Source organism: Nonlabens dokdonensis DSW-6 (assembly GCF_000332115.1).
Taxonomy (GTDB): domain Bacteria; phylum Bacteroidota; class Bacteroidia; order Flavobacteriales; family Flavobacteriaceae; genus Nonlabens; species Nonlabens dokdonensis.
In genome coordinates, this window is record NC_020156.1 from 3200930 (window position 1) to 3431615 (window position 230686).

General features: G+C 35.1%; 200 protein-coding genes, 1 tRNA gene and 2 pseudogenes (2 of these 203 cut by a window edge). 100 read left to right on the forward strand and 103 right to left on the reverse strand.

The window, feature by feature from the left end:
• On the forward strand, positions 1–718 hold the 3' portion of the coding sequence (locus tag DDD_RS14080) for an NAD-dependent succinate-semialdehyde dehydrogenase (RefSeq protein ID WP_015363598.1). It extends 635 nt beyond the left edge of the window; the window shows 718 of its 1353 coding nt (coding positions 636–1353); its start codon lies beyond the left edge, outside the window; it ends in the stop codon at positions 716–718.
• A 13-nt stretch (positions 719–731) separates the two neighbouring features.
• Here the strand turns inward: DDD_RS14080 and DDD_RS14085 are convergent, their stop codons facing one another.
• From DDD_RS14085 to DDD_RS17375, 3 genes are all read right to left on the reverse strand, one after another.
• Positions 732–1169, reverse strand: a complete 438-nt coding sequence (locus tag DDD_RS14085; RefSeq protein WP_015363599.1) for a hypothetical protein — start codon at positions 1167–1169, stop codon at positions 732–734.
• A 207-nt stretch (positions 1170–1376) separates the two neighbouring features.
• Complete coding sequence (locus tag DDD_RS14090; protein WP_015363600.1) at positions 1377–2363, reverse strand: T9SS type A sorting domain-containing protein; 987 nt, start codon at positions 2361–2363, stop codon at positions 1377–1379.
• Between the two features lie 161 nt (positions 2364–2524).
• Positions 2525–4921: a M43 family zinc metalloprotease gene (locus DDD_RS17375; RefSeq protein ID WP_015363601.1), complete on the reverse strand. Its 2397-nt coding sequence runs from the start codon at positions 4919–4921 to the stop codon at positions 2525–2527.
• A 513-nt stretch (positions 4922–5434) separates the two neighbouring features.
• On the opposite strand from DDD_RS17375, the gene DDD_RS14100 reads away from it, so the two are divergent.
• The 3 genes from DDD_RS14100 to mscL all read left to right on the forward strand — a co-directional run bounded on the left by DDD_RS14100 (position 5435) and on the right by mscL (position 10644).
• On the forward strand, positions 5435–7288 hold the full coding sequence (locus tag DDD_RS14100) for a DNA topoisomerase IV subunit B (RefSeq protein WP_015363602.1): 1854 nt from the start codon (positions 5435–5437) through the stop codon (positions 7286–7288).
• A gap of 130 nt (positions 7289–7418) precedes the next feature.
• Positions 7419–10091, forward strand: coding sequence for a DNA gyrase/topoisomerase IV subunit A (locus DDD_RS14105; protein ID WP_015363604.1), 2673 nt, complete (start codon positions 7419–7421; stop codon positions 10089–10091).
• A gap of 115 nt (positions 10092–10206) precedes the next feature.
• On the forward strand, positions 10207–10644 hold the full coding sequence (gene mscL, locus DDD_RS14110) for a large conductance mechanosensitive channel protein MscL (RefSeq protein WP_015363605.1): 438 nt from the start codon (positions 10207–10209) through the stop codon (positions 10642–10644).
• Positions 10645–10726: 82 nt separating this feature from the next.
• On the opposite strand, the gene DDD_RS14115 is transcribed toward mscL, so the two are convergent.
• A complete protein-coding gene (locus tag DDD_RS14115; RefSeq protein ID WP_015363606.1) occupies positions 10727–11098 on the reverse strand; it encodes a hypothetical protein in 372 nt (123 codons plus the stop codon).
• Positions 11099–11135: 37 nt separating this feature from the next.
• Positions 11136–11591, reverse strand: coding sequence for a helix-turn-helix domain-containing protein (locus tag DDD_RS14120; protein WP_015363607.1), 456 nt, complete (start codon positions 11589–11591; stop codon positions 11136–11138).
• A gap of 338 nt (positions 11592–11929) precedes the next feature.
• Between DDD_RS14120 and DDD_RS14125 the strand changes: the two genes are divergently transcribed.
• The 4 genes from DDD_RS14125 to DDD_RS14140 all read left to right on the forward strand — a co-directional run bounded on the left by DDD_RS14125 (position 11930) and on the right by DDD_RS14140 (position 14806).
• Positions 11930–13066, forward strand: coding sequence for a M14 family zinc carboxypeptidase (locus tag DDD_RS14125; protein ID WP_015363608.1), 1137 nt, complete (start codon positions 11930–11932; stop codon positions 13064–13066).
• An 80-nt stretch (positions 13067–13146) separates the two neighbouring features.
• On the forward strand, positions 13147–13620 hold the full coding sequence (locus DDD_RS14130) for an Lrp/AsnC family transcriptional regulator (protein ID WP_015363609.1): 474 nt from the start codon (positions 13147–13149) through the stop codon (positions 13618–13620).
• The gene (locus tag DDD_RS14135) at positions 13620–14141 is read left to right on the forward strand and encodes a DinB family protein (protein WP_015363610.1); all 522 of its coding nucleotides are present in this window, start codon (positions 13620–13622) and stop codon (positions 14139–14141) included. Before DDD_RS14130 ends, DDD_RS14135 begins: the two co-directional genes overlap by 1 nt.
• A gap of 116 nt (positions 14142–14257) precedes the next feature.
• The gene (locus tag DDD_RS14140; RefSeq protein WP_015363611.1) at positions 14258–14806 is read left to right on the forward strand and encodes a type 1 glutamine amidotransferase domain-containing protein; all 549 of its coding nucleotides are present in this window, start codon (positions 14258–14260) and stop codon (positions 14804–14806) included.
• A 72-nt stretch (positions 14807–14878) separates the two neighbouring features.
• On the opposite strand, the gene dnaN is transcribed toward DDD_RS14140, so the two are convergent.
• Positions 14879–15994 carry a DNA polymerase III subunit beta gene (gene dnaN / locus DDD_RS14145; RefSeq protein WP_015363612.1) on the reverse strand — a complete coding sequence of 372 codons (1116 nt, stop codon included), beginning with the start codon at positions 15992–15994 and terminating at the stop codon, positions 14879–14881.
• Between the two features lie 181 nt (positions 15995–16175).
• On the opposite strand from dnaN, the gene DDD_RS14150 reads away from it, so the two are divergent.
• Both DDD_RS14150 and DDD_RS14155 read left to right on the forward strand, forming a co-directional pair.
• Complete coding sequence (locus tag DDD_RS14150) at positions 16176–18110, forward strand: S8 family serine peptidase (protein WP_015363613.1); 1935 nt, start codon at positions 16176–16178, stop codon at positions 18108–18110.
• 53 nt (positions 18111–18163) lie between these two features.
• Positions 18164–18829 carry a DUF2461 domain-containing protein gene (locus DDD_RS14155; RefSeq protein ID WP_015363614.1) on the forward strand — a complete coding sequence of 222 codons (666 nt, stop codon included), beginning with the start codon at positions 18164–18166 and terminating at the stop codon, positions 18827–18829.
• Here DDD_RS14155 and DDD_RS14160 read toward each other — a convergent pair.
• A complete protein-coding gene (locus DDD_RS14160; protein WP_015363615.1) occupies positions 18824–19234 on the reverse strand; it encodes a hypothetical protein in 411 nt (136 codons plus the stop codon). The genes DDD_RS14155 and DDD_RS14160 overlap by 6 nt on opposite strands.
• A gap of 220 nt (positions 19235–19454) precedes the next feature.
• Between DDD_RS14160 and DDD_RS14165 the strand changes: the two genes are divergently transcribed.
• Together DDD_RS14165 and priA are read left to right on the forward strand one after the other, a co-directional pair.
• On the forward strand, positions 19455–20228 hold the full coding sequence (locus DDD_RS14165; protein ID WP_015363616.1) for a thioredoxin family protein: 774 nt from the start codon (positions 19455–19457) through the stop codon (positions 20226–20228).
• Between the two features lie 106 nt (positions 20229–20334).
• Entirely contained in the window at positions 20335–22788 is a 2454-nt protein-coding gene (priA, locus tag DDD_RS14170) for a replication restart helicase PriA (RefSeq protein ID WP_015363617.1), read from the forward strand.
• 134 nt (positions 22789–22922) lie between these two features.
• On the opposite strand, the gene DDD_RS14175 is transcribed toward priA, so the two are convergent.
• The gene (locus DDD_RS14175; RefSeq protein ID WP_041567188.1) at positions 22923–23627 is read right to left on the reverse strand and encodes a LytR/AlgR family response regulator transcription factor; all 705 of its coding nucleotides are present in this window, start codon (positions 23625–23627) and stop codon (positions 22923–22925) included.
• Between the two features lie 461 nt (positions 23628–24088).
• Between DDD_RS14175 and rpsF the strand changes: the two genes are divergently transcribed.
• The 4 genes from rpsF to DDD_RS14195 all read left to right on the forward strand — a co-directional run bounded on the left by rpsF (position 24089) and on the right by DDD_RS14195 (position 25779).
• Positions 24089–24433 (forward strand): 30S ribosomal protein S6, encoded by a 345-nt coding sequence (gene rpsF, locus DDD_RS14180; protein ID WP_015363619.1) that lies wholly within the window; start codon positions 24089–24091, stop codon positions 24431–24433.
• 3 nt (positions 24434–24436) lie between these two features.
• Entirely contained in the window at positions 24437–24733 is a 297-nt protein-coding gene (rpsR, locus tag DDD_RS14185) for a 30S ribosomal protein S18 (protein WP_015363620.1), read from the forward strand.
• 18 nt (positions 24734–24751) lie between these two features.
• Positions 24752–25201, forward strand: coding sequence for a 50S ribosomal protein L9 (gene rplI / locus DDD_RS14190; protein ID WP_015363621.1), 450 nt, complete (start codon positions 24752–24754; stop codon positions 25199–25201).
• Positions 25202–25284: 83 nt separating this feature from the next.
• Positions 25285–25779 (forward strand): DUF6495 family protein, encoded by a 495-nt coding sequence (locus DDD_RS14195; protein ID WP_015363622.1) that lies wholly within the window; start codon positions 25285–25287, stop codon positions 25777–25779.
• An 88-nt stretch (positions 25780–25867) separates the two neighbouring features.
• Here DDD_RS14195 and DDD_RS14200 read toward each other — a convergent pair whose 3' ends face one another.
• From DDD_RS14200 to prfB, 3 genes are all read right to left on the reverse strand, one after another.
• On the reverse strand, positions 25868–26365 hold the full coding sequence (locus DDD_RS14200; protein WP_015363623.1) for an outer membrane protein: 498 nt from the start codon (positions 26363–26365) through the stop codon (positions 25868–25870).
• Positions 26366–26446: 81 nt separating this feature from the next.
• The gene (locus DDD_RS14205) at positions 26447–28933 is read right to left on the reverse strand and encodes a TonB-dependent receptor domain-containing protein (protein ID WP_015363624.1); all 2487 of its coding nucleotides are present in this window, start codon (positions 28931–28933) and stop codon (positions 26447–26449) included.
• Between the two features lie 70 nt (positions 28934–29003).
• On the reverse strand, positions 29004–30110 hold the full coding sequence (gene prfB / locus DDD_RS14210; RefSeq protein ID WP_015363625.1) for a peptide chain release factor 2: 1107 nt from the start codon (positions 30108–30110) through the stop codon (positions 29004–29006).
• 186 nt (positions 30111–30296) lie between these two features.
• Between prfB and DDD_RS14215 the strand changes: the two genes are divergently transcribed.
• Positions 30297–31313 carry a threonine aldolase family protein gene (locus DDD_RS14215; RefSeq protein WP_015363627.1) on the forward strand — a complete coding sequence of 339 codons (1017 nt, stop codon included), beginning with the start codon at positions 30297–30299 and terminating at the stop codon, positions 31311–31313.
• 142 nt (positions 31314–31455) lie between these two features.
• Complete coding sequence (locus DDD_RS14220; RefSeq protein ID WP_015363628.1) at positions 31456–32568, forward strand: OmpA family protein; 1113 nt, start codon at positions 31456–31458, stop codon at positions 32566–32568.
• A gap of 75 nt (positions 32569–32643) precedes the next feature.
• On the opposite strand, the gene DDD_RS14225 is transcribed toward DDD_RS14220, so the two are convergent.
• Positions 32644–33234: an acyl carrier protein phosphodiesterase gene (locus DDD_RS14225; RefSeq protein ID WP_015363629.1), complete on the reverse strand. Its 591-nt coding sequence runs from the start codon at positions 33232–33234 to the stop codon at positions 32644–32646.
• Positions 33235–33295: 61 nt separating this feature from the next.
• Between DDD_RS14225 and glmM the strand changes: the two genes are divergently transcribed.
• Complete coding sequence (gene glmM / locus DDD_RS14230) at positions 33296–34690, forward strand: phosphoglucosamine mutase (RefSeq protein WP_015363630.1); 1395 nt, start codon at positions 33296–33298, stop codon at positions 34688–34690.
• On the opposite strand, the gene DDD_RS14235 is transcribed toward glmM, so the two are convergent.
• Positions 34650–35561 (reverse strand): lysophospholipid acyltransferase family protein, encoded by a 912-nt coding sequence (locus DDD_RS14235; RefSeq protein WP_041567189.1) that lies wholly within the window; start codon positions 35559–35561, stop codon positions 34650–34652. The two genes, glmM and DDD_RS14235, sit on opposite strands and share 41 nt — an antisense overlap.
• A 49-nt stretch (positions 35562–35610) precedes the next feature.
• On the opposite strand from DDD_RS14235, the gene DDD_RS14240 reads away from it, so the two are divergent.
• Entirely contained in the window at positions 35611–36246 is a 636-nt protein-coding gene (locus DDD_RS14240; RefSeq protein WP_015363632.1) for a rhomboid family intramembrane serine protease, read from the forward strand.
• 3 nt (positions 36247–36249) lie between these two features.
• Here DDD_RS14240 and DDD_RS14245 read toward each other — a convergent pair whose 3' ends face one another.
• Positions 36250–37371, reverse strand: a complete 1122-nt coding sequence (locus DDD_RS14245) for a TlpA disulfide reductase family protein (protein ID WP_015363633.1) — start codon at positions 37369–37371, stop codon at positions 36250–36252.
• Positions 37372–37481: 110 nt separating this feature from the next.
• On the opposite strand from DDD_RS14245, the gene DDD_RS14250 reads away from it, so the two are divergent.
• A complete protein-coding gene (locus DDD_RS14250) occupies positions 37482–39851 on the forward strand; it encodes a GAF domain-containing protein (RefSeq protein ID WP_015363634.1) in 2370 nt (789 codons plus the stop codon).
• Here DDD_RS14250 and DDD_RS14255 read toward each other — a convergent pair.
• The gene (locus DDD_RS14255; RefSeq protein ID WP_015363635.1) at positions 39832–41031 is read right to left on the reverse strand and encodes a Pycsar system effector family protein; all 1200 of its coding nucleotides are present in this window, start codon (positions 41029–41031) and stop codon (positions 39832–39834) included. The two genes, DDD_RS14250 and DDD_RS14255, sit on opposite strands and share 20 nt — an antisense overlap.
• A 25-nt stretch (positions 41032–41056) precedes the next feature.
• Between DDD_RS14255 and DDD_RS14260 the strand changes: the two genes are divergently transcribed.
• Together DDD_RS14260 and DDD_RS18055 are read left to right on the forward strand one after the other, a co-directional pair.
• Positions 41057–44791: a metallophosphoesterase gene (locus DDD_RS14260; RefSeq protein ID WP_015363636.1), complete on the forward strand. Its 3735-nt coding sequence runs from the start codon at positions 41057–41059 to the stop codon at positions 44789–44791.
• Between the two features lie 73 nt (positions 44792–44864).
• The gene (locus DDD_RS18055; RefSeq protein WP_015363637.1) at positions 44865–45038 is read left to right on the forward strand and encodes a hypothetical protein; all 174 of its coding nucleotides are present in this window, start codon (positions 44865–44867) and stop codon (positions 45036–45038) included.
• A gap of 3 nt (positions 45039–45041) precedes the next feature.
• On the opposite strand, the gene DDD_RS14265 is transcribed toward DDD_RS18055, so the two are convergent.
• The 3 genes from DDD_RS14265 to DDD_RS14275 are packed head-to-tail and all read right to left on the reverse strand — an operon-like array spanning position 45042 to position 48382.
• Positions 45042–45989, reverse strand: a complete 948-nt coding sequence (locus DDD_RS14265; protein WP_083892403.1) for an alpha/beta hydrolase — start codon at positions 45987–45989, stop codon at positions 45042–45044.
• 3 nt (positions 45990–45992) lie between these two features.
• Positions 45993–46622 carry a response regulator transcription factor gene (locus DDD_RS14270; RefSeq protein WP_015363639.1) on the reverse strand — a complete coding sequence of 210 codons (630 nt, stop codon included), beginning with the start codon at positions 46620–46622 and terminating at the stop codon, positions 45993–45995.
• The gene (locus tag DDD_RS14275; RefSeq protein ID WP_015363640.1) at positions 46619–48382 is read right to left on the reverse strand and encodes an ATP-binding protein; all 1764 of its coding nucleotides are present in this window, start codon (positions 48380–48382) and stop codon (positions 46619–46621) included. Before DDD_RS14275 ends, DDD_RS14270 begins: the two co-directional genes overlap by 4 nt.
• 152 nt (positions 48383–48534) lie before the next feature.
• On the opposite strand from DDD_RS14275, the gene DDD_RS14280 reads away from it, so the two are divergent.
• The gene (locus DDD_RS14280; RefSeq protein WP_015363641.1) at positions 48535–50553 is read left to right on the forward strand and encodes a dipeptidyl-peptidase 3 family protein; all 2019 of its coding nucleotides are present in this window, start codon (positions 48535–48537) and stop codon (positions 50551–50553) included.
• Between the two features lie 113 nt (positions 50554–50666).
• Here the strand turns inward: DDD_RS14280 and DDD_RS14285 are convergent, their stop codons facing one another.
• Complete coding sequence (locus DDD_RS14285) at positions 50667–50888, reverse strand: hypothetical protein (protein WP_322785935.1); 222 nt, start codon at positions 50886–50888, stop codon at positions 50667–50669.
• A gap of 53 nt (positions 50889–50941) precedes the next feature.
• On the opposite strand from DDD_RS14285, the gene DDD_RS14290 reads away from it, so the two are divergent.
• Complete coding sequence (locus DDD_RS14290; protein ID WP_015363643.1) at positions 50942–51337, forward strand: pyrophosphohydrolase domain-containing protein; 396 nt, start codon at positions 50942–50944, stop codon at positions 51335–51337.
• 406 nt (positions 51338–51743) lie between these two features.
• Positions 51744–53285, forward strand: a complete 1542-nt coding sequence (locus DDD_RS14295) for an IS1182 family transposase (protein WP_015363644.1) — start codon at positions 51744–51746, stop codon at positions 53283–53285.
• A gap of 133 nt (positions 53286–53418) precedes the next feature.
• On the opposite strand, the gene DDD_RS14300 is transcribed toward DDD_RS14295, so the two are convergent.
• The 4 genes from DDD_RS14300 to DDD_RS14315 form a co-directional block, all read right to left on the reverse strand.
• Complete coding sequence (locus DDD_RS14300) at positions 53419–58167, reverse strand: T9SS type B sorting domain-containing protein (RefSeq protein WP_015363645.1); 4749 nt, start codon at positions 58165–58167, stop codon at positions 53419–53421.
• Between the two features lie 122 nt (positions 58168–58289).
• Positions 58290–59000: an SAM-dependent methyltransferase gene (locus DDD_RS14305; RefSeq protein WP_015363646.1), complete on the reverse strand. Its 711-nt coding sequence runs from the start codon at positions 58998–59000 to the stop codon at positions 58290–58292.
• 39 nt (positions 59001–59039) lie between these two features.
• Positions 59040–60317 carry an exonuclease domain-containing protein gene (locus tag DDD_RS14310; RefSeq protein ID WP_015363647.1) on the reverse strand — a complete coding sequence of 426 codons (1278 nt, stop codon included), beginning with the start codon at positions 60315–60317 and terminating at the stop codon, positions 59040–59042.
• A 103-nt stretch (positions 60318–60420) separates the two neighbouring features.
• Positions 60421–62199: an AMP-dependent synthetase/ligase gene (locus DDD_RS14315; protein ID WP_015363648.1), complete on the reverse strand. Its 1779-nt coding sequence runs from the start codon at positions 62197–62199 to the stop codon at positions 60421–60423.
• A 336-nt stretch (positions 62200–62535) separates the two neighbouring features.
• On the opposite strand from DDD_RS14315, the gene DDD_RS14320 reads away from it, so the two are divergent.
• The gene (locus DDD_RS14320; protein ID WP_015363650.1) at positions 62536–67557 is read left to right on the forward strand and encodes a T9SS type A sorting domain-containing protein; all 5022 of its coding nucleotides are present in this window, start codon (positions 62536–62538) and stop codon (positions 67555–67557) included.
• 159 nt (positions 67558–67716) lie between these two features.
• Here the strand turns inward: DDD_RS14320 and clpB are convergent, their stop codons facing one another.
• Entirely contained in the window at positions 67717–70326 is a 2610-nt protein-coding gene (gene clpB / locus DDD_RS14325; protein ID WP_015363651.1) for an ATP-dependent chaperone ClpB, read from the reverse strand.
• Positions 70327–70541: 215 nt separating this feature from the next.
• On the opposite strand from clpB, the gene ytxJ reads away from it, so the two are divergent.
• From ytxJ to katG, 4 genes are all read left to right on the forward strand, one after another.
• Positions 70542–70949 carry a bacillithiol system redox-active protein YtxJ gene (ytxJ, locus tag DDD_RS14330; RefSeq protein ID WP_015363652.1) on the forward strand — a complete coding sequence of 136 codons (408 nt, stop codon included), beginning with the start codon at positions 70542–70544 and terminating at the stop codon, positions 70947–70949.
• A 3-nt stretch (positions 70950–70952) separates the two neighbouring features.
• Positions 70953–71780, forward strand: a complete 828-nt coding sequence (locus DDD_RS14335; protein WP_015363653.1) for a M48 family metallopeptidase — start codon at positions 70953–70955, stop codon at positions 71778–71780.
• A 49-nt stretch (positions 71781–71829) separates the two neighbouring features.
• The gene (locus DDD_RS14340; protein ID WP_015363654.1) at positions 71830–73146 is read left to right on the forward strand and encodes an MFS transporter; all 1317 of its coding nucleotides are present in this window, start codon (positions 71830–71832) and stop codon (positions 73144–73146) included.
• A gap of 168 nt (positions 73147–73314) precedes the next feature.
• Positions 73315–75549, forward strand: a complete 2235-nt coding sequence (katG, locus tag DDD_RS14345) for a catalase/peroxidase HPI (protein ID WP_015363655.1) — start codon at positions 73315–73317, stop codon at positions 75547–75549.
• Between the two features lie 75 nt (positions 75550–75624).
• On the opposite strand, the gene DDD_RS14350 is transcribed toward katG, so the two are convergent.
• Genes DDD_RS14350 through DDD_RS14365 form a run of 4 tightly spaced genes read right to left on the reverse strand, consistent with a single transcriptional unit; the run spans position 75625 to position 78613 of the window.
• A complete protein-coding gene (locus DDD_RS14350; protein ID WP_015363656.1) occupies positions 75625–76353 on the reverse strand; it encodes a head GIN domain-containing protein in 729 nt (242 codons plus the stop codon).
• A gap of 37 nt (positions 76354–76390) precedes the next feature.
• On the reverse strand, positions 76391–77485 hold the full coding sequence (locus DDD_RS14355; protein ID WP_015363657.1) for a hypothetical protein: 1095 nt from the start codon (positions 77483–77485) through the stop codon (positions 76391–76393).
• Positions 77469–78068, reverse strand: a complete 600-nt coding sequence (locus DDD_RS14360) for a hypothetical protein (protein ID WP_015363658.1) — start codon at positions 78066–78068, stop codon at positions 77469–77471. The genes DDD_RS14355 and DDD_RS14360 overlap by 17 nt, the downstream gene beginning before the upstream one ends.
• Positions 78065–78613, reverse strand: a complete 549-nt coding sequence (locus DDD_RS14365) for an RNA polymerase sigma factor (RefSeq protein ID WP_236613381.1) — start codon at positions 78611–78613, stop codon at positions 78065–78067. Before DDD_RS14365 ends, DDD_RS14360 begins: the two co-directional genes overlap by 4 nt.
• 273 nt (positions 78614–78886) lie before the next feature.
• On the opposite strand from DDD_RS14365, the gene lon reads away from it, so the two are divergent.
• A complete protein-coding gene (gene lon, locus DDD_RS14370; protein WP_041567486.1) occupies positions 78887–81343 on the forward strand; it encodes an endopeptidase La in 2457 nt (818 codons plus the stop codon).
• A 55-nt stretch (positions 81344–81398) separates the two neighbouring features.
• On the opposite strand, the gene DDD_RS14375 is transcribed toward lon, so the two are convergent.
• Positions 81399–82067, reverse strand: coding sequence for an endonuclease III domain-containing protein (locus DDD_RS14375; protein WP_015363661.1), 669 nt, complete (start codon positions 82065–82067; stop codon positions 81399–81401).
• Between the two features lie 33 nt (positions 82068–82100).
• On the opposite strand from DDD_RS14375, the gene bcp reads away from it, so the two are divergent.
• Positions 82101–82550, forward strand: a complete 450-nt coding sequence (gene bcp / locus DDD_RS14380; protein ID WP_015363662.1) for a thioredoxin-dependent thiol peroxidase — start codon at positions 82101–82103, stop codon at positions 82548–82550.
• On the opposite strand, the gene DDD_RS14385 is transcribed toward bcp, so the two are convergent.
• On the reverse strand, positions 82545–84029 hold the full coding sequence (locus tag DDD_RS14385; RefSeq protein WP_015363663.1) for a hypothetical protein: 1485 nt from the start codon (positions 84027–84029) through the stop codon (positions 82545–82547). The two genes, bcp and DDD_RS14385, sit on opposite strands and share 6 nt — an antisense overlap.
• Positions 84030–84077: 48 nt before the next feature.
• On the opposite strand from DDD_RS14385, the gene DDD_RS14390 reads away from it, so the two are divergent.
• From DDD_RS14390 to DDD_RS14400, 3 genes are read left to right on the forward strand one after another with little or no spacing between them, the layout of a single operon-like run.
• The gene (locus DDD_RS14390) at positions 84078–84881 is read left to right on the forward strand and encodes an MBL fold metallo-hydrolase (protein ID WP_236613382.1); all 804 of its coding nucleotides are present in this window, start codon (positions 84078–84080) and stop codon (positions 84879–84881) included.
• Positions 84878–85390 carry a hypothetical protein gene (locus DDD_RS14395; protein ID WP_015363665.1) on the forward strand — a complete coding sequence of 171 codons (513 nt, stop codon included), beginning with the start codon at positions 84878–84880 and terminating at the stop codon, positions 85388–85390. Before DDD_RS14390 ends, DDD_RS14395 begins: the two co-directional genes overlap by 4 nt.
• A gap of 25 nt (positions 85391–85415) precedes the next feature.
• Positions 85416–85793: a hypothetical protein gene (locus DDD_RS14400; RefSeq protein ID WP_015363666.1), complete on the forward strand. Its 378-nt coding sequence runs from the start codon at positions 85416–85418 to the stop codon at positions 85791–85793.
• 137 nt (positions 85794–85930) lie between these two features.
• On the opposite strand, the pseudogene DDD_RS18415 reads toward DDD_RS14400, so the two are convergent.
• The 12 genes and pseudogenes from DDD_RS18415 to DDD_RS14455 form a co-directional block, all read right to left on the reverse strand.
• Positions 85931–86119, reverse strand: a pseudogene (locus tag DDD_RS18415) (DbpA RNA binding domain-containing protein); the annotation flags it as partial.
• On the reverse strand, positions 86109–86444 hold the full coding sequence (locus DDD_RS14405; RefSeq protein WP_015363667.1) for a HepT-like ribonuclease domain-containing protein: 336 nt from the start codon (positions 86442–86444) through the stop codon (positions 86109–86111). The gene DDD_RS14405 and the pseudogene DDD_RS18415, both read right to left, overlap by 11 nt.
• Positions 86434–86736, reverse strand: a complete 303-nt coding sequence (locus DDD_RS14410; protein ID WP_041567191.1) for a nucleotidyltransferase family protein — start codon at positions 86734–86736, stop codon at positions 86434–86436. Before DDD_RS14410 ends, DDD_RS14405 begins: the two co-directional genes overlap by 11 nt.
• Positions 86737–86856: 120 nt before the next feature.
• Complete coding sequence (locus DDD_RS14415; RefSeq protein WP_015363669.1) at positions 86857–88173, reverse strand: DEAD/DEAH box helicase; 1317 nt, start codon at positions 88171–88173, stop codon at positions 86857–86859.
• Positions 88174–88335: 162 nt separating this feature from the next.
• Complete coding sequence (locus tag DDD_RS14420) at positions 88336–89007, reverse strand: alpha/beta hydrolase (protein ID WP_015363670.1); 672 nt, start codon at positions 89005–89007, stop codon at positions 88336–88338.
• Between the two features lie 5 nt (positions 89008–89012).
• The gene (locus tag DDD_RS14425) at positions 89013–89369 is read right to left on the reverse strand and encodes a hypothetical protein (RefSeq protein ID WP_015363671.1); all 357 of its coding nucleotides are present in this window, start codon (positions 89367–89369) and stop codon (positions 89013–89015) included.
• A complete protein-coding gene (locus DDD_RS14430; RefSeq protein WP_015363672.1) occupies positions 89362–90612 on the reverse strand; it encodes a dihydroorotase in 1251 nt (416 codons plus the stop codon). Before DDD_RS14430 ends, DDD_RS14425 begins: the two co-directional genes overlap by 8 nt.
• Entirely contained in the window at positions 90609–92507 is a 1899-nt protein-coding gene (locus tag DDD_RS14435; protein ID WP_015363673.1) for a BatA domain-containing protein, read from the reverse strand. Before DDD_RS14435 ends, DDD_RS14430 begins: the two co-directional genes overlap by 4 nt.
• 49 nt (positions 92508–92556) lie before the next feature.
• Positions 92557–93753 carry a sensor histidine kinase gene (locus DDD_RS14440; RefSeq protein WP_015363674.1) on the reverse strand — a complete coding sequence of 399 codons (1197 nt, stop codon included), beginning with the start codon at positions 93751–93753 and terminating at the stop codon, positions 92557–92559.
• Positions 93754–93820: 67 nt separating this feature from the next.
• Entirely contained in the window at positions 93821–94588 is a 768-nt protein-coding gene (locus DDD_RS14445) for a TIGR02757 family protein (RefSeq protein WP_015363675.1), read from the reverse strand.
• Positions 94589–95248, reverse strand: coding sequence for an ABC transporter ATP-binding protein (locus tag DDD_RS14450; RefSeq protein WP_015363676.1), 660 nt, complete (start codon positions 95246–95248; stop codon positions 94589–94591).
• Positions 95249–95268: 20 nt separating this feature from the next.
• Positions 95269–97713 carry a DUF5916 domain-containing protein gene (locus DDD_RS14455; RefSeq protein ID WP_052329275.1) on the reverse strand — a complete coding sequence of 815 codons (2445 nt, stop codon included), beginning with the start codon at positions 97711–97713 and terminating at the stop codon, positions 95269–95271.
• A gap of 118 nt (positions 97714–97831) precedes the next feature.
• On the opposite strand from DDD_RS14455, the gene msrA reads away from it, so the two are divergent.
• A complete protein-coding gene (gene msrA, locus DDD_RS14460) occupies positions 97832–98359 on the forward strand; it encodes a peptide-methionine (S)-S-oxide reductase MsrA (RefSeq protein ID WP_015363678.1) in 528 nt (175 codons plus the stop codon).
• A 29-nt stretch (positions 98360–98388) separates the two neighbouring features.
• Here msrA and DDD_RS14465 read toward each other — a convergent pair whose 3' ends face one another.
• From DDD_RS14465 to DDD_RS14475, 3 genes are all read right to left on the reverse strand, one after another.
• The gene (locus tag DDD_RS14465) at positions 98389–98700 is read right to left on the reverse strand and encodes a hypothetical protein (RefSeq protein WP_015363679.1); all 312 of its coding nucleotides are present in this window, start codon (positions 98698–98700) and stop codon (positions 98389–98391) included.
• 51 nt (positions 98701–98751) lie between these two features.
• A complete protein-coding gene (gene folE / locus DDD_RS14470; protein WP_015363680.1) occupies positions 98752–99351 on the reverse strand; it encodes a GTP cyclohydrolase I FolE in 600 nt (199 codons plus the stop codon).
• Positions 99352–99418: 67 nt separating this feature from the next.
• On the reverse strand, positions 99419–100306 hold the full coding sequence (locus DDD_RS14475) for a phosphatase PAP2 family protein (RefSeq protein ID WP_111474774.1): 888 nt from the start codon (positions 100304–100306) through the stop codon (positions 99419–99421).
• Between the two features lie 130 nt (positions 100307–100436).
• Here DDD_RS14475 and DDD_RS14480 point away from each other — a divergent pair.
• Together DDD_RS14480 and DDD_RS14485 are read left to right on the forward strand one after the other, a co-directional pair.
• Positions 100437–100510: transfer RNA gene (locus DDD_RS14480), tRNA-Arg, on the forward strand.
• 230 nt (positions 100511–100740) lie between these two features.
• Complete coding sequence (locus DDD_RS14485; protein WP_015363682.1) at positions 100741–101235, forward strand: hypothetical protein; 495 nt, start codon at positions 100741–100743, stop codon at positions 101233–101235.
• 130 nt (positions 101236–101365) lie between these two features.
• Here DDD_RS14485 and DDD_RS14490 read toward each other — a convergent pair whose 3' ends face one another.
• Together DDD_RS14490 and DDD_RS14495 are read right to left on the reverse strand one after the other, a co-directional pair.
• Positions 101366–102154: an immunoglobulin domain-containing family protein gene (locus DDD_RS14490; RefSeq protein WP_015363683.1), complete on the reverse strand. Its 789-nt coding sequence runs from the start codon at positions 102152–102154 to the stop codon at positions 101366–101368.
• 95 nt (positions 102155–102249) lie between these two features.
• Entirely contained in the window at positions 102250–103044 is a 795-nt protein-coding gene (locus DDD_RS14495; protein WP_015363684.1) for a tetratricopeptide repeat protein, read from the reverse strand.
• Positions 103045–103114: 70 nt separating this feature from the next.
• On the opposite strand from DDD_RS14495, the gene aroC reads away from it, so the two are divergent.
• From aroC to DDD_RS14535, 8 genes are all read left to right on the forward strand, one after another.
• Positions 103115–104179, forward strand: coding sequence for a chorismate synthase (gene aroC, locus DDD_RS14500; RefSeq protein WP_041567192.1), 1065 nt, complete (start codon positions 103115–103117; stop codon positions 104177–104179).
• Position 104180: 1 nt separating this feature from the next.
• Positions 104181–104678, forward strand: a complete 498-nt coding sequence (locus tag DDD_RS14505) for a hypothetical protein (RefSeq protein ID WP_015363686.1) — start codon at positions 104181–104183, stop codon at positions 104676–104678.
• Positions 104679–104765: 87 nt separating this feature from the next.
• Positions 104766–106094, forward strand: coding sequence for a dicarboxylate/amino acid:cation symporter (locus tag DDD_RS14510; protein ID WP_015363687.1), 1329 nt, complete (start codon positions 104766–104768; stop codon positions 106092–106094).
• A gap of 100 nt (positions 106095–106194) precedes the next feature.
• Complete coding sequence (locus tag DDD_RS17380; RefSeq protein ID WP_015363688.1) at positions 106195–108021, forward strand: lamin tail domain-containing protein; 1827 nt, start codon at positions 106195–106197, stop codon at positions 108019–108021.
• 1 nt (position 108022) lies between these two features.
• Entirely contained in the window at positions 108023–108811 is a 789-nt protein-coding gene (locus DDD_RS14520) for a hypothetical protein (RefSeq protein ID WP_041567193.1), read from the forward strand.
• A gap of 129 nt (positions 108812–108940) precedes the next feature.
• Positions 108941–109972, forward strand: a complete 1032-nt coding sequence (gshB, locus tag DDD_RS14525) for a glutathione synthase (RefSeq protein ID WP_015363690.1) — start codon at positions 108941–108943, stop codon at positions 109970–109972.
• Positions 109965–110795: an N-formylglutamate amidohydrolase gene (locus DDD_RS14530; protein ID WP_015363691.1), complete on the forward strand. Its 831-nt coding sequence runs from the start codon at positions 109965–109967 to the stop codon at positions 110793–110795. Before gshB ends, DDD_RS14530 begins: the two co-directional genes overlap by 8 nt.
• The gene (locus DDD_RS14535) at positions 110785–111963 is read left to right on the forward strand and encodes a flavohemoglobin expression-modulating QEGLA motif protein (RefSeq protein ID WP_236613415.1); all 1179 of its coding nucleotides are present in this window, start codon (positions 110785–110787) and stop codon (positions 111961–111963) included. The genes DDD_RS14530 and DDD_RS14535 overlap by 11 nt, the downstream gene beginning before the upstream one ends.
• 113 nt (positions 111964–112076) lie before the next feature.
• On the opposite strand, the gene DDD_RS14540 is transcribed toward DDD_RS14535, so the two are convergent.
• Positions 112077–112301, reverse strand: coding sequence for a hypothetical protein (locus DDD_RS14540; protein WP_041567195.1), 225 nt, complete (start codon positions 112299–112301; stop codon positions 112077–112079).
• A 138-nt stretch (positions 112302–112439) separates the two neighbouring features.
• On the reverse strand, positions 112440–114272 hold the full coding sequence (locus DDD_RS14545) for a T9SS type A sorting domain-containing protein (RefSeq protein WP_015363694.1): 1833 nt from the start codon (positions 114270–114272) through the stop codon (positions 112440–112442).
• Positions 114273–114873: 601 nt separating this feature from the next.
• Here DDD_RS14545 and DDD_RS14550 point away from each other — a divergent pair.
• The 4 genes from DDD_RS14550 (at position 114874) to DDD_RS14565 (ending at position 117663) form a co-directional block, all read left to right on the forward strand.
• The gene (locus DDD_RS14550; RefSeq protein ID WP_015363695.1) at positions 114874–115053 is read left to right on the forward strand and encodes a hypothetical protein; all 180 of its coding nucleotides are present in this window, start codon (positions 114874–114876) and stop codon (positions 115051–115053) included.
• A 65-nt stretch (positions 115054–115118) separates the two neighbouring features.
• Entirely contained in the window at positions 115119–116069 is a 951-nt protein-coding gene (locus DDD_RS14555; RefSeq protein ID WP_015363696.1) for a DUF6895 family protein, read from the forward strand.
• A gap of 91 nt (positions 116070–116160) precedes the next feature.
• Positions 116161–116919, forward strand: coding sequence for a hypothetical protein (locus tag DDD_RS14560; protein WP_015363697.1), 759 nt, complete (start codon positions 116161–116163; stop codon positions 116917–116919).
• Positions 116920–116922: 3 nt separating this feature from the next.
• The gene (locus tag DDD_RS14565; RefSeq protein WP_015363698.1) at positions 116923–117663 is read left to right on the forward strand and encodes a phytanoyl-CoA dioxygenase family protein; all 741 of its coding nucleotides are present in this window, start codon (positions 116923–116925) and stop codon (positions 117661–117663) included.
• 62 nt (positions 117664–117725) lie between these two features.
• Here the strand turns inward: DDD_RS14565 and DDD_RS14570 are convergent, their stop codons facing one another.
• Complete coding sequence (locus tag DDD_RS14570) at positions 117726–120410, reverse strand: putative LPS assembly protein LptD (RefSeq protein WP_015363699.1); 2685 nt, start codon at positions 120408–120410, stop codon at positions 117726–117728.
• Between the two features lie 169 nt (positions 120411–120579).
• Here DDD_RS14570 and DDD_RS14575 point away from each other — a divergent pair, with 169 nt between their 5' ends.
• The 14 genes from DDD_RS14575 (at position 120580) to DDD_RS14640 (ending at position 132691) form a co-directional block, all read left to right on the forward strand.
• The gene (locus DDD_RS14575; RefSeq protein ID WP_015363700.1) at positions 120580–121662 is read left to right on the forward strand and encodes an N-acetylmuramoyl-L-alanine amidase; all 1083 of its coding nucleotides are present in this window, start codon (positions 120580–120582) and stop codon (positions 121660–121662) included.
• Positions 121663–121735: 73 nt separating this feature from the next.
• Positions 121736–122689 carry an MlaD family protein gene (locus tag DDD_RS14580; RefSeq protein ID WP_015363701.1) on the forward strand — a complete coding sequence of 318 codons (954 nt, stop codon included), beginning with the start codon at positions 121736–121738 and terminating at the stop codon, positions 122687–122689.
• Between the two features lie 6 nt (positions 122690–122695).
• Complete coding sequence (locus tag DDD_RS14585) at positions 122696–124036, forward strand: (Fe-S)-binding protein (protein ID WP_015363702.1); 1341 nt, start codon at positions 122696–122698, stop codon at positions 124034–124036.
• Positions 124037–124039: 3 nt separating this feature from the next.
• A complete protein-coding gene (locus DDD_RS14590) occupies positions 124040–124471 on the forward strand; it encodes an LNS2 domain-containing protein (RefSeq protein ID WP_015363703.1) in 432 nt (143 codons plus the stop codon).
• A 98-nt stretch (positions 124472–124569) separates the two neighbouring features.
• On the forward strand, positions 124570–125361 hold the full coding sequence (locus DDD_RS14595) for a (Fe-S)-binding protein (RefSeq protein WP_015363704.1): 792 nt from the start codon (positions 124570–124572) through the stop codon (positions 125359–125361).
• A complete protein-coding gene (locus DDD_RS14600; RefSeq protein WP_015363705.1) occupies positions 125361–125987 on the forward strand; it encodes a hypothetical protein in 627 nt (208 codons plus the stop codon). The genes DDD_RS14595 and DDD_RS14600 overlap by 1 nt, the downstream gene beginning before the upstream one ends.
• Positions 125988–126200: a hypothetical protein gene (locus DDD_RS14605; RefSeq protein WP_015363706.1), complete on the forward strand. Its 213-nt coding sequence runs from the start codon at positions 125988–125990 to the stop codon at positions 126198–126200.
• Between the two features lie 188 nt (positions 126201–126388).
• Complete coding sequence (locus DDD_RS14610) at positions 126389–126604, forward strand: hypothetical protein (RefSeq protein ID WP_015363708.1); 216 nt, start codon at positions 126389–126391, stop codon at positions 126602–126604.
• A gap of 58 nt (positions 126605–126662) precedes the next feature.
• Complete coding sequence (locus DDD_RS14615) at positions 126663–127145, forward strand: hypothetical protein (protein ID WP_015363709.1); 483 nt, start codon at positions 126663–126665, stop codon at positions 127143–127145.
• Between the two features lie 213 nt (positions 127146–127358).
• Positions 127359–130292: a glycoside hydrolase family 3 N-terminal domain-containing protein gene (locus tag DDD_RS14620; protein ID WP_015363710.1), complete on the forward strand. Its 2934-nt coding sequence runs from the start codon at positions 127359–127361 to the stop codon at positions 130290–130292.
• An 11-nt stretch (positions 130293–130303) separates the two neighbouring features.
• Positions 130304–131440: an N-acetyl-alpha-D-glucosaminyl L-malate synthase BshA gene (bshA, locus tag DDD_RS14625; RefSeq protein ID WP_015363711.1), complete on the forward strand. Its 1137-nt coding sequence runs from the start codon at positions 130304–130306 to the stop codon at positions 131438–131440.
• Positions 131441–131468: 28 nt separating this feature from the next.
• The gene (locus DDD_RS14630) at positions 131469–131867 is read left to right on the forward strand and encodes a protease complex subunit PrcB family protein (RefSeq protein WP_041567198.1); all 399 of its coding nucleotides are present in this window, start codon (positions 131469–131471) and stop codon (positions 131865–131867) included.
• A gap of 228 nt (positions 131868–132095) precedes the next feature.
• Positions 132096–132329, forward strand: a complete 234-nt coding sequence (locus tag DDD_RS14635) for a hypothetical protein (RefSeq protein ID WP_015363713.1) — start codon at positions 132096–132098, stop codon at positions 132327–132329.
• Complete coding sequence (locus tag DDD_RS14640) at positions 132329–132691, forward strand: hypothetical protein (RefSeq protein ID WP_015363714.1); 363 nt, start codon at positions 132329–132331, stop codon at positions 132689–132691. The genes DDD_RS14635 and DDD_RS14640 overlap by 1 nt, the downstream gene beginning before the upstream one ends.
• A 44-nt stretch (positions 132692–132735) precedes the next feature.
• Here DDD_RS14640 and DDD_RS14645 read toward each other — a convergent pair whose 3' ends face one another.
• The 9 genes from DDD_RS14645 to DDD_RS14685 all read right to left on the reverse strand — a co-directional run bounded on the left by DDD_RS14645 (position 132736) and on the right by DDD_RS14685 (position 142479).
• Entirely contained in the window at positions 132736–133620 is an 885-nt protein-coding gene (locus DDD_RS14645; protein ID WP_146250819.1) for a hypothetical protein, read from the reverse strand.
• Positions 133621–133624: 4 nt separating this feature from the next.
• Complete coding sequence (locus tag DDD_RS14650) at positions 133625–134191, reverse strand: NUDIX domain-containing protein (protein ID WP_015363716.1); 567 nt, start codon at positions 134189–134191, stop codon at positions 133625–133627.
• Positions 134188–134670 (reverse strand): nucleotidyl transferase AbiEii/AbiGii toxin family protein, encoded by a 483-nt coding sequence (locus tag DDD_RS14655; RefSeq protein ID WP_015363717.1) that lies wholly within the window; start codon positions 134668–134670, stop codon positions 134188–134190. Before DDD_RS14655 ends, DDD_RS14650 begins: the two co-directional genes overlap by 4 nt.
• Positions 134670–134855, reverse strand: a complete 186-nt coding sequence (locus tag DDD_RS14660; RefSeq protein ID WP_015363718.1) for a hypothetical protein — start codon at positions 134853–134855, stop codon at positions 134670–134672. The genes DDD_RS14655 and DDD_RS14660 overlap by 1 nt, the downstream gene beginning before the upstream one ends.
• Positions 134856–134861: 6 nt before the next feature.
• Positions 134862–135995: a T9SS type A sorting domain-containing protein gene (locus tag DDD_RS14665; RefSeq protein ID WP_015363719.1), complete on the reverse strand. Its 1134-nt coding sequence runs from the start codon at positions 135993–135995 to the stop codon at positions 134862–134864.
• A 167-nt stretch (positions 135996–136162) separates the two neighbouring features.
• Positions 136163–137476: an amidohydrolase family protein gene (locus tag DDD_RS14670; protein ID WP_041567490.1), complete on the reverse strand. Its 1314-nt coding sequence runs from the start codon at positions 137474–137476 to the stop codon at positions 136163–136165.
• A 1-nt stretch (position 137477) separates the two neighbouring features.
• Positions 137478–140429: an amidohydrolase family protein gene (locus DDD_RS14675; RefSeq protein WP_041567491.1), complete on the reverse strand. Its 2952-nt coding sequence runs from the start codon at positions 140427–140429 to the stop codon at positions 137478–137480.
• A 192-nt stretch (positions 140430–140621) separates the two neighbouring features.
• The gene (locus DDD_RS14680) at positions 140622–141359 is read right to left on the reverse strand and encodes a hypothetical protein (protein WP_015363722.1); all 738 of its coding nucleotides are present in this window, start codon (positions 141357–141359) and stop codon (positions 140622–140624) included.
• A 61-nt stretch (positions 141360–141420) separates the two neighbouring features.
• Positions 141421–142479 (reverse strand): DUF3810 domain-containing protein, encoded by a 1059-nt coding sequence (locus tag DDD_RS14685; RefSeq protein ID WP_015363723.1) that lies wholly within the window; start codon positions 142477–142479, stop codon positions 141421–141423.
• 85 nt (positions 142480–142564) lie between these two features.
• Here DDD_RS14685 and DDD_RS14690 point away from each other — a divergent pair, with 85 nt between their 5' ends.
• The gene (locus DDD_RS14690) at positions 142565–143737 is read left to right on the forward strand and encodes a GlmU family protein (protein ID WP_015363724.1); all 1173 of its coding nucleotides are present in this window, start codon (positions 142565–142567) and stop codon (positions 143735–143737) included.
• On the opposite strand, the gene DDD_RS14695 is transcribed toward DDD_RS14690, so the two are convergent.
• The gene (locus DDD_RS14695) at positions 143734–144117 is read right to left on the reverse strand and encodes a hypothetical protein (RefSeq protein WP_015363725.1); all 384 of its coding nucleotides are present in this window, start codon (positions 144115–144117) and stop codon (positions 143734–143736) included. The two genes, DDD_RS14690 and DDD_RS14695, sit on opposite strands and share 4 nt — an antisense overlap.
• A gap of 104 nt (positions 144118–144221) precedes the next feature.
• Between DDD_RS14695 and DDD_RS14700 the strand changes: the two genes are divergently transcribed.
• Positions 144222–146639 (forward strand): zinc-dependent metalloprotease, encoded by a 2418-nt coding sequence (locus DDD_RS14700; RefSeq protein WP_015363726.1) that lies wholly within the window; start codon positions 144222–144224, stop codon positions 146637–146639.
• Positions 146640–146752: 113 nt separating this feature from the next.
• On the opposite strand, the gene DDD_RS14705 is transcribed toward DDD_RS14700, so the two are convergent.
• Positions 146753–148597, reverse strand: a complete 1845-nt coding sequence (locus DDD_RS14705; RefSeq protein WP_015363727.1) for a PLP-dependent aminotransferase family protein — start codon at positions 148595–148597, stop codon at positions 146753–146755.
• 206 nt (positions 148598–148803) lie between these two features.
• Between DDD_RS14705 and DDD_RS14710 the strand changes: the two genes are divergently transcribed.
• Complete coding sequence (locus tag DDD_RS14710) at positions 148804–149580, forward strand: carboxypeptidase-like regulatory domain-containing protein (RefSeq protein ID WP_015363728.1); 777 nt, start codon at positions 148804–148806, stop codon at positions 149578–149580.
• Positions 149581–149583: 3 nt separating this feature from the next.
• Here DDD_RS14710 and DDD_RS14715 read toward each other — a convergent pair whose 3' ends face one another.
• Positions 149584–150204, reverse strand: coding sequence for a DUF6624 domain-containing protein (locus DDD_RS14715; RefSeq protein WP_236613383.1), 621 nt, complete (start codon positions 150202–150204; stop codon positions 149584–149586).
• A complete protein-coding gene (locus tag DDD_RS14720; protein ID WP_015363730.1) occupies positions 150205–150792 on the reverse strand; it encodes a 2OG-Fe(II) oxygenase in 588 nt (195 codons plus the stop codon).
• A gap of 198 nt (positions 150793–150990) precedes the next feature.
• Here DDD_RS14720 and DDD_RS18260 point away from each other — a divergent pair, with 198 nt between their 5' ends.
• Both DDD_RS18260 and DDD_RS18265 read left to right on the forward strand, forming a co-directional pair.
• Complete coding sequence (locus DDD_RS18260; protein WP_015363731.1) at positions 150991–151338, forward strand: class I SAM-dependent methyltransferase; 348 nt, start codon at positions 150991–150993, stop codon at positions 151336–151338.
• Positions 151339–151343: 5 nt separating this feature from the next.
• Positions 151344–151694, forward strand: a complete 351-nt coding sequence (locus tag DDD_RS18265) for a methyltransferase domain-containing protein (protein WP_015363732.1) — start codon at positions 151344–151346, stop codon at positions 151692–151694.
• 170 nt (positions 151695–151864) lie between these two features.
• On the opposite strand, the gene DDD_RS14730 is transcribed toward DDD_RS18265, so the two are convergent.
• From DDD_RS14730 to DDD_RS14770, 9 genes are all read right to left on the reverse strand, one after another.
• The gene (locus DDD_RS14730) at positions 151865–152374 is read right to left on the reverse strand and encodes a hypothetical protein (RefSeq protein ID WP_015363734.1); all 510 of its coding nucleotides are present in this window, start codon (positions 152372–152374) and stop codon (positions 151865–151867) included.
• Between the two features lie 114 nt (positions 152375–152488).
• Positions 152489–152992 carry a cupin domain-containing protein gene (locus DDD_RS14735; RefSeq protein WP_015363735.1) on the reverse strand — a complete coding sequence of 168 codons (504 nt, stop codon included), beginning with the start codon at positions 152990–152992 and terminating at the stop codon, positions 152489–152491.
• 12 nt (positions 152993–153004) lie between these two features.
• Complete coding sequence (locus tag DDD_RS14740) at positions 153005–154042, reverse strand: SAM-dependent methyltransferase (RefSeq protein ID WP_146250818.1); 1038 nt, start codon at positions 154040–154042, stop codon at positions 153005–153007.
• Between the two features lie 131 nt (positions 154043–154173).
• Positions 154174–155268 carry an NAD(P)/FAD-dependent oxidoreductase gene (locus DDD_RS14745; protein WP_015363738.1) on the reverse strand — a complete coding sequence of 365 codons (1095 nt, stop codon included), beginning with the start codon at positions 155266–155268 and terminating at the stop codon, positions 154174–154176.
• A 10-nt stretch (positions 155269–155278) separates the two neighbouring features.
• A complete protein-coding gene (locus DDD_RS14750) occupies positions 155279–157204 on the reverse strand; it encodes a LodA/GoxA family CTQ-dependent oxidase (protein ID WP_015363739.1) in 1926 nt (641 codons plus the stop codon).
• 375 nt (positions 157205–157579) lie between these two features.
• Complete coding sequence (locus DDD_RS14755; RefSeq protein WP_015363740.1) at positions 157580–158251, reverse strand: haloacid dehalogenase type II; 672 nt, start codon at positions 158249–158251, stop codon at positions 157580–157582.
• Positions 158252–158317: 66 nt separating this feature from the next.
• Positions 158318–158788, reverse strand: a complete 471-nt coding sequence (locus DDD_RS14760; protein ID WP_015363741.1) for a hypothetical protein — start codon at positions 158786–158788, stop codon at positions 158318–158320.
• A 173-nt stretch (positions 158789–158961) separates the two neighbouring features.
• Entirely contained in the window at positions 158962–159651 is a 690-nt protein-coding gene (locus DDD_RS17385; protein WP_015363742.1) for a hypothetical protein, read from the reverse strand.
• Positions 159652–159923: 272 nt separating this feature from the next.
• The gene (locus DDD_RS14770; protein WP_015363743.1) at positions 159924–160814 is read right to left on the reverse strand and encodes a toll/interleukin-1 receptor domain-containing protein; all 891 of its coding nucleotides are present in this window, start codon (positions 160812–160814) and stop codon (positions 159924–159926) included.
• A gap of 122 nt (positions 160815–160936) precedes the next feature.
• Here DDD_RS14770 and DDD_RS18420 point away from each other — a divergent pair.
• A pseudogene (locus tag DDD_RS18420) lies at positions 160937–161044 on the forward strand (IS110 family transposase); the annotation flags it as partial.
• A 54-nt stretch (positions 161045–161098) separates the two neighbouring features.
• On the opposite strand, the gene DDD_RS14775 reads toward DDD_RS18420, so the two are convergent.
• The 8 genes from DDD_RS14775 to DDD_RS14810 form a co-directional block, all read right to left on the reverse strand.
• Positions 161099–161932: a hypothetical protein gene (locus DDD_RS14775; protein WP_015363744.1), complete on the reverse strand. Its 834-nt coding sequence runs from the start codon at positions 161930–161932 to the stop codon at positions 161099–161101.
• 233 nt (positions 161933–162165) lie between these two features.
• Positions 162166–162330 carry a hypothetical protein gene (locus tag DDD_RS18060; RefSeq protein ID WP_158441690.1) on the reverse strand — a complete coding sequence of 55 codons (165 nt, stop codon included), beginning with the start codon at positions 162328–162330 and terminating at the stop codon, positions 162166–162168.
• A 46-nt stretch (positions 162331–162376) separates the two neighbouring features.
• A complete protein-coding gene (locus DDD_RS14785) occupies positions 162377–162808 on the reverse strand; it encodes a hypothetical protein (RefSeq protein ID WP_015363746.1) in 432 nt (143 codons plus the stop codon).
• A 375-nt stretch (positions 162809–163183) separates the two neighbouring features.
• A complete protein-coding gene (locus DDD_RS14790) occupies positions 163184–163714 on the reverse strand; it encodes a hypothetical protein (RefSeq protein ID WP_015363747.1) in 531 nt (176 codons plus the stop codon).
• Positions 163715–163755: 41 nt separating this feature from the next.
• On the reverse strand, positions 163756–164187 hold the full coding sequence (locus DDD_RS14795; RefSeq protein WP_015363748.1) for a hypothetical protein: 432 nt from the start codon (positions 164185–164187) through the stop codon (positions 163756–163758).
• 498 nt (positions 164188–164685) lie between these two features.
• Positions 164686–166689, reverse strand: a complete 2004-nt coding sequence (locus DDD_RS14800) for a GMC family oxidoreductase (protein ID WP_015363750.1) — start codon at positions 166687–166689, stop codon at positions 164686–164688.
• A 4-nt stretch (positions 166690–166693) separates the two neighbouring features.
• Positions 166694–167170, reverse strand: a complete 477-nt coding sequence (locus DDD_RS14805) for a hypothetical protein (RefSeq protein WP_015363751.1) — start codon at positions 167168–167170, stop codon at positions 166694–166696.
• 21 nt (positions 167171–167191) lie between these two features.
• Positions 167192–168568 (reverse strand): hypothetical protein, encoded by a 1377-nt coding sequence (locus DDD_RS14810; protein ID WP_015363752.1) that lies wholly within the window; start codon positions 168566–168568, stop codon positions 167192–167194.
• Between the two features lie 362 nt (positions 168569–168930).
• Between DDD_RS14810 and DDD_RS14815 the strand changes: the two genes are divergently transcribed.
• Together DDD_RS14815 and DDD_RS14820 are read left to right on the forward strand one after the other, a co-directional pair.
• A complete protein-coding gene (locus tag DDD_RS14815) occupies positions 168931–170415 on the forward strand; it encodes a proton-conducting transporter transmembrane domain-containing protein (RefSeq protein WP_015363754.1) in 1485 nt (494 codons plus the stop codon).
• The gene (locus DDD_RS14820; protein WP_015363755.1) at positions 170415–172778 is read left to right on the forward strand and encodes a DUF2309 domain-containing protein; all 2364 of its coding nucleotides are present in this window, start codon (positions 170415–170417) and stop codon (positions 172776–172778) included. The genes DDD_RS14815 and DDD_RS14820 overlap by 1 nt, the downstream gene beginning before the upstream one ends.
• A gap of 111 nt (positions 172779–172889) precedes the next feature.
• Here DDD_RS14820 and DDD_RS14825 read toward each other — a convergent pair whose 3' ends face one another.
• From DDD_RS14825 to DDD_RS14845, 5 genes are all read right to left on the reverse strand, one after another.
• Entirely contained in the window at positions 172890–174065 is a 1176-nt protein-coding gene (locus DDD_RS14825) for a tetratricopeptide repeat protein (RefSeq protein ID WP_015363756.1), read from the reverse strand.
• 250 nt (positions 174066–174315) lie between these two features.
• Positions 174316–175050, reverse strand: coding sequence for a DUF6090 family protein (locus DDD_RS17390; RefSeq protein ID WP_015363757.1), 735 nt, complete (start codon positions 175048–175050; stop codon positions 174316–174318).
• Positions 175051–175077: 27 nt separating this feature from the next.
• A complete protein-coding gene (locus DDD_RS14835; RefSeq protein ID WP_015363758.1) occupies positions 175078–175632 on the reverse strand; it encodes a DUF4251 domain-containing protein in 555 nt (184 codons plus the stop codon).
• A gap of 91 nt (positions 175633–175723) precedes the next feature.
• Positions 175724–177049 (reverse strand): hypothetical protein, encoded by a 1326-nt coding sequence (locus DDD_RS14840; protein ID WP_015363759.1) that lies wholly within the window; start codon positions 177047–177049, stop codon positions 175724–175726.
• A gap of 8 nt (positions 177050–177057) precedes the next feature.
• Positions 177058–178920: a T9SS type B sorting domain-containing protein gene (locus DDD_RS14845; RefSeq protein ID WP_015363760.1), complete on the reverse strand. Its 1863-nt coding sequence runs from the start codon at positions 178918–178920 to the stop codon at positions 177058–177060.
• 272 nt (positions 178921–179192) lie between these two features.
• On the opposite strand from DDD_RS14845, the gene DDD_RS14850 reads away from it, so the two are divergent.
• The 6 genes from DDD_RS14850 (at position 179193) to DDD_RS14875 (ending at position 189801) form a co-directional block, all read left to right on the forward strand.
• Positions 179193–184877 carry a gliding motility-associated C-terminal domain-containing protein gene (locus tag DDD_RS14850; protein WP_015363761.1) on the forward strand — a complete coding sequence of 1895 codons (5685 nt, stop codon included), beginning with the start codon at positions 179193–179195 and terminating at the stop codon, positions 184875–184877.
• A gap of 29 nt (positions 184878–184906) precedes the next feature.
• On the forward strand, positions 184907–185857 hold the full coding sequence (locus DDD_RS14855) for a PorP/SprF family type IX secretion system membrane protein (protein WP_015363762.1): 951 nt from the start codon (positions 184907–184909) through the stop codon (positions 185855–185857).
• 21 nt (positions 185858–185878) lie between these two features.
• Positions 185879–187765 carry an OmpA family protein gene (locus DDD_RS14860; protein WP_015363763.1) on the forward strand — a complete coding sequence of 629 codons (1887 nt, stop codon included), beginning with the start codon at positions 185879–185881 and terminating at the stop codon, positions 187763–187765.
• A gap of 276 nt (positions 187766–188041) precedes the next feature.
• Entirely contained in the window at positions 188042–188347 is a 306-nt protein-coding gene (locus tag DDD_RS14865) for an HPF/RaiA family ribosome-associated protein (protein ID WP_015363764.1), read from the forward strand.
• Position 188348: 1 nt separating this feature from the next.
• Complete coding sequence (locus DDD_RS14870; protein WP_015363765.1) at positions 188349–188750, forward strand: hypothetical protein; 402 nt, start codon at positions 188349–188351, stop codon at positions 188748–188750.
• A 67-nt stretch (positions 188751–188817) separates the two neighbouring features.
• On the forward strand, positions 188818–189801 hold the full coding sequence (locus DDD_RS14875) for a TerC family protein (protein WP_015363766.1): 984 nt from the start codon (positions 188818–188820) through the stop codon (positions 189799–189801).
• Positions 189802–189985: 184 nt separating this feature from the next.
• On the opposite strand, the gene DDD_RS14880 is transcribed toward DDD_RS14875, so the two are convergent.
• Together DDD_RS14880 and DDD_RS14885 are read right to left on the reverse strand one after the other, a co-directional pair.
• Entirely contained in the window at positions 189986–190264 is a 279-nt protein-coding gene (locus tag DDD_RS14880; RefSeq protein ID WP_236613384.1) for a PIN domain-containing protein, read from the reverse strand.
• A complete protein-coding gene (locus tag DDD_RS14885) occupies positions 190261–190506 on the reverse strand; it encodes a hypothetical protein (protein WP_041567204.1) in 246 nt (81 codons plus the stop codon). The genes DDD_RS14880 and DDD_RS14885 overlap by 4 nt, the downstream gene beginning before the upstream one ends.
• 128 nt (positions 190507–190634) lie before the next feature.
• Here DDD_RS14885 and DDD_RS14890 point away from each other — a divergent pair, with 128 nt between their 5' ends.
• Positions 190635–190928, forward strand: a complete 294-nt coding sequence (locus DDD_RS14890; RefSeq protein WP_015363769.1) for an HPF/RaiA family ribosome-associated protein — start codon at positions 190635–190637, stop codon at positions 190926–190928.
• Between the two features lie 72 nt (positions 190929–191000).
• On the opposite strand, the gene DDD_RS14895 is transcribed toward DDD_RS14890, so the two are convergent.
• The 4 genes from DDD_RS14895 to DDD_RS14910 form a co-directional block, all read right to left on the reverse strand.
• Entirely contained in the window at positions 191001–191621 is a 621-nt protein-coding gene (locus DDD_RS14895; protein ID WP_015363770.1) for a nitroreductase family protein, read from the reverse strand.
• A gap of 104 nt (positions 191622–191725) precedes the next feature.
• Positions 191726–194290 carry a phosphoenolpyruvate carboxylase gene (locus DDD_RS14900; protein ID WP_015363771.1) on the reverse strand — a complete coding sequence of 855 codons (2565 nt, stop codon included), beginning with the start codon at positions 194288–194290 and terminating at the stop codon, positions 191726–191728.
• 31 nt (positions 194291–194321) lie between these two features.
• On the reverse strand, positions 194322–194570 hold the full coding sequence (locus tag DDD_RS14905; RefSeq protein ID WP_015363772.1) for an acyl carrier protein: 249 nt from the start codon (positions 194568–194570) through the stop codon (positions 194322–194324).
• Between the two features lie 135 nt (positions 194571–194705).
• Positions 194706–195992, reverse strand: coding sequence for a beta-ketoacyl-[acyl-carrier-protein] synthase family protein (locus tag DDD_RS14910; RefSeq protein WP_083892405.1), 1287 nt, complete (start codon positions 195990–195992; stop codon positions 194706–194708).
• Positions 195993–196161: 169 nt separating this feature from the next.
• Between DDD_RS14910 and DDD_RS14915 the strand changes: the two genes are divergently transcribed.
• Complete coding sequence (locus tag DDD_RS14915; RefSeq protein WP_015363774.1) at positions 196162–197427, forward strand: POTRA domain-containing protein; 1266 nt, start codon at positions 196162–196164, stop codon at positions 197425–197427.
• A gap of 42 nt (positions 197428–197469) precedes the next feature.
• Positions 197470–198294 carry a DUF547 domain-containing protein gene (locus DDD_RS14920; RefSeq protein WP_015363775.1) on the forward strand — a complete coding sequence of 275 codons (825 nt, stop codon included), beginning with the start codon at positions 197470–197472 and terminating at the stop codon, positions 198292–198294.
• 1 nt (position 198295) lies between these two features.
• Here the strand turns inward: DDD_RS14920 and DDD_RS14925 are convergent, their stop codons facing one another.
• The 7 genes from DDD_RS14925 to DDD_RS14955 form a co-directional block, all read right to left on the reverse strand.
• Positions 198296–198736 (reverse strand): 3-hydroxyacyl-ACP dehydratase FabZ family protein, encoded by a 441-nt coding sequence (locus tag DDD_RS14925; RefSeq protein WP_015363776.1) that lies wholly within the window; start codon positions 198734–198736, stop codon positions 198296–198298.
• 292 nt (positions 198737–199028) lie between these two features.
• On the reverse strand, positions 199029–199811 hold the full coding sequence (locus DDD_RS14930) for an SDR family oxidoreductase (RefSeq protein ID WP_015363777.1): 783 nt from the start codon (positions 199809–199811) through the stop codon (positions 199029–199031).
• Positions 199805–200857, reverse strand: coding sequence for a type III polyketide synthase (locus DDD_RS14935; RefSeq protein ID WP_015363778.1), 1053 nt, complete (start codon positions 200855–200857; stop codon positions 199805–199807). The genes DDD_RS14930 and DDD_RS14935 overlap by 7 nt, the downstream gene beginning before the upstream one ends.
• The gene (locus DDD_RS14940) at positions 200841–201575 is read right to left on the reverse strand and encodes a methyltransferase domain-containing protein (RefSeq protein ID WP_015363779.1); all 735 of its coding nucleotides are present in this window, start codon (positions 201573–201575) and stop codon (positions 200841–200843) included. The genes DDD_RS14935 and DDD_RS14940 overlap by 17 nt, the downstream gene beginning before the upstream one ends.
• Complete coding sequence (locus tag DDD_RS14945) at positions 201559–202668, reverse strand: NAD(P)/FAD-dependent oxidoreductase (protein WP_015363780.1); 1110 nt, start codon at positions 202666–202668, stop codon at positions 201559–201561. The genes DDD_RS14940 and DDD_RS14945 overlap by 17 nt, the downstream gene beginning before the upstream one ends.
• Positions 202669–202708: 40 nt before the next feature.
• Positions 202709–202918: a hypothetical protein gene (locus tag DDD_RS14950; protein ID WP_041567205.1), complete on the reverse strand. Its 210-nt coding sequence runs from the start codon at positions 202916–202918 to the stop codon at positions 202709–202711.
• A gap of 61 nt (positions 202919–202979) precedes the next feature.
• A complete protein-coding gene (locus DDD_RS14955; protein ID WP_015363782.1) occupies positions 202980–204980 on the reverse strand; it encodes an alpha-ketoacid dehydrogenase subunit alpha/beta in 2001 nt (666 codons plus the stop codon).
• Positions 204981–205084: 104 nt separating this feature from the next.
• On the opposite strand from DDD_RS14955, the gene DDD_RS14960 reads away from it, so the two are divergent.
• From DDD_RS14960 to DDD_RS15010, 11 genes are all read left to right on the forward strand, one after another.
• Entirely contained in the window at positions 205085–205837 is a 753-nt protein-coding gene (locus tag DDD_RS14960; RefSeq protein WP_015363783.1) for a phosphatase PAP2 family protein, read from the forward strand.
• Between the two features lie 24 nt (positions 205838–205861).
• Entirely contained in the window at positions 205862–206812 is a 951-nt protein-coding gene (locus DDD_RS14965) for an isopenicillin N synthase family dioxygenase (RefSeq protein WP_015363784.1), read from the forward strand.
• A 474-nt stretch (positions 206813–207286) separates the two neighbouring features.
• Positions 207287–208477 (forward strand): hypothetical protein, encoded by a 1191-nt coding sequence (locus tag DDD_RS14970; RefSeq protein WP_146250816.1) that lies wholly within the window; start codon positions 207287–207289, stop codon positions 208475–208477.
• A gap of 5 nt (positions 208478–208482) precedes the next feature.
• Positions 208483–209931 carry a hypothetical protein gene (locus DDD_RS14975; protein WP_015363786.1) on the forward strand — a complete coding sequence of 483 codons (1449 nt, stop codon included), beginning with the start codon at positions 208483–208485 and terminating at the stop codon, positions 209929–209931.
• Positions 209932–210729: 798 nt separating this feature from the next.
• The gene (locus tag DDD_RS14980) at positions 210730–212112 is read left to right on the forward strand and encodes a DUF6602 domain-containing protein (RefSeq protein WP_015363787.1); all 1383 of its coding nucleotides are present in this window, start codon (positions 210730–210732) and stop codon (positions 212110–212112) included.
• Between the two features lie 150 nt (positions 212113–212262).
• Positions 212263–212625 (forward strand): hypothetical protein, encoded by a 363-nt coding sequence (locus DDD_RS14985; RefSeq protein WP_041567206.1) that lies wholly within the window; start codon positions 212263–212265, stop codon positions 212623–212625.
• Between the two features lie 317 nt (positions 212626–212942).
• A complete protein-coding gene (locus DDD_RS14990; protein WP_041567207.1) occupies positions 212943–213803 on the forward strand; it encodes a hypothetical protein in 861 nt (286 codons plus the stop codon).
• Positions 213804–213949: 146 nt separating this feature from the next.
• On the forward strand, positions 213950–214495 hold the full coding sequence (locus DDD_RS14995; protein WP_015363790.1) for a hypothetical protein: 546 nt from the start codon (positions 213950–213952) through the stop codon (positions 214493–214495).
• Positions 214496–214517: 22 nt separating this feature from the next.
• The gene (locus DDD_RS15000; RefSeq protein ID WP_015363791.1) at positions 214518–214931 is read left to right on the forward strand and encodes a hypothetical protein; all 414 of its coding nucleotides are present in this window, start codon (positions 214518–214520) and stop codon (positions 214929–214931) included.
• 297 nt (positions 214932–215228) lie between these two features.
• The gene (locus DDD_RS15005) at positions 215229–215843 is read left to right on the forward strand and encodes a toxin-antitoxin system YwqK family antitoxin (RefSeq protein ID WP_111474768.1); all 615 of its coding nucleotides are present in this window, start codon (positions 215229–215231) and stop codon (positions 215841–215843) included.
• Positions 215844–216066: 223 nt separating this feature from the next.
• Complete coding sequence (locus tag DDD_RS15010) at positions 216067–216654, forward strand: alpha-ketoglutarate-dependent dioxygenase AlkB (protein WP_015363793.1); 588 nt, start codon at positions 216067–216069, stop codon at positions 216652–216654.
• Positions 216655–216775: 121 nt separating this feature from the next.
• Here DDD_RS15010 and DDD_RS15015 read toward each other — a convergent pair whose 3' ends face one another.
• A complete protein-coding gene (locus DDD_RS15015) occupies positions 216776–217696 on the reverse strand; it encodes an AraC family transcriptional regulator (RefSeq protein WP_015363794.1) in 921 nt (306 codons plus the stop codon).
• Between the two features lie 173 nt (positions 217697–217869).
• Between DDD_RS15015 and DDD_RS15020 the strand changes: the two genes are divergently transcribed.
• The 5 genes from DDD_RS15020 to DDD_RS15040 all read left to right on the forward strand — a co-directional run bounded on the left by DDD_RS15020 (position 217870) and on the right by DDD_RS15040 (position 223585).
• A complete protein-coding gene (locus tag DDD_RS15020) occupies positions 217870–219369 on the forward strand; it encodes an aldehyde dehydrogenase family protein (RefSeq protein ID WP_015363795.1) in 1500 nt (499 codons plus the stop codon).
• A gap of 66 nt (positions 219370–219435) precedes the next feature.
• A complete protein-coding gene (locus tag DDD_RS15025) occupies positions 219436–219789 on the forward strand; it encodes a DUF779 domain-containing protein (protein WP_015363796.1) in 354 nt (117 codons plus the stop codon).
• A 26-nt stretch (positions 219790–219815) separates the two neighbouring features.
• Positions 219816–220430, forward strand: coding sequence for a hypothetical protein (locus DDD_RS15030; protein WP_015363797.1), 615 nt, complete (start codon positions 219816–219818; stop codon positions 220428–220430).
• A 233-nt stretch (positions 220431–220663) separates the two neighbouring features.
• Entirely contained in the window at positions 220664–222121 is a 1458-nt protein-coding gene (locus tag DDD_RS15035; protein ID WP_015363798.1) for an FAD-dependent oxidoreductase, read from the forward strand.
• 120 nt (positions 222122–222241) lie between these two features.
• Positions 222242–223585 carry a secreted protein gene (locus DDD_RS15040; RefSeq protein WP_015363799.1) on the forward strand — a complete coding sequence of 448 codons (1344 nt, stop codon included), beginning with the start codon at positions 222242–222244 and terminating at the stop codon, positions 223583–223585.
• Positions 223586–223630: 45 nt separating this feature from the next.
• Here the strand turns inward: DDD_RS15040 and DDD_RS15045 are convergent, their stop codons facing one another.
• From DDD_RS15045 to DDD_RS15060, 4 genes are read right to left on the reverse strand one after another with little or no spacing between them, the layout of a single operon-like run.
• Positions 223631–225082, reverse strand: a complete 1452-nt coding sequence (locus DDD_RS15045) for an oligosaccharide flippase family protein (protein WP_015363800.1) — start codon at positions 225080–225082, stop codon at positions 223631–223633.
• The gene (locus DDD_RS15050; protein WP_015363801.1) at positions 225073–226368 is read right to left on the reverse strand and encodes a glycosyltransferase family 4 protein; all 1296 of its coding nucleotides are present in this window, start codon (positions 226366–226368) and stop codon (positions 225073–225075) included. Before DDD_RS15050 ends, DDD_RS15045 begins: the two co-directional genes overlap by 10 nt.
• Entirely contained in the window at positions 226365–228845 is a 2481-nt protein-coding gene (locus DDD_RS15055) for a YfhO family protein (RefSeq protein WP_015363802.1), read from the reverse strand. The genes DDD_RS15050 and DDD_RS15055 overlap by 4 nt, the downstream gene beginning before the upstream one ends.
• A 29-nt stretch (positions 228846–228874) precedes the next feature.
• A complete protein-coding gene (locus tag DDD_RS15060; RefSeq protein WP_015363803.1) occupies positions 228875–229153 on the reverse strand; it encodes a DUF4834 family protein in 279 nt (92 codons plus the stop codon).
• Positions 229154–229236: 83 nt separating this feature from the next.
• Between DDD_RS15060 and DDD_RS15065 the strand changes: the two genes are divergently transcribed.
• Together DDD_RS15065 and DDD_RS15070 are read left to right on the forward strand one after the other, a co-directional pair.
• The gene (locus DDD_RS15065; RefSeq protein ID WP_041567208.1) at positions 229237–230211 is read left to right on the forward strand and encodes a transporter; all 975 of its coding nucleotides are present in this window, start codon (positions 229237–229239) and stop codon (positions 230209–230211) included.
• A gap of 3 nt (positions 230212–230214) precedes the next feature.
• Positions 230215–230686, forward strand: the 5' portion of a protein-coding gene (locus DDD_RS15070) for a GNAT family N-acetyltransferase (RefSeq protein WP_015363805.1). The gene runs 647 nt beyond the window's last position; only the first 472 of its 1119 coding nucleotides appear in the window; its start codon is at positions 230215–230217; its stop codon lies beyond the right edge, outside the window.

Sequence of the window (230686 nt, forward strand, 5' to 3'; positions counted from 1 at the left end):
AGTGGCAGGAACAGCTGGAGAACAAATAAAGAAAACAGTTTTAGAATTAGGAGGTAACAACGCATTAGTCGTTTTTAATGATGCAGATGTGGATGATGCCGTACAGAAATGTGTAGATGCAAGATTTCAAAATACAGGACAGAGCTGTATCGCTGGAAAGAGATTGCTGCTACACGAAGATATTGCAGAAGACTTTCTAGAAAAGTTCACTAAAAAAGTAAAAGAACTGGTTTCCGGCGATCCAGCCGATGAGAACACTTATATAGGAGTGATGGCAAGAGAAGATCTCGCTGAAGAATTGGAAGAGCTCATGAATATTTCTATAGAAAAAGGAGCAGAATTACATTATGGTGGCGCTAGAGATAAGGCTTATTTCGCTCCTACTATTCTAACTAACGTAACACCAGATATGCCTGTTTTTAAGGAAGAAACTTTTGGTCCATTGATGGCAGTGACCGTATTCAAAACAGAAGAAGAAGCTATCAAATTAGTGAATCAATCAAAATTTGGGCTAGGAGCAAGCTTATTTTCAACTGATTTAAAGAAAATGGAGCAATTAGCACCTCAAATAAAAGATGGAGCGGTATTTATCAATCATAAAGTCGCAAGTCATCCAGCATTACCTTTTGGAGGTACTGGTATCTCTGGTTTTGGACGTGAATTATCTCATTTTGGGATTAGAGAATTTGTAAATATCAAGACTGTCGTGATTGCTTGATTAGTCACTGATATCACTTGTTTTTATGATTTTCAGCTAGATAAGTGTCGACATAGTTTTCATATATAGCTTTAAGCTTATCGCTTTCACCAGAAAAATATTCAACCGCATTTTCTGATGACTCAATATGCGTTTTAAGTTTACGATTGTAAACGACAAATTTGTAGCTGAGGTAAATGGATAATAGAATTGTTATTGAAAAGCTGATTACTAATTCCGCCGTGACTTCAATTCTGCCGAAGTTCATATTGGCCTTGAAAATACTGTAGAATAAAAAACTAATAGATGCCGCATTAATGAAAATGACGATTAGATTGACTATTTCATTTTTTCTAATTGTAGTTAGATCGGATTTAAGTTCAGAAAATTCTGCTTCTCTAGTGTTTAACCTCTGTATTTGATAAAGTTTGTAATTTCTTAATTCTTCATTAATTTTATCAATGTCGGTCATTTTGGGTTGGTTTTAAAGCTAATAACTTAGCTAATATAAAATCATTTTTTTAAAATTAGGATGATTGAATGAAAGTATTCTATTTGTATTTTAATGAAAACTTTTTAGATAATCTCGCTTTCGCGAAAGCGGATACTTTATAAGTTAAGTTAATAAAAAAGCCTGTTACAATTTGTAACAGGCTTAGTTGTTTACTGATTAGAATCTTTATTTCTTGATGAACTTCTTAGTTACCGTTTGAGATCCATCATTGATTTGAATGAGGTAAACGTTGGATTTTAACTCAGTAACGTTAATTGAATTTCCTTGTAAACTACCTTTTGCAACTGTTTGACCAGTTAGGTTGTAAATAACGTAATTTACATTTTCGCCTTGAGCGGTAGTGAATAATTGAGATCCACTTACTGGATTAGGATACATATTAAATTTTGTTTTGATCTCTTCAAGAGATAAAGCACTATTGATTTGCCATGAGAATTTATAAGATACGCAATTTGATTGCAGTTTCATCCCTATTTCTTGACCACTGAAATTAAAATTTTCAAAAGTTATAGTTGTGACGTTTCCATTTGAAGTTTGAAAAGAGGGAAGAACAATTACACTAGATTGCTGATAGACAACTATACTTACATTAGAACCAAGATAGTTGTTACCGTTTTCTAAGGTAACAACTAAAGTACCGTCTCGAGGTGAAGTAAATTTATACCAATCTTCAGAATCTGCTGTTAGAGGAAAATCTCCATTATTGAACCATCCTTCATATTCTGTATTCTCAATAGTATTTATTGCTTGTGAAAAGTTGTCGTTTGGTTCTGGGTCAACGGCAAATGTACTTGATATAAATTGGTAATTGATGGTATATGAAATGTTACTTCCTACTGTTTCTATACGTATATTAATTATTTGTCCTGTCTCAACACAATTGGTTTCAAAAGTTAATTGATCATTAGTATAGTCAAAGTCGCCACCTATATTCCCCACATTGTAAGTTCCTATATAAGCTACGGCCCAAGTATTTGATCCTCCACCTGAATTTGTTGAACCAGTAAATAGATATTGTCCGTTGCCTGAAGAAGTAAAACTGAAAGTATTTACGGTATTACCAGAAGATAAAGAACCTGAAAACGACCCTGAATTTTGAGCAATAGCGTTAGAAAAATAAAGGATAAGAATAGTTTTTATTAGAAATCTCATAAGTTTATTAATTTGCTGATTTGCAAATTAATAAGATTGATACTTCTTAAAAATACTCAATAAAGGGTATTTTTTGATAGTGTTTCTGTTTGTGTGTCGTTTAAAATAAAAAAGCCTGTTACAATTTGTAACAGGCTTAGTTGTTTAATGGTTGGGAATCTTTATTTCTTGATGAACTTCTTAGTTACCGTTTGAGATCCATCATTGATTTGAATCAGGTAAACGTTAGCTTTCAATTCTGCCACGTTGATTGCATTTCCCTCTATGCTGCCCTTTGCAACTGTTTGACCAGTTAGGTTGTAAATAACGTAGTTTACATTTTCGCCAGTGGCAGTTGTAAATAATTGTGATCCACTTACTGGGTTAGGATATACAGAAATTTCAAGAGGAATAGAAACATCACTAGCGATTGCTTCTCTTGCGGTGCCACAAGTACCTAAATTTAACCATTGACTAGGAGCACGCTCAAATAACGTATTTTGATACACTACTTGATCTCCTACAGAATAAGTATTAGCACTATTGTAAGCAGGTACACCAGCACATTTATCGGCAGAAGCTCCAGAAATTTCTAAATCATCTACTGCGATGTCACCTTGCCATGAAGACGTCGTATCAACTACTAATCTTAATTGAAGGTCGTTACCTGCATAAGCAGCTAAACTTACATTGGCAGTTTGCCATGCAGCTCCTTGATCGCCAGATTGCGTAAAGATCGTGCTGTAAGCTCCACCTGTACTCGCTTGAACTCTTAAAGTTCCTACTGCGTTACCAGTCATTTGGTATTGGAAAGATAGAGTTGCATTACTTTGGTTACTCAAATCAAAACAAGGAGAATCAAGTATAGCAGTTTTGTTGAAGTTAGGATCAGAAGCTTCTACATATACATAGAAAGTACCTTGAGCTGCACCAGAAGGACCAGTGCTACCAGAAGGTGTTCCACCAGAGCGTAACGTCCAGTTGTGACTATCGCCACTATTTTGAGACCATTGTCCTAATGTGTTTTCAAAACCTTCATTATAAGGGAAAGAAGAAACACCGTTTGCACAACCAGAACCGCCACCAGAAGTAGCTACTGTAATGTCAAAAGCATCTACTGCAATATCACCTTGCCATGAGTCAGTCGTGTCTACCACAAGTCTTACTTGTTCTGTATTTGAACTTAAAGCAGCCGTGCCGGTTACCCAGGCAGTACCTTGATCACCAGATTTAGTGAATACAGTAGACCAAGAAGAAGAACCAGCTGTTCTTGCTTGTAACCTCAAAGTTCCTACTGCATTACCAGTCATTTGATATCTAAATGAAGCTGTCGGAGTAGAACCGCTTGTAAAGTCTAAACATGGAGAGTTAAGTATGGCAGTTTTGTTGAAGTTAGGATCAGAAGCTTCTACATATACATAGAAAGTACCTTGAGCTGCGCCAGAAGGACCTGTACTACTTGATGGAGTACCACCAGATTGAATAGTCCAGTCCAAAGTATCGCCACTATCTTGAGTCCAACCTGCTAGACTATTTTCAAATCCGTTAGAATAAGGGAAATTATTAATTGTACTGTTACATCCAGTACCGCCGCCACCTGATGGAGGAGTGCACTTAGTCGATTGCGCTAGTGAAGAGTGGAAACCACCGCTTAATAAGTTAGCTCTCATTCTTGCTTTTTGACCTAAAGTAAATAAGTTCATACAAGAGTCATTAGAATAATCCATATAATTCTGTACCATATCAGTGGATCCACAAGAAACAGTTCCTATTTGACAACCACCGTTAGATGCATCAGATAAAGGAGTGTCAGAAACAAAATCGTCTGCTCCACAAGGGCCATCACCCCAAATATGACGAAGACCAAAAAGGTGACCTACTTCATGAGTAGTAGTTCTACCACCATCAAATGGAGCAGAAACAGCTCCTGTACGACCAAAATAATTATAACCCATCACAACACCGTCGGTAGCTCGATTACCTCCAGGAAATTGTGCATAACCTAGAATACCTGGTTGTCCATTACTATTTAAAGCCGATACGGTCCACATATTAAGGTATTGGGTAGTGTCCCATGCATCAGTACCGCCAGTAGCCGAACTTTTCATTCTGTTTTGCGTTGTATTCCATGACGTAACAGAAGAAGCTTTTCTAGTAATCCCATTAGTTGCATTTCCATTAGGATCTACTTGAGCAAGACAAAATTCTATCTGCATGTCTGCTGCTTGCGACCATACATTATCTGCATCGCTATTAGTCCTTCTAAAATCTTCATTAAGAACATCTATTTGAGACTGTATTTGTGCAACACTTATGTTTTGAGTTGCATTTCCATACAATACATGTACAACCACAGGTATGGTGATGACGTCACCATTAATTGCATTGGTTGAAATTAATTCTCTAGATCTTTGTTTTAGAAAACGTTCCACGTCTTGAACATTTCTTTCTAAAACAGGATCTTGAGCCATCGCAAGTTGTAAATCTGTATGAGTAGAACATTGTCTTTCTTGAGCAAAAGCAAATGTTGAGAATAAGACTACTAAAGAAAGTAGCACTTGGGTAAAGGTTTTTTTCATGTTATTTGATTTTAATTAACATTTGAGAATTTAAAAATAGAAGCTTTTATCAATAATGCAAGGATCAGAACTCATTCCTTATGAATACTTTTGTCAATTGAAGGTATGATTAACAATTTGATCAGAATTACTCTTAAATTATTACCATACTAAATTAGTAGGTTAATAGATTTGTTATCAAAACGTTAAACAATTTACTACAACGTTTTCGTAGCTCATTTATCGTTGTTTTTAAACCTATTACCGATGTTGATATGTTTTTTTAAAAGTGATGTTGTTTATCGATTTTATTTCAAAATAGAGTGTTTTTTTCTTCTTTTACTTGAATACCAGGTTTCAATTACACTTCCTTTTAGTCCTCTTATAGCTTATTTTTGTGCCAAGAAAATAGGTTTTAGAGCGGTAATATTTATTCACATCTCACAGGATAAATATGTTAATTAATTCCGCTTTCGCGAAAGCGATATCAACTTAAGTATTGTTATATTTCCACATATCACAGATTTTATTTTAATGGACGGAACTACTAAATATACCGAGGATAATATCCGGTCGCTGGACTGGAAAGAGCACATAAGAATGCGTCCTGGAATGTACATCGGTAAGCTGGGCGATGGCTCCAGTGCAGATGATGGTATTTACATTTTATTAAAAGAAGTTATCGATAATTCTATCGATGAATATGTCATGGGCGCTGGTAAAACTATAGAGGTTTCTATTCAAGGAGAGCGTGTTATAGTTAGAGATTATGGTCGCGGTATTCCATTAGGTAAAGTTGTAGACGTAGTATCTAAAATGAATACTGGTGGTAAGTATGACTCTAAGGCCTTTAAAAAATCTGTAGGTCTTAATGGAGTAGGTACTAAAGCGGTTAATGCGTTGTCTTCCTATTTTAGAGTAGAATCTTCGCGAGAAGGAAAAAGCGCCAGTGCCGAATTTGAGCGTGGAGAGCTCATCGGGAAAGAGTTTCTAGAAGAAACGACAAGACGCAAAGGAACTAAGATGACTTTTGTACCTGATGGCGAAATCTTCAAAAACTTTAAATACCGTCCTGAGTATGTAGTCCGCATGTTGAAGTATTATGTCTATCTCAATCCAGGATTGACTATTATTTTTAATGGCGAAAAGTTTTTCTCAGAGCACGGACTTAAAGATCTTTTAGGCGAAACTATTGCAGAGAGTGATCGATTATATCCTATCATTCATTTAAGGTCTGATGATATTGAGGTTGCAATGACACATAGTAGAACTCAATACAGTGAGGAGTACCATTCATTTGCAAACGGGCAAAACACTACGCAAGGTGGAACGCATCAAGCAGCCTTCAGAGAAAGTGTGGTAAAAACAATTAGAGAATTTTACGGCAAAAATTACGAAGCAAGCGATGTACGCAAGTCTATAGTAAGCGCGATTGCTATTAAGGTAATGGAGCCAGTATTTGAATCGCAGACTAAAACCAAACTAGGTTCTACCGAAATGGGAGGCGATTTACCTACGGTACGTACCTTTATAAATGATTTTGTAAAAACGCAACTTGATAATTACCTGCACAAGAATCCGCCAGTGGCAGAGGCTTTACAGAAAAAAATTATCCAGGCAGAACGAGAACGTAAAGAACTTTCTGGAATTAGAAAACTAGCTCGCGATCGCGCAAAAAAAGCCAGCCTACACAACAAAAAACTACGAGACTGTCGTGTTCATTTAGGGGACACCAAAAAAGATAACAATCTAGACAGTACTCTTTTTATTACCGAGGGAGATTCAGCTAGTGGATCGATTACAAAATCACGTAATGTGAATACACAAGCAGTTTTCTCTTTGAGAGGAAAGCCTTTGAATTCTTATAACATGAGCAAGAAAATTGTTTATGAAAACGAAGAATTCAATCTGTTGCAGGCAGCATTAAATATAGAGGACAGTATGGAAGACCTGCGATACAACAAAATCGTGATCGCAACGGATGCCGATGTGGATGGAATGCACATACGATTGTTACTCATCACTTTCTTCTTGCAATTCTTTCCAGAATTGATCAAAAAAGGACATTTGTACATTTTGCAAACGCCTTTATTTAGAGTTCGCAACAAGAAAGAAACCAGGTATTGCTACACACCAGAGGAGCGTGCAGCTGCAATGGCAGAGTTAGGAAAAAATCCAGAGATCACACGATTTAAAGGACTTGGGGAAATCAGCCCAGATGAGTTCGTGCATTTTATAGGAGAAGATATACGCCTAGATCCTATCATGCTGGACGATGGTATGAGTATCGAGGATTTACTAAAATTCTATATGGGAAAAAATACTCCAGATAGACAGGAATTTATAATCGATAATTTGAAAGTAGAGCTGGATGTTGTTGAGGATTAACTTTCTTTCAACTTAAAGTTTTTTGTTTTAAATAGATAAATATGAATTCCGCTTTCGCGAAAGCGGAATAACAAAAATAAACAGTTAATCAATAACTGAAAATCGTTAACCGACAACTGTTGACTAACAAATGAGTGAAGAAAACGAAGAATTAGAAAATTTAAGTGAAGGCATAGAAGAGCAATCTACTGAGACCATAACTCGAGTTACAGGAATGTACAAAGAATGGTTTCTTGATTATGCCAGCTATGTGATTCTGGAACGTGCGGTACCTGCTATTGAAGATGGTTTTAAACCAGTGCAACGTCGTATCATGCAGTCTATGAAAGACTTGGACGATGGACGTTATAACAAAGTAGCAAACATTGTAGGTCATGCGATGCAGTACCATCCACATGGAGATGCGAGTATAGGTGATGCTATGGTACAAATAGGTCAAAAAGACCTATTGATAGACATGCAAGGAAACTGGGGAAATATTCTTACTGGTGATCCTGCAGCTGCTTCTCGTTATATTGAGGCACGTATATCTAAATTTGGTCTAGAAGTTCTCTTTAATCCTAAAATAACGGAATGGCAAGCCAGTTATGACGGTAGGCGCAAAGAGCCTATCAATTTACCAGTTAAATTCCCACTACTTCTTGCTCAAGGAGCTGAAGGAATTGCAGTAGGTTTATCTACTAAAGTATTGCCGCACAATTTTATAGAATTGATAGACGCTTCTATAAAACACTTACAAGGCAAACGATTCAAACTATATCCAGATTTCCCTACTGGCGGCGCTGCAGATATTTCAAATTATAATGATGGTTTGAGAGGTGGGAAAGTACGTGTGCGTGCAAAAATGCATTCTCCAGATAAAAGTTCGATAGTAATTACCGAGATACCTTTTTCCACAACTACTAGTTCTTTAATTGATTCTATTCTTAAGGCAAACGATAAAGGTAAAATCAAGATCAAGAAAATAGAAGACAATACCGCTGCAAACGTGGAGATCATGATTCATTTGCCATCAGGACTGTCTCCTGATAAGACAATGGATGCATTATATGCTTTTACTAATTGTGAGGTAAGTATTTCTCCATTAGGTTGTGTTATTGAAGACAATAAACCGTTATTTGTTGGAGTCTCTGAGATGTTGCGCCGCAGTGCAGATCATACCGTCGAGCTTTTAAAAGCAGAGCTAGAAATACTCTTGCATGAAGTAGAGGAGCAGTGGCATTTTGCATCTTTGGAGCGCATTTTTATAGAAAACCGTATCTATCGTGATATTGAGGAAGAAGAAACTTGGGAAGGTGTTTTAAGCGCCATTGATAAAGGATTGCAACCTCACATCAAACACCTCAAAAGAAAGATTACTGAAGATGATATTGTACGATTGACAGAAATACGTATCAAACGCATCTCTAAATTTGATATTGATAAGGCGCAGCAAAAAATTGATGCCCTTGAAGATCGCATTGCAGAGTTAAAGCACCATCTAGAACACTTGATTGAGTTTGCAATTGATTACTTTACAAAACTTAAAAAGGACTACGGTAGTGGACGTGAGCGTAAAACAGAGCTTAAAAACTTTGAAGACATTGTTGCGTCCAAAGTGGTGATACGCAACACAAAGCTTTATGTAAATCGTGAAGAAGGTTTTATAGGAACATCCTTAAAAAGAGATGAATATGTAGGTGACGTGTCCGACATAGACGATATTATATGTTTTACTAAAGAAGGAACCATGATGGTGACTAAAGTAGATACCAAAACATTTATAGGCAAAAACATAGTTCATGTAGCTGTATTCAAGAAAAAAGACAAGCGTACCATTTATAACGTCATCTATCGTGATGGTAAGTCAGGACCTAGTTATATCAAAAGATTTGCCGTGACTAGCATGACGAGAGATCGTGAATACCCTATGGGTAAGGCAGACAAAGGCTCTGTGATGCATTATTTTAGTGCAAATCCAAATGGAGAAGCTGAGGTAGTTACTGTCAATTTAAGGCAGCAAGGCAGCATCAAAAAACTCAAGTGGGATATTGATTTTGCTGACATACTTATTAAAGGCAGATCTTCAAGAGGTAATCAAGTAACTAAATACAACATCAAAAAAGTAGAACTTAAGGAAGAAGGAGTTTCTACTTTAAAACCACGAAAAATATGGTTTGATGATGTTGTAAAACGTCTTAATGTGGATGGAAGAGGTGAGTTGCTAGGAGAATTTAGAGGTGAAGACCGACTTTTGATCATAACGCAGAAAGGAATTGCCAAAACTATTATTCCAGAAGTGACGGCACGTTTTGATGAAGATATGGTTGTGCTGGAAAAATGGATTCCTAATAAACCACTTTCGGCAATATATTATAATGGAGAACGTGAGTTGTTCTATGTAAAACGTTTCTTAATAGAAAATGAAGAACGTGAAGAGTCTATAATTTCAGATCATGAAGGCTCTTATTTAGAAATTATTTCGACTGATTATAAACCTGTTGCAGAGCTGGTTCATGTGAAGCCTAGAGGTAAGGAACAACCTGATAATGAGAAGATTCATATAGAAGAATTTATAGCTGTTAAAGGTATTGCCGCGCAAGGTAATATGCTCACAAAGAGCAAAATCAAACAAATCAATTTATTAGACCCTTTACCGTATGAGCCTGAAGAACAAACGCCTGCTCAAGAAATAGAGGTTAAAGAAGAAGAGGAGATAGACAGTAATCCAGCTGCTAAAGATGAGATTAAATCATCAACTCAAAATAAAGATGATTTACCAGATCCTGAAATAGATGATACTGGACAGTCCAGTTTATTTTAAGATTTTTGTTAGTATTATACAAGCGGTAAAAATTTAACTTTACCGCTTTTATTTTGTTTCCGCTTTCGCGAAAGCGAGATCTTAAAAAGTCCAATCAATAAAATATAAATTAGTTATGAAGCTCATCAGTGAATTTAAGGAGTTTGCCGTAAAAGGTAATATGATAGACATGGCAGTAGGTATTATTATAGGTACTGCATTTAATAATGTCATCCAAACATTAGTAAAGAAAGTATTTTTACCGCCATTGTCGTATTTAACAGATGGAGTGAACTTTGAAGATAAGAAATATGTGTTGCGAGAAGCAGTAGAAGGAGCGACCGGTGATCGAGCTAAAGAAATAGCCATAAGCTACGGTGAGCTGATCAATGTAAGCATCGATTTTATTGTGATAGGTTTTGTGGTATTTGTCGTTGTAAAGCTCATGAACAAGTTGCGTAACGATGCACAAGACCCTAAAAACAAAGAAGTGGTAACTCCCAAGGATATTGAGCTTTTAAATGATCTTAAAGAGTTAATGCAAGAACAAAATCAATTGCTTAAAACAAAATAGATGTAAAAATTATTTATTTAAGCTAGCAAAACAAAAAAGGCGCTTCACGTTTAGAGAAGCGCCTTTTTCGTTTAATGGACTATTATTTCTTAGTTGCAGTTCCTTTGTAGATCTGGTCACGTCCAGACTGTGTAAATTCAAATGAATAAGAATTCTCATCTGTAGAAAGGATTTTGAACAAATAGGCGCGGCTCTCGGCGTTTGTTTCTGGATCTATAGGTATGACTCTCCACTCACAGTCGTTGATCCATTCAATTCTTGAAGTATCTACTTTATTCTCAAATCGCTCGATTTGTAAATCTTTGGTGCGCGTAAATTCTGTTTTCAATAATTTACCGCCACTTTCTTGTTCCCAAATAAAAGTTCCTTCTTGAAAATCCTGACAGTCTCTTTTATTTTCATAACAGCTACTGCACAACAAAATTACGAATAACAATAGGGAAGCATTTTTCATATAACTTTTTTTACAAAGTTAATTCTTGGATGAATAGCTAAGGTATAAAATATTCAAAACTTCCATCGTCATAAAGCAATATCACTTTTTGTATATTTTTCCCTTTTATACTTTCGGTTTTTGATATTGTATTTTCTGTCTGTACTGGACTAAATAGATCATTTGAGTCTTCAGCTTTGTTTTTTACCAGCTCTTTAGACGGTGGTGTGTTTTCGACATTTTCACTTGTAGAACCAGAAGAAGGAGCAGAGGCTTTCTTTTCTTCAGATTTTGGATAGGTTCCTTTTCCGTTGAGCAACCAGTAAAGATCTACCTCAGGAAATTCTTTTACAGTATTGATTACAAAATCGAGACTAGGCTTGTTGCGGCCAGATATAATATGTGAGATAGAACTACGTCCCACATGAATACGTTCAGCAAATGACGAGGCATTTAAATCATGCTGATCCATAATTTTTTGCAATCTTTTTGAAAATTCTGCTGAGTTTACCATAGTTACAAAAGTAAACAAATTTATGTTTACAAATGTGTTTATTAATGTAAACAATCGTGAGTAATCGAACCAACTCACCTAAAAACAGCACATTTTTAATTAAACAATTACTTTAATTAAACAAACTTAAATATCTGAAATAGTTTTATGTATCATATTATAGGTCTGTATTAAAGAATTCTGTTTAAAACTGTAGTCAAGTTTATATAAATAGGTCTTTATACCTATTGCTTACATATTACAATTGTAAACAAGTGCTCTATTTTAATTGTTTACAATTGTAAATAGAAAGATGTTTACGTTTGTAAACTTTATAGAAGTTACATTTGTACAACATTATGTTACCGATTACTATCGGTAGAAACCCATCTATACATCTTTGCACTTATATGTTATCTCGATATTATACCTATTCTCAATTTGAATCTTATTTCTCTACTCTCATCAGGCGATTTAAAATAGAATCACTAGAAGAGATTGAAATAGGTAAATCGGTTTTAGGGAAATCTATTTATGGGCTGAAATTAGGAACTGGTAGCACAAAGATTCTTGCATGGTCTCAAATGCATGGAAACGAATCAACAACCACTAGAGCTTTATGCCAGCTTCTAGAATCTGTAGATATAGAAAACAATTTAAATAGTTTTAAATTGTACATTATTCCTATTTTAAATCCTGATGGTGCGGAATCTTGGACTAGAGTAAATGCAAATAATGTTGATTTAAATCGAGACGCTATGGATTTATCTCAACCAGAAAGTACTATTCTTAGAAAGGTGATTAATGATTATCAGCCTGATTATTGTTTGAACTTACATGGACAAAGAACTATTTATGGTTCCTTAGATGGTAAATCACCAGTTCAAATGTCGTTTTTAGCACCTGCTGGAGATAAGGATAGGAAAATAACTGAGGTGCGTTTAAAATCAATGAACGTGATTAATCATATCTATTCACAATTAAAAAATAAGGTTAACGGAATTATCGGTAGATATGATGATGCTTTTAATATCAACTGTGTAGGAGATTATCTCACGAGTGTTCATATTCCTACCATACTTTTTGAAGCAGGACATTCTGGAAGCGATTATTCAAGAGATGAGGTAACCTATCTGGTGCATGACTCCTTGGTAGTAGCTCTTAACACAATAAACGATGGGATCTCACAAAAAAATACTACTTTGAGGTCTTATGAAGATATTCCTGCGATTGCTAGTAATTTCACTGATGTACTGATAAAAAACTATCCTTCTAAAAATGGTTTTACATCTCTATACATTCAGTATCATGAACAAATTAACGCAAACAAGCTTTACTTCGTTCCTATACTAATTGGCCTGAACAGAAAGGATATCTTAAATGCTCATGAAGTAATCGACCTTTCTGATGTTTCAACTTTTGAAAATGATCTTGTCATAGATGAAAATCTAGAAGTTTATAGTGAATCTTTGAATATTAAAATATTTACTAATTAATTGCAAAAGCCTCTCATTTCTTAGTTTATTATCAATGATTATCTTTATTTTGCGATTAATTGTTAGAAAAAGATAATAAAATGGCAAAAATCGACGATATTGATAAGCAAATTCTGGATGTTCTTATAGAAAATACAAGAACACCTTTTACAGATATTGCAAAGAGACTTAACATAAGTGCTGGTACAGTACACGTTAGGGTTAAAAAAATGGAGGAGTCGGGAATCATTCATGGCTCTTCACTCACAGTAGATTATCATCAGTTAGGTTACACTTTTATTGCTTACATAGGAGTGTTCCTTGAAAAAACGAGTACTACACAATTTGTAATTAGTAGAATTAAAGAAATTCCATTTGTTACTGTTGCTCATATAACCACTGGCAAATTCAATATTTTCTGTAAAATACGTGCTAAGGATACTACACACGCAAAGAAGATCATTTTCATGTTAGATGATATTGACGGAGTAAGCCGTACAGAAACTATGATTAGTCTGGAAGAAAGTATCAATGATAAAAAGAGATTGTTACACAAAGTATTTCAGGATCTATAATGTTTCAATTAAAGGACATTAACAGCGATGAATATTCTGATTATTACAGCAGTTATTTATCTTTAGTTGATCAAGAAGCTGCACTAGATCATGTATTACAGGACTCTTTAGAAAGCACTTTGAGTCTGCTGGACGATATCGATAAACCATTTTCTTATAAATATGCTGCAAACAAATGGTCCATTGGACAAGTTTTGATGCATGATATAGATACAGAGCGAGTGTTTGCCTACCGTGCGTTGCGTTTCATGAGAAAAGACGCAAGCGTTCTTCCAGGTTTTGACCAGGATGTGTTTGTAGATGCTTTAGGAGATCTCGCTTTCGCGAAAGCGGAATTACAACAATCTATAATCGCAACAAGAAATGCTACCATACAATTATTTAAGAATGTAACTGAAGAATCCTTGAAATTTAAAGGTAATGCTAGTGGACAAGTCATGACGGCAAGAGTAATACCTTTCTTAATTGCTGGACATAACTCGCATCATGAAAAAGTCATAAGAGAGCGGTATTTAACTTAAATTAATATAAAGTACTATTTATTAAGAGCTTGCTAAGAATATCTTGGCAAGCTCTTGTTACATAAAGCTATTTCATAACTTCATATTTGCAGTATTAATCAAACAAATATATAGATATGAAAAAGATAGTAGCGATTTTAGCCACAGACGGATTTGAAGAAATAGAGCTTACAAGCCCTAAAAAAGCATTAGAAGAGGCTGGAGCTGAAGTACATATTATAAGTCCTAAAAGAGATTCAATTAAAGCTTGGGATAATGACCACTGGTCAGAAACTTACAAAGTAGATCATCATGTAAGTGAAGTAGATGCAAAAGATTATCATTCTTTGATGTTGCCAGGTGGAGTAATGAATCCTGACCAATTAAGACAAGATAAAACTTCAATAGAATTTATCACTTCATTTTTTGAACAAAAGAAACCTGTAAGTGCTATATGCCATGGTATTCAACCATTAATTGATGCCGATGTATTGAAAGGTAGAAAACTAACTTCTTACCCATCTCTAAGAAAAGATGTAGAGAACGCTGGAGGTAATTGGGTAGATGAAGAGGTTGTAGTAGATCAAGGTTTTACCACAAGTAGAACACCAGAAGATCTGGACGCCTTTAATAATAAATTAGTGGAAGAAGTGCGTGAGGGAAAACATGAAATGCAACACGCATAATTCTCTTGAGAAATAATCATAAAAAAAAGGCTCGCATCTGCGAGCCTTTTTAGTATCTAAATTAATGATAATCTATTGGTTGAGCATTACAGGCATAACGAGCATAGTAACGTTTTCTCCTTCTTCTAATCCATCTACAGGAGTAAGTATTCCTGCACGATTAGGAAGTGACATTTCAAGTGAAACATCATCACAAGTTAAATTGTTAAGCATTTCAATTAAAAACCTGCTGTTAAAACCTATTTGCATGTCGTCACCTTGATAGTCACATGTAAGGCGTTCGTCAGCTTTATTGCTGTAATCTAAATCTTCGGCACTTATATTAAGTTCTGCACCGGCCATTTTAAGCCTGATTTGATGAGTAGTTTTATTAGAAAAAATGCTTACACGTCTTACAGAATTAAGTAGTTGTGTTCTTGAAATAGTAAGTTTATTAGGGTTCTCCTTAGGTATTACCGCTTCATAATTAGGGTATTTACCGTCGATTAAACGACAAATAATAGTGGTAGAGTCAAAGCTGAATTGAGCATTACTATCATTATATTCTACTAAAACCTCAGATTCACTTCCTTGAAGCATCGCTTTAAGAAGGTTTAAAGGCTTTTTGGGCATAATAAATTCGGCTGTCTGACTTGCAGAAAGATCTTCTCTTTTATAACGTACTAGCTTGTGAGCATCAGTCGCTACAAAAGTCAATGAATCGCTAGCAAATTGAAAAAACACACCGCTCATCACAGGCCTCAGGTCATCATTACCAGCTGCAAATATTGTTTTATTGATTGCGGTTGCAAGAGTGTCTCCCATAATAGAAGTACTACTTGGGTCAGATATAGATACTGCCTTAGGAAACTCTTCTGCTGCGGCGCAGGCTATTTCAGATTTACCTTTATCGTGACTTACAGTCATCATATTATCAACGCTATGAAAAGTAAGTGGTTGCTCAGGAAAGGTTTTCAATGTATCTAACAATAATTTTGCAGGTAAAGCGATGCTACCATCGTCTTCACTTTCTACATCAAGTTTGCTTACAATGGTGGTTTCCATATCGCTTGCAGATACTTTAAGCTCATTTCCAGTCAATTCCAATAAAAAATTATCTAAAATTGGTAAGGTATTGTTGTTATTTATGACTCCTCCTAATAGTTGAAGGTGTTTTTGTAAGTAAGAACTAGATACTATGAATTTCATCTCTCTGTTATTGTTTTGTGATTTAATTTTTCTTAATTTAAAGAATTAAGGAAAAATTGATAAAAAATAAGCAATTTGAATTAAATTGCTCCTTTATATTTTACACAACAAAGATATTTGATTAATGATAAGTACAGCAACATATTTATTAACATTTATATCTTTTTATAAATAATTTATTATGAAGAAAATTAAACTTATACTTTCGGCATTCTTTGTATTTGCTTTTGCAATGCAAGTAATTGCTCAAACTAAAGCCGAACGCGCAAAAATTATTAATAGTTATGATCAAGAAGAGATTCTAGCTTTAGAGAAATTTTTGGAAAAACGTAAAGAAATTAATCAAAAACGTTTTCAAAGATTACAAGCCATAAACAATTGGCCACTAACAATTACAACTAAAGATGGAACCACTGCTTATTTAGTAGGTGCTACGATTTCAGGAGAGCCTACTTATGTAAGCACAATGAATGATGAAGCGGCTCAAATGCAAGGTGCTAGAGAGTTGCAAACTGGAGGTTCTTTCGGTGTTAATATGGATGGTCAAGGAATGACCGTAGGAGTTTGGGATGGTGGTAAAATTAGAGATACTCATCTTTCTTACGTGGGTAGAACAGTTCAAGGTGAATTCCTACCAACAACAAGCGGCCACGCAACTCATGTAGCAGGAACTATTGCCTCAAATGGTGCTGGTGATTTGTCAGCTAGAGGTATTGCTCCAGCGTCGACTGTTGAATATTATAAATTTCAACAAACTTCTGCAGAAGAAGAAGACGAAGTTGAGATGACTAGGGCTGCGACAAATGGATTACTTGTGTCAAATCATAGTTATGGTATTCCGGCAGATGTAGTTTCAATAGAAAGATTAGGTAAATATGACGACAATGCCCAAGCTTGGGATCAGCTTGCAAATACTTTTCCTTATTACTTAATAGTAAGCAGTGCTGGTAATTCACAAAATGATGGTGTAAATACTACTGATAATGGATACGATCTACTTACCTCGAGATCAAATGCAAAAAATAATTTAGTGGTCGGAGCAACGGTTGGAGTTGCTAATTATACTGGACCATCTAGCGTTGCTATGTCTAGGTTTAGTAGTTGGGGCCCTACAGATGATGGTCGTGTTAAACCAGATATAAGCACAAAGGGAGTTTCAATGTTTAGTACGAGTGAAGTTAATGACACTCAGTATGTTAATAGAAATGGAACTTCTATGTCTTCTCCTGCTGTCGCCGGTGGAGCTATAATTTTACAGCAATTTTATAATTCAATTAATAATAATTATATGAAGGCCGCTACGTTAAAAGGTCTTATTTTACATTCGGCACAAGAGGCTGGTGCTGCTCCTGGGCCTGATTATAGATTTGGTTGGGGACTTATGAATACTGAGGGAGCTGCACATGTTATTGAACAAGATGGAACAGCTTCATTAATTTCAGAATTGTCTTTACTGCAAGGTACTACTTACACAAAATCAATTATTGCAAACGGTTCTCCTTTATTCTCAGATAAGCTCACAGTCTCTATTTCTTGGACTGATCCAGCCGTTACAAACGGTAACTTACCTTCTCCTACTACTAATGATGAAAGAACACCTATGCTAGTTAATGATCTTGATATAGTTGTTACGGATCAAAATGGAGTTTCTTTTTTACCTTGGAAATTGGATCCAGCTTTTCCAACTAATCCTGCTACTACTGGAGATAATGTAGTCGATAACTTTGAGAAAGTTGAAATTGATCAGCCACTAGGTAATTATTCTATTGCGATAAGTCATAAAGGACAATTGAGAGGTTTTCAGGACTACACCTTAATAATTTCAGGAGCAGATAATGTTACACTATCAAATAATACTGAAAATTTACAGTCATTTGAACTCTATCCTAATCCAGCAAATGAATTAGTTAACATAGCTTTCAATGAGGAGATGCTTAGCAAAAAAATCAATGTTTCTATTTATGATGTGTTAGGAAAACAAGTCTTGAATAGAACTTTTCCTGCCAATGGAGCTGTAACAAAGCAAATTAACACCTCTAAATTCAAAAGTGGTATTTATCTTGTAAGAATAGGCGATGGTAATTCTAAAACGACTAAAAAACTCATCATACGATAATTAGTTTTCATTTATAAACAATAACTTGCCCTTGAGAAATCAAGGGCTTTTTTATGATATCACCACAGTTAATAGAATTTTTAAAACAATTAGAACATAATAATAATCGGGATTGGTTTGAAGAGCATAAGTCTCAATTTAAAACTCTAGATGCTCAATTTAAAGAGTTTACTCATAATATAATGCTTGATCTCAATGACCATGATGTAATTGAGAAAACTAAAACATTTAGAATTTACAGAGACATAAGGTTTTCAAAAGACAAAACACCTTTTAAAGTTCATAGAAGTGCTAATTGGATACGCTCTGGAGCAAATAGGAGAGGTAGTTATTACCTGCGTGTCAAACCAGGTCAGACGGTTATAGGTGTAGGCTTTTTTGCACCAGAAAAAGTAGACTTGTTGAGAATACGAAAAGAATTTGATTTAGATGCCCAAGAGTTTAGGACCATAATCACCAGAGATGATTTTAAAAAATGTTGGGGAAACCTTCAAGGAGAAACTCTTAAAACTGCTCCAAGAAATTTTGACAAGAATCATCAAGACATAGACCTTATCAGGTTCAAATCTTTTTATTTTTTAAGATCGTTTAGTGATAAAGAAATGCTGGATAAGAATTTCAAAACTATAATCGATCAATCTTTTAGAAAAGCCAGGCCATTTCTAGATTTAATGACTGATATTCTAACTACCGATTTGAATGGTGAGTCGTTATTATGATCTAACAGCAGGTTTCTCAAATAATAAGATATTACTTATCAAGCGTTCTCTTACAAGATTCATCATACGTTTATTCAACGCACTGGAATTAGTAATATAATGTTCATATTCTTCAATGGTAAACAGTCCCATGATTACACCTTTCAATGAATTTCTAAATTTTTGATCTCTGTTGACCGCATTTTCAATATAGTCTACACGTTTATGAGCAGTAAGACCATAAAAAACGTTCTTATGCTTGTGGATGTAGTTTCTGAACATAGAAACTAATAAGTCATTCTGAAGTTTTGCAATGGGTCTCAAAGTTTCGTTTTGAAAACGTTCTTCATCGCTCATTCCTTCTGTAATTTTTGCATTAGGTAATGACGGTCTTAGTGCGACTAGATATTCATCTCGAGTATTCATGTTTTGAGCTTTTTCTAAAGATAGGTACAATCTAACGTGTCCAATTACTATGCTAGCCTAGTTTCTCAACAAGTTTGTTAACAGTAAGTGTGAAAGTATTTAAATGATTGTTTTTTAAGAGTTCCGCTTTCGCGAAAGCGAGAGTCACAAAATAAATACCCTTTAAAGGGTAGGGATATTTGAATCAATTATATTAAATTGCTGTTAAAACCTTTTAATTATGTTTTCAAGATATTTGATAGTATTTCTATTTTTCAGTGCTTTATCCTTATCACATGCACAAATTGAGATTAATGATGATAATGCAGAAGAAAAGTTACTTACCAATAATGACCGTTTAATTCTTGTGGATTTTTACGCCACTTGGTGTGGTCCATGTAAAAAAATGGATCCTATTTTGAAAGAGCTATCAGAGAAATATGCTGGCCGCGTTGATTTTTATAAAATCGACGTGGATAAGAATCAAGTAGACGATGCGCTAGGAGTTACGGCAATGCCTACCTATTTCTTTATCAAAAATTCTACTAATCTAGAATCGATTGAAGGAATGAGATCTAAAGCTGTTATGGAAGAACTCATAGAAAAATACATGTATTATGATACTGATGTAGTAGAAGTAGAAGAAGTTGTAGAGTCTACAGAAACTTCCTATTATAACGCCAGTTCAAATCATGGTTATGATAATGAGTTTTCTATATCAAATGTTGCTGATATATGGGATTCCTCTAGAAAATTAAATTCGCTCGCATGGCATATATATTTAGAACATGATGAAGATGAAGTCTTGTACAAAGGAATTGAAATTGTAGAAAGATCCATAGAATTAGATCAAAATTATCACAATACCGATACGTTAGCAGCGCTATATTTCAAAACAGGTAAATACAAGCTTGCTTTAAAAAAGGCCAAAGAAGCCATTAAAATTGCAAAGAGAGACTCTGTAGATTATTCATCAACTACTAACCTTATGAATGAAATTATAGACCAGCTATAAAAAAAGGTCTTGACAGTAATTTTAAAAGCACAAAATCAGATAGATTTTGTGCTTTTTTTAGTTCTATAACTCTATTAACGTTTAGTCCTTCTTATTTTTACATCTTATGCAGTATTTCATAGATGTCATATTACCGTTGCCCTTAGAAAGATATTTTACATATTCCATTAATGAGGCTGAGTATAAATTTCTACAACCTGGAATGCGAGTTGCGGTTCCTTTTCGAAAGTCTAAAATTTATACAGGTATCGTGCAGAAGGTGCATCAAAACAATACGGCAACTTATGAAATTAAAGATATAGAGTTTATCATAGATGACAATCCTATTGTTACTAAAGATCAACTAATATTTTGGGAATGGATTAGTTCTTATTATTTATGTGCGGTAGGTCAAGTAATGCGCGCGGCTTTACCTAAATCTTTCTTGCTAGAAAGCGAGACTATTATTCTTAAGAATGAAACTTATCTATTAAATGAAGAAGAATTAAATGATCGGGAATATCTAGTTCTTGAAGCACTAGAAAGTCGCAATGCTCTTAAAGTCCAGGACGTGATGAACATCTTAGATCGTAAAAGCGTTTTACCTATCCTACAAAAGATGCTGGACAAAGGTTATATAATCCTGCAAGAAGAATTATACAATACCTATAAACCTAAAACGGAAAAGTTCATATACCTGCATGAGGAGTTAAAAGATGAAGAGCGGTTAAAAATGATCTTGGAAGAATTAACTCGAGCCCCTAAGCAGCGCGATGCAGTCATGACTTTATTTATGATGCAAGCTGGAAATAGTCGTCCGGTAAGTAAAAAACAATTGATAGAGCGTGCAAATGTGACTAGTGGTGTCATTAAATCTTTAGTTACTAAAGAAATAGTTATAGAGCTAGAAGAAGAAATTGATCGTGTACTCGATAAAAAAGAAGAAGGAAGCGGTTTATATACTCTTAATGAAGAGCAATCAGTTGCTTTTAAAGAAATCAAAAATTATTTTGAAGAGCGTAAAACAGTGTTGCTTCATGGTGTTACTTCTAGTGGTAAAACTCAACTATATGTTCAACTAATAAAAGAACAGTTAGAAAAAGGAAATCAAGCACTCTATTTGCTGCCAGAAATAGCTTTAACGACTCAGTTGATCTCTAGACTTAAGAATTTTTTCACGCACCAAGTCTTGGTGTATCATTCTAGATACAACCTCAATGAACGGTTAGAAGTTTGGAATCACGTTCTTCACGCACAAGAACCTTATATAATTATAGGCGCACGTAGTTCTATGTTGTTACCCTTTAAAAATTTAGGTTTGGTTATCGTAGATGAAGAGCACGAGACCAGTTTCAAACAATACGATCCTGCTCCTAGATATCACGCACGAGACGCCGCCATTGTTTTAGGTCATTTAAAAAAAGCATCGGTGCTTTTAGGAAGTGCAACGCCAGCACTAGAAAGTTATTACAATGCCAGCACGGGAAAATACCGACTGGTAGAGCTTAAAAAAAGATTTGGAAATGTTCTTATGCCAGAAATTAATATGGTAGATATTAAAGAAAAGCACAAGCGCAAAAAAATGAACGGCCGCTTTTCTAATACGCTTATTGATAGCATGCAGGAAGCCTTTAAAAATAAGAAGCAAGTCATTTTATTTCAAAATAGGAGAGGTTATGCACCCATTATGGAATGTGATACTTGTGGTAATGCGCCTCAATGTCCTAATTGTGATGTTAGTCTCACTTATCATCAATATAAAGGACAGTTGAGATGCCACTATTGCGGTTATCATACTTTTGTTCCTAAAGAGTGCCCATCTTGCACAAGTCCATCTCTAGATACTAAAGGGTTTGGTACGGAGCAAATTGAGCAAGAATTCCGCATGTTATTTCCTAATCACAAGGTAGCGCGTATGGATTTAGACACCACTAGAGGAAAAAACTCGTACCAAAAGTTGATCCATGACATGGATACAGGAGCCATTGATTGTTTAGTAGGAACACAAATGCTTACTAAAGGTTTAGATTTTAGAAATGTAAGTCTGGTAGGAGTCATGAATGCCGACTCTATGCTCAATTTTCCTGATTTCAGAGCACATGAACGGTGTTTTCAATTATTGACACAAGTAGCTGGTAGGGCTGGACGTACAGATGATAGAGGTAAAGTGCTTATTCAATCCTATAATCCAGATCATAGAATCTTACAGCAGGTAAGCGCTTATGATTATAAAAATATGTATGAAGAGCAAATAGAGGAGAGGTATCAATTTAAATATCCTCCTTTTCAGCGATTAATAAGAATAACCTTTAAGCATCGCGATTATCAGACTACGCTAGATTCTAGTACATGGTTTGTTAATGCACTGAACCAAATACCACATGGCGTTGTTGTTTTAGGTCCTGAGTTTCCGCCAGTTTCTCGTATTAGAAATTTATATAACATACATGTAGTTATTAAACTGGCAAAAAGTCAGTCTCCTGAGCAAATTAAAGGCTTTATAATGAAAGTCAAGAAGAGTTTTGAGGCGATCAGCCAGTACAGATCTGTACGATGCAATATAGATGTAGATGCTTATTAGTAATATGAGTTGTCATTTAGTTTCCGCTTTCGCGAAAGCGGAACAGTTTAATCTTATAAGAGACAATACCAAACTATTGTATAAATAAAAAGCCACTTATTAGAGCGGCTTTAGGTATCAATAAATGCTGTTGTTTAAAATTGGGACAGAGCTTCTACAAGATCTGATTTTCTATTACGGCTTAATGGCAACACTTCTTTACCTAGTTCTACTGCTTTAGAATTGAATTTCTCCACTTTTCTTAAATTGACGATGTAGGATTTATGAATGCGTAAGAAATCTTCACTTGGGAGCGAGTTTTCAAAGGACTTCATGGTTGACAATACGATTAAACTATCATCTTCAGTAATAAGTTTAACATAATCACCTAAAGCTTGAATGTAACGTAATTCTTTAAGGTAAACCTTACGTTTCTTAAGATTACTCTTTACAAAGATAAATTCACCTCGATCTTCTATCATCTCAGTTTTCATCTTGTGCGCAAGTAAAGCTCTCTCTACAGCGTATAAAAAGCGATCTTTCTTGATAGGTTTTTGCAGGTAATCAATAGCGGCATAATCAAATGCCTTAAAAGCATATTTAGTTTGTCCAGTGACAAAAATGACACCTGGTTTATCAGTTAAATCATCTAATAAATCAAAACCGGTTAAAATAGGCATCTCAATATCTAAAAATATAAGATCAATAGACTGTTCCTTTAGTGCAGTTTTTGTTTCTACTGCGTTGCTAAATTCTCCTTTAAGAACTAGATTAGGGTGATTTTCAATCATTTTGACAATCGCTAGTCGTTGAATACTAGAGTCGTCCACAACAAAACAGTTAAGAATAGTGTTACTCATCGCCTTTATTAATGGTTTAAAGACAATAGTAGTTACTTTTCTGATGAAATACAAATATATTCGTCATTTAAACGGACTTTTTAACGATATAGCGAAATTATATTCATTTTAACTTTGAGTAAAAAATTAACTAATAAGCGATTTATTGCTAATGTCAACGTAAAAATATCTCAACTTGAAAATTATGATTGTTAGAAAATAAAATCATTAGTATATGTAAATACTTGAATATCAACTGATTTTATTAACTTGTGTTATAATCTTTTCTTATCACTTATCGTTTTTCTTTTCATAATTGCAAGAAGTAAAACATTTAAAATTTAAAATACTTTATAAAGCACAAATTATTATTTTTAATAGGAGCTATCGACGTCTGTAACTATTACAGTAATATATTTAACAATACTTGTTGTTTGTTGTTAAAAAGAGTACTTTTGCAGCCGTTTTAAACAATAATTATTATGAATCAATACGAAACTGTTTTCATTTTGAATCCCGTTTTATCTGATGATCAGGTAAAGGAAACAGTAAAGAAGTTTGAGAATTTCCTTACTCAGCGTGGAGCTAAAATGGTAGCTAAAGAAGATTGGGGCCTAAAAAAACTGGCTTATGCAATCGAAAACAAAAAAAGTGGCTTTTACCACCTTTTCCAATTTGAAGTGTCTGGTGACGTGATCAACGAGTACGAAGTAGAATTTCGTCGTGATGAGCGTGTTATGAGATACCTTACTGTAAAACTTGATAAGTATGCTATCGAGTGGGCAGAGAAAAGAAGAGCTAAATTATCTAAAAAATCTAAAGCTTAATCCATGGCAACATTACAACAACAAGCTAAAGGAAAAAAAGATGGTGACATCCGTTATTTATCTCCTTTAAAAATTGAAACTCAAGAAAGAAAAAAATACTGCCGTTTTAAGCGTAGTGGTATTAAATATATCGATTACAAAGATGCAGACTGGTTGTTTGGTTTTGTAAATGAGCAAGGTAAATTGTTACCACGCCGTCTTACAGGAACATCTTTAAAATATCAACGTAAAGTGGCTGTAGCGGTTAAACGTGCTCGTCACATAGCTATCATGCCTTACGTAGGTGATTTACTTAAATAATAAAATCAGATTAACAATATGGAACTTATATTAAAGAAAGATGTAGAACATTTAGGTTTTACAGACGATGTAGTGACTGTTAAGCCTGGTTATGGCCGTAACTTTTTAATTCCTAATGGTCTTGCTGTAATGGCAACTACTAGCGCTAAAAAAGTACTTGCTGAAACGCTTAAGCAAAGAGCTCATAAAGAAGCTTCTAATATTAAGGCTGCTCAAGAGCAAGCAGATAAACTTGCTGCTTTAGACCTTAAAATTACTGCTAAAACTGGCGATGGGGATAAATTATTTGGATCTATCACAACGGCTGATGTTTCTGATGCGCTTGCAAAGAATGATGTAGAGATCGAAAAGAAATTTATATCTGTAGCTGGTGGAACAATTAAAAGACTAGGTCAGTATGAAGCTGATATACGTTTTCACAGAGAAGTAAGTTCTAAACTTATTTTTAACGTAGTAGCTGAAAAATAAGATTTATCTTAATTATCATAAAGCCGTTTCATTAATTTGAAGCGGCTTTTTCAATTTTAATAAGCAACAACAAATGAATTTATATGAAGTATAGAAGATTAACAAAAGAACAACTGGAAGAAATGCATCCAGAGTTTATAAACTTTCTAGCCTCACAATCAATTACTGCTTCTGAATGGGAAGAAATTAAATCTAGTAAGCCACAAGTCGCAGAGGAAGAGATTGACGTTTTTTCTGATCTTGTTTGGGACGGTGTTCTTAACAAAGCAGAATATTTAGAGCATATTTCTCCTAGAACCATGAACTTATTCTCTCTTGGAGAAAATGAAATGGAGCTTATTTCTATAATAGTAGGAGATGAGCTTATAGATATCACTACTGATGAAGGATATAAGTGGTTGCAAAAAAACTTGTTAGACGATGAAGTAAAGATTTTTACTGCAAAGAAATCTTACAGTGAAAATCCTAATGAAGACAAGTTTAAATTAATTGAATCTGGAGCGGTAATTACAAAAGGAGATTTATTTAATTATTTTGATGATTTGATGGAGTTAGGAAAAGAAACGAATGGTTTTTAATCTATTGATCTCAAAAGTTATTTATTGAAGAATAAAAAAAGGTTGCTAGAGTTTATCTAGCAACCTTTATATTTCCACTTAATATTTCTTAGAAACGATACCTAATGCCTAAGGCGATATCATTATCTACTCCATCTCTAAAATCTCCGAAATAAAGCTCCGGTCTGATATCCAATGAAAGTGTCAATGGAAATGGGAAGTTATATTCAATACCTACCTGACCTGCTGCAAGAAGGAAAAACTCAGAATCATCTTCAAAATCACCTCTTCTCCTGAAATCATCATCGATACTAATAGAACCTAAACCTGCTCCCGCACCAGCATACCAATTGAAGCCTCCATCAATGTTCCATACCCATTGATAAATACCTGTTGCTTTGAACCCATCAAACCCATCACCATCTTCATAGCCTAAATCTATTTCGAGGCGATTGTTAGACCCTAGAGCTCTTTGATAAGAAATTTCAGTTCCAAATCCATCTCCATCTCCAAGTCGAATTCCTATAGCATTGTTAGAAATATCTTGTGCATTTGACTGTATTAAAAAACCTAATCCTAATAAAACTGTTAATACTATCTTTTTCATAATTTATTTAATTTGATAACAAATATTCTAATAAATTATACTGCAAAAAGTTTTTATTACGTTAAATAATGTAGTATTTATTTAGCCTTCAAAACCATCGTCTCCATCATTGTCACCACTACGTTCACCACGTTCTCGTTTCTTCTTCTCGTTAAAGCGGTAAACAAAAGTTACGATGAACTGTCTTTCTCTCCATTGAAAGGCGCTATCAGAAATAAAACTAGGCTGGATCTGGCCGTCAACAATAATGTCTGGACCGATAGTCGTACTTTCTCGACGACGGCTGTTAAACACGTCGCTTACACTGGCAGTAATAGTTGCATTTTCTCCAAAAACATCTTTGCTCGCCGCAAGATTTAAAGTAGCAATTCCATCATTTGTTCCTTGTGCATTTTCACTAGCACCACGATAATTTAGTCGTGTTTGAAAATCAATTTCTGCAGGTAAAGTTATTTTTTGATTTAGTCTAGCAAAGTAGGTGGTGTTATTGAATGTAAAATCTTGATCTTCAAAAGCACCATCAGTATCTACATTAAAAACGTTAAAATCACTATTGATAGTCCACCATTTAAATGGTCTATAAGTAAGTGTTAATTCATATCCTATCCTGCGTTCCTTAGATAGATTTACAGGAAAACGACGTATAATTGGGTCTCCATTATCTGTCAGAATAGGATTGTTATTCTCATCTACAACTACTTGTTGTATTCGTTCCCAATTATCATCACTTATGTTCATATAAGCTGCGGTGCTTAAAGTAAACTTAGTCCATCTTTTAATATAACCCAATTCTACACTATTTGTAAATGTGGGATCTAGATCCACATTTCCTTGAAAAATGTTAGACTCACTACTACGACTAGGAAATGGATTAAGAGATCTACCGCGTGGTCTTCTTATCCTGCGATTGTAGCCTAAGGTAAGATTCTCACCTTGTTTTATCTCATAGCTCATATTTACCGTAGGAAATAAACTATGATAATTTTTATTTGCCGTCTCATTCGTGGTAGCTTGAAAAATGTTTACATCTGTATATTCATATCTAAGTCCAGTTAAAAACGAGAAGTTATTTATTTTACGCCCATATTGTACATAAGTAGCGTGGATTAATTCTTCATAATTAAAGGTATTATTAAGTCCAGCATCTGGAATTAGATCTGTGTTGGAAGTTTCAAAATCACGTTCTGCCAGAAAGAAAGAAGTTGTTATGTCTCTATAGTTCCCACGATATCCAGCTTCCCAATTAATATTTTCACCTATGGGCAATTCATAATCTATCTGAACAAGTGCATTACGCTCATCAGTATTTTGATCGCTAAATTCTAGATCATTAAGAGTATTAGTAGTAGTTTCGGTTTCTGTAATGTTTGCTAATTCTTGTTCAATTTCAAATCCATATTGAATACTAGCGGTAAGTTTTTGCCCATTATCATCTAAGTCATTTTTATAATCTAAAGTGAATTGTACATCATCTTCGTTTTCACCTTCGTTTTCTATTCTTCTTGTAGCTTCATTTAAATTTAGATTTTCATCAAATCTGTCAATGGTATTAGTGGTAATATCATCATCATTACCATAACGATATACGGCGTTTGCAATTATGTTACTCTTTTGATTAATATCATATTGAGCACCTAGACTTGTAAATAAGCTACGACCTAATCGATCAAAAACTCTACGTTCATTTACAAACTTATTTTGTGCGTCAGGAGAGTTGAACTCTGTGTCAGAGCGGGCGTTACCAGGAGTGGTGCGATATCTCCATCCTGTATTTGTAAATAAATTCCATTTGTTTTTTCTGTAATTTCCATTAAATGATAATCCTAGACGTTCTGGAATACCGGACTCCAATTGTAAATTTCCATTAAAACCTCTTTGAGATTCTTTACGGAGTATAATATTTAAGATTCCTGCTGTACCTTCTGCATCATATCTTGCGCTAGGAGAAGTAATCACTTCTATTTTTTCTATGGTTTCAGCAGGTATTTGTCTAAGGGCATCGGCTCCATCTAATCCTACTAAAGCACTTGGGCGACCATCTATAAAAATGGTTACATTATCATTACCACGCAATGCCACGTTACCTTCGACGTCTACAGAAACTGATGGTACATTATCTAATACATCGCTCGCTGAACCACCACGCACCGTAAGATCTTTACCAATATTGTAGATTTTCTTATCTAACCTTATGTCTACAGTAGTTTTTTCGGCTATGACGATGGCAGCATCCAGCTCTGCTACATCGACTTCTAAAGAGATCGTTCCATAGTCTTTATCTTCAGTTATCGTTTGATTTTCTCTAACAACACTCTTAAACGTTATGTATTCCCATTTTACAGTGTAAGTACCTGGAGTAATGCTTATAGAGTAATTACCTTCTAAGTCGGTGACGCCACCTTGAGGAGCTTTTTGAGGATTCTTACTTATAAATGAGACAGTTGCAAACTCTAGTGGGGTTCCAGTATTTTTATCTATCAACTTACCTTTTACAGTAATTGGAGTATCATTTTGCGAGTAAGAAAAACAGGCAGTTAACAGAAATACAAATAATAAAATTTTTTTCATAACGATCTTAAGGTTTAACCTTTGATCGTAAATCTATCCTATGGTTTCATAGAGCTTTACTAAACTTAAGTTAAAGCTCGTCGCTTGGCAACTCTTTACTGTCTTCCATTAAGAAAGCCTTAAGAAAAGCATCCAGATCACCGTTTAAAACGGCATCTACATTTCCAGTTTCATGTCCAGTTCTTACATCTTTTATTAATTTATAAGGATGTAACACATAATTGCGTATTTGAGAACCCCATTCTATTTTCATTTTTCCAGACTCTATTTCTTGCCTTGCTGCATTTCTCTTTTGTAATTCTATTTCAAACAATTGAGATTTGAGCATTTGCATTGCTTTTTCCCTGTTCTCCAGCTGCGATCTGGTTTCTGAATTATGAATGACAATCCCAGAAGGATGGTGCGTTAAAATAGCTTTAGTTTCCACTTTATTCACATTTTGTCCACCTGCGCCACTGGATCGAGCAAAATCCCATGAAATATCGGCTGGATTAATGTCTATCTCTATAGAATCATCTGCAAGAGGATAAACATAAACCGAGGCAAATGAAGTGTGACGTTTTGCGTTAGAATCAAAGGGAGAAATACGTACTAATCGATGGACTCCATTCTCGCTTTTTAACCAGCCAAAACTATAGTCTCCTTCAATTTCTAATGTAACTGTTTTAATGCCGGCAACATCGCCTGCTTGAAAGTTGAGTTCTTTTACTTTATAGCCGTTTTTTTCTGACCACATGAGGTACATTCTCATCAACATTTCTGCCCAGTCGCAGGATTCTGTCCCACCAGCACCAGCAGTAATTTGTAAGACAGCACTCATATCATCGCCTTCATTAGAGAGCATGTTTTTAAACTCTAGCTTCTCAATCAAATCATTTGCCGCGTTGTATTTGAGCATCACGTCTTGCTCAGTCGCTTCGTCTTCTTTGAAGAACTCATACAAGACTTCAAGGTCTTCTATTAAAGTTACAGCAGTGGCATAATCTGTAGTCCATTGCTTTTTATTTCTCAAGACTTTCATGATGCTTTCTGCTTCTTTAGGATCGTTCCAGAAATCTGGTGAGAACGTTTTTTCCTCAAGATTGGTTATTTCTATTTGTTTGGCATCGATTTGTAGATAATTCTTGAGTTTAATAACTCTTTCTTGCAATTCCTTAACCTGTTCAGCAGTGATCATAAAGTGGTTTTCAACAGTTGCAAAAATAGAATTAAATTCTTTGCTATGGAGAAGCTATATGTAAGGTATAGGGATTATTTTTATACCGCTTTCGCGAAAGCGGAATTACAACAATAATATTTCTTTAAAACATAGTTTTAGGCACTATCATGATGCAAATTAGAAAGCTATTATTAATATTTATATATGATTGATTTAAGAAGTGATACGGTGACGAAACCTTCCAAAGGAATGATGGAGGCTATATTCAACGCACAAGTAGGTGATGACGTTTATAAGGAAGACCCAACTGTAAATGAGCTGGAAAGGCGAGTGGCAGAAATGTTCGGGATGGATGAGGCGCTTTTTTTTCCTACTGGTAGTATGGCAAATCAGGCAGCTATTAAAATGCACACGCAACCTGGTGAGCAATTGATTTGTGATAAATATGCTCATGTTTATAACTATGAAGGTGGAGGCGTTTCATTTAATAGTGGTGTTTCTTGTAAGCTCCTTGATGGAAGCAGAGGTATGATTACGGCAGCTCAAGTGGAGGAAGCAATTAATCCGCCTGATTTTTATCATAGCCCGCTTACTACTTTAGTGTGTTTAGAGAATACAACAAATAAAGGTGGTGGCGCATGTTATGATATGCAAACATTTAAAGAAATTAAAGCGGTTTGTGAAAAGCATCAACTAGGCTTGCATCTCGACGGTGCTCGCCTATGGAACGCTATTATAGCTACCGGTCAGGATCCTAAAGATTACGGGAAAATTTTTGATACTATATCAGTCTGTTTTTCTAAAGGGATGGGAACTCCATTAGGAACTGTACTTTGTGGTAAGAAGGAAATAATGAAAAAAGCGATGCGAGTTCGTAAAGTACTAGGCGGCGGCATGAGGCAAATAGGTTTTATGGCTGCGGCAGCAATTTATGCGCTTGATCATAATTTTGAACGTCTTCAACAAGATCATCTTAGAGCACAAGAATTGGGAACATTTCTTTCAAAATTACCTTATGTTTCTAAGGTAGAGCCTATAGAAACTAATATTATCATTTTTGAGGTAGCTGATGAAAATAAGATTATAAATTACCTCACCGAGCATGATGTAATCATTAGTAATATGGGAAGTGGTAAGCTTAGACTAGTGACACATTTAGATTATACAGATGAAGATCAATCAAATATGAAACAAATTCTAAGCGATTACTTAAAAATATAATTCTTAAAGTGAAGTTAAAAAGCCATACGTCGATGTTTAAACTCTTTTTAACTAACTTAACTAGCATAAGTATCTCCATTTGATTATTTAGACTTAAATTATATCACCTTTGTAAAATAATTATAATTTAAATTCAACCTAAATGAAAAAATTAGTACTATCCCTAGTAGCGATCGCTTCTGCAAGTTTTGCATTTGCACAAGATCTACCTACTAATCCAGAACCAGGAAAATGTTATGTACGTTGTACTACTCCTGATGTGTATGAAAACGAAACTGTAAGCCTTGAGGCAACTCCAGCTTATAAAAAACTTAAAGTTGTTCCCGCAACTTATGAAACGGTAACCGAGAGAGTTTTAGTAAAGGAAGCTTCCAAAAAATTGAGAGTTATTCCAGCTACTTATAAAACTGAAACTAGAACTTACGTTAAGAAACAGGCCGGTTCTACTATCTCTGTGACTCCAGCAACATTTGGAAAAACTACTGAAACTATAGAGGTGAAGCCAGCTTATGCACAGTGGGAAATGAGTTCTGTACCACCAGCAGAATGTACGTCTTCTAATCCAGACGACTGTCGTTACTGGTGTTACAAAGGTTATCCAGCAGAATTTACTACTGTTTCTTTAACTACACTCGCAAGTGATGCCTCTTTTGATCGTACTCCGGTACCAGAACAAATGGGAACTTACACTGTAAAAGTAGTAGATCAACCAGCTAGAGTTGAAGAAATTGAAATCCCAGCAGAATACGCAAATATTACAAAGACTGTTTTGAAGTCTGATGCTACGACAACAGAAGATGTTGTCCCATCTACATCAAAAACTGTTTCTCGTGAGAGATTAGTTTCTAAAGGAGGTTTAACTGTTTGGTCTGAAGTAGATTGTAAACTAGTAGAGTATAATGGTCTAGCAATTAACTGGAGACTTGGAAGCGCTACATTAACTGCTGCCGATAAGTCTGAGATTGATGCAAAATTATTAAGCGTTATGAATAGTACTGCTGGTTCTAAAGTAGAGGTTGCTTCTCATACCGATTCAAGAGGTTCTAAAACTTCTAATCAATCTTTATCTGAAAGACGTGCACAAGCTGTAGCAAATTACCTAATGTCTAAAGGTATTAATGCATCTCGTATCGTTGCAAATGGATACGGAGAAACTCGTTTAAAAAACCGTTGTGCTGATGGTGTTTCTTGTACAGAGCGTGAGCACAGAGCAAACCGTCGTACGGAATTCCGTTTGATTAACGCAGGAAACTAATCATAGAGAATAGTTTAATTCAATATCAAGATTTAAAAGACCGCTTTAAAAGGCGGTCTTTTTTATTTTAAAGAATTATATAATTAAATCTTTAGTTTTAATCTTTACAAATGATTCTAGGTCTTTCATGAACAAATGAAAGTCACTTTCAAGGTCTTTATAATTTGCAATAAGGTCACTAGGAGCGAGGTCCATATTGCTTTTGCCTTTTGTTCTAAGATTCATTTGTCTAAAAATGGTGGATATACCTTCTATGGTTTCATAACTTCTAAGCCAGTTTTGCTCGATCATAATAGGTAAAAATCTCTGTACTCTTTCTGGAAGTATGGTGTAGTGTTCCAGCAAATCATTGTAAAAGGTTTGCACATATTCTCTCAAAGGCTCTTGGTGATATCTACTCCAGTTTGCAGCAAGAAAATGATCATAATAAATATCTACAATGACACCGCTCCAGTGTCCATATTTTTTTCTAATTCTATCTTTACTTTGTCGCACAATTAGATGCTGATCTGTAAAAGTGTCGATATGTCTGTGTAGAATTATACCTTTTGCGACACGATCTGGAAACATACTAAAGTCTTTACCTCTAACAGAGTCTGCAATGAAATTACCTATTCTTATTTCTTTATCATTTTTTGAAAGGTAAATGTGAGCGAGATAATTCATGTGCTTAATTGGTAATTACTTTTTATAAAGATTACTTTTGTGTAAATGTAAACCAATAATAATGACTCTTATAAAATCTATTTCAGGAATTCGTGGTACCATAGGTGGAGCTCCAGGCGATAATCTTACACCATTAGATGCTGTAAAATTTGCTAGTGCTTATGCCATTTGGATCAAAGAAAACTCCAAAAAGAAGGCGCCAAAGGTAGTTATAGGAAGAGATGCGCGACTTAGTGGCTCTATGATTCAGTCTTTGGTACAAAATACACTGATAGGAATGGGATGTCATGTGGTAGATTTAGGTTTAAGTACCACACCTACTGTAGAACTTGCAGTTCCTAATGAAAAAGCAGATGGAGGAATTATACTTACAGCAAGTCATAACCCTAAAGAATGGAATGCATTAAAGCTTCTTAACAATGAAGGTGAATTTCTAAACGGTGCTGAAGGGCAGAAAATATTAGATAGTGCAGAAAAGGAAGATTTTGTATATTCTGAAGTAGATGATCTAGGTACGGTAGAAGTAATAGAAGATTATATTGACCGACACATCAAGATGGTTTTAGATATGCCTGTCACCCAAATTGAAGCTATAAAATCTGCTGGATTTAAGGTCGTTGTTGATGGCGTTAATAGTACTGGTGGAATAGCCATACCTGATCTATGTAAGGCATTAGGAGTAGAAGTTGTTGAATTGTATTGTGACCCTACCGGACATTTTCCACACAATCCAGAGCCATTAAAAGAGCATTTAGCAGATTTATGTAAAGCAGTCGTTTCTCATAATGCAGACTTTGGTATTACAGTAGATCCAGATGTGGACCGATTAGCTTTTGTAGATGAAAAAGGAGAAATGTTTGGTGAAGAATATACGCTAGTTGCTTGTGCAGATTATATTTTGGGTCATAATAAAGGAAATACTGTTTCAAATCTATCTTCATCGAGAGCATTAAGAGATGTTACTGAAAAACATGGTGGCGAATACTTTGCTGCTGCAGTAGGAGAAGTGAACGTTGTGCAAAAGATGAAAGATAAAAATGCAGTGATAGGCGGCGAAGGTAATGGCGGTATCATTTATCCAGAATCTCACTATGGTAGAGATGCATTGGTAGGTGTAGCGATGTTTTTATCATTGCTTACTGAAAAGAAAATGAAGGTAAGTGAATTGCGGGCAAGTTACCCTTCTTACTTTATGAGTAAAAAGAAAGTACAATTAGTTAAGGGAATGCCAGTTGATGCGATTCTTGCTGATATACATCAGAAATATAAAAATGATGAAGTTACCAGCATTGATGGTATTAAAATAGACTTTGCTGATCAATGGGTTCACATGAGAAAATCAAATACAGAACCTATCATACGCATTTATACAGAAGCTCCTTCTCAACAAAAGGCAGACGAACTAGCAAGCCGTTTTATTGCTGAACTCGAGGAGATAGCTCAACAGCACGCTTAGTATTCTCTAAGGTGGACTTCCATCTTTTATGGGACCATAAATAATATTCTGGCTGCTTGATGATTTGCTCTTCAAGCAGTTGGAAAAATGTGTCTGTAATTTCCCAATCTTCAGTCTCGGCTCCATTATTAGAGATTAAAACAAACTCAGTCTCATAATAGCCTCTTTTTACTTTTGCAATTCTCAGAAAAGCTACAGCAGTTGCATATTCTTTTGCAATGCGCTCTGCACCTTTAAAAACAGCGCTAGGAGTATTAAAAAAGTTAGTGAAATATTGTGCTCTTGCAGCTTTTGGCGACTGATCTGCAACTAGTGCAAAAAGAGCTGCTTCATTTTCAGCAGATTTTTTCATTACCGCCGTGGCTTCTTTCATAGCAATCAATTCACTATTAAATTTTTTTCTGATATCGACAATCAAGTCATTGAATTTTTTATTTTTTATAGGTTTATAAATGGCATAAACCTTATAATCTAAAATCTCATCTAGAACCATAGTCCATTCATAACTCGCTTGATGACCGAACATCACAATTATGGGTTGATTCGCTTTCGCGAAAGCGTTAACCATTTCAGGATTCTTACAAATAAATCTTTTGTTCATCGCTTTTTTACTCATTCCCATGGATTTAATCATCTCAATGAAAATGTCGCAGAAATGTTGAGTACTTTTTTTAGCCAATTGCACAATCTCCTTTTCGGATTTATGAGGAAAGGCTATTTTTAAATTTTTCTTTATGACGTCCTTGCGGTATCCTATTAGGTAATAAACGATTAGATATAAAAAGTCACTTAATAAATAAACCACGGGAAATGGAAGGCGAGAAATCACCCATAGAAAATGATATGCGAGATAAAAAGCAAGGGCTTGCATGAACTAATTTTAAACAAATATACTATCTTGTATCTTATTAAATTTATTCATGTTCAACTTAGATATTGTCACAGTAATTATCATTATTTCTAACGTAATTGTAAGCTTCAAGGGGTTCAAAGATTACATTTTTAGGTCTAATTATCTTTTTAATATTGCAGGAATTCAAAGAGGTGAACAATATCGTTTCTTTACAAGTGGTTTTCTTCATTCTAACCAGAACCATTTATTTTTTAATATGTTGACATTGTTCTTTTTTGCAGGAACTGTGGTTTACAAATTAGGAGATGTAAAATTCCTAATTATATATTTTGCTAGCTTGTTAGGCGGTAATTTTTTAAGTTACCTTATTCACAGAGAAGAATATCATTATAGTGCATTGGGAGCAAGTGGTGCGGTCTCAGGAATTATTTATAGTGCTATTTTATTAGATCCTACTATGAGAATTTATTTTGGCATACCAGGATGGCTTTTTGGAATAGGTTATTTAATTTATTCCTTTTATGGGATGAAAAAACTAAATGATAACATAGGACATGATGCACATTTTGGTGGAGCAGTAGCAGGTGTATTATTGACTCTGGTATATGATTATAGCCTCATATTTACAAATACCATTACAGTCATTGCCATGTTCTTAACTATTGTTGTGCTTTTTATCTTAATGAAAGTTATGAAAAACTAATCACTAAGAAGATCCTAATAATTCTTCTAACTTGTTATGCAATTGCTGGCCTCTCAAATTAGTGGCAATAATTACTCCATTTTCATCCAGTAAAAATGTAGCAGGAATAGCGTTTACATTATACAGTTTTGCGAGTGGACCAAAGTACATCAATCGAGAAATATGATTCCAGTCCATTTTATCTTTGATAATAGCATCTTTCCAAGCTTTCTCTCCATTAGGACGATCAAGTGATACACTTAGAATATTAAATCCTTTAGAATGATATTTATTGTAGGCATTCACCACATTAGGGTTTTCTCTACGACAAGGACCACACCATGACGCCCAAAAATCAATGAGTGTTACTTTTCCTAAAACGTCACTTAGCTTGATAATTTTTCCATCGGGACTTGTTCCTTCAAAGTCAGGAGCTTTAGCACCTACGGCTACAGATTCGGCTTTTTTTAGGAAAGTATCAATTCTTTGCGCCATGATCGAATTTTTGATGTGCTCATCAAAAGCATTGTAGTAGTTTCTAGAGGCTTTAGCATCTAAAAATTTACTTTGAAGCATTTCTCCTAAAATCATAGGAGCTATAATACTAGAATTATTATCGGTCATTGTTTTAACAGCATAATCCTTAAATTCATTTTCTGCTTGAGTCCACTTGCTAACAACAGCTGCAGCTTTAGCGTTATCTCCACCTTTAAGTGCCGCTACTCGCTCACCTTGATATTTCCTAGACGTGGAGACATAAACAGATTGTCGTTCTTTAAAAGTCTTTAATTCATCATTTGCTTTACTTCCTACAACAGTACTTTTAATAAGAGTATCTTTTCTAAGTTCTACTTTTAATGGGTCATTTTTAACTAAAAGAACAAAATTACCTTCACTACCATCAAGAGTAATAAAACGTATTTCCTCACCTGCTAATTTTTCTTTTTGGTCAAAGTAAAAGTTCTCCTCCATGACAATACTGGTATCAATTACTTGAGTGCGCCCATTTTCATCGAGCTCATTTAGATATACACGCATACCGTTTGCTACACCAGAGGCATTTCCTTCTATAAAGTGAGTTTCTTTTTGAACTTCATTACATTGATTAACAGCGATTAGGGAAAGAAATATAAATAAGTACTTCATTAATATAATTTTGGGTTAAAAATAAGAGAGATATCGCTCTACTAGGTTAAAATAAACAAAAATATTATAAGGAATTGCCTCTCTCAGAGGAGAAAAACTATCTTTGAATTATGGAAAAAATATCAAATAGTGATCACATGATTGTCAACCTTACTTTTAAAAAGGTTGTAGATCAATATTTGAACAGACTTGAAGATGTAGAAAGTAATTTTAGAAAACTGTATATCTCTTCAATTCTACGATATGTCGATGATCATGAAGAGTTGGTTTCAGGAATCAAGGAAGATGAAATAGCTTTTCATAAAGAATCGATAAGTATCATGCTTTCTGATTTATTTCCAGCAGCTTTAACTCTCAATGAAATTAAGGCAGCAACGGTTCCATTTTCTGATATACTTTTCAACAAAACCCAACGACTTAAAAACATCCTGAATGATGCTGGTGAAGATTTTCACTTACAAATAATGACAGGAGATTCATTTGATACTTTTAGAATGTCTTGTGGTGTTATTCTTAATAACTACTATAATAAAGCAATAGATCTGAGCAGGCCTATTTTTGTACATATTCCAGATGCTAAAGGTTCTGATCGCACCTATCGAATAACTTATAATGCTGATTTTGTAGACATTAATATCAATGATAAAGAGCACGAGCTGTCGTCACAAGATATTAAAGAGTTGCTACGTTCTCCCGATGATCAAGAACTATGGAGAAAGTCATTTCCTAAAGACAGTTACACATTCAATGGCTTTGGTATTGTTTCTTTTACAGATGTGACCATGGATGCAGCTATATCTGATTTGAAGACTATTTTACTAGATAGTAGTTCTTCTAAAAAAGATCAAACAGATAAGATAAAGACAATTTTCAAAAAGATTTTTAATCTTGAAAACCTTCAGGTAGGATTTACATCTTTTGATCATTTTGAGAATACATTTGAATCCATGATTTATGATGATGCAAAAAGTTTTTTATTAGCAGATAGTAGCGAGAAGCATTGTAATAACGCACTTTGTGCAGACAGTTACAGCCACCTAATTAAGAATTTTGAACCGCTTGTCATAACAGACGTAGACGATTATGCAACTAAAATTGACAACACGTACTTAACAGATAATCTCAAAAAAAATAATATTCAGAGTGCTATCTTTTATCCAATAACTAAAGGAAGTGAATTAATAGGTGTATTAGAAATAGTAAGTCTTAAGAAGTTTGCTTTAAATAGTTTTAATGTTTCTAAAATAGAAAGTGTTGCCGGTTACATAAAAGCAGCGCTAATAAGAACCGAAGAAGAACATGAAAATAGCGTCAAAGCATTGATCCAGACAGAATGTACTTCTATACATCCCAGCGTGCAATGGAAATTTGAAAAGGAGGCGCGTCGTATTTTAAAATATCGAGCAAGAGAAAAGAAAAACGAGCCCTTTAGAGACATTAGTTTTAGAGATATCTATCCTATCTATGGTCAAATAGACATTGTAGGAAGTAGTGATGCTCGTAATCAAGCGATTAAAAAAGACTTGATGAATCAAATGGATAAAGTAGGTGAGATATTCGCATTCGCGAAAGCGTACGAAAAACTACCTATCTACGATCAAATATCTTATCGAGTTAAAGAATATTGCAATGAATTAGAGAATACCAATATCGACGCCAACTCAGAACGTGACATTATTAAGTTGTTGAATAACGAGATCAATCCTGTTATGAAGCACCTTAAAACTTTATCTCCTAAAATATGTGAGCTAGTTGACGTTTATCAATCAGAAATTGATGTGACTTCTGGCGTAATTTATAAGAATAGAAATGATTATGATAATACCGTTCAAGCTATAAACGACTCATTAACAAGTCTTATAGATAGTAAGCAAAAGGAAGCACAAGATATTTTCCCGCATTATTTTGAACGATTTAAAACTGATGGAGTAGAACATAATATTTACGTAGGGAAAAGTATTACCAGCAGTGAAGAATTTAATATTGTTTATCTATACAATTTGAGGTTATGGCAATTGCAAACCATGATCGATATGGAAAATCAGTTTTATGCTGTGCAAGAGCAATTACCTACGGTTGTTGAAGCAGCAAGTATGATACTAGTTTTTGATAATACACTAAGCATTAGATATCGCATAGACGAAAAAAGATTTGATGTAGATGGTGCTTACAATGCTAGGTATGAAGTAATTAAAAAGCGTATTGATAAAGCCAATATAAAAGGCACAAATGAGCGAGTTACTCAAAAAGGTAAAATAGCTATTGTCTATACAAATGAGGAGACAGAGCGAGAATACATGAGATACATTAATTTCTTACAACACAATCACCTCATAGGATCAAACGTGGAACATCTAGAATTAGAAGATGTTCAAGGTGTGATAGGTCTTAAGGCTATAAGAGTCGAAGTTTTGTACAATACTGATGCTAGCGAGGACACTTTAACTTATGACGACCTCGTTAAGGAGCTAAATCTTTAATTTGCTCAAAATCTGTTGTCATAAAAGCTAGTATAAAAGCAATTACCGAGATAATAATTCCTAACATAAAGATGGTATAAGTCCATCTTAATAAGGTGTATTTTCTATTTAAAACTACACCTAGAAGCCATAAATCTTTTAGTAACGATTCATAAACTTCTTCTTTGTCTGTAATGAGACTCATTAAGGCACTCTGATATTTTTTGAAAGGTACTTTATGAAAGTTTCCAAAGAATAATAGGTTCACTTCTCTTTTGCGTACTTGCTCTTCTGTAAATTCTCCACTAGTTACGTTAGGTCTCGTGGACATTATAGAAAGTATGATACTCGCAACTGAAAATAAAATTAATACTAACGTAGGCCATAACAAATGCCTATTAGAAATTTGATCCAGTTTAGGAATTATATTAGCTAGCGCAAGTGAAATGATAATTGCATTTACCGATAATAAGATATTTGCCTTAGTATCGGCTATGTCACTAAGTTTTATGTGATTGCGTAGTGTAGTTCTAAAAAGAGTTTGAATAGCTCTTTCTGGACTTTGATTTTTAAGATCTACCTTAATTTTTTCTTTGTCGTATTTCTTTTTCTTTTTCTTCTTTGCTTTTATTAATTTAAGAAGGTTTTCATTTTTAAGTACATTCCAATTTTTAATGGCATAAGCAGAGTAGTAGCGATGCTTTTCTGTAAAGACTTTTATATTTTCTTTACGCCATTCTTTATTAGAAAAATTGGTCCCTCTTAATTGTAGTTCTTGTTTAAGAAGTTCACTTGTTTCAGGATAATAATCTTTAGCAAAATGAGAAGCATCAGCATCTCTGATGATTTCTTCTAGTTTACCTACTGGAGTATCATTAAATTTAGTTGCTAGAATAAGTTTTTTTACTTCATTTATAAGCTCTTCACTTTGATTCTGTTCGTTAAGAAAGTTTTCTGCAATTTTTGCGCTTTCTTCTTCATGGTTTTCGGCACCATGAATATATCCAGTATCATGAAGCCATGCTGCTAGGAGCAAAGCTTTTTGCTCTTTAACATCTAATTCAGAATTATCGATAATTTCCTGCGTACTTTTAACTACTCGTCTAGTATGTGTATAATTGTGATATACATATTTATCATCGAGATCATTTTTTAACAGATTTAATACAAAATCGTCAGTAATTTTTAAAATATCGCTCATTCTAAATGTTTGGGTTAAAATTAATATGATTCATAGACTTACAAAGCAAAATAACATTCTTTTATTACTTACAGCAATAATTGTCACAGGATGTGCCAGTTTTAAAGCCCAATATAAAGAAGAAGTACAAACTACATTTCCTGATTACTTAGAAATAGATAAATCTTTCTATCTTATAGGTGATGTAGGTAAATCACCTATAGGTGGTAAAAGCGACGGATTACTGGCTCTCGAGAGCTATTTGAAAACACAATCTACACAAGACGATCACCTCATATTTTTAGGTGATAATATTTATCCTACTGGAATGCCAGAGAAGGATTCTGATTTTAGACCTTATGCCGAAAATCATCTGGATGCGCAAATAGATGTCGCTAAGTCTTTTAAAGGAAAAACAATTTTTATACCTGGTAATCATGACTGGTACAATGAAGGACTTAAAAATGTGGAGCGAGAAAAAAAATACATTGAGAAAAAACTTGACAATAAAAATATCTGGGAACCTAAAGTAGGTTGTCCTATTGAGGGCATAGATATTAATAAAGATATTTATTTAATAATCGTTGATAGTCAGTGGTACCTTGCAAGATGGGATGATCATCCTACTATTAATGATGATTGTGATCAAATAAAAACTCGTGAGCAATTCTTTCTTGAAATAGAAGGAGAATTTAAGAAAAATCAAGATAAGACTATTGTTTTTGCGTTGCACCATCCTTTGTATACTAATGGAATTCACGGTGGACAGTATGCTGCAATTAAGCATTTATATCCTTCTCAATCTGCTATTCCAGTACCTATTTTAGGATCTTTGGCTACACAAATCAGAACCAGCGGTGGCGTGAGTGCTCAGGATAAACAAAATAAGAGATACCAAGAAATGGTAGATAGAATCGCTACTCTTGCAAGAGCTTCAGCGGCTCCTAGAATCATATTTACGAGTGGTCATGAGCATACACTTCAATACATTGAGCATGAAGGCATACGACAGATTGTTTCGGGAAGTGGAGCAAAAGAAAGCTATGCGACTTTAAGTAATGACGGTTTGTTCTCTTATGGTGGTCAAGGTTTTGCTCGACTCGATGTCATGAAAGATGGGAGCAGTTGGGTTCGTTATTTTGGTTTTGAAAATGGGAAAGAAAAGCTGTTATTTGCGCATCAAGCTATAGGAACACCTATAAACTTTGATTTAGAGAAATTACCAGATGATTATCCCGCTTTCGCGAAAGCGAGTATATATGACAAAGAACGAGTAGAAAAAAGCGCCGTTTTTGAATCTGTATGGGGAAATAAATACAGGGACTTGTATGGTACTGAAATCAATGCCAAAGTAGGAATATTAGATTCCTTAAAAGGAGGACTGACCGTAATGCGATCAGGTGGAGGACACCAGACGCGTTCATTGAGACTTGTAGATAAAGATGGTAAAGAGTACAATTTACGAGCATTGAAGAAAAGTGCGGTGCAGTTCCTACAAACCACTGTGTTTAAGGAAAATACTGTTGCAGCATCTTTTGAAGACACGACAGCTGAAGATTTGCTGTTTGATTTTTATACCGCTGCCCATCCGTACGCAGCACTTACAGTCCCTAAATTGAGTGATGCGGTAGGAATTTATCATACAAATCCAGAGATTTACTTTATTCCTAAGCAACTTGCACTAGGAAAATACAATACTGCCTACGGTGACGAACTTTATTTATTGGAAGAACGTCCCGAAGAGCATCATTTAGATCAAGAAAGCTTTGGAAAACCTGATGATATAGAAAGTACTGCCGATATTTTTGAAAAGTTAAGGGAAGATGAAAAGTTTACCATAGATCAGAAAGCCTTTGTAAAAGCTCGCATCTTTGACATGTTAATAGGAGATTGGGACAGGCATCAAGATCAATGGCGCTGGTCTCAATTTAAGCAAGATGATGGCAGCAGTATTTTTGTTCCTATTCCTAGAGACCGAGATCAAGTGTATTCAAACTTTGACGGTGCTTTGTTTGCAACATTGAGAGTAATGATAGGACTTACAAATCAATTTGCGACCTACGACGATGATATAGATAATGTAAAATGGTTCAATACTGCAGCAACATACTTAGATAGAAACCTTGCCCAAGAGGCAGATCGAGAAGTATGGATCAATCAAGCAGAATATATTAAGAATAACTTGTCTGACGCAGTAATTGAGGAGGCGTTCAAAGAATTACCAGCCGAAATTTATCCAGATGCTTCTACTGAAAAGATCATCAAAAACATGAAGTTGAGACGTGATGATATTGTAAAAATCACAGAGCGATACTACGATTATCTTGCAAAATTAGCAATTGTCACAGCTACAGATAAAGATGATTTTATAGTTATTGACAGGTTTGAAAAAGGGAAAACGCGTATAACAGTTTATAGGAATAAAGATGGTGAAAAAGCTGATGTAGTTTTAGACCGTGTATTTTTAAAGAGTGAGACTAACGAAATATGGGTTTATGCATTAGATGATGATGATATTATTCAAGCGGTAGGAAATGCCAAAGGAAAAATTAAAGTACGAGTTATAGGTGGTCAAAATAATGACATTTATGATCTGGAAAATGGAGATGCCATTTCTATATATGATCACAAATCAAAAGAAAACACCTTTAAAAATAAAGGAGGCGCAAGAATTAGGCTATCAGATAAATATAATAGGAACCATTATAATCCTAAAAAGAATATCTCAACGGTAAACTCCTTGACACCTAGCATAGGGTTTAACCCAGATGATGGCTTTAGGATTGGAGTTCAAAACACCTTTGTATTTAATGGTTTTAATCGTAATCCAAATACAAGAGTTCATAAAATTAGAGCTGGATATTATTTTGCTACCCAAGGTTTTGATGTGAACTACAACGGGACTTTTGCTGGAATCTTTAACCAGATGAATCTTACGGTAAAAGCAAGATTTTCTGGACCTACGTTTGCAGAGAATTTCTTTGGTTTAGGTAATGAAACTGTAAATAACGATGATGATCTAGGATTTGATTTTAATCGTGTGCGTCTAAGTGAGTTTACCACTGGAGTAGGAGTAAGCTATAAAGGTGAATATGGTTCTAATTTGAATGCTGGTCTTGAGGTTCAAAGTTTTCAAGTAGAGGCAGATCAAGGTAGATTTTTAGAGTCTATTTTTGCTGATCCTTCAACTAACCCTGAATTTTTTGAGCGTAAATGGTTCGTAGAATTGAATGGTGGTTATAATTATGAAAGCTACGATAACAACTTAAATCCAACTCGAGGGATGATATTTGATGTTAAAGCTGGAGTAAATGCTGATAAAGATGATTTAGATAACACTTTTGGATACTTCCAACCCAAATTAGGTTTTTACAATGCTTTAAGTCGTAATCGTAAGTTAGTACTCAAAACTTTAACTCAAGCTACTATAAATATAGGTGATGGTTTTAATTTTTATCAAAGCGCACAATTAGGTCAGAATACAGGTTTAAGAGGTTATAGAACTCAACGATTTTCAGGAGAAAGTGCTTTTGCTGGAACTGCTGATGTACGATACAGTTTTAATGAGTTTAAAACAGGTCTAGTTCCTTTACAAATAGGAGTATTTGGAGGAGTAGATGTAGGTAGAGTGTGGCTTGATGGTGAGGATAGTGAAATATGGCATAACAATTATGGAGGTGGATTTTGGGTAAATAGCTCAAAAGCAATAGGAGCAACTTTCAATCTCTTTCATGGTGAAGACGGACTAAGGTTTAGTTTTCAAGTCGGTTTTAGTTTTTAATTTATAATTGAAACCAAAGCAAAAATGTTTTAAGCCTTCTTTGTTTTTACTAAGAAGGCTTTATTTTTGACCTATGAATAAAAAAGGAGCTATTTATTTAATTGCCCTAGGAAGCATAATAGTAATTCTAGGCGTTATCATGTACCTTACTGAAGTTGTAGGAGCAAAGGGTATGATTATCATGGGTTTTTTAACAGAGCTTGCTGGTGTTTTCTTTTACTGGAAAAACAAAAAAAGAAAACCTTAGTCCTTACTTCAATAAGAACTCTAGAGGTAATGCTACTCGCTGTTGCCAGTATTTCTCACTATGTTCATGACCTTCAAACTTTCTGTACAATAAATTTTGATCTGTATAACCTAGTTGGTAAAACATGTCATTCACTTTTAACTGGTGTGGTTCATAAACCTTATCTAAAGTTTTAGTTCCATGATCAAAGTAAATTTTATGAAAAGTAGGCTCTGGAACTGATGTAGGTAATTCATCCATAAACGCTTGACCTAAATAGGGTATAGGCCAGTGCGTACTCAAACAGCCTGCTTTCCCAAACGTATCTGGATATTTGATCATTGCATATAAAGAAATGTGCGCTCCCATGGAGGCTCCCATGGTTATGGTATGTTCTGGCTCTTTGGAAGTTTGAAACTTTTCATTTACAAACGGTAGTAGCTCTTGAGTCATGAACTTTAAATAATTGTCGCTAAGTAGTTTATCGCTGCCGAAGTTCTTCTTTAATTCCGCTTTCGCGAAAGCGGACTCACTTAAACTCTTAGGTAATTGAGGCATATACTCACTAAAGCGCTTCTCTCCATTATTCCAGATTCCCACAACTATCGTAGGACGTATAGCGTTTATGGCAAGAAGTGAATCTACTTTTTCTTCAATTTCCCAAGCGACACCAGAGTAGGAAGTCTCTTTATTAAACACATTCTGACCATCGTGCATGTAAAGCACTTGATACTTTACGTTTTTTTCTGGGTAATTTTTAGGCAACCATACTTCTACATTACGACTGTCAACAAATTTTGACTTGAAATCAATAAAATAAATGATAGTGTCGTTACTTGAAGAATGAATTGTTGTAGCTTGCTCCACTTCAGCGGTTGACTTGACTTCAAATATATTCTTGGGGGAATTGTCTTTGCAGCTTAGCATGCTGGCGATTATAAAGAATAAGGAGTAATTGATTAAATATTTCATTTACTAGGAATTTGAATGTGCGTGTTGATTCATGGCATATTCAAGCAGTTCTCGTTTACCAGATAGGCCCAGTTTTTGAATCATGTTTTTACGATGCTTATTTACGGTACTAATTGCTGAGCCTCTTATTTCAGCTATTTGCTGGCTTGTTAGACCTTTAGCAATAAATTGAAGAATTTCTCGCTCACTTCTTGAGAGCAAGTTTTTTTTCAATTTTTGACTTTGTATTTCCTCAACTTGTTCTTTAATATGAACATCAAAATAGTTTTGGTCATTAAAAACATCTCTTACCGCTTGCCTTAAATCAATTAACGGACTGCTTTTAAGGACATAACCGTCTACACCAGCATTTATCATGTCTTTTATAGCTCCTGAATTATCAAACATGGATAGTGCAATTACCTTAGTACTATTATATTGAGATTTGATCGTTTTACAAAGTTCTATGCCGTTCATTTCGGGCATACTTATATCTGTAAGGATAACGTCTGTCGGTTCTTCTTTAAACTTTGAAAGTAGTTGGACACCATTAGTAGCTGTGTACTTCACTTTTATATCAGTTTCTTGCTCTAAAAATAATTGAAGACCATCACTTAAGGACACGTGATCTTCTGCTATTGCGACTGTTATCATACTATAGGGATTTCAATACTAATGGAACAACCGCCTTTATTAAAATTAGAGTCTATGACAAAGTTTCCTTTCATATTCTCTACTCGTTTTTTGATATTTTGAAGACCTAAGCCTTTATTTTCTTCAGTTTTTAAATCAAATCCTTTACCATTATCTTCAACCATAATATCTAGTACGTGGTCGTAGCCTGTTATAATAACACTTGCTTCAGTAGCATTTGCGTGCTTGATTATGTTGTTGATTAACTCTTGAATAATCCTGAATAGGTTTAATTCTGTAGAGTTGCTTAGACTTCCTTTTAATCCACTAGTCACAACTTCTATATCCAGCTTTCCAGATTTATTGATTTTCTCAACTAAATCTTTTAAACTACTTATCCATCCATTTTCGCTTAAAACCCTACTGTTTTGAGTATGTGACAATCGACGTACTTTTACGTAGGTTTCATTTAAAATATCGTGGGCATTATTTAAAATACCTTTTGAAACTTGGTCTTCAGTTCTTTCTTTTGCGTTTTCTAATGAAACTTTTATGGCAGTCAATGAACTACCTAAATCGTCGTGTAAATCTGAAGCTATTTTTAACCGCTCCTTTTCTTGACCAGCGATCATAGCATCAATACTGGCTAACTCTTGATCTCTCATCATTTTAAGTTCTCGTTGTTCTTGTGCCAGTTTACGTTCTTTAAGGATCTTTTTGCTTTTATAGTAGTTGAGTATAAAATATGCTGCAACACCTATAGCAATCGAAAGCAAGAATAATAGAAAATAGTTACCAGCTTTACTTCTCAAATTTTTTGCTTCTAATTCAGCATTTTTTAATTTTTGCTCCGCGGTTTCATACTTTGTTTGAATGTCCTTGAGCGCCAAAGCATTTTGTGCGGCAGCCAAGGTATCATTCATTTCAAGATGTCTAAAATAGTAGTTTGCAGCTTCTTTGAATTTTTGATTACCAGACAGAATATCAGCTTTGTTACGTAATATCATAGATTGAAGCTGAATGTCTGAGGTCGATTGCGCCATGAGCTCAGCTTCTTCAATATTTTCCAAAGCGATTTCATGATCTTTTAAAGCAGCCCTCAACATTGCCATATTATTTATGCGTTGAGCAATAGCCAGAGTATCTTTAGTAATTCTACAGCGTTCTAGATTACGATTAAAATAAAACAAAGTAGAGTCGTAGCTCCCTTTAAAATAATGTAGGGTTCCGATATTATTTTCTATATCTAATAATTCATCTTGTAAATTATTATCTAATGCAATACGTTGCATCTGGTAATTATACTTTAGAGCAAGGTCATAATTATCGCCTATAATCTCATTGTAAGAAGTATTATAAATACAATCAATTTTTAGCTTGGGATTATTTAACTCTTCGGCAATAGCACAATTCTCTTGAATAAGTGAAGGAGCTGCAGTACTTAACTCAGATACCGTATTTGCAATGCGTATCAGGTATTCGTTTGCGTTATAAGTGACCATTTTACGAGAAAAAGCTTTTAAGTCTTTTACTTTTAGCAATGTCTTATAACCTTCTAATAGATCATTTTCCTTGAATTTTATAATGCCTTCAGTTAGGAGATAACTAGCCTGCTCTTCTTTACTTAGATCATCAAACGTATAAAAGGCAAGTGCCTCTTTAGTTTCTTTAATTTGATTTTCATCCAGCAAAGTTAGCATGTCATTAAATGATACTTTTTCTTGTGAAAAAACGGCTAGGCTTGCTATCGAAAAGAAAAAAATGAAAAGAATGTTTTTCATAAATGGTGAGTAGGGACTACAAGATAAATAATTATATTCAAATAAATGAACTTTAGTTAATTATCCAATCAATTGGAGTCAGAATAATAATTTAAAATGTTCTTGACAAAATTGTATTTTTGAGAACAACACATAACTTAATACTCAATTTAATGAACCATTTGAAAACACTTAGTTTTTTACTTCTCCTAGCAACGACATTTTCTTGTCAAGAAAAGAGTGATCAAGTAGAACTAGAAACAGTAGAAAAAACATCAGATTTTGATTACAATGTAACTGAGTTTGCCGACATAGGCGTTTTACGTTATCAAATCCCTGGTTGGGAAGAGTTGAATCTACAACAGCAAAAGCTGGTTTACTACCTTACACAAGCAGGTTTGAGCGGTAGAGATATCACTTGGGATCAAAATTATAGACATAACCTAGCTATAAGAAAGGGACTTGAAGAAATATTCACCAAATACGAAGGTGATAAAACCTCTGAAGAGTGGAAGCAATTTGAAACTTACTTGAATCGAGTTTGGTTTGCAAACGGTATCCACCACCATTATAGTATGGATAAGATGAAGCCAGAATTTTCTAAAGAATATTTTACTTCATTAATGCAAGAGACAGATGTAACTATTCCTAATGAAGCATGGCAGGTCATGTTTAATGATCAAGATGCAAAAAAAGTAGTTCTAGATAAGGATAAAGATATTGTGCTAGAGAGCGCAGTAAACTTTTACGAGCCAGGAATTACAACTGATGAAGCAAAGGCTTTTTACAATAGTATTCCAGTAGATAAAGAAAGACCGGTAGAAATAGGTTTAAATTCTAGATTAGTCCGTAAGAACGGTAAATTAATGGATGATGTTTATAAAAGTGGCGGTCTTTATGGGGAAGCTATTGATGAGATCATCTACTGGTTACAACTCGCTCAAGGTGTTGCAGAAACTACAGAGCAAGCAAAAGCCTTAGGTTTATTAATCGAGTATTATGAAACCGGAAGCCTAGATAAATGGGATGAATATGCCATTGCATGGAGTACGAGTACAGAAGGCGCTGTAGACTGGATTAACGGCTTTATAGAAGTTTACAACGACCCTATTGCTTATAAAGGTAGCTATGAAACCATCGTCCAGATTAAGGACTTTGATATGTCGCGCCAAATGAATGTTTTGAGTGAAAACGCACAATGGTTTGAAGATAATTCACCATTAATGGAAGAACATAAAAAGGAGTCTGTCACTGGCGTGAGCTACAAAACAGTAAACGTTGCTGGTGAGGCTGGAGATGCTAGTCCAGCGACTCCTATAGGCGTTAATTTACCTAACAATACCTGGATAAGAACAGTTCATGGAAGCAAGTCAGTATCGCTAGGAAATATTATCGCTGCTTACGGTAACGCAGGTAGCTCAGGAAGGCTAGAAGAATTTGCTCACGATGAGAAGGAAATTGAACTCGAAAAAAAGTATGGTGCCAAAGCTGATAAACTTCACACAGCTCTTCATGAGGTAGTAGGACACGCAAGTGGCCAGATAAATCCTGGAGTAGGCACGCCTAAGGAAACTTTAGGTAGCTATAAGTCTACGATTGAAGAAGGTCGAGCAGATCTTTTTGGTCTTTATTACCTTATGGATCCGAAACTACAAGAGCTGAACCTTGTAGATGACTGGAAAAACTATGGTATGGCAGCTTATGATGGCTACATAAGAAATGGGTTGCTTTCTCAACTTATCCGTTTAGAGCTAGGTCAAGATGTAGAAGAAGCACATATGCGCAATAGACAATGGGTTAGTGCTTGGGTTTACGAGCAGGGCAAGGACGATAATGTCATTGAAAAAGTGGTTAAGGACGGTAAAACGTACTATGATATCAAGGATTATGACAAATTAAGAGCACTATTTGGTGAGCTTCTTAGAGAAACGCAACGCATTACAAGTGAAGGAGATTTTGCCGCTGCACAAGCTTTGGTAGAAGATTATGGAGTGAAAGTAGATCAAGATATTCACAAAGAAGTTTTAGATAGAAATAGCAAATTTAAAACACCAGCTTATCGTGGTTTTGTAAACCCAGTTATAGTACCGACAATGGATGGTGATAGTATTTCAGGATTTACTATTGAACAGCCTGCTACTTTTAAAGAGCAAATGTTGATGTATTCTAAGAAATTTGGTTTTTTAGATTAAGTTTTTATTTATACCGCTTTCGCGAAAGCGGAACATAAAAAAGCACTAAAGCTATTATAGGTTCTAGTGCTTTTTTGCTGTATTCAATTTACTTTAGTTTTCTTAGAATCTTATTACTTTTCTAAACCAAATTTAATAGCAACTAGTAATAATATAAAGGCGATAAACCCCAGTAAAATCCAAAAAACACCTTTGTAATTTTTCTTATGAAGCGCTTTATCTTTTAAGTACATAAAAGAAATTATAATACAAAACACAACAAAAAAAGCAATCCCAAAATAAATCTGGCCCGTGCTGAACATAGGATCTTTTACAACTAGTGGAAATACATTCATAGAAAACTTATTTTTACAAAATTACAAACCAAAACAATCAATTTACCATAGATATGAAGAAACAAATAGAAGGAGTTCATAAATTTCATACAGCATTCCAACTCGGAATGAATGATAAGCCAGTTGCTAATATTAGTGAAAGACGTAATAAACTACGTTTTGAGCTTATGAAAGAAGAAAATGAAGAGTATTTTGAAGCAGCACAAAACAATGATCTCGTTGAAGTAGCAGATGCTTTAGGTGATATGCTATACATTTTATGTGGTACAATCATAGAACACGGCATGCAAGAAATTATAGAAGATGTTTTTGACGAAATTCAAGAATCTAATATGTCTAAATTAGGGGCTGATGGTAAGCCTATTTACCGAGAAGATGGAAAAGTACTTAAAGGACCTCATTACTTCAAACCTAACTTTGATAAAATACTGGAGAAGTTTAAAAAATAGACGTAGTAGTAGAGTAGTAGAGGCTAATTAACGTGAGTTCGATATAAGAATACTAGACATTTAAAGTTTAAAATATTGATGTTCAACTCCTCGCTTTAGAAAAGGCGAGGACAGATTGACCTCGTCGCACCAGCGTCGATGCAATCAGGAGTGGTTGAAAGTCCCAAACCGTTGAAAGAATTCAGTTCTATTTGTTATAAAAATAAAAATCAAATTAACTTATTGAATATCAATCATTATTACGTTGAACTCACGTTAATTAGATTTCTACTTCATCCATCATACATGTTTTAAATGGATAATGTGTAAAAGAAAAGAAGCTGTCTCATTAATTTGAGGCAGTTTTTTGTTTTCTACTTTGATAAATTGATGTTTATTCGTATCTTATTGTTTGATAATCAGATATATGAATACTAATTTCAAAGACTATAATCAGCAGCAAAACTGGCTTTTTCCACCTAGTATTGAAGAGCTTATTCCAGAAGATCATCCAGTGCGTGTAGTTAATGGCGTGGTAGAACAGTTAGACCTAAATTTATTGATATCAGAATATAGTAAAGATGGTCAACCAAGTTACCATCCCAAGATGATGCTTAAAATTATGGTTTATGCCTATATGGATAATACCTACTCCAGTCGTAAGATTGAGAAAGCCATGGGTGAGAATATTAACTATATGTGGTTGAGTGGAAAGCAAGTTGCTGACCACAATACTATAGCTAGGTTTAGAAGTAAGAAACTAAAAACCATATTTAAAGATATCTTTAAGCAGGTAGTCTTACTGCTTGCTGATGAAGGTCTGGTTACTTTAAAAGAGGTCTTTACTGATGGAACTAAGATAGAGTCTGTGGCTGGTCGCTATACCTTTGTATGGGGTAATGCTATAAAGACTAGAAAGAAAAAAATGGTTGAGCAGTTAGAACAGATGTGGCAATATGCACAAAGCATCGCAGATGATGAAGATAAAGATCCCACACCACCAGACTTCAAAGAAATAGACCAAGACAAGGTAAAGCAAACGGCAAAGAAGATTAATAAAATCTTATCTAACAACCCAAAGGCTGGTAGCAAGCAAAAAGCTAAACTACGTTACATTGAAAAGAACTTTGCTAGCAATCTAGAGAAGTATGAGCAACAAGAAAAAATACTTGCCAAACGCAATAGTTACAGTAAGACCGATCCTGACGCTACCTTTATGCGCATGAAAGAAGACCACATGAAAAATGGTCAACTCAAACCAGGTTATAATGTTCAAATAAGTTCAGAATCACAATTTGTAATCCATTACTCCTTACATCAACAAACTACGGATTATCATACCCTAAAACCCCATTTACAGACTTACCAATACCTTTATGAATCCATGCCTGATCGAGTTGTCGCAGATGCTGGTTATGGAAGTGAAGAAAACTATGAATACTTAGAAGATAATAATGTTGAAGCCTATGTGAAGTATAACACCTTTGACAAAGAACATAAAAACTATAAGACCAAGAAAAAGGCTAGTGGAAAAGATGATTTTCATAGAGATAGCCTACACTATAATGAAAAGGGAGATTATTATGTATGCCCTATGGGACAACGCATGGAAAAACAAAACGATAAAAAACAGAGAACTAAATCTGGATATCTTCAATACACCAGTGTCTATCAAGCACAAAACTGTAATGGTTGCCCATTAAGAAGCTTATGCCATAAATCTGCTAACCATAGAACTATACAGCGCAATCATAAATTAGAGCGTCATAAAGAAATAGCTAGGCAGCGACTTAATACTGAGTTAGGAGAACAAAAAAGAATACAGCGCACCGCTGATGTAGAACCAGTTTTTGCTCACATTAAATCTAACCGTAACTTTGAAAGATTTACTCATAAAGGCATCCAAAAAGCTGAATTAGAGTTCGGATTACATGCTTTAGCTCATAACCTTAAGAAGAAAGTGGCATAGACAAGTCTAATCTTATTCGTCCTTATTTAAAATCAAACAAATCTTGAAACAAAATTTACAAATCTTAAAAACCGCCTCATTAATCTAAATGAGACGGCTTCTTTTTAATTCAATAAAGTTGAAAATTCTTTATTTACCTTTTCAGTGCAAAATGTCCTTTAAAGCTTCTCCCATCAGTTAATTCAACGAGGTACCAGTAATCGCTAGATGGCATTGGGTTACCATTATAAGTTCCATCCCATCCTGGTCCTGTGGCACTTATTTGTTTTAGTAATTTACCATAGCGGTCAAAGATGTAGATGCTCGCATCTGGTATCTCACTTACAGCGATCACTTGCCATGTGTCATGGTAACCATCTTGATTAGGTGTAAAATATGGTGGCCCGCCTATAATTACTGCATCCATAGAAACTGTTCCACAACCGTTTTTATCTCTTACGTAGATGGTGTAGAATCCTGGATAAAGATTTGTAAATCTCTGGCTGTCTTGATACACAAAATTGTCAAGTGAGAATTCATAATCACCGCTTCCTGTTACAATCGCAGTAAGTGTATTAGTATTTACTTCAAACTGTCCTACGTCTATACGTTCTATTACCGCCACATCAGATTCTACTACTGTAATCGTTGCCGTACTATCACAACCATCGCTATTAGTAACGGTTACGGTATAATCATCACCTGAAGAAACATCTATAGTTTGTGTCATCTCTCCAGTAGACCATAGGTAGCTAGAATATCCTGGTCCAGCATCGATTGTTTCTGGTACTCCAGCACAAATGGTGTAAGGTCCTTGATTTGCAATCGTAGGTCTTGCAAAGACTTCTATTCTAAAGGTAGAGACATCATAACAATCTTGATTTGAAGCGTTTTCAATTCTCGCATAAATGGTTTGTGCTCTACTCACGTTGGTGTACGGAAAACTTAATGCTCCGGTATCATTATCTGCATCTGCCTGGCTGGTGTGGTAAGTCACATTGAAATCTGCTGTACTTTGACCATTGTAAATGGAAGCATCTTGTGATGTAAAGTCAAATTCTTCAAAACCATCGTTGCTGATATCGTCACATCCTACTAAGTCTATCGCTGTACCAGCAGTAGGCTGCTCGCTTACTGTTAATGTAAAGCTCGTAGTATCTGCACAAACTGGATTTGCAACAGCTTCTATTCTTACAAAAATAGTTTCTGGTGTTGTCGTGCTACTCGCATAAGCAGTATCGTTAGTTATTTGATCAGTTCCCATTCCTGTCATCGCACCATTAGACGTAGTGTGATACGTAATGGTAAAATCACTAGGTGTTTGACCGGCTAATACTTGAGCGTTTGCCATGGTTAGATCAAATACTTCTGATCCATCATTAGAAGGATCATCACAAGTAATCATATCTTGAACAGCATTTGCTGTAGGCGTAGGACTGATCACAAATCGGAATGTCGTTGTGGTGTAACAAGTATCATTATCTGCATTATCAATTCTAGCAAAAATATTAGGTGTTGCGCTAGTTACTGTATAAGGACTGGCAAGTGGCGATGCGTTGTTATCAGCATCGGTTTGAGTAGCGTGATAAGTTACATTAAAACTAGGATTAGTCTGCCCATCCAGAATAGTCATATCAAACTGAGATAAATCTACATTTTCTGTTCCATCATTAGAAGGATCATCACATACTATAATATCAGTAGGAGTTCCTGCTCTAGGCAATGCATCTACAAAAATGTCAAACATCTCTGTATCATAACAACTGCTGTTGGAATTGGTTTCTATTCTTACAAAAAGAGTAGTAGAACCACTGTTGTAAATAGTAGGCAGTGGAGTTGCTCCTCCTACGCTTCCTAAATCAGCATCTGCCTGTGAGGTAAAATACTCAATAGTGAAGTTTGCAGGATTTTGACCTAGTAAAACATCAGTATTTCTGGTGCTTAAATCAAAATCTTCTAAGCTATCATTAGAACTATCGTCACAAATTCTGTATTCAGCTACTGTATTTGCTACCGCTTGTTCATTTAGGATGACGTTAATAGGTGTGACAGCATAGCAGGAAGTATTTGCTGGATTAGTTAGTCTAGCAAAAATTGAATTTGATCCAGACACTACCGTATAAGGGCTTGTTAGCACTGGAGTCCCAGCATCAGCATCAGCACGAGTTGCGTGGTAGGTCACATCAAAGGTTGCCATACTCTGTCCGTTATAGATTAAGGCATCAAATCGTGTGCTTAAATTAATATCTTCTGATCCATCATTGGTATCGTCATCACAAAGCATTAAATCTACAACAGGAGCTTCAACAGGAAGATCGTCCACAATTATATCAAAAAACGTTGTGCTGTGACAACTTCTATTTGCATTGTTTTCAATTCTAACATACATGGTCTGACCACCGCTACTATACATATTGCTTACAGGTGTTGCTCCGCCTACGCTTCCTTGATCAGCTTCTGCTTGAGTTGTGAAATATTCAATATTAAAGTCTGCTGGAACTTGACCTAGCAATACTTCTGGATTTCTAGAAACCAAATCAAATACCTCAGAATTGTTATTTGAAATATCATCACATAAGCGGTAAGTCGCTACTGGGTTTGCTACTGGTACAGGATTTAACTCAACAGTAAACGAGGTCGTATCAAAACAAGGCTCATTATTAGAATTATCAATACGAGCAAAAAAGGTAGTTGTACCAGTTAAGTTGAATGGTGACACCTGATCATTTGCACCAGTATCAGCCTCTGCTTGAGTCAAATGGTAAGTAATTACATAATCAGGGTTAGTTTGTCCATTCAATACCTCTGTGTCAAAATCTGTTAACAAAATATCCTCAGAATTATCATTAAGATCATCACAAACAGCAATATCCATTACCGTATTTGCTGTTGGAGTATCCCACACAAATAAATCAACTTCAGTTGTAGAAGTACATCCACTTGGGCTATTGTCTGCTAATCTAATGTAAATTCTTTCCGTATTGATCGTTGCATTTGTATAAGTCGCAGGGTTCATTATTGGACTTGCTCCAGTACTAGCATCAATAGCACTTGTATGATACGAAATTGTAAACGCTGATGCTGGTAAACCACCCAATACTTCTGGCTCCGTGGAGGTTATATCGAAAACTGAAAATCCGTTATTATCATCATCACAATTTACCAGGTCAGTTGGTCTTGTTGCTCCTGCACCGCTAGCTACAACAACATCAAAAGTAATGCTATCAAAGCAAAGTCTTGAAGTAGCATTTTCATCGTTAGTAATTCTCACATAAACTGGAGTTGTGCCTATAGGAAAATCATAAGGTAAAGTAATTGGGTTTACGTTATTATCTGCTGCATTTTGAGTAAGGTGATAAGAAACTACAAAGTCAGGATTAGTTTGCATGTCTAAGACCTGTGGTGTCTCAACAAGGTCCAAATCTCTAGACTCAATTCCATCTCCATCACTATCACATAAAAATACATCAGCAACTGGATTTGCGATCGGATTAGCATATATGGTAATATCAGACGAAGCAATAAATCTAAATCCACCATTGCGTGCTGTTAATGTTACTGTATAAACACCAGGTCCAGGAAAAGTATGAATTGGATTTACTGTTGTTACCAAAGGACTACCGTCTCCAAAATTCCATGAAACTGTAGTAGTCACACAAAAGTCCGAGGTAGAAGCCTCAAATTGTATAGGAGTTTGATCACAAAAATTAACTTGGTTTCTTGATGTGCCACCACCTCCACCAGACATTGCCTCAAAGGAACTAAATGAAGGTTCAAAAAATGAAGTAATAAAAGGCGGTAACCCTTCTCTAGAATTGTTGTTAAGTGCCAGACCGTCATCGGTGTAGCCTGCCGCAGCACCTACTGCATCAGGTGATCGTACAACACCTAACCACGGCTGACATGCTCTTGCGTGATAAATTTTACCATCAATACCTAATTGTAAAGCACCTCTTTCACTGTTTTGAGCACCATTTGCTGCAAATACGAACGGAGTTGAATTCCAACCACCGCCGCTATTGATATTGTATTGTAGAATTTCTCTATTTACTGCATTGTTGCAACCATTACCATTTGGCGAGGAGTTGGCGTTTAAATAAATTAATTCCGAATTGGGAGAAAATTCTGCTCCATAAAAGTTTGCTATAGCGTTATTTGAGGTAGTTAAGGCTATAGGATTACTAACAATTCCTGTGGCATTATTAAATTCTGCTAAATAAGCGGTTCCAGCAGGTGTAACAGATGTATTTGCCACTTTACTACCATCTGGGGATAACCTTATATAACCTCTATCATCAGTAAGAGTAGAAGTAGGAGGAAGTGTAGAATCTACACCTCTTGAGCTTAAAATAATACCTCCTGCTGCAGGGTAAGCGCTGTAAACACCACCATCTTCAAAAGTAAGAATCCAGTAAAATGTTCCATCATCACTCAAAGTGGCAGTGACCTTTTCTTGAGTATTTTGTTGTATTAATATATCTCGACGACCTGGTACAACGTCTCCGAGACCTGCACGCAAGGACATGTCTACGATACTGTAATTTAATCCTGCAAACTGACTAATAGTAATAACAAAATAACGATCACTCGCACCCAAATCTGGAATTATAATGGCAGATTGTGCACTTGAAGAATTTCCAGATAATCCTGTCCCATTGGGCATAGGGTTTCCATTTCTATCCCATACAGTTGTACCGTCAGAATACATTTGTAAAATACCACATTCATCAGATATCGCGCTACAGCCTTCAGCTGTAGCTAGACTACCAGCAGGAGCCGCCATAGGGGCACCAGAATTAAAGTCTACACTAGCATTATCTCCAAAAAACCACCATGCGGCCTCAAGTTGAGCAAAAGTTAAAATAGGTATAAACAGAAACGTTAGGAGGAGTAATTTTTTCATTGCTTTTTTAGTTTTGAGGGTCGTAATTTAATCTTTTTTTATCAATTCTATGAATGTGTTAAAAAACCGTTGAATTAACCAAAGTTTTATTACGAACATGATAATCTCTAAAAATTAAAGTATCATCCTTGAATTATGAACATTGCTGGCCTTTTATGAATATCTGGTATTTGTTTTTTCCATAAATCCACGGTCATAGTTCTAATAAACTCTGTAGGTAAACTTATGTCGCAAGCAATACATAGTTTGGTTTTTCCATTTAACGATAAAATAAGTTCTTCTATCATTTTATTATTGCGGTATGGAGTTTCTATAAAAGACTGCGATTGATTTTGCTTCAAAGAAATATTCTCAAGCTCTTTAATTTTTTTGCGTCTTTCTTGTTTATCTATAGGTAGGTAACCATTGAATGCAAAGTTCTGGCCATTGAGACCGCTAGACATCATTGCCATGAGTATAGAACTAGGTCCTACTAACGGTTGCACTCGTATACCTTTTTCATGTGCAATTGCAACTACGTCAGCACCAGGATCTGCTATTCCAGGAACACCAGCTTCACTCATTAACCCCATGTTTTTACCTTCAAGACAGGCTTGTAAAAAGGAGGGAAGCTCACTTACTTCAGTGAATTTGTTGATAACTGAAAAATTCAAGCTAGGTTGCGATTTTGAAGGACATATAGATTTAATAAACCTTCTCGCAGTTTTTTCATTTTCCACCACATAATGATCTACCATTTCAATTACTTTTTTAACTGATAATGGCAATACTTCAAGTGGGCTTATCTCGCCTAATGTTACTGGTATAAGAAATAACCTTCCTTTTCCTTCCATAATAATGTTTTTTATTCCGCTTTCGCGAAAGCGGGATTACTACAAATCAATTACTTGATAAACTCTTTTGTAAATTAAATAACTGCTTATGATATGAGTGATTTGATCGCTAGACTCCAAAGGTGTCAAAAGGCTTTTAAGCATTTTTACATCGGTCATTTGAATTCTCAGATTAACGTAAGCATAGCCTAAGACTTTACCATTCACAATAAGAATCACACTGCGCTCGCTAGCTTCTCTACCGCGATCTACTATAATTTTACTTTTATTTTTAAGAGTATATAAGTTTTCAATTTTCTCAATCAAAATATCAGTTGCCTTTCCTGCATCTGCAATATCTATATCTTCTAATTGCTTTTCTATAAAAGTAAGTCCTGACCTGTAACTGGAAAAACTAATTGAATAATCAGGATTGCTTTTTACAGATTTGATATTCAATTGTTGATTTTCATTTTGATCCTTTGAAATATATAGACCGTGTGAGAAATTAGATTTTTTGGGTTTACCATTTAGAAATGGCTTGTGCTTGCGTACTTCAATATATTCTTTTAAAATAGAAATAAGCTGGCTACCAGTTTTTTCATATTTCACTTCAGACACCTGCTTTTGGATAGCCTTAGATTTACCATTTGATCCGGTAAAGAGTTGTGTAACTCTTCTTTTTATATTCTTGCTCTTACTTATATAGATAATTTCATTGTTCTTATTATATATGTAAAAAACACCTGTAGAATTAGGGACATCATCAAGCAGTTCCTTTAAATTGGATTGTAGTTTTAAAGGTTTATGATGTTTTAGGCTTTTTGAGATAATATTTTTATCTATGTCTTTTTGTAGAAGTAATTTAAACAATTTTACAGTCGCTAATGCGTCACCAGTTGCACGATGTCTATCAGTTATAGGAATACCTAACGCTTTAGTTAGTTTTCCAAGATTAAAACTTTCCTGATCTGGAAGTAAAGTTTGCGCTAGTTCAACAGTACAAAGTGTAGGCTTTTGATAATCATATCCCAGCCGCTCAAATTCTAGACGCAGCATTCTATGATCAAATTCGGCATTATGTGCGACAAGAGTAACGTCGTTAGTTATTTCAATAATTCTTTTAGCTACTTCGTAAAACTTTGGAGCTCTTTTCAACATCGCATTGTTAATTCCAGTAAGCTTAACAACAAAAGGTTGTATTTCCTTTTCTGGGTTTACTAGGCTTGCAAATTGATCTACTATTTCATGTCCATCAAATTTATAAATGGCTATTTCAGTTATTCCTTCTTCGTTATACTTTCCACCAGTGGTTTCTACATCTACAATTGCGTACAATATTCTATTTTTAAATATGATTTCTTTTCACAAAATTTATGCGAAAGCTAATAAAAAAAGCCATGTCTTATACATGGCTTTGTGTAACTTATAAAGAGACTTATTAAATTTTTGCTCCATAAATTTTATCATACAGATCTTGATACCTGGCTTTGATATTCCTACGTTTCAATTTGAGTGTAGGAGTGAGGTGCTCTGCTTCAATAGTCCAAAGTTCTGGTGTGATTTCAAACATTTTTACTCGTTCCCATTTACCAAACTTCTCATTATGTTCTTCGATCTCTCTTTGATATCTTTCTATAACTCGCTCGTTGCTGCAAAGGTCTTTCCAGTCTTTATAGGTTATTTCTTTACGCTCTGCCCATTCTTCTAGGAATTCAAAGTTAGGCTGGATAAAAGCAGCTGGCATTTTCTCACCTTCACCTATAACCATGATCTGTTCAATGAAACGACTTTGTTTCATTGTATTTTCTATAAGTTGTGGAGCTACGTATTTACCACCAGAAGTTTTAAACATTTCCTTTTTGCGATCGGTAATTTTTAAGAATCCATCTTTATCAATTTCTCCTATATCACCAGTGTGGAAATATCCGTTTTCATCAATAGCCTCATTAGTTTTCTCTTCATCTTTATAGTAGCCTATCATACGTTGCGGTCCATTAATGATGATTTCTCCGTCTTCTGCTATTTGTACGTCTGTATTTGCAATGAGTTTACCTACAGTACCTATTCTAAAACCACCATCTCGCATATCGTTTACAGAAATTACAGGACTGGTCTCCGTCAGTCCATAACCTTCCATTACAGGAACGCCAGCTGCATTAAATACTCTCGCTAGTCTAGGCTGTAAAGCAGCGCTACCACTAGCAATTGCTAGCAAGTTGCCACCTAAGGCTTCCTGCCATTTAGAGAAGATGAGTTTTTTTGCAAGTCCTAACTTTTTCTCGTACCACCAGCCGTTTGCACCGTAAGGTTCCCATTCTAATCCAAGCTCAACAGCCCAGAAGAATAATTTTTTCTTGATTCCAGTTAGATCAGTTCCTTTGGCTATAATTTTATCATATACCTTTTCTAGTAATCTTGGTACTGCACTCATTACCTCAGGTGACACTTCTTTTAAATTGTCAGAAATTGTTTCTAAAGACTCTGCAAAGTAAATACCAGTTCCAGTGTATACATATAAGTATTGTAACATGCGTTCATAGATATGACATACTGGTAAAAAGCTCAATGCTTTTGATTTACCTTTTACAATAGGAAGTCTTAGCTCACAAGTCATTGCATTACTAGCGATGTTTTTATGAGATAGCATTACACCTTTAGGTCTACCAGTCGTTCCAGATGTGTAAATAAGAGTTGCAAGATCTTCAACGTCAATTGAGGCCATGATTTTCTCTAATTCTTCTTGATTGCTCGCATCTTTTCCTAGCTCCTTTACATCATTCCAGCTTCTACATCCTGCAATATCATTAAACGAGTACACTTCCTTTAAGGAAGCAACCTGATCTTTGATGCTCATTACTTTATCATAAACCTCTTGATCTGATACAAAAACGTATTTGGATTCACTATGATTTAACACATAGGCATAATCTTCCTCAGATATGGTAGGATAAATAGGTACATCTTGCGCACCTGTTTGCATTATCCCTATATCCATTATATTCCACTCAGTTCTATTAGTAGTAGAGATAATCGCTATTTTATCGTTTTTTTGAACTCCTAGTCTTAATAGACCTCTTGAAACGGCATTTGCCTGGTCAACAAAGGATTTAGTAGAAGTTTTAACCCATTCACCTTGAACTTTTGAAACAAGAGCATCTTCACGAGGGAATGTCTCTAGCTGATAATGAGGGAAATCAAAAAGTCTTTTATACTGCATATTCAAATTTTTCGTAATTGCAAAGTAGTGAAACCATGTGAATTTTCAAATGCCTTTTTTAAGGTTATCGTAATTATTGGGTTCTCGCTTTCGCGAAAGCGCAATTATTTAATAAACATTATTAAAATTTCAGACGGTAACGAAATACTACTAGTAGGGTTAAAATTACTTTAACGATTGTTTAACAACTGAATGACAACCAGTTATTCATATCTCTCGTAGATAGTATATGGTTCGAAAATTTAATTTGAAGAAATATCCATTTTTCGGCTTCTATTCATTGTTAAATAATTTCAATCATAACTAATTTAATTAATAACCAAAATAAATAACATTATGAAAAACATTACTCAATTAAGTGTAATTGTTGTTTTCTTTTTTATTTCTACGATGTCCTTCGGACAAGTAGTAAATAAGACTGTAGACGACGGAACTGCTGGAACTTTGCGCGTTGAAATAGCAAATGCAGGTACAAATGGAACTGTTACTTTTGATAGTTCTATTCAAGGACAAACTATTAATGTCACAAACGGAGAGATTCTCGTAAGCTCATTTTTAGCCTTAACAATAGATGGTAACAATGGTGGTACACCTACAACAATTTCAGGTGTTAACTCAAATCGAATTTTTAATTTTAGTTCTACAATCGCAGCTTCTATAGCTATCAATGATATCAATTTTATTGATGGAGAAGCTATTGATGGTGGAGCCATTGCAGTTAGTGATGCAACGACCGTACTTTCGATTTCAGATTGTGAATTTCGCAATAATAACGCAACAGGTTCTACTGGTACAAATGGTGGAGGCGCTATTTTCAACAACGGAGCAATAGTTAATATCAATGGAACAACACTATTCAATTCTAATACTGCATCTGGAATATCAGGTAGTGGAGGAGCCATACTTAACTCTAACGGTGGAACGACTACATTAGACGGTTCCAGTTTTAACTTAAACAGTGCATCAAGAGCTGGAGGAGCAATTGAAGATAATTCTGGTGCTTTAGGTGGTTTAAATATTAATAATTCCTCTTTTACAACAAATTCAACAAGTAGCAATCCTGGTAACGGTGGAGCCATTCACATGACAGGTGCAGGAAACTCTTCTATTAACTCATCTAGTTTTACAAACAACACCGCTTCTAATGAAGGCGGCGGATTATGGAATGGGTCAGGAGTAATGACTATTACAGGAACAACGATAGATGGTAACACAGCTTCTGGAAGCGATGCAGTTGTTGCAGGAGCTTCAGGAGGTGGAGGAATCTACAATGAAGGAGGAACAGTTACTACAGATGCTACTACTTTAATTACTAATAACATTGCAGATGGCGCACAAGGGACTGGTGGTGGAGTATTAAATGCCAATGGAGTTTTTACAGCAAATGGTTCTACTATATCAGGTAATAGTTCTAACAGAGCAGGTGGAGGAATCGAGCAGAATCAAGTATCGACCACTAACCTTACTGATGTTACTATGAGTATGAATATAACAGGAGTAGTAATAGGAGCAGGCGCACCAGGAAATGGAGGAGCACTCCACGTTTCACAAGCTGGGACTGTAAATATTACAGATGGTACTTACACTCAAAATACAGCAGCAAATGAAGGTGGTGCTTTATGGAATGGTTCTGGACTAATGAACATAGATGGAACTACAGCAATTAATAATAATACAGCCAATGGCGAGCCAGCAATGGGCGCAATGAACCCAGGCGAAGCTGGTGGCGGAGGAATCTACAATGAAGGAGGAGCAGTAGTTATCACAGGAAGTGTAACTGTAAATAACAATAACGCTACAGGAAGCACGAGTACTGGTGGAGGAATTTTAGTTGCTGGAGGATCACTAGATGCAACAGGAACTACGATCACAGGAAATGGTGCAAATCGCGCCGGTGGAGGAATCGAAGCCAATTCAGGCGCACCAGTTATATTAACTAATGTAAGCTTAGATGGAAACACTGCAGGTGTAACTACAGGAGCAGGTGCGCCAGGAAATGGTGGTGGATTACACATCAGTGGTTCAAGTGTTGTTAATGTTACAGGAGGAACTGTAAGTAACAACATAGCGATGAGTGAAGGTGGAGGACTTTGGAATGGTACAGGAATAATGACCGTAGATGGTACAACTATCGATGGAAACACTGCAAGTGGTGATGCCGCTGACAATGGTGGTGGAGGAATCTATGCGCTGTCAAACGGTACTTTGGAAATCGAACCAGGAACAACAATCAGTAACAACACTGCAGATGGGACCTCTGGTTCTGGAGGTGGAATCCTAGCAAACGGATCCAACCTTGATGTAGATGGAGCAACGATAACAGGCAATTCTGCAAACCGTGCCGGTGGAGGAATTGAGGTAACCGTGGGAACTTCAACTACAGCTGTAATAAATAATGTAACCCTTAATGGTAATTTTGCTGGAACAGATGCAATGGGAGTAACCATGGCTGCAAATCCAGGAAGCGGTGGCGGAATGCATGTTACAGGAGCGCAAGATGTATCAGTTACTGGTGGAACAGTAAACAACAATACTGCTGCTTTTACTGGTGGTGGACTTTGGAACCATACGGGAACTATGACCGTTACTGGTTCTACAATAGACGGCAACACGGCTAGTGGTGCTGCAGCAACTAATGGTGGTGGTGGAATCTTCCAACTTCCCGCAGGTAGCCTTGTGGTAGGAATGGGAACCAATATTACCAACAATACCGCTGATGGAGCTTCAGGTTCCGGTGGTGGAATCTTGGTAGGTGCAGACGGTAACCTTGATGTGACTGGAGCAACTATCTCTGGAAACACATCCAATCGTGCTGGTGGAGGAATTGAGATTTCTTCAGGTACGAATGCAGGAACAGTATCCTTGACCAATACGACTCTTGACAACAATGTAACAGGCCCAATGGGAAGCGCTGCACCAGGAAACGGTGGTGGACTTCACATTACTGGACCACAAGATATTACGATCTCAGACGGTAGTGCTAATGGTAACATCGCTGCAAACGAAGGTGGTGGACTATGGAACGGTAGCGGACTGATGAACTTATCAGGAACTCTTACCGTTAATAATAACACTGCATCAGGTGAGGCGAGTATGGGCGCAACGAACCCAGGCGAAGCTGGTGGTGGAGGAATCTACAATGAAGGAGGAGCAGTGGTTATCACAGGAAATGTAGCTGTAAATAACAATAATGCTACAGGAAGTACAAGTACTGGTGGAGGAATTTTAGTTGCCGGAGGATCACTAGATGCGACAGGAACTACGATCACAGGAAATGGTGCAAACCGCGCAGGTGGAGGAATCGAAGCCAATTCAGGCGCACCAGTTACATTAACTAATGTAAGCTTAGATGGAAACACTGCAGGTGTAACTACAGGAGCAGGCGCACCAGGAAATGGTGGTGGATTACACATCAGTGGATCAAGTGTTGTTAATGTTATAAGTGGAACTGTAAGTAACAACATAGCGATGAGTGAAGGCGGTGGACTTTGGAATGGTACAGGAACAATGACCGTAGACGGAGTAGCCATGGATGGAAATACAGCAAGTGGTGCTGGAGCAGACAATGGTGGAGGAGCAGTTTACGCCTTGAACGGAGGAATGGTTTCCATCATTAACGGATCTATGTTGACTAACAACACAGCAAATGGAACATCAGGATCAGGAGGAGCAGTACTAGTGGATGCAGATGCATCTATAAGTATAGATGGCTCTACATTGAACAGTAATATTGCAAACAGAGCAGGTGGAGCTATAGAAATAGTTGCAGGTACAGGAACAGCTTCCTTAACTAATGTTACGATGAATTCCAATAATGCAGGAGCAGCGCCAGCAGTGGCGGCACCAGGTAATGGTGGAGCGTTACATATTACAGGAAATCAAGATATTGTAATTTCAAATTCAATGTTTTCTGGAAATACAGCAGCTCGAGAAGGTGGAGCATTATGGAATGGTGCAGGTTTAATGACAATCACAAGCTCAACAATTGATGCTAATTTTGCAACTGGAAATTCAGCAGATGACGGTGGTGCAGGAATATTTAATAACGGAGGGGACATTACAGCGGATGGTATAATTGTAACTAATAATCTAGCTCAAGGATCATCTGCTTCAGGTGGTGGAGTATTAAGTACTGATGGTATAGTTTCTTTTGCAAATTCAACCTTCACTGGAAATGCTGCAAATAGAGCAGGTGGTGCTTTTGAAATCATTGACGGTTCTTTATCTATTACAGATAGTGATGTTTCAGGAAATGATGTTAATGGTACGGCAGGAACTCCAGCACCAGGAAATGGTGGAGCAATTCACATTACTGGAGCAACTACTACTAATATTTTGAGATCTACTTTTAATAATAATAGTGCTGGCCGTGAAGGTGGTGCTTTATGGAATCAAAATAATAGTACTATGACCGTAGGTTTTTCTATTTTAGATGGAAATAGTGCTTTTGGTACAGATCTTTCAAATGATGGTGGTGGAGCTATTTTTCTGAATGGAGGTGATTTTACAATAACTAATTCTACCATTTCTAATAATACAGCTACTGCAAATGGTGGAGGAATAGGTAATTTAAATGGATCTCTTACCGTTTCTACTACAACCATCTCAGGAAACTCAGCTGGTGCAAATGGTGGAGGAATCGTAAGTACTGGACCTATTAATGTTATAAACGCGGTTACCGTAGCAAGAAATTCGGCAACGACCGATGCTGGTGGTGTTGGTTTTCAATCTGCGACAGGAAGTTTTACATTAAAGAATACTATTGTTGCAGAGAACACTTCTACTAACGGTGTTCCAGACATAGGAGTAAGTACAGGTTCTTATACTTCATTAGGTTTTAACTTAATCGAAATTGATGATATAGGTGATTTCACTCCTTTAGCGACAGATATAGTAGGTACAACGGCAGCACCTGAATTTGCAGCTTTAGGCCCATTAGCAAATAATGGTGGTACAACTTTAACTCATGCATTAATGGATGGTACAAGAGCTTTTGACAATGGTGATAGTGCAGATACATTTGCTGATCAAATCGGTCAAGCAGTATTTGGAACTCGCGATATAGGAGCTTTTGAATCTCAAGTAACTTTGAGTAATGAAGAGTTTGTATCAGAATTTGTTGCAAGTAGATTATACCCTAATCCTGCAACCGGTGAAACAGTTCAGTTAGAGCTTTCACCTTCCTATCAATCAATAACAGATTATAGAATAATAGACATGACGGGAAAAACCATCGCTATAAGTAAAGCCTTACCAGGTGTTAATAATATTCAAGTAAATACGTTTGCTACTGGCGCATATATTATAAGAGTTGAGGCTAACGGTCAAGTTGAAACTTTAAGACTTTTAGTAGACTAGTTTTAAATTTATAAAAGTAAGAAGCCTGTTTTGATTTGATCAAGACAGGCTTTTTTTATTACACTTTCGCGAAAGCGAGATGATTTAAAACCACTTTACAACAAAAGCTCACTCTATCAACTTTAGAGTGAGCTTTTTTAATTTAAGTATTTAAAATTATTAAATGACCTCTACAGAATCAGTTTCATTTCTAAAAACCAACTCATCTTCAAAAGCATCGATGAGAACAATACTATCTGTGACAATCTGAGCAGATAAAATCTGTTTAGATAGTTCGTTTAGAATTTCACGTTGAATAACGCGCTTTACTGGCCTAGCACCATACTGTGGATCATATCCTTTCTTTGCAAGTAGGTTGATAGCTTGCTCTGTTGCATCAATCACGATCCCTTGTTTTGCAAGTAATTTTGTAACTCCTTTAAGTTGTAAACTTACGATCTCTTTGATTTCATTTTCATTGAGAGGTGTGAACATAACGATGTCATCAATACGATTGATAAACTCTGGACGCACTCGCTTTTTTAAAGAAATTAATACCTCTTTTTTAGTTTCATCGAGTAATGAGTCTGTTACCGAGGCTGCATTCTGAAAACGTTCTTGAATCAATTCTGCTCCCATATTAGAAGTCATGATGATAATACTGTTTTTAAAGTCAGCAACACGACCTTTATTATCGGTAAGTCTTCCTTCATCAAGAACTTGTAGTAAGATGTTGAAAGTATCAGGATGTGCTTTTTCAATCTCATCCAGTAAGACGACACTGTAAGGTTTGCGACGTACCGCTTCAGTAAGTTGACCACCTTCATCATATCCTACATATCCTGGAGGTGCTCCTACTAATCTACTCACGCTATGACGTTCTTGATACTCGCTCATATCTATACGAGTCATAGAATTTTCATCATTAAACAGATACTCTGCAAGTGCTTTGGCAAGTTCTGTTTTACCTACTCCAGTTGTACCTAGAAAAAGAAAGGAACCTACGGGCTTATTTTGATCTTGTAAACCTGCGCGGCTTCTTCTCACTGCGTCACTTACTGCTAGAATAGCTTCGCTTTGCCCTACTACACGATGATGTAGCTCATCTTCTAATTTTAATAACTTTTCTCGTTCACTTTGTAACATCTTCGTCACTGGGATTCCAGTCCATTTAGCGACTACTTCGGCAATATCGTCATAAGTTACTTCTTCTTGAATAAGATTGTTAGTGCTATCATTTGCCTCCATTGCGGCTTGAAGTTGATCTAACTCTTCTTGTGCTTGCTTGATTTTACCATAACGCAACTCTGCCACTTTACCATAATCGCCTTCACGTTCAGCACGTTCTGCTTCTAGTTTAAAGTTCTCAATATCTGTTTTTGCATTTTGAATATTGTCAACTACGCTTTTTTCATTCTCCCATTGAGCGTTAAGCTCGTTGCGAGATTCTTTGAGATTAGCCAGTTCAGATCTTAAATTTTTGAGCTTGGACTCATCGTTTTCTCTTTTAATGGCTTCGATTTCGATTTCTAGCTGCATGATTTTACGATCGAGCACGTCTAACTCTTCTGGCTTGGAATTGATCTCCATGCGCAGTTTTGCAGCAGCTTCATCCATTAAATCAATAGCCTTATCTGGTAAAAATCTATTAGTGATATAACGCTGTGATAACTCTACGGCGCCTATAATTGCATCATCCTTTATCTGTACTTTATGATGTGTTTCATATTTATCTTTTATACCTCTTAGTATGGAGATAGCACTTTCTGTATCTGGTTCGTCCACGATTACTTTTTGAAAGCGTCTCTCTAGAGCTTTATCTTTTTCAAAATACTTTTGATATTCATCTAAAGTTGTAGCTCCAATGGCGCGCAACTCACCACGAGCTAGCGCTGGTTTGAGAATATTTGCAGCATCCATGGCGCCTTCACCGCCGCCAGCTCCTACAAGAGTGTGAATTTCGTCAATGAAAAGGACGATATCGCCAGAACTTGTTGTTACTTCTTTTATTACCGCTTTTAATCGTTCTTCAAATTCACCTTTATATTTTGCTCCAGCAATGAGCGCTCCCATGTCCAAAGAAAATATTTGTTTATTCTTCAAATTATCAGGTACATCACCGCCTACAATGCGATGAGCCAGACCTTCAGCAATAGCTGTTTTTCCCACCCCAGGTTCTCCTACTAGCATAGGGTTATTTTTTGTACGTCTCGATAGAATTTGGAGAATACGACGTATCTCTTCATCTCTACCAATAACAGGATCTAACTTACCTTGATCTGCTAGTTGATTGAGGTTTTTTGCATATTTATTTAGGGAGTTATAGGTTTCTTCAGCACTTTGAGAAGAAACAGTATTTCCATTTCTCAATTCTTCGATAGCGGCTTCTAAATTTTTCTTAGAAATACCTTGATCTTTAAGTATTTGAGCAGTTTTAGATTTGCCATCAAATATGCATAGTAATAAATGTTCAATACTTACATATTCATCTCCCATTTTTGTGGCAAGACTCATGGCTGCATTTAAAACTCTGTTAGTCTCCCGAGACAGTTGTAAATCGCCTCCATCTACTTTTGGAAAAGAGTTAATTTGACTTTTTACAAGTTCTTTGATAAGATCAAGTTTTACGTTGAGCTTTTTAAATAGAAAAGGAAAAACATTCTCATCTACCATAGTTATAGCTAGAAATAAATGCGCGTTTTCAATTTGTTGCTGTCCGTATTCTTGTACAAGTTGCTGTGCTTGCTGCAAAGCCTCTTGTGATTTTATAGTTAATTTATTAGGATTCATAATTTTCATTTTATTTCAAGTAGTCAATTCTTATACCTTAACTCGATTTTGACATTTCGACAGATATTTCAAACAGTTTAACAGACATTATGTCTTGTTTATAAAAGCATTAGTAATATTTAAAGAGGTTAGCTTTATCTTTGTACATTGTTATAATATAATAAATTAGTTAATTCTTTTCTCGCTTTCGCGAAAGCGTAAAAAAATACAAGCTTATGGGATTTATGGACAAGCTGTTTAAATCACAGCGGGATATTGCAAAGGAGGAAATGACGGGAATTCGATGGGAACTCTTAGAGTCTATCGACCAATTAGAGAACGTAATTAAGAATTCTACGATAAAACCTAAAGTGATTTTTAAGCACAGTACACGCTGTGGAATTTCAAGGATGGTTTTAAATCAGTTTGAAAAAGGTTTTGAATCTAATGAAGATGCGGTAACCTTCTACTTTTTAGATTTATTAAATTATAGAGAGGTAAGCAATGCAGTAGCAGAAAAGCTTAACGTTAGGCATCAATCACCTCAAGTTATAATTTTATATGACAAAGAGATTCTTCATACAGAGTCTCATCATGGAATTGATATTAAAAAAGTGCAACAAATAGTTTCTAATAAAAAGTAAATGATGAAGAATAGTTCTATACTTATAATAATGACTACGGTCTTATTTCTTTCCTCTTGTGCAACAAATGTTTTTACAGGAAAAAAGACGCTCAAGCCTATAGCAAATGACCGCCTTTTTCCTATGGCGTTTTCACAGTACGACCAATTTCTAGATGAGAATAATGTAATTACTGATACCCCTGAAGCTAGAATGATCACTACCGTAGGTGGTAAAATAAAGACAGCAGCACAAAGATGGCTCAACGCAATAGGTCATCCAGAATATCTAGACGGCTATGAATGGGAATACAAACTTGTAAAAGATGATCAAGTTAATGCATGGTGTATGCCTGGTGGAAAAATCGTTTTTTATACTGGAATATTACCTATTTGTCAAGATGAAACTGGTGTCGCAATTGTAATGGGACATGAAGTTGCTCATGCACTAGCAAATCATGGTGGTCAAAGAATGAGCGCCGCACAATGGCAAGCTATCATAGGTACAGGCGTTGCAGTAGGAAGTCAAGTAGCTGGAGCAAGTAATGAAACGCAACAATTAATAGGTCAAGCCTATGGATTAGGATCTCAAGTAGGAGGAATGTTACCTTTTTCTAGAGCTCATGAAACCGAAGCTGATAAAATAGGATTGTATCTAGCAGCAATCGCAGGCTACAATCCTGATGAAGGAGCAGAGTTATGGAAACGTATGAAAGCAAAAAGTGGTGGTCAAGCTCCACCAGAATTCTTGAGTACGCACCCATCTAATGACAGCCGTATCGAAAATCTAAAAGATTTGGCTCCTAAAGCAAAAGCAGAAGCTGCAAAATATGGGGTGACTTCTTTCAAATAGAAGTTTTAAAATACATACTTTTAAAGGGTTCTTAAAGAACCCTTTTTTTATGAAAGATATTCTACCTAAAGGCTCCAAAAAATTATTAAACGCTTGGGCGTTTTATGACTGGGCAAATTCTGTTTATAGTCTTGTTATTAATAGTGCGATCTTCCCGCTGTTTTATGCAGCAATTAGTGTTGAAGCTTTTGAAAAGGGCAATGTTCCCGATATGTTAAAAGGTGTCAATAATGAGTCTATTATTATCGTAACTACGGCAATTGCATTTCTAATTGTAAGTATCATTTCACCTATTTTATCTGGTATTGCCGACTATTCTGGACAGAAGAAGCGTTTCTTACAGTTCTTTTGTTATTTAGGAGCTTTTAGTTGTATAGGTCTCGCGGCATTTAGTTTTGATTATTTATGGATCAGTTTGATCATTTATATGCTGGCGCTCATAGGCTTTTGGGGCAGTCTGGTTTTTTATAATTCTTACTTACCAGATATAGCTTTTCCAGAACAGCAAGATGCAATAAGTTCTAAAGGATTTTCCTTAGGATACTTGGGAAGTGTGTTATTGCTTGCATTTTGTCTTTGCATGACTGTATTTGGATTGTATCCAGAAAGCGGAGAGATATTGGGGTTAGATGCTGTTCAGATGTCTTTTATTCTTGTTGGAATTTGGTGGATGAGTTTTGCACAATACACATATAAATATTTGCCTTTAGGAACTAAAAAAGATAGGAGTGAAGTGAAAAACATTTTTACAAATGGTTTTCAAGAGCTTAAGAAAATATGGAGCAACTTGAGTGAAAATAAGCAAATGAAGCGTTACTTAGGTGCGTTCTTTATTTATAGCATGGCCGTGCAAACGGTAATGCTAGTCGCCACTTACTTTGGAACTGAAGAAGTGAAATGGGATAAGAATGGTGCAACCTTTGGATTGATAATGAGTATAATGTTAATTCAGTTTGTTGCTATTCTGGGAGCTTGGTTAGCCAGTTTGCTTTCGCGAAAGCTAGGTAACATCAAAACACTTATCATAATAAATATTCTTTGGGCGTTAATTTGTGTTTATGGATACTTTGTTGTGACGCCATTACAGTTTTACATAACCGCTGGTTTTGTAGGTCTAGTGATGGGTTCTATTCAATCACTTTCAAGGAGTACTTATTCTAAAATGATTCCAGAAGGCAATCTAGATACTGCATCGTACTTTAGTTTTTATGATGTTGCAGAAAAAATCGGGATAGTCATAGGTATGCTCATTTTTGCTATCGTAGGAGAAATAAGCGGTTCTATGAGAGAACCTATATTGTTTTTAATTGTATTCTTTATTACTGGAATAATTTTACTTATTCGAGTGCCTAGATTGCAAAAATGAGTTGAGGAATAGATGTAGTTTTCACTTAAAACAATCACTAAAAACTTTTCTAATTATATTCAGTATAGTTTTTACTTATAGTAATCTTGCAAGAATCTTTACTCATTTCCTGTAAAGGAGATAAAATTCGAATATATTTGAGAGACTATTAATTAAAAATCTAAGAATATGAGTGCTCAAAATACAGAAGCTTTTGATTTAAATGAATCGCAAGCAGCATCTAAGTGTCCTTTTATGGGAGGATCTCCTAAGAAAACGGCTGGTCATGGAACCACTAACAGAGATTGGTGGCCTAACGAACTTAAGTTAAACGTTTTACGTCAAAACTCTAAGAAGTCAGACCCTATGAATCCTGACTTTAATTATGCGGAGGCTTTTAAAAGTCTTGATTTAGATGCACTTAAAAAGGACTTGACTCACTTAATGACAGACTCGCAAGACTGGTGGCCTGCAGACTTTGGTCATTACGGAGGTTTCTTTGTAAGAATGGCATGGCATAGTGCTGGTACTTATAGAATAGGAGATGGTCGTGGAGGAGCATGCAGTGGTACTCAAAGATTTGCACCTTTAAATAGCTGGCCAGATAATGGTAACTTAGATAAAGCCAGATTGCTTTTATGGCCTATAAAAAAGAAATACGGTAATAAAATCTCTTGGGCAGATTTAATGATCCTAGCAGGTAATATTGCTATGGAATCTATGGGGTTGAAAAAGCTAGGTTTTGCTGGTGGACGTGAAGATGTGTGGGAACCAGAACAAGATATTTATTGGGGTAGCGAGACAGAATGGGGCGCAAATGACGAGCGTTATGAAGACGGAGATCTAGAAGCACCTCTTGGAGCAGTAATGATGGGTTGGATTTACGTAAATCCAGAAGGACCTAACGGTGTACCTGATCCTATGGGTTCTGCGGCAAATGTTAGAGAGACTTTTGGTCGAATGGCAATGAACGATTACGAGACTGTAGCTTTAGTAGCTGGTGGTCATACTTTTGGAAAAGCACACGGAGCAGCAAATCCTGATGAATATGTAGGTAAAGAACCAGCTGGTGCTAAAATTGAGGAAATGAGTACTGGATGGAAAAATACTTTCAAAACTGGTAAAGGAGATCATACCATTACAAGTGGGATAGAAGGAGCATGGACACCTAATCCAGATAAATGGGATTTTGATTACTTCAGAGTTCTTTTTGATTATGAATGGGAATTAACAAAGAGTCCAGCAGGAGCGCACCAGTGGAAACCTACAGCAGCTTCTAATGCAGATCAAGCTCCTATGGCTGGTGACGCTAGCAAAAAACAAGACCTTGTGATGACAACGGCAGACATCGCATTAAAAACTGATCCCGAATACTTGAAAATTTCAAAACACTTTAGAGATAATCCTGAAGAGTTTGAAGAAGCATTTGCAAAAGCGTGGTATAAGTTGACACATCGTGATATGGGACCTATATCTCGTTATTTAGGACCTGATGTACCAGAGAAAGAAGAGTTATGGCAAGATCCAATTCCAGCAGTCACTCATGATTTAGTAGATAAAAGCGATATTACAAACCTTAAAAATCAGATCTTAGAATCAGGTTTAACTATTCAAGAGCTGGTAGCTACGGCTTGGGCTAGTGCTTCCACATTCAGAGGATCTGACAAACGAGGTGGCGCAAATGGAGGACGAATAAGACTAGCTCCTCAGAACAAATGGGAAGCTAATAATCCAGAAAGATTATCTAAAGTTCTCAATAAATTACATGAAATTAAAACAGGTTTTGATAACGATCAGTCTGGTGATAAGCAAGTTTCTATGGCAGACTTAATTGTCCTTGCAGGAAATGCTGCGGTAGAAAAAGCTGCAGCAGATGCTGGTAACGAATTATGGTTAGATTTTCACCCAGGTAGAGGAGACGCAAAGCAAGAAGACACTGATGTAGATTCTTTTGGCTATTTAGAGCCTAAAGCAGATGGTTTTAGAAACTACCTAAAAGATGGAGAACGAGCTGCTGGTGAAGACCACTTGATTGATAGAGCAAATTTATTGACATTATCAATTCCTGAAATGTCTGTATTAGTTGCTGGATTAAGAGCGTTAGATGCAAATTATGACGGTTCATCTTATGGTGTTTTTACCGACCGTCCAGGTAAATTGACTAACGACTTTTTTGTAAATGTTCTGGATTTATCTACTACATGGAAAGCAAAGTCTAGTTCAGAATTATTGTTTGTAGGAAGTGATAGAAAAACAGGAGAAAAGAAATGGGAAGGAACCAGAGTAGATCTTATTTTCGGTTCTAATACAGAATTAAGAGCGGTAGCTGAAGTTTATGCAGCAGACGATGCTCAAGATAGGTTTGTAGAAGATTTTGCCTCGGCATGGAATAAGGTAATGAATTTAGATCGTTTTGATATCTAATAATTAATTGCTTTAAAGAATAAAACTCCAAATCAAGTAATTGATTTGGAGTTTTTTTATACGTGGGTTGTTGCTTTACATCTTAGTAATATCGCCGCTTCCCATAACGCTCTTTTTGATGCTACTAGCAGTTCCTTTATACCTTAAATCACCAGAACCTACTATAGAAGCTTTTAAATCTCCACCATTACAATAGACAGATACATCTCCACTTCCAGCAATAGAAGCATTTACATTATTTGCTTTTAAATTTAAAGCCGATATATCTCCACTTCCTGCAACACTTGCTTCAAGATTTTCTGTGCGACCGGTTACTTTTACATCACCACTTCCAGCGATGCTTATTTCTAAATTTTCTGACTCTACTTCAGTGGAAATATCACCACTTCCTGCAACTGAAATATCCATGTTTTTAGACTTAAGTTTTAACTTGCTAATAATATCACCACTTCCAGCCATGCTTAAACCACTTATTCTTTCTACTGGAACAGTAACAGTGATACCTTTACGAGTACTGATGTTATAACCCTTTTCCATTCCTATCTTTAGGTTTCCTCCATTTACTTCGATTTCAATATGTTCCATGATGTTAGATTCTGCCTCTACAGTGATTTTACCTTCTGTACCAGAAATTAAAATGATGTCAAAACTACTTCTACCAGATACTTCGTCATAATCGCCGGTTTCAAATGTTTTTGTGATTACCTCACCATTTCCTTTGATTTTCTTGTTATTTCCCCACCATTGGGCGTTTGCACTGTTTAGAGCAAAAAGAGCTACGAGTAAAATGATACTATTTTTCATGTTTTTAAGTTTAGTTGTTTATAAATATGATTGATTATTATTTTTTCTTAAGGCTTACACCGCCAAAACTAGATCGTATGCTGATAATTGAATTATTGTTTTCTTGACGATAATATCCAGATCGTTCCTTATCTGTCGTGTCATTTTCTGATCTAGTAATAGTCAAATTGTCATCCAGCTTGATACTAGCAAATTCAGTATCTATGTCAAATTTAAATGCCGCATCAGAATGAAAATTGATTTTGATACCAGTGTATTCTGATTTTACAGTTGCTTCTTTAAAGTTACTTCCTAGTTCATCGATGTTAATGGAACCAAAATCTGTATTCAGATTTACTTTATCTTGAATCAGCCCTAACTTAATAGTGCTATAATCACCTCTACCTATAATGTTAACAGCTTTTCCAGACTCTACGGTACTAAAATCACTATTAAAATTAAGTTCTTTTACATCGTGGATTTTTGCTTTAGTATAATCTCCTTTAAACTCTACTTTTTCTGTTCCATGAAGTTCAAAGCCGCTAAAATCTGCTCTTATAATTCCAGATTTCATATAGTCTATATGAGAGTTATTAGTATAATCAAAACGTAGTTCATTATTCTCTGCAAGCAGCTGTCCTATATCTAATCTTCCAAAGTCGCAACTTATGTTTGCTTTTCCTTCTAGTCGGTCTAGTTTTACCGTACCATAATCATTACTTATATCCAGAGATGCTGTAACAGGCATCTTAACGATGTAATTGATTTTCATGTTAGAATTTTGATTGTTATCGCTACCAAAAAAACTATTCCATAAGCTACGACCACCGCTAGATTGAGACTCTGCATCAGTTCTTGCGCTAACTCTTGAAGCGCTCGCCTCAAAATCTACATCTATTTCTCTTAGTTGCTTATTGACACTATCTTCATTGTCTCCACTTACTTCTACCGTCACTTCTATAGAAACTGTAGGTTGATCCCAAGTAGTTATCGTTACATTTCCAAAGGAGTTCTCTATCTCTACCATACAAGACTTATTTACTGTAAAAGTCTTGTTGATTTTTTTAGACTTAGTGTATTTACCACCAGGTCCAGCCACTGCCAGTAAAGGCAGTAAAAACAGGAGGATACTTAATTTATATAATTGCTTCATTTTCTTTTTCTTTATAATTTTTTAGTTGTTCTATTTGCTCAAGAGCAGTTTCTAATAAATCGATTCTATTTTGAAAATTCTGGATCATCGCAGCGATGACTGTCTTACTGTCTTTGTTAATTTTAAAGTCCTTTTTAATTGTTTTATAATCTTCCTCCAGTTTATTCAAGGCATTTTTAGTGTCTATGATGATACGTTCTGTATCAGGAGATTGTAGCTTATTAAGCTTTTCTAATTCTTGATGAATAGTATTAGTAAAAAAGTCTTGTGCTTGTGCCATTTCTGGTGAGACTGTAGATAATCCATTGTCACTAGACGGTGCAGGAGCGATATTCATTCCAGCAACACCCATTAAAATTGCTAGTCCAGCAACGAGTGACCACTTGAGCCAAGAGTTCATTTTTATCACCTTGGCATCGTCAGTTTTATTAGTTTCTGACTTTACATCATCAAGTGTAATGATATCTTCATCTTCTTCACATGCTGCGTTTAACTTATCTATAAATCTATTTCTATGGCCTTCAGGCAGTGATTCTGTATTAAAATCTTGTTCTGCAAACCATTCTTCCATATTCTTTTTCATACCAGTTGCATTTTTTTTCTTAAACTATCTTTTGCTCTAGAAATGGTTGTTCTACACATAGCGTTAGAAATTCCCATTATCTCACTTATTTCTTCATTATCCATTCCTTCTATAAGGCTTAGCGTTAAAATCTGTCGGTAATTATCTTTTAAGAGTTTCATTACTTCCAGAACTTTTTTTGCTGTCATTCCTGCGGCTTCCATATCAATTTGTTCCTCAGCTTGATTTTCCATTTCGTAGGCGACATCATCATAATCTACCTTAGGCATTCTTTTTTCTTTCTTTAAGTGTGTCAAACTATTATTGACAACTATCCTTTTTAACCAGCTTCCAAAGGTTGCTTCACGGTTCCATTGTTTCATTTTGGCAAAAGCAGTGATCATACTTTCTTGCATGATATCTTCAGCTTGTGCGGTGTCGTTTACAATTCTTAATGCTACATGATACATTCCCGTAGCATATTTGTCATACACACGCATTTGCGCTTTGCGATTGCCTCGTTCACAGAGGTTGTAAAGTTCTATTTCGGTTATGATTAAAGTCACATGGTCAGTGTTACGTCTTAAAGATGCAATTTATTCCACCATGTTACACTTCATGGCAAGAAATTTGAATTTTATTAAAGTAATACTTAGTAAAAAGTAGAAGACGACTACTAGATAACATGCTTGGAACAGTTTTAAAATACTGATTGTGTGTGTTTTATTTAAGATAATCTCGCTTTCGCGAAAGCGGAACAAGTAGAAATATCTAGTTTAAATAAATTTAAAAAAATAAAAGCCAGAAGTCTATATGACATTGTGGCGACTGAGAAAGATATGTTCAAACCAAAGAAATTTTCAATAGACAACTTGTCACTTCAAGAATTTGATCAGGATGCTGAATTCATACCACTTTTGAGCAGTGAGGATGAAGAGGAGATGAATAACGAAAGCGTGCCTGAGACCTTACCTATATTACCTTTGCGTAATATGGTACTGTTTCCTGGTGTAGTAATTCCTATTACTGCCGGACGCGATAGGTCTATAAAATTATTACAAGAAGCCAATAAAAAAGGAATCCCAATAGGTGTGGTTGCTCAAAAGAATGAGGAGATAGAAGAGCCTACTTATGATGACTTGCATACGACAGGTGTCGTTGCAAAAATCCTGAAAACGTTTAAAATGCCTGATGGTAACACAACAGTTATCATTCAAGGTAAAAAACGTTTTGAGATGGGAAGTATCGTTACCGAGCAGCCTTATATTACTGCGGTAGCAAAGGACATTCCTGATGTGAGACCTATCAGTGACGACGCAGAATTCAAAGCGATCATTGAGAATATCAAAGAACTTGCTCTAGAAATCATTAAAGAAAGTCCTAATATTCCTAGCGAGGCCTCTTTTGCCATCAAGAATATTGAGTCTGATTCTTTCTTAGTGAATTTTGTTTCTTCAAACATGAATCTCAAAGTTGAAGAAAAGCAAAAAGTTCTTGAAATCAATGATTTAAAAGAAAGAGCATTAGAAACTTTACGCTTTATGAATGTAGAGCGTCAGAAGTTAGAGCTTAAAAACGATATACAGTCTAAAGTACAGACTGATATTAATAAGCAGCAACGCGAGTACTTTTTACATCAGCAAATGAAAACCATTCAAGATGAATTAGGTGGTGGCGTTTCTTCTCATCAAGAGTTAGACGAGATGAGAAAACGTGCTAAAAAGAAAAAGTGGGATGATAAGATAAAGGAGCATTTTGAAAAAGAACTTTCTAAGATGCAACGTATGAATCCTCAGGTGGCAGAGTATTCTATACAGCGCAACTATCTTGATCTGTTTCTTGATTTACCTTGGAATGAATTTTCTAAGGATAATTTTGACTTAAAAAGAGCCATGAGAATCCTAGATCGGGATCACTACGGTCTTGATGAAGTGAAGAAACGTATAATAGAATACCTAGCGGTACTAAAATTGCGTAACGACATGAAATCTCCTATTTTATGTCTTTATGGTCCTCCAGGTGTAGGTAAAACTTCTTTAGGAAAATCTATGGCAGAGGCTTTAGGACGCGAGTACGTGCGTATTTCTTTAGGTGGTTTGCGAGATGAGGCCGAAATACGTGGACACCGTAAAACTTATATAGGAGCGATGCCAGGTCGTATTATTCAAAGCATCAAAAAAGCAAAAACATCTAATCCAGTTTTTGTCCTTGACGAAATAGATAAATTGAGTAACTCTCACAATGGTGACCCATCGAGTGCAATGCTAGAGGTGCTTGATCCAGAGCAAAACAGTGCTTTTTATGATAATTTCCTAGAGATGGGATTTGATTTAAGTAAGGTAATGTTTGTGGCGACTTGTAATTCATTGAATACTATTCAGCCGGCATTACGAGATCGTATGGAGATTATCAATGTTACTGGTTATACTATTGAAGAAAAAGTCGAGATAGGAAAGCGTCATTTGTTACCTAAACAATTGCGTGAGCATGGGATGGAAGCATCTCGATTAAAAATTGCAAAACCACAATTAGAGAAAATAGTTGAAGGTTATACTCGTGAAAGTGGTGTGAGAACTCTGGACAAGCAAATTGCAAAAATGGTGCGTTATGCAGCAAAAAGCATTGCAATGGAAGAAGAGTACGATCTTAAGGTGACTAACGATACAATTATAGAAGTATTAGGCTCACCTAAAATGCAGCGTGACAAGTATGAAAATAACGATGTCGCTGGTGTCGTAACTGGACTAGCCTGGACTAGAGTAGGAGGAGATATCCTTTTTATAGAATCCATTCTTTCTAAAGGAAAAGGAAACCTGAGCATAACCGGTAACTTAGGAAAAGTAATGAAGGAAAGTGCTACAATAGCGATGGAATACATCAAAGCAAATGCAGACGAGCTGGGCATTAACACTTCTATCTTTGAAAAGTACAACGTACATATTCACGTTCCCGAAGGAGCAACTCCTAAAGATGGGCCTAGTGCAGGTATAACGATGCTGACTTCTTTGGTTTCTTTATTTACTCAAAGAAAAGTAAAGAAAAGCATTGCTATGACTGGTGAGATTACACTACGTGGTAAAGTATTACCAGTAGGCGGAATCAAAGAAAAAATTCTGGCTGCTAAACGTGCTAAGATTAAAGAAATACTCTTGTGTGAGCAAAATCGTAGAGATATTGAAGAGATTAAAGCAGAATATTTAAAAGGACTTACTTTTCATTATGTGAGTGATATGAGCAACGTACTTGATCTTGCATTAACAAAGCAGAAGGTGAAAAACCCTAAGGACTTGAGGTAGAATTCTTAATTTTGATATACTAAAAAAGCTCGAGAACTGTTCTCGAGCTTTTTAATTATAGTCTATTTTTCTTGAGCTTTTTATAATATTCATTCAAAACAGTTTTTCTACCTACGGTCTTAGTAATGATATCTTTTTCTAGATCCCAACCGCGAGCAGGACTGTATTCACGACCATACCAAATAATTTGAAGATGAAGGTCGTTCCATTTTTCTTCTGGAAAGAGTCTTTTGGCATCTTTTTCCGTTTGTACTACGTTTTTACCGTTAGTTAGATTCCAGCGGTACATCAGTCTGTGGATATGTGTATCTACTGGAAAAGCTGGTATACCAAAAGCTTGTGATAATACAACTGCTGCTGTTTTATGACCTACAGCTGGCATAGCCTCTAGTTCTTCATAAGTCTGTGGCACCTGACCGTTGTGCAAATCAATAATCATCTGAGACAAGCCATGAATTCCTTTTGCCTTCATAGGACTTAATCCTACTGGTTTGATGATTTCTCTAATTTCATCTATACTGAGTTTAACCATATCGTATGGATTATCAGCACGGTCAAATAGGAGCGGAGTGATTTGATTGACACGCACATCAGTGCTTTGAGCACTCATCAAAACGGCAATTAATAAAGTATATGGATCGGTATGATCTAGAGGAACTGGGATCGTAGGGTAGAACTCTTCTAATTTATTTATGATAAAATTGACCTTTTCCTGTTTGTTCATGTTTTAATTTTATGCTTTAAACAAAAATACGATATGACTTCATTAAAAGTAGGAGATAAAGCTCCAGATTTTTCAGTTTTGAATCAAGACGAGCAAGCAGTTTCTTTGTCTGATTTCGCAGGTAAGAAATTGGTTTTGTTCTTTTATCCTAAAGCAAGTACGCCAGGTTGTACGGCTGAAGCTTGTAATTTGAGGGATAATGTAGATCGTTTTCGCGCAAGCGGTTACGAAATACTAGGTGCAAGTGCCGACAGCCCAAAAAGGCAAAAGAATTTTCAAACTAAATATGAACTTCCTTACGATCTTCTCGCAGATGAAGATCATACGTTATTAAATGCGTTTCAAGTTTGGGGACCAAAAAAGTTCATGGGTAAAGAATACGACGGTATACATCGTACGACTTTTGTCATCGATGAAAACGGCGTGATCTCTGATGTAATATCAAAGGTAAAAACCAAAGATCACGCAGCTCAAATATTATAATGGTGCATCTTCGGAGCTAACTTTCTCAGTTGGCTCCGAAGATTTTCCTTTATCGTGTCCGAATAGGTTTTCCTTCTCAATAAGTGCCGGAATTCCATCTGGTAGCATTTCTTGCCAGCCATCTTCTCCTGCATCAATCATGCGTAAAACTTCTCTTGAAAAGATATGTAGGATACTTTTATCATAATCTTCAAGATCTTTCAATTTACCATTGTACTTAAAGAATTTATACAATTCCTTCATACGTGGATGCACTTTTAAGTTTTCGCTGGTCGTCAATTCACCAGTTTCTTGATTTAATAATGGGTATAAATAAACACGTAAATCTTTAAAGAATAATTTACCGAAAGCTTCTAATATTCCACCACTTAAATGTGTATAGTATTTGGTATCAAAAATATCTACTAAATTATTGACACCCATTACGAGTCCTATACGCGCTTTAGTATAATTATTAAAGTATTCTACAAGTCTATAATATTCTTTAAAGTTAGAGATCATTACGGTTTGTCCTAGAGAACAAAGTAATTCTGCTCTGTGCATGAAATCATCTTCATCTATTTCTCCTTGGGCTTTCAAGTTAGAAAGTGTGATCTCAAAAATCGTTTCAACATTCTCTTCTTTGACTGTTCCAGATTTGAGGAATCTTCGGCGAGCAGTTTCAAACATATCCATGTTTACCTTAGTCACAGGACGGAAACTACCTCTTAAAGCTAATACATTTTTCTTGTAAAGTATACGTGCACTCAAAATATTATTACCATCTGGGCCGAACATTACTGCTTCTGTCATACCATGCTTAAGCAACTGTAAACTCATCAAACGGTTATCTACTTCTTCAAATCTAGGTCCAGAGAAGTTGATCATATCAATTTCGATTTTATCTTTATCGATATGATCGTATAAATACTCTAATAATTTTTTAGGTTGATCATGCTTATAAAAGGCACCATAAATTAAGTTGGTTCCTAAGATTCCGAGAGTTATTTGTTGTAAACGAGCATCGCGCTCTTTAAATCTAACATGAAGTATAATTTCTGAGTACTCTTCTTCAGGAGATGCTTGAAAACGTATTCCTACCCATCCATGACCTAAATAGCGTTTTGCAAAGTCAATTGTTGCAACAGTGTTAGCGTAGGTGAAGAACAATTTTTCTGGGTGTTTTTCTCTAGAAAGTCGTTCTTCAACAAGATTAGACTCATGAGACAGCATTTTTTTCAAACGAGCTTCGGTCACATAACGTCCATCATCTTGAACTCCGTAAATTGCATCAGAAAAATCTTTGTCATAAGCGCTCATGGCTTTTGCAATCGTTCCAGAAGCACCACCAGCTCTAAAAAATTGCCTTACCGTTTCTTGTCCTGCACCTATTTCTGCAAAGGTTCCATAAATATTGCGGTTCAAGTTGATTCTTAGTACTTTATTCTTAAGTGAAGGTACTGATTCAAAGTCGTGATCTCCTGGTAAGGTAATACCCATTTTTTTAATTTTGCTGTTCATACAAAGGTAGCAAACCACGCTACTTAAATGAAAAAAACTCCATACTTTTATAAAACATTTATGGAAGTAACAATTACAATTTTAGGCACAGGCACATCACAAGGAATCCCAGTTATAGGTAGCTCACATCCAGTATGTTTGAGTGATGATCCTAAAGACAAACGGTTAAGAGTTAGCGCTATGGTAGAAGTTATGGACAAGCGTTTTATCATTGATTGCGGTCCAGATTTTCGTCAGCAAATGCTTTCTAATAAAGTTTCTTCTATTGATGCCGTTCTTTTTACTCATGAACATGCAGATCATACTGCAGGACTAGATGATCTCAGACCATTCTATTTTCGTCAAGGTGATTTACAGTGTTACATGACATCAAGAGTTCACAGAGCACTTCAAGAGCGATTCAATTATATCTTTACAACAAAAGATAAATATCCAGGCGTGGCTACTCTAGAGGTTCATGAGTTTCAAAATGATTCATTTCAAGTTGATGGAATTAATGTAACACCAGTTCTAGCAGACCATGGTTATATTCCTGTTCATGGTTTTAGAATTGAGAACGTCGCTTATATGACTGATGTTAAGACTATCGCTCAAGGCGAAAAAAAGAAACTTAAAAACTTAGACGTCTTAATTCTAAACATGTTGCGAGAAGAACCGCACCCAACACATTTAAACCTCGAAGAAGCTCTAGAATTAGTAAGGGAACTACAACCTAAACGTACTTACTTTACACATATAAGTCATTATTTAGGTTTTCATGAAGAGGTACAACAGCAACTTCCTGAGAACGTGTTTTTAGCTTACGATAATTTAAAAATCACATCAAATTGAAAAGAAGCTTTTATTTATACCTATTTATTTTTGCTGCACTTACAGCATTAGTTATCTACGTTAACGGTAGAAGATATCATGAAAAACTAGAAAATCAGGTAGAAGTACTGCGCAAGCAACTGTATGAAACTGATCAAGCTCGTAAGGACGCCTTATCTGTAGAAGTAAAAGCAGATTATGAAAACTCGGTCTTTTCTTTAAAAGGAAATCCTGAAGCCGAAAATTACCTCTTTGCTTTAGGGTTAGATTCTTTTGAAGTAGAACGCATCGTAAAAGACGAACTATTAGAATTGAACATTAAAGATGGCGGTAATCCTTTAATTCCGTACGAAGGAAAAGGTCGTGGCTTTACTATAAATGATACTAAGTTCATTAATCACAAATGGGTACTAGCTAATTTCACAGACAACGACCGCTGGGGAGAAATATTAATACGCTACGATATTAACGAAAACAAAGAAGTCGAAATGGAAACGGTCAAGGCGTTGTTGTTTGATCGAGATAGGTAATTGATAAGTATTTAGAGAAGTAGATATGGAAACTGAAATTCATATAAAAACAGAATTGTTTCCTGCATATTCTTATGAAGAAGACGAGATTAATCCTGGAAGATTTGGTAAAAAATTAGCTGAATTTATTAAAAACTTATTGATAGAAAAAGATATTGCTGTTGCTGATTTGTATTCTACAGACTACAGTTATGAGTTGAGGTTAGATCAATATCAATTCATGGTGTATATTTCTATAGGAAACATAGATGGTGAACTAAATGAATTTTTGATTTCTATAAACCCAAAAAAAGAATATATAAGAAAGCTATTTAAAAAAATCTCTACAAAGGAGACGATACAGAAAATTTTTAAGATCATTAAAGAAGGAATAGAAGACAATCCTGAAATTCAAATATTATGACGTTTAGAAGTTAAGGAATATAATCTTTTCTAATAAGAAACTAATATTTACATCATATATTACTTTTTGCACATGTTTCCTATGTTCAAAAAAGAGTTTTTAAGTTGTTACCTAATTTATATCATAGTAAAAGCAATTTACTCCAACCTATAAATTCTCACTTTACGTTTCTTGATCTTAGAATTATTTAATTCTTTGCATAGATCATAGGCCTTTTCAAAAGGAACAGCCACAAAAGCACAATCTTACTTTAACTCTATAATTCCTAATTCGTTTTTATCAATATTTCCATGCTTAAAGAAGAGTCCTGTGATGTCACCTTTTGAGCTTTATAATTTCTTCCTTTAAGCTAGGAAGCTCTCTGATTATAATAGACCAGATGATTTCGTCTGATATTTGATCATACTCATGAGCAAGTCTATTTCTTGTACTTACAATTTTATAAGCATTTGAAATCGTGATATTGGAATTTGATCTCTTAGAAATTCGATTGACCGCTTCACCTATAATTTCGATGTTCCTTTCTATCGCTTTTTTAGTTTTTAAATCTTTTTGATATTGAAAAAAATCTCTTTCCTCAGGTAAGAATTCAAATATTTCGTCAATTGATCGTTCAATATCCTCTAACCAAACAAGGATTCTATAATCCATAAATGGTTACTTTATTTTTGTCCAACTCTTCTTTGAAAAACTTGTTTTTGACAGCTCTCAACTCTATCAAATCTATTTTTCTTTTAAAAAGCTCCTCTAATTTTTGTTTTAATTCAAAATATAGATTTGCATATTTAATAGGATCAGTTTCGTTAAAATCAATAGCAAAATCAATGTCTGACGTATCATTGAAATCTTCTCTCAATACAGAGCCAAAAGCAGCAAGCGTACTTACTTTATATTCCACACAAAGTTTCTTTAAAGAGTTAAGATGTTTTTTACTAATTTTCATAATATCAAAGATAGATAATTACTTTGCAAATTCGTAACTACATTATATTGTCTGATAGACAGAGTGATAAATTTTTAATTTGAACTGTCTAAATGAATGTGTTGGAAATTAAAACTAATATTACTCCAACCTATAAATCCTCACCTTACGTTTCTTAATCTTAGAATCATTCAATTCCTGACAAAGTTGATAAGCCTTTTCAAAAGGAACAGCCACAAAAGCACAATCTTGCTTTAATTCTATAATTCCTAATTCATTTTTATCAAGATTTCCTTGTTTAAAGAACAGTCCTGCGATATCACCTTTAGAGATTTTATCTTTTCTACCGCCAGAAATAAAAAGGGTTTCCCATTTTTGATCTTGTGTTACTTTAAGGCGTTCTGTGTATTCGAGTGGCGTGCTTTCTTCTATATAGTCTGGTAAAGGGTGTTTTTTATTGTGGAGAATGTAGGCAGTTCCATCGGCATGCATTCTTGCAGTACGGCCATTTCTATGGGTAAATTCTTCTTTATGAAAAGGCAATTCATAATGAATGATAAAATCCAATTCTGGCACATCTATTCCACGAGCGGCAAGATCTGTAGCAAGTAAAAGCTGGTGCGTTCCGTTTCTAAACTTAATTAAAGCACGCTCACGATCTCGTTGTTCCAATCCTCCAAAGAATACCGAATGTGATATATTACTACTTTCTAAAAACTCACTGACTTCTTCAATAGAGTCTTTAAAATTACAAAAGATGATTCCGTTGCCGTTGCCTGTTCTAGCGATAATTTGTTCCAGATTAATAAATCGATTCTTAGAATCAGAAGCTAATGTCTTTATTTTTAGAACACTATCCGTTTTCTTTTCAAACTTCAACACCTGCGGATTCTCCAATCCTACAAATGAAGGAACTTTTGCTTTGAAAGTCGCTGATGTGAGAATATTGCGTCCTACATTCGGTAAGGCATTTACGATTTCCTTCATTTCTTTTTCAAAACCGGTTTCTAGCGATTTATCAAATTCGTCAAGAATCAATGTTTTGATAAATAAAGGATCAAAAGATTCACGTCTCAAATGATCTGCAATTCTTCCTGGCGTTCCTACGAGTATAGTAGGAGTGTGGTTCAAATCTTCTTTATCCTTTGCACCAGCACGACCACCATAGATCGCGTTGGCTTTATAGCCTGTTCCCATTTCTCTTATGACTTGTTCTATTTGAATAGCAAGTTCGCGAGAAGGAACAAGAATTAAAGCTTGAACTTCAACAAGGTCAGGATTTAATTGTTCAATTACTGGTAATAAAAAAGCAAGTGTTTTTCCAGTTCCAGTAGGAGAAATGAGTACCGTATCACGATGATTTGTAATCGCCTCATGAGCTTGAAGCTGCATGTCGTTTAATGATACAATTCCTAATTTATCTAGAATTTGCTGTTGTGATTTTATGGAATTGTTCATTTGATTTTGTTTTTACTTTTAATACAAGCTATCGAGATTATACCAGCATTTGTAAACCTTTCCGACCAATGTTCGTTTCACTCACATTGCCCACCTTTCCTTTTCTAAGGAAAGGAGCTTTTAAAAATTGCAAGTTGATTTTAATTCAGCTAGCTTACCTTATTACTTTAAAACCCTTTTCTCCAGCCACGCTTTCATGTCATAAAAATTATCTCTGGCAACTCCATGACCTATTGGATAATCTTTAAAAACATAATCGGCACCTATTTCTTCCATGATGGCTGGTGCTTGCTTTGCCCATGCATAAGGTACGACTTGATCAACGGTTCCATGAGATATGAAGTAGTTTGTTTTGATCTCGCTTTCGCGAAAGCGGACTGACAAATCACTTCTTCCTGCAATTAAATCTTCATTAATATAACCGCTCATCGCCACCACATTGCGAAATAAACCTGGTTGCGAAAGGCTCAATCCATAAGATAGAATCGCGCCCTGACTAAAACCAAGAACGTTCAAATTATTAGGATCGATGGAGTAAGTTGCTTTTAATTCTTCTAAGAAAGTAGTGATTTTCATCATACTTTCTCTAGCCTGATCGTTATCACTAAACTTGCCACCAGCAGCATCAAAATTGATCGCATACCAGGCATGACCGTAAGGCTGTAAATCAAAAGGTGCCCTTGCCGAAACTATAAAAATGTCTTCACTGATCTCTGGGGCAAATGAAAATAAATCTTCTTCATTACTGCCATAACCGTGAAGTAATAGGAGTAAAGGTGCGTTTTCTTGTCGCGCAGGACGCGTGAGATGATGTAATGTAAGTGAGGTATTCAAATTGTTTATTTAATAAAAGTGAACCATTGCTGGAAGTACTTTCCTATAAATGGTAATTCATCTTGTTGATTGCGGTAAGCACTGGTAAATCCTAATAGCGCTAATAAAACCATGAGGCTTAATACGGTAAGACCAACCCAAATATTCTCTACGCGATTTGTAAAAATACTGGCGATTATTGTCATAGCACCTATTCCGAACATTTGTCTAATATGGAAAGAAGCAAATTTATTCCCTTTATTCTGGTTCAAAATTATGGCAACGCCAAAGGCTCCAATAAAAAATAAAAGAGGTAAATAGATCAAGATAGCACTACCATAAGCAAGTAATGCAAGATTCTTCCCAGCCGGATTTTTACTCATTCCAAATAGCTTTTTTATTGTTGACGATTCCAATGACTCTTCCTTTCATAGGTTTTCCTATGAATGCTGAGTTCTTTGAGGTGGACACAATATGTTTCTTTTCAAATGTATAAGACGTACCTGGCTCAAAAAGAGTCAAGTTAGCCAGTTCACCTTCTTCTATTATTGGTCTTTTCTGATTGAAAACCTCATAGCCGTTTGTTAATAGCTCCACTGTTTTCTGAGTATCGATAAGATTATTCAAAGCTCCAAAAGCACTTTCTAATCCTATTGTACCAGCAGATGCTCGATCAAATTCTAGATCTTTATGTTCTATGGTTAACGGTGTGTGATCACTTGTAACCACATCTATCACTCCAGAATTAAGATGTCTTTGAAGTTGTTTTACTTCTTTCTCATCTCTAAATGGTGGTTGTACTTTAAAGTTTGCATCAAAAGATTCTAACTCATTACTAGACATCGTTAGATGGTGTATGGAAACACTGCAACTTACATTTTGAGCAGTTTCTTTATATTTTTTAATCAGTTTTAAACCTTCGCTGGTGCTTACAGTCGGAATATGTAATCTACCTTTTGTATAACTCGCGATTCTCAAATCTCTAGCTATTTGAAGTTCTTCGGCTAGGCTAGGCATGGACTTAAGTCCCAAGTTAGTTGTGGTGACATCTTCATTTACCATACCTTTTCCTGCAATGTCTTTATTTTGTGGGAATGATTGTACCACACCTTGAAAAGAAGAGGTGTACTGCAGTCCTACTTTAAGCAAGTTGGCATTAGTTACTTCCTTTTTATAATCATAAAACGATACTGCACCTGCATGCTGCATATCATATAGTTCGGCAAGATGTTCTCCTTTTTGGTTTAATGTAAAAGAACCTACAGGTAGAATGGTAACCGCTTGATTTGCAGTTACGTTTTTAAGGTATTTGATTCCTGATTGATCCTGTGGATTAGGCTGATTATTAGGGTTGAGCATGATGGTAGTAAAACCACCATTTGCGGCTGCTTTAATACCATTTTGAATGGTTTGTCGTTCTTCAAAACCTGGTTCTCCTAGACTTACACTGGTATCGATCCATCCTATGGAAATGTGCATATTGTCACGCTCAACGATTTTAGCATCCTCATTTTCAATGGAAACACCTATTTTTTCAATTTTCCCATTTTTAATGAGAAGATCTCTTTTTTTCCCATTTAGAGGAGAACTGGCATCTACGATAATAGCGTTTTTAAGTAGAATCATTTTACAAACTTTAAAATCAGTATTTCACAAATTAGGAAGAAAAGTGCTCCCATCACAAAGTATTTCCACAAAGATAGAATGTTCTCTTCCTGGTCCAGTTTATACAACAAGTCATTAATTGACGTAGATAGATTATTACCTAAATCTGCGTCAGAATAATATTTTAACTGGTTTTCTTGACGTTTTGCATTAAAGCTAAGAGTAGAAACCTTTTCATCTTTTATAGTGACGTCATAATTACCTGCGGTAGAAAAATCTTGTCCAGCGTTTACTAACACGTAATTATCAAAAGCTTGTTGTCGTGGAATGAACTCAGAAGTACCATTTGATAAACTAATGATTTGATCTTGATTTAAAGTAGTATTTACAGCAATAGCATTGCTGCTGTCTAGGTCGTAATACAATTGAGAAATAGGTAATGAACTCATTGCCATGTTATAGAAAACAGGCACAATTAACGGTGAACTCTGAAAATTACTGTTCTCTAGATTTAGACCAGATGTGAAAACGTAAGTGTTTTGATTTTTATAAAGGAAACTACTGCCATCTTCATACTTCAGAATAGGATTAATTGCATTAGTGCTTTTTAGAACAGTTTGAACGCTAGGATACTGAAAGTTAGTAACGCGCTTATTAAAAACTCCTTTAAATAATGGGTGATTAAAATTTATTTCGGTTATTTTTTTTGATGATTCGTTTAATTCGATACCAGACATTCCTATGGAATCGTAGCCAGAAGAATTTGCAGCAGGAATAAGGACTAAATAACCTCCATTTTGAGTAAGCTGATTTAATTCAGTACTCAAACTTGCTGGAATATTACTTACTTCATTAATTACTACAATATTTTGATCTTTAATCAGATTATAATTGACATCTCTTTCTTTGACACTCAAATATTCAAACTGATCGTCATTATATAATCGATCTAGGAAGTTAGAATCGGCACCATTGATGCTTAGAACTTTAATTTTTTGTTTTGCACCAGTGCTTATGAATAGCTCGTTGTCAAAAGAAATACCTTGATCTTCTATATAAATTCTTCCTGTTATAGGTTCATCAATCTCGATATCAAAATTTGCCGTCCCTTTCTGGTTTTCAAGAAGTACAGAAGTTTTTGCGAGTAAAACTGTATTATTTTCTAAGGTTAAAGTAATTGGTTGTTCTACATTATAATTAGAGCTTAAATCAACTTGAAGTTTAAGATTAGCTCCAGATTGATCCACGATAAATGCTGTGTCAATAGAAATATTGTTCGTTTCTTGAGGTTCTAATTTTACTAATTCTCTTTTTACGCCTTTTAATGTATCGGGAAAAGCAGCACCATTTGTATTCTGAAAATCTGAAATAAAAATAATCTCTTTAGCAGCTGTTTTATTATCGAGTAGGGAAGAGGCCTTAAGCTGTATTTGCTCAAAAGAAAGCAACTCGCTTGAATAATTATTAGCTAGTAATTCGTTTGTAATTTGCTGTCTATTGGTATTGGTAAAAATCTTATCATTTGTAAATAATGTAAAAACTTTATCTGCTGGCAATTTTTCTAATAACTGGCTGGTAGCATTTTTATACAACGGTCCATTTTTACCATTCAATTCCATTGAGAAGGAATTATCAAGATAAATAGCGGTTTGTTTTTCTTGTGTAGCAGTATTACTACCAGGGAGAAAAGGCTGAGCAAAAGCTATAACTATACAAGCTACTGCAAGACATCGAGCAAGAAGAGTGAGCCATTTTTTGAGCTGGCGACTTTTTCTTGTTTGATTGATTAAAGGTTTGAGAAAATCGACGTTAGTAAAGGCAACTTTACTAAATTTTCTGAGCTGAAACAGATGAACAATAATAGGAACTATTAAGAAAAATAGACCGTAAAGAATTATTGGGTTTTTAAATATCATTTATTTCTAGGATTGATCAAAGATAATATCTTCTCTAAGATTGTCCTACTTATTTTGATACAGTAATTATGAATTCAGTTCCTTTACCTAATTCTGAATTGACGCTTATGAAACCGTTAAGTTTATTTACTAACTTTTTTACCGTACTTAAGCCTATGCCGTTTCCTTTTTTACCATTACGGTCTTTCACATCAAGCGTACTAAACATTTTAAAAATCTCCTCTTTTTTATCCTCAGAAATTCCTATACCGTTGTCAATTACTTTGAAAATATAGAAGTTATCTTTTTCAACAGCATCTATTTTGATAATAACTGTTTCCTTATCGTTATATTTTAAAGCATTTGCAATAAGATTGAATAGAATTTGCTCAAGAACACTTTTATTAATATTCACTAAAATATTATCCTCAGGCAATTGAAAACCTACATCATCTGGAATTGCTAGTATGTCTTGAATAGCTTCAAGTATTGTATAAATATCAAAGACTTCTCTATCTTCAATTAAAAAAGTGTCACTTTCATAATGTGATAATATCTGGCCTACATAGTCAGAAAGGCCAAATGCGGCGTCTTTTATAAACTTCAAGTATTTTTTTCCAGAATCATCAATGGCTTCTCCATATTTTTTTGAAACGATATCAGTAGTAAGAACCATGTTTGCAAGTGGCATTTTCATATCATGAGAAACTGTATGAGCAAAGCTTTTGAGCATTTCATTGTTCTCTTCAAGTATCGCTGTTTGTACTAAGAGGTCTTCATTGAGTTTCTTTAATTCAAATTGTCTTTGGATTAAATCACCTACCATAAGAAGCGAGTTTTTATCTTCTTCGCTCAATTTATGAGGTTTATTATCTAGCACACAAATAGCACCTATGGGATAACCATCTTTAGACATTAATTTGACTCCTGCATAAAAAATAATAGGATCAACTGCAATTACTTCTGGATGATTTTCAAGTGATTCTATTTTACGCGCATCTTCAATGACAAACACTTCTTCATTTGAAGCGATTACTTTACTACAAAAAGATAATTCTCTTTTACTAGAATTTAATTCTAATCCTTTTTGAGATTTAAACCAGACTTCATCTTTTTCAACAATACTTATCAAAGATCTTGGTACTTCGGTTAAACGACACGCCAGCTCAGTAAGCTCATCAAACACCTTTTCTCGATCTCGGGAAATCCTAAGCTTCTGTATGGCTTTTAATCTAGATTCTTCTGTTAATTGAATGGCGGCTGTCATAACTAAGGTTGGATTTATTCAAAGTTAGTTTATATATAAATCAGTAAATGAGTGCTTTAACAGAATTTTATAATTCTTTAAACGCACCTAGTCCGAATAACGCAAAATCATACTTCACAGGATCAACAGGATCAAATTTACGCAGTACTTTTCCTAGCTCAGCAACCGCTTTTGCGTCGTTTTGCTTGCGTTTAAGCATTTTGAGTTTACGAGCTATATTTCCAGTATGAACATCTAGAGGTAAGGAAAGTGCACTCATAGGAATCTTATTCCAGATGCCAAAATCAACACCAGCATTATCTTTTCTTACCATCCATCTTAAAAACATATTGATGCGCTTTGCACTACTATTTTTCATGGGATCGCTCACGTGTTTTTGGGTGCGTGGCAGATGCTTTATTTCAAAAAAGATGGTTTTAAATTGAGAGATTGCCTCTTGTAAATTTGATTGTTCTCGGTACGCTTTCGCGAAAGCGTGCTCTAAACCACCATATTTGCTTTCTATATACTGCAATGATCGCATAAAAGTCTTGCAATCTTCACTATTGAAAGTGCGGTGCACAAAACCCTCAAAACGATTAAGATCGTTCTCTTCGTGATTTTTAATGAAATCTACCGGAGCATTATCCATAAGATCCATCAGTTTGTGAGCATTATTAATGATGGATTTACGATTACCCCATGCTATAGTCGCAATAAGAAATCCAGAGATCTCGATATCTTTTTTATCAGTAAAAAGATGCGGAATTTGAATAGGATCGTGAGGTATAAAGTCAGGAGTGTTGTACTGCTCGACCTTTGCGTCTAGAAATTCTTTAAGCTCTTTGCGATTCATTTATAAGAATTTACCGTCGCTCATGACCAGTTTTCGGTCTGCTAGATCTGCCAGTTCTTCATTGTGTGTAACGATAACAAAGGTTTGATTAAACTCTTTACGTAGTTGAAAAATGAGCTCGTGAAGATCGTTTGCCGTAGCGCTATCTAGATTTCCAGTAGGCTCGTCTGCAAAGATTACTTTAGGATTGTTTATCAAAGCTCTTGCTACAGCAACGCGCTGTTGCTCACCACCAGAAAGTGCGCCAGGTTTATGATCAAATCTACCTGAAAGTTTTAAATAGGAGAGCAATTCTTTGGCTCTTTTTTCTGCGACTGCCTTATCTGTATTTGCTATATATGCTGGGATACATACATTTTCTAAAGCAGTAAATTCTGGTAGTAATTGATGAAATTGAAATATAAAACCTAAGGAATTATTACGAAATTTACTCAGCTGCTTTCCTTTAAGCTTTAAGATGTCAGTACCATCAATGTAAAGACTACTCTCCTGTTTTGTGTCAGGTTGTTCTAAAGTACCTAAAATATGCAGTAGAGTTGTTTTACCAGCTCCAGAACTTCCTACTACACTTGCAATTTCGCCTGTTTTTATTTCTAGATCAACACCTTTAAGGACTTGAAGGTCACCAAAACTTTTATAAATCTGCGTAGCTTTTATCATAAGAACAAAGAAATAGTTTTTTAAGCTTTAAACCATCCTTTTGCATCATTAAAGTCTAAGAAATAAGTGACTCTTAATGAAATGTTGTGTCGTACTGGCTGTGTGAATAATTCATCTAGACTATCTTCAAAACCTATTTCTCCTTGATTATCAAAGTTAAAAATACTATTTCTGTACAGTAATGAAGCTTCACTGCCTGGGGCAAAGCGCCATCTATACGAAAGGTCTAGGTTCCAAACATTAAAGTTTGCATCTGGATCAAAATCATCAGTTAATTCATAATCTGATGGTAATAAAGTACCATCAAGAGCAAGTTCATTAAATTCTCTGCTAAACCTGGCTCTAGACCAGAAATTCCTAAAAGATAAGCTGAGTGCTTCTCTATTATTAAAATTAAAAGTTCCTGAAATAGAATTCTCAACAGTATGTGTATCTCGTCTACTTACGATGGGTTCATCATTATCTGCAGTAGTCACATAGCTTATTCGATTATTATTTTTACTCCAAGAAAGCGCATAGATCAAAAGAAATTTATCTGAGAATCTGTATCGAGGACTAAACCTGAAGTCATAGCTTTCTTCTGCATCATCAAATCTCTTGAAACGTCCCATTCTGTAATCAAAAGCAAATTTCTTTCGGTAATCTGTGGAGACAAAACCGCCTGTAAAATAACCAGACTCGTACCGGACTACTTGCCCTTCTTTACGCGACTCAAACTGATTTAGATTTCTAGAGAAAAAATTGAAATCGGCTCCAAAAGCCAGACGTTCTCTAGTAAAAAAGAATGGGTTTAATGTATATTCTGTGTTAGTATGTAAATCAGGATCTATTTGTCTTCTATGACGTACTCTAAAATCTACATCAAACCGATTAAAAATTCCTACTGGTGTGAACTGATTATAACTTAAATCTGCAGCAAAGGTTTGGGTGTTTGTTTGAAAATTACGACCTAAATCATTAGGGTTCCAATTCTTGTCTCTATAAAAGTGTGCTAATCTAGGTCTCCATTTCCCTATCGTTCTGCGCCATTGAACCTCGCTAGAATAACCAGTATTTGTTCCGGTAGGAGTAAAGCGGTTACTCATTCTTATTTCTCCACGATAATTATTTGCAGCATTCTTATCATTGTGATCTAGAACTATCGCTGTGACATTTGCATCAGTAAAGCTACCATTTCTTAAAGTGCTTGCATTAGAGATGGCAATGGAACTATTTTTACTGAATTGTTGATCTAGCACAAACATATTATAATTAGTAAACGCTTCGGTAACTTGTGTTCTCCTTTCACCAGTTACGGTGTTTTGAATAGTAGCTTCAGTTTTATCAGTAATTGCATTTAAGAAACCAATTCCTAACCTATTTGCTGTTCTACCAGTTACTTTAACTGCATTGAGTAATTGTGCATTGCTGGGGTTATCAATAATATCTTCATCATCAAACAATTCTACATTGCTAAAGCCGCTTGGAGTTTGACCTATTCTACGAGAAAAGAACAATCCTCCTTTATTGAACAAGTCTGTTCCTTCATTGAAAAAGGCTCGATTCTCTCCAAAAAGCTGTTCAAATGGTCCCAAATTGAGCTCCACCTGATCAAAAGCTACTTGACCAAAATCTGGAATTAAACTCGCATCTAGGGTAAATGCATCGTTAATTCCATATTTAATATCCATTCCGGCATTGTATTGCGTGGTAGAATTTCCATCAAAATTATCATTAATAACCGTTGCATATGGATAAAGATTCAATCGCAATGGTGGATCAATATTAGAAACACCAGTCATAAGTGCATCGTATTGCGTGTTGATTCCCTGTGTAATATCGATATAGTTATAACTGTATTCTTCGTTAAGTGATGTAATACGTCTAAAGATCTGGAAACTCCAGTCTTGCACTTCTACTTCTGGAAAGCGCAGCGTCCGGTAAGGGATTTTCATTTCTACAAACCATCCTGCATCATTGATGCTGGTTTCTGATCTGAACACTACGTTGTAACTAAAATCTTGTCTATTACCTTCTACAATGGCATCACCCAAGGCGTTTGCACTTGTTGCAAAAAACCTAGTTTGATTGATCTGGTTATTGTAGTTGTTAATGTAAAAGCCAAAAACATCAGCTTGTGTGAATACTTGATCTCTTTGAGAGAATTGCCTTGCTATACTTTCTGGATCATCATCATATAAATATGCCGCTAGGTATAAAGCATTATCATCGTAGGCTATTTTAAACTTTGTTTGATGTGTTTCTCGTTCTTTTTGCCCGTTTGTAGGCTCAATCATCACAAAGTCGCCACCTGCAGGGATTTGATCCCAAAACTTCTCAAATGGTTTACCGTCTATTTTTGGTGCAGTGGTTACTCTCTTTGCTTTATAAACTTTTCTTTGAATTTGTAGAGAGTCTTGTAGTTCTTGCGATTCCGCTTTCGCGAAAGCGAGAAAAACAAATAGTAAAACGATTAATCTTTTCAATTTTATATGGCTATGAGAAAAACGCAAAATTAACGGCTTTAAATCACGAATTCATTAAAGACATGTTAATTAAAATAACACAACAAAATATGTGATGTAACTTGCTAATAAAAGAAACATGAAAACAGCAATACTAGCAGGAGGCTGCTTCTGGTGTACCGAAGCCGTTTTTCAAAGAGTAAAAGGAGTAGAGAAGGTACGATCAGGTTTTTGTGGAGGTCATATTAAAAACCCACCATATAGAGAGGTAGTTCAAGGAAGAACAGGTCATGCAGAGGCAATAGAAATTACATATGATGAAAATCTAGTAAGTTTTAAACAGTTGTTACAAGTATTTATGGCAACCCACGATCCTACCACTTTAAATAGACAAGGCTATGATGTAGGTACACATTATAGAAGTGCTATTTTATTTCTTAATGAAGAGCAAGAACGAATAGCGAGATCATACGTAGAAGAACTAGAAAACGAGGGAGCTTTTAATGATCCTATCGTTACCGAGATAGCTCCAGCAACCACCTTTTATCCCGCTGAGGAAGTTCATGATAATTATTACAATAATAATAGGGAACAAGGATATTGTCAGGTTATCATAGATCCAAAGATTAGAAAATTACTAACTGGATTTAAAGAATTAGTCAAATAATAAAAAAGCTCCTTAATGGAGCTTTTTTATTATCTGTGATCTACGTCTATAACCGTCTTTCCTTTATTATTTTCTTCACTAGGATTTATGAGATAAGTGTAACACCACATGATAGTAAATGATGGTATAATGTCCATACCAGGCATCAATTCTTCAATAGTAGTTAGAACACCAGCGGCAACACCAGATTTTCCAGGATATAATTTAGTCATTATAAAACCAGCAATAGGCGCCCAACCCAAATCTGTAATTTCTCCAAATATGGGTATAAGGTAAGATCCTATACCTATGAGATCTAGCAAGATACCAGCAATGAGTTTAGATCGTTTTGATTGAAACATAATTATTTGTTTTTAATCATTTATAGACAAATAACGTTCCAAAAAGTGATTTTAGTGCAAATTAGAAGTGATAAGGGTCATGAACTCTGCACGAGTTTCTGTTTTTTCAAATTGACCTCTAAATCCGCTAGTTGTAGTAGAGCTATTTTGTTTTTGAACGCCTCGCATCATCATGCACATGTGAGAAGCCTCTATAACTACAGCAACACCTTTAGGTTTTAAAGTATCGTCTATACATTCTAATATGTCGTGTGTGAGCCTTTCTTGCACTTGTAATCGTCTAGCAAATACATCTACTATACGAGGAATCTTTGATAAACCAACTATATGTCCATTAGGAATATAGGCTATGTGTGCTTTTCCAAAAAACGGTAACATGTGATGCTCGCAAAGTGAATATAGCTCGATATCTTTAATAATAACCATATCGTTATAATCTTCAGCAAACATGGCTCCTTTTAAAATTTCGGCAGGATCAATGTCATAACCAGAAGTAAGAAACTGCATAGCTTTTGCTGCTCTTTCTGGTGTTTTTAATAGGCCTTCTCTTTTTACATCTTCGCCTATTTCGGTGATGACATCTCTATATTTATCTTTAATTTCTTCGGTTGTTTCAATGTTGTATTCTTCAAAAGTGCGGTATGGTGCCATCTTATATTTTTAGTTGATCAAAGGTATCTTTTTTATGTTTAACTAATTTAAAATAAAGTTAAACATTTTAGAAATTTAAGGTGACTCCGATGGCGTTGCTGGTTGCAGTAAAACTAAAGACCATTTTTTGAGGATCTCTTCCTGTTCTTCCCTTTCCGTAGCGTTTATCTCCATATCCATTTCTAGTATCTAGATAACGGTCTACGGCCTCAACTGTGGCGATAGTTATCGCGAGACTCAAAACAATGTCTGTAAGGAAATGAGCACCTGACCATAAACGAGATACTGGAGAAATAAGTCCTACTGTGTAAATACCGGCTTTTACGTATGGATTATCAAAATGTTTTGCAAGAGCATATGCTGTTGTAAATGATAAAACAGTATGTCCTGAAGGAAATGATCGATAACCAGATTCTCCAGAAAATGGACGGAATTCATGTTTACCGAGACCGGTTTCTGGCCGTGCTCTTCCTGTTACCGCTTTAAGAACCTGTTGCAGTAATCCACCAGCGCTGGCACTTGAAATCATAAGGACTCCTGTGCGTCGCCATTCTGGGCTTTTAGCAAGTAATCCATAGGTATAAATTCCTGCCGTAACTCCATAGTTATTTTGTGGGCTACCAAAGTACCATCCAAAATCGCGTAATAATTTTGGAACATCCTCTTTTTGGTCTCTAAAAAAGTCACTAGAATCTTCATCAAATGTGTAAATTCCGCCTACTAATAAGGTAGTTGCACCAGCTCTGTAGAAATCCGTTTTCCCCCAATGGAATGGTCTTGAATACGCATATGCAGCACCATTGAACATATGAAGGCCATCATATTTAAGTAATTCCCATGTAGACATATTAGATACATCGCTAGCACTATAAGAATCTGGTTTAAAATTTTGTGAGAATAAGGATGAAACTGTTAATAGTAAGATCAACAGTAAAGATTTTTTAAATAAATTCATGTGGGCAAAATTAACAATTTCAAGGGGTTATTAGATCAATAATAAAAATAGAATCTTTAATTTTAAAAATAAGTAGTGACTTTATAAAATAATACTATATTTGCAACCGCTTAGAAATAAGCAACGATTAGGTCGCGTAGCTCAGCTGGATAGAGCATCTGCCTTCTAAGCAGACGGTCACAGGTTCGAATCCTGTCGCGATCACTAGTAAAGAAAAGGTTAAAAGAATTTTGAGTTTGCTCATGGTTTCTTTTAACCTTTTCTCTTTTTACGGGCTTAGCTCGTAGACTTGCTCATCATATATACTTATTAAACAAATATTTAAACGATATAAGAGTCCTACTCATGTCAGTCTGATTAAGTTGTTTTTCATTTCAATCATTTCAGACTTTTAAATAAAAAGGTATCTTTATTACAGACAAAAGCAAGTCACAATGGAAATTGATCAACAAATTGTTTTAAGACCTAGATTTCAAGAAGTGTTATCACTGGAAAAGAAAGATATCCTCAATCTTTTTAACCAAGAGGCTGTCAAGAAGGAATATATTATCAGTATAATTGATGATCATGTTTTTGTAAGAATACCTGCTGTAAGAGCACATTTTTGGTCTCCAGAGTTACATTTAGAGCTGGTAGAAAAAAATGAAGGAACTGTATTGGTTAAAGGTCTTTTCGGTCCTAAACCTACTGTTTGGACCATGTTTATGTTCTTTCATTTTGCTGTTGCTGGACTATTTATAGCGTCTGGGATTTGGCTATATACTCGATTCACTTTGGGTGAACCAATAAGATTTCCATTAATCAGTATGATTTTAATGATTCTCGTTTGGTTTGTATTATATGTTTTAGGAAGAATAGGAAGGAAAACAGGATCTGAGCAAATGCATGAGCTCAAGATATTTCTGGATTCCTTAATTAAAATCAAATAACAATTTTTAAATTTTTTATGTTCTTTATAGATCAGTTATATGAGGATCGCTTTTGGCAATTAATTTATAACAATAAAAAAAGCTCTATTGTTGATCAATAGAGCTATATATTTTGTTGACGATAGGGAATTTAATTCACTGTATGTCCTGTCAACGTTTGTTCTGATTCAATATTTGCACTTTGCGGTACTGGTAAGGAAATACCTAAAGCGGAGAAGTCTTCTAACGTATAGTTAAGTTCATAATCTGATCTTATCAATCCGATATCTTTTGCCCAATAATTGTCTACAACTATCGCATCTTGTGGTTCTAAAACAGGAACTTGTTGTGTAAATCCAGCTATAGTAATTTCGGTCAATATAGATAAGTTTACAATTAGTTGGGAATGAATCACATCTTGATAAGTAGTTCCATTCACCATCATTTGAGAAATACTTGATTGCTGCACCGTCTTTACTACATAGTTAAAATCTAGATCATAGGTCTGAATCGTTTGTGTATTAGTTCCTTGAGTCGAGAAAAGCTCTGAGTTTGCGCTTGCATTTTGATCGTAAAGCACACCATTTGTAATTGGAACATTAAAGTTATTTAATCCTTGTAAATTTAAACCGATAACACCATTTCCTATTAATTTACCTGATTCTGCTTTTAAATCACCACCGGTAAGAATTTGTGACATAAATCCAGTAGGAGTACTTGGATTAGAGGTAAGCGTATACTCTGAACCAGTAACAGTTGCGACCGTAAGAGTTTCAGAAGAAGTATTAGTACCAGTACTCACATCATAATCCCAACTATTGCTCACAGTCAATGGAAAATATTGAAAATCATTATTTGTTCTACCAGAATCTCCATCGTCGCTTGGGTCACAAGAAGCTAAAGAAATCACACATAACGCAAGAAACAGTCTTTTTATCATTAGATTTTTATTTGAGTTCAAATATATTAGAATTAAAATAATTACAGCTATTATATTTTTATATAGCATACTGTTAACAGCTTGATTTTTAAAGTTTACTCTATAGGAGCATAAGTTACCGGTACTGCAAAGGGTACTTTAACATTTTTACCATCTGCTCTTCCTGGAAGCATTTTAGGAAGTGTAAATATTACTCTTTTTGCTTCTAGAGTTAAAAATCTGCTTTGGGATCTTCCTTGTAGATCTATTAACTGTCCATCAATATCTACTTTAAAAGATATGTAGGTACGCACCTTTTCATAGATGCCAAATATATTTCCAATTTCAGAATTATAATTAGCAACCAAGTGATCTCTTATGACTTCATTAAAACATTTCTTAACTTCCATATTCGTAGCTTCTGGACAAGAAGTAAAACGTGGTAGTTCATCAACAGGTTGAAAAGGCAGTGTCTTCGCATCCATTTTCTCAACTTCCTCTTTTGAAAAGGTCTCCTTTTCATCTTTGTTTTGTTCGTTTTCTTTTCTCCATTTTTCTTCTTTTATATTTAACTCTAGGAGCTGTAACGCTTTAGTTTTATATGGAGAATAAGCTTTTTCCATATCAATTACTTGTTGATAGGCCAGTCTAGCATCTGTAGTTTCTCCATAAGCATGAAGAATAAAACCTTTTAGAAAATACAATTCATCTAAATGAGTCCTTTCATTTTCATCAATCGCTTTTTCAATAGCATCTAGACCTTGATCGTATTGGGCATTGGCAAGATATCTTTTTGCATTTTCATAATTTGTAACAGCAACTACACCGGTAGTATTTGAAATGTTAGATTTTGATTTACAACCGCTTAAGGCGATTGCAAATAGTGTTATAAAGAAGAGTTGTTTTTTCATTATGTAATTATTAATTCTTAATCATTATAAGAAACAAATCTAATGCTTCTCAAACATTATATTTGTGGCTATGGCAGGAAACACCTTTGGTAAGCAATTTACCGTTACTACATATGGAGAATCTCATGGAGCCGCATTGGGCGGTGTAATTGACGGTTGTCCCGCAGGAATTGAAATTGATCTCGATGCAATACAACTAGATTTAGACAGGCGTAAACCTGGACAAAGCAAGATTGTAACTCAACGTAAAGAAAGTGATACGGTTAAATTCTACTCTGGAATTTTTGAAGGTAAAACTACTGGAACACCCATAGGTTTTCAGATTGTAAATGAGAACCAAAAATCTAAGGATTATTCTCATATAAAAGATACCTACCGTCCTAGTCATGCAGATAAAGTCTATGATGATAAATACGGTCATCGTGATTACCGTGGTGGTGGACGCAGCAGCGCTAGAGAAACCGCAAGTAGAGTAGTGGCTGGTGCCATCGCAAAACAACTTCTTTCTCAAGTTCAAGTTACCGCTTACACCAGCAGTGTAGGTGATCTTATTATGGATAAACCCTATCAAGAACTTGATTTCTCAGAGATAGAAAATAACATGGTGCGTTGTCCTGATATCGCTTTCGCGAAAGCGATGGAACAAAAAATAGTGGAAACTAGAAAAGAAGGTGATACCATAGGAGGAACGATTACTTGTGTCATTCAAGGAGTTCCTGCAGGATTAGGAGAACCAGTTTTTGATAAACTCCATGCAGATCTTGGTAAAGCCATGCTTTCCATCAATGCTGTAAAAGGCTTCGAATATGGCAGTGGTTTTGCAGGTTCACAAATGAAAGGAAGCGATCATAATGACTTGTATCAGCAAGATGGAACGACGCATACCAACCAAAGCGGCGGAATTCAAGGTGGTATTTCAAATGGAATGGATATTTATTTTAGAGTCGCTTTTAAACCAGTCGCTACGATTATGCAATCGCAAGAAACCATTAATTCTAGCGGTGATGTCGTGCAAATGCAAGGTAAAGGTAGACACGATCCATGTGTAGTTCCTCGAGCTGTGGTTATTGTAGAAGCAATGGCAGCTCTCGTTCTAGCCGATCATCTTTTAAGGGCGCGAACTTCAAAATTGTAACATGACGGTTAAAGACTTATTTAGATTAGTATTTAAAAGCATTGGGCTAGGTGTTTTTTTCTACAGCACCATCAACATATTTGCATTGATCGGACCTTTATTATATACTGAAGAAAAAACTCATTTCTTTCTATATCTAGCTGGTAGTTTGTTAGCTCTTATTTTAGTTTACCTATTGTTTTTTGTTTTCATAGATCGGCTTATATCCATATTAAAACTAGATCAAGGTTTTGATAGTCAAGTGGTTCATTTAGGTGAGATTTCAACTAGCAAGGTTTTTGAAATTGTTTTATTCACTTTAGGAATGATAAATATTGTTAGCGTTCTACCTGACTTTGCGCACTGGTTTTTCATGAAGTTTCAGAGTGATGTTTCTCATCAATCTACAGACCTTTATGTACAAATCAACAATTATGATATTGCTTATAACTGTTGTTATTTAGCTATCGGAGTTTTGGTTATTTTACTCAGAAAACAGATAGTCAAGCTGTTAGAATAGTGTTTATATTTCGCTTTCGCGAAAGCGGAATCACCACAAAAACTTTACTTATATTACACCTCAAGTCTCAAATACTTACTTTATCACATGAAGAAAATAGCATTACACTGGCAAATATTAATAGGAATGGTTCTTGGAATCGCTTTTGGGTTTATTATGACTCAGGTGGATTGGGGAAAAGACTTTGTAGGAGATTGGATCGAGCCTTTTGGAAAAATATTTGTCAATTTATTAAAATTGATCGCAGTACCATTAATTCTAGCCTCTCTTATTAAAGGGATTTCTGATCTAAAGGACATTGCCAAATTCCGTAATATGGGATTGCGTACGGTGCTTATTTATATTGCTACAACAGTTATTGCTATCACGATAGGATTAGGTCTGGTAAATTTATTTAAGCCTGGTGAAGGTATTTCTGAAGAAACGATTGCCAATTTAAGTTCTACGTATGAAGGAAATGAAAATATTAAAGGTAAACTAGCCACTGCAGCAGCGCAAAAAGATGCTGGACCTTTGCAAGCGCTTGTTGATATGGTTCCTGATAATGCGGTTGCTGCCATGTCTAACAATAGTTTGATGTTGCAAGTGATCTTCTTTGCTATATTTTTAGGAATATCCATGTTATTAATAGGAGAGAAGAGAGCTCAACCTTTAAAAGACTTTTTTGATAGTTTAAATGATGTAGTTCTTAAAATGGTGGACTTAATCATGTTAACTGCACCTTTTGCGGTTTTTGCTTTATTAGCAACTGTAGTAGTTACCTCAGACGATCCAGAAGTATTACTTGCTTTATTGTATTATGCTTTAACTGTGGTAGCTGGTTTATTTTTAATGATTGTAGTATACTGTTTGATTTTTACGATTTACGTAAAAAAATCTCCTTTTTGGTTTCTTAATAAAATTGCACCAGCTCAATTGTTAGCTTTTTCTACTAGTTCTAGTGCTGCGACCTTACCAGTTACAATGGAAAGGGTAGAAGAACACATGGGCGTAGAGAAAGAGGTATCTAGTTTTGTTCTTCCAGTAGGTGCTACGATAAATATGGATGGTACTAGTTTATACCAAGCGGTTGCTGCTGTATTTGTGTGTCAAGCATTGGGAATCGACCTTAACTTAGGAGCTCAACTTACTATTGTACTTACTGCTTTATTGGCTTCTATAGGTAGCGCGGCTGTCCCTGGTGCTGGAATGGTAATGCTCGTTATTGTTTTAGAATCTATCGATTTCCCAAGTGAATTATTGCCAGTAGCCCTTGCTTTAATTTTTGCAGTAGATCGCCCATTAGATATGTTGCGTACCACTGTAAATGTTACCGGTGATGCTACTGTTGCATCTGTAGTTGCAAAGAGCTTAGGTAAATTTGGTGAACCAAAGGTTAAAGAATGGGACGACCATCTCGACGAAGTGTCGTCTTAAGGAATAGTTAAATACTAATTGACGTTTTTTACAATTCGTTAAACTAATTTCATTAGATTTATAGAGTCAAAAGTATATTTTTGATATAAAATAACCTCTGATGAATAAATTCTTTACTCTAATTATCTTGTTGTCAGGTTTTCTAATGACCGCCCAAGTAGGAATAGGAACGGCTACTCCTGATCCTGCAGCAGCATTAGATATCGACTCGCAGTTGCCAGATGGCTCATATGGAGGTTTAAAATTACCTACCATGACTCTGGCAGATCGTGCTACGATAGCAACTCCTATTCCTGACGGTTTGATGATATATATACAAGATGGAGCAACGAGGTGTGTACAAATTTGGGATGCTACACAATCTAGCTGGATGAATTGGTATTGTATGAATCAATTACCTGTTGCTAGCGCTGTAAATTATACAGGGACCAGAGAAGTAGGTGAAACGCTTACTGGTAGTTATACTTATACAGACTTTGAGAATGATACCGAGTCAGGGACTTCTTTTCAATGGTACAGAGCTACTGATGTTAGTGGAACAGGTAGTGCACCTATTAGCGGAGCGACTTCAATAGCTTATACCACCATAAATGCAGACGGAAATCAATTTTTAGCTTTAGGTGTTACTCCACAAGCAAGTAGTGGAGCAAGTCCAGGCGTTGAAGTATTAAGCACTTTTCAACAAATTTCATTCGTACCAACTTTATTGGAGTTTGATAGAAACGCGACAACTATTCCAGAAGGAGATTTTAGAACTATTCCTATAACGATTTCGAATCCTAATCCAACTACCGCAACTACTGTGGAGATTGCTTTAGATTCTGGAAACACGAGCACATTTGGTGTTTTAGGAACTGACTATACGATTGATAATGATGGTACAAATGTTACTGGTTATCCTTTTACCGTTACCATTCCTGCTGGTGCAACTACTTTCAATAATGTAACGATATCCATTCTCCAAGACAATGATAATGCTATTAATGAAGAACTCTATTTAATATTACAAAATCCAAGTGGTGGTACTACCGCTGCGTTAAGCGGTAATCAAAATGATCATGTAGTTTATAGTGATGACGATGAGTTTCCTACTGAAGTAGAATTTGTTTCTACATCTTCTAGTGTTGAAGAGCCAGTAACTCCAGATAATACACGTACTATCAATATAGCAATAACAAACCCATCATCTACTGCATCTACTACGGTCTTAGTGACTTTAAATGCGAGTAGCACAGTTGAATCTGGTGATTATTCTATAGATTATGATGGAAGTCCAGTAACATTTCCTTTTACGGTAACTTTTCTTGCGGGACAAGCGGCAAATGAAAGTTTTACCATAACCTCATTAAATGATATAGACACTGACGATGAGATTTTAAATATTGACCTCATATCTCCAGCAGGCGGAATACCTGCCGCTGCTATAGGAACTAATGATGCTCATGAGTTAACAATTAATGATGATGAGACGCCAGCAGGAGCTTCAGATTTGTTTATTTCGGAATATATCGAAGATGGCGGTGAGAAGGGTTTAGAAATAGCTAATTTCACTGGAGCACCTGTAAATCTAAATGATTACACTATAAGAGGATATCAGAATTCGAATACTGCAGTTGGGTGGTCGGTAGCTCTTTCAGGTACATTAGCGAATGGAGATGTTTACGTAGTGGCATCAAGTTCAGTATCAGTTACGAGAGATCAAACAACTTCAAGTTTTCAATTTAACGGTAATGATGCTGTTGCTCTAGAAACAGATGGTGGTACATTAATCGATTTACTTGGAACCATTGGAACAGCGACCAATTATGGAGAAAGTACAGTTTTAAGAAGAAGACCAGGTTTCGGTCCATCAACTACATATGATGTAAACGAATTTGATACTTATTCAAGTTCTATATTAACAGGCTTTGGCTCTCATACTTTCTAATATGAAACTTATCTATTACATTTCATTTTTAATAATAGGTTTTTTCTCATCTGCCCAAATAGGAATCAATACTAATGATCCTGACGCTGCCGCTGCACTTGATATAAATGCTCAAAACACAATTAATTTTGGAGGATTAGCAATACCTGTAGTTTCAGAAACGCAAAGAAATACGATCGCAGTAACGGCAAGTAGTGAAGGGACTATGCTATTTGTTACCTATGCAAGTGGTGATAGATGTCTAGAAATTTATGATGGTATTCAAGATACCTGGCAAAAGATCAATTGTTTAACCATAGGACCATTAATTCTTTGGCAACAAGATTTTGACACTAATACTACATGGAATTACTCAAGTGATGTGTCATTCTTTGACAATGGGTCTGATGGATTTTATGGTATCACAACTACTTTACCTTTCTATAGCTCGACCATTATGCAAAATGACTTTGTCGGAATAGATGACTTAAATGATGAAGGTAATGGAACCAGTGGTTTTGCTACCTTAACTTTCGATACGGTTGCTGTTTCTGGTAATAATATAAGTATCCAATTTGATTATGATATTCAAGAATGGGATAACAATGATGATGTTTATTATACTGCAGTAGTGGATGGAGTGGATCAAACAGAAGTATTTTTCTTTGATGGTATAGGAGATTTAAGTGCAAACGGCACAGAGATTATAAGTGTTCCTAACGGTACATCAACGGTAGGTTTTAGAATAAGATTTAGACAAAATGGCCCTGATCGAGGAGGCTTTGATAATTTTAGGGTCGTAAGGAACTAATATTTTTGTATCTCACTTTCGCGAAAGCGGAAAAACAATCCCTATCCTTTTAATTATTAGAACTTCTTAACGCAATACATCATATTTTCTTCTTAGTTTGCGTCCTTATTCAACCAAAAAAACGAAGACATGAACATTTGTTTTATTATGTATCCTTGGGAAGAAATTAAAGCAGAAGAGGATTCTACGCTTACTTTGATCCATGAATGCATCAAACGTGGGCATAAAGTGGCCATCGCTACTCCTGCAAATCTTACTATAAGAAACAGTATTGCATATGCATTTTCTAAAGTAATCAAGAAAATGGATAAAGTACCTGCTCAAATCAAGTCCTTTTACAAACAAGCCGAACTGAAAGAGAAGATGTTGCCACTCGCTGGTTTTGATGTGATTATGATGAGAGCAAATCCGCCATTGGATCCTATTGCTTTAAACTTTTTGGATTCCGTAAAAGATGATGTGTTTATCGTAAATGATATTGAAGGGTTGAGAGAAGCCAATAATAAGTTATATACCGCTTGTTTTGACGATCCTAACAATGAGATTATTCCAGCAACTCATGTTTCTAAGAATAAGCAATATCTTAAAAGTGTGATCAAGGAAAATCCAAGAGATAAAATGATCATGAAACCATTAAATGGATATGGTGGAAGTGGCGTTATTATGATAGAAAAAAGTGCGATGGGAAATGTGAATTCCTTACTTGATTTCTATATCGATAATAAAGACGGTACTACAAACTATGTGATTCTACAAGATTATATAGAAGGAGCAGATCAAGGCGACTCCCGTATATTATTGCTTAATGGGGAACCTATAGGAGCTGTGAGACGCGTTCCTGGCGATGAAGATCATAGATCTAATATTAGTGCCGGAGGAACTTTCCAACGTCACCAGCTTACTAAAGCAGAGAAAAATCTTTGTAAAAAAATAGGTCCTAAGCTAATTAAGGATGGGCTTTACTTTGTTGGCATAGACGTCATTAATGGTATGCTGGTAGAAGTGAATGTAATGTCTCCTGGTGGAATCGTTCAAATCAACAAAGCCTCTAAAGTAAAAATACAGGCAAAAATTATAGACTATTTTGAAGATGTAGTTCAAGACCGTATTAAGTCTTTAGAACGTCGCAATAAACTTAAAAGCACCATTGTAGATGCTTAAACTCTCTATTTTACAGATCATAGAGCGCATAGAAAAAGAAGAGACTTTTCATGCGGTCGTTGAGGATTATTCCTTTTCTATTAAAATTGATGATTATGTTCCCTATGCATGCGCAGCAGTGCATGATGGGCATCATTTTTCCAAAGACTTATGGGATAATTGCTTGCATACAGAACATGATCGCTGGTATGAAGAAGATCCTTGTACCGGTCAGATGATTTCTGGTTTACCTATTACTTTAATAGCACATGACAGCAGGTTTGAATATGATCTTAATCGTCATCCAGATACTGCTATTTATGATACCGCATGGGGGAAAAAGTTATGGAAGAAGCCTCTGACAGAAAAACAAAAAGATAGAGCTTTAACAAAGCACGATAATTTTTATAAGGTAGTACTTACATTATCGGTGAAGTTAGAAGAGCTTTTTGGAAGTTGTGTTTTTTATGACATGCACTCTTACAACTGGAAGCGATGGGATCGCAAGGTTCCCGTTTTTAATTTAGGTACTTCAAATGTTGATCAAGAAAAATATAGTGTCGCTATTAAACAGTGGCAAGAAATTCTTGACGACATGCCGCTACCTTTTGAAGAGAAAGTTACTTGTACGATAAATGATGTTTTTCAAGGGAATGGGTTCTTTTTAAAGTATGTTACTTCAAATACAGTAAACACTCTAGTTTTAGCTACCGAAATCTCCAAGATCTACTGTGATGAGTTAACTGGACAAATATTTCCAGAAGTAGTTCATTCTGTGCAAGATTTATTTCGTTATTATATTAAAGCACACGCACATCGTTTTTATGACCGACATGATGTCTAACAATACCACTGATACAGACCTTTCCCAATATCAAGACGTTCTTGATATTGATGCAAATATTCACAGAATTGTAAAAAATCTAGAGCTTCTAGCTTACATCAATCCTTTGAACATTGCCCAAGAGCGAAAGGAATTTTTTAAGTCAAAATACACTCACGAGCCAAAATTCAAGTATCGTAAACTTAAATTTAAGCCCTATAAATTGCATCGCATGTTTTTTAGCCAGCGGCTAGAGCGCATTGAAGATGAAGATATTAGATCGTTGTATAAGGATATTATTTATACATACAGTGGTTTAGTACAATGCATTGAGACCATTAGCGAGTCTAATAGTAAGTTCTATTTTAACAGCTTGCGCTTTTTTGGAACACCTACAGAAAAGATGGTAGAAAATGCAAAGTTTATCTTGCATTTTCAAAATGAAGAGCTGGTAGAAAAAAAGCATGATGCTATTTTGAGCACAGAAGAAGCCGAAGCTTTTTTCATCAACTATCGAGAGTTGTACGATTTTGATTTTACCATAAAGACCAGCAGCGCTATGAGTGCAGCTGCGATGGTTTCTAATAAAGACAGGTCGCTTATTTTAAAAAAGGGACATTTATATTCACAACATGAGCTCAATGTACTTGCTCATCACGAAATAGGAGTCCATCTGGTTACTACTTTTAATGCTATAGATCAACCTTTAAAAATTTTTAGTAATGGTTTTCCTAACAATGTAGAAACGCAAGAAGGACTTGCTGTAATGTCAGAATATATGAGCGGTAACCTTACTTTAAATCGCTTAAAAGAACTGGCTTACCGTGTGATTGCTACAGATTCTCTTATCAAGGGATATTCTTTTGCAGATACATTTGACCTGATTCACAGTCAGTATAAACTTGATCGTGAGCGAGCTTTTAATATAACCTTACGTACCCATCGTGGAGGTGGTTTTACTAAGGACGCGTTGTACCTTTCTGGACTTAAAAAGATTTACGATCTTCATAAATCAAATACAAATTTTGATAATATGCTCTTAGGTAAGTGTTCATTAGAATACAATCCGATCATAGAAAAAATGAAAGGTTTGAATTTAGTTCTTCCTGCAGCTCATCACGCTAAAAGTTTTGATGTTCAGCTTAATAATAATCCGACTATAGATTTTATCTTAAATAATTTAAAATAGGAGAGTAGAAGTTGTTGTAATTCCGCTTTCGCGAAAGCAATATCTTAACAGCTTTTTTACTTAAAATTGCATTTGAGATGTTTACATATTTTGTAGAATGATGTACTTATCAATCAATCTAAAATCTCATAATCAATATCTAGCTTTCTCAACGCTCGTAATGCTGACCCAGAATTTTTATCGGCTACTTCAATCTGAACCGCATCACCTTCCAGCAATATTTCGGTAAGTTCATGTGCTAAAGACGGTTCTAATTGCGTAGAAATTTCTAGCATACAAGCTGTTATTGCTCTTTTATCAGGTCTTATGGAATCACAGGATAGTAAGTTTAATTTCATAGCAATGGTTTCTTGCTAAGATACTTTAGAATTTAATAGTATTGGCATACCATAAATTCAAAACAAGACCATTTCAATAAACTAATTCTAATTATTTAAGTTGTTCACTTATCAATTTGAAGATACCAGATGAAATCTCTAATTCTTATAAATTTTCTGTTTAGTAATTTGACCGCTGGAGCTCAAACCTTTTATAACGTATAATCCATTTGATAGTTGTGATATATCTATCTTATTTACGCCTTCCTTTAAACTTCCTGTTTTCAATAGTTTCCCACTTAAGTCATATAAGGAATAGGTTGCATTTTGCTTTGTGCTTACAAATAGTTCTTCTAAAGCTGGATTAGGATAAAGTATCCACATATCTTCATGCTGTAAATTCTCTGTAGACAGCGTGTTACTTACAACTGTAGAATAAGTATTAGTAGTGATCGGTAAGTTGTAATCAAAATAAATATTTGCAGTTGCTTCAAAATCATCACCTAAAACAGCTGTACTTTTTGACTTGATTTTGTAGAAAATCCATCCGTGGCTATTGGGCTCATTTGTAGTGCTATCTTCTAAATTAATATTGTTGAATGTGTAAGTAAGTTCATTCCCATTGTTTAAGGATGTGGTGTAGGAATGAGACGCAGTTAACGGTTGAAATGTGCTCCAGTCTAATTCTTGATCTAATGTGGTTTTTACAATAATATTCACTGCCGAGGCTGTTCCTGTATTTTGGAAACGGATTCTATATGTCAAATCATCTCCTACTTGAGCTGGTGTTATTTGATCACCTTCAATACACAAAACATCATTGGGGTCATAAGCATTAACTACTGGCTGATCAAAATCAATATTATTATTTGAAGGATTTACGTCTGTAAGAGGTGTGATATTACCAGTAAAATTTAAAGTCTCACCAGAATTAACTGTAGGTGGTGTAAAAATATTGAATGTTAATGTGATGTTCCTTATCTCTAGTGGAGTCAAATTACTATAATTCCAGGTGATGGAATTGCTGCTAATGTTTGAAGGTGTTATTGAAGAAGATAGGTATGTCATCTTAGTTGCATCAAAATTTAATACAATCGATTCTGATCCTGTGGTTATGTTTCCGTTGTTTGTATAAATAAGATCATAATCTACATCAAAGCCAGGTCTTGCAAGCGTTTGACTTATAAGTTGAGTGCTTACATCTACTCCGTTTATATTACTCTCAAGGCAAAAGTCATTGTTCAAGTAAGAATTTGTGGTAGCATCTATCGTTAAGTTAATTGAGTTAGGAGTAGAAATCAGATTACCGCTATTTACTGGCTCAATTGTGAAGTTGCCAGTAATATTTGGCAATAAGAAAGTGTAATTGCCATTTATAGTAGATGTGAATGAAGTAGAATTATCTCCCAAGTTTGTAATTTTCATAGGGTAATTATTGAGCATATTAGGATTTGAACAACTTGCTGCATTAATTGAACCACTAACTATTTTTGGATTATGAATTCCTAAACTTGCACCATCGAGAAAAAACTGGCAACTAGGAATTGTAATTCTAAGCTGGTAGTTACCTGCTTGAATATTTGAAAAAACTAAGAGACTATTTTTAGGATTGGGCCAGCCTGTACAAGTTCCTGCTACAGTATTTATGGTAGTAGCACTAATCGCAGCATTGTTAGAGTCTATTAATTCAAAAATCGCTGGGGTTCCTGTATAAATAATACCATATTCTAATTCTAACTGGTAAAAGCCATCAGCTCCTATACCAAATATAGGAGAGGTTACTGTTGCGTTTGGGTTCCCTAAATTATCCACAAAAATAGATTGACAACCACCATTAAACCACGAGTTAGAAACTGTACTTGGTAACACAGTCCAGTCGGCAACATCTGCAGCGGTTGTAAATGAACTAGATGGAATAGGTACGTTCTGACTTTGAGAGATTTGAGCGGAAAGTAAACTGATAATACCGATAATAAGTAAAGCTTTTTTCATAATAATTTATCTTTAAAAGAATGAAACTTAGTACTCGAAGGTATCTGTTTAAGTCGTCTCAAATAACTTGCAACTGTTTAAAGGAAGACATGAATAGATCAATGAAGGATTTCACACTATAAAGTGTAATAGGCTCTCTGTGGAATAGAAACTTTATGCTTACAATTCCTTTATAACTTGTTATATTTTTTCTTGTGTTACAAAATCAGTGGATCTATTAAAGGGCTAAGCAATCTTGAATGATTATTGACACGTTATAGATGGATCTGATCTCGCTTTCGCGAAAGCGGAATAACATAAAATTCTTAGCTTTTTAAAGAAAATTTGCGAGCTATTAACTATTTATAATTTAATAGTTGTCGGGATTACGACAGAAATCATTGAACAATTTTATAAGATTTCATTCTTAAAGTGGCTGTATTTACCCAAATTGAAATTCTAGTATTTATACTGTTTTAAATCATTGATTATCAACCTACTTTTATCATGCGTTTCAAAACAATCTATCGATTGAGTAGCTACAATTAGTTTTAAACGTGAAAGGCGTAATCCGAAAAGCCTAATTTTTTAATAGAGTAGGAGAACCAAAATACTTAATATTATGAGTAGTGAAATGAAAATGAACAAAGCTGAGATTTTATCCCAATTAAAAAAAGAAGGGGTAACAAGTTTAGATGAGTTTGCAGATATGCTTATCAAGAAAACACACAAGGATGGTGATGAAAACAAACCTATTGTTATGGCTGCAATAGTTTACCAACACGGTTTCGTATCGCACTAGATTTATCAAACAGGTTGTAGCTTTTAAGGTACAGCCTGTTTTATTTTAATACAAATACTCATTTTATGACTGCTTTACTGAATGCAAAAGATCAAAAAAAAATGCTAGACGGCCTATTAATGTGGTTAAATTCTAACATGTTACATTTTTGCACTCCTAATGAAAGGGAATTTATAGGAATTCATCCAGAAGAAATAGAGCCAGAGATTACTAGAAAAGCATTCACAGAGTTGGGACTGGCAATTAGGTTTGCACAAAATTCTAAGAAGGTATGCCACCATCCTGTTTTTATAGAACTAAAGAACAAATGGATCAAAAATATTACGGATAGCTCCTTTTTCTTTGATACTAAAAGAAGATTAAGGTTATTTCCTCATAGAACTCTAGCATACGCAACATTAAGATCTTTAGGAATCGAGAACAAGCAAGTTAAACATGACCTTGAAACGGTAATGAGTAGAAATTATATGGATAGAGTAGAACGTAGTGCTTGGGATAAACTGGATATGAAATATTATACTGAAATTGCTCAATTACCCAACGATTTTCCTAGTTACCGAAGATTATTTCAGGATTCCATTTTAGAAAATTTGCCTAGTCATTCTTATGCACAAAATTTAGATTTTTATGGCTTAACACATTTGATATTTCATCTTTCTGATTTCTCTAAAAATGACATGAAAATAATCGCTGGAAAAAAGTTTGAAGAAATCCAAGAGTACATAGATGCGACTCTTTGTTTATGTCTCATAGAGCAAGATTGGGATCTGGTGCAAGAGCTTTTAATCAATCAATACTGTATGAGAAAAACTTTTACAGAATTAGATGTATACTCAGCAAGTGCTATTAAAGATATACAGCAACCACAAGGTTTTATACCAGGAAGAAACTGGGTTAAGAATCAACATAAGGATGTGAATTTTGATAAAAACCAACACAGTTTTGAAGATGTTTATCACCCAACCATATTAGGTTTATTTTTATTAATCCTTGAATTAAAAGATACTGATGAATAACACATATAAACAGTCTTTACGAAACACATACCTATGGTTAAACAGCTTGTCAACCGAACGAATCAACGAACAAGTAATTGAACTTTTAGCTTTGATAAACGTTTGTAAGCTAGACAGTAGTGTTTTACAAGAAGAATTTGACTCATTAGGCACAAAATTTCTTAATCAAGTAGGTACTATAGATTATGTTAAGCAGGACTTATTTCATGCCTTACTAGCTTTAGATTTTGTTGAACGTTTAGGAAACCCTACACAAAAAGCAGATGCAATAGCGTACAGATCTATTTTAAAAGAATTATGGAGTGAAGGACTTTATGCTGAAAAGAAAACTCTTTTAGATAGTATTTTTTGTGATAACAAAGAAAGTTCTGATACTGTAAACATGACCATAAGATTAGATCGATTCAACTTAGATATTGATAAGGAAATTTTAAAATTTATTGAGCAAGTAGAAACGCAAAGTAATTATGGAAAGAAAACCATAATAACTGATGAGTTAAGCATTCTAAAAATGGAAGCAATGGCAACTAGAGCTCAAAGGTCAAATGATATTATTACTGCAGCGAGATGTTTAAGGTCAAGAACATATTTATCAAACCATGATTCATTACTTATGAAATCTGGCATGAAATTTTTGCTTTCTCAACAATGTTATGACGGTAGTTTTGGTGACTACGAAGCAGATATGCTTAAGATAAAAGACTCGGAATCTCGAGATAAATCGACTCTTAAAATTAAATTGATAGTTTCTATTCAAATTATATGGACCGTTATGGAGTTTAACGGTCATAGTTTGTTTTCTTCTCTTCAACGTGATAACCACTACTCAATTGCAACAAATCGATACTAAATTATGCTTACTAAAGAACAAATAGAATCATTTAAAGAAGATGGAGTTTTAATTCTCCGTAATTTTTTTCCAAAACAAGAGATGAACACATGGAGAAATGAAGCCCATGATTATCATAAAAATCCTTTAACAAGTGAAGATTGGAAAAACGCAATAATGAATTATTCTGGGAATACTTTTAATTTTAAAAATGATGCTCATCCAGCTTTTCATAATAAAATGAAGGATTTATATCAATGTTTTAATGACCAAATAGAATGGAATGGTGAAAATGAACTAGTTGCTAGATGGCCAGAAATTGATGCAGAATGGCTGGGAGCGAGAACACCACATCTAGATTTTCCAGTTTATGATAGAATAAGAACACTTGCAAATAGCGTTTTTTACTTAAATGATGTAACTATAAAAGGGGCGCCTTTAATGTACTGGAAAAAGAGTCACAAAGTAGCTTGGGAATATTTTAAAAAACACCCTTCACATTACATGGCTCAAGGAGAGTTAAGTCAAGGACAAATATTTGAGATCCTTACAGATGCTATGGATTCAGAACCTATACCTTTTTACGGTAAAGCTGGAGATTTAATGATATGGCATTCTTTGATACTGCATTCACCATCTGTAAATTTATCTCATGATGCAAGGCTAGCAGTAATAGGAAGATGGGGAGCAACGATTAAAGAAGATGAATTTAGATTTGATTTTTCTAAAGATATTTGGGACAAATGGAATCTAAATTCCATTTAATACACATTTTTTCATTGCATTTGATTAAATCATTAAATGATGATGGATAAATTTTAAACCTATTAAAAGGTAGGATCTGGCTGTCTACGTTGATCCCATTTGATGTCGCTTAATGCACTGGCTTTTATTCCAATAAAGAAGAACCAGCTGTTTTGCGGTCCGATAGGAGTCCAGTTAAAGCTCATTGTAAAACTTTCTAGGTCTCGTTGAAACCTAATAGTACTGAAGGAAATACCTTTGTTAGCAAAGTCATAACCAGTATTACCACCTATGGACCAGCGAGGAGAAAGCTCTACATCACCACTTACCATCAAACTTTGTTGATTGATCATGTTTTGTCGCTGTGCATTAATATAAGTCATCGTGTAAGCAAAATTCAAATTCCATGGTATTTTAAATCGGTACCGATCCTTTTTGATATTAACATCTTGTTTTTCTACCTCTTGCGATTGATCACGACTATAATCTACTGATTCTCCAAATAATCCATCATCACGACCTCCGTTTTCCAAAGTTCGTTCTTGAGATTGTTTATCTTCTTTATCTTCAGTTTTTTCAAAATCTTTACTGCTCAACCTGAAGCTAGTTCTAAATCCAGCTCTTGTTAAGCGAAATAAACTACCACCATTGTTAATATTAAAGGTGTTGATTCTATTGTTATTATTGTCTAGTGCATAAGGATCAAAATTGGCATCTAGATTAATATCTATATTCTTGGTTATAGGTATCACACCTCTTACTTGTAAAGGGCTCCAGTTTAATGAATCTCCGGCAAGATTATAAGCCGTATTAAAAGAGAGCGTTTTAAGAATTTGTATTTTTTTGAGTTCTGTTTTTGTAGAATCCCGATCCCTGACTTTTGCTTCTATATTATTCTGTACTCCTAAGTTGATGCTGCTAGAAAATACACGACCTGGTGCACCGAATAGTGTTCCGTCAAAACGGCTGTAAAACTGTTCCTCTCTTCCCGGAGCGTCTAGACCTTGCTCTGTCACTAGCCTGTCATAGTATTGATCAAAACTAGGATTTGCCGAGTAGCTGATATTAGGTCTTATGATGTGTCTTACGGCTTGTATTTTTGACTCAGGATTTTTTGATTTCCAGCTACCGTAAATAGTAGTTCCCACGCTGGCACCATAACTGTAGGTCCTGTAAGCTGCAAAACCACTTATAGTGTCTCTAACTGTATTGAAAACTCCGTTATCATTTTCTTCAAGAGTCTGTCTAAAAGTTTCAAATACCCAATTTTCTTCAAAATTAGCATTGGCGCTCACACTAAAGTATCCTAATTTGAAGTTAGTGGCCACTGGAATACTATGTTGCAATCCCATTATGGCATTATCAAACATATTCTCAGAAAGGAAATCTTCATCTGTAGTAGTGATGCGATTCTCTCCTCTTAAATTATACTGTAGGTTAATATTTTGAAAAGCCCCTTTTTTAGTTCCTTCTTTGGGTGCAAAAGGGAACATTCTAGAAATACTACCTTGTAGAGTAGGTAAAGTGAGGTTGACAACATTTGTATTGGTGTTTTGATTGTGCGTTGCACTCGCACTTATGTTTACTTGAGGTTCTCCAGGAAAAGTTTTGCTATAAGTAACAGAACTGCTCAAATTATTGACCAGTGTCGCACTTTGATTCACCTGATTAAAGGATTGCCTAAAAAACTGGCTGCTACCTAGATTTACACTCGCACTAAATCTGGAATTAGGATTAGATTTAGGATCTTGTGAGTGCTGCCAGTTGATGTTGTAGCGAGACGTTTGCGCAAAATCAGAAAATCCTCGCTCACTTTGCAATTGGTTCTCATATAAAAATCTAAAACTACCGTTGAACTTGTAGCGCACTTTGTAATTACTTTCTACTCGTGCACCATAACTACCATTTGTAAAGTAATCTCCTAGAAGTGTAAGATCTAAATAATCATTTACTGCAAAATAATATCCACCATTTTGTAAGAAGTAACCTTGACTATTGTTATTCCCAAAGCTTGGTAAAATGACACCGCTTTTACGCTCATTAGTCATAGGAAAAAAAGCAAAGGGAAGTCCAAGTGGAGTAGGAACATCTGCTATGTACATGTTAACTAAGCCAGTAACTATCTTTTTCTTGGGCACAAACTTTATTTTTCTTGCGTAGAAATAGTATTCTGGATTCTTAGGATCTTTGGAGGTAGTGAATCTTGCGTTTTCCATGTAGAAAACAGAATCATTAACTTTCTTAGTGGTTTCGGCAAGTACATTAAATTCACCTTGAGTGGTTTCAGAATTGTACGTAAGTGCTTTTTGAGAATCTTTATTAAATATAATGGAGTCTGGCTTTACTACGTTAGTTCCTTGAGAAAACACTGGTTTTTGGGTATAACCTAAAGAATCTACTGTTATACCGTATGCAAAAACGTCTCCCGTATTATTATTTATAACAATCTTTCCAGCTTCTATAGTTATATCGCCGTAGACTATTTTTGCCTCGTTATATAATGTGATCGTATTTCTTTTTCTATCTATGCGCTTATAGTCTTTGGCAGTAGATTCTATACGGTATTCTAGAAATGATTTTGGCTTCTTTACAGAGTCATTCTCCGTTGTATCAACTGCTTTAAGTGGTATTTCTACTTTCTGCGGAATTTCCTTTTTCTCTTCTTGTGCTTTAGTAGGTTGTGGTTTTTCAGCGGGAATAGGAGTAGCTTCAGACGGTATTTCTTGAGCGGTAACCAGTGCGTTAACTGTTAAAAACAGTATGAACAAAATTATATACTTAATCTGTGAATGCAATCTAGGATAAACTATTTTCGTTGTTAGAATGGTCTGGTTTTTGAAACGTCAAAACTACATATAAATTTTAAGTGGATTGTAATAAATCCGCTTTCGCGAAAGCGAACTAATAAACAACACATTCACAACATACAGTTTGTATATGAAAACGAAGATATATCTTATTATTGCCTTGCTGATACTTCCTATTTTATCTGGGGCAAATATACCGATCGATTCTACTAAAACGAATCAAAAAAAGGTCTTTACCGTTGTATTAGACGCTGGACATGGTGGAAAAGACCCTGGTAAGTACGTTGCAAAAACAGCAGAAAAAGATATCGCTCTTAAAGTGGTTCAACTTCTAGGGAAAAAGTTAGAGAGTCATCCCAATATAAAAGTCATTTATACACGTACCACTGATGTATTTATAGGACTAGATCAACGTGCTGCTATTGCAAATAAAGCAAAAGCAGATTTTTTTGTTTCTGTTCATTGTAATGCGGCTGCGGCAACTAGTGCCAAAGGAAATGAAACATTTGTACTAGGATTGCATAATAATGCAGCAAATCTTGAGGTTGTGAAAAGAGAAAACTCTGTGATCGAGTTAGAGGAGAACTATCAAGAAAAGTATACTGGCTTTGATTTAAACGATCCTTCTAGTTTTGCAACTAATTTAATGGTGCAAGAAGAATACCTCGATAACAGCATAGAAATGGGTGCGATGGTACAAACTAATTTTCAAAAAGATTTAAAGCGTAAAAATAGAGGTGTAAAGCAAGCAGGACTTGCTGTGTTGCGACTTTCTTACATGCCTAGTGTTTTAATTGAAACTGGGTTTTTAACTAATAAAGAAGAGCGCAACTTCTTAAGAAGCGAGGCGGGACAAAAGAAAGTTGCAGAGTCGATTTATGATGCTATTCTTGGATATCAGCAAAATAGGGACATTAATCTTTTTGAGGTAGAAGAAATCAATAGCTCTGCGATTGCGATAGAACCAGTCAATGAAAAAGCCATTTATAAGGTACAAATAAGCGCTAGTAGTAATAAGCTGGAGCCGCAATCTTACAACTTTCATAAGTTGCCTGAAATTTCACGAGAAAAGGAAGGCAATATCTACCGCTATTTTACCGGTAATTTTTCTTCACTTAAAGAAGCCACAAAATTAAAAGCTACAGCGGTTGCAAAAGGTTATAAATCAGCATTTATTGTGGTTTATGAAGATGGCGTGCGTCGCAGGCTGTAATAATTACTAAAGAAATGTTAGCTGCTATATTTATAGCTTGTCTTATCTTTACATTCGCAAGAAAGACGTAATTATGAAATTCTCAAAAGAAATCAAAGTTGGTATGCTCACTGTAGGAGCTATTGCACTTTTTATTTTTGGATATCAATATTTGAAAGGGCGCAATTTACTCAATGATGATCGTACGTTCTATGCGGTTTATGATAATGTGGAAGGCCTTACTTCTTCAGCTCCGGTAACTGTAAATGGTTTACGCATTGGAAATATTGACAACATTGATTTTTTAGATAGTTCTGGACGTCTTCTAGTTAAGTTTCATGTAGACGAGTCTTTTAAATTTTCTTCAGAAAGTACGGCATCAGTTTATAGTACGGGACTTATAGGTGGTAAAGCTCTTGCTATCGTACCTAATTATGAGAGCACAGCAAGAGAGGCTATTGATGGAGATACTTTAAATTCTGAGATTGACGAAGGTTTACAGAGTCAAGTAATGAAAGAATTTATTCCACTAAAAGACAAAATAGAAAACATGGTAGTAAGTGCAGACTCTGTGCTTACAGCTGTCAACAAAACGCTTAACCCTAAAACAAGAATAGCAATTACAAATAGTCTTGATGAAGTAAATAGAACTTTGGTAGAAATACGAGGTCTTTCTCGCAATGCTAATTCCTTATTATCAGATAACAGAGAACAATTAGATCGAACGATTTCTAACTTAGATACTACAACTAAGAACTTTGCTGCAATTTCTGATACGCTTGCCCAAGTAGAAATTGCTGGAACAGTAAAGGAATTAGAAAGTGCTATTTCTAAATTTAATGTCGTTCTCGATGATATCGCTTCTGGAAAAGGAAGCCTAGGTAAATTAATGACTGATGATAAGTTGTATGAAAACCTAGAAAGAACGACTAGACAAGCAGAGATGCTTATGCAAGACATTAAGTTAAATCCTAAACGTTATGTTCATTTCTCAGTTTTTGGAAAAAGACCTGGAGAATATGAAAAACCAGAAGATAGAGACCAATAATTACACATGGAATATATACCTAACATCATTTTTATTCTACTCCTTGTTGCAGGAATAGGATATTTTGCAAGCAACATTAAAAAAATCATCCGTAATGTAAAATTAGGGAAAGAAGTAGATCGATCTGATCGTAAAGGTGAGCGCTTTGCTCAAATGGCGCGTATAGCGTTAGGTCAGTCTAAAATGGTAAAAAGACCTATTGCAGGCTTTCTTCACATTATTGTTTACGTAGGATTTGTAATCATTAATATAGAAGTTCTTGAAATTATTATAGACGGAATTACCGGTAGTCATAGAATTTTTGCACCGTATTTAGGTGGTGTTTATGATTTCTTAATCGCAACCTTTGAAATTCTAGCGCTTCTTGTTTTAATTACTGTAGTTGTTTTTTGGGTAAGAAGAAACGCTTTGAATATCAAACGTTTTACAATGGGTGAATTAAAAGGCTGGCCTAAGAATGATGCCAATTATATTCTTTATTTTGAAGTAGTATTAATGAGCTTATTCTTAATAATGAATGCTACCGACTTTATTTTACAAACTAGAGGAGTAGAAGGTTATGCACATGCAGGTGAGATTTTTGGTTCATTTCCGGTATCCCAATTTGTTGCAATTCCATTTGAAACAATGGCAGATGGTACATTAATAGCTATAGAAAGAACCGCCTGGTGGTTGCACATTGCTGGGATTTTAGTATTTCTTAATTATTTATATTGGTCTAAGCATTTACATATTATGCTGGCTTTCCCTAACGTTTACTTTGCAAAACTTACACCTCAAGGACAGTTTACTAATATGGAAGCTGTAACTAAGGAAGTAAAAATGATGATGGATCCTAATGCAGATCCATTTGCAGCGCCAGATCCTAACGAGGCAGATGAAGAACCAGCATCTTTAGGAGCAGCAGATATTTTTGATTTGAATCAAGTACAGCTACTTAATGCCTACACTTGTACAGAATGTGGTCGTTGTACCTCAGAGTGTCCTGCAAATATTACAGGTAAGAAACTCAGCCCGCGTAAAATCATGATCGATACTCGAGACAGGTTAGAAGAAGTAGGTTCAGTGATTAATAAAGAAGGTGAGTGGAAAGACGATGGTAAGACATTATTAAACGACTACATCACCACAGAAGAACTTTGGGCATGTACCACTTGCAACGCTTGTGTAGAGGCTTGTCCTATAGGAATAGACCCATTGAGTATTATCATGGAAATGAGAAGGTATTTAGTACTTGAAAATAGTGCGGCACCTAGCGAACTTAATGTTACTATGGGTAATATTGAAAACAACGGCGCGCCATGGCCTTACAATCAAATGGACCGTCTTAACTGGGCAAACGAGTAAATTATGAGTGAAGAACAATTTAAAGAAGCATTAAATGAAGATGGATCGCTTGCTAGTCCTGTACTTGCAGATGGTGTCAAGAATTATTTAATTGATATAGACGGTACTGTTACAGAAGATGTACCTAATGAAGAGCCAGAAAGAATGGCGACTTGTCAACCTTTTCCTGACGCTTTAAAGACATTGAATGAGTGGTATGATGACGGTCATGTCATCTGTTTTTTCACTTCAAGAACCGAAGAGCATCGAGAAGTTACAGAAAACTGGCTTCAAGAGCATGGCTTTAAATATCACAGCCTCTTGATGGGTAAACCTAGAGGTGGTAACTACCATTGGATTGATAATCACATGGTAAGAGCTACGCGTTATACAGGTGAGTTCACCCATTTAGTGGAGAAAGAAGTGACCATAGAGGTTTTTAAAAACCATAAATAGGTGAATAGGTCCGCTTTCGCGAAAGCGGAATTCATACAACCTTAATTTATAAAATTACAATTCTGAATTCTAGAAGCAGAGTTCTCAATTAAAGAAATATGAGTAACAATTTAGTAGTACCAACAGCCGCAGAATTTATAGCACAAGGAAAACAGCCTGAGGTGTTGTTTTGGGTAGGATGTAGTGGAAGTTTTGACGATAGAGCAAAGAAAATCACCAAAGCTTTTGTGAAATTGCTCAATAAGGCAGGAGTAGAGTTTGCAGTTTTAGGAGCTGAAGAAAGTTGTTCTGGAGATCCAGCAAAACGTGCTGGGAATGAATTTCTTTTCCAGATGCAAGCGATGATGAATATCGAGGTGTTGAATGGCTATGAGGTTAAAAACATAGTAACTGCTTGTCCGCATTGTTTCAATACTCTTAAAAATGAATATCCAGAATTAGGTGGTAATTATGAAGTAGTTCATCATACTCAATTTTTGAAAACCCTCATTTCTGATGGAAGATTAAAAATTGAAGGAGGAAAATTTAAGGGTAAGAAGATCACTTATCACGATCCGTGTTATCTAGGTAGAGCAAATAATGAATATGAAGCACCTAGAGAACTTCTTGAGAAATTAGATGTAGCGCTGGTTGAAATGAAACGCAGCCGTCGTAATGGTTTATGTTGCGGTGCTGGTGGAGCCCAAATGTTTAAAGAACCTGAAGAAGGAAATAAAGATATCAATATAGAACGTACAGATGAGGCTATAGATACTGGAGCCGATATTATTGCTGCAGGTTGCCCTTTCTGTAATACGATGATGACAGATGGTGTTAAAGCCGCAGAGAAAGAAGAAAAAATCGAAGTACTAGACATAGCAGAATTAATCGCAAACGCAGAAGAATTATAATGAAAAAACTAACCATCCTATTACTCGTATTTATTACCAGTACGATCGTCAATGCACAAAAATTTGATGATGCTGTTGTGACAGAACTTTCAGACAAAGTTTGTGAGTGCTTGAAAACAAAAGGAAAAATAGAAACAAAAGCGCAAGCTGAATTAGAATTAGGTACCTGTATGCTCAGTGCTTATTCCAAAAATCAAGAATACTTTGATAAAAATGGCGCTAACTTCCTTGAAGGCGATAATGCAGAAAAACTTGGAGAACAAATAGGAATAAAATTGGTGGGTTTTTGTCCAGAATCGTTACCATTATTTATGCTCTTTGCAGATGAATTTGCTGATGAAATGGAGTCCGAGTCTGATAACAATGAGGAAAATATAATTATCACTGGTAAAATTACAAAAGTTGAAAACGATAAGTTCAAATCCTTTGAAATCAAAGATGAAAATGGACGTAAGCGTAATGTGTTATGGCTTACCTATGTTGATAATGATCAACTGCTAGAAGATGCTGTAAAAGGTAAAAAGACTTATCAATTCACCGCATTGGAACTAGATATATATGATCCTCGTATAGGAGAATACCGTAATATGCTAGTGTTAGACCGTATTGAAGAAAAGCAAGAGTAATTGAAAGAAAAAACAGACTATAAAAGCATTGTGCTTTCCGGATCTTTTGGAGGTCTTGTTTACGCAATCCTCATGTCTATTTTCTATCAATTTACTGATGATAAAGGGTTTAGCATCATAAAGTTTGTGATAGACTTTACGATGTTTGGGATTTTAATTGCTGTAGTGATATGGTGGTCCATGAGAAAGTCAAAAAAGAATAAAAACAAATGAGTTTATTTGACTGTGATACAAGTCAATTCAGTTTGGTATAGTAACTGGTTGAATGATGTCATTTTTTAGTTCAAAGTTGTTATTAAAACTGATTTGTAGTTTTTGAATTATTAGTTTTCTAATTATTTTATAAATAGGCACTTCTCGCTTCTTTCTTGCAGGAATAATGGTTAAAAAAAACTTCTAAGATGATTGCAAATAAGGAAACTAGAGCATCGTTTCAATCGAGATTGATATATTCGATAGCTATTTCAGGTGGATTCACGTTGTTTTTTGAATCTTTAGATTACTTTTTTGTCGATGAGCCATTTCAAATATGGGTTGCTATAACTTCATTTATTCTATTTGCCATAGCACTTTTAATAATGAGTTATTATTTTATGACTAAAAAAGTAAAGCGATAAAGACCAAAACAGAATAGAGTAAGGATCATCTAAACAAAAAGAAACAAAACTATAAATTATGCATGCAAATTTTAAAGATCTTCCTGATGAGTCTAGAGTATGGATTTATCAAGCCAATAGACCCTTTACAACTGATGAGCTTAATGAGCTAAAACCTCAAATGGATAACTTCCTTCAAAAATGGACCGCTCATGGCAAAGATCTTGTTGCTGGTGTAGAATATCCTTATAACCGTTTCATTGTAATAGGATTAGACCAGTCTAATGCAGGTGCAACTGGCTGCTCAATAGATGCTAGTGTACGTTTTATTCAGTCGGTCGAAAAAGCATTTCGTATAGATTTGATGGATAAAATGAATGTGACATTTAAAAATGGTCAATACGTTGCCCATAAAGAGTTATCTGATTTCAAAAAAATGGCTAAGGCAAAGTCGGTCTCTCCTAATACAATAGTTTTCAATAATCTGGTAGAAACTGTAGGAGAGTATAAAGAGAATTGGGAAGTTCCTGCTAGTGAAAGCTGGCATTCGAGATTTTTTTGATCTTTTAATTTTCATCGATTTTATATCATTAAATACCTATAGTTAAATTTTATTGTGGCATCTGAGTTAATTTGCCTTATATAAACAGTTCATAAATCAGTTCACAAACCAGTCTAAATTAGGCTGGTTTTTTTATGCCATGCCTTTACTTTTCGGTATCTTTCGATTGAGGAACGATTGTTGGTTCCTTAATGAAAATGCAGGAAAAATAATATGAAATTTAAATATGCTTTAAGGCTTTTTGTGGTTGTAGCTTTCGCGAAAGCGTACACATCACAAGCTCAATTAAACAGCAACACTCCTTTAATATCAAATGATTCTATCGCACAAAAACAATGGGTGGATAGTGTTTACAATAGTTTATCTCAGAAAGAAAAAATAGGTCAATTATTCATGGTGGACTTGTTTTCTAATAAGGGAAAAGCACATGTGGACAAAGTGAGAAAACTAGTTACCGATCATAAAATAGGTGGAATCATCTTCTCTAAAGGTGGACCAGTGCAACAAGCATATCTAACAAATGAACTGCAAGAAAAGTCCAAGACTAAAATGCTCATTGCGATGGATGCAGAATGGGGACTTGCAATGAGACTGGACAGTACGTATGCTTTTCCTTGGAACATGACGCTAGGAGCGACGCCAGGTAAGCAATCTAGTTATGAAGTAGGTAAACGTATAGGAGAACATTGTAAACGGTTAGGAGTTCACATCAATTTTGCACCAGATGTTGATATTAATACAAATCCGCTGAATCCTATTATAGGAAATAGAAGTTTTGGAGAAGACATGAATAATGTTACTGATAAAGCAAGTGCATTTATGAATGGTATGCAAAGTACGGGAACGCTCGCTTGTGCTAAACACTTTCCAGGTCATGGAGATACAGATACCGATAGCCATAAGACATTACCTACTGTAGATTTCAGTGCAGAGCGCATCGATAGTGTAGAATTATATCCTTATAAGAGGCTTATTGATAAAGGTATGGCCAGTGTGATGGTGGCTCATTTAAATATCCCTAGTCTAGAGCCCAGACCAGGATATCCTACCAGCATTAGTGAAAAAGTTGTTACAGACTTATTGAAAACCAAGTTAGGATTCAACGGATTGATTTTTACAGATGCTTTAAATATGAAAGGAGCCAGTAACTTTAGCGCTCCTGGAGAGATAGATTTGCAAGCTTTTAAAGCTGGAAATGATGTATTGCTAATTTCTGAAGACGTACCCAAATCAATTGAAAAAATTCAAGCAGCGATTGAGGCAGGAGAACTAACAGAAGAGCGACTGGAGCATTCGGTTAAAAAGATCTTGATGTCTAAGTATGTGGTTGGGCTTCACAATTATGAGCCAGTTCAAATCCCACAATTAGTTGAAGACCTCAATACAGAGAAGGATGATGTGGTTTATGAAAATGCTATTTCTGCGGCAGTTACTGTTTTGAAAAATAAAAGCGATATCCTTCCTATTAAGAATTTAGAAACTAAAAAAATTGCTTATGTAGAATTAGGCGATGACTCTGGAACGGTGTTTTTAAATGAGTTGAATAAATATACTCAGGTAGATCAAGTGAAAAGTACTCAACTAGACGGTTTGCTTAAAAATCTGGAAAAATATAATACGGTTATCATCGGATTACACAGAAGTAATGAAAACCCATGGAAATCTTACAAATTAAAAGAAAAGGAACTAACCTGGCTCTACGAGATTTCACGTAAGCACGATGTGATTTTTGACGGATTTGTAAGACCATACATGCTGGAGCAACTCAAGACTATTGAAAACTTAGAAGGTATCATAATGTCTTATCAAAATAGCGAATGGAGTCAGAAGGTGAGCGCTCAAATTATTTTTGGAGCTCGTGATGCTGTTGGAACCTTGCCTGTAAGCTCTGGACTATTTAAGGTAAATGAAGGGATTAAAGTGGAGAATATTAAACGACTTAGTTATGGAAGTAACCCTTCTAGTGTTGGCTTTGATTCTAAAATGGTATCAAAAATAGATAGTATAGCAATGCATACTATCAATGGTAAAGGTGCACCAGGAATACAAATTCTTGTAGCAAGAAGAGGCAAGGTCGTTCTAGATAAAACCTATGGTTATCATACCTATGATAAAAAAGATGCCGTTAAAAGTAATGACGTTTATGATATTGCATCAGTAACTAAGATTCTAGCAACTTTACCATTAGTAATGGAACTAGAAGAGAATAACGTCATTTCTTTAGACGATGCCATCTCAAAACTTGATACAGACCTTAAAAGCACTAATAAAGAGCAAATTACTGTTAAACAGATGCTCTCTCACTATGGAAGACTCAAGCCTTGGATTCCGTTTTATGTTTATACTCTAGATTCTATAACTAACAAGCCATCACCGCTGTTTTATAGTTCTGGTTCTAAATCTAGTTTCAATATTCCAGTGGCCGATAGGTTATTTGCTAATGCGACTGTTCAAGACAGAATGTATAATCAGATTAAAGAAAGTGAGTTAAGAGATAAATTAGAATACAAGTACAGTGATTTACCTTACTATATAATGAAAAGGTATATAGAAAAACACTACAATAAAAACCTTGATGAACTCACACAGAATCATTTTTACAGTTCCTTGGGGATGAATCGTACTGGTTATTTGCCATTAAATAAATTCCCTAAAAAAGAAATCATTCCTACTGAAGATGACAAAACCTTTAGAAATCAATTGATTCATGGTTATGTGCATGATCAAGGTGCTGCTATGCAAGGTGGAATAGGTGGACACGCAGGAATATTCTCTACCACAAATGATGTTGCAAAAATGATGCAAATGTATTTACAAGGAGGTACATACGGTGGTAGACAATACCTTAAGCAAGAAACCATTGATAAATTTAATACTTGTTATTATTGTGAAAATGATGTGAGACGCGGCGTAGGCTTTGATAAACCTCAATTAGAAGATTCTGGACCTACTTGCGGTTGCGTAGGTAGAAGTAGCTTCGGTCATAGTGGTTTTACAGGAGCTTATACTTGGGCAGATCCAGAAGAGGAAATAGTTTATGTGTTTCTTTCTAACAGAGTACATCCAGATGCTGATAACAGGTTTATTATTCAAGAAAATATAAGAACTAATATTCAGCAAATAATCTATGACTCGATCATAGACTAAAAATACAATTAATGAAACTAGCTATAGTTTGTTATCCTACCTTCGGAGGAAGTGGAGTAGTGGCTACCATGCTCGGTACTGCACTTGCAGAGAGAGGACATGAAGTACATTTTGTTACCTACAAGCAACCAGTACGACTAGAATTGCTTTCTAGAAATATATTTTTTCATGAAGTAAATGTAGAGGAATATCCATTATTTCATTATCAACCTTATGACCTAGCACTTTCTAGTAAATTAGTAAATGTAGTTCAAGAATATGGTATCGAATTATTACATGTACATTATGCGATACCACATGCTTATGCCGGCTATATGGCGCAGCAAATGCTCAAGGATCATGGAATTACCTTACCCATGGTAACTACACTTCATGGAACTGATATAACTTTGGTAGGTAACCATCCAGTTTATAAACCTTCTGTTACTTTTAGTATTAATCATAGTGATGTGGTTACCTCTGTATCTGCTAGTTTAAAAAATGACACAATAGAGCTTTTTGATATTACTAAACATATAGATGTAGTTCCTAACTTTATCGATATGTCTCAATATAAAACCGAATTCAAAGACTGTGATCGTACGATCATGGCATTCCCGCAGGAGCGTATTATTACACATATCAGTAACATGCGACCAGTGAAACGCATTATGGATGTAGTTAAAGTCTTTGAAAAAATAGAAAAGGAAATCCCTTCGATCTTAATTATGGTAGGCGATGGGCCAGAACGTTTTGCGGCAGAAGAATATGCCAACAAAGCAGGATTAAAATTGAAGATCAAATGGGTAGGAAACAGTACTGAAATAGATCGTATTCTCTGTTTTTCTGATTTGTTTTTACTACCATCTGAGAAAGAAAGCTTTGGACTGGCAGCTTTGGAGGCTATGGCAAATCGTACGCCAGTTATTTCAACTAACACAGGTGGATTGCCAGAAGTAAATGAGGACGGCGTTTCTGGTTTTACTTGCTCCGTTGGTGATATAGATGGAATGGCTGCAAAAGCTATTAAAATATTACAAGAAGATCACGTTCTTGATACGTTTAAGAATGCCGCTTTCGCGAAAGCGGAACAATACGACATATTAAAAATAATACCACAATATGAGAAATTATATGAAACTGTGCTTGCTAGCTCTCACGATTCTTAGTCTAAGTTCATGCAATAGTAAAAAAGGGATGAAAGATCTAACTCTCAAAACCAGTACTGAGGAATTTGTAGTTTTTATGGAGGATAGCAATACCAATATTATGGAACAAACAACCATGATAATAAGTTCTCAAAAAGAGTTAGAAACTTTTTTTACCGTGTTTAATGCAACTAAAAATCCCAAGGTAGATTTGCCAATTGTTGATTTTAAAAATCAAAGTGTTCTCGTTGCTGGAATGGGGCAAAAATCATCTGGCGGCTACTCATTTCAGGAACCTGAAGTAGTAAACAAAAAAACCAAAACTTATAACTTCAAGGTAATCTCACCTGGACCAAAAGATCTGGTAACAATGTCGCTCACGACTCCAGGAATGATCGTTATTGCAAATCAGCCAGCAGAAAAGGTTAAAATAAACCTTGTTGATTAATAGTTTTTATTGAAAACTAAGTTGAGCTTTCAAAGGTGAAAATCCCTAATTAATCATTTTATTATAACCTTTAGGTGAATCCAATTGCTCCAAATTGCTATTCTAAAACATTTAAGAGTTGATTTTTAAAATTAATTTAAGATAAGAGTATGGTTTATTAATATTCAATTTTATTTTCGTTTTGTATCTTTTGAAATCAACTTATAAAAGCAGGATAACATTAAAAAGATGAAAACGAAACCAGACGACAAAGTCCTAGAATTAAAGAAGGAAGTACAGGAAAGTAAAGCAACTTCTAAAACAGATAAAAAAGCAGAAATAAAGAAGTCTTTTACTTATAAGTGGGAAAACCATCGTTATCTAGCAGTACGTGCTTCATATCAGTTTTTTAATGCCATCTGGACTGTTGTAATGGCTATTGGGATGTTTCTAGCCTGGTTAATTGCTGTACTCGCTACCTAATGCAAAGACGTCCATTAAAAAGTTTACATATAGTTTTTGTTATTTGCTTGATTTTATATGCTATAGTTCAATTATTAAAATTTAAAGAATATCAAGCTAACTCATTTATATATAATTATTTAAATGATCTATTAGTCATCCCAATAGTAGCCTTCATCTGTTTAAATGCAGTATGGTTTTTAAAAAGAGATTATTCTATACGATTGAGCTTCATGAGCTTATTAAGCCTAGTGGCGTTGTATGCTATTTATTTTGAAGTTTATTTACCTAGTTATCACGAGCGCTACACTGCAGATTTTTGGGATGTATTTTGTTATACGATTGGAGGACTAGTTTTCTACTTATTACAAAAGTTCCCTTGAATAACTAAATCTTTATGAATAAGAATATAATTGCAGTAATTACCTTATTCTTTATTCACGACTAAATTAAATTGAGATTTTAAATACTTATCAGACCATCTATCTTTAATGGCGATAGAACAGTTTATTGGATTAATTTTGACCTGATCATCGACAGTAATACTTCCAAAAATTTGCTTTTTGAGTTCTTTCGCTTCAACAGGATTGGGAATCATGTTAGGGTTTGTCATTAGTACCTCATTATTTGAGTCAGCAATCGTTACAGAACATTCTATGCTAACCATTCCATTTTCATCCTGTACAAAACCTTCAAGCCCTTCTACGATAAAATAAACTTGCTCAAATGGCATTATTAAATTGTCAATTATAGATATATCTCGATCACCGCTGTATAAATATAATATGTCGTATTTAATACCATTTACATCATTCAAGAACCTAGGATGATTGATAATGGTAAAACTTTTATTCCAATGATAAAATGCATCACTTTTTTTATCAATTATTTCGACATGTATGGAATAAGTCTTCCCTGGTAGAAATGGATCAGCAAATGTTACAGAATTAAAGAGATCTAGTTTACTTTCCTTAAACTCTTCCTTAAGATCATTAAAAAGATTTTCTTTAGACATCACGGTATCTCCTTTAACATCTAGTGCATAAATATTCATATCTAGATAAGCGATGCTATCGGTAAGTTTAAAACCAGTAATATTATCATAGTGAAAATCAACTTTTTCTCCATAATATATTTGCGACCTTTTAATCAAACCTGTATGATTTGTCATTCTAATGCCTTCAAATTCTAGGACATTATTGGATTTTTCGAAGTTTTTAATATAAATGCTATTAGATTCCACCTCTTGTGCAGACCCCACTAAAGAAATTAACATTAACAGCTTACAACATAAATTAATTTTCAATTTCATATACTTATGAGTTTAATAAATACCATTGTAAGCTAATGATACTTATGGAATTATGAAAATAATTGTTTTGTAATTTCTCTTTAATTTCAGACTTGGGAATTTTAATGAGTTGAATATCCTCTTTTTCAGAAATAGATCCTCCACCTTTGGAGGTTTTTTGTTTAGTTGTTACTTCTCCATAGAAAATACTAATTTGCTCAGATAGCATTCCTGGTGACGGGAAATACTCTACAATAAATTCTAATTCACTGACTTGATAACCTATTTCTTCTTTCACTTCTCTAATGGCAGCCTCATGAGCTGTTTCCTTCTCATCAATTGCACCTGCAGGAATTTCGATCATCCAGGAATGACCATGTCTAGAACTAGGATAACGGTACTGTTTTATAAATAAAAAGCTATCGGTATCTTTTTCGTATAATAAAACAGCAATAGCGTTACCACGATCTAAGGCTAAGCGAGTAGAGGTGATAGAATTTTCACTATTAAAACTGTCGTGGGTAACTTCAGCTTTATAAATTTTCAGGAAATCATTAAAAACGAGTTCTTCTTTGTTGATTTTATGTTTCATAAATCTTTATCCCTAATTCGTTTTAACTCTTGAATATCAAGCAAATCTTTAGGTCTCCCAACTTTTATTTTACTAGTTATCAAATCATCAAAAGACATGACTCTCCATCGCAAAACTTTCTCATCAATTACTTCAACTAGTTCACAATCTTTAAAAACATCATCAAAAGGTCGATTTACAGAGAATTTCGTTATTAATTCTAAATTAAGGCTTGACGGTGTAAATTTGATAGATATATTTTGTTCTTGATTTTTGACCTGATTTGGGAACTCGTTGATATCATAATCTAGATCTTGAAAAACCTTTACTAATTGAGCTAAATTGGTTTCATTTGTGTCGATCCAGAAATCAATATCAGCAGAGTGCCTTTGATAACCATGGAAGTATACTGCTCCACCACCAACTAGAATCATTTTAACTTTGTGCTTATCTGCTAGAAATAAAAATTGTTTGATATGTTCGTCCCATCCTGCAATCATTATTTCTTCTTTTTTTCTAAAATAAAATTATCAGGATTAGGTTGAAATGGTCTTGCTTGAGGCATATTGATCATAGAAGTACTTATTGATATAAAACGCATCAACCGTTCGCCACCAGACAGTTTCAAGAATTCTTCTTCTTGCAGTAGATTGCTTTGTTCTTTAGTTGTGAAGGTTACTTTCATTTGCATTTAATTTCTTACAACTAACTTTTTTGCGGTCGACCCATTCTCACCGACAATAATAACGAAGTAGATACCTTTCTTAATTTTTTCGGTATTAAACATAACCAAAGTACTGGAATTTTGTAAAGCTTTAATATTTAATTTTTTTCCTTTAACGTCATAGATAGAAACTTTTAAAACAGGAATTATACTTTCTATGTAAACCAAACCTTTAGAAGGATTTGGGTACATTTTAAAGACTGTGCTTTCTTGTGATTCTAGACTTAAGAAAACATTGATTTCTAAATAATCAGCAATACCAGAATTATCTGTATCATCATCAGTAGGATCTCCATTATTATTATAATCCTCGTCTATGGTCAGCACGCCATCACCATCATCATCAGTATCCAGATAATTAGGAATAGAATCCATATCAGTATCATCATCAGTTAATAACCCATTAGAATTTACATCCTCCCGTATATCAATAACCCCATCGTTATCACTATCTGTACAATCTAATGCCACTAACTCTAGTGAACTAACATCAAAACAAACTGGACTAGATGAGTTTTCTACTCGGACAAAAATAGTTTGATTATTAGGCGTAATATTGCTGTAGAGTTGTGTTAAAGCATTAGTATTGTTAGAAGCGTCTGTAAGATTTGAGTGATAGGAAATGCTTATATTTTGTACTCCAGTAGTTTGACCATTTACTATTTCCACATCTTTGGTTGATAAATCAAATACTTCAAATCCATCAAGATTAGAATCACAAACCTCAAATGGTGTTAATGAAACACCAACAGGAGCATAAGAGATAATCAAATCAAATAAATGTTGATCCCAGCCTCCTGTTGAACTGGTAACTCTCGTATAAATAGTTTGTGGATTTGTTGAATTAACGAATGAATTTGGATTTGTAATAACGTCAGTATTAGAAATAGCACCTGCCTGACTTAAATGATATGATACGGTAAAATTATTAGGATTTTGATTTCCTAAAACTGTAGTATCAAAAATACTCAAATCAAATGTTTCAACACCATCATTAGAAAGGTCGTCACAAACTTCAAAATCTGGAACAGGAAAGGCTATTTGAGCATTTGATAAATTTAATATTAATAGAACTATTAGATAACAATATTTTTTTTTCATACCAGCAATTTAATCATTTTAAATACTATTGCAAAAAGACAAAACCTGTAAGATTCCCATTTAATGCATCTCAAATAGAAATACATTTTAAAATGGTAAAACCTCACAGGTTATGTTTCAATCAGAAATTTTGATTTTCAAGATTTCTTAATCGATATACGGTCTTTTCACCTTTTTATCTCAGCATCATATTTATTCATATAACGCTCATAAAGTTCCGTTTGATGAGAATTTAAAGAAATGTCTCTACCGTCGATAAATGCTCTTGTCAGCTGGTTACCTCGCATATCTAATGCATTTCCTCTAGAAATAAATAGAGTAGCGCTTTTACCTTGCTCAAGTGAACCGTAATCTTTATCGATTCCTAGAATTTTTGCAGGAGTTAAAGTAATCATCATCAAAGCTTTTTCCATATCCATTCCATGACCTGCAACAGTACCAGCGTAGAAAGGGAAGTTACGAGCTTGATGTCTTTCCATACTTCCAGAATTTTCTAAAGCTACCATCACGCCCTTATCAGCTAGTAATTTTGGAAATTTATAGGGCATATCATAATCTTCATCTTCTCGAGCAGGAAGATCATGTACACGACTAGCAAGTACAGGAACATTCATAGCTACTAATTCTGCAGCAACTTTATCGCCTTCACGACCACCTACAATAACAGGCTTTTCGACATTGTTTGCTTTCACAAAAGTTAAAACATCTCTAATACCTTTTTCTCCATCTACGTGAAAATAAATATTATCATCACCATTCATTGCGTCTTTCAATGCAGCATACTTTAAATTGACTCCTACTGGATTAGGTGTTGCGCTATATGCTTTTGCACTATTCAAAAAGTCTGTCAACTCCGTAACTTGTTCATCATAATTTTTACTTGGTTCTATGGGTCCTGGATTTCTCCATGATCCAGATCTACTAAAACTAGAAGGCCAGTTGATGTGAATCCCATCATCAGTGCGTATTGCGGCATCTTCCCAGTTCCACGCATCTAACTGTACTACGCTAGATTTACCAGAAATACGTCCGCCACGAGGTACTACCTGCGCTATCAATACACCATTAGGTCTCATAGATTCTACCACGCGACTCTCTGCATTATAAGCAATAATTGATCTTATATGCGGATTGTAAGTTCCTATCTCGCGCTCATCATCACTTGCGTTAACCGCATCAACTTCAACAAGTCCTAAAGTAGAGTTCATGGCAATTATTCCAGGATATACATGCATTCCATAGGCATCTATTTTTTCTCCCTTAATATCCATGCGTACCGTTGTAGCATCTGCAATAGCGGTAATTTTACCGTTTTCTATCACTATAACTGAATTCTCTATAACGTCACCATTTCCTATGTGAGCCGTAGCATTCATAATAGTATAAACTCCAGTTTGTTCTGGTGCTGGGGTCTGTTGTGCTGTTGCATGTAAGGCAAATAAGGCACAAATTGTATATAATAATTTTTTCATTGTCTTCATTTTACCAGTGGATTGTTTCGCATTCATACAGACCTTTGTCTTTTTTCTTCGGTGTTTGCGTTTTCATTCCTTTGTTCTTTGCAAGGATCATTTCATTTACCAATTGTTGTCTTTCTTTTTTTATGCTTTCGCGAAAGCGTAAGTCACGTACCAGCTCAAAAAATACAATTCCATCTATCATGGTGATTTCTGGCTTTGCGGTAACACTCAACGGATTAGTATTCCAAAGCACTAAATCAGCATCTTTTCCTTTCTTGATACTTCCTGTACGGTCATCAATATGTAAAAGCTTTGCTGGGTTAAGAGTAACAAATTTCCATGCTTCTTCTTCACTTACACCACCGTACTTCACCGCTTTGGCAGCTTCTTGATTCAAACGTCTTGACATTTCAGCATCGTCAGAATTGAATGCTGTAAGAACACCTTGCGAGTGCATGATGGCACCATTATAAGGTATGGCGTCATTAACTTCATATTTGTATGCCCACCAGTCGCTAAATGTAGAACCACCTGCACCATGCTCTGCCATTTTATCAGCCACTTTATAACCTTCTAAAATGTGTGTAAATGTGTTGATACGGAAACCGTGCTTCTCTGCAACTTTCATTAACATATTTATCTCGCTCTGTACGTAGGAGTGACATGAAACAAAACGCTCGCTTTCTAAAATTTCTAAAAGCACTTCCATCTCTTCATCATACCTGAAATCACTTTTACCTTTAGAATTAGCATATTCTCTAGCTCTTGAGAAGTAATCTTCAAAAACTTGTTCAACACCCATTCGAGTTTGCGGAAAACGAACTCCATATTGATAACGAGATTGCTTAACATTTTCACCTAACGCAAATTTTATAAACTTAGGTGAGTTGTCATAAATCATCTCGTCTGCCTTATAGCCCCATTTTAGTTTAATGATCGCACTACGTCCACCTATAGGGTTTGCACTACCATGCAGGAGTTGAGAAGTAGTTACGCCACCTGCAAGATCACGATAAATGTTGATATCTTCATGGTCTACCACGTCTTCTATGGTAACCTCTGCAGTAGAATTGTGTCCTGCCTCGTTTACTCCGTTATCAATGGCTATATGAGAATGTTCATCGACAATACCTGAGGTTAAGTGTTTACCTGTTGCGTCTACAACACGTGCGCTTCCTGCGCTTAAGTTTTTACCGATTTTAGAAATCTTTCCATCTTTTACAAGTACGTCTGTATTTTCTAGGATTCCTTCTTCTTCGTTAGTCCAAACGGTTGCATTGCGATACAAAACAGTTTCCTCTTGAGGTTTTGAAATACTACCGTAGCCAATATTAGGAAAGGTCATCGTTCCCATTTCAGCTATAGATTCATCTTTATCCTCATCTTTTGACTTGGATTCATCTTTAGTTTCTTCTGCCTTCACAGCTGTAAAACGAACCTCATTACCGTTAGTCAAGTATGCTGTTCCAGTGAGCTGCTCATTTTCAGAAGTTGCTAGAAAACGAGTGTAGGCTTTATCTTCAGCATCTTTTTGAGTAGTAACGATATTGATCCAGTCACCATCATAAGTAATCTTTGACCCTAATGTTGTACTATCAATTTTCACAGTAACCTTTTTTCCTTTTCCTTTAATCGCAAGGTCGTAGGTAGTTCCACCGATAGTGGTAGTATAGTCACCATCGATATCCTTTGTCGTTCTATCTTTTAATATGTGTTTAGATCCTTTTACCCAATTCTCATAAATAACAGTATCGTCTTCAAATAATTTATCTGAGGTCATAATAAAATTGGCTAGCTTTCCTTTTTCTAAAGTTCCAACCATATTACTCACTTGTAAGATACTTGCAGGAGTAGTAGTCAAGGCAGCAAGAGCTTGATCTTCCGTAAGGCCATATTCTATAGCTCTTTTAAGATTTTTCATCAATTCAGCCGGCGATTTAAGATCTTTTGTAGTAATGGCATAAGTAATACCAGCTTTAGAAAGCATCATTAAATTACCTGGAGCTTGTTTCCATTCTCTCATGTCTCCTAAATTCACAAACCATTCTAGATTAGGATTAGAAACATCATAAGCATCAGGGAAATTGATAGGAACAATTAAAGAGGCATTAGTTGCTTTTATATCGTCTATCATTTCATAAGAGTCTTCACCACCTACGATAACAAATTGCTTTCCTACGCGATCACCTAGTTTATCAACTCTTAAAACATTTTTCTTGTTTCCCGCCTCAATAATTTGAACTAGATTTTTCTTTGCATTCAAAGCCTCTAAAGAAAGGTCTTTGGTTTTAGAATGACCGTTTGCATACCAGTCTGCATCAAAGTGAGTCTGACGTAGCAATGCAAGTGTCCCCATTAAAGAAGTAGGGTAAGACTGTCTGGACTGACGGCTTTTAGAAAGAGAAAAGAAATTACCACTCTCTTGTTTTAAAATACGCTCGGCATTAGTGCCTTCATTATCTAGAGCAATCAACATACCATTACCACGAGCAATACCGTCGTGTAAATGTGTTTGTAATGTACCATAGCCAGCATCTATAAATTTCTGAGCTTCTTTTTCATCATATTCATAGAAATTCATGGCGCTTTGCTCTGCTCTGATGTGATCATTCCAGTAGTAGCCTTTTCGACCTTCATCATATTGAGCAACACTGCTTCCTGGCGCTCTAGGTGGAGTTTTCATCGCCACATCACCGTATGGTTCAATAAAGGATGGATAGATATAATTACCGCCAGCATCTTCTACAACAGCGTTTTTAGGAATGGTAACATTATTACCTATGGCTTCAATCTTACCATTTTTGATAATTATGGTACCATTAGTGATCATTTTTCCTGGACTCGTAACAATATTGGCATTTTTTATAACGCGAGTGATATGACTTACCGCGCTAATGTCATCATTGTTAGGGAAATACTCTTGTGCCTGCAAAGAAAAGCAAGCCAAAAGCATGAGAGATAGTATTCTTTTCATGTAATTAAAATTTATTTGATAAAGATAGCCAAATCCCAAAAGAACCTTTCTCATAAAGATTTCTTAAAACATGAATTTGAATTAAAACCTGTTGATAACCTAAGCTTTATTTAATCATCCATTAAAAATGACTCACAAAAAAAGCTCAAATTCACAGTTAATTTGAGCTTATAATTTGTGTTCTAAAATGATTTATTTCATCTTTCTGTTTGCTTTTTTAGCAAGACGTTTTACTTTTTTATTCAGGTCTTTCATTAATTTTTCAACTGCACTTTCACACATAGGCTGTATCTTTTTAGGAGTCATCACTGGAATTCCACCTACCATTACTGCTTTCTTTTTGGACCCTGCAACTTCATTGAATTGAAAAATACTATTGTTATTATTAGTATATAGGTCCATACTATATCTCGCTTGGATACTTACATAGCCGAAGCTACCAACACCGGTTTTTACAAAACCAAACGATAATTTCACAAACATAATAGCATCTACGTCTAGGGCTTCTGCAACTGATTTTAAAGCCTTAACATTATCTCTATATGCTGGAATTGCTTGATATCCATCAATAGCAACTGTAGTTTCAGAGTTCGTAATTAGATTTTTACCTTGTGAATACACTGGTTTGAAAGCTTTGTAGGCTTCATTATTCAGAACAGTTTGTTCATCAATTATTTCAAAATCAAAATTCTCTTTATACTCTGCAAAAAAGGCTTTGTGCAACTTTTTTAAAGGCTCCGTAAGATTAAAATTAGGATCTTCACTTAAACTGGTGTTCTTAGTTGCTAGGTCAGCGGCACCACTAATGTTCGATAAATCAATTGTTTTGTTAGCATAAAAGGTGATAACAGCGACTTTTTTCTTTTGAGCTGTTGAAAGCATACTTAGACAAAGAAATGCTATAAAAATGATAGTACTTAAATTTTTCATTAGGTTGATTTTTATTTATAAGATAGGAAAGGTAAACGTTTTCAAGCAAATAGAACGTTACCTACTTATAATAATTCACTAACAAGGCTACCACATAACTATAAGTTTCCATTCCGCCAGGTTGATTGTTTGCTTTGAGATAAGCGTTATAAGTGACTTGAGAAACATCTTCAATAACACCTTCATATTGCTTCCAGAAATCTCTTAGTTCTTTATAATTTTTAAAAATACCATCCTTGATTAATGGTCTAATGTTTTCATACTTTTCAAGATCACGTCGGTACAAATCATTAATACAATAGCGCAGTGCAAAAATGGACGCACTATACTGAAAATATAGATCGTCATGATTCATTCCTGCAATGATGGCAATAAAATTGGCCTCATTTTCTTTTGCAAAACCCAACTGATGCGACATTTCATGTAAGGTAAGAACTGGTGTTTTGTAATTATTGATCCAAGCGTTAGTATGCGCCTCACCAGTCAGCGGATTCAAATAACCGCTATATCCCATGTAGGATAACGGTATGGTAAGTAAGGATTTTTTGATACTCGCATTTCCATAACTCAATGCTGGATAAATGTGATCAATATTTTCAAATCCTTGTGGTGCGAGTTCAAAAAGCTCTGATTGAGAACGCTCAAAAACAACTGGCAAAGAATCCACCGGCTGTAGTTGATCATGCAATTTATTTGAAGTATAAATCAGTTGACGAACTACGGTTTCCAGTTCTTCGGTGGTATACTCATTATCTAAATCAAGAACTTCATGCAATGGTTCACGATAATAATTAAAACCCCACATGCAGTGAAAAAGGGCAATAATTATATTTAAGGAAAGAAATAGTTGTGTGTAACGCTTTCGCGAAAGCGAGATCAAATCCCTATTACTCAACCACAACCATCTTATGATCATGATGATAGAAACCGAATAAACGATATCACCAAACGAGAACGGAATCCAACCAAGACCAAACCGCATCGCTTTTGCGATATAAGGATAAATTCCAGTGCTGTATAACGATTCTACTGTCGCAGGAAAATATCGCAAACTATAATAAAACAAGATTTGAAGAAAAAATAAACCAATGGCGATAAGCAGTAATCGATTTTTACGCATGCAGTAGGAACCTCTTTTAAATTTTACTCAAATATATTTGTTTTGGTGATTCTTTTACGACCTTTGAATTTCAAATTGATCAGAAATGAACTTCATCCTATCAGACTTTAATAAACACACCACTTTATTACCATTTACATATACACGACCTACTTGTGAGCTGCGTTGTGGAATCTTAACACTACGAGAGAAATGGGAAAAACTTCTAGGTGAAAAAGTAAGCTTTCAAACAGAAGAATACCTGCAGGCTAAATATCCTTTGGTGGAAACTGATGATAATATCGTTATTGCAGGAAATGTTTTTGCCACAGCTGCATTATGTAAAGCGATCAAGAATTTGAAACCAGAACAAAAATTGCTGGCTGGAAATGAGATCATCGCTTACCGCGTTAAAGAACTGCATACGCCTACCATAGAACTAGAGCAAGTTCTTTTCTTAGAAGAAGAAGTGGATGCTATAGACTTTACCTGGGATATTTTTGCAAAAAATGGTAAAGCCCTAGAAGCCGATTTTGATTTGATCACCGCAGGAAGAAAAAGTCAACCTATTCCTGATTCTGTAAATTATATAAATGAGGACCGCATTTTTATAGAAGAAGGAGCACAACTTCAATTTGCTACTTTAAATGCGTCTACAGGTTCTATATATATAGGTAAAGATGCCGAAGTGATGGAAGGATCTATCATACGCGGTGCTTTTGCACTTTGTGATCATAGTTCTACTAAACTAGGAACTAAAGTTTATGGGCCGACTACCGTAGGGCCACATTCGAAAATAGGCGGTGAAGTTAGCAACTCTGTTATTTTTGGCTTTTCTAATAAAGGACATGAAGGTTTTCTAGGAAATTCAGTTCTTGGAGAATGGTGCAATCTAGGAGCAGATACGAATACGAGTAACCTAAAAAACAACTATGCCGAAGTAAAGTTATGGAGCTATGAAACAGGCCGTTTTGCCAAAACTGGCTTACAGTTTTGTGGTTTGATGATGGGCGATCATTCTAAATGTGGAATCAACACCATGTTCAACACAGGAACGGTGATAGGAGTAAGTGCTAATATTTACGGCGCTGGCTATCCTCGTAATTTTATCCCATCATTCAATTGGGGTGGACCACAAGGTAATATGACCTATAAGACTAATAAAGCCTATGAGGTTGCCGATGTCGTTATGAAAAGACGTGGTTTATCACTTGAACAAATGGACATCGATATTCTAGATCATATTTTTGAGGCGACCACAAAGTACCGCAAAGATTAATTAACTCTGACATAACGCTCTCCGCAAGGTTCAATGCAAAAATGATTTACTTCAAGCATGTTCCCATTGAGTACATAAGTACCTGTGCAATTATCTACATCTATCGTGGTGTTGGCTGTGTCATATGTACCTGTGGTTGTTGCTTGTGTTAAACTACCAAAACAAAAACTTACATTGCAATTTACCACTCCAGTAGATAGAAACTGAAGCGTTTTTCCAGTCGCTGGTTGGTAAGTACCGCTACCATCACCTGGATCGGCTAGAATTGCAACTAATTGCCAATTTCCCTCTATTCCTAGATTAGTATTAGAACTATCATCATCCGTATTACAAGAAATTACGATGAGTGTTAATGAAAATAAGAAAAGTAACTTTTTCATGGCTGGGTCATTTATTCAATAGATGCAAGTAATATTAAAAGGTTGCGTTTCTATTATTTTAATTCTTGTAAGAATCCGCTACCTTTAGTTTTTAAAATTAGCTCATGAAAAGTTTCTATCACATTTTTTTGTTGTTTTTGTTGGTTTCCGCTTTTGCGAAAGCGCAATCCACAACATCATCTCAACCATTTACAGGCTATTACGATTTTACCTATAATGAAGATAAAGGAACTATACTTCTAGAGGTCAAAGACTTGAATAAAGAATTTCTTTATGTCCACTCTTTAACTAGTGGTGTAGGATCTAACGATTTAGGATTAGATCGAGGACAATTAGGTGATGGAGTAGTAGTCAAATGGATCAAAAGTGGGAATAAGTTATTATTAATGCAACCTAATTTAAACTATCGTGCCAGTTCTACAAATCCAGACGAAAAAGCCTCTATAGAACAAGCTTTCGCACGATCAGTATTATTCGGTTTTGAGATAAAAGAAAAGAAAAACGGTAATTTCATAATCGATTTGACTCCATTCTTGATGCAAGATGCTCACGGAGTTGCAAAACGCTTAAAAGACCGCAAACAAGGTGCTTATAAATTAGATAAATCTCGCAGCGTTTTATGGATGGAAAACACCAAGAGTTTTCCTAAAAACACCGAGTTTGAAGCCATGCTTACGTTTACAGGAACACCTACTGGTAGAGAAGTACGCAGTGTTGCACCAGATGCTAGTAGTATCACGGTTATTCAGCACCATAGTTTTGTGGAGTTGCCAGATAGTAATTATGAACCAAGAGTATTTCATCCTCGTAGTGGATCGTTTTATAGAAGTTATATGGATTACAGCGCACCAGTTTATGAGCCGATTCAAAAGCGATTTATTACACGCCATAGATTAGAAAAGAAAAATCTGCAAGCTGCCGTAAGCGAGCCTGTAGAACCTATTATTTATTACCTAGATCGTGGCACACCAGAACCAGTAAGAAGTGCTTTATTAGAAGGTGCAAGCTGGTGGAATCAAGCTTTTGAGTCGGCTGGATATTCTAATGCATTTCAAGTAAAAATGCTACCAGAAGATGCCGATCCTATGGATGTGCGTTACAATATCATTCAATGGGTACATCGCAGTACGCGAGGCTGGAGTTATGGCGGTAGCGTGGTAGATCCACGAACTGGTGAGATTATTAAAGGTCACGTAAGTTTAGGAAGTTTGCGCATCCGCCAGGATTTTATGATTGCACAAGGGTTGTTAAAAGAACCATTTAATGAAAATGATGATAATCATGATGCGATGATGGAAATGGCGCTAGCAAGAATCAGACAACTAGGAGCTCATGAAGTAGGTCATACACTAGGTTTTGCTCATAATTTTGCCGCAAGTACTGAGAACCGCACAAGTGTAATGGATTATCCGCATCCTAAGTATGATATTATAGATGGTGAAATTTCTTTAAAAGATGCTTATGCTGAAGGAATCGGAAGCTGGGATGATTTGACCGTTCAATATTCCTATGGATTGCCTAATAAAAATCAAACTGAAGCCGAATATTTAGCATCCATCCTGAAAAAAGCTACTGCCGCCCAGCATAAATTTATTTCAGATAGTGATGCAAGAGCTGCAGGTGGCGCAAATGCTAGTGCGCATTTGTGGGATAATGGCGAAAATCCGGCAGAAGAATTAAAACATATATTGAACGTAAGACAGATTGCTATGAATCAATTCTCGATTCATAATATCAAGTCTGGTGAACCTTTGAGTGTTTTAGAAGATGTTTTTGTACCAGTTTATTTTGCCCATCGCTATCAAGTAGAAGCAACGGTAAAATTGATAGGTGGAGTAGCGTATGAGTATGAAACAAAAGATGGAACAAATGCTGAGTTTAAAAATGTAGCCACTGTAAATCAAAAAGAAGCTTTGCGCGCAATTTTAAAAACCATCGATCCGGCGAATTTAAAAATCCCTAAAAATGTGTTGGACCTATTTCCACCACGAGCTTATGGTTATGGTAGAACTAGAGAAAGTTTCAAATCAAAAACCGGTGTTACATTTGATGCATTAACAGCGGCTGCAACTAGCGTGGATATGACTTTTGATTTATTGTTTCATCCGCATCGTATGAATAGAATCGCTACTCAAAATGCTTTACATAAACAAAATAATGCCGATTCTGATAGTGCTGCAATGACACTAGACGTAATTCTTTCTCAGATATCTGATCAAGTATTTATGGACAGAAATACTAACGATTCGTACGGAACTGCGATTATTCAAAGTAACCAAGAATTATTTTTAAATCACCTTATGAATTTAATCGCTAGCTCTAGAACTATCGTTCAAGTTAAAGCTGCTGCAAGATATCAACTGGATGAAATAGAAAACGATTTAAGTAAAAGAAAAGCGTTTGACAAAGAACTCTTATCTCAAATACAACACTTCAATGCACATCCAGAATTATTTAAAGTGAAGCCTTTGCCTAGTATTCCTGATGGAAGTCCTATTGGCTGTGGAGTTTCTGGAAGCTAATCTTTTTAGAATTTGATTTCCGCTTTCGCGAAAGCGAGATTTTAACAACAATACAAAAGCTCCTAAAAGTTAGAAACCTTTTAAGAGCTTTTGATTTAATGATAAGTACTGTATTAAATACTATTTACAAAGTCTTGAAAAACTTCTTTGTGTTTCTCTAAATCAAGATCTGGAGAAAGAGAAGCACGAACAATGTAATCTTTATCGCCTTCCTTTGTGGTTCCTTGAGTGGATGTCGCTGGAATAGTCCAGTAGCAGCCTTTCAATTGCCCGTAGCTCACACAAAATTTACTTTCATCAGGAATTTCGGTGATCATTAAGTTGATCAATTTAAGATTTAACTCTCTTTTATATCGTTCCTTTTCTTCCTCAGTCGCTCCTTGAGTAGGTAAATCCATTGAGAATACAGAAGGAGTAAAACCTTCACTGGCAAGCTCTTCTGATACAAAATTGATTTTGGCACTAGGCAGTGTTTCCTCGATAAAGCTTACAAATTCACGTGTGTTTTTGTACGCATCTGCAATGCGCTGATTCATAGATGGCAATTGCTCAGCAAGGATTTCATATTGAAGTTGTGTCGCTTCATTATCGCAAAGTTCTAGATGCAAGGAAATTTTATCCATCAATCGTTGTGTTTTATTGTTTCCTACGCAATAACCAGCGGTACAACGGCCACCACTAGGGAATTTAGATCCACTAGCATAAGCAATAGTTCTTACTGTGCTAAGCATCTTGTTTTCTCCTAAGAAGTGAACGTTGGGACAAAAAGTCTGATCGAGAATAAAAACTGGATCGATAGCGGTCTCCCCATTTGCTGTTTTACGTTCTTTACTAAGAACTTCTTTCAATTTAACAAGATCTGGAACTTCCACACGTGGATTAGTTGGTATCTCTGCAATGATATAAGGTATGGCGTCTTGCTGTGCGATATTTTCTAAAACACGATCAATACTTTGCACCATATCATTTTCACCATCTACAGGAAGGTCTACAATTTCTATATGATCTAAGCAAGCAGCTACGCGTCTAGCTTGATCGTTTGTACCTCCATAACAATTAGGTGGAACAACAAATTTAATAGCTTTACCATGATGGTTTTCTTGTGCATCATGAATCAGTCCCATCATGATCGCGTATTGAACAGACAATCCACTAGAACCTACTAATGGAGTGATTTGAGTTCCTGTAATTTCCTTAATGGATTCTAAAACACTTGCTTTGTTATTCTCTAAATTACTATCAACAACACCAATAGATTCACCAACAAATTCGTGCAATGCAGTTAGGGAGTCGGCTGGAGTCATGGCAACAGTTTCTCTTCTACGCACATGCTGTATATCGGCAACGTAATCGTTATTATCTTCACCATTAATGACAAGAATACTTCCTAAACGGCCATGCAAACTGATGGAAAAATCTACGTTGGGATTCATTTCTACCGTATCAATTTTATCTTTTTTAGCGATGAAAATTGTACTACCATTAAAGGCTTTTATCTCAGAAATATTAGAAACTTGATTCAATTCAAAATGGTAACCATAAATTTCTTTAATCAATTGATCGTTAAAAGATTCAGGTAATTCACCTAAATAATTAATTTGGGTCTTTTTCTTATGAAATAAGTTTGCTCTCAACACCGCTAGAACTGGAACTGTTTGTGAAGCAAAACTAATAACATTCTCTGCATCAATGCCATGTTGCTTTGCTATTGCCCATTCTAACACACAAGAAAGCGGATGACCTAATCTAATATAATCATAAGCCGTAGGTAAGTTCTCTAAAGCAGCAGCATCTGCAACATCGTCCTTGTATAGGTTTTCAAAATACTCTAGGAACTGAGTTTTGGCCAGTTTTTCATTATAAATATCCAGTCTATGTGTGGTAATATCTACCCAGCCAGCTGGTTGATGATTTAATACTTGTTTTAAGAAACTTACAATCTTTGCTTTTTGTGTCATATCCTTGATTATTAATTGCAAAAATAGGGTTTATTAGAACCGATAGAAAAGCTTTAACAAGACCTTTTCATTGCGTAAAAGACGTCATATGATGAGCTTATTTAACAGAAAGTTATCTATTTCATGTTACTAATAATGACGGTTTGAGATTATCTTTATAGGAAATTAAGATCATGAGATATATCTGTTTACTAGTAGCGTTTTGTATGAGTACAACCATTTTTGGTCAAGATATTTCCAGAACAAAGGTCGATGGTAAAATTATTGTAGAAGGAAGCGATATTTATGGGATCACCATTTACAATACCAATTCTAAACAGGGAACATTAACCGATGCAAAAGGAGCCTTTACTATAGAAGTTGCTTTGAATGACTTGATTGAAGTGAGAGCCATTGAATATAAAAACTTTGATTTACGTATAAATCAAGCACAAATAGATTCTAAAAAGTTATTTGTATTCTTAATTGAAGAAATTGAAAAACTAGACGAGGTAGTCATCGTTTCGGCCAACAAATTGACTGGAGACTTAAAACAAGATGTAACTAGATCCAAGCCTTATGTTTTAAATTCCAACGCAGCTTACTTTGGAGTAAAGAAAGATATCAAAGACTTTGGTGGAAATAACAAAGAACAAATTGAAGAAATAGGTGTGCAATCTCAATCGATGCAAGTTGTTAATAGTTTGAACTTAACGAATGTTGTAGATCAATTGTTGATACCTCTTTTTAGATCTGAAGTTCAAGATAAAAAATCTGCTGGTGTACCAGAAGTACCAGCTAAATCTATTAAATATTACTTAGGTTCTTCATTTCTGGTAAATAATTTCAATATACCAGAGCATCGAGTAGAGGAATTTATTCGTTATGTGGAATCAAAAAGTTTTGATTTCAACCTTTTAAATTATGGGAATGAACTGGAGTTTCTTGCGTTACTAGATAAAAAGAGTAAAGAATTTTTAAAGACTAAAACAAAGAAAGAATAACCTCTAAGACTTTCTCAACCATCCTACCTTATATTTCCATAATTTCATCTCTTGCTGACGCGATTCAAGGTTATTAGGGCAATGGTTGTTTTCATTTACGGCTTGTGCTCTTATGATTTGAGTTTGCTCTTCTACAGTGTTCCATCCTAAATGGTTCCTTCTCTTGTTTACCGTTGATAGATCATCATATTTTTGCGGACTCAAAAGACCGTTGGCGTCCCAATCAAACTGAGTACAGAATAGTTGTGGTTGTTCCTCAAAAACGGCTATTCTATCGCTTAAATAAGCTAATTGCTCTTTCGATATTTGACTAGGACTTTCCACTTTCATCAGCAACTCTTGATACCTTTTCATAAAACTAGGTAAACTTATGGCGTGCTGTACCACTAGCCATGCAGCTTGACTAGCTTCCTTACCTATTTTTTCGAGGATTGGAAATCCATATTGATCAATAATCTCGTTGAGCCTATGAGCATTAGAAATATGCAGCTCTTCCATTGCTTTATGGTAGCCTTCAAATAACTTTCCTTCTTTTACTAGCCGATCTCGCAAAGCTAAATCTGCTGTTTTGAGTGCAATAATCTCTTCAATTACATCTTGATGGTACATTAAAAAAATAGTCATTTATCGATATGGTGGCCCAGAAACCCAACCTACGATACTTTGTCTGGTGCCTTTGGTAATAGGAGTGACGCGGTGCATAATAAAGGAAGGGAAAATAACTATGGTTCCTTTTTTCCTTGGTGCAGTCACAATTTCTTTATTAATCATAAACTGTAGATCGCCGCCTTCATACTCTTCTTCATCAGATAATTGAATGGTCATACTTAATTTTCTAGCAGAGATTTCTCCTGCTCCAAAATCTAAGTGCCAATCAAAAAAATTACCTTCAGAATACTTTGTGAGTTGAAGTTCTTGATGAAATCCTAATAAATCAAAATTATAGCGCTCTCTATTGCAATTGATGGCCAATGCTCCTAATTTGCTATAAATCCAATCATTCTCTGGTGTGTTATCAATAAACATAACCGAGCTTTTACGCAGCTCATCATTGTATTTTTTATCGCCGCTCAACGTGGCTTTAATGGTTTTATCGTCATCCCAAAAACCGATGATTTTATCTACCTCATGTGGAAGAAATAAACCTTGATAGTATATGAACTCAGCAAAATTGTGGAGTAAAGGTAATCCGAATGTATAATTAATGGACATGAGAAATATGGTTAGTTGTAAGTCTTAAAAATACTGTTTTTTTTAAATTCATTTGTATATAAAAACATAGTCCTTGATTTACACAAACAGCGCATTGATGTTCCATATAGTTAATTTTTAAATTCTTTTTAACCGTTTGACAAGTAATTCCTTATAAAACGACTTATAAATTATAATTATTAATCACGAACATTTCTTATGAATAAATTCATACTACTATTATTGTTACTACCATGTGTAGTTATAGCTCAAGAGACTAAAGAAGAAGATGTATATACCTATAAAAAAGGAGATCCTAATGGTACTGGAAAGTGGTATATGGGAAGAGAAATTGCTTATGTGATGGGCTATCAAGGTATGAGCTGGTTAGATAGGCCAGAACGGGAAAAGGAAGAGAACACCTCAAAATTATTAAAAAATATGAATCTTAAACCAGGGGACACCATTGCTGATATAGGTGCTGGATCTGGTTATCATGTTTTTAAAATGGCACCAAATTTAACTAGGGGTTTGTTTATGCCGTTCATATTCAGGACGAAATGCTAGAGGTGATGGATCAACGAATTGTACAATCACAAATCAATAACGTTGCGACCATAAAAGGCAGTGAAAAGACCGTTAATCTACCTGAGAATTCCGTAGATAAAATACTTATGGTAGATGTGTATCACGAATTTAGTTTCCCGGTAGAAATGATCGCATCCATCAAAAAAGCTTTAAAAGCTGATGGTAAAATTTACTTGATTGAGTACCGTGCAGAAGATTCTAGCGTACCCATAAAAGAGGTGCATAAAATGAGTGAAAAGCAAGCCGTAAAGGAAATGAAAGCAGCAGGCTTCAAATTAGAAAGTAATTCAACCAACTTACCATGGCAACATTGTATGGTATTTGTTAGGCAATAATTGGCTTTTAATTCTTTTCAAATAAAAATAGCTTTCTTGTTTATCAACCTATTTAAAACAGGTATTTGTAAGTCGCTTTATTCCGCTTTCGCGAAAGCGAGATTATTTTTAAACCTAATTTCTTACTACTGTTCATTAATTCAAATAGATACCTTATCAATAGGTTAAGATTAAAGTTCTAAAGCAGCGGTATAACTTTCTAGCAATTGTTCTTCCTTAATAACTATGTCTGTCATAGAAATGGATAAGTACATCAATAAACGTTTCATAGCCTTCTCATTACCGTCAAAACCCATAGTAATCAAACCGGATAGTAACATGTTTGAGAATTGCTTGTAAGATTCCTGCTTGCCATAAATATCATTCAGACGCTGGATTTCATCCACAGGTATGTTGGTGACAAGTCCAGTTTGTATGGCCGTTTCAAAAGCACTGTTGTTGAGAATCACTGTATTTACACCTCTAAAGAAAGTAGGTCGTACCGGTTTAACAAATTGCTGATTTAAATAATAACGCGTACTATCACGTAGTGTACGATGGTAGTCGATAACATTTTCAATTTTACTTTTATTACTCTGAATTTCGTTTTCAATGCTGTTAAGAACCACACTGGTTTTTTCTTCGTCTCTATTGCTTGCAGACCAGTTGGAGATTAAAAAACCTAAAAACACACCTATCATTACCTATATGATTTGGATGATTAAGTCACTAATTTTATCTTTCATTGGAATGGTTTTAACGATAACTCTGATTAGAGAAGAAATATATAAAAAATTCCGCATTTATGAATAGAGTTAGTGATGCGTTAACCTCTCAATCTCTTTTTTTAAATTGGGATAAAGTGCCGTAAGTTCTTTTCTGGATTTTAATTCAAAATCGTCAAAATCAAATCCAGGAGAAACCGTGCAACCTATTAATGAAAAACTATCTTTTTCTATGACCTCACCAGCAAACCAGCAGTTACCAGGAACTACAAATTGAGGAACTTCGCCATTCTCTATATTACGTCCTATCATATGTGTACTATACTCGCCAGCATTAGTTATGATATGTAATTTAATAGGGGCACCATAATAAAAATGCCAGATTTCATCTTGTTCAATCCTATGCAATGCAGAAAACTTCTCTGAGGTAAGCATAAAATAGATACAAGTGGAAAAATTACGTTTTCCACTATAACCATCTCCTAGACTTTCTTGAGGTATTTTTCCTGTACTTCTATAGGTTTCTTTAAAATAGCCACCTTCTGGATGTGGTTGTAATTCTAACTTATCGATTATTTGTTGTGCTGAGAGCATAAGTTTTAAGGCTTAATTATATTTTATATTATCAATAGAATACTCCAATTGCGGTTGAGCAGAAATCTTATATTGAGAAGTAATTTGAATAGGATTTTTACGAAAAGCATCAACTTTCTCAATTAACATAGGAGTGGTGAGGCCGCTAGCATTATAAGGCAAAAGAATATCTTTGTAAATAACTATTTCTGTTAGTAGTAGAAGACAGTCATATATTTGCCAGTCTTCCTTGGTAATTGTGCATTGCTGTTCAGAAAAAACTTCTGAATTATTAATATTACACTCTGTATTGTTCGATGGATAAAATGATTTCTTACTTACTTCAAATACATTTACCGAAGGATAAATATTAGATGTAGCAAACTGTTCTTCTATGGATTCGGCTTTTTTATTGAATCCAAAATGTAACGCTATTTTTTCAGGAATAAAAACAGTTTCTGGACCTACTTGCTTCATTAGATTCATATAAATAGGCACCTGCTGTTCTTTTATGAGGCTGTTTTGCATGGTTTCACTAATAATAACATCTGGTTGTTTACTAGTATTTATTTGATAGGTTGTGGCATTGTCATTTACAAAAGTAATATGGTATTGATCGAGACCTATTTTTGAAGCTACTTTTTGCAGTACTTCAAAGGTAAAGGGATTGATTTCTAAAAATGTATAAGATATTTGCTCAGGAGCATATTTAAAGATGATAGGCATGATCAATGTTGCAAAAGGTCCAGTTCCTGCATAAAGAATATGAATCTTTTTCTTTTCCTTTAATTGTTCTTGAACTGCTCTATCTATTCCTCTAATGAACTGTCTCGTTCTAATTACGTCATCTAGGCACAAACCTGCCCAATAAGCTCCAATGGCTTTACCATTCTCAGATTCCATATCAACCCTACCTTTTTCTATATTCAGGTCTTGTTCTGAGAGAAATTCTAAAATTGATTTGAATTCTTGTGTGGCTTTAAACAGCTTATCATACTGGATCTTATCATCAAAATAGGTGGCTGTAACTTTTAGAATTTTCTCTTTATAATTCATTCCGGTACTTTTCAATTTATAAAGGTAAAATATTCATTTTGATGCTGATTGAAATTATAGCACAAAAGCCTTTTAAATAATAACATGATGTAGATTAAAGGTATTATTATATTCTCGCTTTCGCGAAAGCGTGCTTTTTGTAAATATCACTCTTGCTTTACCAAACGATTCTTCCAATAGTAACTGTCTGGCCATCGTTGTTCCATTGCGTACTGATGTGTCAGTTTTTGTACATAAGAATTGGCGCCATTGGTGATGATATAATGGTAACTTAAAAAAGCATCCTTTTCATTATGGAGTTGACTTGCAATCGCATGTGCTCCATAATAACCAGATGCAATGGCAGATGTAATGCCATAGGAAGAAATCGGATCATAAGAAAAAGCAGCATCACCTACAGCAAGCCAATTCTTACCGTAAGGTTTCTTTAAATAACTGGTTCCACTAGGCATTATTTTATGATCTGAAAGCTCTTTGTCAGTAGGTTTTATGATAAGTCGTATTTCTTGAGTTTTATAAAGCTCTTTTTTTAGAAAAGCTGGCATTTTACTCTTTTTTGGTATAAGCTCTTTGAGCGTAAAAAACATAACATTAACCTTGTTATCAGAAGATGGCGAAAGGTACCACCAACCATTTTCTGTGGCTTCTATCCAGATTTGACGCTCAATTTTATGAGCAGATTCATGCCAGAACGTACAAGTCATTTGCTGGTCCATTTCTTCTTTTACGATTCCTAAATGCCTGCATATAGATGCTTTTCTACCAGTGGCATCTATAATATAGCTGGCTTGCAATTGCGGCTTTGTAGAATTATGGAACATGCTTATTTCTAGTTGATCTTCGTTTTGTGTAATTCTTTTAATTTGATGTTTCTTATAAAAAGGCGTTTGCTTTTCTTGTACTAATTCTCTCAATTGGTTTTCAAAATGCAGCCGGTCTAATAAATAACCATGTCCATGCTTGTTTTCTATAAACTCTTTTTGATGTGCAATATTTGTTCCCCAAATACTCTTGTTTCCATAATAAGGAATGTGCTTTTTACTTTCTAATAGTCCTAGAATCCCTAATTGTTTGAACAAAGGTTTGGAAGTAGGAGGCAAGGCATCACCTGGCTTAGGAACCGCTGCCTCATTTGCGTCTATAATGCAATGTGAAATTCCGTAAGCCGATAAGGTCAAAGAAGCAGCAAGCCCAGATGGACCTGCTCCTGCAATAATAACATCATACTTTTCTTTGTTCATAACAGCCTATTTACATCTCGTCACGCCCATAAGTTTTATGGTCGGTAGCTGTTCTTTCTAATTTAGTGGCGCTGGATTTTCTAGCGGATTTAGCCATTAGTTTTTCTTGCTCATCATCTTTTTTAGTCACTTGTAAGATGGTTTCTTCAGCATAAAGTACTTGATCAAAACTAGGATCACTTACTGGTAATGGTCTTCCAGACTCGACCCATGCCACTTTTGGTAACAATCCATCGCTGCCTTCTATATGTTCTTCGTGTTTAGCAACTATTCCTAGATTGTGCCATTTATGTACCATATTATTAATCTTACTTAAGTATTGTGTTCCTAAATCTCTTAACCAGTCTTGACGGTAATCAAAATGTTTAAGTCGCTGTCCTATGTTGACATGAGCATCGTTAAGTCGTACAAATCCATCCTCACTCAACACTTGATTAGGAACTCGTGCTGCCCAAAAGGAAGGAATAGGTAGGTAAGTAGCAGGATTATAGCCAGATAAGCAACTAGCTTCATCGGTTTGCCATGGTACGCCTAGCCATCTTGTTAACGATCCTGGGCCGCTTACTGACAAAGGACCGTTTTCACTAAGTGCAATTTGAGGTGAAAGTAATGGACCAAATTTCAACTTTGTAGGTTCTCCTTTATCAACGACATTCAGTCGGTAGGGCGTTTTCCACATAGATTTAACACGCATGGGCCAAGTGAGTTCTATTCCTGGATGAAAAGGACCTCCTAAACATTCTTCCAGTGGTGCTTGATTTAAGGCATCTAACTGTTCTTCTAGATCAAGCTCTTCAAATGCTTTTTTATTTGTCAAAGATCCAGTAGTAAAATCGCCTTTGGACCATTTTTCTAGTCGATTGTATTGTGTTTTTGTAATCGGTAAGTCTACAATTGCTAGTCCTTGATATTCTCCAAACCCATCTCCGTAAAAAGGCGCAATTTGTTGTGGTTCATATTTCTTAGAACTAGGGTCTCTAAACCATTCAAATACTTTTTCTCTCACGTCTTTTGTCGCCGCACTTGGATCTTCTAAAAGTTTTAAAAAGGCAGGATCGGTAAAATTTGATGGAGAATTATGACCGAAGAGCATAGAAAAACCTTCGTTTACCCACTGCGTGTTGGTCATTCGTTCTAAAATAGGATAGATGTGCTCGTAAAACACCACTCCATTAGTGGCTGGATCTGGATAGTGCATTTCTCTTATAAACAGATCTTGCACCACATCATTCATGGTAACCACTCCAAAAAGTCCAGGTCCAAAGTTAGGAGGCGTCACTGCAACCATGGCAGGCGTTGCTTCTATTGTTTTTCCATCTATTTCTACGGTGACACGTATGATGCCATCACAAGTATCATCATGCCAGCCTTCATTATTAGCAAAAGTAGTTGGTGGTTCATTATCATGAGACGCCGCATCTCCAGAACCTGGAATAAAAATAATTCTTCCCTGCGCGTCTGTTTCTACACTTCCAAGGTTCACTTTTGTTCCAAAAAATTCGCCGTCGTCAAAAGTATTAGAAGGATCTTGTACATTTTCACCGCTAATCTCGATAGGTGATGGTTTGATGGCCAACTGCGATCTGTCTTTTACGGAGCTATTTCTATAAGCAGAGGGAATTCCTGCTTGTGGAAGGTCCAGCGCATTATTAAACTCATACCATGCTGCTTTTACGTTAGCTACATGAACATGCCAATTCAATGTTGCGTGACTGCTGGTAATTTCTCCTAATGCTTTTCCTTCTTTATCAAACGCGTACACTCTAAATTTTACCGCTTGTTTTTTAATACGTCCTTCTTGATCCTTATAACCATTTGCTGGTGATGGTTCTACGCCAGGTATTTCAGAGGCTAAAAAGTATTCTGGAGCGTTTCCTATTCGGGCGATGCCTATAGGTGGATATATCGCTATACTATCAATTCTTGAGGTTTCCATGACTAGTTGTTTTGAGGTTGTTAGTAGTTTATTGAATTTTAAGACTTATTATTTTCTGAATCTTTGCAATCAAATAAAAAAGTCCATTTAAAAGTATAAAAAGAAAGCTTGTTGACCTCCTTATTTACTGCAACTTATTGAAATTTGGGTATTTATAACCAAAAGCATTGGGTGTTTTCTGCTATAGAAAACTTAAAATAATCTCAAATTCTGCTATGATAGTTTTATAAGGACATCATTTGTTAAGTGTGCTATTTTTAATAGAAGTTCCGCTTTCGCGAAAGCGAGATCCTAATAACTTATCAAAGTAATAGGAGTGAGGTGCTGGTTACCAATTCTGGAAAACAAGGCAAACAGAATTTTATAAAAGAAAGACTATCTTTTCAAATCAAAAATTTGCTGCATCAAATCAGTCATATTGGAATCGGTGAAGTCTGCTGGAGTGTATAACGGATGGTATTTTTCTTTCTTTCTGCTGATGTAAGCGGTACTGAGACCGGCTTTTTTGGCTCCAAATAAATCCCAATCGTGCGTCGCCACCATAACGATTTCTTCTCTTTTTAGATCTTCTTGCTGCGCAACCTTAAGGTAAATGTCTTCAAAAGGCTTGTATTTACTAACATCATCTACAGAATAATAAGAATCAAAAAGCGCGATAATTTCTGCATTAGAAAGTTGTTCCTTAATCATATCCAGAGATGAATTAGAAATCGCTATCACACGTATGTCATTTGCTCTTAGCAACTGCAACGCTGGTCGAACATCATTGTAGGCGGGCAATTTTTTAAAAGCTCCTAAAATTTCGTTTTTAGTTTCTTGACTCAAAGCCAAATCATTTTCATAAAACAGCTGTTCTAAAGCAACAGCAGCCAGCTCGCCAAAATCTCTATAAGCTCCCATAATTCCCATCACCGTAGAACTGTGCAACAACTTTGTAAACCAATACTTAAGGACATACTTATCCTCAAAATGCTTATTAAACTGCTTCTCTAGAAGACTTAGGTTCAACAGCGTTTCATTCATATCAAAGAAGACGGCTTTTTTCATGGGAAAATGATTTCTGTCATAAAAGTATTACAGCTTGTTCCTTTTCTAAAGATTCTATGCGGTAAATTACTTCTTTGATTTCTTCATCAATTTCTTGATTTTCCTAGAAGGTTTCATGTTATTATCAGAATTTGCACAGTAATCAACTAGTAATTGCTCAGAGCGATTGTAAATCTCATCACTAGTTAATGCTCCGTCTGTGTTTTCTATCACGACTTTAGACATCGCGGCCATGTATAAACCTAATAAGTCAGAATTTCCTTTAGATAGTGACATTGCATTATCTCCTAGCTCAAACGTATAATCTGGAGTTCCTGTCATCCATTTCATAATATACTGCACGGCTCTCAATCTATTAACCTCTTCATGGTCTGCAGGATTATTAAACAGGTAATTAGTAAGTAACAATACTTGCGGCTCTGCTTCTTTGTAGCTTTCTTTGGAGTCCAGTTCAGGCTGCTCGATATCACTATAGTTTTGAGCAAAAGAAAGCATGCCAACTAAGGCAAAAACGGAGGTTAGGATTAAATTTTTCATAGGTTTTAATTTTTAATTATTTGGGTTGGTTTGGTTTCGCTTTCGTGAAAGATAGTTATTTAATAAGCTCTATAGAAAATAGGAGGTGAGTGGTGGGATTAGAACTATTTGTAGTTATTAGTTTGATAACTACTTCTCAGCTTTCGTTTTTGTAAGTTTTTGTATTATCATTTTTACTTTTCAAAATAATTTATAACTTTATATTGAATTTCTGTATTTGTGGCGTTTAGAACTTCGATTCGTAAGCCTCGAAATCCTATAATTTTTGTCTCGGATAAATCATAACGTAAATCTTGAGTAAATGCAGGTCTTGCGTAATCATTTATATATTCTCGATAAGCAAATTTAAGAGCATCACCGACTCGGCCATTGTAAATGAATTCTTGTTTAAAGTAATCCTTATTCTTTACAATTACTTTTCTTTTAGTGTATTCTATTTTCTCAACAGGAATTGTAAAATTCATTCCAAACTGACTAAAACCGGTTGAGTAGATTCCATCAGTATCATTAGAAGTACTAATCATTGGATTTCCCTCGATTTTAGGTATTGCTATGACGTGTGTTGAGTCAGAATCAATGCTGTACAAATCATATTTTTCTGTGGTATAGTTATTTATAAAAATTTGACCTGCTTCAATAACCTTAAGATTATTATTTTGCTCAACCTTGAATTCTTTTGTAATTTCTATTGCATCATAACTTAAACCTTGTTCTTTTGTTACAAGAGATATCCCAAGTTCTGCGTTACTGATTTCTTTCAAGCTAGGATGGAATAATGTAGAAACTTCAGGATTTACAGCCGCTTTTTTCGATGCACATGAAACCATGATAATTGAAAGAATGAATAATAATAACCTGCTCATATTAGTTTTAAAAGTTCGTAATTTTCTAGTTTAGAATAATTGAGTATACAACCATTAAAGTTAGTAAATAGATCACACTTAAATACAAGTGATATCTTTTGCAGGTAGATTTGATTAAACCTTAATTACTGTCTGTAACAAGCTCTTAAAACAAGCCTTTGCCATAGCAAAATCAGGACTCATTTATTATGATTCTTACAAAAGTACTCTAGTGATAAAATAAAGCAGGTTTTACTTGTATTATACCACAGAGCTTTGTTAGAGCAAGTTTTTTATTTAATCAAATTTTCAATTGATGTTATTAACTCAGCCCAAGGTCTAGCCGCTTTATTTGTGAAATCTAAGTATTGTAATGACTCAAGCCTTGGGTGAAGTGGTGTTTGCTTTAATAGAATAGGAAATATTTTTTTCCCTTTACCCCAAGCAAATGCCCATTCATAAGTTACATACTCAGATTTTCTTGCCTCAGGTGTCATTACCGCTATTACTGCTATTGAATTTTCAATACCTTGATCAATTTCCTCTCTCCAATCCTGGCCGATTTTTAAACGCTCGCTGTCAATCCACCCAGCTAATCCCTTTTTTTCTAATCTTAACTTTAAAAGTTCTGCAAAATCCGAATCATCGTGATCATGAGAGATAAATAAAATTTTGTCTTTTTTATTAGTTTGTTGTTCTTGATTTACGTTCTCTTTTTTAGGTGTAGTATTTAGATTTAGAATAATATTCTTAATTGTCTTCATAAGATTGATGATGACTTTGTCAGAATCAGCTTTAGAATAATCAGATATCGGTATAATTTCAGATGGAATTAATTTACTTTTAATAATCCAATTAAAAGATCCAAACTCGGATTGCTCAAGATAGATGGGAAACAAGTACCTTTTCTTACTATCAATAATTTCATCAAGCGCATTTTCAACAGATGGCGGAACATATTCTAAATAGATGGGTGAAATAATTGGAATTACAATATCAGCTTTAGCAATTGCTTCAACAGTTTTTTTTTCCCAATGTTGTATACTACCTTCTAGATCTGAATAAGTTTTAATTAAAACCTCTTCTTTGAAAACACTAAGAAATCGTTCTTTTAATTTTGTAGCAAAATCTTTGTCATTACTATCACCACCGTAATTATCAATATATATATTTAATTTCTTCATATTTTTTAATTTGCCCTAACTGTAGTTCGTCTTAAAACTGCCTAATTTTATTTTAAATATACGTTAGAAAAGTGAAGTGCATGGCTTTTAAGAAGGTAAGTTTGTAAGTTTATAATGATTAGATAGTCCTTATTGCTGTTTCTAATAAGTTCTTAAAACAAGCCTTTGCCATTGCAAAATCAGGACTTATTTACGATGATTTTTACAGAAGTACTCTAGTGATAGAATAAAGCAAGTTTTACTTGTTTTTTATCACAGTACTTTTTTTAGTAAATGTATCTTATTTATGACTTGAAGTCTGTTCGATCAGAATAGACTGTATTACTTTGATTTAGTTTTGGTTCATTCGGAAATGTGACAGGTAACCCTATCAGTCCTCCAGGAAATATATTCCCAGACCAATTTATAGGCTGACCATTTGAATCTACAAATAGGTATTCTTCGACCAATTGCCAAAGTACATAAACCGTAGTTGTTCCTTTTGATACGTTAATATTATACGTATCAGTGATCGTGGTCTCATTAGATATTGTCACTGAATGACCAACAGTAGCGGTTATTTTTGCAGAAAGTGCTCCATAAGCAACTCCAACTTCTGCACTTAAAGTCTCTGATTTAGTAGTTGACATCCCATTTGTATAAGATATTTCTTTTATATAAACTTGCTCTCCAACTATAACTGCTGTTCCAACTTGTTTCCAATACGTACTGAACTGAAGGTGAATATTGGTAGGAAATGAAGGTCGAGTAGGAAATTTACTGCTAGGTACAAAAGCTTTACCATTTAGGTTTATATTCAAGTTACTAATTGGATTAGATGATACAATTAGTTTATTTGATTCAGTTGGCGGTAAATCGTTTGGGCTAGTTGGTTTTGGTATTGGTGGAGTGGGAATGTTTGACTCTTCAGTAGTTTGAGGTATTTCATTTAAATCTTCTTTCTGTAACCAATTTACAAGAGGCTTTTCAGTTATGATAAGTTTATTATTAAATTCATCATACCCATTGTCTTGAAGTATTCTAGACATATCATCCGTGTAAAATTTTTCTATTGAGCTCGGTAAATTAAGAGTTTTCAACTCTCCAGAATGTACATTGTAAAGATTTACTTTTTTCATGTTTTTTATATTAAAAATTATTTGAATTTATCTAAACGCTACTGTATCTCTTATAAAGGATTATTTTGAGTGTAGTTTTTTGTGTTTGGCTAACGGTCTCGGCTATGAGTAGTTGCGTGGGTTAGCACTTAACTTTGCAAGTACACACCAAGTTGGAAATTCCGCAGTAATTTCCAAAGTAGGAGAGAACAAGCAATTACTTATAGCCATTGTTGTGTATAGTTTTTATTCGTTCAATTTCTTGGAAAAACGACAATTACTTTTCCTTTTGAATCGGTGATTTTTCCATTCTCCAATTCAATTTTTTCGGTAAGAGGTAATTTAGATAATTTCTCCACAATTGTTTTAGTTAATAATTTTATTTCGTCAGAAGGATTGGTAATTCCTTCGTCCTGCATTTGCATTCGAATTTTATAAATTCCTAAATAGTGTTTTACGTCCAAATTACCCATCTATTGAAACACCAACTTGTTTATTATTCTCAAAATGAACATTGAAAAAGTTGTTTTGCCCTTCTTTTTCTTGAAACGCCATTTCAAATCCTTCATCACCTACTGATATTCCTTTCAGTTCAAAATGCTCTTCAATCGACACAAATTCAATTTCTGCATTTTCAAACGGTTCTTTAAGTGCTTTTTCTGATTCAGATTTTATTTCCGTTTCGTTATTCAGCGCATTGAGTAAAATCCGCTTTTGGTTTTCAGATATTCCATCTTTATTTCCTGCGATTAAAATTTCAATATTGCAATTAAGAAACCTTTTATTCACTTGCCAACCAACATCATTTCCTCTCGTGCTAAAGCTCTCTATTTCTCCAAAATCAGAGTCAGTAGTTTTCAGTTTTTTACTTCCAAATAGATTTCCAAATATTCCCATTTAGCTTGTTTTTAATTCAGTTGCTTAAATTACACACAACGGCAGTCTGTCTCAAAACTCATTTTGGATCTCTGAGAATGCCGTATTTTAATTTTTTCAAAGATACCTGTCCGAATACTTGACTCAAAAAACTGGGGTTTTGAGACAGTCTGACGTCTCGTATATGAAAAATAGCGCTGAAAATAGGCGGTTTCTTTTCGGATGAACACAAGCCGAATTTTTAAATTTTACTATTTATTTTATTTTTGGGAAATTGTCAAATTTAAAAATATGGCGACTTTCCAAATATGTCTTAACTTTAAATTAATCAATTAAATAGTTATGAGTTATATAAGTTGTTCCCCACAGTTTTTATTCGATCTTTATTGATTGCAATTATCTGTGAATATTATTTTTCATTTTTGTTTTCTCAGTAGAGTTTAGAGATAATTGATTTAAAGAGAAGTCATTTCCGTAGGGTTTTTTAAGTACAAGATTATTTCGTCCATTGGAATGATATACTCCTACATAGCCAATAGTTATATAAACTTCTCTGTTTTTGTAATATTTGGTTTCGTCACTTTTAATAAAAACTTGCTTTAAAATCTTTGCTAAAATCGGTAAAGTTTGCTTTTCTATAATTTCAGAGCTTAATTGGTCTCGAAATTTGGAAGTTTTTACTTGAAACAAAGCAAAATGCCACATTTGACTATCTTTTTTAAAACCTATAATATCTGCTGGTGTCCAACTATAATCAGTTAAACAGAATTCATATTCTGGGTAATCTTTTCGCAGTTTCGTTAAAACATATTTTTCCCCTTTAATTCCGATTTCTTTATTTTCGACCACTCCAGCCATACCATATAAACCTTGTTCTCGTTTCCGCCAAGCTGTAACAAGTTCAGACGTAAAGTTTTTAAGTTTCATAAGTGTTTAAATGATTTTGGTTAATCTTTAATGTAGTTTAATTATTCATCTTCTAATATTTCAATTTCCGATATATGCTTGGTTAATTTTGTGGCAACCATAAAATCGAAACGTTTTATATATTTTCCAAGGTCAGAATAATTTACATTAAAATGAACTTTCTTAGCTTTTGCTACACCATTATTCAATTCAATATTTTTTTGAATTTCGTCAAATGAACTTCCATATTCAGCAGTTTCTATAACTAACGCCATAAATGATAGTTTCTCCCTTTTTCCAATTCCAGTTGTAGTATGTTCACCTGCGCTTAGTCCAATTAGAAAATATTTGTCCATATCAATTCCGTGGTCGTTGCACAACTTAAACAGGTCAGCTCCACTATGACCGTCTATTTGAATATATCCTCCATAATCTCCGTATTGTGTTCTTACTAGATCTTCAATTAGTTCTAAATTATAATTATTTGTATTCATCGATGTTTGTTTTAAATTATGGGCAACTCGTTATATCTTCTCAATTAAGCACTTGATCCACTACTTATTACAGGATAAGCGCCTATTTTCTTTACTATTTTATATTCTCGTCCAAATTAAAACCCTATTCTCAAAGTTCCTTACGGGAAACCGTAATCGAGCTTATTTTATTGGAGAATACAAGGATTATTCACTTTAAACCTTATAAATGTAATTCATGAAACCTATTTAGCCGCCTTTTTTCTTACAACTTATTGAAAATTGGGTAATTACCGTCAAATGCTTTTGGGTAAAAACTGTTAGTGGTTTAAAGAAATAGGAGGTGAGTTTGTTTTCTTTTAGTTTTCTGCGCAATCTAAATAGTAGATTATGTTTTACAAATAATAATTTTATCAATTAGATCTGTTGGGTATCTTCTTTCGCGAAAGCGATATCAAAACAAAAAACCACCCTACTTAAAAAAGATAGGATGGTTCAAATCTCTGGGAAATGCGAGACTTAAGTGATGGAGCTGTCTGTCTTATTCAAATCTTCCAGAATATTATCGGCAGCATTGATGGCAAGTGCTGCGATGGTTAAGGTAGGATTTGCTGTAGTAATGGTAGGGAAAATACCGCTTCCTACGAGATACAAATTGCTGTGATCCCAAGTTTGCTGGCGCTCATTGACCACAGAGTTTTCTTTAGTGGTTCCCATGCGATAGGTTCCTACGATGTGACCAGCGCCATAAAACTTATAGTTCTCGCCTTTGTACTGGAAATTTGTAGAGGTAAGCTCCTTATCAGTATCTGTGACGTTAAAAACTGGCTTATCGGCAGGTTTGGTATATTCTGTGGCGCCTAAAGCATCATAGATTTGAGTAGAAACTTCCTTTGCCGATGTAAATGCATTCCGCACATAATCTTCTTCTATTTTGTACGTAACTTTAGGTCTAGGCAATCCTAAATTATCTGTGAGCGTATCAGAAAGTTCTACGCGGTTTTTAGGATTAGGCAATTGTTCTATTAAATAACCTAAGCGAATTTGTCTGGTGAAAATACCGTTTAAATTTTGGGTCAGTGCATCGCCAAAAAGCTGCGCATTATCTGGTAAATCGGGATTGAATTTAAGACTCTTGCCTTGTGGGCCAGTTCCAGCGGCATTAGTTTGCGAGTTGTTCTGACCGAAAACAAAGTCGGCTAGCGTGGTAAAAGGATCGTTTGCTGCCCATTGCCAGCCTTCGTTTCCTATTTCAATCCTATAAGCAGATCGATCTGCACGGAATGCGCCATCTCTTAAGGTTTCTATTCCAGACGTAGAAAGCGGTCCTCTGAATGGATAGACTGGATTTTTTGCCAACGCCCAAGACAAGTACATGATATGATCCATTAAATTTCTTCCTACTTGGTCGCTGCTGTTAGCCACTCCATTAGGGAAATTGACATTATTTTTAGACATCAGGAGCAACTTAGGCGTTTCAATCGCATGCGCTGCGATAACATATTTTGTTGCTGTTACGGTACCATTTCCTGTGGAGTCGCCAGTTTGCGTATCATAAGTAATGTAATCGATACCGCTTATCTGGTCGGTATCAACATCTACCTGAATATTACTTGCCACATGTTGATATAACACATCTACATTGCCAGTTTGTAAAGCTCTAGCTAGTGTTACCGTCGCATCGTATTTTGCCTGAATCGGGCAAATAGGAATACAGTTGGTATTTCCTGCACACTGACGTCTTTCTCCTGGTCTGGAATTTCTTCCTTGTGGAGTAGGAGTAGTGTAGATTTCTGTATTATCTATAGTCATATTTTTTACGTGAGTAGTAAAATCATTATCTACTAAAGATTCATCTATTGCCGGCATAGGATAATCATAGTCGGCTCCAAAAGTTTGCTGTCCGTCAAAACCGCTGTACAATTTATCTAATTGTTGTTTACTACCAGCGACGCCTATTTCATCGGTTGCTTTTTCATAATACGGAACAAGTTTATCATAGAAGGCTTTTCCGCCAGGCCAGTCGACACCAACGCCGTATTTAGATTTCATCACAAAATCATTAGGTATAAAACGCAAACTTGTTCCTAACCAGTGCCAGGTCGTCCCACCACCGATGCGCTCGTAAGAACTTGCAAATGCAAAGTTGGCATCTGGACTATCTGGCGATAACACACCAGGCTGATCTTGATAATCAAAGTAACACTGCTTGGGCTTGCGCCAAGAATCGATTTGTAAAACCGTGTAGCGCGGTGTGTTTTCCTTCCCAGGATCTGGTAATCCAAGAGGATTATCTGCAGTTGAGGAATTTGGGTCTTGCGTACTTGGTGGATAAGGAGATTCTGGAGTTTTTGCGTTTGCTTTAAAGAAGGTTTTCATGTAATTGCTTCTGTCTGCTGGTACTTTGGGTCCTGCTTCTAGAATTAGTACTTTTTTACCTTGCTTTCCTAAGTTATATGCGATAATGGCGCCAGCAATACCAGAGCCTACAATAACAACGTCGTAATTTTTTTCTTGTGCCATGATATTAACTGTTTGATTTACCTAAATATTGATTTAACGGCGCTGGTGCTTCTGACCAGTAACCGTATCTGTAATTGGAACTTCCCATAGGATGAGATTGCATGACTTGCCACACCAGACCTGCGTTATAACTTTTAGTAGAAAGTAAAACGCTGCTGGTTGATGTACCATCTGCCGAAAGCGTAGGCCATGCGCCTGAATACCATAAGAAAATAAGTTTTCTACAGGCAAGAACAAAGTCGGCACCGTTTGTTGCAGCGAGCATTTGTTCTCCTATCATTTGAGATGAGTTATTACTATCTGAAGCGAGAGTAGCGTATTTATCTAAGATAGAAGTGGCAAGCGCTGTCCCAGTTTTTTCTGTCCATGCGGCGAGATATTCTTCTTTTACATTGATTTGGTCTATAGTTGGTGCTATGATGGAACTATCAAAGCCCGTAAGCACCGCACTTAAGCCTGTGAATTGTTGCATTGTATTCATGAGATGAGATTTGGATGGTTATTATTTTTTAGTCTGCGCACGTTGAAGCAGGTAGGTGAAATCAGAAAATCTACCAGAAGTCATGCTTGCATTATTATGACATGCGATACAACTGCTGGAAGTTTGTTCTACCGTTCCTTGAATATAGGTTTCTAGTGTGGTATTGGCTAAAAAGCTAGGAGCAGGTTTTCCTGTAGGATCGCTTACACTTGTTGCATCTGTAGGCCATTGTGTACTTATCAGATCATAATTTGCCCATACAGAACCTGGAACGGCATTTTCTAAAAGTGCATGATACTTATCATTCAACGCTTTTGCATCATCTGTAATAGGAATCACACGTTCTATTTGTGATGGAGTAGTGTAGGGAATCGCTGGATTCCAAGGTCTTGCTGGCGGCTCATTAACTTCCATGTCGCTATTTGCGTCATAAAAATTGTAGAAATCCTTATCGGCAGTTTCATTTTGAGTTGGTACATTGTCTTTGTGTTCAAAAGTAGACCAAACCCATTGCGGCTCATCTTCTGTTTTATGAGCGATATGGAAACCTACTAATCCTACTTCAACTAGCTCGCAGGCAGGTTTTACACCGCTTTGTTCTTCTGGATTGTTATACACCAGCGCCATGGTCGTATGGAATTTACTGGAATCATATTTTCCACCCATTTTTACCCATGCTGACTTCACCATAATTGCACCGACTTTATCGTTACTGGTACTGCTTGAAGGAAAATCGGCATCTTTATTATAAATCGCTTGCCCTTTTTTGTTATATAGTTTGTTGTCCACGATGTAATCAAACATCGATTGATTAGTAAAAATCTCATATCGCGTATACTGACCGTTTTGATCAATGAGTGGTCCGGTTTGGAAAGGTTCTCCACTTTCATCTAGAACATTAGGTGTCTTTCCTACTTGAGTCAACGAAATTTGCGCTTTGCTAAAATCGCTACCATTTAAATGGTCGCAAACTACTGGTGGCGGGACATCTTCATTCCATCCTTTGGGTTGTGCGCCGTTTTTTAGAAAAATGTCCCGACTACTTTTCCAGGATTGCCATACGGTAAGTGCATTTTGATCTTGGCCTATGACCATATTGGTATTAGGAGTTCCGTCTTCATTTGCTGGCCAGTTTAAAGCTATAAAGGATTCCCATGAGAACACATCAAAATCATGTTGTAAAGATTCTAATGTTGGTGGCTGTGTAGAAACCGTAATTTCTAATGGAACGGTGGAACTTAAGGAGTCATTTGCTAGAGCAACAAGTTCCGTAGTTTCTGCTACTGCTTCGCTACTTTCTACATCGTCTTTGTTTGGGTCTTTTTCATTAACCTGTTTACAGGATGAAATCAATATTAGTATTCCAACTAATACGACATACTCAATTGTTTTTTTCATGATAGAGAATTTTGGTTGGTGGTTCTAAATTAGAAAAAGTTATGTTAAATAAAGTACTTTTGTTCAGTAACCTGTTGATATTTGGGTAATTATACCCATAAATGTTAAAGAATAATGATGAAATCGAGCTGATAATTTGATTTGTTCTCGCTTTCGCGAAAGCGGAATTAAAAACCATCTACCCAATAAAAGGTAAAGATTTGAGGGATTGAAAATGTGACTTTGAGAGTTTATAATTGTTTGTAGAGATGGTCTAACTATAAATTATACTTATAGATAATATATAAAATATAAATTAAAATTAATCTATTAATATTCTAATATTTGCAACGTCAAATGAATTGATGCCCTAAAATTTACTTATGACTTCACATAACAATTTGCTCACGGATGCCTCGGTAGCATCACAGGCCAACAGCCCAGCAAATAGTTCGCAACAGCTCTCCAAAATATTTAATGTCGTTCTATGGCTTTCTTGCCTGATTAATATAGGTGTGCTGGTTTTCTTTTTTCCAGATATCCCAGAATGGAATTACAACAATCTACTTATTATCAATGGTTTTACTGTTCTTATATGGGCAACGGTGACGTTTTTTAGCGCTTTGATAAGCAGTTATTCTAAGAATTATTTAATTGGCTTCAGGTACGCCAGCCGATTTAAATTGTTAAGTTTTGGATTTACATTAGCCTTAATGCTATTTGTAATGTCTAACCATGTCGCATTAATCATATTGAGCTGGCTTTTGATAGGGTTTTTAATGTCTCGATTAATAGGAGTCGATAGAGAATGGGCTGAAGCGAGAGAAGCAGCAAAATTCACTCTAAAGTATTTTCTAGCAGGAACCTTTTTTCTAGCCGCTGGATTAGGCTTGCTAGCATTCCAATTAGATAATTACTTCTTAAAGGAGATGATAACGCAATTAGACAATCTTCCTTATCATATCGTTCTTATTGCTGCTATTTGTATCATCATTGCTGCAATCATACAATCTGCGATTTATCCTTTTCACAAATGGTTGTTATCTGCCATGACGTCGCCTACGCCGGCATCTGCTTTGATGCATGCTGGATTTGTAAACGGTTCTGGAATTTTACTCGCCTTGTTTGCCTCACTTATTTTTGTATCTGAAACACATGAAGTTCTTTTGATTATAGGCGGTCTTACGGCAATCATGGCTCAATTTACTAAGCTGATTCAAGTGAATGTAAAACATAAATTAGCTTGTTCAACTATCGCACAAATGGGTTTTATGATCATGCAGTGTGGTCTAGGATTCTATAATGCAGCAGTGGTACATTTGATTCTTCATGGTTTTTATAAGGCTTATTTATTTCTATCTTCTGGAGAAGAAATAAAACATTCCGCACCTCAAGAATCAAAGCGAATTCTCATCAAACCTTTGCAAGCTGTAGCTGTACTGATTTTTGGAACTATTGCGGCAATTTTCTTCTCATTTATCACAGGAAAAGGTACGGCGCTAGACAGCGGTATTTTTTTAACACTTATCGTGGCTATTACCGTAGGTCAAGTGACTTATAATATAGTGAAAGAGAAAAGTCTTTCTACCGGACAAAAAATCATAATTCCAGCTGTATTATTTCTATTAGGAATAGGTGCATACGGCTTGATGTATAACGCAGTAACAGCTATAATGAGTGATATGCCATACGTAGCACAAGCTTTACCGTTAAGCGCTGTTCAAATAATATTTGGAATCGTGTTTTTGTTAGGTTTCTTTATCATGAAATTGGGTTATTACAGGAAAATACCATGGCTGTATGTGAAACTCCTGAATGATTCACAACCTTATAAAAAGACCATTTTAACCTATAAATCAAAATCCTAATGCTACCAATTGAAATATCAAAAGCTGTAGAACAAGCGGCAAAGGTGATAGGTAAAACCTGGCCTTTGTATTCTTTTGTAACATCTAATCCGCTTACTGGATATGAGTCGTCTCATTTTAGAGATGCCGTTGCAAGCGCTAAGCATTACTTAAATGCCAAAGTCTTTCCTGATGCGACAGTATTTAAGACAGCATTTGATAATGGAGAAATAGATAATAATGTTCTCAATAATTTGCTCAAGGAAAATGGCTGGAATGAATCTCCTCATTTTTATCTCGATCAAATGAGTCAAGATAGAGTAGAAGAACGCACTACAGATCGTGAGTTAGACCTAATCATGGCTAAATGGCTGGCTGCTTTTATGGATGAAGGACTGGCAGAGTGGTCCATGCCAGGCAAAGAAGAAGGTTTTTATAAGTCATGGCGAAAACTCGCTAAATACGATAGGTCTTTAAAAATAGATAAGAAAAGCCCACTTCCTGAGAACGGTGAAGAAGCCTTGACTCAATTGCTCAACGATTACCCTAAAGAGCAGTGGCAAGAATTATGTACCCAACATCTTGCTGCATTACCAGGATGGACTGGATACATTAATTATAGAACTGAAGCCGCTTCTGGATGGCAATTGCAATACCCTATAGATCTTGTACAGTATCTCGCAGTACGATTGACTATTGCCAAGAGCATGAAAATCAATTTTTTAAATGACGCTAAGCCAACCGACGAAATTGCTGATACTTCTTTAAAGTATATTTGGTTAAAAGCATGGGAACGCAGCTGGCAGAATTATATGATCTCGGTCGCTTCTCAAAATAGTAATGCATTAGCATCTACTGATGTACCAGACGCTCAACTCGTTTTTTGTATTGATACGAGATCTGAATTGATAAGAAGGCATGTAGAAGCTCAAGGAAACTATGAGACTTATGGCTATGCCGGTTTCTTTGGTATTGCCATGGATTACACTAACTTAGAAGATAATATAACTAGAAAATCTTGTCCACCAATTGTAGGTTCTGCCTACGAGGTAACGGAAAGCGCCATGGCTGGAAAAGATACCGAAATGGCCGCTTTTGAAAAGAAAAATGATTTGGCTAAGTTCAGGAATTACTTCTTGAAGAGAATGAAGAACATGTTGCCATCTACTTTTGGATTTGTAGAAGGAGCAGGCTTTTTCTATGGTTTTTCATTACTAGGACGTACTTTGAAATCAGGAAGTTTATACCGCAGAAAGAACAAAAAAGATACCTCGTTTGAGAATATAACTTCGCCACAAATCAATTGCACTGGAGAATCGGCTTCTTCTGACGGAATCCCGTTAGCAGATAAAGTTGCCATTGTAAAAGGAGCTTTTGATTTGACTGGTTGGAAGAAATTTGCGCCATTAGTAGTTTTTGCTGGTCACGGAAGTCATACAGCAAACAACCCATTTGGTTCTAGTCTCGATTGTGGTGCTTGTGCTGCAAGTCCCGGAAGACATAATGCAAGAATGCTCGCAAAACTGGCTAATTTAAAAGAAGTAAGAGCAGAGTTAGCTGCTCAACATCAAATAGTTATACCTAAAGAAACCGTTTTTGTAGGAGCAGAGCATAATACAACAACAGATGAAATTGAACTGTTTGATATAGAAGTACCTGCTAGTCATAAAGCTCCGTTGGCCGATTTGAAAGAGAGCTTAAAAAAAGCCCAACAAACCGCAGCAAAGAATAGACTAGGAGTAAAGGACTCTGTCGGATTGGCAGAAAAAAAAGCCAATAATTGGAGTGAAACAAGACCAGAATGGGGATTGGCAAAAAATGCTGGATTTATAGTAGCGCCAAGATCCTTGACTAAAAATGAAAATTTACACAGCAGGTGTTTTTTACATTCTTATGATTGGCAACAAGATATCACTGGTGCGGCGTTAGAAGGAATCATGCAAGGACCAATGGTAGTAACGCAATGGATCAACAATCATTATTATTTCAGTACGGTTGATAATAAAACCTTCGGAGGCGGAACTAAAATCACTCAAAACGTAACTGGTCGTTATGGAGTATTGCAAGGAAATGGCGGCGACCTAAAAATGGGATTGCCTTTACAATCGGTGAGTGAAACAGATTCAAAATTGTACCATCAGCCGCTGCGATTATCGGTATTAATAAATGCACCACTGCCAAAAGTTATTGATATCTTATCACGCAATGCGCATTTACAAACCTTATTAGATAATGAGTGGATTTATCTAATGGTTATGGACCCAACAGATGATAACAGCATTAAAACCTATGAAAAAGGAATGCAATGGTCGCTATCGTCTCAAAAACAAGACGCTGTATTGTCCTCAAAAACACCTGATTCAGAAATGGTTGTGGCGGTTTAATTGAGATAATTTTATTACATATAGTAAAGAGAACTAAAATAGTTCTCTTTACTTAATCAAACTTTTCCTGTTGGAAATGTAAGTCACCTAGGAGAGTGGCTTCATTAATTTTTAGCCCATCAATTTATTTTTAACCGTTTTAATGTGTTGATCAATTCTGTGAGTTGTTATATCCATCTCCTTTGCTTTATTAAAGTATTCTAAAGCCTTATTATAAGAACCGTTATCGTAATGATAAATACCAAAATTAAGATAGCAATAGGAATTGGTACCATCTAAACTCATTGATTTGTTAAGGTCAGATAATCCTTCTTTAAAATGACCGAGTTTGATTTTTGATAAACCTCGATTATTATAAGCATATGCAAATTCATTTTCTAGTGAAATAACTTCATTAAAATCTATCATTGCGCTTTTATAATTTTCAATTAAATTATAAGTATAACCTCGATTATTTAATGCAATTGTATTTGTAGGATTTAGTTCTACAGCCATATTATAATCTGTAATAGCTTCCTGATAATTACCAAAGTGGGATTTTAGCAAGCCTGAACAAGCATAGTCATTTGAGTTGTATTCTTCTCTTTTTTCGTTAAAAAAAATATCGTTAATTTTTAGTGCATTATTATAATCTCTCAATTGGTAATAGCTATTCCATATCAATCTGTAAACAATACTTTCATTAAAGCCTTTATTTAAAGCATTTTCAAACTGTACAACCGCCAAATCATACTGTTTATTATTATACAATTCTATACCTAGATTGTATTCTGCTGTAAATGATCTAAGTATCAAAAGATCAATTATTTGCTTGCCATCATTATAAGTTTGTGTATTGTCATGAAGTACTATTGGTGTGCTATTTGGAATTATATTAATGAAGAAATCGTAATAAGTAGAAAAGTTGAATACAAATAGCCCCATTTTGATACCATCATTAATATTAGTACAAAAAATGATATAAGATAATACAAGAGATAAGGTTAATGATGCAATTGGTCCCATGAAGGTAATAAGCAATTGCCTATTTATAGAAACAGACTCTTCTATAATACAAAGTCCAGTTCCCCAATGATTGGTGTTTTTATTGAAAAATAATTCCAATCTAGCAATCTTGAGCTTTAAACTTTTTTCTGGATCGCCGTATGATCCTATGTATAAAGTAACTTTCTTGTTAGTAAATAGTAAAGCAGGAATTCCATGACCTAATTCATGAATCAGAGTAGATACAGGTCTTACAATGAGGAAAAACGCAAGTAATATAAATATCAAGTAAACAATTCCCATTTACTATTTGTGTTATTAGATATTTGTGATTTTATTTTTCAAATATGCGATTAATATTTACAGTGATGGCTATTTTAAATTGCATATCTGTTTCTGAAGAACAATGATTTGTTAATGTACGATTCTTATAAAACATTATGTGATAGCTACAGTTGCTTGTAACAAAGGCTTTACAATAGATATATTTGAACTATAATATATATTATGTCAAATAGGATGTTTAGGAATGTTATCGCTATTCAAACTAGATTTAATTCTCCTCTTCTAACAACAGCTCTAGCTTTTCTATGTGAGAATTGAGAGCAAACTTAAACGTATATAAATTACTGTAATAAGAATCCATGGCAATTAACTCCATGTGAGCTACTCGATTTTTATAATGTGTACTTCTAAAATAAGCATATTCAGAAACATCAAGATCGCCGCCACCTATAAGTTTATGATACCAATCATAATTATCTCTCAAGTATTCTAGATTACCTAGTAATTCTTTAACAATAACCTCTTCACTTATTTTGAGTTCTTCATGAGCCGAGTTATAATCGCTTTCTATATCATCTAAAAGATCTTTTAAGCCTTGTTGCGTAATGGTTGTGTTACTAAGCTGGTTCACTACTTTAGGTTCTAAATTTAAAATGGTGAAACCTACAGTTACCAGAAACGGCGCATCGTTCAATAAAATAACCTTTTCTTCTAGCGTTGGTTCACGATCCATTAATAGAAGCTCATAGATTTGTTCTTGCTCGTCCATTTTTTCGAGAACTTTATCTATTTCTACCACATCTCTTTTCATTTGTTCCACCACATTCTGAGCGAGATATCGTTGCCTTTCGTTATCTTTTTTCGTTTGGTTCCAATTGTTGATCCATAGCGCAATTAAAATTCCTATCACAACTAAAATGATCTCACCTATTGCATATAAGATGTACTTTTTAAAACGGCTGTTGCTTACCGTTTTACTTCTTGCTTTATTAAAAAATCGCATATTTTTGTGGTTGGTTGAATCGTAAGACTACTCTATTTCTTTGAAAATGAGTGTTCCTTCATATTTCATAAAGGTACGGTGACTACTGTTAACAGAAAGATTTACGCTATTGAGGCTGTAAATCATAAGTTCAACGTCTACACTTTCTGTTTTATTTGAAGCCTTAAATTTGTAAGAAAGGTAACCGTTCTTTGCAATAATCTGATTATTGCTTACTTCTATAGCACTCGTAAAATCAAATCCTGTATTGTCCCCATTATAACCGCCGCTCAAACGACGTTCACCATAAAAAGGTAGATTGAATTGCGCCTTCTTCTCTCCTACTTGCACGCTGTAATTATTGCCTTGTAGATTGATGCGATTTGCGTTATTACCTGTTTGTAAAAGCAAATCGTTTGCTACATTATTAAATGCTTGTGTTTGAAACGGAAAGGCTGCATCTGCTTGAAATTCAAAGGATTTACTTTCTAAATCCTTTTGTATCGCTGTTAATTCCATGCGCTTTGTTTCGGTAAAACTAGACTTACATGAAATCAAGCTCAAACTAATAAGTACTAAAAGACCTGTGATTAATTTTTTCATAATGCTTTTTCTTTAAATGCTACATAAATAATGCCGTGATCATGGTTTTGATCTCGCTTTCGCGAAAGCGGAACTGCAAACAACACCTTTATTATTTCCAAAACAGTGCCGAAAAAACAGTATTCTGACCGTAAGAGCCGCTAAATCGATTGCTCGATTTTACCACAATTGCATGACGTCCTTTGCTCAAACTATCTATAGCAATGTAAGAAAGGTAACCTTCTTCACCGCTAAATGGGTGTTTGTAACGCTGCCATTTTAAACTATCTAATGGCTTATCATCCATTCTCACTCTATACAATCGATTAATGGCCGTATTGTAGGTAACCGCACGATTTTCATAGAAATCAGATCGTAAACTGTCTGTTTTAAATCGTGGTAATTCCTGCTTTTTAAAATCCAGACTGTCCATAACGTGTTGTAGGTAATAATCGTTATGCTTCCAGTGTACGACAAATAATTTTAAATAATCTTCTTTGATGAGCTCGCTCTGTATGCAACCATAATAAAAAACTGCGCCTTCTTTATAATTGTCTTCATACAGTGCACTGTCCATATTATAAACTCCTTCAATATTATAGGTCGTGCGATCATCAAACAACGGAATCTTGAAAGTACCATATTGATAAAAATCACCAATTTGACTTACTGAAATCACAAGACATAACAACAAGTAAGCTGCGCCAAAACTTAAAATGACCCATGTTTTCCCGTTAGTACGCAATACCAATAGCTCACGGCGGTATAAAAACAAACCGCTTACGTAGTAATAAACATTATAAAGCAATCGTCGTACAGCGGCAAATTTAGTTCTAGCACCAGACTTTCTTTTTACTAAAAAGTCAAATACTCCTAATTGCAGCAACAAGATGAACACTGCCATGACATAGTTTACCAGTGGATTTTGAATCCAATCATAAAGTCCTAAAACCTCTACCATAAACACCTGACTCAAGAACATTACAATAAATGTACTCAAGACTACAAATGTGAAAATAATGGCTACGGCAAAGGATAAGTTAGCATACTTATCAAGCCTAGTCAGTCGGACAATGGCCTTCTCTCTTTTACGCATTTGCTCTAATCCTTCGTGATTGAGCTTTAATTTATCAAAAGAAACACCATTAGGAAACCAATAAGAAATACCGGAATATGCCATCCAGACACCTCTAAGTAAAACATTTGCCACAAAACCAATTAATAAAGCACGTGTTAGTACATAAGTCCCGAAAAATAGCAAGCCTTGATCATAATCAAAATTACTGATGGGATATTTATGAAGGAAGATTTCCTTAAAATAGTCGGTGCTTTTATACAAGGAGAAAATAACTCCACCTGCGATAAGAAATTCTAATTGCCAGCTTATGGGAGCGTAATTCTTATTTAATACTTTTTTATGTTTCGTTTCAATAGACATGAACTTAATTATCTTTTTAAAGCAAAATGACCAGAAATTATTTGATCATTATAATAGAGCTTGAACCAGTAATCATCACTAGGCAACGGTTGATTGCGGTATAATCCATCCCAGCCTACTTCCAGATTGTTGATTTGGTTGAGCAGCTTACCATACCGATCAAATATTTCTAATCGTGCTTGTGGAAAACGATCTATTCCTCTTATCTCAAAGGTATCATTAAATCCGTCATTATTAGGAGTAAAATATTTAGGAATATCTATTCTTAGAAATTCTTGGGTTACTACATCGCAACCTTGATCATCTCTAACTCTTGCAACTACTTGTAAAAAGGTAGTAATATCAAAAGTATTAGTTGTTGTCCAGTCTCTACCGTTGATACTAAATTGAAAATTACCTGAATTCTCTAATACTATGGTCAACTGGTTATCATTTACAACTAACTCCTCAATAATTGGTAACTCAACAACTTCCACATTAAATATTGCAGTAGAAGAACATCCTGCCGCATTAATTACTTCACAAATATAATTTCCTGCTGCATTCACTTGGATAATTGAAGTTGTTTCACCAGTACTCCATTCATAACTATTACCAGGCGATTGTGTATCTAAAAAAGCAGTATCTCCAGGACAAATTAAAAAATCTTCAGAATTTACCACTGGTGAATCTTCAAAAATATAATTAACAGGAACTCGAGAGGAGCTGATGCAACCACTTGCAATATCTCGTGTTTCTACATAGTAAGTACCAGGAACAGTTGTAGAATAATCTATAGAATCCTCATTAACTAATGTTCCTCCAGTGGGACTATCGTACCAGTTTGCTTCTAATCCAGGCGAAATACTCACAATTAAATCTTCTAGCTCGCCATTACAAGATATAAAAGGATCACTTAATGATACAGCGAGATCAACTATTATTCTTTCAAATTCAAAGATTTCGGAAAAATTGATACATTGCGAGTTGTTGAGATTTACAGCATCTTCTGCAACTTTTACTCGATAAGCTGTATTAGTATTTAAAACTGGTGTAGTATAAGTGCTGTTAGTCGCACCAGCAATATCTGTAAAATTTCCTCCTGTATTTACTTGCCACTGGTAAGCTGGTGTACTGAATATACTTGTAGAAGCTGTTGCTGTTAAAATCACAGAAGTACCAGGGTCATTCTCACAAATCGTTGTTGAATTAGAGCCTGTAGCATTTATAATACTCGTTTGATCTCCACAAGGTCTAAATTCTATGTCGTCTATGGCAAGATCATTTCCACAACCACCTATTCCTTCATTGATAAGCTTTAGAATACAACCATTCTGACCAGTTGCAGTGGTAAAAGTAAGACCATAACGCACCCAGGAAGGTGCAGGATCAGAACCACGCGGATTCATAACACCATCAGCTAATAATGTTGTGTCTGTACTGTCCCATATTTCAAACCTCACTTGAATAGGGATTTCATTTGCACCACAAGGATTATTACTACTTAAAACATTGATTACCCAAGAACTAAATTCATAAGGTGTATTCTCACACAATCCACTAATAGGTGTTTGGTAGAAGATTCCAGCGTTAAAATCTGCATTAACAATAAGCATTTTACCATTTGGGTTTCCAGTATGATCTGGCGCATCCCAAAAACTACCTAATTGCTGCATATTACTTGAAATGGTGTATTCTCCATCTTGCACTCCATTGTTAACAAATGTATAACTGGTAACGCTGTTAGGTAAAGCAGGTCCATTTGTTGTTCCTTGTCCAAAATCTTCAGAAAAAATCACAGCTCCACTTTGACCGTTGCAAAATCCTAATTGCGCTTTCGCGAAAGCGAGATTAAATAAAAGTAATAGTATAAAAGTAAATGATTTTATCATAAAACAGATTGTTGAAAAGAATAGGAAAATACTTTCAATACTCTGATTAAAGAGCTAAAATGTATTTAAAATGAATTATTTCATCGATAAACGGTAAAATTATACTATTTATCTATTGTTAAATATAAGTTTCTATTTATTTTGTTCCCATTAAGATAGCAATATATTTTTGCATTTCCCTAAATACTGTTTTACAGGCTTTTTTTATGAAGATATTAACTCTACTCAAGTTAAGGAATTTCCGTTTGATATGGATAATTCCTTTTTTTTACTTGTCCCAAATTGTTCATGCGCAATGTCCAACTATTCCAGTAGGTACACAAATAATTTGTGATGCAGCTGGACTAGATTTCAATGATTTAGATGCTTTTGCCACACCAGCTTCTGGTAGTGACGTACGATGGTATCTCAATCCTACTGGAGGATCGCCCTTACCAGATATTCAATTAGTACGTGAAGGAACCTATTACGCAGGTGATAGTAGTGGTAGCTGCGGCACTCGTCCTGCTTTAGTAATTGATTTTGAAGTAGATCGAACGCTTCAAAGTCTTGATGCTATTTTTTGCTCAAACGAGAACCCAACAATTCAATCCTATATCGACGAAGCGCTAGCAGTAAGCATTCCATCTGGTGGAAGCGTGCAAATTTATAGTGATTTCCTACTCACCACTCAATTGAATCCGAGTATGATGCTTTCCGGAAATGCAAATTATTTTATTGTTTTTATCGATTCTTCAGGATGCAGAAGTCAAATTCAAACAGGAAGTACAGCCGTTTTTCCTTCACCAGCTGTTCCTATGCCTCCATTAGTACAGCAGTTTTGTTCTGATACGAACCCTGTAGTTAATGATTTAAATCCTGGAACAACTGATAACTTCAGTTGGTTCAGTAGTGTCGATGGTTCTAACAATCCTATTCCGCCAGCTTTTGCAGGTACAGAAGCTTTAATAGATGGCGCTACCTATTACGTACAAGCCGATAATTTTTTCTGTGACAGTGATCCTGTGGCAATCGTTGTTGAAATAGATGATCCTGCAAATGCAGGTATGAGCAACACAGAGGAGTATTGTGAAAATAATGTTCCAACAACTGATATTGATTTATTTCCGCTTTTAGGACCTTTGGCTGACAATGGAGGAGCGTGGACTGGTCCACTTCCTACTGCAAATGGTGATCAAGGAACTATCAACTTAACTGGTCAAGGAATAGGCGTTTACAACTTTGTCTATACAGTTGCCGGTCAAGGAGCTTGTCCAGATGAAACCGCAACGATTAGCATTGAAATACTACAGATTTTATCTTCTGGAGTAGCTTCTGCTGCAAGCCCAGTGAGTTTTTGTGTGGCTCAATTACCGTCTTCTTATGATTTAACTTTATTATTAGACAATGAAGATGCTGGCGGAACTTGGACTCAAGGAACAACAAGTGCAGCACCAATTGTCGCATCTTCTATTGATTTGACTAGCTTCATGCCTGGAGTTTATGATTTTACTTACGTTCAAAACGCGCTACCTAATCCTTGTCCAGAAAATACTACTACCGTTCAGGTCATAGTTCTGGAAGACCCTAATGCTGGAATGGCAGTAACCACTCAATTTTGTGAAAATGATTTAGCTGCTAGTTCTCCTTTTGATTTATTCAACAGCCTTGATGGTTCACAGGATAATAACCTAGGAATATGGACTGATGCGTCTAGTGCTACGATCTCAAATACAATAGACATCACTAATTTTAATGTATTAGATAGCCCGTACACTTTTACTTATACGATAGATAACGGATCTTGCCAAGATTCAGAAAGTATTAGTATAGAAATTTTAGAAGCTCCAGAATCTGGTAACTATATTGGAACTCCGTTCACGGTTTGTGAGGATCAAACAGCTGCCAACTCGCCTTATGATCTTTTCAATTTACTAGACGGAACACAAGATACTAATGGAACTTGGTTTGAAGGAGCTACTTCTACTGGAACAGCAGTAACTAATCCAATTGATTTAACAACATTAGGAACAGGAACTTTCGATTTTACTTATTCTGTTCCTGCCATAGGAACTTGTACTGATAATGATGTTACAGTTACGCTAGTAATAAATCCGCTACCCAATACGGGAACTCCTACTCCATTAGTTGTTTGTGAAAATGACTTAGCCGCAAATTCACCGGTAGATCTATTCAATCAACTATCTGGTCAAGATGCTGGCGGTATGTGGTCTGATGATGATGGTACTGGAGCATTAGCTGGAAGTAATGTTGATATTACTGGATTTACGATAGGTAGTTTCAACTTCTCTTATTCCATAACCGATGCTAATGGATGTATGAACTCTTCTACAGTTGTAATTACGATTGAACCAGCTCCAGAATCTGGTAACTACGTTGGAACTCCGTTCACGGTTTGTGAAGATCAAACAGCTGCAAATTCACCTTATGATCTTTTCAATTTACTTGACGGAACACAAGATACTAATGGAACTTGGTTTGAAGGAGCTACTTCTACTGGAACAGCAGTAACTAATCCAATTGATTTAACAACATTAGGAACAGGAACTTTCGATTTTACTTATTCTGTTCCTGCCATAGGAACTTGTACTGATAATGATGTTACAGTTACGCTAGTAATAAATCCGCTACCCAATACGGGAACTCCTACTCCATTAGTTGTTTGTGAAAATGACTTAGCCGCAAATTCACCGGTAGATCTATTCAATCAACTATCTGGTCAAGATGCTGGCGGTATGTGGTCTGATGATGATGGTACTGGAGCATTAGCTGGAAGTAATGTTGATATTACTGGATTTACGATAGGTAGTTTCAACTTCTCTTATTCCATAACCGATGCTAATGGATGTATGAACTCTTCTACAGTTGTAATTACGATTGAACCAGCTCCAGAATCTGGTAACTACGTTGGAACTCCGTTCACGGTTTGTGAAGATCAAACAGCTGCAAATTCACCTTATGATCTTTTCAATTTACTTGACGGAACACAGGATACTAATGGAACTTGGTTTGAAGGAACTACTTCTACTGGAACTGCAATAACCAATCCAATTGATTTAACAACATTAGGAGCAGGAAGTTTTGATTTCACTTATTCCGTTCCTGCCATAGGAACATGTACTGATAATGATGTCACAGTAACCGTAGTAATAAATCCGCTACCCAATACGGGAACTCCTACTTCATTAGTTGTTTGTGAAAATGACTTAGCAGCAAATTCACCGGTAGATTTATTCAATCAACTATCAGGTCAAGATGCTGGTGGTATGTGGTCGGACGAAGATGCTACAGGCGCGCTGAATGGTAGTATAGTAGATATAACCATGCTAAGTGTAGGTACCTTTGACTTTTCCTATTCTATTACTGACTCAATTGGTTGTTCTAGTTTTACCATAGTAACAATAACAGTAGAACCTGCTCCAGAATCTGGTAACTACATTGGAACTCCGTTCACGGTTTGTGAAGATCAAACAGCTGCCAACTCGCCTTATGATCTTTTTAATTTACTAGACGGAACACAAGATACTAATGGAACTTGGTTTGAAGGAGCTACTTCTACCGGAACAGCAGTAACCAATCCAATTGATTTAACAACATTAGGAACAGGAACTTTTGATTTTACTTACTCCGTTCCAGCAATAGGAACTTGTACCGATAACGATGTCACAGTAACTGTAGTTATAGATGCATTTGTTAGTGCTGGTACTGATATTCCTTATGTAGTTTGTGAAAATGAATTAATCAACAATTCACCTTTAGATTTATTCAATCAGTTAGCAGGGCAAGTTTCTGGAGGAAGTTGGTCCGATGATGATAATACAGGTTTACTGACTGGAAATAATGTAGATTTAACTGGTCTAGCTATAGGAGATTATAATTTTACGTACACCGTAAGCAATGGCTCTTGTTCAGATTCTGAAACTGTACTTGTCTCTGTAATTCCAGCTCCAGACGCCGGGACGGCAACTAATTTTGGTATTTGTTTATCTGATGTAACTACTAATCAAACGATAGATTTATTCAGTCAGTTAGTAGGAAATGATCTAGGAGGAATTTGGTCAGATGATGATACCACTGGTGAACTGAATGGTTCGGTAGTCAACCTATCTAATCTTAATGCCGGAGTTTTCAATTTTACTTATACAGTGCTTCCTTCAGCTAATTGTAGTTCGGATGCTGAAACAGTTCAAGTTATTATAAATGATATTACGCCTCCTACCACAACACCTGATCAAATCTTTTGTGATCAAGCAACAGTAAGTGATCTAGTAGCAACAGGAAACTCTATTACATGGTACAGTGATGCATCCCTTACAATGCCATTAGGTCTTGGTGATTCTCTGATTGATGGAGAAGATTATTTTGCCACTCAAATAGACCCTATTACAAATTGTGAGTCAAGTCTATCGAGTAGTACCTTAGTTACTATTAATATTTCTCCTAATTCCGGAAATGAAATACCAACTACCGTTTGTAATGATCAGAATATGGTAGATCTTTTCCTAAGTTTAGATGGTACGCAAGATTCTGGTGGAATATGGGTTGACACTGATAACACTGGAGCTTTAATAAACAGCATATTTGATGCCTCATCCGTTGCTGATGGCACCTATAATTTTGAGTATTTGGTAGCTGGTATTGCTCCTTGTAATGACGCTTCCACCTTAATATCATTGACTGTACAGTCTCCAGTAAATGCAGGAAACGATGCAGTCTTAGATACATGTTCAGACGCTACAGCTATTGACTTATTTACTTTACTCGGGACATCAGTTACTACCGGTGGTATCTGGAGCCCAGCTATGACAAGTGGTACAGGTTTATTTGACCCTTCAGTAGATCCTTCAGGATCCTATACTTACACAGTTTCTAACACCTGTAACGTTTCAACAGCAATGGTTGATGTTACTGTAACCGAAGCTCCTGATGCAGGAAATGACAACTTAATCAGTTTGTGTGTTATAGATGGTACATTAGACTTACTCACACAATTAGGAGGAACTCCAGATGCCAATGGTGTATGGTCACCTCTATTAAATAGTGGGACTAATATTTTTGATCCTGTTTTAGACGGTTCGGGAACTTACACATATACAGTGACCGCTACTGCAGCTTGTGTAAACGATGCTAGTGCTACATTAACCATTTCAGTGGGTGAAAGTCCTGCACCTACATTAGTAAACGCAGGGCTCTTCTTCTGTGCGACGGATAATGCAACGGTCATTGATCTTGATGCCTCAGTTACCGGTACGATGATCATGTGGTACGATGCCATAGACGCAACGACGCCACTTTTATCAACGGACCTCTTAATTGATGGACAGACATATTTTGCGACACAAACTACATCAAGCGGATGTGAATCAAGCGAACGAACTCAAGTCATGGTAGAAATAGGAGATGCTCCTACTCCTACTTTAGCACAAGATGGTGAGTTATTTTGCATTAATGACAATCCTACATTACAACAATTGACTCTCAATATTCAAGAGTATGCTGCTAGTTTAAATAATGTTATATGGTATGACTCTCCAACTGGAACAAATTCAATTACTTTATCAACGGTAATGACCATAGGAACTACTTATTATGCTGTTTTAATCGATCCATTAACTGGATGTGAAAGTAGTGTAAGATTAGCTGTGACAGTGGATTTATCTGCTTGTGGTAATCTTACTATTCCAGATGGTTTTTCTCCTAATGGAGATGGAGTTAACGATGTTTTTGACATTGATAATTTAGACTTTCTCTATCCAAATTTTGATATCGAATTCTATAACAGATACGGCAACCTTGTTTATAGCGGAAATATCAATACACCTCGATTTAACGGTTTTAGCAATCAATCAGGTCTATTAAACGATGGTGAATTACCAGTAGGTGTTTACTTCTATATTCTCAAGTACAATGATGGTACAACAAAGCCTTCACAAGGAAGAATATATTTAAGTAGATAATCACTCATTACCCTAAAGAAATAACAAAGATGAAAATTCAAAATATAAAAATTGCCTTGTTGGTAGGTATGAGTTTGGTTTACTGGAGCGCTGAAGCGCAACAAGATCCTCAATTTACTCAATACATGTACAATCAAAGCATCGTTAATCCCGCTTACGCAACTGCAAATAAAGAAGAGTTGAATATAGGAGCGTTATATAGATCGCAATGGGTAGGAATTGAAGGAGCTCCTAGAACAGCTTCTCTATTTGCTCATTATCCTATAAGCGATCGCGTTGAAGTAGGAATATCATTTACAAATGATGACATTGGAAATGTGGTAACTGAAAATAATATTTATGCAGACTTTGCCTATATATTACCAGTTTCAGAAACTGGTAAGCTATCGTTAGGACTTAAAGCAGGTTTAACGTTATTTGATGCCAATTTTAATGGTTTTAACCTTCAGTCTGGAGGAAGAGATACTGATGTTGCTTTTAATGATAACGTTACTCAAAGCTTTCCAAATGTAGGTCTTGGAGCCTTTTATTTTACAGATAAATTTTACGTAGGGCTTTCTGCTCCTAATCTATTAACAACTACACATTTAGAAAATGAAAATGGCATACAATCCACCGGCGTACAGGATATTCATTTTTTCTTGAATAGTGGTTATGTATTTGACATTAATCCTAATTTGAAGTTCAAACCTTCATTTATGTTGAAAGGTGTTAAAGGTGCTCCATTATCTGCAGACCTAAATGCCAATGTCCTATTCAATGAAAAATTTGAAGTAGGATTAGGATATAGACTAGATGATTCAGTAAGTGGCGTTTTTAATTTTAGGGTCGCTCCTGAAATTAGAATAGGCTATGCATATGACTATACCACTAGCAATCTAGGTAATTTTAACTCTGGATCGCATGAAATCATTTTATTATATAATATAAAAACAAGATTTTGGAGAAGTGGTTACGATCGTTCTCCTAGATTTTTCTAAACTAACATAGACCATACTCTCATGAGATTATCATATACCCTACTTGTAACTGTTATTTTATTATCAACTAGCTTAAATGCTCAAAAATTAAGTCTCAAAAAGACCAATAAGTTATTTGAGAATCAAGCTTACAAAGAAGCAATCTTAAATTATGAAAATTTAGAACCGAGCGAAGAAGTTCTTCAAAATTTAGCAGATTCTTACTATTTCACTAACGATCTTGAAAAAGCAGCTCAAACCTATGAGCGTTTGATAGTAGAGCATCGCGATATTGTGGATCGCCAGAGAGTTTATCGATATGCACAATCCTTGCTGGCTGTTAAAAATTATAAAAGAGCCGACGAGTATTTATCTTATTACTATGGACTTTATTGGAATACCGAAGAGTTCATCAAAGAGTTGGAAAAAACAACACCTCATGTTTTTGAAATAAAAACTGTAGCAAATAAAGGATCAAATAGTGATTTTGGCTTATCATTTATTAACGATAATAATATTGCTTTTGCCTCTTCACGTAATTTGGAACGACCTGTTTATTCTTGGAATGGATTACCTTATTTAGATCTTTATGAAGGCGAGCTCAGTGATAAGAACACCATCAGCAAAGTAAGAGCATTTTCTGATGAGATCAATACACCATTGCATGAAAGCAACGCTGTATTCACAAATAATGGTACAGTTATGTACTTTAATCGTAATAACGATAAGCGTATTAAAATAGATGGCGTTAAGATCTCACCTGTTCAGTTATTACGTGCTGAAAAAGTTGACGGTACATGGACTAATGTTACTACCCTACCTTTTAATAGCGAGCAATACAGCATTCAACATCCTACAATTAGCAAAAATGGAAAAGTGCTGTATTTCTCAAGCGATATGCCAGGAGGTTATGGAGATTTTGATCTATATAAAGTCATCATCAATAATGACGGTACTTATAGCGATCCTGTTAATTTAGGTCCTGGAATAAATACAGAGCATTTAGAACAGTTCCCCTACATTAGTGATATTAACACACTTTATTATGCGACAAATGGTAAGCAAGGATTAGGTGGTCTCGATATTCACAGAGTGGACATGATTAATGGTCAGCTGGGAACTCCTATAAATTTAGGCCCTAGTATCAATAGTTCCAGAGACGACTTTTCATTTGTTATTAATGAAGAGAATAATGCTATTTATTTCTCCTCAAATCGTGATGGAATGGATCGTATTTATTCTGCGAGCCGTGAGGAAAATATTCTTACTAAATATGAAGTTAGTGGAGTTGTTCAAGACAGTATTACAAAAAAGATTCTGCCTGGTTCATTAGTTTCCCTACTTGATGAAAGAGGAATTCTTATAGATGACATGATAGTAGGTAAAGATGCTACTTATACCTTTAAAACAGATCCAAATAAAAAATATACGGTAAGAGGAACACGTAAGTTATATATTCCGCAAGACGTAGACTTCTCAACAGATAAGAATGGTAAGATCACCCACAACATATACCTTACCCTACTTTCTTATGAAGATGCCGAAGAAATGATCAAACCAGATCGTAAAGGAGACGTTCAAGTAGAATTAGACAAAATATTCTTTGATTTTGACGAGTCGGTTATTAAACCACAAGCTGCAGCGACTTTGAATAATTTAGTTTCTATAATGAAAAAATATCCAGACATGTATATAGAAGTATCTGCACATACTGATGTACGTGGACCTAGCGAGTACAACCTGAAATTATCAAATGATCGTGCTGCTTCTACGATGGAATATTTAATTAGTCAAGGGATTGAAAAAAGAAGGTTGCGTAGCATAGGGTATGGAGAAATGCAACCGCTTAATAAATGTACTGAAGAAGGAATGTGTACTGATGAGGAATATGAACTCAATCGTCGTTGCGAGTTTAAAATCATTCAATAAGTTCATAGTTGCAAACTAATCATCCCGATGTTCCTTTTGAGAATATCGGGATTTTTTCTTTCTATTAATTAAGATAATTATTCCGCTTTCGCGAAAGCGGGACCTCAATAATCAATAGTTCTACCGTATTAAATCTCAAAACTTTTAATACAAAGTTTAGATAGAGTCTCTTTTCAGGTCCTATTCACTTAATTCTTTATTAAAGCTGTATTAAGGATAATCTAATTTATAGTCGTAAACCACGTAAGCAACGTAACTTTAAATAAAACTTATAATATGACTATTCAATTCAATTATCAACATGTTTCAGGTAGTACTGAACTTGAAAACTATACTAAAGAAAAATTACAAACTATTTTTGATCGTTACAGCTGGGTTACTAGCGCCGATGTTTTTTTTAGAACTGAAAATACATCAAGTGATCAAACAGGAATGATTGCTGAAATAAGACTCAGCGCTCCAGGTCCACGCCTATTTGCTGAAGAAAGTACAGAAACTTTTCATGGTTCTGTTAACAAAGTAGTAGACCAGCTTAAAACGCAATGTGAGAAAAGAAAGGCCACTATTATAACGCATTCATAATATGATATCGCTAGCTACTAACCCAAGACAAATTGTTCTGATTTATAATTCAGAGCAAAAAAGCCATAGAGAAATTTTTGCCTACGCAAAATCGGCAGATAAGGATTTACTTGCTATTGATATTTCAAAAGAAAAAGTGGCAGGAACTGTATGGACTGAAGTTGCAGATTTACTTGATAAAAGAGCAATGGATTTAATACATACAACGCATTCCAGCTTTATTAAAAAATATGGAGAGAATCATGAATTAGATTGTAATGGAGCCATTAAGATGCTACAAAAAGATCCTGAAATGTTAATATATCCTTATGCTATTCAAGATAGACGAGCCAAAGAGATTAAATTATACAATGAAATGCTAAGTTTCTTTGATCCTGATACTGCAGAAATTAATATCCCCTAATTAAATTTTTGAGTATTTTTAAAATCCAGCCTTTAGGGCTGGATTTTCTTATAACCACACTTTATATATGATCATCTGGATATCTTTTATTGTTCTAGTTTCTATCTTTTTATGTCTTGACTTGTTTGTTTTTAATAGAAACGCTCATGTTATCGACACAAAAGAGGCTTCAAAGTTCACAGCCTTATGGGTAGGAATAGCTTTGGCATTTACAGCTGCGGTTTATTTTATCTATGATCATGGTTATTTAAATAATCCAGATGATCTTACAGCTAGTAATGCTGCTCTCAAATATTTGACGGGCTACCTCATTGAATTATCTCTGAGTATTGATAATATATTTGTCATAGCTGTCATTTTTAAGTCCTTTTCTATTGATCAAAAATACCAGCATCGAGTTCTTTTTTGGGGAATCGTAGGTGCCCTTGTATTTAGAGCTTTGATGATCTTATTTGGGATTACTCTTATTAATAAAGTAAGCTGGACTACCTATATTTTCGGAGCTTTTTTATTGTATACCGCTTTTAAAATGCTCACCAGCAAAGAAGAAGAGTTTGATCCCAAAACATCCAAAATATATAAATTTTCCAGAAAACTCTTCCCAGTAACCGATCGTATTGAAGGACAACAATTGTTTATCAAAAAAATGGGGAAGCGTATTGCAACACCTTTGTTTCTAGCGCTTGTAGTAATTGAATTGACTGATGTTTTATTTGCATTAGATTCCATTCCGGCGATACTTGCCATAACCGCGGATCCATTTATTGTTTTCTCCAGTAACATTCTTGCTATTATGGGATTGCGTAGTATGTACTTTTTCCTTTCTAACTTATTAGATAAGTTTCAATACATTCATTATAGCCTAGTGGCTATTTTAGCCTTTGTAGGTGTCAAAATGATACTAGTTCACCACTTTCACTTTCCAGAATGGATTTCGCTTGCAGTCATCTTTACTTCCTTACTTATAGGCGCACTTTTCTCCATCTACTATCCTACTACTAAAGAAGAAAAGAAAGAACAGGAAAAAACGTTGAATACAGAGAAAAAATAGTACCTCAGATTACTAGAAATATCGTCTCTGTATATGGCTCAATACGTTGTTTTAATTAGTGCTTTATCGCTTGACCCAATTTTCAATCTCTATTCCCTTAATTCGGTCAAATTCTTTCACGTTTTCAGTTACCATTATTAATTCATTTGAGATAGCTGTAGAGCCAATTAAAAGGTCAAAGTCACTAATCATTTTTCCCTTTTTTTCTCAATCTTACTTTTTCTGACGCATAAATTTGTATTGCATTAAAAATCGGTAAAATTCTGATTTGTTCTGAAAAACTGTCGATTATTTTGAAGTTCTTTTTTGGGTTTGAACTATTTTCCGCTCCAAACATCAATTCGGCAAGAGTAATTTCTGAAATAGCACAATCATCCAAATTAATCTCTTGAAATTTTTCAATTAGATTAAATTTTCCACGAAAAAGGTGAATACAAATATTCGTATCTAAAAGATATTTCATCCTAAACTCGGATTATTTCTTTTTTCAATTCTTGAAGACTTTATTTCACTGATTATTTCGTCTGAAGACTTATCGTCTTCCCACGCACCGAAAATAGAGTTTATGTCAAATGCTTTTTTTGATTTTATCTCAATTGATTTAGTCAATTTGATAATCAAATTCTTTTTCGCGCTATTATCCAAGCTTTTCAGGTATCCGAAATACTTATCTAAAACCTTATTCGATATGGTTAAACTTCCCATTGTATTCTTTTTTATGCAAGATACTTATTTTTTAACTCAATGTTTTTTCAGCATTATTAACAACAGGTTTTAACATTTTATTCAAAACTGTGATCTATGTGTGCTCGTAAGTAGAAGAAATAATACTTATGATTCAATTCTCTTACATACACGTCCCTACAAATCGCAAATTAGAACAATTTGCAATTAAAAATTTTCAATCGGTAATGAAGCAATCCAATGTCCTACGAGTAGATGTTACCTTCAAAAGAATTTTTGATTTAAGAAACAGAGTTCGAGAAGTAGCTAATGTTTTAGTTACCACAAAAGATAAAAATATTATTTGTGAAATAAAGTCGACCAAATTTAAAAAGTCTATTGAAATAGCAACTGATTCCTTGACTAGAAAAGTTAATAACGGTAGCGATTTACTCACTGCCTAAAATTTGATAAAGCATAAAAAAGGCCTTACAATTCACAAGAGTTGTAAGGCCTTTTTTTATCTTAATATGGGATTATTCTTTTACGTCACCAGTTTCTCTGTAATCTCCATTAAAAACAAAGTCATTTTGCTGTTTTCTACTTCTTTCTCCGGTTTCAGCATCTTGAAGTTTTTCTGGTACGTCACTTAACTCTCCACCATAATATCCTACTGCTATTGCAGTCGCTACATGATAGGTATCAGGAAATTTAAATTCCTTTCTTGCTTTCTCATAATCTAGCCCAGCCATTTGATGCATAGCAATTCCCATGCTTTGCGCTTGAATAGCCATATTAGCTGCAAACTGACCTAAATCATGTGGTGCATGATAGTTGTCATCGCCCTTTGGTGTTTTTGTGTCCACAACTCCTAAAAGTAATACAGGAGCGTTTTTAGCCCAATTTTGATTGAATTCGACAAGCACACTCATGATACGATCGTAAGCTACACTACCTTTAATTCCCCATACGATGTTCCATGGTTGAATGTTATTAGAACTAGGTGCCCATCTTCCTGCTTCAAATAAAACTTGCAGCTCTTTGTGAGAAACTGGCTTGTCAGAAAACGTACGTGGGCTCCATCTATTCTTAATTAATTCATGAATCTCATGATCTACAGGCGTGTTCTTAAATATTTCTTTGTTGTTTGTGCTCATTGATGTTTTTCTTTTAAAGATAATTAGTTTAAAATGTCAATCATACAGCATTTACAAAGGTTTAACCATTGTGTTCAAGCTTTTATTCAAATCAACAAGAATGTTTAAGCAGAATTACGGCTGGCGTTGATATTTCCATAAAGTGATCGCGTTACCATACGCTCATAGGTTTCTATGTCTTTAGTAACTACTTCAGAACGTATGTCCTGAACCATTTTTAATGCATATTGCTGTATAGTTAACAATGGCAATACGATATTCTCGCGTGTTTCAATACTCGCTTGACCAGCTCGTTCATTCTCCATTAGTGCACTCATTCCAGATATCTTCAACATGTACTTTTTAGAACGCTTGTATTCTTCATAAATCAGTTTCCAGAACTCACCATAAACGGGATCATGTTCCATATAAGCAGTTAAACCAAAGAATGACTTAGTTAGACTCATCATGCTATTATCCAGTAATGTACGGAAGAACTTATTATTCTTATATAAGTCAAGAGCATCATTCCATTTTCCAGATTTGTCCATTGCCTCAAGAGCAGTTCCTACCCCATAGAAACCAGGAACATTTTGTTTCAATTGACTCCAAGAACCTACAAACGGAATCGCTCTCAAATCCTTAAATCGCAACTCTGTGCTGCCAGCTCGCTTGCTAGGGCGGCTTCCTATGTTAGTTTTGGCATAATACTTTAACGTGCTCATTTTTTCTAGATAAGACAAAAATTGAGGATGCGCCTTAAAATCAGTATATGCTTTGTAACTTATTTCAGAAAGTTCGTCCATCGTGGACTTATCTTTATCTGAGAAATCATTGATATCACTTGCATATACAGCATTGCTCACGCCACTACTTATCATTTGCTCCAGATTGAACTGACAGCTTTCTAAAGTTCCGAATTTTGAGCTTATCGTCTGTCCTTGAATAGTGAGTTGTATTTCTTTTGCAGCGATTTTTGTTCCCATAGAAGCATAGAACTGATGTGTTTGTCCGCCGCCTCTAGCTGGTGGTCCACCTCTACCATCAAAGAACACTATGGAAACACCATATTCTCGTGAAACTCTTGTTAGTGCCTCTTTGGCTTTGTAAATAGCCCAATTAGCCATTAAGTAACCACCATCTTTTGTTCCATCACTAAAGCCTAACATAATGTCTTGCTTATCTCCTCTTCGACTTAAATGCGCTCTATAATGTTCATTTTCATACAACTTGCGCATAACGTCTGGCGCATTGATCAAATCAGGAACCGTTTCAAATAAAGGAACTACATCTATGTTGGGCTCCTTCATACCGCACAAACGTATCATGGCATAAACTTCCATTATTTGAGAAGCCATTTGCGTGTTAGAGATGATATAGCGGTTACAACCCTTTTCTCCATTGCGTTCTTGAATATCCTTTATGGCATATATGCTACTCAAAGTGCGCTGCGTGTATTCTTCCTTAAATTCATCTGGACGCAAAGTGCCTTCTATTTTAGAAAGTACATTGACTTTCTCAACTTCTGATAAGTCGTTGTAGTTAGATGGTAATTCCGCTTTCGCGAAAGCGAGAATCTCATCAAAAACCGTGTCATGAGCACTACTGTCTTGTCTTATGTCTAAGGTCGCAAAATGAAAACCAAACAATTCAATCTTATGAATAAAACTATCAATTTGATCTAAGAACAACGAATTGTGCTCTTTAATTACCATGCTGCGTATGCTAGTCATGGTATCTATCAAGTCTTGCGCAGTAAAATCCAAAACATCTTTTTCAAAAATAGCTTTATAGCACCTGCTCTCCATTTTAGAAAGTTGTTCTTCTACTCCTTTAAAAGTAAGTCTTCTACGCAGTTTACGTATGTCCCGATAATAATTTCTAAAAATGGTAGAACGCAATCTTTTTGCAACGTTAAGCGTGATTTCTGTCGTTACAAATGGATTACCATCTCGATCACCACCAGGCCAAAAACCTATTTCAACAATTTGGTTTTTAAACTCTTGTGCATCTTCAATATGTTTTTTTAAATAGTCATAAATATTACCCATTGCAAAATAGAAGACATTTTCAAGATACCAGATCAAACTAATCGCCTCATCAAATGGTGTAGGTTTCTCTTTTTTAAAGAATGGAGTTTTTCCTAATTGAGAAAGCAACAACTTCACTTGCTGGATTTCATTTGCCTTTATTGCCTGACCTAAGTCATTAAGAATCCCTAAAACAGATCCAGGATAGAATTGAGTTGGGTGTGCCGTTAACACTGGTCTTACTTTAAATTCTTTTAAATAAGACGTTAATTCTTGTGTTTTACCTAAAGCTACGGCTTCGTCTTTTACACTACGCAAAGAACCGCGGCCGTCAAGATTATTTACTTTTCCAAAGGCTGCATCCTCGATCGCATCAAATAAAACGACTTGACGTTCTATATACTGAATAAACCTAAAAAGCATGGACTCCCGTTCCTGCTGGTCTGTATCACGCATGTAACGTTCAAAGAAATATTCAACGATTTCAGTAGGGTTTTTACCTTTTGCATAACCACGCACACACAATTCATGGAACAATGGTAACAATCCACCAGTATTTGAGATTTGATCAAATGGTAAAGTCATAAAAATCCCATTGAAAATCTGATATTTGGATTTCACTTCATTTTCAAAGCGCTCAATTCTTGTAAGTCTTGACATAATTCGATGGTTTAAGCGATTAATATTTTGATTAGGATGTTTTAAGCGATACTATTTTAATGGCATCACTTACCGTTTGCATTTCTTCCATATCCTTTTCATTTAAAGTGATATCAAACGCATCTTCTACATCCAGAGCTATATCTACAAGATGTGCGCTATTAATACCTAAATCTTGCATTAAATGGCTGTCCAGTTTTACAGCATCTTCTTTAACATCTTGTGGCAGGTATACTTTTACTATTTTAAAAAGTTCTTGTTGTATTTCGTTTTCTTGCATCTTTTATATTTGAATAGAACCTTAAAAATACTATCAATAAATGAATTAAAACCGGTCATAAGGATCAGTTTAAGATTTGATCTACTCAAATGAGAGAATTATTTAAATAGAAGTCCTTAATTCAGAATTCAATAATTAGGAATCGTATTTTTTGAGAATTACACAAGCGTTTACATCCCCAAAACCAAAACTCGCCTTTGCCAGAACATCAATTTTCATCTTTTGAGTCTTAGTAGGAACACATTTTGAATCAATTATATCAGTTATTTCTGAATGAAGCTTCGTTATATTAGTATTTCCATAGCATTGCTGGTGTTTTATTTGCAACACTGCTCCTACTAACTCGACACTTCCAGCAGCTGCCAGACAGTGACCTATTAATGATTTATAGGTGTTGATTGCTGGAAAATCTAATCCTTTTCTTTGTAAAGCCTCTGACCAATTTTCAATTTCAAAAGCATCTTTAGAAGTCGCTGTAAGATGGCCGTTAATAACATCTATAGCTGTTGATGCAACTTGAGCATCTTTTAGAGCAAGTTGAATACATTCTTGAACAGCCTTACCATTAGGCGCTGTCATAGATCCATCACCACGATGACCACCAGAATTTAATGCTCCACCTAACACTTCAGCATATATGGTTGCTCCTCTTTTTTGAGCACTTTCTAAACTCTCTAAAATAAAAGCACCTGCACCAGATCCTGGAACAAAACCTGCTGCGTCATTTGATAAAGGCCTGCTTGCATTCTCTGGATCATCATTATACTTAGTAGGAAGAATGCGCATTGCATCAAATCCACCCCAAATATAAGGTCCAGAATCGCTGGTAGAACCTACTAACATTTGTGTCGCTTTTCCTGCTGCAATACGTTCATAACCCATCAGAAAAGCTTCAGTTCCTGTACAACAAGCGCTGGAATTACTGGTAACCATATTACCGCAACCCAATTCACCAGCCAGCCATGCACTTATACCACTAGTCATGGTTTGAATCACGCTGGTACTTCCCAACCGGCGCACTCTGCCATCGTCTATGAGATGAATGGCTTCTCTAAATTTCTCGCCGCCGCTTTGTCCTGTACCGAAAATAATTCCCATTTCTGATAAGGCATCATCGGCACTTGCCATTTCTAAACCAGCGTCTGCAAAGGCTTCTTTTCCAGCAATCACTCCATAAACTAAACCGCTAGCTTTTAAGCCTCTTAACTGTAATGACGTGAAGTTTTTGGCAAGTAATTCCTCAGTAATTTGTGGCGTTCCAGAGACTTGACAACCGAAGTTTAATTCAGCTAATTGTGGATCAAATCGTATTCCAGAGGTTTGTTCTTGTAACGCTTTCGCGAAAGCGGAAACACCAACAGCATTAGGTGCCACAACACCCATTCCTGTTACTACTACTCTATTTTTCGTATTCTTTATCATAAGAAATACTAAACTACGTAATCTTTCAAATGAAACCTGTGTCTACCTGATTATTCTTTAAATTTCACAAGAATATCACGTAATCTATATATAAGTGTGATGATAATTATGATTTTTTATAGTTTACACCTTACTGAAGCGAGTAATTTTGCGTGAACAATTATTTTCAATGATCAAATACACCTTTGCCTTACTTCTGTTTTTAACCGTTGGGACAATTACCGCTCAAGAAGTGATGATTTCTAAAATTGAATTTGAAGGTTTGAAAAGAACTAAAGAATCATTTTTGAGAAGGCTTGTGAAAGTTCAACCACAAAGTACATTAGACCTTAAGCTTATAGAAACAGATGTTGAACGGCTCAACCGTTTGCCCGGAATTGCAAAGGCTGTTTACATACTAGATCAAACCGATCCTGATCAAATTGTACTTATTTATGAAGTCACTGAAAACTTCACGATCATTCCAGGCGTAAGAGCTTCACAAGCAAATGATGATAGTTTTGCTTTCCGATTATCAGTTTTTGAATTTAATTTTATGGGTGAGAATCAGATTATAGGTGGTTATTATGGACGTAATATTTTTGATTCTTACGGTGCTTTTTGGGAAGCTCCTTACCTATTTACCAACAAATTAGGAATAGGAATTAATTATCAAAATAACGTTTTAAGGGAACCAATTTTCTTTGATAATGATAACACGGTGAATTATAAGTTTGACAGTCGCACAGCAGAAGTCTATGCACTCTATGAACTTAATTTTCACAATAACTTTCAATTGGGCGTGCGTTATGCAAATCAAGAATTTGATTTCTTAGATGGTATTATGACTGCTGATGTACCAGAAAATCTTACAGCTCAAAAATGGAGCGCTATAGCCGAATATGAAAACAATCATCTAGTAATTGATTACCAATATTTTTCTGGTTATAGGAATTTTACCTCTTTAGAATATGTGACTGGTGGAGAAGGTTTACTGGCTGATGAATTAATCGCTCAAACTGATTTTGAATATTTTAAAAAAGTAGGTGCTAGAGGAAATTGGGCGAGCCGTTTACAATTATCTTATGCTACCTTTAATGAGTCCCGATTTGCTCCATTTACATTAGATAACCAAATTAATATAAGAGGTGCTGGAAATAGCGCAGGACGTGGCACTGCAGAAGTTGTCCTTAATACAGAATACCGTCATACGTTATATGAAAAAGACTGGTTTGTTTTACAGAGCAATACTTTCCTAGACGTGGGAAGCTGGAGAAAACCTAATGGGAGCTTGAATGACCTTGTAAACGGTGAAACCTTAAAAATTAACCCAGGTTTGGGAATACGATTTATTCATAAACGTATCTTTAATGCGGTAATACGTTTTGACTATGGTTTTGGAATAGGAAGCAACGCAACTAATGGCTTTGTTTTTGGTATAGGTCAATACTTTTAATTGAGGAAATCACAAAGTCAACAAATATTTAAAACAACACTAATGAAAACGATCCTATTTCTTACTTCATCATTGTTTCTTCTTTCTTGCAATACGGCAAAAGAAAGTAAAGACGAAACACCGTACACGGCAGAACTTGTTGAGATGAACAATAACGAGATGAATGCTATGAATGCTCAACAAGGTCCTAAAGAAAATACCTTAGAAGTCTATTCTAATCTAAAAGAAATAGACCACAGCTTATTTGATCAGGTATTGAAAAAATATGTGACCAAAAATGGCAGCGTTAATTATGCTGGATTAAAAAAGAATCCGGCCAACTTAAAAAGTTATATCAAAACACTTGAAGCTGCAAATCCTGATAAATCATGGAGTCGCAAAGCTTTACTTGCTTATTACATGAATGCTTATAACGCGATGACATTAGACCTTATCATAAGCAATTACCCTACAGAAAGTATTAAAGACATCAAAAACCCTTGGGAACAGAAAAATTGGAGCATTAACGGGAAACCTATAAGTCTTGAAGAAATAGAACATGATATCTTAAGAAAAATGAACGAGCCTCGTATTCATTTTGGAATCAATTGTGCCTCTTTTTCTTGTCCGCAATTGCCTAATGAAGCCTTTACTGCTCAAAAAGTAGATCAGCAACTTGAAAAACTGGCTATTCAATTTATCAATGACTCCAGAAGAAATGAAATTACTAAAGATCGTGTAGAAGTTTCTAAAATCTTTAGATGGTTCAGCGAAGACTTTACTAAAAATGGCGATCTAATTGATTTTCTCAATAAGTATAGCACCTTGAAAATCAATGAAGATGCTAAAATAAAATATATGGATTATAATTGGGAATTGAATGATTAATTTACTCATTCACTATCATACCACTCATCCAGCCTTCAGCGATTTTGTTTTCGTTTTCGTCCATCATTTGAACGACTACTTTTAACTTTCCAAAACGGAAATATTCTTTTTTTGCACTCACGATTACCGTAGTTTCTGGTACAACCGTATTTAAGAAGTTGATATGATTCTCAGTAAAAACAAATTGAGGATTCCCTTCATTTTCTCGCATTAAGTAACTTCCTAAACAGGCGAGACCTATTTGCGCCATACATTCTATGAGAATAACACCAGGCGTTATTGGGTTATTTATAAAATGATGTTTGTAGAAATATTCGCTTTCGCGAAAGCGGTAAATACCTATCACACTTTCTTCATCCAATTCTAACAACTGATCCACAAATTTGAATCCATCGCCATATGGAAGGTTAGCTACTATTTTTTCTAATGGATTTAAGAGCATGAATGGAATTATTATGTTAAGTAAAAAGTAATAAATTTTTTAAAACTCCTTTCCTTAGAAAAGGAAAGGTGGGCAAAATGAGCGGTAGCGAGTTTTGGTCGGATAGGTTGAAGAAGGCTGGTAATATGTCATCATTTTTTACTCTCTAAATATTATGCTTTCAACCACTCCTGATTCTCAGCAAAGCTGATACTTCTGTCCTCGCCTATTCTTAGGCGAGGAGTTTATAAATCGTTCGCGACTGCCCTCGACCTGATTTTTTTATATTTATTTTTTTATTTCACCTTTATTTTTACTGCAAACTCTCACCACCATCAACTTTTATAATAGTTCCAGTGATCCAGCTGGCCTCTTCCCTACTCATTAAATATACCACATTTGCTACTCGTTCTGGAGTGGTTAATTCTCCATGCGGATTCCTTTTCAAACTTTCTTGTTTCAATTCTTCATACATGGGTATCATACTCAAACTCAATGTGTCCGTTACACCGGCTTGAATACAGTTGGAAGTAATTTGATATGGTGCAAATTCTATCGCAATACTTCTATTAATAGCTTCTAAAGTAGCTTTTGCTGCGCTTACAGCAGCATAAGATTTCATAGGTCGCGTGCTACCTTCACTGGTAAAACTTAAGATTTTAGCAGGTTTCGCAAATAAATGAGCTTCAAAAAGCGCTTTTGTCCAACTGTATAGACTTATTCCCATAGAATGAATCGTTTGCTGAAAATCATTTGAAGAAAGTGTGTTGTCGCCTGTCATAGGCTTTAAATTACCCTTTGAAATACTATGAAGAAAGACACTTAACTTATGATCGTTCAAAAAACCCTTTATTTTTAATAAGTTTTCTGATAGCTTATTTTCTCTAGTAGCATCACTATTAACAGTGAGTAATTGAATATTTAAAGATCTTAACTTTTCAAATCTCGCTTCTATTTCATCAGCTTGCAATCTTGAGGCACGATAAAAGATAATAAGATTCATGCCATGCTGAGCCAACTTCAAGGCACTCGCATAACCCAAACCGCTGCTGCCTCCTAAGATTAACGCATACTTATTTTTAAAGTCATTTACCATTCTAACAATATTCTTTGAGCAGTAAAGCCTGGTCCAAAACTTAACATCAATCCCTTAGAGCCTTTGTTAAGCTCACGACTCATAAATCGTTCTAAAACAAATAGAACCGTCGCACTACTCATGTTTCCATAGATGCGCAACACCTCTTTAGTATCGTCTATATTTTTACCTAGTTTATGAAATAATTCTTCTACTGTTTGCACGATTTTTTTTCCGCCTGGGTGAAAAACCAAGTGATCTATATCTTCAATAGTCAATCCGTTCTTTTTTAAAAACGGATGAATGATCGCAGGAAAATGACTCGCGATAGTTTCTGGAACGGCTTTGTCAAGGACCATTTGTAAACCACTATTGACCAGATCAAATCCCATCATGTGTGTCGCATCTGGAAAATGGTAAAACTCATGTGCTTTGATCTTTGGTCCTTCATCTTCTTCACAAGAAGAAAGCAATACACAAGCACAACCATCGCCAAAGATTGCTGCACTTACCATATTTGCCATGGAATAATCGTCTAATTGAAAAGTTGCTGTAGGAGCTTCAACGGCAATAACCGCAGCTTTTTTATTAGGATTTGCTTTTAAAAAATTCTCTGCATAGATCAATCCAGATATCCCTGCAACGCAACCCATTTCTGTGACTGGCAACCGTACAATGTCTTGGCGCATCTTCATGGAGTTGATTAAATACGCATCAATAGACGGAATCATAATACCTGTACAACTTACCGTGATGATGTAATCCAGATCTTGAGCGTTCCACGAGGCTTTTTCAAGAGCTTGTTCTACCGCTTTTTGAGCCAGTGGCACCACTTCTCTTTTATAAATCTCATTACGGTCCTGAAAAGAAGTTCTGGTAAACACTTCAATAGGATCCATAATAGAATACCGTTTATCCACGCCAGCACCTTCAAAAATTTTGATGGTTTTACGTCTCAAACGCTCGTCCTGACCTGATAACCATTCTTCTACAAATGGTAAAATATCCTTGGTCTCCTTATAATACTGCGGCGTTACTGTCGCTACACTTTTAATTTTTACGCTCATCTATTGGAATTATCCATATAAAACGGAACGACCACTTCCATGTCCATCGGTCATTTGTAATGCCTATTGCTGTAGCATATTTTTTGAAATCATTCACTTTAAAACCTGATGCAATACTGATCAATCCATCGTGTTTTGAAATCTCATGCTTTATAAAAATAGGACTTAAATATTTAAAAAACAGAAACGCTAGTCGGTGTCTGTGCAAATCATTGATAATAATACTTTTAGTAGTAATCTCTTTAAATTTGGTTAGAAATTCTACGATTTCTACATCATTAAAATGATGCATCGTTAAAGAACTGATCAAAATGTCACAACTTATATCTTGAGGTTGTATTTTAAGAATATCGCTTTCGCGAAAGCGTAAACGAGACAATCCATCACTCTTTAAACGCGCTTTTTCTATAGAACGAGCTGCAAAGTCTAATCCTAAAAAGCTTAGCTTTTCATTTTTTAGATGCTTTTCCAAGTATCGAAGCATCTCGCCATCACCGCAACCTGCATCTACAATAGTAAGCTCTTGATCTGGATACTTAGCAACTTCCTTTTTAACAGCATCAAGCATAAATTTGAATCCGCCTAGAAGATTGTTGACCTTATTGATATCATCCACAGCATTTTGAAGAGTTACTTCATCGAGCGCAGGATCATCCATCCACTCTGGATCTGTGTTGCGCACATCAGAAACGTATTTAATTTTAGATAGGTTTCCCATGTGTGCTTTTTATGATCGTTGATAAGAGAGATGGAAATCTACGTAGAAACCATAAACCGAGTTTTGTATAAGTACGGTTTAGTAAAATTCCTTGCAGGATACGACCTATTTTTAAACGTTTCTGGAAAGTTTTTTTCCAAGTCACGGCATAATTATCTAGTGCCTGCGCTCTATTAATTTGACCTTCGAGAAATGGTTGTAATTCTTCATAAGCAATTTTTGCACTATGAATAGCCATTGCCATTCCGTTACCGCATAAGGGATGGATCAATCCTGCTGTATCGCCCAGCATGACAATTTGATTCTCTACAGGTTCTTTCTTTTCAAAAGATATTTGAGATATAGTAATAGGCTGTTCCCATACCGGTTGGGCATTTTTTAAAAAGACATTTAAAGACTTGTTCTTTGCAAGTACTTGATTATTAAAGTCGGTCACATTCTTATGCTTTTTGAAAGAATCATAACTAGCTAGATAACAAAGGTTCACATGACCGTTTTCTACTTTAGAAACTCCAGCATAGCCACCTTCAAAATTGTGAAGCTCGACTAAGTTATCATCCATATCGTGCTTATAGTGCATTTTTACCGCTAGCCATGGCGATTTTTGTTGAATAAAGTCTCTTTCTAATCTTTTATCAAGCAAGGAGCGTTTTCCCGTGGCCATTAAAAACTGTTTGCAAGTATACTCTTCAGTACTTGTGCTTACTTGAAAAGAATCATTTTCAATTCTCGCTTCCAGCACTTTATCTTGTGAAAAGGTGGCTTTTTCAATAGCTTTTTGATACAACAAATGATCTAAATGAAATCTAGAAATACCTTTTCCTCCTTGTGGTAAGTGGCAAGTCAATGGTTGATGATTTGATGTAGTAAAATTTAGATGCTCCAGATTAACAGCACTTTCTTGATCAAGATCAATACCAAGTGTTTTTAGAAAATCAATCACTTCATTACTCAAATACTCGCCACACATTTTATGTCGTGGATAATCATCAGGATCAATGAAAAGAACTTTACTCTTTCTAGAAAATAAAATTGCCGCTGTCAGACCTGAAAGTCCGCCACCGGCAATTATTATATCGTATTGTTTTTGCACTATTCAAAGATAGTGGCTAGGTTATCAATTAAGAATTTTTTTAATCATTATCTCGATACTTTCTTTTCTGTATAAATTTAAGAATAAGATAAATCACTAGTAAAGAAGAAAAAAGAGTTAATAATGTAATGGCTGTAGGCATTAAGCTACCACCTTCTGGATTAGGTCCGAAGAATACAAGAAACGCAAATATGATGGTCAACGCCCAGAGTACATAACGGAAATTATCCGCTTCATCCATAAATTTCATAATTTCATAATATTAAGTTCACTCAGGGAATTTCAAAAGTATGTTTTTAAAATACTAAATTTCAATAATCAAGCAGTTTTTTTAATTTTTCTTCAAGATACTTCGTAGGTAGATAGTTGTTTTCCAGTCCTTTTTCAAAAGGAATAGGTGTGTCAATACTTCCTAATCTCATTACTGGCGCATCTAAAAATTCAAAACACTCTTCACTTATAAAAGCCGCAACATCACTGATAACACTACCGGTTAAGTTATCTTCTGTAACTAATAAGACTTTTCCCGTTTTCTTAACTGAAGCGGTAATCATTTCTTTATCTAAAGGAACTAAAGTTCTTAAATCAATAAGATCGATATCAAGCTGCTCTTTGTCGATGAATTGCTTTACCCAATGAACTCCTGCTCCAAAAGTGATGACAGTGGCATCATTTCCTTCACTTATGGTAAACGCTTTACCTAGCTCTATATTGTAATAACCATCGGGAACATGATCATAAACAGATCGGTACAATGCTTTATGCTCAAAAAACAAAACAGGATTAGGATCTTCAATAGATGCAATCAGTAATCCTTTAGCATCTGCTGGAGAAGATGGATACACTATTTTTAAACCAGGAACAGTATAAAACCAAGACTCGTTAGTCTGCGAGTGAAATGGTCCTGCTCCTACTCCAGCTCCACAAGGCATTCTTATGACTACGTCTGCTTTTTGATTCCAGCGGTAATATGACTTTGCTAGGTAATTCACAATCGGATTAAAACCACTGCTTACAAAGTCGGCAAACTGCATTTCTACAACTGCTTTCATTCCTGCAATGCTCAATCCCATACCTGCTTCTACGATTGCGCTTTCACAAATAGGCGTATTTCTTACTCTTTGGTTTCCATATTTCTCTACAAAACCGTCTGTGATTTTAAAAACACCACCATATTCTGCTACGTCTTGGCCCATGATTACAAGATCATCGTATTTATCCATGGCTTCTTCTAGTCCATCCTTTATGGCATCTATCAAACGTATATTTTGAGTAGAATTCTCTGGCTGGACTTGTTGATGAGTGTGTGGAGCAAAAACATCGGCTAGTTCTTGTTGAGGAGTTGTTTGAGGTAACGCTTTCGCGAAAGCGAGATCCAAACCATCATTAATCTCCTGTTTAAATTCTTCACTCCATTGAGCAACCTGATCGCTGGTAATGATGTTTTCATCCAACAAATACTGCTCAAAGCGCGTCAATGGATCACGCTCTTCCCAATACTCCATCAACTCATCTGGAACATACTTTGTGCCACTAGCCTCTTCATGACCGCGTCTTCTAAAGGTCTTGAATTCAATCAACACTGGATGCGGATTTTCTCTTATATCATTTAAAATAGCCGAAATTTTTGTGTAAACTTCTACGATATTATTGCCATCGATAATGTGCGATTCCATCCCATAACCTAACGCACGATCTGCAAGGTTTTCACAGTTATACTGCTCTGAGGTAGGAGTGCTCAAACCGTAGCCGTTATTTTCTATACAGAACAACACTGGCAAACTCCACACACTTGCAACGTTTAATGCCTCGTGAAAATCGCCTTCACTCGTTCCTCCTTCTCCAGTAAAAACTGCAGTTGCACGACCAGTGTTTTTCAATTTTTGGGCAAGAGCAATACCATCTGCCACGCCTAATTGTGGACCGAGATGCGAAATCATCCCAACGATCTTATACTCCTGTGTACCAAAATGAAAACTACGATCGCGACCTTTAGTAAAACCATCTGCTTTTCCTTGCCATTGAGCAAACAACTTCCATAGCGGAATTTCTCGAGTGGTAAAAACACCTAAGTTTCTATGCATAGGTAGTATGTACTCTTCCTTTTGCATCGCAGCGGTCACTCCTATCGCGATCGCTTCCTGGCCTATACCAGAAAACCATTTGGAAATGCGGCCTTGACGTAGTAAAATGAGCATTTTTTCTTCAATACATCTAGGTAAGAGCATTTTCTTATATAAATCTACAAGTACTTCATTTTCTAAAGAATTGCGATATAACTTTTTAAAATCTGTAGGGTTAGAATCTATCATATGTATGGACTGTTAACCAAATGTACTATAATCTATGTTCTTAATAATAACATGCTTTTAGATACTCGCTTTCATTTACTAACTTTGTATTAACAAATTTTGAAATGAAAAAAATCCTCATTGTCTTTTTAGTTTTTGTAACGACTTATTCACATGGTCAAAAAAAACAAGCCGATTCTCTCCCATTTCAAAAAGATGTAAAGTTTAAGTATGAATCCTTAATTCTTCCTGCTGGTTTGATTTCTTACGGGATCTTTGGGATTAAAAACGATCCCATAAGGCAGTGGGATCGCGACATAAGAACCAGTTTAGAACCAGATGGTGTAAAAATAGGTATAGACGACTACTCTGTAGTAGCTCCTATACTTACGGTCTATGGTCTGGATTTAGCAGGAATAAAAGGTAGAAATAACCTGCTGGATAAAAGCATCATTTTAGGAACTTCAAGCCTATTTATGTATTCTACTGTCCGATTAATTAAAAATAATACCTCGGTAAGAAGACCTAGTGGCAGGTCTGTAAGTAGTTTTCCTTCTGGACATACCGCACTTTCCTTTCTTGCGGCAGAGTTTTTACATCAAGAATACGGTCATTTATCGCCCTGGTATAGTATCGCAGGTTATACGGTTGCGACAGCTACTGGATTTTTACGTATTTATAATGACAAGCATTGGTTTAGTGACGTGCTTGCCGGCGCTGGAATAGGTATTTTATCAACAAAAATAGGTTACTGGCTTTATCCTTTCATAAAGAATGTTATCTTTAAGAATAATATCAAAGAATCTCATGTAAATTTGCAAATAGCGCCGTTGTATAATGGCAATGAGCTGCTTCTTGCTACCTCCATACGATTCTAAATAAAAAATTATATCTGTAGTACCATGACTAATATCCCAAGTGTAGATCTCGCAGACTTTCTAAGCGATGATCCTAAAAGAAAAGAAAAGTTTATTAACGAAATAGGTTCGGCTTATGAAGATATAGGTTTTGTAGCTTTAAAAAACCATTTCCTATCAGACGAGTTAGTAGAACAACTTTACTCTGAAGTAGAGAAATTCTTCCAGCTTCCTAAAGAAACTAAGTTAGGTTATGAACGAGAAGATTTAGGCGGCCAGCGCGGTTATGTTTCCTTTGGTAAGGAACATGCCAAAGGTAAAAAAGAAGGAGATTTAAAGGAATTCTGGCACTTTGGTCAGGAAGTAGCGCCAGATGTTACTATAGAAGACGATTATCCAGACAACGTGATTGTTAAAGAATTACCAGAATTTAACGCTACAGGAATGAAAGCCTATAGAATGTTAGAAAAAACTGGTATCTATGTGTTACGTGCACTGGCACTTCACATCGGTATTAACGAGCATTACTTTGACCACTGGGCAAGTAATGGAAACTCTATTTTAAGACCTATTCATTATCCACCTATTACGTCAGAGCCAGATAACGCTGTTCGTGCTGGCGCACACGGCGATATCAACTTAATTACGCTTCTTATGGGAGCCAGCGCTCCAGGATTACAAGTACAAAACCGTGCTGGCGAGTGGATCGATGCCATTGCACAAGAAGACGAGCTGGTAATTAACGTAGGAGACATGTTACAGCGACATACTAATAATAAATTGCGCTCTACCATTCACAGAGTAGTGAATCCACCAAGAGAATTGTGGCACACCAGCCGATATTCCATTCCGTTTTTCTTACATCCACGTAGCGATATGAAACTGGACTGTCTAGAAGAATGTATAGACGAGAACAATCCTAAACAATACGAAGACATTACCGCTGGAGAATTCTTGCACCAGCGACTTGTTGAGATAGGATTGATTAAGAAATAAACTCTAGAGACCGAAGGGTAGATTTAAGAAACAAGAAACTAGAATCAAGAGTTAAGATTCAGGAGACAAGAAACTAGATTCAAGAGTTTAGTTAGATAGTTAGTTCTTCTTAAAACTTATATTACCTGCTAGAAATTCATTTTAGCAGGTTTTTTTATGGGTGATAGTTTCGCTTTCGCGAAAGCGAGATAATAAAAAGTAATGCACAATTAATGGTTCGAACAAATAAGTCCTATTACTATTCTCATTATTACATTATTAAATTCAAAAGGTTGGTTCATCCTTTTCTTGATACATGTTTAAATTTAAAGTAGGAAAAGGTATCATTATACTACTGCAATACTCTTTAATCCTTATTTAAATTGTTTAGATTTGTCAAAATCAATGTTTTAATTCAATGGGATTAGTATTTCTAGATTAGAAACGGAAAATAATTTCAAACTAAATAATAAGGACATTATTAAATATTTTAAGATGAATAAAAAATACCTATTAGCTTTCGCTTGTATAGCAATCTCATTATCCAGCGTTGCACAACGAACAATGTCTGAGAGCATTAGCTACTTTAATGTTAAAACTCCTAATAATCCTTTAGAAGAATCCATTAAAAGTTACAAAGTAATTGTTGAAACCCCTTATACACTTACCGTAGAAGAGCTTAACAAACAGTCTTTAGCAGAGTTTGAAGTTGAAAAAGCAAATTTTGCACAAGTACTTAAGGATAGCAAAGCAGAATTTGAAGAGCGCTTAGCTGGACATGATGAAGATGTTGCAAAAGCAGAAGCACGCTATGATAAAGAAATGAAAAACTTTAAGGCTTTAACGCTTTTTGAACGATTATCCTTAACCGAACAAGGTAAAAAGCCGCAACTTAAAGTGCCGTCAAAACCTACGTATGTTGAACCGAGAGAACCTGTATATATGCAACCTAACTTAGATGACCATCTTATTTTTGATAATCAAGTTCTTGCAGATAATGTGGAGTTGATGGGATATGAAAAAGGAAGTGACTTATTAATTGTAATTAATATATCTAAAATGGTTTTTCAGGATAATGGTGGACAAACGTTCTATGCACAACCTACAAACTTGAAAGTTATGAAAGGAGCTACCGTGATTGATGAGAAAAACTTTGATGAAGAGTTTCAGTTTTTAACTTCTTCAAATAGTAATACAATTAATTTAGAACGTTACGAAAAAAATAACGTCAACAAAATCATGAATCATATAAGCAATTATATTAATGAAGAATTCGGTTTTATTCCAGTACAGTCCTCGATTACTATTGAGTTTCCAAAAAACAAAAAACGCAAATATGATATTTTAGAAAATGCTAAAATAAAAGCAATATCTGCTTATAGAAAATTGAAGAAAGATGTGTCTGGAGAAACACGACAGCGCGCTATTGATGAACTTATCGCAGTAAGAGAGATTTGGAAATCTGAATTAGCAAAAATAGATTATGCAAATAAAAAAGCTTTGATGAATAAAGAAGTTGCTGTCATGATTTTTTATAATTTGTTGCAAGTCGATATTAGTTTAAAGGATAAAGTTCAAGCTGAAGAAACATTAGCTTTGCTCCAAGAGCGTCGTATTGATTTAGATTTAAATAATGGCGAGAAAAGTGCATTCACAAGACTTGAAGAACAAGTTTATAAATTATAGTATCCATGAAAAGTATAGTATTTACCTTAATTAGTTGCCTAACTCTAAGTATTGGTTTTGCGCAGGTTTTCAATACGCAATCTAGTTCCTATTTTGAAAAAGAAAGTGAAAAGGATACGTACAGTATTCATTTTCCATCTGCATACGGTTTTACAGTGCTACATCACTTAGATAATGTGATGATGGATAATAATAAGTCCATGGTGTTAACTAAATACGACCAAAGCATGAAAGATGGGGAAAAGATTTCCTTCAATTTACCAAAATTGGGTTTACGTGCTTCAGATTTGGAAGAGGTTATTGAGGTCGGAGACCAGTTAATTTTCTTATCTACCGTAATGCATAAAAAGCAAGCAAAGCATAATGTAAATGCTCAGGTTTATAGTAACAAAAGCTCCAGCGTTAGTGAAAATAAAATTCTTGCTTCATTTCCCATTAAAAAATACTCGAAATCTGGGTTTTATAGTATCGCTATTTCATCAGACAAAACAAAATTTGCTATTGTAGCTAATATGCCTTTTGTTAAGAAAACAAAAGAAAAAGTTATGATTTGGGTGTATGATATGCAACTAAATTTGTTGTGGGAACAAAGTGAAACATTGCCTTTTGATAGTTCTCGATCATATGATGAGGACGTCTTTTTACAAAACTCTGGTGTTGTGTTGATAAATAAAACTATTGATGCTAGTAAAAAGAGGCGAGCTAATAAATTGTTAGCCTTTAATGGTGAAAATCTAGAGACTATCGATTTCTCTAAAGATGGCTTTTTACCTATGGAGTTACAACTTATCAATGTAAATGGTACACCTATGTTAACAGGGTTCTTCTGGAATGGTAAGTCATCAGTTATTAGAATTAATAGTAAAGAAGGTAGTGATAATGATGGCGCTTTTTTATATGATGTAAACACAAATACACTTATAGGAATTCATGAATGGAGTGACACACTGGATAAATCAGATTTAAAAAGTCTAAAAGTTGTCGATGTAGAAGTAAAAGGAGATGACATTTACTTGATTGGAGAAAAATATTTATACGATCATGAATTCAGAAAAACAGGAAACAAAATGTCTACTGAATTAGATTATCTATATACCTATGGCTCAAGTATCCTAGTAAATTTTGACAGCAAAGGTTCTTTGAAAGGTTTTACTCCTTTATTTAAATCTAAGCAATATAAAAATGGTGCAAAAGAACAAGGCTCAATGACTGCTTTAATTTTAGAAAACGGATTACGTGTATTTTCAAATAATGATAATTACATCACCATGAGCTCTTTTTATGGAGGTAACGATGTAACTTTTAATAGGCCATCTATAATTCCTTTTGATCATGGAACGTCTACCACGCCTTTAATACTTCCTCGGTCTGTTAAAGCAGTAGATGATTATGCGATGGTTTATTACATTACAAATTATGGAGATCGCTATTGGTTCAATAAGATGACATGGTAATTTTTAGCACTTAATTGCTGAATCAAAAAAGATTTAATTGTTAGATTTTTAAGAATTGACTTACTCAAATATGAATCGATCAGGTTTCTACTCAAATGGTTTTGAAATAGTGATTACTCTCATTAACAATAAATATAGCAGTACAAATTCTAAATGGATAACACCGTTTTTTTAAGAACTATTATTTTATTAAGTTGTAGTCACTCCATTTTAAATTGAAGAGTACTTCTTTTTAAGATCAGTAAGTCACCATTTATGTTTTCTTATAAAAAGAATGCAACTTAATGCCACCGATGATACCCTAGAGGATTAGGATCACACATACATCTCCATGACCTAGGTCTCTTATTCCCCAAAGACTTAAACCGTCCTATCTTTAAAAATAGGGTGGTTTTTTGTTTTTATTTGTTCGCTTTCGCGAAAGCGAGATCACATCTCTCAAACAGCATAATTCTATGATTGCTGCAGAACCGAACTTTTAGAATAACTATGTAAGGCGGTTTCATTCCGTTTCTATACTTTGTAAAATTTTCAAACTTTTAATCTTAAATGAAATATGAGTTCTTTGATAGAATTAGTAAGAAACATTTAAAATAGTATACGGTCAATTGTGCAGAACATTGAGATTAATAATTAAGAAAAAAGATGAATACAACGTCTTGTTTCTTATCACATTTAAAAAATATTAACCTAGATGATGACAACTAAAACATGCGTTTATCTCGATAAGTTATAAGGGATAAAGAGTATATTTGGGTAGATATAATAAGTTGTGTGCAATATGAAGAAACTTAATAGATGTCAATAATCCTAGATAACTTATTTGATAATATAGCAGACTTTTTAAAGAAAGCAAAAACTGCTAATTCGTTAGACCATTCAGGTTTAAAAGGAAGAGTGAATGAGGAATTATTTGGCAATTTTTTAAGTGAATATTTAAATAAACAATGGTCAATAGGTAGTGGTAAAATAGTCGACCCAAGAGGACGCATTTCTGCAGAAACTGACTTATTTATTCATGATGAACATGGCTTGCCAAAAACAACATTAGGTAAGAGTGTAGATGTAATGCCAATTGAATCTTGCAGATATATTTTTGAAGTAAAAACAAAACTAAATGCAACAGAAATTAAAACTACTATTGAGAAATTCTATAAATTAAAAGAATTCGATTATAGTAGGTCAAAAAAAGTTTTTCGTGTTTTATTCGCATATTCTTCTGATTTAAAAAAAGAAAATGAGCTTGAAAGAATCAAAAAATATGATGTTAATTTTCATACTGACCCAGCTATCCAAATTATTTTAATTGTAGATAAGGGCTATTGGTTTCATGCTAAACGTAATTATAAAGTTGCAAATACGAATACAGAATTAGTCACCTCTCATTATTATGAAACTATAAGTCGCAAAAATAATTTTGAAATAGTAATGTTCTTATCAGCTTTGCTTCAAACCTTGAACCCTGACAAAGCGACGTTTTATGAATATGTAAAGAATTTTCACGATTTTAATAAAATTGAAGTAGTTCAAAGTGTGATTTTAGATAAAATTGAGCATGACAAAATCATTTCAGGAACACCCAAAGAAAAACTAATTGTTGACCGAAGAGTTTATGAAAAAGTTTATAAACAAAATTGGTTAAAAAAAATTAAGTATAAGTTTCTACAAAAATCATTGATGACTTCAGAACCTATTATGGAAGTTACCATAATTAATGAAGAAAAATTTCCTGTTTATATTGATAGTATAAGTATTTTGACCTCGGAAAATCTATGTTTCTTTTTACCAGTATCGGAAAATGGTTTAGAATACCCTTTAACTATTGAACCTTATAAAAATTTAAAAATCCAAAGTCGTTTCATCTGTTTCCCAAAAAGAAGAAAAAATGATAAAGCTGGAGGAATTATGAAGTTATCAAAAGGCGGAACATATCATTGGGAACACGATTATAAATTTAAACAAACAACAATTGATAAATTTGGAGTTATTCAAGTAGTAACAATCAAAAGACATTATCACTATTCATCCGAAATAAATTTAACACAGCTTTCAACCAATGAAAGATACATACATCTAGATTTTCTATTTAGAAATTTGGGAGAGCCTAAAAAGTCAATGGATGGAGCAAAAGAAGGTATGGTTATAAAAAAAGGAGGTCATACTTATCGATATGAAGGCTAAAATACTGCACAAAACAATGTGTATAATTCATTGCTAATTATGGCCTACTTACGATAATCCTCGCGGACTTTCTATCTGTGATTTATTTGCTAACTTTAAAGCTTATACACGCAACTAATCTTATAAACAGGGTTGTGTGTCATTTGAGAAATGAAATTGATTAAGACAATTAAAATATTAGACACGTGGAATATTTCTGGATTTGGAATAATAGCCGAAGTGGAAAATATTCACGATGGACTTTCAAAAGGAACGATTTTAAAATCTCAAGAAACGGAACTGACTTGGATTGTGGAAAGTCGAATTATTGAGACATTGGCGATTGATAAGTTGACCAGGTTTCCAAACGAAACCGAAACACCAATTCATCTGAATTTCAAAACTGTTTCGAATTTGGACAAAACTAAAGAAAAAATTGTGGAAAGAAACCAAAATCGGATTTTCCAATATCATCTTAAAGCGAATGAACATAACATAAAACCGAAAACCGGAGAAAGACTATCAATTGAATAAAAAAACTCGACTCAACAAAGTACTGTGGTAAAGAACAAGTAAAAACTGCTTAATTTTATCACTAGAGTACTTCTGTAAGAATCATTGTAAATCAGTCCTGATTTTGCTATGGCAAAGGCTTGTTTTAAGAGCTTATCTGAGACAATATTTTTGATAATAAAACTGATAAAAATCAATAATTCATTGCTAATTCTCTCCTACTCTCGAAAATCCTCACGGAGTTTATATTTATTTTTATCCGTGATTTATTTGCTGAATTTAATGCTTAAACCATGCAACTAATCTTATACATCAACGTTAGCACTTATTAGAAAAAAATGAGAAACCTAATAATATTATTTACAATTTTGACTATCGGAAATGTCTATTCACAAACTGATAAGAATGGAAATCCGATTTTTAATTCGATCAGTACTAATGAACAAGAATTTGACGACTTCAATTTGATTTCCAATTATTATACGTTAGAAAACAACATTGAAAATAAAAATTCTTCAGTTTATATTTCCAATAGTCCTTCTCTGAATGAAATCGAAAAGTCAGCAACAGAATTACCTTCTGACTTTTTTATTATTACAAAAAATCAACAAATTTCCAATATGATTTTAATTGTCAATGAACCCAAAAGAGTTTTTGTCGTAATTGATATTGGAACAAATAAAAAGTCTGAATTTAAATGCAAGTTAAAAGGAGAAATCACGGAAAATCGTGCAAAAGAAATCATCGATTCGAAATTTGATGATAATGCAAAAATCAAAGATGGCAAACTTTACTTTAACAACAAAAAATTTAAAATTATAACCAATGCCGACATAGACAAAGCTGTAATATCATTAATAAAAAAAGAAAAATTAGGAGAAACGAAAACCACAGAAGTTAAAATTCCATCCCAAAACGAACTAAAAAGGATTATACTTTCAGAAACAAAAGAAGGTGGAAAACTTGATTATTTTACAGAAATTAAAGGAAAGGAATATGACGGAATTCAAATTAAGCCAGGAGTTTTTAGTACTAAACTCGGAGTAGCACTATATAAATGGGGACGAGCAGCATTTGATATTGGAGTAAATACTCTTGAGGATTCATATAAAATATTTGGTGATTTTAAAGGACGTGAATTAAATCAAAGAGAAAAAGAATATATAAAACTCGGATTTAACAAAGAACTGGAAAAATAACTGGTGCTAACACCTTGTATAATTCACTGCTAGTTATAGACTACTTACTAAAGTCCTCGCGGACTTTCTATCCGTGATTTATTGCTAACTTTAGTCCTTAAACACGCAACGAAATCATACACAAACACGTTGTAGACAATTTGCCAATGAGAGAAAACGAATTACTTCTAAAGAAAATTATTCCACCAAAAACTAGAGAAGAAAGAGATTGTTTTTCGAATGAAGATATAATTGCGGAATTAAATCAAGAGCAAATGAAATATATAGAAAAACGACTAATTGAATTATTAGAAACTGATAATGACTATTTAATTGCAGAAACATTAGTTCTTATAAAGTCCGAAAAATCTATACCAGCAATTTTCAAACAATTAAAAAAATCATCTTCATCATTTGAAAAAATAAAATGGGCTAGTCTTATTGACGAAATAAGGAATGGCGATAAAGAAATGGAATTAATAGCATACAATGAATGCAAAAAAATGGAATTTATTTATGAAATACAGGGAATCGTTTTTTGTGATTTGATAAAATTCAAAAGCCCTAGAATTGAAAAAGAAATTGAAAAATATGTTGAACATAAATATTTTCTAGTCAATCATTACGCAAAATTAGTATTAAACTATAACGGTTATTCTGATAATAAGAACCAAACAGATGACTCAAAAAAATGCTGGGAGTTTTGGAAATAAAAACTGACTAATAATATAAAGTATGGAAGCACTTTTAGAATCCAAATACGATTACGAAATGAACAAATGTATTCTTGTTAAAGGAGACATCCATTCTGTTTGGGCATATGTGATTGATATAACTGACAATAGAGATGAAATTGAATTTGACGGATTTATATGTTCTCGTGGAACTTTAATTGATGATAGTAACGAAATAGAGGCTTATATAAATCACGACCAAGATTATGCACCACCATTATTATGTGAATATAAAAATGAATATTCTATTGTAAATGACCTTGTTGAAAGCGATATAAAAATCGACTGGAAAGACAACATTGTCCAAATTTTAATTAAAGGAACTGAATATTTAAAAATGGATTTGGAAACCAAAACGTCATATTCTAAAGGAATTTCGAAAAGCGGAGCGTATGGAATTCCTTTAAAAGAATAAAAAAACTGTGTACAACAAAGAACTGTACTAAAAAACAAGTAAAATCTGCTTAATTTTATCACTAAAGTACTTCTGTAAGAATCATCTTAAATGAGTCCTGATTTTGCTATGGCAAAGGCTTGTTTTAAGAGCTTATCTGAAACGATATTTTTGATAATAAAACTGAAAAAATTAATACTTCATTGCTAGTTATAGCTTACTTACGAAAGTCCTCTCGGACTTTCTATCTGTGATTTATTTGCTAACTTTAATGCATAAACATGCAACAAACCAAATACAACAATGTTGTGCATAATTATGAAAACAGTACTAAAATTAATCTTTTTGCTAATTATAAACTTTTCATGTTTTAGCCAAAACAGCGCGAAGGAAAAACTGAATTTAGTATTTTATGATGCCTGTTCAAATCAAATTATTGAACCTGAATTTGAAATTTTCTCAATGTCGAAATTGAATTATGATCACATAACAGTCTATAAAGAAATTGATGATTGGATTGTTCAATACACAACATCAATAAAAACCAAAAATGACACCGTTAGAATTCCAAAAATTCTTTTTGCAGGCGGAAACGAATTACATTCAAAACGTTGGACTTATTTGAATTGCGAGAAAGTTTGCGATGGAAAAGAAACAGATTTTTATGTAAACGGAAATAAGCGGACTGAAGGAACATACAAAAATGGGAAACCGATAGAAATTAAAGAATACCGAAAAAATGGAACTTTAAGAGCTCAATACTTTTATGAAAACCTCACTCTTAACTATAATCGTGTTAATTATTACGATGAAAATAGCGATTTGGAAGAATATCAAATTTATGAGAATAAAAAGAAGAAAACGATAATCAAAACATTTGATAAAAGTGGCAAGCTGACTAATAGAAAAACTGAAAAACATTATATTGAATAAAAAAAATAACTATGCACAACAAAGTACTGTGGTAAAAAATAAGCAACATCTGCTTTATTTTATCACTAGAGTACTTCTGTAAGAATCATCGTAAATGAGTCCTGATTTTGCTATGGCAAAGGCTTTTAAAATTGAGATGGATTTTATCTTTTAGTTAAAAAATCTTTACCTTAATTTTAAAGCTTTGATCCACATTGTTTTTAATTAAATACGCATCGCATTAATGAAACTACCTTTAAACTGCACCGTAGACTACATAAGTGATTTTTTAAGTGATGAGGAGGCGATGCAACTTTATACCAACTTAATTGAGGAGTACAAATTAGATCAATCAAGACTTACCATTCGCGCTGGTGGCCAACTGATAGAAACTGATAGTTACAAAATTTTATTTGTAACAAAACAATTAAAGGAACTCAACAGCCATCCAGAAGAAATTCATGGTAAAAATCACCTTTGGAACGGGCTGATGTTACAACTAAAAAATAAGGTCGAGGGCTACCTAGATAAAGAATTTGATCTTGCTATGTGCTTGTATTATCCTGACGGAAAATATTTTGCGCCATACCACAGTGATCAAGAAACATCAGGTCACAACACGATTTTACCATCTATAAGTTTAGGAGAAGTGAGATCGTTTAGTTTTAGTAATAAAGAAACTGATGAAGATTACAAGCTAGATTTGGCTCATGGAAGTTTACTAGTCATGGGCGCCTATTGTCAAGAACGGTATACGCACAGCCTACTTCAAAACCCTATCTATAAAAAGGGAAGAATAAATATTACCTTTAGAGAAGCAGGTTTTCAATAAATTCCATTATTGCGGTATGTATCTTTCCTCTATTTAATTACCAGATAACTTCCCACTTAAGTAACTATTTATAATAAATACTCATAGCTTTACTTTAGAACCCATCTTTTTACCGGAAACATTAATCAAAAGAAACAGATTTTTTAAACTGCTGTGGCGTTATCATTTCCATCTTTTTAAATTGCCTGTTAAAATAACTGGTATTATTAAATCCAGATTTAAAAGCTATTTCAGACATTCTGCAGTCTTTTGATGCTTTGATTAATTTTTTGGAGAACTTTATTTTTTCCGAATTAATGTAGTCAATTGGAGAAACACCTAATGTGTTTTTAAATTGCTTATGAAAATGAGAGGTACTCATATATGCCTTTTTAGCTAGTATGTCGACATTAAGGTCCTTATTAGTAAGATTATCTTTTATAAATTTTACTACAGTTCCTATTCTAGTATCATTAAATATTTGATCAGGATCATTTATTATTAAGGTTTTGGCTCTTGTTTGTAAAAGACGAACAATGAGCTCTTGAATCATTAAATCCAATAATACATCCTTAGATTTATTGTTATTAGTAAATGTATAAGTTAACCTTTTAATTAAGTGATTAACATCTTCATTATTAATGAGGTGTGATGCCTTTTCATCTAGGCTCCAATTATTATTTTCATTTTCAATAGCAACATGGTGATTAAATTTCTCAACCACCTCATTTATTTTAAAAGCATCAATCCCTAAGGCTAGACATTGAGTAGGACTATTTTTAGTAGCTAAAGGAAAGTCAATGACCATTTCCTTACTTCTAGGCATAACGACAGACTCGCCCGGAAAAAAATCAAAAGCTTCAAAACCCTCTATATGCATGACTTTTTTTCCTGTTAGCATACTAGCGATGACAGGAAAGTCAAAAGTGAGAGCAACTTTTTCAGCATAATCATTTGTCTCGTAGATATTTAGTTCAGCATAATCGGCACTATAAGTGGTTCTGTTTTCTACTAAAGTAGTCAGTTTTCTATTGCTCTTATATTGGTCTAAAATGGATTTCATACTCAATTTTACAAAATTCTTGAATAACTAACCTAAAAGTAAGAGATATGTTCAAGTATATAATAATTACGTTCAAGATAATTATAATTTGATAAAATATCTTTAGCATTCATAAAGAATTTTCATCTATCCTATATTAAAATCAATAATTTAATAATTAAAAACAGAATTTTATGAGTTATTCTAAACCAAAATTTAAAGAAAAATACTCCAATTTTATCAATGGTAAATTTGTAGAGCCTGCAAACGGTGAGTACTTTGAAAACACTTCTCCTATTGACAATAGCTTAATTGCTAAATATCCACGATCGCAAAAAGAGGATGTTGAAATGGCTTTAGATGCTGCAAACGCAGCCAAAGAGAGCTGGGGAAATACATCGGCTACAGAAAGAGCTAGTCTATTAAACAAAGTGGCAGATATTATTGAGGAAAACCTAGAAGAGTTTGCCCTTGTGGAAACTTGTGATAATGGTAAGCCTATAAGAGAGACCTTAAATGCAGACATTCCTCTGGCTGTAGACCACTGGCGTTATTTTGCAGCATGTATCAGATCTGAAGAAGGAAGTGCTACAGAGCTTGATCAACATACGCTATCAATGAATATAAAAGAGCCTCTAGGCGTTATAGGTCAAATCATTCCATGGAATTTCCCGTTACTCATGTTGTCTTGGAAATTACCTCCAGCTCTTGTCACAGGTAATTGTGTTGTATTGAAACCTGCAGAACAAACACCATCGTCTGCAACATTATTGATGGAAAAAATTGCAGATGTATTTCCTCCTGGCGTTGTAAATATTGTACACGGCTTCGGACCAGAAGCAGGAAAACCTTTAGCCTCTAGTTCAAAGGTCGATAAAGTAGCTTTTACTGGAGAGACAACCACAGGTCAGCTTATCATGCAATATGCATCAAAAAACCTGAACCCTGTAACTATGGAATTAGGTGGTAAATCTCCTAATGTTTTCTTCAATTCAGTAATGGATGCTGATGATGAATATTTAGATAAAGCTATTGAAGGTGCAGTGCTTTTTGCTTTTAATCAAGGTGAAGTATGTACTTGTCCGTCAAGAATTTTAGTTCAAGAAGATATTTACGATGCATTTATGGAGCGAGTGATTGAACGCACAAATGCGATCATACAAGATAATCCATATGATGTGAATACCATGGTGGGTGCTCAGGCTTCTAATGACCAATATGAAAAGATTCAATCGTATTTTAAAATTGGGAAAGAAGAAGGTGCCAAAGTATTAACAGGTGGAGCAGCAAAAAAACTTGACGGTGATTTAGCCAATGGTTTTTACATTCAACCTACTATTTTAGAAGGACATAATAAAATGAGAGTATTCCAGGAAGAAATCTTTGGTCCTGTAGCTTGTGTAACTAAATTCAAAGACGAGGCTGAGGCTATTGAAATTGCTAATGATACACTTTATGGTCTTGGTGCTGGAGTCTGGACACGAGATGCACATCAACTTTATCAAATTCCAAGAGCTATAAAAGCAGGTCGCGTTTGGGTAAATTGTTATCATGCTTATCCGGCTCATGCTCCATTTGGAGGATACAAGAAGTCCGGATTTGGTAGAGAAAATCACGTTATGATGCTTAATTATTACCGTCAGACTAAAAACATGTTAATCTCTTATGACAAGAACAAACTAGGTTTCTTTTAGAAGAATTAAACACTAACATAAAGGCTGAATTTTAAAATAGTTCAGCCTTTTTTATATCTTTAGATTATGGATAGAATAGCAATTACGGATAAAGCATCAGAGGTATTAGAGCAACTAAAATCAAAGCATGGAGAATTAATTTTTCATCAAAGCGGAGGTTGTTGCGATGGTTCGTCACCCATGTTGTTTGAAAAAGAAGACATGTATTTAGATGAAAGTGATATACTCTTAGGCAAACTAAATGGGGTGAGTTTTTACATGAATCAAGATCAGTTTGAATATTGGAAACATACACATCTTACAGTGGATATTACAAAAGGTCGTGGTGCTAGTTTTTCATTAGAAATTCCATTAGGGCTTCGTTTTTTAATTCATTCTCGACTGTTATCAGAGCAGGAAAATGCCGAATTGAACAAATAATAAAACATATTAGTACCTTCCTCTAAATGAACCTTCAACCTTTAAGAATAGAAGCCGGCTGGCATGTGACTTATAATCAATTCTATGAAGTAGATCCTGTTATAGGTTTTGAGTCTTATTTTGAAGGGTCGAGCTTATTAATGCTGCAAAACGATTTACGACTTCAATTAATTGACGTGCAATGGAGACCTGAAAAAGATCTAAATGGTCAGTTTGAACTACAAGTTTTAAACTTTGTAGAGCATTTTAATCCTAAAACAAACAGCTTTGATATCGATCCCAATTGGGAAGAACCTTTTTTTGCTTTCACTACTACATCTAGACTAACGCTCGTAGATAAACTAGAGGATTTGATGAAAACCTTACCTATTTTTAAAGATCCTAGAATGATTCTCACCAGAGGTGTATTAGATCCTGTTTCAGAGTCCTATCGTTTGAGACTAAAAGAAAACGGAATCTCTACAGAGCTCATCAACGATATTTTAGAAAATGGAAAGGCAAATATTCAAAACCATGTTTTGGATCATAAAGAGATGACCAGAGATTTGTTATTAAGATTTACTAAAGATGGAATCAACAAAAAAGTGAAAAATAAAGCAAAGCAAAAATTGACTAGTAAGTCGTTTCAGTCGTCTTCATAGTTACTAGAACAGTTTTTTGCGTATTCATATATGTTACCTACCTCCTATTTCTTTAGGCATTCCGCTTTCGCGAAAGCGGAACAAAAAAAGCTATTTTTATCGTTTTAGGGTTTATGATAAACATCCTAAGCAGCGCTATTCATCCAAACTTATTTACTACTACCTTTGCGCTATAATAGCTTGTGTAATGGAGTTGATACACTCCTTACAGCCACAAATTAGATCTGATTCAATTGAGTACTGATTCTGTAAATACAAACTGGTGCGCCTGTCCCAACTGCAAAGGACAAGGCAAAACCAGTCAGCGTATTCGTAAAAAAGTAAAGCTCCAATACCAAAGAGATCTAGAGAACTATGAAAAAAATGGTGGTGAAAAACCTGAACCTCCCAAAGGACATCAAGTTACTTGTAAGATTTGTAAAGGTTCTGGGTTAGAAGTTTGTGAAAAACCATTGTTGCCAGATGATGATAACTATCCACATGTAGCAATTATAGGCGGTGGCATAGGTGGAATGGCGCTTGCAGTAGCTTGTTTACATCGTGGTATTCCTTTTACTGTTTATGAAAGAGATCAAAGCTTTGATCAACGGTCGCAAGGTTATGGACTTACTTTACAGCAAGCGAGTAATGCGATGAGAGATTTTGGATTAGCTTCATTAATTGATGGAATTGTATCTACAAAACACGTGGTACATCGCACTGATGGAACCATCGTAGGCGAATGGGGAAAAAGAAAATGGCTGTCTGAAAATCCTACTTCACCATCAAAAAGAACTAATGTGCATATCGCAAGGCAATCATTGAGACTTGCTTTAATGCAACAACTTCAAGACAATAACCAAATTAGCTGGAATCATAAATTGGTAGCTATAAACAAAAGCGCTAACAACGCTACTCAATTGGAATTTGAAGTAGATGGCAAATTAAAAACCACTCAAGCAAATCTAGTTGTAGGTGCTGATGGTATAAGAAGTGCCGTTCGTAATTTGACCATAGGCGAGGCTGCTGCGCCATTGAGGTATTTAGATTGTATCGTCATTTTAGGGATTTGTATGTTAGCAAACTTAAAAGATGTACAACATGATTTATTAGATGGTGCGACTGTATTTCAAACTGCAAACGGCCATGAACGCATTTATATGATGCCTTATGATGAGACGTCTATCATGTGGCAACTTAGTTTTCCTTTATCAGAAGTTGAAGCTAAAAATTTAAGTAACAAAGGAGCAGCAGCACTCAAAGAAGAAGCTTGCCGTAGAACGATGTGGCACGCTCCTATTCCATCCATTATGTCGGCTACTCCAGCGTCTAAAGTTTCTGGATATCCTGTTTATGATCGAGCAGTTCTTGATCCTAAAGAGTTACAAGCTTTTAAAAATATCACATTAATAGGTGATGCAGCACATCCTATGAGTCCATTTAAAGGTCAAGGAGCAAATCAAGCACTTCTAGATGCGTTGTCTTTAGCTCGTGCGATTACAAAATATGCAGGACCCTATTCAGATTGGAAAAACGCTGGGTTAAGAACTACTTTACTTAACAACTTTGAGAAGGAAATGATCAAACGCACTACTCCAAAGGTGAAAGATTCTGCTGCAGCGGCAAATTTTTTACATTCCGAAGTAGCACTTTATAAAGGTAATGAGCCGCGAGGTCGTGTTTTAAAAAGAACAAGTTCTGATTTAGAATAAAACTCATTATTTATAAAAGTCTCATAATGTTGACCTTGAAGCTAAAAAGGGATTTTGGCACGCTGGTTGATTATATAATAGCGTAGGTACAAAGAAGTACAGACACTAAAATATATAATTATGAAAAAGCTATTCACCTTAACATTTGTTTTTCTTCTTGTTGGAATTGGTTTTTCAAAAGCTGAAACAAGCGAAGAAGATCGCAGATACCGTAATTATACTAATAACTTTATCTTCAATATGGAAGGTATTGAGTTTGCAGTATTTCCAGACGGTCAGTTTGACTTCAATTACTTACAAGATAGAAATGGAGTAAGCGTATTTATCAACAATGGCAACACACAAGTTTCCTTTAATACTGGCTACGATTACAATCGTTTTGTACAATACGATACTTACGGAGCTGTAATACAAGTGGAGCAAATACCTGTTTTTTATGACCCTTACGGACGTGTGAATCAGATAGGAAACGTAAACATATTCTATAACAATGGTTTTGTTAACCGTATAGGAAACTTGAATGTTTTCTATAGCCGTCCAGGAATTATTAATTACCATACTGGTTTTATTAATACTTTTAATAGACACTACGTTTATCAGCCATGGCATAATTATTATGCAGTACCATTCGTGAACAGATGTATTGTTTATAATACGCCATATAGATCGGCATATTTCCCTATTCGTTATTCATGGTCGTACCATAGAAACTTCTGGAATACGCCTACTTATTATAACGGATTCTATGCAAGAGGAAATGTAGGACGTCATTTCTACAGACCTTATGACCGAGTAAATTATAGAAGTTTTGAAAGAGGACGTAGAGACGCACGTGGTAGAGCGGTTGCTGTAAACAATAGAGTACAAAGAAATAGACAAGCAATTGCTACGGGACGTAGTCAGGTTACCAGAAACTCTACTGGAAGAAGTGCCACTACTTCAAGATCTACAGGCCGAGCAACTGCTGCAACTAGTGGAAGATCTACCGATAGAGCAACTACAACGAGAACCACAAGATCTAGTAGAAATACAAATGCGACAGTAGGCAATCGAGTAAATACGAATACTAGAGCAACATCTACTCGTAATAATTCTAACAGATCTAATGCAACGAGAGCTACAAGATCTAGTAGAAATACAAATGCAACTGTTGGTAATCGAGTAAATTCCAATGCAAGAGCAACATCTACTCGTAATAGTTCTAACAGATCTAATGCAACGAGAACCACAAGATCTAGTAGAAATACAAATGCGACAGTTGGCAATCGAGTACAAACGAACACAAGAGCAACGTCCACTCGCAATAGTTCTAATAGATCTAATGCAACGAGAACTACAAGATCTAGTAGAAATACAGCTCCTGCAGCAAGTTCTAGAAACACTTCTAGAAATACCACGGCAAGAAGCACTAAAACTAGATCAAGCAGAAATACGAATGCTTCTCGTAGTTCTAGAAGAAAGTAAAAAATAGAAGTTCAAAAATCCGATTCTTAATGGAATCGGATTTTTTTATGCGATATATTTATTGATAATGCTATTGATCTCTGTGGACAATTTCATTTTGTAGGCGAGCGTGATGTAGATCAAAACAATTAAAGAAGACTTCACCGCTATATTTACTACTGGATGCCATGCAAAATCCCAGAAATAAAATACGCCTATCACTAGCAGAATTAATAATAATGCTTGCCATGTTTTAGAAGTCCATGGATGCATGTCGAGTTTTCTGTAGACGTAGTACGCTTTCGCGAAAGCGTAACCCAAATAAGCAATACAAGTTGCTATACCAGCACCGATTATTCCATAAATAGGAATGAGCCACCAGTTGAGAACAATAGCCGCAATAGTCAAAGCAAAACCCATCCATAAAGTAACTTTGTACAAGTCGCTGTTGTAGAGAATGGCATTATTGCTACCCAAAATATTTTCTGAGAATTTTGTTAGCGCAATCAAGAAAACTACTGGCAACGCAACACGTGTTTCTGGCTGCATCATGTTGTAGAATTCATTTAGATTACAGATGATGATGACCATAAGAAAGCCAGCGATGATACTCAAGTTTAAAGAGCTACGCTTGTAAAGTTGTTCTACGTCCTTCATCTGGTTTTTATTGAAATGACCTGCTGTTAAAGGATGCGTTATTTGCGCCATTCCGCGTGCAGGTACTGCAATGATAGTGGCAATAAAAATGGCAATGCCGTAATAACCTATCAAATCAATAGCTACATACTGATTGAGCATAAATTTATCAAGATCAATTAAAGCGGTAGAAATAGAACCTGCCAAAATCATAAAAATACTGTACTGAAAAACTTTTCCAGCATTAGGTAACGAACTGAAATGAAACTGAGGAAAATAAGTCTTAAACGCGATAATCTTCATAAGAACCACTCTCAAACCATAGATGATCACTAAGCTATAAATAAACTGCTGCTGATCAATGATTTGATATGCTAGTAGTAACAAGGAAACAGTCGCCGCTGCACGATAGAACACCTCTTTTAAAAAATTTCCTCCTATGGTTTTCATGTGCACTTTTACCCATGCATAAAAGATTTCAAAATAAGCCTGAAAAATAGCTATTAAAGGAATACACCATAAATAGGCACCTGTAATGGAGTTTTTATCTGAGATGTAAGCTGCAATAGAATCTTGAGAGACATAGATCAATAATAAAATAGGAACAATTATGAATAAAGGCCACAACAACATTTGAGTTAAAAAAGTGTCTCTTTCTTTTTTAGAAGAATAACTGGAATAAAACTTAACTACGGTATTATGAATTCCAAAAGACATTAATGGAAAATATAGAAATGCCGTTGATAGTATGTAATTCCAAAGGCCATAATACTCATCACTAAGATAAACTTGAGCAAGAATCAGTACATTCAATGCGCCTAGGATAAATCCTATTGCCGTGATGACAAGATTCCAGCCAGATTGTTTGATGACTATTCCCATGTGTAATCTATGGTTTGAGCTAATATCTTAGTAAGATGTGACCTTCTATATCTAGATATCTGTTCATTAAAATTGGCCTTATTATCTCCTTTTTTATACAACTCATAGATACTCAAAATATGCTTTTTTAGGGCTGTTTTTTGCTGGTAATTAAAAAACTCTCCAGCATGTGTATCTGTTAGTAGTAATTCAATATCAGCAGACTTGGGTCCTATTCCTATAATAGGTCTGCGGCTTGCAAAATATTCAAATATCTTACCTGGAATGATGGCTTTAGTTTCTTCTGTATCAATCTCAATGAGCAATAAAGCTTGTGCGTTAAACATCAATTCAACTGCCTCATCGTGAGAAACATAACCTTTGTTATCTAGATACTTTTCTAGTTGATTTTCACTAATACTTAATAGAATATCATCGCTTAGGTTTCCAGCCAATTGTAAACTCAAATCTTCCTTAAAACTAGGAATTTCATCACATAATTCTTGTAAACTTTCCCAAAGAAGTAGCGGATTCCGGTCTGCTAATAGAGTTCCTACGTGAGCAAGTATAAATTTACCTTTCGGCTGATTTTGAATTGTATTAGGCTGTATATCAAAACCATTAGTGATCAATTGTATAGGCGTAGCAGTTTTAGATTTGAACTCTTTTCCGGTATGTGGGCTGGTGACTAACAACATATCTGCTTGATCGAGTACTTGCTGCTCTAACTGTAGATGTTTTTTCTGAGCGCGTTCACTTAACTTCAAATCTTTGTGATAACCTATAGTTGTCCATGGATCTCTAAAATCGGCTAGCCATTTTATAGAAGGAACCAGATATTTTAATTCCATTCCTATCAAATGAACGGAATGTGGTGGACCTGTTGTGATTAATGTTGCGTTTTTATGCGTTGCAAAGTATAGTTCGACCGCTTTTAGCACATGACGCTTCCATCCTACTCGCGCATCTGGAATAAACAAATTACCTCTTATCCAGATCAAAGTGCGCTCAAGTAAATTGGCTTTTTTATTTATTATGCCTCGTTGTAGGTTTTTAGTCCGCTTTCGCGAAAGCTTACCAGATAACCTGCTAGGTTCATTAATACTTACTTTTATTACGGAAATATTCTCTGGTATTTCTTTTACTAAACTCTCATCACGAACTGGATAATGAGGTTTTTCTGGAATTACAACGGTAACATCGTAACCATTTTCTGGTAAATACTTTGCAAACTTCAACCATCGCTGTACGCCAGGTCCACCAGCTGGTGGCCAATAATAACTTATTATTAGAACTGGCTTTTTCAAGTGGTTTTCTTCTTTTTAAAAGCAAGTATAATTCCTCCCAAAACAATTAAAAATAATAGGATGTTACTAATAAGCATTATGGTAGAGCCAGTTTGAACGATTTCTGGCTCAAACGTGAAAATTAATTCATGCGTTCCCGCTGGAACAAATAAACCTCTCAAAGAATAATTTACTTTGGCAATAGGTACTTCTTGACCGTCGATAGTAGCAGTCCACCCATGCGGATAATACATCTCTGAGAAAACGGCTAGTCCATCTTTAGTATTTGAACTTTTATAAGTAAGTTGTTCTGTCTTATAATTTGTTAACTCAATGAATGCGGTAGAATCTCTTCCTATTTCTAATGAACCATTATTTAAAAGTTCTTTTTGATCTTCGGTAATAATGGCAGTTTGATTAGCATCTAGACCTTTTAAGGCTAGAATTTCTTTATTTTGATCTTCTACAGTGGTTATTTCATTTACAAACCAGGCGTTTCCTTGTGCTTCTGGGTTTTGTTGAGCAACGGTTTGTCCTTGGTACGGAATGAGGAAATATCTAGTGTTGAACATGGATAAGATTTCCATTTGAGTACTTTGATTTCCTTCCGGATTCATGAAATAAAAATTCATTAAATCCTGGAATCTGCGAGGTTTTGCACCGTGGTAACCACCCATAGCTTTATGAAAATAAGCCGCTCTACCACTATTATTAGGATCTGCTAATTGATCATAGACTCTATAATGCTCTTGATCTTCAAGAGCTGTTTGGTCTGCTTCAGTTTTTTCAAAAGCAAATGCATACTCTCTTGCGGTAACGTAATCATCTGAATTGACATAATTCAAATCAAAACTGATCAAATCAAACAAAATGACACCACCACAAACAGCCAAAACAGCTACTTCTTTTATTTTATCACTTAGTAATAAGTACAAAGCTCCGCAAATAAGACCTACATAAAGTAAGGCTTTTAGCGCATCTTCTTGAATCATGGCAAAACGATCTGCTTCCAGTGCTTTGACATATCGAGAACCTAGTTGTGGAAAATCTAGTAAATATTCATCAAATGGTCCTGTTAAATTGAAAATGTAAGAACCTAGAAAGGCGATAATTAATAGCAACCCACCAAAACCAGCTCCAGCATACAATAGGGCTTTTCGCTTAATTTCAATAGAATTTTTCTCATTAAAGAATTGCCACAGTCCTATTGCCGCAAGAATAGGAACACATAACTCAATGATGACTTGAATACTGGTAACCGCTCTAAACTTGCTGTAAAATGGCATGTAATCAATGAAAAGCTTTGTTAACCAGCTTAAGTTTTTTCCATAAGATAATAGCAAAGCCAGAACAATAGCCGTTAACGTCCACCATTTTAGTCGTCCACGAATTAAGAATAAAGAAAGTAAAGCCAGAAAAACAACGCTCACACCTAAATATGCCGGTGCTTCTACAATTGCTTGATCACCCCAATACTTTCTCTGACTAAGTGATACCAATTGATTCAAATAATCCAACTCTTCTTCAGAAAGATTAGATGGATTTATTTTAGAAAGTTGTGTTCTGCTCGCGCTATCTTCATCAAACGTCTCACCGCTTCCGCCACCAGCAAATCGTGGTAAAATCAAATTCATACTTTCAGATAGACCGTAGCTATATTCGGTAATGTAATCGTAATCAAGGCCGCTTGTTTTTTGCACGCTTTCGCCTTGAGCGTTAATAGTTATATTAGGAACACCTCTAGTGCTTTCTTTAGAGTATTCACTAGTTGCAAGCAAATTAGCAGCATTAGTTCCTAAAGCAAGAACTACTGCGGCAATCATAATTCCTATAGATTTAAAGTAATGTGGCAGTATATTTTTCTTTGCTGCATCAATCAAATAAGCGATACATAAAATGGCTAGTGTCAATAGCAAATAATAGGTCATTTGCGGATGGTTAGCCTGAAGTTCTAGCGCCATTGCAAGCGCTGTGAGCACAAAACCGGCTAAGTATCGTTTTTGAAAAACCAATATAATACCACTTACAACCAAGGGGAAATACGCAATAGCGTGCGCTTTGGAATTGTGCCCTGCTCCTATAATAATGATCAAGTAAGTAGAAAAACCAAAAGCTAAGGCGCCCAATAATCCTATTTTCCAATCGACTCGCATGACCAGCATTAACACATAGAAACTAGCAAAATATAGAAATAGATAATCGGCTGGGCGAGGAAGAAATCTCAATGCCCGATCTAATCCATCGATAATATCATAATCGTAACGAGCGCCTAATTGGTAAGTAGGCATTCCACCAAAAACGGCGTCGGTCCAGTATAATTCTTCACCAGTAGTTTCTCTATGGTCTATAAGTTGTCTCGCGTTACCTTTATATTGAACAATATCACTTTGATAAAGTTTTTTACCACTTAATACGGGATGGAAATATGCTAATGCTGCAACAATAAACACCACAAATACTGCTAGATGTGGAATTATTTTCTTGAAATTTAGTTTCATGAAAAGGTTAAATAAATGAAAGAGGAAAATTAATCAATTTCCTCAAAGTCGATGTACTCACCTACCTTTTTCTTTTCATTTGATTTCAACGGAGCTGATGTTGAGACTTTACGAGAAGAATCAGTGGTTGAATTATTGAATGGATTTTGACCTGATTGAAATCCTGCTCGTTTCTCAAAACTCTTTTGAACACGCTGCATTGCTTTCATTCCTAACCACTTGAGAATCATCTTACCAAAATATTTCCATAGCAATCGTATGGAAACGATAATAATAAGGATGATTAATAATGTTTGTAAAAACTTCAAATTATAATGTTTTATGTAAAAATAATAAGTGTATCCTACGTTACTCTTTAAGAAATATTAAATTTGAACACGAATTACACTATATGAATCATTCATTTAATACGATAAGACTCGTTTTTGTGCTTTTTGTTACATCACAATTAGTGCATGCGCAATATACCGAAACGATTAACACTAATAATCCGGGCAGATCACAAGGTGCTTTTGCAGTAGGAAAAGGAGTGGCACAAATTGAAGGCTCACTATTCTATAGAACGGAGGAGCATGACTTACAAAGATATGAACGTGATTATATAGGAACCAGCTTCCAGTTGCGTTATGGTGCTGTAACTGAGCGATTGGAATTTTCTCTATTTGGAACCTATAATCGCGTTAATCAAAATGTGTTTGATGGCGCTCTTTCATCAGAGAGTAGATTTGGTAACTTTTCTAGGTTTACTTTAGGTGGTAAATATTTAGTTTTTGATCCATTACTATTTTTTGGTGAGGAGAAAGTCAATCTCCTAAGTTGGAAAGCAAATAATTCTTTTAAATGGAGAGATTTAATTCCTGCAGTTTCTGTTTATGCAGGTGCTAACTTTGATCTTAGTGAAAACAATTTACTTACTCCACCAGACAACAGTACGATATCGCCTAGGTTTGAATTAATAACTCAAAACAATTGGGGCCGATGGGTATTTGTGACTAATATAATAGCCGATAGAATAGCCACTGATTTCCCTTCCTATCAATGGATTCTAACGATGACTCATAGTATCAATGGAAAATGGGCGGTCTTTGGAGAATATCAAGGATTAAAATCTGATTTTTATAGTGATGATCTAGCCCGTGGCGGACTCACTTATTTAATTACTAAAGACTGGCAAGTGGACAGCAGTGCGACGGTAAATTTTAAAGATACGCCTACTGTATTTCAAGTAAATTTAGGAATGTCCTACCGACTAGACTTTCACAAAGACGAAGCCATCAAACAAACTGATGACTTTAAAGGAGATGGCAAAAAGAAAAAAGACAAGAAAAACAAACTCAATCTTGAGGAAGAAAATGACGGGAGATAACTTATGATTGAAGTACGTAAAATAGATTCCAAAAAGGATATCAAGAAGTTTGTCCAGTTTCAAATGGACTTATATAAGGACAATGAATTCTTTGTCCCACCTATTATCAAAGATGAACTGGCAGTATTTGATCCAGAAAAGAATCAGGTGTTTAAAAATGCCGAATGCTGGATATTTCTTGCTTATCAAGAAAATAAAATAGTAGGTCGAGTAGCCGCGTTGATAAATCATATAGAGATTAACGAGCAGAAAAAACGTAAAATGCGTTTTGGCTGGTTGGATATGATTGATGACATTGAAGTTACTAAAGCATTACTTGCAGAGGTAGAAAAACTTGGTAAAGAGCAAGATTTAGAATTCATGGAAGGACCAGTAGGTTTTTCAAATATGGACAAGGCAGGAATGCTAATTAAAGGTTACGATGAACTTAGTACTATGATTACTTGGTACAATCATCCTTATTATAAAGAACATC

What these genes read in the sequence shown, in the direction of transcription:
- DDD_RS14800 (WP_015363750.1), bottom strand. Translation starts at nt 166,689, where the DNA reads ATGGCACAAGAAAAAAATTACGACGTTGTTATTGTAGGCTCTGGTATT.
- DDD_RS14655 (WP_015363717.1), bottom strand. Translation starts at nt 134,670, where the DNA reads ATGATTGCAGGATGGGACGAACATATCAAACAATTTTTATTTCTAGCA.
- DDD_RS18265 (WP_015363732.1), top strand. Translation starts at nt 151,344, where the DNA reads ATGGATCAACGAATTGTACAATCACAAATCAATAACGTTGCGACCATA.
- DDD_RS14540 (WP_041567195.1), bottom strand. Translation starts at nt 112,301, where the DNA reads ATGAAATTAAACTTACTATCCTGTGATTCCATAAGACCTGATAAAAGA.
- DDD_RS15065 (WP_041567208.1), top strand. Translation starts at nt 229,237, where the DNA reads ATGAATCATTCATTTAATACGATAAGACTCGTTTTTGTGCTTTTTGTT.
- DDD_RS14860 (WP_015363763.1), top strand. Translation starts at nt 185,879, where the DNA reads ATGAGATTATCATATACCCTACTTGTAACTGTTATTTTATTATCAACT.
- DDD_RS14120 (WP_015363607.1), bottom strand. Translation starts at nt 11,591, where the DNA reads ATGGTAAACTCAGCAGAATTTTCAAAAAGATTGCAAAAAATTATGGAT.
- DDD_RS14255 (WP_015363635.1), bottom strand. Translation starts at nt 41,031, where the DNA reads ATGAGCGATATTTTAAAAATTACTGACGATTTTGTATTAAATCTGTTA.
- DDD_RS14760 (WP_015363741.1), bottom strand. Translation starts at nt 158,788, where the DNA reads ATGAAAAATTTAATCCTAACCTCCGTTTTTGCCTTAGTTGGCATGCTT.
- ytxJ (WP_015363652.1), top strand. Translation starts at nt 70,542, where the DNA reads ATGGGATTTATGGACAAGCTGTTTAAATCACAGCGGGATATTGCAAAG.
- DDD_RS14465 (WP_015363679.1), bottom strand. Translation starts at nt 98,700, where the DNA reads ATGTTTCAATCAAAACGATCTAAACTCATTGCTGGTATCTTGCTAGAT.
- DDD_RS14670 (WP_041567490.1), bottom strand. Translation starts at nt 137,476, where the DNA reads ATGAAGACAATGAAAAAATTATTATATACAATTTGTGCCTTATTTGCC.
- DDD_RS14840 (WP_015363759.1), bottom strand. Translation starts at nt 177,049, where the DNA reads ATGTCTATTGAAACGAAACATAAAAAAGTATTAAATAAGAATTACGCT.
- DDD_RS14940 (WP_015363779.1), bottom strand. Translation starts at nt 201,575, where the DNA reads ATGGGAAACCTATCTAAAATTAAATACGTTTCTGATGTGCGCAACACA.
- DDD_RS14155 (WP_015363614.1), top strand. Translation starts at nt 18,164, where the DNA reads ATGATATCACCACAGTTAATAGAATTTTTAAAACAATTAGAACATAAT.
- DDD_RS14490 (WP_015363683.1), bottom strand. Translation starts at nt 102,154, where the DNA reads ATGATAAAAAGACTGTTTCTTGCGTTATGTGTGATTTCTTTAGCTTCT.
- DDD_RS14580 (WP_015363701.1), top strand. Translation starts at nt 121,736, where the DNA reads ATGAAATTCTCAAAAGAAATCAAAGTTGGTATGCTCACTGTAGGAGCT.
- DDD_RS14225 (WP_015363629.1), bottom strand. Translation starts at nt 33,234, where the DNA reads ATGAATTATCTCGCTCACATTTACCTTTCAAAAAATGATAAAGAAATA.
- priA (WP_015363617.1), top strand. Translation starts at nt 20,335, where the DNA reads ATGCAGTATTTCATAGATGTCATATTACCGTTGCCCTTAGAAAGATAT.
- DDD_RS14855 (WP_015363762.1), top strand. Translation starts at nt 184,907, where the DNA reads ATGAAAATTCAAAATATAAAAATTGCCTTGTTGGTAGGTATGAGTTTG.
- DDD_RS14810 (WP_015363752.1), bottom strand. Translation starts at nt 168,568, where the DNA reads ATGAAAAAAACAATTGAGTATGTCGTATTAGTTGGAATACTAATATTG.
- DDD_RS14755 (WP_015363740.1), bottom strand. Translation starts at nt 158,251, where the DNA reads ATGAAAAAAGCCGTCTTCTTTGATATGAATGAAACGCTGTTGAACCTA.
- DDD_RS14980 (WP_015363787.1), top strand. Translation starts at nt 210,730, where the DNA reads ATGTCAATAATCCTAGATAACTTATTTGATAATATAGCAGACTTTTTA.
- DDD_RS14415 (WP_015363669.1), bottom strand. Translation starts at nt 88,173, where the DNA reads ATGAACAATTCCATAAAATCACAACAGCAAATTCTAGATAAATTAGGA.
- DDD_RS14425 (WP_015363671.1), bottom strand. Translation starts at nt 89,369, where the DNA reads ATGAGTAAAAATCCGGCTGGGAAGAATCTTGCATTACTTGCTTATGGT.
- DDD_RS14090 (WP_015363600.1), bottom strand. Translation starts at nt 2,363, where the DNA reads ATGAGATTTCTAATAAAAACTATTCTTATCCTTTATTTTTCTAACGCT.
- DDD_RS15000 (WP_015363791.1), top strand. Translation starts at nt 214,518, where the DNA reads ATGGAAGCACTTTTAGAATCCAAATACGATTACGAAATGAACAAATGT.
- DDD_RS14645 (WP_146250819.1), bottom strand. Translation starts at nt 133,620, where the DNA reads ATGAAATTGAAAATTAATTTATGTTGTAAGCTGTTAATGTTAATTTCT.
- DDD_RS14865 (WP_015363764.1), top strand. Translation starts at nt 188,042, where the DNA reads ATGACTATTCAATTCAATTATCAACATGTTTCAGGTAGTACTGAACTT.
- DDD_RS14735 (WP_015363735.1), bottom strand. Translation starts at nt 152,992, where the DNA reads ATGCTCTCAGCACAACAAATAATCGATAAGTTAGAATTACAACCACAT.
- DDD_RS14900 (WP_015363771.1), bottom strand. Translation starts at nt 194,290, where the DNA reads ATGTCAAGACTTACAAGAATTGAGCGCTTTGAAAATGAAGTGAAATCC.
- DDD_RS17390 (WP_015363757.1), bottom strand. Translation starts at nt 175,050, where the DNA reads ATGCGATTTTTTAATAAAGCAAGAAGTAAAACGGTAAGCAACAGCCGT.
- DDD_RS14350 (WP_015363656.1), bottom strand. Translation starts at nt 76,353, where the DNA reads ATGAAAAATAGTATCATTTTACTCGTAGCTCTTTTTGCTCTAAACAGT.
- clpB (WP_015363651.1), bottom strand. Translation starts at nt 70,326, where the DNA reads ATGAATCCTAATAAATTAACTATAAAATCACAAGAGGCTTTGCAGCAA.
- DDD_RS14715 (WP_236613383.1), bottom strand. Translation starts at nt 150,204, where the DNA reads ATGACTATTTTTTTAATGTACCATCAAGATGTAATTGAAGAGATTATT.
- DDD_RS14545 (WP_015363694.1), bottom strand. Translation starts at nt 114,272, where the DNA reads ATGAAAAAAGCTTTACTTATTATCGGTATTATCAGTTTACTTTCCGCT.
- DDD_RS14245 (WP_015363633.1), bottom strand. Translation starts at nt 37,371, where the DNA reads ATGAAGTACTTATTTATATTTCTTTCCCTAATCGCTGTTAATCAATGT.
- DDD_RS14775 (WP_015363744.1), bottom strand. Translation starts at nt 161,932, where the DNA reads ATGAAAAAAGTAAATCTTTACAATGTACATTCTGGAGAGTTGAAAACT.
- DDD_RS14990 (WP_041567207.1), top strand. Translation starts at nt 212,943, where the DNA reads ATGAGAAACCTAATAATATTATTTACAATTTTGACTATCGGAAATGTC.
- DDD_RS14665 (WP_015363719.1), bottom strand. Translation starts at nt 135,995, where the DNA reads ATGAAAAAAAAATATTGTTATCTAATAGTTCTATTAATATTAAATTTA.
- rpsR (WP_015363620.1), top strand. Translation starts at nt 24,437, where the DNA reads ATGGCAACATTACAACAACAAGCTAAAGGAAAAAAAGATGGTGACATC.
- DDD_RS14505 (WP_015363686.1), top strand. Translation starts at nt 104,181, where the DNA reads ATGACGGTTAAAGACTTATTTAGATTAGTATTTAAAAGCATTGGGCTA.
- DDD_RS14385 (WP_015363663.1), bottom strand. Translation starts at nt 84,029, where the DNA reads ATGGGTATTACCTTACCAGGAGATCACGACTTTGAATCAGTACCTTCA.
- DDD_RS18260 (WP_015363731.1), top strand. Translation starts at nt 150,991, where the DNA reads ATGAATAAATTCATACTACTATTATTGTTACTACCATGTGTAGTTATA.
- glmM (WP_015363630.1), top strand. Translation starts at nt 33,296, where the DNA reads ATGACTCTTATAAAATCTATTTCAGGAATTCGTGGTACCATAGGTGGA.
- DDD_RS14595 (WP_015363704.1), top strand. Translation starts at nt 124,570, where the DNA reads ATGAGTAACAATTTAGTAGTACCAACAGCCGCAGAATTTATAGCACAA.
- DDD_RS14695 (WP_015363725.1), bottom strand. Translation starts at nt 144,117, where the DNA reads ATGAAAAAGTTACTTTTCTTATTTTCATTAACACTCATCGTAATTTCT.
- DDD_RS14650 (WP_015363716.1), bottom strand. Translation starts at nt 134,191, where the DNA reads ATGAAACATAAAATCAACAAAGAAGAACTCGTTTTTAATGATTTCCTG.
- DDD_RS14960 (WP_015363783.1), top strand. Translation starts at nt 205,085, where the DNA reads ATGAAAAAAATCCTCATTGTCTTTTTAGTTTTTGTAACGACTTATTCA.
- DDD_RS14720 (WP_015363730.1), bottom strand. Translation starts at nt 150,792, where the DNA reads ATGTCCATTAATTATACATTCGGATTACCTTTACTCCACAATTTTGCT.
- DDD_RS14520 (WP_041567193.1), top strand. Translation starts at nt 108,023, where the DNA reads ATGAAACTTATCTATTACATTTCATTTTTAATAATAGGTTTTTTCTCA.
- DDD_RS15030 (WP_015363797.1), top strand. Translation starts at nt 219,816, where the DNA reads ATGAACCTTCAACCTTTAAGAATAGAAGCCGGCTGGCATGTGACTTAT.
- DDD_RS14510 (WP_015363687.1), top strand. Translation starts at nt 104,766, where the DNA reads ATGAAGAAAATAGCATTACACTGGCAAATATTAATAGGAATGGTTCTT.
- DDD_RS14820 (WP_015363755.1), top strand. Translation starts at nt 170,415, where the DNA reads ATGCTACCAATTGAAATATCAAAAGCTGTAGAACAAGCGGCAAAGGTG.
- DDD_RS14220 (WP_015363628.1), top strand. Translation starts at nt 31,456, where the DNA reads ATGAAAAAATTAGTACTATCCCTAGTAGCGATCGCTTCTGCAAGTTTT.
- DDD_RS14435 (WP_015363673.1), bottom strand. Translation starts at nt 92,507, where the DNA reads ATGATATTTAAAAACCCAATAATTCTTTACGGTCTATTTTTCTTAATA.
- DDD_RS14270 (WP_015363639.1), bottom strand. Translation starts at nt 46,622, where the DNA reads ATGATAACAGTCGCAATAGCAGAAGATCACGTGTCCTTAAGTGATGGT.
- DDD_RS14475 (WP_111474774.1), bottom strand. Translation starts at nt 100,306, where the DNA reads ATGAATTTATTTAAAAAATCTTTACTGTTGATCTTACTATTAACAGTT.
- DDD_RS14585 (WP_015363702.1), top strand. Translation starts at nt 122,696, where the DNA reads ATGGAATATATACCTAACATCATTTTTATTCTACTCCTTGTTGCAGGA.
- DDD_RS14160 (WP_015363615.1), bottom strand. Translation starts at nt 19,234, where the DNA reads ATGAATACTCGAGATGAATATCTAGTCGCACTAAGACCGTCATTACCT.
- DDD_RS14200 (WP_015363623.1), bottom strand. Translation starts at nt 26,365, where the DNA reads ATGAAAAAGATAGTATTAACAGTTTTATTAGGATTAGGTTTTTTAATA.
- lon (WP_041567486.1), top strand. Translation starts at nt 78,887, where the DNA reads ATGTTCAAACCAAAGAAATTTTCAATAGACAACTTGTCACTTCAAGAA.
- DDD_RS14880 (WP_236613384.1), bottom strand. Translation starts at nt 190,264, where the DNA reads ATGAAATATCTTTTAGATACGAATATTTGTATTCACCTTTTTCGTGGA.
- DDD_RS14805 (WP_015363751.1), bottom strand. Translation starts at nt 167,170, where the DNA reads ATGAATACAATGCAACAATTCACAGGCTTAAGTGCGGTGCTTACGGGC.
- DDD_RS14375 (WP_015363661.1), bottom strand. Translation starts at nt 82,067, where the DNA reads ATGAACAAACAGGAAAAGGTCAATTTTATCATAAATAAATTAGAAGAG.
- DDD_RS14995 (WP_015363790.1), top strand. Translation starts at nt 213,950, where the DNA reads ATGAGAGAAAACGAATTACTTCTAAAGAAAATTATTCCACCAAAAACT.
- DDD_RS14285 (WP_322785935.1), bottom strand. Translation starts at nt 50,888, where the DNA reads ATGAATGTATTTCCACTAGTTGTAAAAGATCCTATGTTCAGCACGGGC.
- DDD_RS14700 (WP_015363726.1), top strand. Translation starts at nt 144,222, where the DNA reads ATGAAAAGTTTCTATCACATTTTTTTGTTGTTTTTGTTGGTTTCCGCT.
- DDD_RS18060 (WP_158441690.1), bottom strand. Translation starts at nt 162,330, where the DNA reads ATGCAGGACGAAGGAATTACCAATCCTTCTGACGAAATAAAATTATTA.
- DDD_RS14235 (WP_041567189.1), bottom strand. Translation starts at nt 35,561, where the DNA reads ATGCAAGCCCTTGCTTTTTATCTCGCATATCATTTTCTATGGGTGATT.
- DDD_RS14790 (WP_015363747.1), bottom strand. Translation starts at nt 163,714, where the DNA reads ATGAAACTTAAAAACTTTACGTCTGAACTTGTTACAGCTTGGCGGAAA.
- DDD_RS14890 (WP_015363769.1), top strand. Translation starts at nt 190,635, where the DNA reads ATGATTCAATTCTCTTACATACACGTCCCTACAAATCGCAAATTAGAA.
- DDD_RS14130 (WP_015363609.1), top strand. Translation starts at nt 13,147, where the DNA reads ATGGCAAAAATCGACGATATTGATAAGCAAATTCTGGATGTTCTTATA.
- DDD_RS14685 (WP_015363723.1), bottom strand. Translation starts at nt 142,479, where the DNA reads ATGCGTAAAAATCGATTACTGCTTATCGCCATTGGTTTATTTTTTCTT.
- DDD_RS14590 (WP_015363703.1), top strand. Translation starts at nt 124,040, where the DNA reads ATGAGTGAAGAACAATTTAAAGAAGCATTAAATGAAGATGGATCGCTT.
- DDD_RS14910 (WP_083892405.1), bottom strand. Translation starts at nt 195,992, where the DNA reads ATGATAAAGAATACGAAAAATAGAGTAGTAGTAACAGGAATGGGTGTT.
- DDD_RS14360 (WP_015363658.1), bottom strand. Translation starts at nt 78,068, where the DNA reads ATGAAAAAGAATATGGAAGAATGGTTTGCAGAACAAGATTTTAATACA.
- DDD_RS15005 (WP_111474768.1), top strand. Translation starts at nt 215,229, where the DNA reads ATGAAAACAGTACTAAAATTAATCTTTTTGCTAATTATAAACTTTTCA.
- DDD_RS14930 (WP_015363777.1), bottom strand. Translation starts at nt 199,811, where the DNA reads ATGGTAAATGACTTTAAAAATAAGTATGCGTTAATCTTAGGAGGCAGC.
- DDD_RS14300 (WP_015363645.1), bottom strand. Translation starts at nt 58,167, where the DNA reads ATGAAAAAATTACTCCTCCTAACGTTTCTGTTTATACCTATTTTAACT.
- DDD_RS14730 (WP_015363734.1), bottom strand. Translation starts at nt 152,374, where the DNA reads ATGATAGGTGTGTTTTTAGGTTTTTTAATCTCCAACTGGTCTGCAAGC.
- DDD_RS14985 (WP_041567206.1), top strand. Translation starts at nt 212,263, where the DNA reads ATGAAATTGATTAAGACAATTAAAATATTAGACACGTGGAATATTTCT.
- rplI (WP_015363621.1), top strand. Translation starts at nt 24,752, where the DNA reads ATGGAACTTATATTAAAGAAAGATGTAGAACATTTAGGTTTTACAGAC.
- DDD_RS14660 (WP_015363718.1), bottom strand. Translation starts at nt 134,855, where the DNA reads ATGAAAGTAACCTTCACAACTAAAGAACAAAGCAATCTACTGCAAGAA.
- DDD_RS14710 (WP_015363728.1), top strand. Translation starts at nt 148,804, where the DNA reads ATGAGTACAACCATTTTTGGTCAAGATATTTCCAGAACAAAGGTCGAT.
- DDD_RS14280 (WP_015363641.1), top strand. Translation starts at nt 48,535, where the DNA reads ATGAACCATTTGAAAACACTTAGTTTTTTACTTCTCCTAGCAACGACA.
- DDD_RS14965 (WP_015363784.1), top strand. Translation starts at nt 205,862, where the DNA reads ATGACTAATATCCCAAGTGTAGATCTCGCAGACTTTCTAAGCGATGAT.
- DDD_RS15040 (WP_015363799.1), top strand. Translation starts at nt 222,242, where the DNA reads ATGAAAAAGCTATTCACCTTAACATTTGTTTTTCTTCTTGTTGGAATT.
- DDD_RS14085 (WP_015363599.1), bottom strand. Translation starts at nt 1,169, where the DNA reads ATGACCGACATTGATAAAATTAATGAAGAATTAAGAAATTACAAACTT.
- DDD_RS17375 (WP_015363601.1), bottom strand. Translation starts at nt 4,921, where the DNA reads ATGAAAAAAACCTTTACCCAAGTGCTACTTTCTTTAGTAGTCTTATTC.
- DDD_RS14495 (WP_015363684.1), bottom strand. Translation starts at nt 103,044, where the DNA reads ATGAAAAAACAACTCTTCTTTATAACACTATTTGCAATCGCCTTAAGC.
- DDD_RS14260 (WP_015363636.1), top strand. Translation starts at nt 41,057, where the DNA reads ATGATTCATAGACTTACAAAGCAAAATAACATTCTTTTATTACTTACA.
- DDD_RS15010 (WP_015363793.1), top strand. Translation starts at nt 216,067, where the DNA reads ATGAAACTACCTTTAAACTGCACCGTAGACTACATAAGTGATTTTTTA.
- DDD_RS14770 (WP_015363743.1), bottom strand. Translation starts at nt 160,814, where the DNA reads ATGAAGAAATTAAATATATATATTGATAATTACGGTGGTGATAGTAAT.
- DDD_RS14575 (WP_015363700.1), top strand. Translation starts at nt 120,580, where the DNA reads ATGAAAACGAAGATATATCTTATTATTGCCTTGCTGATACTTCCTATT.
- katG (WP_015363655.1), top strand. Translation starts at nt 73,315, where the DNA reads ATGAGTGCTCAAAATACAGAAGCTTTTGATTTAAATGAATCGCAAGCA.
- DDD_RS14555 (WP_015363696.1), top strand. Translation starts at nt 115,119, where the DNA reads ATGACTGCTTTACTGAATGCAAAAGATCAAAAAAAAATGCTAGACGGC.
- DDD_RS14895 (WP_015363770.1), bottom strand. Translation starts at nt 191,621, where the DNA reads ATGAGCACAAACAACAAAGAAATATTTAAGAACACGCCTGTAGATCAT.
- aroC (WP_041567192.1), top strand. Translation starts at nt 103,115, where the DNA reads ATGGCAGGAAACACCTTTGGTAAGCAATTTACCGTTACTACATATGGA.
- DDD_RS14630 (WP_041567198.1), top strand. Translation starts at nt 131,469, where the DNA reads ATGAAAGATCTAACTCTCAAAACCAGTACTGAGGAATTTGTAGTTTTT.
- DDD_RS14825 (WP_015363756.1), bottom strand. Translation starts at nt 174,065, where the DNA reads ATGGGAATTGTTTACTTGATATTTATATTACTTGCGTTTTTCCTCATT.
- DDD_RS14175 (WP_041567188.1), bottom strand. Translation starts at nt 23,627, where the DNA reads ATGAGTAACACTATTCTTAACTGTTTTGTTGTGGACGACTCTAGTATT.
- DDD_RS17380 (WP_015363688.1), top strand. Translation starts at nt 106,195, where the DNA reads ATGAATAAATTCTTTACTCTAATTATCTTGTTGTCAGGTTTTCTAATG.
- DDD_RS17385 (WP_015363742.1), bottom strand. Translation starts at nt 159,651, where the DNA reads ATGAGCAGGTTATTATTATTCATTCTTTCAATTATCATGGTTTCATGT.
- DDD_RS14135 (WP_015363610.1), top strand. Translation starts at nt 13,620, where the DNA reads ATGTTTCAATTAAAGGACATTAACAGCGATGAATATTCTGATTATTAC.
- DDD_RS14680 (WP_015363722.1), bottom strand. Translation starts at nt 141,359, where the DNA reads ATGAAAAATTTAAGTACTATCATTTTTATAGCATTTCTTTGTCTAAGT.
- DDD_RS14295 (WP_015363644.1), top strand. Translation starts at nt 51,744, where the DNA reads ATGAATACTAATTTCAAAGACTATAATCAGCAGCAAAACTGGCTTTTT.
- DDD_RS14550 (WP_015363695.1), top strand. Translation starts at nt 114,874, where the DNA reads ATGAGTAGTGAAATGAAAATGAACAAAGCTGAGATTTTATCCCAATTA.
- DDD_RS14795 (WP_015363748.1), bottom strand. Translation starts at nt 164,187, where the DNA reads ATGAATACAAATAATTATAATTTAGAACTAATTGAAGATCTAGTAAGA.
- DDD_RS15015 (WP_015363794.1), bottom strand. Translation starts at nt 217,696, where the DNA reads ATGAAATCCATTTTAGACCAATATAAGAGCAATAGAAAACTGACTACT.
- DDD_RS14195 (WP_015363622.1), top strand. Translation starts at nt 25,285, where the DNA reads ATGAAGTATAGAAGATTAACAAAAGAACAACTGGAAGAAATGCATCCA.
- DDD_RS14205 (WP_015363624.1), bottom strand. Translation starts at nt 28,933, where the DNA reads ATGAAAAAAATTTTATTATTTGTATTTCTGTTAACTGCCTGTTTTTCT.
- DDD_RS14485 (WP_015363682.1), top strand. Translation starts at nt 100,741, where the DNA reads ATGGAAATTGATCAACAAATTGTTTTAAGACCTAGATTTCAAGAAGTG.
- DDD_RS14845 (WP_015363760.1), bottom strand. Translation starts at nt 178,920, where the DNA reads ATGATAAAATCATTTACTTTTATACTATTACTTTTATTTAATCTCGCT.
- DDD_RS14305 (WP_015363646.1), bottom strand. Translation starts at nt 59,000, where the DNA reads ATGGAAGGAAAAGGAAGGTTATTTCTTATACCAGTAACATTAGGCGAG.
- DDD_RS14400 (WP_015363666.1), top strand. Translation starts at nt 85,416, where the DNA reads ATGGAAACTGAAATTCATATAAAAACAGAATTGTTTCCTGCATATTCT.
- DDD_RS14165 (WP_015363616.1), top strand. Translation starts at nt 19,455, where the DNA reads ATGTTTTCAAGATATTTGATAGTATTTCTATTTTTCAGTGCTTTATCC.
- DDD_RS14615 (WP_015363709.1), top strand. Translation starts at nt 126,663, where the DNA reads ATGCATGCAAATTTTAAAGATCTTCCTGATGAGTCTAGAGTATGGATT.
- DDD_RS14920 (WP_015363775.1), top strand. Translation starts at nt 197,470, where the DNA reads ATGAAAACGATCCTATTTCTTACTTCATCATTGTTTCTTCTTTCTTGC.
- DDD_RS14675 (WP_041567491.1), bottom strand. Translation starts at nt 140,429, where the DNA reads ATGAAAAGAATACTATCTCTCATGCTTTTGGCTTGCTTTTCTTTGCAG.
- rpsF (WP_015363619.1), top strand. Translation starts at nt 24,089, where the DNA reads ATGAATCAATACGAAACTGTTTTCATTTTGAATCCCGTTTTATCTGAT.
- DDD_RS14535 (WP_236613415.1), top strand. Translation starts at nt 110,785, where the DNA reads ATGATGTCTAACAATACCACTGATACAGACCTTTCCCAATATCAAGAC.
- dnaN (WP_015363612.1), bottom strand. Translation starts at nt 15,994, where the DNA reads ATGAAATTCATAGTATCTAGTTCTTACTTACAAAAACACCTTCAACTA.
- DDD_RS14215 (WP_015363627.1), top strand. Translation starts at nt 30,297, where the DNA reads ATGATTGATTTAAGAAGTGATACGGTGACGAAACCTTCCAAAGGAATG.
- DDD_RS14750 (WP_015363739.1), bottom strand. Translation starts at nt 157,204, where the DNA reads ATGGAAACCTCAAGAATTGATAGTATAGCGATATATCCACCTATAGGC.
- DDD_RS15025 (WP_015363796.1), top strand. Translation starts at nt 219,436, where the DNA reads ATGGATAGAATAGCAATTACGGATAAAGCATCAGAGGTATTAGAGCAA.
- bcp (WP_015363662.1), top strand. Translation starts at nt 82,101, where the DNA reads ATGACTTCATTAAAAGTAGGAGATAAAGCTCCAGATTTTTCAGTTTTG.
- DDD_RS14355 (WP_015363657.1), bottom strand. Translation starts at nt 77,485, where the DNA reads ATGAAGCAATTATATAAATTAAGTATCCTCCTGTTTTTACTGCCTTTA.
- DDD_RS14610 (WP_015363708.1), top strand. Translation starts at nt 126,389, where the DNA reads ATGATTGCAAATAAGGAAACTAGAGCATCGTTTCAATCGAGATTGATA.
- DDD_RS14815 (WP_015363754.1), top strand. Translation starts at nt 168,931, where the DNA reads ATGACTTCACATAACAATTTGCTCACGGATGCCTCGGTAGCATCACAG.
- DDD_RS14955 (WP_015363782.1), bottom strand. Translation starts at nt 204,980, where the DNA reads ATGATAGATTCTAACCCTACAGATTTTAAAAAGTTATATCGCAATTCT.
- DDD_RS14335 (WP_015363653.1), top strand. Translation starts at nt 70,953, where the DNA reads ATGAAGAATAGTTCTATACTTATAATAATGACTACGGTCTTATTTCTT.
- DDD_RS14600 (WP_015363705.1), top strand. Translation starts at nt 125,361, where the DNA reads ATGAAAAAACTAACCATCCTATTACTCGTATTTATTACCAGTACGATC.
- gshB (WP_015363690.1), top strand. Translation starts at nt 108,941, where the DNA reads ATGAACATTTGTTTTATTATGTATCCTTGGGAAGAAATTAAAGCAGAA.
- mscL (WP_015363605.1), top strand. Translation starts at nt 10,207, where the DNA reads ATGAAGCTCATCAGTGAATTTAAGGAGTTTGCCGTAAAAGGTAATATG.
- DDD_RS14320 (WP_015363650.1), top strand. Translation starts at nt 62,536, where the DNA reads ATGAAAAACATTACTCAATTAAGTGTAATTGTTGTTTTCTTTTTTATT.
- DDD_RS14530 (WP_015363691.1), top strand. Translation starts at nt 109,965, where the DNA reads ATGCTTAAACTCTCTATTTTACAGATCATAGAGCGCATAGAAAAAGAA.
- msrA (WP_015363678.1), top strand. Translation starts at nt 97,832, where the DNA reads ATGAAAACAGCAATACTAGCAGGAGGCTGCTTCTGGTGTACCGAAGCC.
- DDD_RS14935 (WP_015363778.1), bottom strand. Translation starts at nt 200,857, where the DNA reads ATGAGCGTAAAAATTAAAAGTGTAGCGACAGTAACGCCGCAGTATTAT.
- DDD_RS14315 (WP_015363648.1), bottom strand. Translation starts at nt 62,199, where the DNA reads ATGCAGTATAAAAGACTTTTTGATTTCCCTCATTATCAGCTAGAGACA.
- DDD_RS14620 (WP_015363710.1), top strand. Translation starts at nt 127,359, where the DNA reads ATGAAATTTAAATATGCTTTAAGGCTTTTTGTGGTTGTAGCTTTCGCG.
- DDD_RS14450 (WP_015363676.1), bottom strand. Translation starts at nt 95,248, where the DNA reads ATGATAAAAGCTACGCAGATTTATAAAAGTTTTGGTGACCTTCAAGTC.
- DDD_RS14635 (WP_015363713.1), top strand. Translation starts at nt 132,096, where the DNA reads ATGAAAACGAAACCAGACGACAAAGTCCTAGAATTAAAGAAGGAAGTA.
- DDD_RS14115 (WP_015363606.1), bottom strand. Translation starts at nt 11,098, where the DNA reads ATGAAAAATGCTTCCCTATTGTTATTCGTAATTTTGTTGTGCAGTAGC.
- DDD_RS14430 (WP_015363672.1), bottom strand. Translation starts at nt 90,612, where the DNA reads ATGATTCTACTTAAAAACGCTATTATCGTAGATGCCAGTTCTCCTCTA.
- DDD_RS14785 (WP_015363746.1), bottom strand. Translation starts at nt 162,808, where the DNA reads ATGGGAATATTTGGAAATCTATTTGGAAGTAAAAAACTGAAAACTACT.
- DDD_RS14440 (WP_015363674.1), bottom strand. Translation starts at nt 93,753, where the DNA reads ATGACAGCCGCCATTCAATTAACAGAAGAATCTAGATTAAAAGCCATA.
- DDD_RS14340 (WP_015363654.1), top strand. Translation starts at nt 71,830, where the DNA reads ATGAAAGATATTCTACCTAAAGGCTCCAAAAAATTATTAAACGCTTGG.
- DDD_RS14975 (WP_015363786.1), top strand. Translation starts at nt 208,483, where the DNA reads ATGAAAAGTATAGTATTTACCTTAATTAGTTGCCTAACTCTAAGTATT.
- DDD_RS14405 (WP_015363667.1), bottom strand. Translation starts at nt 86,444, where the DNA reads ATGGATTATAGAATCCTTGTTTGGTTAGAGGATATTGAACGATCAATT.
- DDD_RS15020 (WP_015363795.1), top strand. Translation starts at nt 217,870, where the DNA reads ATGAGTTATTCTAAACCAAAATTTAAAGAAAAATACTCCAATTTTATC.
- prfB (WP_015363625.1), bottom strand. Translation starts at nt 30,110, where the DNA reads ATGATCACTGCTGAACAGGTTAAGGAATTGCAAGAAAGAGTTATTAAA.
- DDD_RS14100 (WP_015363602.1), top strand. Translation starts at nt 5,435, where the DNA reads ATGGACGGAACTACTAAATATACCGAGGATAATATCCGGTCGCTGGAC.
- DDD_RS14705 (WP_015363727.1), bottom strand. Translation starts at nt 148,597, where the DNA reads ATGACACAAAAAGCAAAGATTGTAAGTTTCTTAAAACAAGTATTAAAT.
- DDD_RS14950 (WP_041567205.1), bottom strand. Translation starts at nt 202,918, where the DNA reads ATGAAATTTATGGATGAAGCGGATAATTTCCGTTATGTACTCTGGGCG.
- DDD_RS14105 (WP_015363604.1), top strand. Translation starts at nt 7,419, where the DNA reads ATGAGTGAAGAAAACGAAGAATTAGAAAATTTAAGTGAAGGCATAGAA.
- DDD_RS14885 (WP_041567204.1), bottom strand. Translation starts at nt 190,506, where the DNA reads ATGGGAAGTTTAACCATATCGAATAAGGTTTTAGATAAGTATTTCGGA.
- DDD_RS14690 (WP_015363724.1), top strand. Translation starts at nt 142,565, where the DNA reads ATGAACTTCATCCTATCAGACTTTAATAAACACACCACTTTATTACCA.
- DDD_RS14265 (WP_083892403.1), bottom strand. Translation starts at nt 45,989, where the DNA reads ATGAAATATTTAATCAATTACTCCTTATTCTTTATAATCGCCAGCATG.
- DDD_RS14905 (WP_015363772.1), bottom strand. Translation starts at nt 194,570, where the DNA reads ATGCAAGAAAACGAAATACAACAAGAACTTTTTAAAATAGTAAAAGTA.
- DDD_RS14250 (WP_015363634.1), top strand. Translation starts at nt 37,482, where the DNA reads ATGGAAAAAATATCAAATAGTGATCACATGATTGTCAACCTTACTTTT.
- folE (WP_015363680.1), bottom strand. Translation starts at nt 99,351, where the DNA reads ATGGCACCATACCGCACTTTTGAAGAATACAACATTGAAACAACCGAA.
- DDD_RS14915 (WP_015363774.1), top strand. Translation starts at nt 196,162, where the DNA reads ATGATCAAATACACCTTTGCCTTACTTCTGTTTTTAACCGTTGGGACA.
- DDD_RS14970 (WP_146250816.1), top strand. Translation starts at nt 207,287, where the DNA reads ATGAATAAAAAATACCTATTAGCTTTCGCTTGTATAGCAATCTCATTA.
- DDD_RS14150 (WP_015363613.1), top strand. Translation starts at nt 16,176, where the DNA reads ATGAAGAAAATTAAACTTATACTTTCGGCATTCTTTGTATTTGCTTTT.
- bshA (WP_015363711.1), top strand. Translation starts at nt 130,304, where the DNA reads ATGAAACTAGCTATAGTTTGTTATCCTACCTTCGGAGGAAGTGGAGTA.
- DDD_RS15045 (WP_015363800.1), bottom strand. Translation starts at nt 225,082, where the DNA reads ATGGGAATAGTCATCAAACAATCTGGCTGGAATCTTGTCATCACGGCA.
- DDD_RS14290 (WP_015363643.1), top strand. Translation starts at nt 50,942, where the DNA reads ATGAAGAAACAAATAGAAGGAGTTCATAAATTTCATACAGCATTCCAA.
- DDD_RS14390 (WP_236613382.1), top strand. Translation starts at nt 84,078, where the DNA reads ATGAAAAAAACTCCATACTTTTATAAAACATTTATGGAAGTAACAATT.
- DDD_RS14925 (WP_015363776.1), bottom strand. Translation starts at nt 198,736, where the DNA reads ATGCTCTTAAATCCATTAGAAAAAATAGTAGCTAACCTTCCATATGGC.
- DDD_RS15055 (WP_015363802.1), bottom strand. Translation starts at nt 228,845, where the DNA reads ATGAAACTAAATTTCAAGAAAATAATTCCACATCTAGCAGTATTTGTG.
- DDD_RS14275 (WP_015363640.1), bottom strand. Translation starts at nt 48,382, where the DNA reads ATGAAAAACATTCTTTTCATTTTTTTCTTTTCGATAGCAAGCCTAGCC.
- DDD_RS14745 (WP_015363738.1), bottom strand. Translation starts at nt 155,268, where the DNA reads ATGAACAAAGAAAAGTATGATGTTATTATTGCAGGAGCAGGTCCATCT.
- DDD_RS14140 (WP_015363611.1), top strand. Translation starts at nt 14,258, where the DNA reads ATGAAAAAGATAGTAGCGATTTTAGCCACAGACGGATTTGAAGAAATA.
- DDD_RS14125 (WP_015363608.1), top strand. Translation starts at nt 11,930, where the DNA reads ATGTTACCGATTACTATCGGTAGAAACCCATCTATACATCTTTGCACT.
- DDD_RS18055 (WP_015363637.1), top strand. Translation starts at nt 44,865, where the DNA reads ATGAATAAAAAAGGAGCTATTTATTTAATTGCCCTAGGAAGCATAATA.
- DDD_RS14875 (WP_015363766.1), top strand. Translation starts at nt 188,818, where the DNA reads ATGATCATCTGGATATCTTTTATTGTTCTAGTTTCTATCTTTTTATGT.
- DDD_RS14835 (WP_015363758.1), bottom strand. Translation starts at nt 175,632, where the DNA reads ATGAAAAAATTAATCACAGGTCTTTTAGTACTTATTAGTTTGAGCTTG.
- DDD_RS14565 (WP_015363698.1), top strand. Translation starts at nt 116,923, where the DNA reads ATGCTTACTAAAGAACAAATAGAATCATTTAAAGAAGATGGAGTTTTA.
- DDD_RS14445 (WP_015363675.1), bottom strand. Translation starts at nt 94,588, where the DNA reads ATGAATCGCAAAGAGCTTAAAGAATTTCTAGACGCAAAGGTCGAGCAG.
- DDD_RS14870 (WP_015363765.1), top strand. Translation starts at nt 188,349, where the DNA reads ATGATATCGCTAGCTACTAACCCAAGACAAATTGTTCTGATTTATAAT.
- DDD_RS14240 (WP_015363632.1), top strand. Translation starts at nt 35,611, where the DNA reads ATGTTCAACTTAGATATTGTCACAGTAATTATCATTATTTCTAACGTA.
- DDD_RS14410 (WP_041567191.1), bottom strand. Translation starts at nt 86,736, where the DNA reads ATGAAAATTAGTAAAAAACATCTTAACTCTTTAAAGAAACTTTGTGTG.
- DDD_RS14640 (WP_015363714.1), top strand. Translation starts at nt 132,329, where the DNA reads ATGCAAAGACGTCCATTAAAAAGTTTACATATAGTTTTTGTTATTTGC.